Origin of the sequence: Streptomyces glaucosporus (genome assembly GCF_039533345.1) — a bacterium.
GTDB classification, from domain to species: Bacteria; Actinomycetota; Actinomycetes; order Streptomycetales; family Streptomycetaceae; genus Streptomyces; species Streptomyces glaucosporus.
The window spans coordinates 256,704-476,643 of sequence record NZ_BAAATJ010000001.1; the positions used below are offsets into that span (position 1 = coordinate 256,704).

The 219,940-nt window shown below is 72.8% G+C and carries 193 protein-coding genes, 4 tRNA genes and 4 pseudogenes; 109 read left to right on the top strand and 92 right to left on the bottom strand.

Annotated elements, in window-relative coordinates:
- The 4 genes from cydD to hisC all read right to left on the bottom strand — a co-directional run.
- The coding region (gene cydD / locus ABD358_RS01140) for a thiol reductant ABC exporter subunit CydD (RefSeq protein ID WP_344628859.1) at window positions 1-1,792 on the bottom strand (1,792 nt) is incomplete at its 3' end.
- On the bottom strand, window positions 1,789-2,820 hold the full coding sequence (cydB, locus tag ABD358_RS01145; protein WP_344628860.1) for a cytochrome d ubiquinol oxidase subunit II: 1,032 nt from the start codon (window positions 2,818-2,820) through the stop codon (window positions 1,789-1,791). The genes cydB and cydD, both read right to left, overlap by 4 nt.
- 10 nt (window positions 2,821-2,830) lie before the next feature.
- Window positions 2,831-4,342 (bottom strand): cytochrome ubiquinol oxidase subunit I, encoded by a 1,512-nt coding sequence (locus ABD358_RS01150; protein ID WP_344628861.1) that lies wholly within the window; start codon window positions 4,340-4,342, stop codon window positions 2,831-2,833.
- Between the two features lie 166 nt (window positions 4,343-4,508).
- Entirely contained in the window at window positions 4,509-5,597 is a 1,089-nt protein-coding gene (gene hisC, locus ABD358_RS01155) for a histidinol-phosphate transaminase (RefSeq protein WP_344628862.1), read from the bottom strand.
- A gap of 377 nt (window positions 5,598-5,974) precedes the next feature.
- On the opposite strand from hisC, the gene ABD358_RS01160 reads away from it, so the two are divergent.
- From ABD358_RS01160 to ABD358_RS01200, 9 genes are all read left to right on the top strand, one after another.
- The gene (locus ABD358_RS01160; RefSeq protein WP_344628863.1) at window positions 5,975-7,087 is read left to right on the top strand and encodes a LacI family DNA-binding transcriptional regulator; all 1,113 of its coding nucleotides are present in this window, start codon (window positions 5,975-5,977) and stop codon (window positions 7,085-7,087) included.
- Between the two features lie 244 nt (window positions 7,088-7,331).
- The gene (locus ABD358_RS01165) at window positions 7,332-8,312 is read left to right on the top strand and encodes a metallophosphoesterase (protein ID WP_344628864.1); all 981 of its coding nucleotides are present in this window, start codon (window positions 7,332-7,334) and stop codon (window positions 8,310-8,312) included.
- A 199-nt stretch (window positions 8,313-8,511) separates the two neighbouring features.
- Complete coding sequence (locus ABD358_RS01170; RefSeq protein ID WP_344628865.1) at window positions 8,512-9,354, top strand: hypothetical protein; 843 nt, start codon at window positions 8,512-8,514, stop codon at window positions 9,352-9,354.
- A 60-nt stretch (window positions 9,355-9,414) separates the two neighbouring features.
- Window positions 9,415-10,212: a Mut7-C RNAse domain-containing protein gene (locus ABD358_RS01175; RefSeq protein ID WP_344628866.1), complete on the top strand. Its 798-nt coding sequence runs from the start codon at window positions 9,415-9,417 to the stop codon at window positions 10,210-10,212.
- 406 nt (window positions 10,213-10,618) lie between these two features.
- Window positions 10,619-10,960, top strand: coding sequence for a PadR family transcriptional regulator (locus ABD358_RS01180; RefSeq protein WP_344628867.1), 342 nt, complete (start codon window positions 10,619-10,621; stop codon window positions 10,958-10,960).
- Window positions 10,957-11,718 carry a hypothetical protein gene (locus tag ABD358_RS01185; RefSeq protein WP_344628868.1) on the top strand — a complete coding sequence of 254 codons (762 nt, stop codon included), beginning with the start codon at window positions 10,957-10,959 and terminating at the stop codon, window positions 11,716-11,718. The genes ABD358_RS01180 and ABD358_RS01185 overlap by 4 nt, the downstream gene beginning before the upstream one ends.
- A 77-nt stretch (window positions 11,719-11,795) precedes the next feature.
- Window positions 11,796-12,629: a M23 family metallopeptidase gene (locus ABD358_RS01190; RefSeq protein ID WP_425576207.1), complete on the top strand. Its 834-nt coding sequence runs from the start codon at window positions 11,796-11,798 to the stop codon at window positions 12,627-12,629.
- A gap of 136 nt (window positions 12,630-12,765) precedes the next feature.
- Window positions 12,766-13,752, top strand: coding sequence for an SCO4651 family lipoprotein (locus tag ABD358_RS01195; protein ID WP_344628869.1), 987 nt, complete (start codon window positions 12,766-12,768; stop codon window positions 13,750-13,752).
- A 92-nt stretch (window positions 13,753-13,844) separates the two neighbouring features.
- The gene (locus ABD358_RS01200; RefSeq protein WP_344628870.1) at window positions 13,845-14,426 is read left to right on the top strand and encodes a pyridoxamine 5'-phosphate oxidase family protein; all 582 of its coding nucleotides are present in this window, start codon (window positions 13,845-13,847) and stop codon (window positions 14,424-14,426) included.
- 15 nt (window positions 14,427-14,441) lie between these two features.
- Here the strand turns inward: ABD358_RS01200 and ABD358_RS01205 are convergent.
- Window positions 14,442-15,413: pseudogene (locus ABD358_RS01205) on the bottom strand (vWA domain-containing protein); the annotation flags it as partial.
- Window positions 15,414-15,635: 222 nt separating this feature from the next.
- Between ABD358_RS01205 and ABD358_RS01210 the strand changes: the two are divergent.
- Window positions 15,636-16,130, top strand: coding sequence for a lamin tail domain-containing protein (locus tag ABD358_RS01210; RefSeq protein WP_344628871.1), 495 nt, complete (start codon window positions 15,636-15,638; stop codon window positions 16,128-16,130).
- A 187-nt stretch (window positions 16,131-16,317) separates the two neighbouring features.
- Here ABD358_RS01210 and ABD358_RS01215 read toward each other — a convergent pair whose 3' ends face one another.
- From ABD358_RS01215 to thiC, 3 genes and pseudogenes are all read right to left on the bottom strand, one after another.
- Window positions 16,318-16,836, bottom strand: a complete 519-nt coding sequence (locus ABD358_RS01215) for a GNAT family N-acetyltransferase (protein ID WP_344628872.1) — start codon at window positions 16,834-16,836, stop codon at window positions 16,318-16,320.
- 131 nt (window positions 16,837-16,967) lie between these two features.
- Window positions 16,968-17,084 (bottom strand): annotated as a pseudogene (locus ABD358_RS01220) (HAD family hydrolase); the annotation flags it as partial.
- 135 nt (window positions 17,085-17,219) lie between these two features.
- Window positions 17,220-19,034 carry a phosphomethylpyrimidine synthase ThiC gene (thiC, locus tag ABD358_RS01225; protein ID WP_344628873.1) on the bottom strand — a complete coding sequence of 605 codons (1,815 nt, stop codon included), beginning with the start codon at window positions 19,032-19,034 and terminating at the stop codon, window positions 17,220-17,222.
- Between the two features lie 203 nt (window positions 19,035-19,237).
- On the opposite strand from thiC, the gene ABD358_RS01230 reads away from it, so the two are divergent.
- Complete coding sequence (locus ABD358_RS01230; protein WP_344628874.1) at window positions 19,238-20,638, top strand: YibE/F family protein; 1,401 nt, start codon at window positions 19,238-19,240, stop codon at window positions 20,636-20,638.
- A gap of 52 nt (window positions 20,639-20,690) precedes the next feature.
- Here ABD358_RS01230 and ABD358_RS01235 read toward each other — a convergent pair whose 3' ends face one another.
- Window positions 20,691-20,897 (bottom strand): DUF5326 family protein, encoded by a 207-nt coding sequence (locus tag ABD358_RS01235; RefSeq protein ID WP_344628875.1) that lies wholly within the window; start codon window positions 20,895-20,897, stop codon window positions 20,691-20,693.
- A gap of 190 nt (window positions 20,898-21,087) precedes the next feature.
- A complete protein-coding gene (locus ABD358_RS01240; RefSeq protein ID WP_344628876.1) occupies window positions 21,088-21,405 on the bottom strand; it encodes a cupin domain-containing protein in 318 nt (105 codons plus the stop codon).
- Between the two features lie 57 nt (window positions 21,406-21,462).
- Here ABD358_RS01240 and ABD358_RS01245 point away from each other — a divergent pair, with 57 nt between their 5' ends.
- The 5 genes from ABD358_RS01245 to ABD358_RS01265 all read left to right on the top strand — a co-directional run bounded on the left by ABD358_RS01245 (window position 21,463) and on the right by ABD358_RS01265 (window position 25,179).
- A complete protein-coding gene (locus tag ABD358_RS01245) occupies window positions 21,463-21,840 on the top strand; it encodes a phage holin family protein (RefSeq protein WP_344628877.1) in 378 nt (125 codons plus the stop codon).
- Between the two features lie 56 nt (window positions 21,841-21,896).
- Window positions 21,897-22,445, top strand: coding sequence for a low molecular weight protein-tyrosine-phosphatase (locus ABD358_RS01250; RefSeq protein ID WP_344628878.1), 549 nt, complete (start codon window positions 21,897-21,899; stop codon window positions 22,443-22,445).
- A complete protein-coding gene (locus ABD358_RS01255) occupies window positions 22,442-23,371 on the top strand; it encodes a fructosamine kinase family protein (RefSeq protein WP_344628879.1) in 930 nt (309 codons plus the stop codon). Before ABD358_RS01250 ends, ABD358_RS01255 begins: the two co-directional genes overlap by 4 nt.
- Before the next feature lie 26 nt (window positions 23,372-23,397).
- Window positions 23,398-24,576: a cystathionine gamma-lyase gene (locus tag ABD358_RS01260; RefSeq protein ID WP_344628880.1), complete on the top strand. Its 1,179-nt coding sequence runs from the start codon at window positions 23,398-23,400 to the stop codon at window positions 24,574-24,576.
- A gap of 93 nt (window positions 24,577-24,669) precedes the next feature.
- Window positions 24,670-25,179: an NUDIX domain-containing protein gene (locus ABD358_RS01265; protein WP_344628881.1), complete on the top strand. Its 510-nt coding sequence runs from the start codon at window positions 24,670-24,672 to the stop codon at window positions 25,177-25,179.
- Window positions 25,180-25,291: 112 nt separating this feature from the next.
- Here ABD358_RS01265 and ABD358_RS01270 read toward each other — a convergent pair whose 3' ends face one another.
- Together ABD358_RS01270 and ABD358_RS01275 are read right to left on the bottom strand one after the other, a co-directional pair.
- Window positions 25,292-26,044, bottom strand: a complete 753-nt coding sequence (locus ABD358_RS01270; RefSeq protein WP_425576218.1) for a pyridoxamine 5'-phosphate oxidase family protein — start codon at window positions 26,042-26,044, stop codon at window positions 25,292-25,294.
- 271 nt (window positions 26,045-26,315) lie between these two features.
- Window positions 26,316-27,674, bottom strand: coding sequence for a globin domain-containing protein (locus ABD358_RS01275; protein WP_344628883.1), 1,359 nt, complete (start codon window positions 27,672-27,674; stop codon window positions 26,316-26,318).
- A gap of 564 nt (window positions 27,675-28,238) precedes the next feature.
- Between ABD358_RS01275 and ABD358_RS01280 the strand changes: the two genes are divergently transcribed.
- On the top strand, window positions 28,239-29,165 hold the full coding sequence (locus ABD358_RS01280) for a GNAT family N-acetyltransferase (protein WP_344628884.1): 927 nt from the start codon (window positions 28,239-28,241) through the stop codon (window positions 29,163-29,165).
- Window positions 29,166-29,241: 76 nt separating this feature from the next.
- Here ABD358_RS01280 and ABD358_RS01285 read toward each other — a convergent pair whose 3' ends face one another.
- Together ABD358_RS01285 and ABD358_RS01290 are read right to left on the bottom strand one after the other, a co-directional pair.
- Complete coding sequence (locus ABD358_RS01285) at window positions 29,242-30,654, bottom strand: serine hydrolase domain-containing protein (RefSeq protein WP_344628885.1); 1,413 nt, start codon at window positions 30,652-30,654, stop codon at window positions 29,242-29,244.
- A 445-nt stretch (window positions 30,655-31,099) separates the two neighbouring features.
- Window positions 31,100-31,552, bottom strand: a complete 453-nt coding sequence (locus ABD358_RS01290; RefSeq protein ID WP_344628886.1) for a GNAT family N-acetyltransferase — start codon at window positions 31,550-31,552, stop codon at window positions 31,100-31,102.
- A gap of 82 nt (window positions 31,553-31,634) precedes the next feature.
- On the opposite strand from ABD358_RS01290, the gene ABD358_RS01295 reads away from it, so the two are divergent.
- Complete coding sequence (locus tag ABD358_RS01295; protein WP_344628887.1) at window positions 31,635-32,051, top strand: VOC family protein; 417 nt, start codon at window positions 31,635-31,637, stop codon at window positions 32,049-32,051.
- A gap of 20 nt (window positions 32,052-32,071) precedes the next feature.
- On the opposite strand, the gene ABD358_RS01300 is transcribed toward ABD358_RS01295, so the two are convergent.
- Genes ABD358_RS01300 through dnaB form a run of 3 tightly spaced genes read right to left on the bottom strand, consistent with a single transcriptional unit; the run spans window position 32,072 to window position 35,347 of the window.
- On the bottom strand, window positions 32,072-32,764 hold the full coding sequence (locus ABD358_RS01300; RefSeq protein ID WP_344628888.1) for a helix-turn-helix domain-containing protein: 693 nt from the start codon (window positions 32,762-32,764) through the stop codon (window positions 32,072-32,074).
- 40 nt (window positions 32,765-32,804) lie between these two features.
- Window positions 32,805-33,857 (bottom strand): GNAT family N-acetyltransferase, encoded by a 1,053-nt coding sequence (locus ABD358_RS28365; RefSeq protein WP_425576208.1) that lies wholly within the window; start codon window positions 33,855-33,857, stop codon window positions 32,805-32,807.
- Window positions 33,854-35,347, bottom strand: coding sequence for a replicative DNA helicase (gene dnaB / locus ABD358_RS01315; protein ID WP_425576209.1), 1,494 nt, complete (start codon window positions 35,345-35,347; stop codon window positions 33,854-33,856). Before dnaB ends, ABD358_RS28365 begins: the two co-directional genes overlap by 4 nt.
- A 448-nt stretch (window positions 35,348-35,795) precedes the next feature.
- Between dnaB and ABD358_RS01320 the strand changes: the two genes are divergently transcribed.
- A complete protein-coding gene (locus ABD358_RS01320; RefSeq protein WP_344628889.1) occupies window positions 35,796-37,142 on the top strand; it encodes an MATE family efflux transporter in 1,347 nt (448 codons plus the stop codon).
- A gap of 123 nt (window positions 37,143-37,265) precedes the next feature.
- Here ABD358_RS01320 and rplI read toward each other — a convergent pair whose 3' ends face one another.
- The 4 genes from rplI to rpsF all read right to left on the bottom strand — a co-directional run bounded on the left by rplI (window position 37,266) and on the right by rpsF (window position 38,964).
- A complete protein-coding gene (rplI, locus tag ABD358_RS01325; RefSeq protein WP_344628890.1) occupies window positions 37,266-37,712 on the bottom strand; it encodes a 50S ribosomal protein L9 in 447 nt (148 codons plus the stop codon).
- A gap of 18 nt (window positions 37,713-37,730) precedes the next feature.
- Window positions 37,731-37,967: a 30S ribosomal protein S18 gene (gene rpsR, locus ABD358_RS01330; RefSeq protein WP_003978893.1), complete on the bottom strand. Its 237-nt coding sequence runs from the start codon at window positions 37,965-37,967 to the stop codon at window positions 37,731-37,733.
- Window positions 37,968-38,035: 68 nt separating this feature from the next.
- Complete coding sequence (locus ABD358_RS01335; RefSeq protein ID WP_344628891.1) at window positions 38,036-38,575, bottom strand: single-stranded DNA-binding protein; 540 nt, start codon at window positions 38,573-38,575, stop codon at window positions 38,036-38,038.
- A gap of 98 nt (window positions 38,576-38,673) precedes the next feature.
- Complete coding sequence (gene rpsF / locus ABD358_RS01340; RefSeq protein WP_344628892.1) at window positions 38,674-38,964, bottom strand: 30S ribosomal protein S6; 291 nt, start codon at window positions 38,962-38,964, stop codon at window positions 38,674-38,676.
- 310 nt (window positions 38,965-39,274) lie between these two features.
- Here rpsF and ABD358_RS01345 point away from each other — a divergent pair, with 310 nt between their 5' ends.
- The 3 genes from ABD358_RS01345 to ABD358_RS01355 all read left to right on the top strand — a co-directional run bounded on the left by ABD358_RS01345 (window position 39,275) and on the right by ABD358_RS01355 (window position 41,981).
- Window positions 39,275-39,583 carry a hypothetical protein gene (locus ABD358_RS01345; RefSeq protein WP_344628893.1) on the top strand — a complete coding sequence of 103 codons (309 nt, stop codon included), beginning with the start codon at window positions 39,275-39,277 and terminating at the stop codon, window positions 39,581-39,583.
- A gap of 175 nt (window positions 39,584-39,758) precedes the next feature.
- Window positions 39,759-40,877, top strand: coding sequence for a lipid II:glycine glycyltransferase FemX (locus ABD358_RS01350; RefSeq protein ID WP_344628894.1), 1,119 nt, complete (start codon window positions 39,759-39,761; stop codon window positions 40,875-40,877).
- A 72-nt stretch (window positions 40,878-40,949) separates the two neighbouring features.
- Window positions 40,950-41,981 (top strand): alanine racemase, encoded by a 1,032-nt coding sequence (locus ABD358_RS01355; RefSeq protein ID WP_344628895.1) that lies wholly within the window; start codon window positions 40,950-40,952, stop codon window positions 41,979-41,981.
- A 145-nt stretch (window positions 41,982-42,126) separates the two neighbouring features.
- Here ABD358_RS01355 and ABD358_RS01360 read toward each other — a convergent pair whose 3' ends face one another.
- The gene (locus ABD358_RS01360) at window positions 42,127-43,209 is read right to left on the bottom strand and encodes an inositol-3-phosphate synthase (RefSeq protein WP_344628896.1); all 1,083 of its coding nucleotides are present in this window, start codon (window positions 43,207-43,209) and stop codon (window positions 42,127-42,129) included.
- Between the two features lie 62 nt (window positions 43,210-43,271).
- The gene (locus ABD358_RS01365; protein WP_344628897.1) at window positions 43,272-43,889 is read right to left on the bottom strand and encodes a PadR family transcriptional regulator; all 618 of its coding nucleotides are present in this window, start codon (window positions 43,887-43,889) and stop codon (window positions 43,272-43,274) included.
- A gap of 447 nt (window positions 43,890-44,336) precedes the next feature.
- Between ABD358_RS01365 and ABD358_RS01370 the strand changes: the two genes are divergently transcribed.
- The 3 genes from ABD358_RS01370 to ABD358_RS01380 all read left to right on the top strand — a co-directional run bounded on the left by ABD358_RS01370 (window position 44,337) and on the right by ABD358_RS01380 (window position 50,124).
- Window positions 44,337-46,964 carry a transglycosylase domain-containing protein gene (locus tag ABD358_RS01370; RefSeq protein WP_344628898.1) on the top strand — a complete coding sequence of 876 codons (2,628 nt, stop codon included), beginning with the start codon at window positions 44,337-44,339 and terminating at the stop codon, window positions 46,962-46,964.
- 210 nt (window positions 46,965-47,174) lie between these two features.
- On the top strand, window positions 47,175-48,674 hold the full coding sequence (locus tag ABD358_RS01375; RefSeq protein WP_344628899.1) for a glycosyltransferase family 87 protein: 1,500 nt from the start codon (window positions 47,175-47,177) through the stop codon (window positions 48,672-48,674).
- A gap of 127 nt (window positions 48,675-48,801) precedes the next feature.
- A complete protein-coding gene (locus ABD358_RS01380; protein ID WP_344628900.1) occupies window positions 48,802-50,124 on the top strand; it encodes an MFS transporter in 1,323 nt (440 codons plus the stop codon).
- Here the strand turns inward: ABD358_RS01380 and ABD358_RS01385 are convergent.
- Complete coding sequence (locus ABD358_RS01385; RefSeq protein ID WP_425576211.1) at window positions 50,096-51,580, bottom strand: CCA tRNA nucleotidyltransferase; 1,485 nt, start codon at window positions 51,578-51,580, stop codon at window positions 50,096-50,098. The genes ABD358_RS01380 and ABD358_RS01385 overlap by 29 nt on opposite strands.
- 183 nt (window positions 51,581-51,763) lie before the next feature.
- On the opposite strand from ABD358_RS01385, the gene ABD358_RS01390 reads away from it, so the two are divergent.
- The 7 genes from ABD358_RS01390 (at window position 51,764) to trxA (ending at window position 61,971) form a co-directional block, all read left to right on the top strand.
- Window positions 51,764-54,169, top strand: a complete 2,406-nt coding sequence (locus tag ABD358_RS01390) for a DUF6049 family protein (RefSeq protein WP_344628901.1) — start codon at window positions 51,764-51,766, stop codon at window positions 54,167-54,169.
- Between the two features lie 55 nt (window positions 54,170-54,224).
- The gene (gene murJ, locus ABD358_RS01395) at window positions 54,225-56,420 is read left to right on the top strand and encodes a murein biosynthesis integral membrane protein MurJ (RefSeq protein ID WP_344628902.1); all 2,196 of its coding nucleotides are present in this window, start codon (window positions 54,225-54,227) and stop codon (window positions 56,418-56,420) included.
- 132 nt (window positions 56,421-56,552) lie between these two features.
- Window positions 56,553-58,337, top strand: a complete 1,785-nt coding sequence (locus ABD358_RS01400) for a protein kinase family protein (RefSeq protein WP_344628903.1) — start codon at window positions 56,553-56,555, stop codon at window positions 58,335-58,337.
- 452 nt (window positions 58,338-58,789) lie between these two features.
- On the top strand, window positions 58,790-59,488 hold the full coding sequence (gene sigM, locus ABD358_RS01405; protein WP_344628904.1) for an RNA polymerase sigma factor SigM: 699 nt from the start codon (window positions 58,790-58,792) through the stop codon (window positions 59,486-59,488).
- The gene (locus ABD358_RS01410) at window positions 59,485-60,462 is read left to right on the top strand and encodes an anti-sigma factor family protein (protein WP_344628905.1); all 978 of its coding nucleotides are present in this window, start codon (window positions 59,485-59,487) and stop codon (window positions 60,460-60,462) included. Before sigM ends, ABD358_RS01410 begins: the two co-directional genes overlap by 4 nt.
- Before the next feature lie 124 nt (window positions 60,463-60,586).
- Window positions 60,587-61,588, top strand: coding sequence for a thioredoxin-disulfide reductase (gene trxB, locus ABD358_RS01415; RefSeq protein WP_344628906.1), 1,002 nt, complete (start codon window positions 60,587-60,589; stop codon window positions 61,586-61,588).
- 59 nt (window positions 61,589-61,647) lie between these two features.
- On the top strand, window positions 61,648-61,971 hold the full coding sequence (gene trxA, locus ABD358_RS01420; RefSeq protein WP_344628907.1) for a thioredoxin: 324 nt from the start codon (window positions 61,648-61,650) through the stop codon (window positions 61,969-61,971).
- Window positions 61,972-62,066: 95 nt separating this feature from the next.
- On the opposite strand, the gene ABD358_RS01425 is transcribed toward trxA, so the two are convergent.
- The 9 genes from ABD358_RS01425 to rpmH form a co-directional block, all read right to left on the bottom strand.
- Window positions 62,067-62,684 (bottom strand): GNAT family N-acetyltransferase, encoded by a 618-nt coding sequence (locus ABD358_RS01425; protein WP_344628908.1) that lies wholly within the window; start codon window positions 62,682-62,684, stop codon window positions 62,067-62,069.
- A gap of 44 nt (window positions 62,685-62,728) precedes the next feature.
- Window positions 62,729-63,835, bottom strand: coding sequence for a ParB/RepB/Spo0J family partition protein (locus tag ABD358_RS01430; RefSeq protein ID WP_344628909.1), 1,107 nt, complete (start codon window positions 63,833-63,835; stop codon window positions 62,729-62,731).
- Window positions 63,832-64,905 carry a ParA family protein gene (locus ABD358_RS01435; RefSeq protein ID WP_425576219.1) on the bottom strand — a complete coding sequence of 358 codons (1,074 nt, stop codon included), beginning with the start codon at window positions 64,903-64,905 and terminating at the stop codon, window positions 63,832-63,834. The genes ABD358_RS01430 and ABD358_RS01435 overlap by 4 nt, the downstream gene beginning before the upstream one ends.
- A gap of 233 nt (window positions 64,906-65,138) precedes the next feature.
- Window positions 65,139-65,870: a 16S rRNA (guanine(527)-N(7))-methyltransferase RsmG gene (gene rsmG / locus ABD358_RS01440; RefSeq protein ID WP_344628910.1), complete on the bottom strand. Its 732-nt coding sequence runs from the start codon at window positions 65,868-65,870 to the stop codon at window positions 65,139-65,141.
- Window positions 65,867-66,364 (bottom strand): Jag family protein, encoded by a 498-nt coding sequence (locus ABD358_RS01445; protein ID WP_344628911.1) that lies wholly within the window; start codon window positions 66,362-66,364, stop codon window positions 65,867-65,869. Before ABD358_RS01445 ends, rsmG begins: the two co-directional genes overlap by 4 nt.
- 15 nt (window positions 66,365-66,379) lie before the next feature.
- A complete protein-coding gene (gene yidC / locus ABD358_RS01450; protein WP_344629054.1) occupies window positions 66,380-67,477 on the bottom strand; it encodes a membrane protein insertase YidC in 1,098 nt (365 codons plus the stop codon).
- 12 nt (window positions 67,478-67,489) lie between these two features.
- A complete protein-coding gene (gene yidD / locus ABD358_RS01455) occupies window positions 67,490-67,777 on the bottom strand; it encodes a membrane protein insertion efficiency factor YidD (RefSeq protein ID WP_344628912.1) in 288 nt (95 codons plus the stop codon).
- A complete protein-coding gene (gene rnpA, locus ABD358_RS01460; protein WP_344628913.1) occupies window positions 67,774-68,166 on the bottom strand; it encodes a ribonuclease P protein component in 393 nt (130 codons plus the stop codon). The genes yidD and rnpA overlap by 4 nt, the downstream gene beginning before the upstream one ends.
- Before the next feature lie 24 nt (window positions 68,167-68,190).
- Window positions 68,191-68,328 carry a 50S ribosomal protein L34 gene (gene rpmH / locus ABD358_RS01465; RefSeq protein ID WP_031511218.1) on the bottom strand — a complete coding sequence of 46 codons (138 nt, stop codon included), beginning with the start codon at window positions 68,326-68,328 and terminating at the stop codon, window positions 68,191-68,193.
- A 406-nt stretch (window positions 68,329-68,734) separates the two neighbouring features.
- On the opposite strand from rpmH, the gene dnaA reads away from it, so the two are divergent.
- From dnaA to ABD358_RS01520, 11 genes are all read left to right on the top strand, one after another.
- A complete protein-coding gene (dnaA, locus tag ABD358_RS01470; protein ID WP_344628914.1) occupies window positions 68,735-70,504 on the top strand; it encodes a chromosomal replication initiator protein DnaA in 1,770 nt (589 codons plus the stop codon).
- An 851-nt stretch (window positions 70,505-71,355) separates the two neighbouring features.
- A complete protein-coding gene (gene dnaN, locus ABD358_RS01475) occupies window positions 71,356-72,486 on the top strand; it encodes a DNA polymerase III subunit beta (RefSeq protein ID WP_344628915.1) in 1,131 nt (376 codons plus the stop codon).
- A 190-nt stretch (window positions 72,487-72,676) separates the two neighbouring features.
- Window positions 72,677-73,612: a phosphogluconate dehydrogenase (NAD(+)-dependent, decarboxylating) gene (gene gnd, locus ABD358_RS01480; protein WP_344629055.1), complete on the top strand. Its 936-nt coding sequence runs from the start codon at window positions 72,677-72,679 to the stop codon at window positions 73,610-73,612.
- 18 nt (window positions 73,613-73,630) lie between these two features.
- Complete coding sequence (recF, locus tag ABD358_RS01485; RefSeq protein ID WP_344628916.1) at window positions 73,631-74,761, top strand: DNA replication/repair protein RecF; 1,131 nt, start codon at window positions 73,631-73,633, stop codon at window positions 74,759-74,761.
- Window positions 74,762-74,856: 95 nt separating this feature from the next.
- On the top strand, window positions 74,857-75,342 hold the full coding sequence (locus tag ABD358_RS01490; RefSeq protein WP_344628917.1) for a DciA family protein: 486 nt from the start codon (window positions 74,857-74,859) through the stop codon (window positions 75,340-75,342).
- Window positions 75,343-75,702: 360 nt separating this feature from the next.
- A complete protein-coding gene (gyrB, locus tag ABD358_RS01495; protein WP_344628918.1) occupies window positions 75,703-77,799 on the top strand; it encodes a DNA topoisomerase (ATP-hydrolyzing) subunit B in 2,097 nt (698 codons plus the stop codon).
- A 44-nt stretch (window positions 77,800-77,843) separates the two neighbouring features.
- Window positions 77,844-80,489, top strand: a complete 2,646-nt coding sequence (gene gyrA / locus ABD358_RS01500; protein ID WP_344628919.1) for a DNA gyrase subunit A — start codon at window positions 77,844-77,846, stop codon at window positions 80,487-80,489.
- 7 nt (window positions 80,490-80,496) lie between these two features.
- Window positions 80,497-81,183 (top strand): DUF3566 domain-containing protein, encoded by a 687-nt coding sequence (locus tag ABD358_RS01505; RefSeq protein WP_344628920.1) that lies wholly within the window; start codon window positions 80,497-80,499, stop codon window positions 81,181-81,183.
- Window positions 81,184-81,267: 84 nt separating this feature from the next.
- Window positions 81,268-81,344 (top strand) — tRNA-Ile (locus ABD358_RS01510).
- 197 nt (window positions 81,345-81,541) lie between these two features.
- Window positions 81,542-81,676, top strand: a complete 135-nt coding sequence (locus ABD358_RS01515) for a DLW-39 family protein (protein WP_344329156.1) — start codon at window positions 81,542-81,544, stop codon at window positions 81,674-81,676.
- A gap of 475 nt (window positions 81,677-82,151) precedes the next feature.
- Window positions 82,152-83,432 carry a hypothetical protein gene (locus ABD358_RS01520; RefSeq protein WP_344628921.1) on the top strand — a complete coding sequence of 427 codons (1,281 nt, stop codon included), beginning with the start codon at window positions 82,152-82,154 and terminating at the stop codon, window positions 83,430-83,432.
- 58 nt (window positions 83,433-83,490) lie between these two features.
- Here the strand turns inward: ABD358_RS01520 and ABD358_RS01525 are convergent, their stop codons facing one another.
- Both ABD358_RS01525 and ABD358_RS01530 read right to left on the bottom strand, forming a co-directional pair.
- Window positions 83,491-84,813, bottom strand: coding sequence for a serine/threonine-protein kinase (locus tag ABD358_RS01525; protein WP_344628922.1), 1,323 nt, complete (start codon window positions 84,811-84,813; stop codon window positions 83,491-83,493).
- A 68-nt stretch (window positions 84,814-84,881) separates the two neighbouring features.
- On the bottom strand, window positions 84,882-85,433 hold the full coding sequence (locus ABD358_RS01530; protein ID WP_344628923.1) for a DNA-binding protein: 552 nt from the start codon (window positions 85,431-85,433) through the stop codon (window positions 84,882-84,884).
- Window positions 85,434-85,561: 128 nt separating this feature from the next.
- Here ABD358_RS01530 and ABD358_RS01535 point away from each other — a divergent pair.
- A tRNA-Ala gene (locus tag ABD358_RS01535) sits at window positions 85,562-85,634 on the top strand.
- Window positions 85,635-85,733: 99 nt separating this feature from the next.
- Here the strand turns inward: ABD358_RS01535 and ABD358_RS01540 are convergent.
- Window positions 85,734-86,414, bottom strand: a complete 681-nt coding sequence (locus ABD358_RS01540; RefSeq protein WP_344628924.1) for a DUF5324 family protein — start codon at window positions 86,412-86,414, stop codon at window positions 85,734-85,736.
- Between the two features lie 218 nt (window positions 86,415-86,632).
- On the opposite strand from ABD358_RS01540, the gene ABD358_RS01545 reads away from it, so the two are divergent.
- Together ABD358_RS01545 and ABD358_RS01550 are read left to right on the top strand one after the other, a co-directional pair.
- On the top strand, window positions 86,633-87,160 hold the full coding sequence (locus tag ABD358_RS01545; RefSeq protein WP_344628925.1) for a peptidylprolyl isomerase: 528 nt from the start codon (window positions 86,633-86,635) through the stop codon (window positions 87,158-87,160).
- Between the two features lie 161 nt (window positions 87,161-87,321).
- On the top strand, window positions 87,322-88,215 hold the full coding sequence (locus tag ABD358_RS01550) for a rhomboid family intramembrane serine protease (RefSeq protein ID WP_344628926.1): 894 nt from the start codon (window positions 87,322-87,324) through the stop codon (window positions 88,213-88,215).
- Between the two features lie 238 nt (window positions 88,216-88,453).
- On the opposite strand, the gene crgA is transcribed toward ABD358_RS01550, so the two are convergent.
- Window positions 88,454-88,711, bottom strand: a complete 258-nt coding sequence (crgA, locus tag ABD358_RS01555; protein ID WP_344628927.1) for a cell division protein CrgA — start codon at window positions 88,709-88,711, stop codon at window positions 88,454-88,456.
- Window positions 88,712-88,864: 153 nt separating this feature from the next.
- Here crgA and ABD358_RS01560 point away from each other — a divergent pair, with 153 nt between their 5' ends.
- From ABD358_RS01560 to ABD358_RS01580, 5 genes are all read left to right on the top strand, one after another.
- Window positions 88,865-89,611 carry a DUF881 domain-containing protein gene (locus tag ABD358_RS01560; protein ID WP_344628928.1) on the top strand — a complete coding sequence of 249 codons (747 nt, stop codon included), beginning with the start codon at window positions 88,865-88,867 and terminating at the stop codon, window positions 89,609-89,611.
- A 130-nt stretch (window positions 89,612-89,741) separates the two neighbouring features.
- Window positions 89,742-89,912, top strand: coding sequence for a hypothetical protein (locus ABD358_RS01565; RefSeq protein ID WP_344628929.1), 171 nt, complete (start codon window positions 89,742-89,744; stop codon window positions 89,910-89,912).
- Between the two features lie 4 nt (window positions 89,913-89,916).
- Window positions 89,917-90,546, top strand: a complete 630-nt coding sequence (locus ABD358_RS01570) for an aminodeoxychorismate/anthranilate synthase component II (protein WP_344628930.1) — start codon at window positions 89,917-89,919, stop codon at window positions 90,544-90,546.
- On the top strand, window positions 90,543-91,787 hold the full coding sequence (locus ABD358_RS01575; protein WP_344628931.1) for a class E sortase: 1,245 nt from the start codon (window positions 90,543-90,545) through the stop codon (window positions 91,785-91,787). Before ABD358_RS01570 ends, ABD358_RS01575 begins: the two co-directional genes overlap by 4 nt.
- A 48-nt stretch (window positions 91,788-91,835) precedes the next feature.
- Window positions 91,836-92,582, top strand: a complete 747-nt coding sequence (locus tag ABD358_RS01580) for a class E sortase (protein ID WP_425576212.1) — start codon at window positions 91,836-91,838, stop codon at window positions 92,580-92,582.
- A gap of 81 nt (window positions 92,583-92,663) precedes the next feature.
- On the opposite strand, the gene pknB is transcribed toward ABD358_RS01580, so the two are convergent.
- From pknB to ABD358_RS01610, 6 genes are all read right to left on the bottom strand, one after another.
- Window positions 92,664-94,679, bottom strand: coding sequence for a Stk1 family PASTA domain-containing Ser/Thr kinase (gene pknB, locus ABD358_RS01585; protein WP_344628932.1), 2,016 nt, complete (start codon window positions 94,677-94,679; stop codon window positions 92,664-92,666).
- A gap of 123 nt (window positions 94,680-94,802) precedes the next feature.
- A complete protein-coding gene (locus ABD358_RS01590) occupies window positions 94,803-96,269 on the bottom strand; it encodes a peptidoglycan D,D-transpeptidase FtsI family protein (RefSeq protein WP_344628933.1) in 1,467 nt (488 codons plus the stop codon).
- On the bottom strand, window positions 96,266-97,660 hold the full coding sequence (locus tag ABD358_RS01595; RefSeq protein ID WP_344628934.1) for an FtsW/RodA/SpoVE family cell cycle protein: 1,395 nt from the start codon (window positions 97,658-97,660) through the stop codon (window positions 96,266-96,268). Before ABD358_RS01595 ends, ABD358_RS01590 begins: the two co-directional genes overlap by 4 nt.
- Window positions 97,661-97,673: 13 nt before the next feature.
- Entirely contained in the window at window positions 97,674-99,209 is a 1,536-nt protein-coding gene (locus ABD358_RS01600; RefSeq protein ID WP_344628935.1) for a Stp1/IreP family PP2C-type Ser/Thr phosphatase, read from the bottom strand.
- A 68-nt stretch (window positions 99,210-99,277) separates the two neighbouring features.
- Entirely contained in the window at window positions 99,278-99,775 is a 498-nt protein-coding gene (locus tag ABD358_RS01605; protein WP_344628936.1) for an FHA domain-containing protein FhaB/FipA, read from the bottom strand.
- A 10-nt stretch (window positions 99,776-99,785) separates the two neighbouring features.
- Window positions 99,786-100,598 carry an FHA domain-containing protein gene (locus ABD358_RS01610; RefSeq protein WP_344628937.1) on the bottom strand — a complete coding sequence of 271 codons (813 nt, stop codon included), beginning with the start codon at window positions 100,596-100,598 and terminating at the stop codon, window positions 99,786-99,788.
- A 316-nt stretch (window positions 100,599-100,914) separates the two neighbouring features.
- On the opposite strand from ABD358_RS01610, the gene ABD358_RS01615 reads away from it, so the two are divergent.
- From ABD358_RS01615 to ABD358_RS01630, 4 genes are all read left to right on the top strand, one after another.
- Window positions 100,915-100,998, top strand: a tRNA-Leu gene (locus ABD358_RS01615).
- Window positions 100,999-101,230: 232 nt separating this feature from the next.
- Entirely contained in the window at window positions 101,231-102,622 is a 1,392-nt protein-coding gene (locus ABD358_RS01620; protein ID WP_344628938.1) for a DUF2252 domain-containing protein, read from the top strand.
- Between the two features lie 160 nt (window positions 102,623-102,782).
- Window positions 102,783-103,685, top strand: coding sequence for a hypothetical protein (locus ABD358_RS01625; protein WP_344628939.1), 903 nt, complete (start codon window positions 102,783-102,785; stop codon window positions 103,683-103,685).
- 93 nt (window positions 103,686-103,778) lie between these two features.
- Window positions 103,779-104,120 carry a rhodanese-like domain-containing protein gene (locus tag ABD358_RS01630; protein WP_344628940.1) on the top strand — a complete coding sequence of 114 codons (342 nt, stop codon included), beginning with the start codon at window positions 103,779-103,781 and terminating at the stop codon, window positions 104,118-104,120.
- 57 nt (window positions 104,121-104,177) lie between these two features.
- On the opposite strand, the gene ABD358_RS01635 is transcribed toward ABD358_RS01630, so the two are convergent.
- Genes ABD358_RS01635 through paaA form a run of 5 tightly spaced genes read right to left on the bottom strand, consistent with a single transcriptional unit; the run spans window position 104,178 to window position 107,755 of the window.
- On the bottom strand, window positions 104,178-105,245 hold the full coding sequence (locus ABD358_RS01635) for a 2Fe-2S iron-sulfur cluster-binding protein (protein ID WP_344628941.1): 1,068 nt from the start codon (window positions 105,243-105,245) through the stop codon (window positions 104,178-104,180).
- A complete protein-coding gene (gene paaD, locus ABD358_RS01640) occupies window positions 105,242-105,778 on the bottom strand; it encodes a 1,2-phenylacetyl-CoA epoxidase subunit PaaD (RefSeq protein WP_344628942.1) in 537 nt (178 codons plus the stop codon). Before paaD ends, ABD358_RS01635 begins: the two co-directional genes overlap by 4 nt.
- On the bottom strand, window positions 105,775-106,488 hold the full coding sequence (gene paaC / locus ABD358_RS01645) for a 1,2-phenylacetyl-CoA epoxidase subunit PaaC (RefSeq protein ID WP_344628943.1): 714 nt from the start codon (window positions 106,486-106,488) through the stop codon (window positions 105,775-105,777). The genes paaD and paaC overlap by 4 nt, the downstream gene beginning before the upstream one ends.
- Window positions 106,485-106,772, bottom strand: coding sequence for a 1,2-phenylacetyl-CoA epoxidase subunit PaaB (gene paaB, locus ABD358_RS01650; RefSeq protein WP_344628944.1), 288 nt, complete (start codon window positions 106,770-106,772; stop codon window positions 106,485-106,487). Before paaB ends, paaC begins: the two co-directional genes overlap by 4 nt.
- Window positions 106,769-107,755 (bottom strand): 1,2-phenylacetyl-CoA epoxidase subunit PaaA, encoded by a 987-nt coding sequence (gene paaA, locus ABD358_RS01655; protein WP_344628945.1) that lies wholly within the window; start codon window positions 107,753-107,755, stop codon window positions 106,769-106,771. The genes paaB and paaA overlap by 4 nt, the downstream gene beginning before the upstream one ends.
- A 229-nt stretch (window positions 107,756-107,984) precedes the next feature.
- Here paaA and ABD358_RS01660 point away from each other — a divergent pair, with 229 nt between their 5' ends.
- Genes ABD358_RS01660 through ABD358_RS01670 form a run of 3 tightly spaced genes read left to right on the top strand, consistent with a single transcriptional unit; the run spans window position 107,985 to window position 110,790 of the window.
- Window positions 107,985-108,659, top strand: a complete 675-nt coding sequence (locus tag ABD358_RS01660; protein WP_344628946.1) for a DUF5819 family protein — start codon at window positions 107,985-107,987, stop codon at window positions 108,657-108,659.
- Window positions 108,656-110,107 carry an HTTM domain-containing protein gene (locus tag ABD358_RS01665; protein WP_425576213.1) on the top strand — a complete coding sequence of 484 codons (1,452 nt, stop codon included), beginning with the start codon at window positions 108,656-108,658 and terminating at the stop codon, window positions 110,105-110,107. Before ABD358_RS01660 ends, ABD358_RS01665 begins: the two co-directional genes overlap by 4 nt.
- The gene (locus ABD358_RS01670; protein WP_344628947.1) at window positions 110,104-110,790 is read left to right on the top strand and encodes a TrmH family RNA methyltransferase; all 687 of its coding nucleotides are present in this window, start codon (window positions 110,104-110,106) and stop codon (window positions 110,788-110,790) included. The genes ABD358_RS01665 and ABD358_RS01670 overlap by 4 nt, the downstream gene beginning before the upstream one ends.
- A gap of 67 nt (window positions 110,791-110,857) precedes the next feature.
- Here ABD358_RS01670 and paaN read toward each other — a convergent pair whose 3' ends face one another.
- The gene (gene paaN, locus ABD358_RS01675; RefSeq protein ID WP_344628948.1) at window positions 110,858-112,570 is read right to left on the bottom strand and encodes a phenylacetic acid degradation protein PaaN; all 1,713 of its coding nucleotides are present in this window, start codon (window positions 112,568-112,570) and stop codon (window positions 110,858-110,860) included.
- 163 nt (window positions 112,571-112,733) lie between these two features.
- On the opposite strand from paaN, the gene ABD358_RS01680 reads away from it, so the two are divergent.
- Window positions 112,734-113,342 (top strand): TetR/AcrR family transcriptional regulator, encoded by a 609-nt coding sequence (locus ABD358_RS01680; RefSeq protein WP_344628949.1) that lies wholly within the window; start codon window positions 112,734-112,736, stop codon window positions 113,340-113,342.
- A gap of 28 nt (window positions 113,343-113,370) precedes the next feature.
- Here ABD358_RS01680 and ABD358_RS01685 read toward each other — a convergent pair whose 3' ends face one another.
- Window positions 113,371-113,871: an Lrp/AsnC family transcriptional regulator gene (locus ABD358_RS01685; protein WP_344628950.1), complete on the bottom strand. Its 501-nt coding sequence runs from the start codon at window positions 113,869-113,871 to the stop codon at window positions 113,371-113,373.
- Between the two features lie 178 nt (window positions 113,872-114,049).
- Between ABD358_RS01685 and pdhA (ABD358_RS01690) the strand changes: the two genes are divergently transcribed.
- The 9 genes from pdhA (ABD358_RS01690) (at window position 114,050) to ABD358_RS01730 (ending at window position 123,504) form a co-directional block, all read left to right on the top strand.
- A complete protein-coding gene (pdhA, locus tag ABD358_RS01690; RefSeq protein ID WP_344628951.1) occupies window positions 114,050-115,198 on the top strand; it encodes a pyruvate dehydrogenase (acetyl-transferring) E1 component subunit alpha in 1,149 nt (382 codons plus the stop codon).
- Window positions 115,195-116,280 carry an alpha-ketoacid dehydrogenase subunit beta gene (locus ABD358_RS01695; protein WP_344628952.1) on the top strand — a complete coding sequence of 362 codons (1,086 nt, stop codon included), beginning with the start codon at window positions 115,195-115,197 and terminating at the stop codon, window positions 116,278-116,280. The genes pdhA (ABD358_RS01690) and ABD358_RS01695 overlap by 4 nt, the downstream gene beginning before the upstream one ends.
- A complete protein-coding gene (locus ABD358_RS01700) occupies window positions 116,280-117,665 on the top strand; it encodes a dihydrolipoamide acetyltransferase family protein (protein ID WP_344628953.1) in 1,386 nt (461 codons plus the stop codon). The genes ABD358_RS01695 and ABD358_RS01700 overlap by 1 nt, the downstream gene beginning before the upstream one ends.
- A gap of 16 nt (window positions 117,666-117,681) precedes the next feature.
- Window positions 117,682-118,605: an NTP transferase domain-containing protein gene (locus ABD358_RS01705; RefSeq protein ID WP_344628954.1), complete on the top strand. Its 924-nt coding sequence runs from the start codon at window positions 117,682-117,684 to the stop codon at window positions 118,603-118,605.
- A 7-nt stretch (window positions 118,606-118,612) separates the two neighbouring features.
- A complete protein-coding gene (locus ABD358_RS01710; protein ID WP_344628955.1) occupies window positions 118,613-120,025 on the top strand; it encodes a molybdopterin molybdotransferase MoeA in 1,413 nt (470 codons plus the stop codon).
- A gap of 4 nt (window positions 120,026-120,029) precedes the next feature.
- Entirely contained in the window at window positions 120,030-121,091 is a 1,062-nt protein-coding gene (locus ABD358_RS01715; protein WP_344628956.1) for a potassium channel family protein, read from the top strand.
- Window positions 121,092-121,100: 9 nt separating this feature from the next.
- Window positions 121,101-122,090, top strand: coding sequence for an NAD(P)H-quinone oxidoreductase (locus tag ABD358_RS01720; RefSeq protein ID WP_344628957.1), 990 nt, complete (start codon window positions 121,101-121,103; stop codon window positions 122,088-122,090).
- Between the two features lie 112 nt (window positions 122,091-122,202).
- Entirely contained in the window at window positions 122,203-122,853 is a 651-nt protein-coding gene (locus ABD358_RS01725) for a hypothetical protein (protein WP_344628958.1), read from the top strand.
- A gap of 72 nt (window positions 122,854-122,925) precedes the next feature.
- A complete protein-coding gene (locus ABD358_RS01730) occupies window positions 122,926-123,504 on the top strand; it encodes a bacterial proteasome activator family protein (protein ID WP_344628959.1) in 579 nt (192 codons plus the stop codon).
- A gap of 142 nt (window positions 123,505-123,646) precedes the next feature.
- Here the strand turns inward: ABD358_RS01730 and ABD358_RS01735 are convergent, their stop codons facing one another.
- A complete protein-coding gene (locus tag ABD358_RS01735; protein ID WP_344628960.1) occupies window positions 123,647-125,335 on the bottom strand; it encodes a protein kinase domain-containing protein in 1,689 nt (562 codons plus the stop codon).
- 422 nt (window positions 125,336-125,757) lie between these two features.
- Between ABD358_RS01735 and ABD358_RS01740 the strand changes: the two genes are divergently transcribed.
- The 7 genes from ABD358_RS01740 to ABD358_RS01770 all read left to right on the top strand — a co-directional run bounded on the left by ABD358_RS01740 (window position 125,758) and on the right by ABD358_RS01770 (window position 134,797).
- Window positions 125,758-127,434, top strand: a complete 1,677-nt coding sequence (locus tag ABD358_RS01740; protein WP_344628961.1) for a protein kinase domain-containing protein — start codon at window positions 125,758-125,760, stop codon at window positions 127,432-127,434.
- A gap of 75 nt (window positions 127,435-127,509) precedes the next feature.
- Entirely contained in the window at window positions 127,510-128,547 is a 1,038-nt protein-coding gene (locus ABD358_RS01745; protein WP_344628962.1) for a phosphotransferase, read from the top strand.
- A gap of 433 nt (window positions 128,548-128,980) precedes the next feature.
- Window positions 128,981-130,153 (top strand): pyruvate dehydrogenase (acetyl-transferring) E1 component subunit alpha, encoded by a 1,173-nt coding sequence (pdhA, locus tag ABD358_RS01750; protein WP_344628963.1) that lies wholly within the window; start codon window positions 128,981-128,983, stop codon window positions 130,151-130,153.
- 1 nt (window position 130,154) lies between these two features.
- The gene (locus tag ABD358_RS01755; protein ID WP_344628964.1) at window positions 130,155-131,141 is read left to right on the top strand and encodes an alpha-ketoacid dehydrogenase subunit beta; all 987 of its coding nucleotides are present in this window, start codon (window positions 130,155-130,157) and stop codon (window positions 131,139-131,141) included.
- A 26-nt stretch (window positions 131,142-131,167) separates the two neighbouring features.
- On the top strand, window positions 131,168-132,652 hold the full coding sequence (locus ABD358_RS01760; protein ID WP_344628965.1) for a dihydrolipoamide acetyltransferase family protein: 1,485 nt from the start codon (window positions 131,168-131,170) through the stop codon (window positions 132,650-132,652).
- Window positions 132,653-132,815: 163 nt separating this feature from the next.
- Window positions 132,816-133,475, top strand: coding sequence for a GntR family transcriptional regulator (locus ABD358_RS01765; protein WP_344628966.1), 660 nt, complete (start codon window positions 132,816-132,818; stop codon window positions 133,473-133,475).
- On the top strand, window positions 133,472-134,797 hold the full coding sequence (locus tag ABD358_RS01770) for an MFS transporter (protein ID WP_344628967.1): 1,326 nt from the start codon (window positions 133,472-133,474) through the stop codon (window positions 134,795-134,797). The genes ABD358_RS01765 and ABD358_RS01770 overlap by 4 nt, the downstream gene beginning before the upstream one ends.
- Window positions 134,798-134,866: 69 nt before the next feature.
- Here the strand turns inward: ABD358_RS01770 and ABD358_RS01775 are convergent, their stop codons facing one another.
- On the bottom strand, window positions 134,867-135,691 hold the full coding sequence (locus ABD358_RS01775) for a maleylpyruvate isomerase family mycothiol-dependent enzyme (protein ID WP_344628968.1): 825 nt from the start codon (window positions 135,689-135,691) through the stop codon (window positions 134,867-134,869).
- A gap of 165 nt (window positions 135,692-135,856) precedes the next feature.
- Here ABD358_RS01775 and ABD358_RS01780 point away from each other — a divergent pair, with 165 nt between their 5' ends.
- The 5 genes from ABD358_RS01780 to ABD358_RS01800 all read left to right on the top strand — a co-directional run bounded on the left by ABD358_RS01780 (window position 135,857) and on the right by ABD358_RS01800 (window position 141,196).
- On the top strand, window positions 135,857-136,657 hold the full coding sequence (locus ABD358_RS01780) for a carbon-nitrogen family hydrolase (RefSeq protein ID WP_344629058.1): 801 nt from the start codon (window positions 135,857-135,859) through the stop codon (window positions 136,655-136,657).
- A gap of 71 nt (window positions 136,658-136,728) precedes the next feature.
- On the top strand, window positions 136,729-137,022 hold the full coding sequence (locus ABD358_RS01785) for a YiaA/YiaB family inner membrane protein (protein ID WP_344628969.1): 294 nt from the start codon (window positions 136,729-136,731) through the stop codon (window positions 137,020-137,022).
- Window positions 137,023-137,078: 56 nt separating this feature from the next.
- On the top strand, window positions 137,079-138,092 hold the full coding sequence (locus tag ABD358_RS01790; RefSeq protein ID WP_344628970.1) for an endonuclease/exonuclease/phosphatase family protein: 1,014 nt from the start codon (window positions 137,079-137,081) through the stop codon (window positions 138,090-138,092).
- Between the two features lie 403 nt (window positions 138,093-138,495).
- Window positions 138,496-139,089, top strand: a complete 594-nt coding sequence (locus tag ABD358_RS01795; protein ID WP_344628971.1) for an ALF repeat-containing protein — start codon at window positions 138,496-138,498, stop codon at window positions 139,087-139,089.
- Window positions 139,090-139,339: 250 nt separating this feature from the next.
- Window positions 139,340-141,196: an NHL domain-containing thioredoxin family protein gene (locus tag ABD358_RS01800; protein WP_344628972.1), complete on the top strand. Its 1,857-nt coding sequence runs from the start codon at window positions 139,340-139,342 to the stop codon at window positions 141,194-141,196.
- Between the two features lie 205 nt (window positions 141,197-141,401).
- On the opposite strand, the gene ABD358_RS01805 is transcribed toward ABD358_RS01800, so the two are convergent.
- From ABD358_RS01805 to ABD358_RS01815, 3 genes are all read right to left on the bottom strand, one after another.
- A complete protein-coding gene (locus ABD358_RS01805; RefSeq protein ID WP_344628973.1) occupies window positions 141,402-141,632 on the bottom strand; it encodes a DUF6458 family protein in 231 nt (76 codons plus the stop codon).
- Between the two features lie 133 nt (window positions 141,633-141,765).
- Complete coding sequence (locus tag ABD358_RS01810; RefSeq protein WP_344628974.1) at window positions 141,766-143,067, bottom strand: M18 family aminopeptidase; 1,302 nt, start codon at window positions 143,065-143,067, stop codon at window positions 141,766-141,768.
- A 187-nt stretch (window positions 143,068-143,254) separates the two neighbouring features.
- The gene (locus tag ABD358_RS01815; RefSeq protein ID WP_344628975.1) at window positions 143,255-145,081 is read right to left on the bottom strand and encodes an acyl-CoA dehydrogenase; all 1,827 of its coding nucleotides are present in this window, start codon (window positions 145,079-145,081) and stop codon (window positions 143,255-143,257) included.
- 223 nt (window positions 145,082-145,304) lie between these two features.
- Here ABD358_RS01815 and ABD358_RS01820 point away from each other — a divergent pair, with 223 nt between their 5' ends.
- Together ABD358_RS01820 and ABD358_RS01825 are read left to right on the top strand one after the other, a co-directional pair.
- Complete coding sequence (locus tag ABD358_RS01820) at window positions 145,305-145,826, top strand: SseB family protein (RefSeq protein WP_344628976.1); 522 nt, start codon at window positions 145,305-145,307, stop codon at window positions 145,824-145,826.
- A 118-nt stretch (window positions 145,827-145,944) separates the two neighbouring features.
- Window positions 145,945-146,901, top strand: a complete 957-nt coding sequence (locus ABD358_RS01825; RefSeq protein WP_344628977.1) for a pirin family protein — start codon at window positions 145,945-145,947, stop codon at window positions 146,899-146,901.
- A gap of 42 nt (window positions 146,902-146,943) precedes the next feature.
- Here ABD358_RS01825 and ABD358_RS01830 read toward each other — a convergent pair whose 3' ends face one another.
- A complete protein-coding gene (locus ABD358_RS01830; RefSeq protein WP_425576221.1) occupies window positions 146,944-149,220 on the bottom strand; it encodes a SpoIIE family protein phosphatase in 2,277 nt (758 codons plus the stop codon).
- Between the two features lie 188 nt (window positions 149,221-149,408).
- On the opposite strand from ABD358_RS01830, the gene aspS reads away from it, so the two are divergent.
- Entirely contained in the window at window positions 149,409-151,175 is a 1,767-nt protein-coding gene (aspS, locus tag ABD358_RS01835; RefSeq protein ID WP_344629059.1) for an aspartate--tRNA ligase, read from the top strand.
- 88 nt (window positions 151,176-151,263) lie between these two features.
- Here the strand turns inward: aspS and ABD358_RS01840 are convergent, their stop codons facing one another.
- Window positions 151,264-152,454: a phospholipase D-like domain-containing protein gene (locus ABD358_RS01840; RefSeq protein WP_344628979.1), complete on the bottom strand. Its 1,191-nt coding sequence runs from the start codon at window positions 152,452-152,454 to the stop codon at window positions 151,264-151,266.
- A 189-nt stretch (window positions 152,455-152,643) separates the two neighbouring features.
- On the opposite strand from ABD358_RS01840, the gene ABD358_RS01845 reads away from it, so the two are divergent.
- A complete protein-coding gene (locus ABD358_RS01845; protein ID WP_344628980.1) occupies window positions 152,644-153,207 on the top strand; it encodes a P-loop nucleotide/nucleoside kinase family protein in 564 nt (187 codons plus the stop codon).
- Window positions 153,208-153,410: 203 nt separating this feature from the next.
- Here the strand turns inward: ABD358_RS01845 and ABD358_RS01850 are convergent, their stop codons facing one another.
- The 3 genes from ABD358_RS01850 to ABD358_RS01860 form a co-directional block, all read right to left on the bottom strand.
- Window positions 153,411-154,388: an aminoglycoside phosphotransferase family protein gene (locus tag ABD358_RS01850; RefSeq protein ID WP_425576214.1), complete on the bottom strand. Its 978-nt coding sequence runs from the start codon at window positions 154,386-154,388 to the stop codon at window positions 153,411-153,413.
- 97 nt (window positions 154,389-154,485) lie between these two features.
- The gene (locus tag ABD358_RS01855; RefSeq protein ID WP_344628981.1) at window positions 154,486-154,683 is read right to left on the bottom strand and encodes a hypothetical protein; all 198 of its coding nucleotides are present in this window, start codon (window positions 154,681-154,683) and stop codon (window positions 154,486-154,488) included.
- 279 nt (window positions 154,684-154,962) lie between these two features.
- Window positions 154,963-155,805: an alpha/beta fold hydrolase gene (locus ABD358_RS01860; protein ID WP_344628982.1), complete on the bottom strand. Its 843-nt coding sequence runs from the start codon at window positions 155,803-155,805 to the stop codon at window positions 154,963-154,965.
- A 94-nt stretch (window positions 155,806-155,899) separates the two neighbouring features.
- Between ABD358_RS01860 and ABD358_RS01865 the strand changes: the two genes are divergently transcribed.
- Window positions 155,900-156,490 carry a TetR/AcrR family transcriptional regulator gene (locus tag ABD358_RS01865; protein ID WP_344628983.1) on the top strand — a complete coding sequence of 197 codons (591 nt, stop codon included), beginning with the start codon at window positions 155,900-155,902 and terminating at the stop codon, window positions 156,488-156,490.
- 148 nt (window positions 156,491-156,638) lie between these two features.
- Here the strand turns inward: ABD358_RS01865 and ABD358_RS01870 are convergent, their stop codons facing one another.
- From ABD358_RS01870 to ABD358_RS01900, 7 genes are all read right to left on the bottom strand, one after another.
- Window positions 156,639-157,070 (bottom strand): SgcJ/EcaC family oxidoreductase, encoded by a 432-nt coding sequence (locus tag ABD358_RS01870; protein ID WP_344628984.1) that lies wholly within the window; start codon window positions 157,068-157,070, stop codon window positions 156,639-156,641.
- A gap of 241 nt (window positions 157,071-157,311) precedes the next feature.
- Window positions 157,312-157,725, bottom strand: coding sequence for a VOC family protein (locus ABD358_RS01875; RefSeq protein ID WP_344628985.1), 414 nt, complete (start codon window positions 157,723-157,725; stop codon window positions 157,312-157,314).
- A gap of 93 nt (window positions 157,726-157,818) precedes the next feature.
- Window positions 157,819-158,211, bottom strand: coding sequence for a helix-turn-helix domain-containing protein (locus tag ABD358_RS01880; RefSeq protein ID WP_344628986.1), 393 nt, complete (start codon window positions 158,209-158,211; stop codon window positions 157,819-157,821).
- 88 nt (window positions 158,212-158,299) lie between these two features.
- On the bottom strand, window positions 158,300-158,500 hold the full coding sequence (locus ABD358_RS01885; RefSeq protein WP_344628987.1) for a DUF397 domain-containing protein: 201 nt from the start codon (window positions 158,498-158,500) through the stop codon (window positions 158,300-158,302).
- A 23-nt stretch (window positions 158,501-158,523) separates the two neighbouring features.
- Window positions 158,524-158,724, bottom strand: coding sequence for a DUF397 domain-containing protein (locus ABD358_RS01890; RefSeq protein ID WP_344628988.1), 201 nt, complete (start codon window positions 158,722-158,724; stop codon window positions 158,524-158,526).
- A gap of 10 nt (window positions 158,725-158,734) precedes the next feature.
- Window positions 158,735-159,589 (bottom strand): helix-turn-helix domain-containing protein, encoded by an 855-nt coding sequence (locus ABD358_RS01895; protein WP_344628989.1) that lies wholly within the window; start codon window positions 159,587-159,589, stop codon window positions 158,735-158,737.
- Between the two features lie 655 nt (window positions 159,590-160,244).
- On the bottom strand, window positions 160,245-161,132 hold the full coding sequence (locus ABD358_RS01900) for an MBL fold metallo-hydrolase (RefSeq protein ID WP_344628990.1): 888 nt from the start codon (window positions 161,130-161,132) through the stop codon (window positions 160,245-160,247).
- A gap of 397 nt (window positions 161,133-161,529) precedes the next feature.
- Between ABD358_RS01900 and ABD358_RS01905 the strand changes: the two genes are divergently transcribed.
- The 4 genes from ABD358_RS01905 to ABD358_RS01920 all read left to right on the top strand — a co-directional run bounded on the left by ABD358_RS01905 (window position 161,530) and on the right by ABD358_RS01920 (window position 164,876).
- Complete coding sequence (locus tag ABD358_RS01905; RefSeq protein ID WP_344628991.1) at window positions 161,530-161,817, top strand: lactococcin 972 family bacteriocin; 288 nt, start codon at window positions 161,530-161,532, stop codon at window positions 161,815-161,817.
- Between the two features lie 149 nt (window positions 161,818-161,966).
- Window positions 161,967-164,057, top strand: a complete 2,091-nt coding sequence (locus tag ABD358_RS01910) for a hypothetical protein (RefSeq protein WP_344628992.1) — start codon at window positions 161,967-161,969, stop codon at window positions 164,055-164,057.
- A 28-nt stretch (window positions 164,058-164,085) separates the two neighbouring features.
- Entirely contained in the window at window positions 164,086-164,754 is a 669-nt protein-coding gene (locus ABD358_RS01915) for an ABC transporter ATP-binding protein (RefSeq protein WP_344628993.1), read from the top strand.
- Window positions 164,751-164,876, top strand: coding sequence for a hypothetical protein (locus ABD358_RS01920; RefSeq protein WP_344628994.1), 126 nt, complete (start codon window positions 164,751-164,753; stop codon window positions 164,874-164,876). The genes ABD358_RS01915 and ABD358_RS01920 overlap by 4 nt, the downstream gene beginning before the upstream one ends.
- A 170-nt stretch (window positions 164,877-165,046) precedes the next feature.
- Here the strand turns inward: ABD358_RS01920 and metG are convergent, their stop codons facing one another.
- Complete coding sequence (gene metG, locus ABD358_RS01925; RefSeq protein WP_344628995.1) at window positions 165,047-166,663, bottom strand: methionine--tRNA ligase; 1,617 nt, start codon at window positions 166,661-166,663, stop codon at window positions 165,047-165,049.
- Window positions 166,664-166,876: 213 nt separating this feature from the next.
- Here metG and ABD358_RS01930 point away from each other — a divergent pair, with 213 nt between their 5' ends.
- From ABD358_RS01930 to ABD358_RS01940, 3 genes are all read left to right on the top strand, one after another.
- Window positions 166,877-168,955 carry a PhoX family protein gene (locus tag ABD358_RS01930; RefSeq protein ID WP_344628996.1) on the top strand — a complete coding sequence of 693 codons (2,079 nt, stop codon included), beginning with the start codon at window positions 166,877-166,879 and terminating at the stop codon, window positions 168,953-168,955.
- 245 nt (window positions 168,956-169,200) lie between these two features.
- The gene (locus tag ABD358_RS01935; protein WP_344628997.1) at window positions 169,201-169,464 is read left to right on the top strand and encodes a GlsB/YeaQ/YmgE family stress response membrane protein; all 264 of its coding nucleotides are present in this window, start codon (window positions 169,201-169,203) and stop codon (window positions 169,462-169,464) included.
- Window positions 169,465-169,927: 463 nt separating this feature from the next.
- Window positions 169,928-170,419 (top strand): hypothetical protein, encoded by a 492-nt coding sequence (locus ABD358_RS01940; RefSeq protein ID WP_344628998.1) that lies wholly within the window; start codon window positions 169,928-169,930, stop codon window positions 170,417-170,419.
- A gap of 36 nt (window positions 170,420-170,455) precedes the next feature.
- On the opposite strand, the gene ABD358_RS01945 is transcribed toward ABD358_RS01940, so the two are convergent.
- Window positions 170,456-171,148: a permease prefix domain 1-containing protein gene (locus ABD358_RS01945; protein WP_344628999.1), complete on the bottom strand. Its 693-nt coding sequence runs from the start codon at window positions 171,146-171,148 to the stop codon at window positions 170,456-170,458.
- Window positions 171,145-171,489, bottom strand: a complete 345-nt coding sequence (locus ABD358_RS01950) for a PadR family transcriptional regulator (protein WP_344629000.1) — start codon at window positions 171,487-171,489, stop codon at window positions 171,145-171,147. The genes ABD358_RS01945 and ABD358_RS01950 overlap by 4 nt, the downstream gene beginning before the upstream one ends.
- 87 nt (window positions 171,490-171,576) lie before the next feature.
- Between ABD358_RS01950 and ABD358_RS01955 the strand changes: the two genes are divergently transcribed.
- Both ABD358_RS01955 and ABD358_RS01960 read left to right on the top strand, forming a co-directional pair.
- Complete coding sequence (locus tag ABD358_RS01955; RefSeq protein ID WP_344629061.1) at window positions 171,577-172,053, top strand: hypothetical protein; 477 nt, start codon at window positions 171,577-171,579, stop codon at window positions 172,051-172,053.
- Window positions 172,054-172,058: 5 nt separating this feature from the next.
- On the top strand, window positions 172,059-172,334 hold the full coding sequence (locus ABD358_RS01960; RefSeq protein ID WP_344629001.1) for a hypothetical protein: 276 nt from the start codon (window positions 172,059-172,061) through the stop codon (window positions 172,332-172,334).
- A 41-nt stretch (window positions 172,335-172,375) separates the two neighbouring features.
- Here the strand turns inward: ABD358_RS01960 and ABD358_RS01965 are convergent, their stop codons facing one another.
- The 9 genes from ABD358_RS01965 to ABD358_RS02005 all read right to left on the bottom strand — a co-directional run bounded on the left by ABD358_RS01965 (window position 172,376) and on the right by ABD358_RS02005 (window position 188,556).
- Window positions 172,376-177,037: a tetratricopeptide repeat protein gene (locus ABD358_RS01965; RefSeq protein WP_344629002.1), complete on the bottom strand. Its 4,662-nt coding sequence runs from the start codon at window positions 177,035-177,037 to the stop codon at window positions 172,376-172,378.
- Between the two features lie 81 nt (window positions 177,038-177,118).
- Window positions 177,119-177,457, bottom strand: a complete 339-nt coding sequence (locus ABD358_RS01970) for a trypco2 family protein (RefSeq protein ID WP_344629003.1) — start codon at window positions 177,455-177,457, stop codon at window positions 177,119-177,121.
- A gap of 270 nt (window positions 177,458-177,727) precedes the next feature.
- Complete coding sequence (locus ABD358_RS01975; protein WP_344629004.1) at window positions 177,728-179,086, bottom strand: glutamine synthetase family protein; 1,359 nt, start codon at window positions 179,084-179,086, stop codon at window positions 177,728-177,730.
- Entirely contained in the window at window positions 179,083-180,912 is a 1,830-nt protein-coding gene (locus ABD358_RS01980) for an IucA/IucC family protein (protein WP_344629005.1), read from the bottom strand. Before ABD358_RS01980 ends, ABD358_RS01975 begins: the two co-directional genes overlap by 4 nt.
- Window positions 180,909-182,276, bottom strand: coding sequence for a lysine N(6)-hydroxylase/L-ornithine N(5)-oxygenase family protein (locus ABD358_RS01985; RefSeq protein ID WP_425576222.1), 1,368 nt, complete (start codon window positions 182,274-182,276; stop codon window positions 180,909-180,911). The genes ABD358_RS01980 and ABD358_RS01985 overlap by 4 nt, the downstream gene beginning before the upstream one ends.
- Window positions 182,277-182,350: 74 nt before the next feature.
- Window positions 182,351-184,174 carry an IucA/IucC family protein gene (locus ABD358_RS01990; protein ID WP_344629007.1) on the bottom strand — a complete coding sequence of 608 codons (1,824 nt, stop codon included), beginning with the start codon at window positions 184,172-184,174 and terminating at the stop codon, window positions 182,351-182,353.
- Window positions 184,171-185,670 carry a pyridoxal phosphate-dependent decarboxylase family protein gene (locus ABD358_RS01995; RefSeq protein ID WP_344629008.1) on the bottom strand — a complete coding sequence of 500 codons (1,500 nt, stop codon included), beginning with the start codon at window positions 185,668-185,670 and terminating at the stop codon, window positions 184,171-184,173. Before ABD358_RS01995 ends, ABD358_RS01990 begins: the two co-directional genes overlap by 4 nt.
- A 110-nt stretch (window positions 185,671-185,780) precedes the next feature.
- Window positions 185,781-187,241 carry a diaminobutyrate--2-oxoglutarate transaminase gene (locus ABD358_RS02000; RefSeq protein WP_344629009.1) on the bottom strand — a complete coding sequence of 487 codons (1,461 nt, stop codon included), beginning with the start codon at window positions 187,239-187,241 and terminating at the stop codon, window positions 185,781-185,783.
- A 55-nt stretch (window positions 187,242-187,296) separates the two neighbouring features.
- The gene (locus ABD358_RS02005; protein ID WP_344629010.1) at window positions 187,297-188,556 is read right to left on the bottom strand and encodes a type III PLP-dependent enzyme domain-containing protein; all 1,260 of its coding nucleotides are present in this window, start codon (window positions 188,554-188,556) and stop codon (window positions 187,297-187,299) included.
- A gap of 496 nt (window positions 188,557-189,052) precedes the next feature.
- Here ABD358_RS02005 and gdhA point away from each other — a divergent pair, with 496 nt between their 5' ends.
- The 6 genes from gdhA to ABD358_RS02035 all read left to right on the top strand — a co-directional run bounded on the left by gdhA (window position 189,053) and on the right by ABD358_RS02035 (window position 196,124).
- Window positions 189,053-190,378, top strand: a complete 1,326-nt coding sequence (gene gdhA / locus ABD358_RS02010; RefSeq protein ID WP_344629011.1) for an NADP-specific glutamate dehydrogenase — start codon at window positions 189,053-189,055, stop codon at window positions 190,376-190,378.
- Between the two features lie 213 nt (window positions 190,379-190,591).
- Window positions 190,592-192,706: a TerD family protein gene (locus ABD358_RS02015; protein ID WP_344629012.1), complete on the top strand. Its 2,115-nt coding sequence runs from the start codon at window positions 190,592-190,594 to the stop codon at window positions 192,704-192,706.
- Between the two features lie 272 nt (window positions 192,707-192,978).
- Window positions 192,979-194,217, top strand: coding sequence for a hypothetical protein (locus tag ABD358_RS02020; RefSeq protein WP_344629013.1), 1,239 nt, complete (start codon window positions 192,979-192,981; stop codon window positions 194,215-194,217).
- A 77-nt stretch (window positions 194,218-194,294) separates the two neighbouring features.
- Entirely contained in the window at window positions 194,295-194,426 is a 132-nt protein-coding gene (locus tag ABD358_RS02025; RefSeq protein ID WP_344629014.1) for a hypothetical protein, read from the top strand.
- Entirely contained in the window at window positions 194,423-194,545 is a 123-nt protein-coding gene (locus ABD358_RS02030) for a hypothetical protein (protein ID WP_344629015.1), read from the top strand. Before ABD358_RS02025 ends, ABD358_RS02030 begins: the two co-directional genes overlap by 4 nt.
- 130 nt (window positions 194,546-194,675) lie before the next feature.
- Window positions 194,676-196,124 carry a hypothetical protein gene (locus ABD358_RS02035; protein ID WP_344629016.1) on the top strand — a complete coding sequence of 483 codons (1,449 nt, stop codon included), beginning with the start codon at window positions 194,676-194,678 and terminating at the stop codon, window positions 196,122-196,124.
- A gap of 10 nt (window positions 196,125-196,134) precedes the next feature.
- Here ABD358_RS02035 and ABD358_RS02040 read toward each other — a convergent pair whose 3' ends face one another.
- Both ABD358_RS02040 and ABD358_RS02045 read right to left on the bottom strand, forming a co-directional pair.
- Entirely contained in the window at window positions 196,135-196,803 is a 669-nt protein-coding gene (locus ABD358_RS02040; RefSeq protein WP_344629017.1) for a histone deacetylase, read from the bottom strand.
- Window positions 196,804-196,897: 94 nt separating this feature from the next.
- Window positions 196,898-197,614, bottom strand: coding sequence for a DUF4232 domain-containing protein (locus tag ABD358_RS02045; protein WP_344629018.1), 717 nt, complete (start codon window positions 197,612-197,614; stop codon window positions 196,898-196,900).
- Window positions 197,615-197,887: 273 nt separating this feature from the next.
- On the opposite strand from ABD358_RS02045, the gene ABD358_RS02050 reads away from it, so the two are divergent.
- Together ABD358_RS02050 and ABD358_RS02055 are read left to right on the top strand one after the other, a co-directional pair.
- On the top strand, window positions 197,888-199,369 hold the full coding sequence (locus ABD358_RS02050; protein WP_344629019.1) for a helix-turn-helix domain-containing protein: 1,482 nt from the start codon (window positions 197,888-197,890) through the stop codon (window positions 199,367-199,369).
- A 155-nt stretch (window positions 199,370-199,524) separates the two neighbouring features.
- A complete protein-coding gene (locus ABD358_RS02055) occupies window positions 199,525-200,124 on the top strand; it encodes a TIGR04222 domain-containing membrane protein (protein ID WP_344629020.1) in 600 nt (199 codons plus the stop codon).
- Here ABD358_RS02055 and ABD358_RS02060 read toward each other — a convergent pair.
- The 4 genes and pseudogenes from ABD358_RS02060 to ABD358_RS02075 form a co-directional block, all read right to left on the bottom strand.
- Entirely contained in the window at window positions 200,121-200,663 is a 543-nt protein-coding gene (locus ABD358_RS02060) for a GNAT family N-acetyltransferase (RefSeq protein ID WP_344629021.1), read from the bottom strand. The two genes, ABD358_RS02055 and ABD358_RS02060, sit on opposite strands and share 4 nt — an antisense overlap.
- A 24-nt stretch (window positions 200,664-200,687) precedes the next feature.
- Complete coding sequence (locus tag ABD358_RS02065) at window positions 200,688-201,179, bottom strand: hypothetical protein (RefSeq protein WP_344629022.1); 492 nt, start codon at window positions 201,177-201,179, stop codon at window positions 200,688-200,690.
- A gap of 208 nt (window positions 201,180-201,387) precedes the next feature.
- The gene (locus ABD358_RS02070) at window positions 201,388-205,161 is read right to left on the bottom strand and encodes an nSTAND1 domain-containing NTPase (RefSeq protein ID WP_344629023.1); all 3,774 of its coding nucleotides are present in this window, start codon (window positions 205,159-205,161) and stop codon (window positions 201,388-201,390) included.
- A 242-nt stretch (window positions 205,162-205,403) separates the two neighbouring features.
- Window positions 205,404-205,604, bottom strand: a pseudogene (locus ABD358_RS02075) (DNA-binding protein); the annotation flags it as partial.
- Between the two features lie 156 nt (window positions 205,605-205,760).
- Between ABD358_RS02075 and ABD358_RS02080 the strand changes: the two are divergent.
- Window positions 205,761-206,213: a hypothetical protein gene (locus ABD358_RS02080; protein ID WP_344629062.1), complete on the top strand. Its 453-nt coding sequence runs from the start codon at window positions 205,761-205,763 to the stop codon at window positions 206,211-206,213.
- Window positions 206,210-206,752, top strand: a complete 543-nt coding sequence (locus ABD358_RS02085; RefSeq protein ID WP_344629024.1) for an HAD domain-containing protein — start codon at window positions 206,210-206,212, stop codon at window positions 206,750-206,752. Before ABD358_RS02080 ends, ABD358_RS02085 begins: the two co-directional genes overlap by 4 nt.
- Before the next feature lie 255 nt (window positions 206,753-207,007).
- On the opposite strand, the pseudogene ABD358_RS28370 reads toward ABD358_RS02085, so the two are convergent.
- Window positions 207,008-207,150, bottom strand: a pseudogene (locus ABD358_RS28370) (DUF1152 domain-containing protein); the annotation flags it as partial.
- Window positions 207,151-207,605: 455 nt separating this feature from the next.
- Between ABD358_RS28370 and ABD358_RS02090 the strand changes: the two are divergent.
- Both ABD358_RS02090 and ABD358_RS02095 read left to right on the top strand, forming a co-directional pair.
- Window positions 207,606-207,839, top strand: coding sequence for a FitA-like ribbon-helix-helix domain-containing protein (locus ABD358_RS02090; RefSeq protein ID WP_344629025.1), 234 nt, complete (start codon window positions 207,606-207,608; stop codon window positions 207,837-207,839).
- Window positions 207,836-208,279, top strand: coding sequence for a type II toxin-antitoxin system VapC family toxin (locus tag ABD358_RS02095; protein ID WP_344629026.1), 444 nt, complete (start codon window positions 207,836-207,838; stop codon window positions 208,277-208,279). The genes ABD358_RS02090 and ABD358_RS02095 overlap by 4 nt, the downstream gene beginning before the upstream one ends.
- 91 nt (window positions 208,280-208,370) lie before the next feature.
- On the opposite strand, the gene ABD358_RS02100 is transcribed toward ABD358_RS02095, so the two are convergent.
- Window positions 208,371-208,444: transfer RNA gene (locus tag ABD358_RS02100), tRNA-Gly, on the bottom strand.
- A 569-nt stretch (window positions 208,445-209,013) separates the two neighbouring features.
- Between ABD358_RS02100 and dcd the strand changes: the two genes are divergently transcribed.
- Entirely contained in the window at window positions 209,014-209,589 is a 576-nt protein-coding gene (gene dcd, locus ABD358_RS02105; RefSeq protein ID WP_344629027.1) for a dCTP deaminase, read from the top strand.
- A gap of 15 nt (window positions 209,590-209,604) precedes the next feature.
- Window positions 209,605-210,102, top strand: a complete 498-nt coding sequence (locus ABD358_RS02110) for a phosphoribosyltransferase (RefSeq protein ID WP_344629028.1) — start codon at window positions 209,605-209,607, stop codon at window positions 210,100-210,102.
- 132 nt (window positions 210,103-210,234) lie between these two features.
- Here the strand turns inward: ABD358_RS02110 and ABD358_RS02115 are convergent, their stop codons facing one another.
- The 5 genes from ABD358_RS02115 to ABD358_RS02135 all read right to left on the bottom strand — a co-directional run bounded on the left by ABD358_RS02115 (window position 210,235) and on the right by ABD358_RS02135 (window position 218,301).
- On the bottom strand, window positions 210,235-211,224 hold the full coding sequence (locus ABD358_RS02115) for a Yip1 family protein (RefSeq protein WP_425576215.1): 990 nt from the start codon (window positions 211,222-211,224) through the stop codon (window positions 210,235-210,237).
- 53 nt (window positions 211,225-211,277) lie between these two features.
- Window positions 211,278-212,708, bottom strand: a complete 1,431-nt coding sequence (locus ABD358_RS02120) for an FG-GAP-like repeat-containing protein (protein ID WP_344629030.1) — start codon at window positions 212,706-212,708, stop codon at window positions 211,278-211,280.
- A gap of 49 nt (window positions 212,709-212,757) precedes the next feature.
- Window positions 212,758-214,158, bottom strand: coding sequence for a VCBS repeat-containing protein (locus ABD358_RS02125; RefSeq protein ID WP_344629031.1), 1,401 nt, complete (start codon window positions 214,156-214,158; stop codon window positions 212,758-212,760).
- Between the two features lie 85 nt (window positions 214,159-214,243).
- Window positions 214,244-215,704: an FG-GAP-like repeat-containing protein gene (locus tag ABD358_RS02130; RefSeq protein WP_344629032.1), complete on the bottom strand. Its 1,461-nt coding sequence runs from the start codon at window positions 215,702-215,704 to the stop codon at window positions 214,244-214,246.
- A gap of 329 nt (window positions 215,705-216,033) precedes the next feature.
- On the bottom strand, window positions 216,034-218,301 hold the full coding sequence (locus ABD358_RS02135) for a heterodisulfide reductase-related iron-sulfur binding cluster (protein WP_344629033.1): 2,268 nt from the start codon (window positions 218,299-218,301) through the stop codon (window positions 216,034-216,036).
- A 567-nt stretch (window positions 218,302-218,868) separates the two neighbouring features.
- Here ABD358_RS02135 and ABD358_RS02140 point away from each other — a divergent pair.
- Window positions 218,869-219,940, top strand: a 1,072-nt coding sequence (locus ABD358_RS02140) for an Hsp70 family protein (RefSeq protein ID WP_344629034.1), incomplete at its 3' end; no start/stop codon positions are given.

Here is a 219,940-nt window from a genome sequence, read left to right on the forward strand (position 1 = left end):
CGCCGTGGGCCAGGGTGCGGGCCGGGGTGTGGGTCCCCTCCGGCTCGCTGCCGGCTGCGGGGCCGCCGTGGGCCGGAGTGCGGACCGGGGTGTGGGTGGGGGCGCCGACCGACGTGCCGGTGATGAAGGGGGCGGGGGTGGGGGCGGGGGCGGCCGGTGCCCGCTCGGGCGGCGCGGGGGCGAGGCGGACGACGCGGTCCGCGACCGCGAGCAGGGCGGGCCGGTGGACGATCAGGATGACGGTGCGTCCGCGGGCGAGGCGGGCGACCGCCTCGACGACGGCCGCCTCGGTGGCGCCGTCGAGTGCGGCCGTGGGCTCGTCCAGCAGGACCAGCGGGCGGTCGGCGAGGAAGGCGCGGGCCAGGGCGACGCGCTGGCGCTGGCCGGCGGAGAGTCCCGCGCCCGCCTCGCCGAGCCGGGTGGCGGGCGGGATGTCGGGGGCTCCGGCCTCGCGGAGGGCCGCGGCGACCTCGGCGTCGGTGGCGTCGGGGCGGGCCAGGCGGACGTTGTCGGCGACGGTGCCGGCGAACAGGTGCGGGTGCTGGGGGACCCAGGCGATCTGGGAGCGCCAGGTGGCGGCGTCGAGGCCGCGGAGGTCGGTGCCGCCGATCCGGATGCGGCCGGCTGTGGGGGGCGTGAAGCCGAGGAGGGCGTTGAGCAGGGTCGTCTTGCCGGATCCCGAGGGGCCCGTGACGGCGACGGTCTCGCCGGGGGCGACGGTCAGGGTGGTGGGGGGCAGCGAGTCGGTGGCGCGGCCCTCGTGGCGGACGGTGAGGCCCTCGACGGCGATGGCGGCGGTGCGGGCGTCGGGGGCGGGGGCGGTGCCGGAGGCGGGGGGCGCGGTTTCGAGGACGTCGAAGACCTCCTCGGCCGCCGAGAGGCCCTCGGCCGCGGCGTGGTAGTGGACGCCGACCTGGCGCAGGGGCAGGTACGCCTCGGGGGCGAGGATCAGCACGACCAGACCGGTGTACAGGTCGAGGTCGCCGTGGACCAGGCGCATGCCGATGCCGACCGCGACGAGGGCGACGGAGATCGTCGAGAGGAGTTCGAGGACGAAGGAGGAGAGGAAGGCGATCCGCAGGGTGCGCAGGGTGGCGCGGCGGTAGTCGGCGGTGATGGCGCGGATGTTCTCGGCCTGGGCCTTGGCCCGGCCGAACACCTTGAGGGTGGGCAGTCCGGCGACGACGTCGAGGAAGTGACCGGAGAGGCGGGCCAGCAGCCGCCACTGGCGGTCCATGCGGGCCTGGGTGGCCCAGCCGATCAGGATCATGAAGACCGGGATCAGCGGCAGGGTGACGACGATGGTGGCCGCGGAGATCCAGTCGTCGGTGACGATGCGGGCGAGCAGCGCGGCGGGGACGACGACGGCCAGGGCGAGCTGGGGGAGGTAGCGGGCGAAGTAGTCGTCGAGCGCGTCGATGCCCCGGGTGGCGAGGTTGGCCAGTTCCCCGGTGCGGGCGCCGCTCAGCCAGGACGGGCCGAGGGCCGCGGCGTGGCCGAGGAGTCGGAGGCGGAGCTCGGACTTGACCGCGGCGGACGAGCGGTGGGCGGCCAGTTCGGTGAGCCAGGAGACCAGCCCCCGGCCGAGTGCGGTGGCGGCCAGGAGCAGCAGGGGGGTGGTGAGGTCGTCAGGGTGCGTGCCCCGCTGGAAGGCCCGTACGACGATCTCGGCGACGAGGACGGCCTGGGCGATGACCAGGCCCGCTCCGGCCAGCCCGAGCACCACGGCCGCGGCGAGGAAGACGCGGGTGGTGCGGGCGTACCGGAGCAGGCGGGGGTCGACGGGCTTCATGAGCGGCTGGGTTCCGGTTCCTGGTGGCGGGTGTCCACGGCGATGTGCTGGGTTCCGATCCGCTTGCGGAACACCCAGTATGTCCAGCCCTGGTAGAGGAGCACGAGCGGTGTGGCCAGGGCGGCCAGCCAGGTCATGATCGTCAGGGTGTAGTGGCTGGAGGAGGCGTTGGAGACCGTCAGGCTCCAGGCGGGATCGAGGGTGGAGGGCATGACGTTCGGATAGAGGGTGAGGAAGAGCATCGCGACGGTGGCGACGACGGCCGCCCCGGAGAGGGTGAAGGACCAGCCCTCGCGTCCCGCGGCGATCGCGCGGACGGCGGCGAGGAGGGCGAGGGCGGCGGCGGCCAGGGCGGCCAGGCTGGTGAGGTCGCCGCGGTCGAGCTGGGTCCAGCCGAGGAAGGCGACCGCGAGGGCGGCGGTGGCCAGGCCCAGGCGGACGGCGAGGGAGCGGGCGCGGACGCGGATGTCGCCGACGGTCTTCAGGGCGGTGAAGACCGCGCCGTGGAAGGTGAAGAGGGCGAGGGTCGTCAGGCCGCCGAGGAGCGCGTGCGGGTTGAGGAGGTCGATCAGACCGCCGGTGTACTCCTTGTCGGCGTCGATGGCGACGCCGTGGACGATGTTGGCGAAGGCCACGCCCCACAGGAAGGCGGGGAGCAGGGAGCACCAGAAGATGGCGCGCTCCCAGTTGGTCTGCCACTTCTCCTCGGGCCGCTTGGCGCGGTACTCGAAGGCGACGCCCCGCACGATCAGGCAGACCAGGATGAGCAGGAGCGGCAGGTAGAAGCCGGAGAAGAGGGTGGCGTACCAGTCGGGGAAGGCGGCGAAGGTGGCGCCGCCGGCGGTCAGCAGCCAGACCTCGTTGCCGTCCCAGACGGGTCCGATGGTGTTGATCAGCACGCGGCGCTCGGCGCGGTCGCGGGCCAGCAGCCGGGTGAGGACGCCGACTCCGAAGTCGAAGCCCTCCAGGAAGAAGTAGCCGGTCCACAGGACGGCTATCAGGACGAACCAGACGTCGTGGAGTTCCATCGGGGGCACCTCAGTAGGAGAAGGCCATGGGGCGGTCGGCGTCTTCCTTGTCGTGGCCGCCGATCCTGGTGGGCGGGTTGAGGTCGTCCTCGGTCAGCTCGGGCGGTCCGGCCTTGGCGTACTTGGCCAGGAGGCGGACCTCGACGACGGCGAGGACGGCGTACAGGGCGGTGAAGACCGTCATGGAGACGAGGACTTCGAGCTGCGAGACGCCGGGCGAGACGGCGGCGGAGGTGCGCAGCAGGCCGTAGACGACCCACGGCTGGCGGCCCATCTCGGTGAAGATCCAGCCCCAGGCGTTGGCGATGAGCGGGAAGACCATGGTGAGGAAGGCCAGCCGCCAGTACCAGCGGGTGAGGACGGGGCCGAGGAGGCGGTCGCGGGTGAGGGCGAGCCGGGGGACCTCGGTGTCGGTGGTGCGGTGGCGTTCGGCGAGGAGGAAGCGGCGGCGGGTGAGCCACAGGCCCGCCGCGCCGAGGGCGGTGGAGGCCATGCCGAAGCCGATCATCCAGCGGAAGCCCCAGTAGGCGACGGGGATGTTGGGCTTGTAGTCGCCGGGGCCGTACTGCTCCTGGAGTGCCTCGTTGGTGTCGTTGATGCCGGGGACGGGGGTGGAGAAGTCGCTGTGCGCCAGGAAGGAGAGCAGGCCGGGTATCTCGACGGCGACCTTGTTGTGCCCCTCGTCCACGTCGCCGTAGGCGAAGACGGAGAACGGCGCGGGTCCCTCGGTCTCCCACAGGGCCTCGGCGGCGGCCATCTTCATGGGCTGCTGCTCGTACATGATCTTGCCGAGGTGGTCGCCGCTGACGGCGGTGAGCGCTCCGGCGGTCACGAGGGTGACCAGTCCGAGGCGGAGCGAGGTCCGCATCACGGGTATGTGGCGGCGGCGGGCCAGGTGGTAGGCGGCGATGCCGACCATGAAGGCGCCGCCGGTGAGGAAGGCCGCCGTCATGGTGTGGAAGAACTGCGCCACGGCGGTGTTCTGGGTGAGCACCGCGAGGAAGTCGGTGAGTTCGGCGCGTCCCGACTCGGGGTCGATGCGGTATCCGACCGGGTGCTGCATCCAGGAGTTGGCGGCCAGGATGAAGTACGCGGACAGGACCGTGCCGATCGAGACCATCCATATGGTGGCCAGGTGGATCCTCTTCGGCAGTTTGTCCCAGCCGAAGATCCACAGGCCGATGAAGGTGGACTCGAAGAAGAAGGCGATCAGCGCCTCGAAGGCGAGGGGCGCTCCGAAGACGTCGCCGACGAAGCGGGAGTAGTCGGACCAGTTCATGCCGAACTGGAACTCCTGCACGATGCCCGTGACCACGCCCATGGCGATGTTGATCAGGAAGAGCTTCCCCCAGAACTTCGTCGCCTTCAGGTAGACCTCGCGGCCCGTGCGCACCCAGGCGGTCTGGAGGCCGGCGGTGAGGGCGGCGAGCGAGATGGTCAGGGGAACGAACAGGAAGTGGTAGACGGTGGTGATGCCGAACTGCCACCGCGCCAGTATCTCCGGGGCCAGAGCCAGGTCCACGGCAGTCTCCAAAAGTGGACGTGGTGTGACGTATCACACGCGCTCGTGAATGCGTTCACATTCACAAGTAAGTATGACGCACATACCGTCATGCCCTCCCACCGGGGGGCGGGAGGGCATGACGGGTCCCGCCGGCCGGGACCTCCGTCCCGGCCGGCGGGTGCGGTCAGCGGGACCGGAGCCCTTCGCGGAAGTCCCCGGCGGTCCGGAGGAAGATGTCGTTGGCGGCCGTCTCGCCGATCGTGACGCGGACCCCCTCGCCCGCGAACGGCCGGACCGTCACCCCGGCCTTCTCGCAGACCTCGGCGAACTCGGCGGTGCGCTCGCCCAGCCGCAGCCAGACGAAGTTCGCCTGCGTGTCCGGGACCGTCCAGCCCTGCTCCAGCAGCCCCTCGCGGACCCGCTGCCGCTCCTCGACCAGCGCCTCCACCCGCTTGAGCAGCTCGTCCTCGCTCCGCAGCGAGGCGACCGCCGCGTCCTGCGCGATCTGGCTCACCCCGAACGGGACGGCCGTCTTGCGCAGCGCCGCCGCCACCGGCTCGTGGGCGACCGCGAACCCGACGCGCAGCCCGGCCAGGCCGTACGCCTTGGAGAAGGTGCGCAGCACGCACACGTTCGGGCGGTCGCGGTACAGCTCGATCCCGTCCGGCACGTCCTCGTCGCGGACGAACTCGCGGTACGCCTCGTCCAGCACCACCAGGACGTCCCCGGGCACCCGGTCCAGGAAGCGCTCCAGCTCGGCGCGGCGCAGGGCGTTGCCGGTGGGGTTGTTGGGGTTGCAGACGAAGATCAGCCGGGTGCGGTCGGTGACGGCGTCGGCCATCGCGTCCAGGTCGTGGTCCTCGCCCTCGGTCAGCGGCACGCGGACGGAGGCCGCCCCGGAGATCTGGGTGATGATCGGGTACGCCTCGAAGGACCGCCAGGCGTACACCACCTCGTCGCCGGGGCCCGCCGTGGCCTGGAGGAGCTGCTGGGCGACGCCGACGGAGCCGGTGCCGGTGGCCAGGTGGGACACGGGCACGTCGAAGCGGCTCGCCAGCTCGTCCAGCAGGGCGCCGCAGGCCATGTCCGGGTAGCGGTTGAGGAAGCCGGCGGCGGAGACGGCGGACTCGAGCACACCGGGCAGGGGCGGGTAGGGGTTCTCGTTGGAGGAGAGCTTGTACGCCGCGGGGCCGTCGGCCGCCGGGGGCCGGCCGGGCTTGTACGTGGGGATCCCGTCCAGTGCCGCGCGCAGCTTCGGGGCCTTCTCCGTCATACCAGGTCCTCCTCGGCCCTCCGGGCCAGTCGTGGAGCGGCCCTGCCGCCGCTCCCACCGCATCCAATACTGCTCATCCCCGAAGGATTCCGGGAGACCTTCCGCGCACCGAATGGCGGGGTGCGTGTGCGGAAGCCGCGCGCGGGTGGCGTGCGCGGTGGCGCGCATCACTCTTAGGAGTGACTTGAGGGGGCTTCCGGGCATCAGCGGTTCTGCTGGAGCAAGCGGCGGGAGAGCCGCAGAAACGATGGGTTAAACCTTCAACTAGCGGTGCATCCATGGTCTTCACCGCTGTTCCGGCTTGCAGAATCGCTTCTTCAGCCCCGCTTCCGTATGTCCCCGCGAACGGTGTGGTGCGGCCCTACTATCGGCACGCCATGACAGCAGCAGGGAAGCACCAGGTGAGCCGGTCCCGCGGCCGCAGGCTGGCACGCGCGGGCATCCGCGACGTGGCCGCCGCGGCCGGTGTCTCGATCACGACGGTCTCGGACGCGCTCAACGGGAAGGGCCGTCTGCCCGAGGCCACCCGGCGCCACGTCCGCGAGGTCGCCGACCGCCTCGGCTACCGCCCCTCCGCGGCGGCCCGCACCCTCCGCACCGGCAAGTCGGGGCTGATCGGCCTCACGGTCACCACCTACGGCGACGAGCCGTTCACCTTCACCGAGTTCGCCTACTTCGCCGAGATGGCCCGCGCCGCCTCCTCCGCCGCCCTGGCCCGCGGCTACGCCCTGGTCATCCTGCCCGCCAGCACCCGGCAGAGCCCCTACGACGTCTGGTCGAACGTCGCCCTCGACGGCACCGTCGTCATCGACCCCTCCGACCGCGACCCCGTCGTCGCCGAACTGGTCCGCCAGGGCATCCCCGTGGTCTCCGACGGCCGCCCGTGCGGCGACCTCCCCGTCGCCGCCTGGGTCGACAACGACCACGAGGCCGCCGTGACCGGCCTCCTCGACCACCTCGCCGCCGCCGGCGCCCGCCGCATCGGCCTGCTCACCGGCACCAGCACCGACACCTACACCCGGCTGTCCACCAGCGCCTACCTCCAGTGGTGCGAACGCAGGGGCCAGACGCCGGTGTACGAGGCGTACCCCGCCCACGACCCCTGCGCGGGCGCCGTCGCCGCCGACCGGCTGCTGGCGCGGCCCGACCGCCCCGACGCCGTGTACGGCCTGTTCGACCCCAACGGCACCGACCTGCTGGCCGCCGCCCGCCGCTACGGGCTCCGCGTCCCCGAGGACCTGCTGCTGGTGTGCTGCAGCGAGTCCGCCGTCTACGCCGCCACCGATCCGCCCGTCACCACCCTCTCCCTCAAGCCCGGACGCATCGGCACCACCGTCGTCCAGCTCCTGATCGACGCCATCGAGGGCGTCGGCGGCGGTCGCCCCGTGCAGCGGATCATGCCGACCGACCTGATCGTCCGCGCGTCCTCCCAACGCCGCCGGCCGCGGACGACGATCAGCTCACCCCGCTCCCCCGAACAGCACAGTTGAGCGGGCGAACCGGTCACAACGGGAGAAAACTCCACCTCGTCCGGCTCCCGCGAGGTCCCGGCCCGAATTGTCGTCCCCCGGGTGCGTCACAAGGTCCGACCTGCGTTCCTATGATGGGCGCACACACCAGGACCGGCTTTCGGAACGGGGCAACCCCACGGGAGACGGAGAGAAGGTCCGGAAGGTGCAAGCGCGCGCGACGGTGGAGGGGTCGATGACTCAGGGGGCCGGTCGGGGATCCGACATGTGGCACAACGCGAGCGCGATGAGCGCGACTCCCGACCCGCTTCCGGGCGGGTACACCCCGACGCAGCGGGACCTGCCCGTCGTCGGCCCCGCGGCCGTCGCACCGTCCCCCACCCCCACCCTGGTCGACACCCCCTCCCCCCTCGGCCGGCCCGGCGGCGAGCCCGGCCCCCTGTACGTCGTCGGCGACGTCCACGGCTACCTCGACGAGCTGCGGACGGCCCTGCTCAACCAGGGGCTGATCGACACCGAGGACCACTGGATCGCGGGCAACGCCCGGCTGTGGTTCCTGGGCGACTTCACCGACCGCGGCCCGGACGGCGTCGGCGTGATCGACCTGGTGATGCAGCTCTCCGCCGAGGCGGCCGCCGCCGGCGGCTACTGCAAGGCCCTGATGGGCAACCACGAGCTGCTGCTGATCGGCGCCAAGCGCTTCGGCGACACCCCCGTCAACTCCGGCGCCGGCACCGCCTCCTTCAAGGCGGCCTGGCTGCTCAACGGCGGCCAGCACTCCGACATGGAGCGGCTCCAGGACCACCACATCCAGTGGATGTCCCGGCTGGACGCCATGGCCCTGGCCGACGACCACCTGCTGGTGCACTCCGACACCACCGCCTACCGGGAGTACGGCGACACCATCACCGACGTCAACGACGCGATCACCGAGGCGCTCACCCACCACGACGCCGACGAGACCTGGGACCTGTTCCGCAAGTTCACCAAGCGCTTCGCCTTCCGCGACGAGGGCGGGTCCACGGCCGTGCGCGAGATGCTCGACACCTACGGCGGACGGCGGCTCGTCCACGGCCACAGCCCCATCCCGTACCTGCTGGGCGAGGTCGGTTCCGAGGACGGCGACGACGGGGCGCCGCAGGTGCACGGCCCGCACGTCTACGCCGACTCCCTCGCGGTCGCGATGGACGGCGGGGTGACCATGGCCGGGAAGCTCCTGGTGTCCCAGTTGCCGCTTCCCGCGTGAGCTCCGGGCTCCCCCGGCGCCCATCCGGCACACCTGCGCGCGGACGGCCACGGCGGTGAGCGCCTCCACCGGAAGGCGCGCGTTTTCCGGAAACACCCTGTCACCGCCTGGCGGAACCGCTCTACGATCGGGTCCCTGTCTTCAGCGAGCTCTCCTCCGTTTCCGCCCTCGCGGGCCTACGGAGCACCGGGGGATGCACATGAACAGCGCTCCGCATCTGCGCCTCGAGGACCGCCCCGAGTTCGAACGGGTCCTCGACGAGGCGCTGCGCACCGCACGCGCCCGTCCCGGCCCGGACGCCGCGGGACAGCGGCCGACCACCGAGGAGCTGCGCGCCATGGCGCTCGGCTCCGCCACCGCGATCGCCGCCCGCGCCGCCGCCGAGTACGGCCACTTCGTCCGGCTCCGCGACGAGCTCCGCCGCCCCGGCCGCGCCCCCTCGGCGCAGGACCCGGCCCCCTCCGGATCTTCCGGTTCCGCCGGGGCCGGACTGCTGCCGACCCTCTCCGTGCTGGCTCCCCTGCTGGCCGGGACCGCTTCGGTGGTCTTCCTCCTGGTCGGTCACGCCCTGAGCGTGATGACGCCGGAGCCCTCCATCGCCGCCCCGATGCGCGACGCGGGCCGGGCCTTCGCCGCCCTGGCCGCCGCCGCGCTCCTGGCCGCGTGCGCCGGTCTGCTGGTCACCGCTCTGCGCCACGGCTCCGGAGCGATCCGGGCGGACGGCCGGGGCGGGAAAGAGGGCCGGAACAGGAAGGACGGCCGGAGCGGGGAGGAAGGAAAAGAGGGAGGGGACGCGCAGGAGGGCCTCGCCGAGGAGGTCGCCCGGGCCCGCGCGGACTGGCGGGCGGCGCTGCTGGAGCGCGGGGTGCTCCCCTTCCTCCGCGAGGCCCTGGACGACCCCGCCGGCCGGTCCGCATCCGGCGCACCGGGCGCCGCGAACGCCCCGCGGCCCCCGCGCGAGAGCCGCCACCCCCGGCTCGGCTACACGCACCCGGGCTTCTCCAGCCCCGACTTCGGCGGCCCGGAGCACGCCCCGGACTGATCCCGGCCCGTGCCGGTAAACCGGTGGGGCCGGCGAAGGCGCGCTGGCATCCTGGGGAGGGTGACGGACCGACCACACCGACCGCAGGGCCCGGAGGAGTCCCGGGCACCGCACGAACTGTTCCTGCGCATAGCCCCCGAGCTGCGGATCTTCCTTCCCGCACGGCACCGCGGCGCCGAGTCCCTGTCCGTCCCCCACGACGGGACGTCCTCCCTCGTCCACATCGTGCAGTCCGCGGGCGTCCCGCTGACCGAGGTGGGCGCGCTCGTCCTGGCGGACGGGCGGCGGGTCGAACCGGAGCACCGCCCCGAGGCGGGCGAGACGGTCCGGGTCGAGCCCGTGGAGCGGCCGCAGCGGGTGCCGGACGGGCCGCCGCGCTTCCTCCTGGACGTCCACCTGGGCACGCTGGCCCGGCGGCTGCGGCTGGTGGCCGGCCTGGACACCGCCTATCACAACGACAGGGACGACGCCGCGCTGGTCGAGCAGGCCAACGCCGAGCGGCGCGTCCTGCTCACCCAGGACCGCGGGCTGCTGATGCGCCGTCAGTTGTGGATGGGCGCCTATGTGCACGGCTCCCGCCCGGACGACCAGCTCGCCGACGTCCTGGACCGCTTCGCCCCGCCCCTGGCGCCGTGGACGCGGTGCACGGCGTGCAACGGACTGCTGGACGGCGTCCCCAAGTCCGAGGTCGAGCACCTGCTGCGCCCGGGGACCCGCCGGACGTACGACACCTTCGCCCGCTGCCGCGACTGCGGGCACGTCTACTGGCATGGGGCACACGGAAGCCGGCTGGAGGAGCTGGTGGCCGGGGCCGCCGAATCGGCCCGCGCGGCCGGGTCCGGGACGGCCGGCGCCTGACCTCGGCGGGCAGTTCCTCCGGACGGGGGGGCTCGTGCGGCGCGGGGGTTCCTGAGCGGTCCGGCCGGCTCCGCGCAGGCGTGTTCGGCCTCGGCCGCGGTGTCGTCGACGGGGTCGCCGGGGGAGCCGTCGAGGGGTCGTCCACGGGCATGCCGAAGACGGCAGTCCGCCCGTTTCGGGCCTTCCGGAGACGTCCGGCGGGAGATCCGCGGGAGTCCTGGCCGGTTCCGGTCACGCCGTTCCGCCCCGGAGCCCGGGCGAGGTCACCGGGGTCGGCGTGCCGCCCCGGCACCGGTTCCCCGGTGCCTGCCGGGCCCTTCCCCGGCCGTCGGACACGGCGGCACCTCCACCACTTCGTTCAACCACCTAGGTTGCAAAACTACATAGCCCATGGTGTCATCTAGGTATGGCAACAGACCGAAGGGCCAGCTGGCTCAAGGGCGTTCTGGACCTGCTGGTCCTCGCCTGCCTGACCGGGGGCGAGAGCTACGGCTACGAGATCGCCAAGCGGCTGGACGAGGCCGGACTCGGCACGATCCGCGGCGGCACGCTCTACCCGGTGCTCAACCGGCTGGAGGAGGCCGGTCTGGTGGAGGCCGAGTTCCGCGCCGCGGAACGCGGCCCCGGCCGCCGCTACTACCGGCTGACCGGCGACGGACGCCGGCACCTGGCCGAACAGGGCGGCGCGTGGCTGGTGTTCCACCGCGCGGTGAAGGACATGCTGGGCACAGGAGGGGTGGGGGAATGACGGAGCGGAGCACGGACACGTACTTCACGGAGCTGGCGGAGCGGCTCCGCACGCGGGGCGTCGCCGAGGAGCGGGTGACCGCCGTCCTGGCGGACCTCCACGAGTACCTGCTGGACGCCGACACCGACCCGGAGACCGAGTTCGGCCCGGTGGAGGAGTTCGCCGGGCAGCTCGCCCGCGACGCCGGCGCCTCCCCCGCGGAACCCGCCGGGGAGCCCGGCCCCCGCGCCGAGGAGTGGCGCTGGGTCTGCGACGTCTACACCGACCGGGAGCTGCTGGCTCGCTACGGCGACCAGGGCTGGGAGGTCGAGCGCATCGACCGGCTCGGCCGCTTCGTCTGCCGCCGCGACCCCGACAGCCCGATGCGCTGGGAGTACCGCCGCGAGATCGCCGGACGCGGGAAGCACGACGAGGTGGCGGCCCGCCTCGCCCCGGACGGCTGGGAGCCGTGCGGCAGGTGGACGTACATCGCGTACTTCAAGCGGCCGCTCGCCGCCCTCACCGGCCCCGCCGCCGAACTCCCCGCCGTCCCCGAGCCGCCGGCGCGGCGCGTGTTCCTCAGTGCCAGGTACCGGGGGCTGCTCGCCGTGGCCCTGGTCCTGTGGGCGGTGGTGGGCGCCTGCGCCGTCTTCTCCGACCTGTCCCTCACCGAGCCCTCCGCACTGGCGGGCACGGCCGTCGGGGCCGTGGCCGGAGGCGCCCTGGGGTGGTACGGCCTCCGCCGCCGGCTGGCGAAGGAGTCCGCCGAACGGCCGTGACGCCCGGCGGGGTGGACAGGGCCGGGTGCGTCGGCCAGTCTCGGACCCGGACGACGCACCCGGCGGAGGAGACCCCGATGACCGCGGCCGGTCCGGCCCGCACGGCAGCACTGCTCATGTGGCTGCGCCCCCTCGGCTACGGCCTCGTCGCGGCGTTCATCCTGTTCGACGTCGGCGTCCGCCTGCTGGGGAGCGGTCTCCGCCTCTCCGGATGGCTGCTGTTCGCGGCCGCCGCCGTCATGGTCTGCGCGGAGGCGTGGAGGGTGTTCCTCGTCCGGAGGGCGCACCGGGGGCCGGACCCGGAACCCGTCGAGGTCGCGCCGCCGGTCGCCGGCCGCTGGCGCGCTCTCAACGGCCCGGCCGACGGGGCGCCCAGCCACGGCACCCGGGCCTACGGCCAGGCGTACGCGATCGACATCACGGCCGATCCGGAGGACCGTCCCGGCCCGGCCTTCGGCTGGTGGCCGCCCGTCCGCCGCAACGGCGACTTCCCGGCGTTCGGGGAGCCGGTCCTGGCCGTCGCCGACGCCACGGTCGTCCGGGTCCGGGACGGCCGCCGGGACCACCTCTCCCGCAACTCCTGGCCGGCCCTGCCGCTGTTCTTCGCCGAGGCGTTCGTCCGCGACGCGGCCGGTCCCGCCTTCCTGCTGGGCAACCACCTGGTACTCGACCTCGGCGACGGCACGTACGCCCTCTACGCCCACCTGATGCGCGGCTCGCTCACCGTCCGGGAGGGCGAGCGGGTGCGCGCGGGCCAGACGGTGGCCCGCGTCGGGAACACCGGCAACTCCACCGAGCCGCACCTGCACTTCCAGCTGATGAGCACCGCCGACCCGTTCACGGCGCGGGGCCTGCCGTTCCGCTGGCGCGGAATCGGCGTCCCGGCCGACGGCGAGACGTTCACGGCCTGAACCGCCGGCCTCCGTCATCCGGCGTCCCCGCCGGGCGAGTTGATGGATTGTCCGAATATGAGCGATTGATTGGCATGCGCCGGGAAACGCGGAACGGTGCCGGACGAGCACCGCTCCGCGACACCGAGGAGGCCGTATGGCACGCATGTCACGCAGGACCAGAGCCGGTGCGGCGGTGGCCGCCGGACTGCTGGCCGGCACGGCGCTGGCCGGCTGCGGCGACGAGGAGGACCGGTCCGCCGCCGACCGTGTGAAGGAGGGGAGTTCGCAGGCCGGGGGGCGCCAGGACGCCGCCGAGGTCGTGCGGACGGCACACGAGCGGACCGTGGCGGCCGAGACCGCGAGGATGACGCTGAGGATCCACGCCGCCTCGGGCGGCAGGGAGCGGACGGTCACCGGAAGCGGCTCCGTCGACCTCGCCGACGGGACGAGCGACCTGACGGTCCGGGCCGGCGGCGAGACGGTCCGGCAGCGCGTGGTCGGCCGGGTCCTCTACCAGGAGCTGCCGGAGTCCCTGCGGGACCGGGTGTCGGACGGCAGGCCGTGGATCAGGATCGACCTGCGGGAGGCCGCCGGACGGATCGAGGGCGTCAGCGGGCTGCGGCTCGGCGACCCCGCCCGGGTCCTCGGCTACGCCGGGGCCCTGTCCGAAGACCCTGACGACCCGGACGGCCCTGACGACCCGGCCGACTCTGACGACCCGGACGGCCCTGACGACGGGATCACCCGGATCGGCCGCGAGAAGGTGGCGGGCGCCGACACCACGCGCTACCGCGTGACCGTGGACGTCGAGGACCTCGCCGACGAGGACACGGCCCAGGGCGAGCGGCTCCGGCGGCAGCTCGGGGAGTCCCTGCCGATGGACCTGTGGCTCGACGACCGGAACCGCATCCGCCGCCAGCAGTTCGAGATCGACGCCAGGGGCGCCGGCAGTCCGCCGGCGGACACGCGGGAGCCGCGGGAGCCGGGTGATCCGGCCCAGGCGGGGAACGCCACGGTCCGCACCGTGCTGGAGTTCCACGACTTCGGCACCCCGGTCGACGTCTCCGCGCCGCCCGCCGGACAGACCACGGACGTCACCGACAGGTTCGTCCGGCCGAGTGGAGAATCCCCCGGCGGCTGACGCCGCCGAGCGCCGATGAGTCCGGTCGCCGGCTCGCGTCTCTACCTTCGCAGACACCCGTGGACGTCCGCGGGCGAGCGGCAGGAGGAGAGATGGCGAACACGTCGCACACGTCACACGGCACCCATGTGACCCACACGGCACGCACGGCGCACACCGCCGCCGCCGAGCCGGTGGCCGAACTCGACCCCCGTTTCAGCGACGAGGACGCCGTCCCCACCGCCTGGCCCGAGGCGGAGAGGGCGCTGGAGACGGCGGAGGTCTTCTGGCTGTCGACCGTGCGGGTCGACGGCCGCCCCCACGTCACCCCGCTGCTGGCCGTCTGGCTGGACGGCGCCCCGCACTTCTGCACCGGCCCCGGCGAGCAGAAGGCCCGCAACCTGGAGCGGAACCCGCGCTGCGCCCTCACCACCGGGACCGGATCCCTCCGCGAGGGCCTGGACCTGGTGGTCGAGGGCGACGCCGCACGGGTCCTCGACGACGCCGGGCTCCGCCGTCTGGCCCGTCTCTACGAGACCAAGTACGGCCCCGACTGGCGCTTCACCGCCCACGACGGCGCCTTCCACGACCGGCGGGGAGGCGAGGCACACGTCTACCGGATCACCCCCACCGTGGTCTTCGGATTCGCCAAGGGCGGCCCGTACGCGCAGACCCGCTGGCGGTTCCCCCGGTAGCCGGGCCGCCGGGGTTCAGGAGTCCAGGACGCCCGCCCGCCGGGCGGCCTCCACCCAGGACGGGAACTCCGACAGCAGCCGTCCGTACAGCTCCTGGTCGGGCACCTGGTCGATGTCGTCCACGGCGAAGAAGCCGGCGTTGTCCACCCGGCGGTCCGGCAGGGTGTCGAACCGCTCCAGCGCCCCGTAGTCCCTGCGGCCCAGGCCCACGAACTGCCAGAAGACCGGCTCCTCGGCGGCCTCCCGCAGCTCCCGGTCGACCTCGCGGTCGCGGCGGACGTCGCCGTCGGAGAAGAACAGCACCAGCGTGGGCACGGGAACCGGGTTCTCCCGGACGTGGGCGCGGACCTCCGCGACGACCCTCTGCTCCTTGTTCCGGATCCCGACCAGCCGCATGTCGACCTGGTCGGGTTCCAGTTCCTCCGGGCGCTTCCGGGGACGGCCGAACAGGCTCATCTCGCCCGCCCGCACATGGCTGCGGATCCACTCGGGAAGCTCGCCGATCCGCAGGTCCGGCAGGCGGGCCGGGTGGGTGGCGAACGTCCACGCCTGCATCTCGCCGTCGTTGTCCAGGTGGGCGGCGACGGCCGCCATGCGTTCGACGACGCCGGCGACGGTCTCCTTGCCGTACAGCACCGTCATCGAACCGGAGGCGTCCAGGACGAGGATCACCCGCGCCCTGACCTCCTCCGCTCCGTGCTCGCGCAGACTGGCGGCGACCTGCTCCCTGCGCAGGGACAGGCGCTCGCGCATGTCGGCGGGCAGATTCTCCTCGGCCTTGCTCAGCGGTGTCGGATCCACAGGTTCCAGTCTGCCCACTCGTGCGGCGGAAAGCCCGCCGAGCCCGGGCTTTCCCGCCCGCCGGTTCCTCCCCCTCCCCCCTCGGGCCGACGGGCGCGTCCGGGACGGACGGGTCCGGGGGCGTCCGGCGTTCCGGGCCGGTTCCGGGTACGGCGGTGGGGGCGGTGGTGGGGACGGGACAGACGGGGTGTGTTCTCCGTGACACTCCCTCACTTCCCCGGCGGAGTGGGCCCGTGCCTCCGCCACGGCGAAGCCGCAGGCCGGTGCCGCCGGAGCCCCCGCCGGAGATCCACACCGGCGGGGCCGCCCAGCGCCCGGGTGCCGAACGGGAGTTCAAAAACGGAACCGTCTCTTCTCCACCTATGTATTCTCCTTATCGTTTCATCACACCCCAGGGGGGGATCTTTCGTGCGCAAGCACTCCGTCATAGCCGCGGCCGTCGCCGCCGGTGCACTCGCCGCCCTCGTCGCCGCCCCGGCCCAGGCCGCCGAGTACAGCTCGGCCCTGAAGGTCCGCGGAATCCAGTACGACGCGCTCGGCCGGGACTACAACAGCTGCTCCTCCGGCAACACCCGCGAGGAGTACCTGACGATCAAGAACTACTCGTCCACGGCGACCGTCAACCTCAAGGGCTACGTCGTCAAGGACGCCGCCGGGAACCGCTTCACCTTCACCGCGAGCCACTCGCTCCAGCCCGGCGACTACGTGAAGCTCCGCGGCGGCCGCGGCACCGACTCGGACAAGAACAACGTGGTCTACCGCAACAACTGCAACTTCATGTGGAACAACGACCGCGACACGATCTACCTGTACAAGCCCTCCAACAGCCGCGCGGACGTCCACTCCTACACCAGGAGCGGGTCCGACCCCGACGGCAACGGCTACATCACCTTCCACAAGTAGGCCGGACCTCCGGCGGGTCCCCGTCTCCCGAGCGGAGGCGGGGACCCGCCGGCATCCGCGCGTCCCGGAAGAGGTGGTCCGCCTCCTTCCCGAAGAGACGGATCTCCTCGGGGCGGCGGACCTTCCCGGGAGGGCGGGCCTCCCCGGAGGAGCCGGCCGGCATCGCTCCGCCCCTCTTCCCCGGCGCTCAGCTCGGGTTGATCCGGTGGTAGAGGATGTGGTCCCGCCACTCCCCCGCGATCTTCAGGTAGGAGGGCGCCACCGCGAACGGCTGGAAGCCGTTGCGGGCGAGCACCCGCTGGGAGGCCGTGTTGTGCGGGAGCGTCTCCGCCTGGAGGCGGTGCAGGCCGAGCTTCCCGAAGGCCAGCTCGACGGCTTCCGCCACCGCGGCCGAGGCGATGCCGCGGCCGTTGTGCGACTCGCTCACCCAGTAGCCGAGGGCCGCGGACTGGAACGCGCCCCGGACGATGTTGTTGATGTTCACACGCCCTATGGGACGGTCGTCCTCGTCGACTATCACGAGCGGCACCATGCTGCCCCGCGCGTACGCGTCGAGGTTGTCCTCCAGCACGGCGCGCTGCCCCTCCACGGTGAAGTACGCATCGCTGCGCGCCGGTTCCCACGGCGCGAGGAACGCGCGATTCGCCCGCACCTGATCGGCCAGCGCCTCGGCGTCCCCCACGGAGGCGATACGGGTGACGGACATGCTGCGACTCCCTCCGTTCCTGGTCCCGGCCACGGCCGGACACCATGGCCGGTACCCCGCTTCCGGCCGGCCACGACGAGGAGGGTCGCGGGACGGCCGCGGCGGGGAGGTTCCCCGGAACCGATGTCCTATCAGATGGCTCCGTGCTCCCCGCGGACGGCGGCCAGGAGTCCGGGCAGCCGGCGCATGTCGTCGAACACGACGGTGCCCTGTCCCTCCAGCCGGGAGGCCGGCGTCAGGCCGCCGCAGTCGAGGATCGCCAGTTCGGCGGGGGTCCGCTCCATGGGACGCAGCGTAGGGGGCCGGCCGCGCCGCGTCCGATGCCGGTGCCCCGGCGCCCGCGCGGAAGCGGGCGCCGGGGCACCGGGGCCGGACCGTCCCGGTCAGTCGGCGATCGGCAGGTAGACGCGGTTGCCCGCCGCGGCGAACTCCTCGGACTTGCGGCGCATGCCCTCCTCGGGGTCGAGCCCGTCCGGGGCGAGGTCGCCGCCGTGCTCGCGGCGGATGTCCTGGGAGATCTTCATCGAACAGAATTTCGGGCCGCACATCGAGCAGAAGTGCGCCGTCTTCGCCGGTTCGGCCGGAAGCGTCTCGTCGTGGTAGGCGCGGGCCGTGTCCGGGTCGAGGGCCAGGTTGAACTGGTCCTCCCAGCGGAACTCGAAGCGGGCGTCGGAGAGGGCGTCGTCCCACTCCTGGGCGCGGGGATGCCCCTTGGCCAGGTCCGCGGCGTGGGCGGCGATCTTGTACGTGATGACGCCCGTCTTGACGTCGTCGCGGTCCGGCAGGCCCAGGTGCTCCTTCGGCGTGACGTAGCAGAGCATCGCCGTGCCCCACCAGGCGATCATCGCGGCGCCGATGCCGGAGGTGATGTGGTCGTACGCCGGGGCGATGTCGGTGGTGAGCGGGCCGAGGGTGTAGAAGGGCGCCTCGTCGCAGATCTCCTGCTGGAGGTCGACGTTCTCCTTGATCTTGTGCATCGGGACGTGGCCCGGTCCCTCGATCATCGTCTGCACGTCGTGGGACTTGGCGATGCGGTTCAGCTCGCCCAGCGTGCGCAGCTCGGCGAACTGCGCCTCGTCGTTGGCGTCCGCGATGGAGCCCGGCCGCAGCCCGTCGCCGAGGGAGAAGGTGACGTCGTAGGCGCGCAGGATCTCGCAGAGCTCCTCGAAGTGGGTGTAGAGGAAGTTCTCCTTGTGGTGGGCCAGGCACCAGGCCGCCATGATCGAGCCGCCGCGCGAGACGATGCCCGTCTTGCGGCGGGCGGTCAGCGGGACGTAGCGCAGCAGGACGCCGGCGTGGACGGTCATGTAGTCCACGCCCTGCTCGCACTGCTCGACGACGGTGTCCTTGTAGATCTCCCAGGTCAGCTCCTCCGCCTTGCCGTCGACCTTCTCCAGCGCCTGGTAGAGGGGGACGGTGCCGATGGGGACGGGGGAGTTGCGGAGCACCCACTCGCGGGTGGTGTGGATGTTGCGGCCCGTGGACAGGTCCATCACGGTGTCGGCGCCCCAGCGGGTGGCCCAGGTCATCTTCTCCACCTCCTCCTCGATGGAGGAGGTGACGGCGGAGTTGCCGATGTTGGCGTTGACCTTCACCAGGAAGTTCTTGCCGATGATCATCGGCTCGGACTCCGGGTGGTTGACGTTCGCCGGGAGGACGGCGCGGCCCGCGGCGATCTCGTCGCGGACGAACTCCGGCGAGCAGCCCTCGCGGACGGCCACGAACTCCATCTCGGGGGTGATCTCGCCCCGTCTGGCGTACGCGAGCTGCGTGACGGACGTGGTGCCGCCGCGGCCCCGGCGCGGCAGGCGGGGGCGTCCGGGGAAGACGGCGTCGAGGTTGCGCAGCCCGCCGCGCGGCGAGGTGTGCCTGATGCCGTCGTCCTCGGGCCGCACCTCGCGGCCCGGGTACTCCTCGGTGTCCCCCCTGGCGACGATCCAGTTCTCCCGCAGCGGGGGCAGGCCGCGGCGGACGTCGGTGTCGATGTTCGGATCGGTGTACGGACCGGACGTGTCGTACAGCGTCACGTCCTTGCCGTTGGTGAGGTGCACCCGGCGGACGGGCACCCTGATGTCGGGGCGCGATCCGCTCAGATAGCCCTTGTGCCAGCCGGTCCGGCGCCGTCCGGCGTCCTCGACGGCGTTCTCGGCAGCGCTTCCGGCAGCGTTTTCGGGCGTGCGTGCATCCTGCGTGGTCATGAGACCCAACTCCCTACGCCGGCATTACCCGGTAACAGGTTCGGCGGTCGACGCAGCGTGCTTCCGTGGCCGTCCACGAAAGGTCAGCGTCCTCTCAGCCCCGTGCTCGGAGCTCCCGCGGTGTGCAAAAGCGCCCCCACGCTAACGGCTGACACCGGGCGCGCGCCAGGGTGCCCCGGACGTCGTCCTGGGATGATCGGGGCGTGGACTCTCCTCCCCGCCCTCCGGTTCCCCGTCCCCCGCAGCACGCGCCCGGCCCCGGCCACCCGTCCGGACACGCGTCCGGACACGCGCACCGGCCCGCGGACGCGCCCGGCCACCACCACGGGCACGCCCACCACCACGGGCCGGCCGCGCCCGCCTCGGCGCGGCTGCGCAGGGTCGTCGCGATGGTGCTGGTGCCGTTCGCCGTGGCGGTGCTCGCCGGGCTGGTGGTGCTGTGGCCGGGCGGGACGCCGGAGGGGAAGGACGGGCGGAGCGGCCTGGGCTACGACCGGCAGACGTTCGCCGCCCGGGTCACCGCGGTGGAGGAGGTGGCCTGCGAGGACGTGAACGCCGCCGGCGGGCAGCAGCCGCCCGGCGGCGGGGAGGCGGGCGCTCCGCAGCCGTCCTCGCGGGGAGGGGGTGCGTGCCTGCGGGCGACCGTCGAGGTCACCGAGGGCAAGGACGCGGGTCACACGTTCCCGGAGATCGTCACGCCGGACGCCACCCGCCGCCTGACGGCCGGCCAGGAGGTGGTGGTGGCGTACGCGCCCCAGGCGCCGCGCGAGCTGCAGTACAGCGTGGTGGACGTGCGGCGCACCGTCCCCATGGTGGTGCTGGCCGCCGTCTTCGCGCTGGCGGTGGTGGTCGTGGGGAGACTGCGCGGAGTGCTGGCCCTGGTCGGGCTGGCGGTGAGCTTCGGGGTGCTGACCCTGTTCATCCTCCCGGCGATCCTCCAGGGCTCCGATCCGCTGGCCGTGGCGGTCGTCGGGGGCAGCGCGATCATGCTGGCGACGCTCTACCTGTGCCACGGCGTCACCGCGCGCACCTCGGTGGCCGTCCTGGGGACGCTGGTGTCGCTGCTGCTGATCGGGCTGCTGGGCTCGGCCTTCATCGGCTGGGCGGAGCTGACGGGCAACACCGACGACCAGACCGGCCTGGTGCACACCCTCTACCCGGACATCGAGGTCCGCGGCCTGCTGCTGGCCGGGGTGCTGATCGGCTCGCTGGGCGTGCTGGACGACGTGACCGTGACGCAGACGTCCGCGGTGTGGGAGCTGCGGCAGGCCGACCCCCGGGCGAGCTGGCGCGCGCTCTACGGCGCGGCGATGCGCATCGGCCGCGACCACATCGCGTCGGTGGTGAACACGCTGGTGCTGGCGTATGCGGGCGCCTCGCTGCCGCTGCTGCTGCTGTTCTCCGTCGCGCGGGACGGGATGGGCTCGGTGGCCGGCAGCGAGGTGGTGGCGGAGGAGATCGTGCGGACGCTGATCGGCTCGATCGGCCTGGTCGCCTCGGTGCCGGTGACGACGGCGCTGGCCGCTCTGGTGGCGGTCGCGGACCGCGGGGACGGACGGGACCGGGGGCGCGGCCGACGGGGACGGCGGCGGGCCCGGAACTGAGCCGGGCCCGCCGCCGTACGGCGCCTGGCGGGATCCGTCAGGCGCCGGACCGTCAGGTGCCGGACGAGGAGGTGAACTTCCGCACCACGTAGACCAGCCCGCCGACCAGAGCGGCGAAGAGCAGCAGTTTGAAGACCAGGCTCAGGATGAAGCCGACGACGTTGGCGATCAGGCCGCCGAAGACGAAGAGCGCGATGAGGGGGATCGCGACCCACTTCACCCACCACGGCAGCGCCGCGAAGGTTCCCTTGACGTCCATGCCCGTTACCCGCTTCCTCGTGCCCGGTCGGTGTCGCTCACGGGCCGCGGCCCCGTGTCCGGTCCGCGGTCCTCTTCGTCCGTCTCCGATGCTAGGCGCGCGGGAGCCCCGGCGGGAGGCGCACCGGCCCGGGTCCTTCCCCGATCCGGCCCCTAGGGAACCCCGGGGCCCGGGGTTCCCGGGGCGGGGGTCAGCCCTCCGGGGGCGAGAAGACCACCAGGACCCTCAGGTCCTCGGAGATGTGGTGGAACCTGTGCGGCACCCCGGCCGGCACGTAGACCACGCTGCCGCGCGCCACCGGGGTCGTCTCGTCCCCGACGGTGATCAGCGCCCGGCCGCTGACCACGAAGTACACCTCGTCCTGGCGGTGCGGCTGCTGCGGGTCGGGCTCGCCGCGGTCCAGCGCGTACAGGCCGACGGACATGTTCCGCTCGCGCAGGAACTGCAGGTACGCGCCCTCGTTGGCGGCGCGCTCCGCCTCCAGCTCGTCCAGCCGGAACACCTTCACAGGTCCTCAACCCCTCACCGGTAGGCGGCCGCGTCCGCATCTGGGACGATCTCGGCCATGGTGACTTTTCTCGTCAAGACGCTCGCCAACGCCGTGGCCCTGGCCGCCGCCGTGTGGCTGCTGGACGACATCACGCTCACGGGTGACGACACCGCCGACAAGACTCTCACGCTGGTCCTCGTCGCGCTGATCTTCGGTCTGGTCAACTTCCTGGTCAAGCCGGTCGCGAAGCTGCTCTCCCTCCCGCTGCTGGTCCTCACCCTCGGCCTGTTCACCCTGGTGATCAACGCGCTGATGCTGCTGCTCACCTCCTGGGTCGCCGACCAGGCCGACCTGGCCTTCCACGTCGGCGGCTTCTGGACGGCCGTGCTCGGCGGCCTGATCGTCTCCATCGTGTCGTGGGCGGTGAACATGCTGCTGCCCGACGGCGACTGAGCCCGGACCACGGGCCGGGCCGCCGGGGCCCTCGCGCGTCCCCGATGATGGGAGGCATGCGCACCGGCACATCCGACACCCGCACCCCCTACCGCGTCTGCTTCGTCTGCACCGGCAACATCTGCCGCTCCCCCATGGCCGAGGCCGTCTTCCGCGCCCGCGTCGAGGAAGCCGGGCTGGCCGGCCTGGTGGAGGTGAGCAGCGCGGGCACCGGCGGCTGGCACGCGGGCGACGGCGCCGACCCCCGCACGCTCTCGGTGCTGGAGGCCGCCGGGTACGCCCTGGACCACACCGCGCGGCAGTTCCTCGAGGACTGGTTCGGCCGGCTGGACCTGGTGATCGCCCTGGACGGAAGTCACCTGCGGGAGCTGCGGGCCCTGGCCCCCACCCCGGAGGACGCGGCGAAGATCCGGCTGCTGCGCTCGTACGCTCCCGGCGCCGGTTCCGGCTCCGGGAGCCGCGACATGGACGTGCCCGACCCGTACTACGGCGGGACGGAGGGCTTCGAGGAGTGCCTGGCCCTGATCGAGGAGGCCGTGCCCGGGCTGCTGGAGGAGGTGCGGGCGGCGGCCGGGGCGGACGGCGCCGCCGCCGTCCGGCCGTGAGCGGAACGCCCGCCGGGGCGCGCCCCGGGTCCGGGGGGATCGCGGAGAGGGTCGCCGCCCTGGCCGGCGCGGCCGTCGCCGGGGTGCGGCCCGTGGGCGGCGGGGACGTCTGCGACGCCCACCGGATCGCCCTCTCGGACGGCCGCACCGTCTTCGCCAAGACCCTCCACCCCGCCCCAGAGGGCTTCTTCGCCGCCGAGGCCGCCGGGCTGGAACTGCTGGCCTCCACCGGGACGGTCGCCGTTCCCCGGGTGCTCGCCGCCGGGGCGGACGTCCTGCTGCTGGAGTGGATCGAGCCGGGCCGGGCGGACGCCGCGCAGGCCGAGCGGCTCGGCCGCGACCTGGCCGCCCTCCACTCCACACCGGCCCCCGCCTGGGGCAACCCCGACCCGTCCCGCCCCGCCTACCTCGGCCCGGTGCCCCTGCCCTCGCCCGCCCGGCCGCCGGCCGCTCCGGAGGACTGGCCCGCCTTCCACGCCGAGTGGAGGCTGCTGCCCCTGCTGCGCCGGGCCGTCGACGCCGGCGGGATCCGCGGCGGTGACGCCCGCGACGTGGAGCGGCTGTGCGAGGAGCTGTGCGCCGACCCGGGGGACGGCACGGGCCCCTCCGGACCGCCGCAGCCGCCCGCCGTCATCCACGGCGACCTGTGGTCGGGCAACGTCCACTGGTCCGCCGACGGCCGCGCCCGTCTGATCGGCCCGGCCGCGCAGGGCGGCCACCCGGAGACCGACCTGGGCATGCTGGAGCTGTTCGGCTGCCCCCGCCTGGAGCGGCTGCTGGCCGCGTACGAGGAGGTCAGGCCCCTGCCCGGCCGCCGGAAGAGGCTGCCGCTCCACCAGCTCCAGCACCTGCTGGTGCACGCCGTCCTGTTCGGCCCCGGCTACGGCGCCCGGTGCGGTGCGGCGGCCCGGGCCGCGCTCGGCTGAGCGGCGCGCGTACCCTCGGAGGGCTGATGACGACGGGGGCGGAGCGCGAGGAGCGGCACATGGCGGGCGGCAGGACCGGGGACGGCGACGGAACACGGGTGGTGCGGGCCGGGCTTCCCGAGGAGGAGCCGTACGCCCCGCCGCTGCCCGGTCCCGTCCTGGCGGCGCACTACCACCTTCCCGGGGATCCGGCCGTCGCCCCCTACACCTACGGCCGCGACAACAACCCCACCTGGACGGGTCTGGAGCGCGCCATCGGCGAACTGGAGGCCCCCGGCGACGAGACGGTGCTCACCACCGTCTTCGCGTCCGGCATGGCCGCGATCTCCGCGGTGCTGCTGTCGAGGGCGAAGCCGGGCGACGTGGTGGTGCTGCCCTCGGACGGCTACAACCTGCTGGTCCCCGTGCGGGAGCGCCTGGAGGGCTGGGGCGTGGAGGTCCGCACCGCCCCCACCGGCGGCGACGCCCAGCTGGAGGCGCTGGACGGCGCGACGCTGCTGTGGATCGAGACGCCCTCCAACCCCGGCCTGGACGTGTGCGACATCCGGCGCCTGGCCGACGCCGCCCACGAGCGCGGCGCGCTGGTCGCGGTGGACAACACCCTCGCCACCCCGCTGGGGCAGCGTCCCCTGGAACTGGGCGCCGACTACTCCGTGGCCAGCGGCACCAAGGCGCTCACCGGCCACGGCGACGTCCTGCTGGGCTATGTGGCCTGCCGGGGCGAGGAGCTGGCGGCGCCGGTCCGGCTGTGGCGCAAGACGGTCGGGGCGATCCCCGGCCCGGTGGAGTCCTGGCTGGCGCACCGTTCGCTGGCCACGCTGGACCTGCGCACCGCCCGGCAGGCGTCCAACGCCCTGGCCGTCGCCGAGGCGCTGCGCGAACGTCCCGAGGTGAGGGACGTCCGGCACCCGGGGCTGCCGGACGACCCGGCGCACGAGGTGGCCGCCCGGCAGATGCGGCGCTTCGGCTGCGTGGTCTCCTTCACCCTGCCGGACAAGGGCTTCGCCGAGCGGTTCCTGGCCGCGCTGCGGCTGGTGGACGACGCGACCAGCTTCGGCGGGGTGCGGTCCACGGCCGAGCGGCGCGGCCGGTGGGGCGGGGACGCGGTGCCGGAGGGCTTCGTGCGGATGTCGGTGGGCGTGGAGGACGCGGCCGACCTGGTCGCCGACGTCCGCGCGGCCCTGGACAGCGCCGGACGCGGCTGAACCGGCGGACGGGCCCCGGGGTGCGGCCGGCGGGCCGGGACCGGCGGGGGCGGGCGAGGTTTCGCCGCCACCGCGCCGGGCGAGACCTTCCCCATGACCGCCGACGCGCGCCCCGTGGTCAAGCGCACCGCCCGGGCCATCCTGTTCGATGACGACGAGCTGATCCTGATCAAACGCACCAAGCCCGGCCGCGCTCCGTACTGGATCACGCCGGGCGGCGGCGTCGAGCCGGAGGACGCCACCGTCGTCGAGGCGCTCCACCGCGAACTGGACGAGGAGCTGGGCGCGAAGGTGACCGACGTGGTCCCCGCCTTCGTCGACACCGTCCCCTACGATCCGGCCGAGGACCCGGACGCCGCCGATCCGGCCGGTGCGCCGGGGGTGAAGGTGCAGCACTTCTTCGCCTGCCGGCTGGCCGGGATGGACCTCGCCCGCCGCCACGGACCGGAGGTGGACGAGCCGCGCGGCGAGTACGAGGTGGTCCGCGTCCCCTTCACCCGCGGGGGCATCGCCTCGGTGGAGGTGGTGCCGCCCTCCCTGCGCGCGTTCCTGGACGCCAACATCGAGGGTGTACGGGCCCTGCTCGCTCCCGACCTGGGCTGACGTCCGGCGTCCCGGGCCGTCCGATGCCCTGGCCCGACGTCTCGGCCCGACGCCTCGGCCCGACGCCTCGGCCCGACGTCCGTCCGCTCCGGGGCCGGACGGGCGGCGGGCGTCAGCCGAACCAGCCGGTGAAGGGCTTCTCCCCGGTGCCCGGTCCGCCCTCCGGGCGGCGGCTGCGCGCCCTGGCCAGGACGCGCTCGGCGTGGGCCCGCCAGACCGCCGGATCGCTGCCGGCCGGCAGCGCCTCCACCGCCAGGGGGGCGCGCTCACGGGCCGGACGCCCGGCCGGGCCGCGCCCGCGAGCGGCGCCCGCCGTCCCGAAGAAGTCGCCGCCCTTGCGCCGCCGGTCGTCGGTGCCCCAGTCGCGGGGCGTCCCCCTGGGGGCCTTCTGCAGGTGCGGGATGTGCTTGGCGCAGTGGATGTACGCCTCCTCGACCGTCACCCGCACCCACATCCGGGCCCGCCGCCCGGGCACGGTGTCGGCCGGGACCTCCGGATGCGCCGCCCGGACCGCCTCGTCCTCCACGATCTCGGCGCGGCCGTTGACGTGCAGGCCGATCCGGGCCCGGAAGAAGTCGATCAGCAGGATGCCCACGTGCGGGTTCTCCTGGATGTTGCCCAGGCTGGCGTGCACGCCGTTGCCCCGGTACTCGGGGTACAGCAGGGTGCGTTCGTCGACCACGTGCAGGAAGCCGGGGGGCCCGGCGCGGAAGGTGCTGTCGCACTCGCCGTGCCGGTCGGCGGTGGCCAGGAAGAACATCTCCTGCTGCCCGATGAACTCCCGCATCCGCTCGTTGAGGTGGTCGAGCATCTGCTCGCCGTAGAAGCGGTCGGCGCGTTCGACCGTGCCCAGTCTCCGCTGTATCGCGTGCTCGCCGTCGCTGCCCGGCCGCACGGGAGCAGGCCGGACGGGATCGGTCCGCACCGGGTCGGTCCGCACCGGATCGGTCCGCACGGGCGCGAACGCGGTCGCTCTCGAGTGCTCCACCGGGCGCACCACCCGCAGCGGCATCGTCACATCGGCCGCCTGCGCCGCTCGCGCCGCTCCTGTCACATCCACGCCGTGCCTCACCCGGTGCCTCGCATCCGTCCCGTTTCCCTGCCGACCCCGTTTCCCTGCCCAGCCGCCGCCGTCCTCAACTTCCCGCGACGGCCAGGTCGTCGAGGGAGTCGTGCCGTATGCGGTCGGAGGGGATGCCGGCCCCCACCAGCGCGTCCACCCCGCTGCGGATCATCCCGGGCGGACCGGACAGGTAGCCGTCGTACGCGTGCCACGGCCCGCACCGCCGGACCGCGTCCGGAAGCCGTCCGGTGAGCCCGTCCGACGGCCCCTCGGAGACCACCGGGCGGACCGACAGCCAGGGGTGCCGGCGCTCCATCTCGCGCATGGTGTCCAGGTCGTACAGGTCGTGGGAGCTGCGGGCGCCGTAGAACACCTCCACCGGACGGGCCCGGCCGTACCGGGCCACCTCCTCCACCAATGCCTTGATCGGCGCGATGCCCGTGCTGCCGCCCAGGCAGAGCAGGCCGCTGTCGCGGGAGTGGTCCACGGTCATCGTCCCGGCCGGGGGACCCAGCCGCAGCACGTCACCGGGCCGGGCCCGGTGGACGAGCGCGCCCGACACCCAGCCCGCGGGCACGGCCTTGACGTGGAAGACCAGCAGTCCGTCCGTGCGGGGGGCGCAGGCCAGGGAGTAGTTCCGCCACACCTTCGGCCACCACGGGGTCTCCACAGCGGCGTACTGGCCGGCCAGGAAGGGGTAGGGCTGGTCGGGCCGCACGGTGATGACAGCGATGTCGGCGGTGCGCATCTCGTGCGACACCACCTCCGCGTGCCACCAGGCGGGGGCCCGCCGTTCGTCCTCCGCCGCGGCGTCGATCATGATCTGGGAGATCGCGGTGTAGGCGCGCACCCAGGCCGCCTCGGCCTCCTCGCTCCAGGTCCGCACGGCGTAGCGGGTGAGCGCGGCGATCAGGCACTCGCCGACGGCCGGGTAGTGCTCGGGACGGGTGCCGTACTTGCGGTGGCCGCGGCCGAGGTGGGAGAGGTACTCGACCAGGACGCGCTCGTCGTCGATGAGTCTGGCCGCGGTGAGCAGCGCCCTGAACAGCCGGTCCCGCTGGGCGTCCATGGAGGCGGGGAAGAGCTCGCGCAGCCGCGGGTGCTCGACGAAGAGCAGGGCGTAGAAGTACGAGGTGACGGCCTGCGATATCGGCTCTATCTCCTCCAGCGTGCGGCGTATGAGCACCGCGTCGCTGCCGGGGTCGAACCTGCCGTAGTCGGGGTTGGCCACATACGGGCCGGGGGCGGGCGGGGACGCCGCCCGGGCGCCCGGGGAGGACGGGGGCGCGACACGCTCCTCCTCCGGAGGGGCGAACCAGCTCCACTCCCCGCCGCCGGCGCCACGGCCTCCGGTGGCGGCCCCCGCCGCCGCGCCCTGGGGAGTTCCGTCGCCCGCCGACGTACTGGCCATGGTCTGTCTCGCCTCGAACATCTTCCGATCGGTCCGGTCGCTCGCCGAAGCAGGAAAGCGCCCGTAAGGAGACTTCGTGTCATCGTCCGCGGATTCGCTTGAGCGGCGATGTGAACTCGACCATACCGGCGCCCTGTCAATGTACAAGCCCTGCTCGCGGCTTCACGGAATTCCGGTACCCCGGCGCCGGACGGAAATGGGCGGAATCCGCGTCCGGCGTCCGTTTCCCCCGCGCACGGTGCCCTCCCGCCCTCAACGAGTCGGCGGGTCAGGGCAGTCGGCCCGCGCGGTCCGGAAGGCGGGAGCCGGGCCGGCGGGAATCGGACTGCGCCCGCACCGGACGGCCCGTCCCGCATCCCACCCGTATGCGCTCCGCAACCCGTCCGATGCGAACCGCTCACAGTTCCGGTGCTCGATCTTCACTTTTCCGGGCGGCATACGGAAGAATCTGCGGGATCACCCCGTCCGCGTTCTCCATCACAAGCCGTTCCCTTTTCTCCCGGCCTTCTCCCGGCCTCCCCATTTCGCGGCGGCGGTGCAAAACCGGTGGACGTCCCGCCGCCCGCTCGGCCACTCTGGGGTCCCGTGACCTCCTCCCCCTCCGCACCCCCCTCGTCCTCGCCCTCGCCCTCCCCCGCCCCCGTCTTCCCGGCCGTCCGCCGCCTCGCCCTCGCCGATCTTCCGGCCTGCCTCGACCTCGCCGCCGACCGCGGTTGGGGACGCGAGGAGCACAAGTGGCGGCTGCTGCTGACCGCCGGTCAGGGCTACGGCATCGACGCCCCGGACGGCGGCCTGGCCGGCGCCTTCGTCCTCACCTCCTACGGCCCCGCGGGAGGCACCCCGGACGGCAGGCCCTGCGCCTGCGTCTCCATGGTGCTGGTCGCCGAACGCCATGCCCGCCGCGGCCTGGGCAGCCGGATGATGCGGCACGCGCTGGAGGAAGCCGGCGACGCCACCGTCTTCCTCTTCGCCACCGACCTCGGCCGGCCGCTCTACGAGCGGCTCGGCTTCGCCCCCCTCGAGCCCGCCGACATGTACACCGGCCGCTTCGCCTGCGACTGCCCCGGCGGGCACACCGACGGCACCGCCGTACGCGATGCCACCGCGGCCGACCTGCCCGCCGTCCGCGCCCTGGACGCCACCGTCTTCGGCGCCGACCGCAGCCATCTCCTGGTCCGCCTGCCCGCCTTCGCCGACCACCTCGCCGTCGCCTCCTCCGGCACACGGCTCACCGGCTTCGCCGCGGCCTGGCCGAACGGGGACACCACCGTCATCGGTCCGGTCGTCGCCGAGGACGGGGCCACCGCCCGGGCCCTGATCGCCCGCCTCGCCTCCCGCTCCGGGGGTCCGGTCCGCGTCGACACCTACGCCCGCCACCGGGACCTGGCGGCCTGGCTGCGCTCCCACGGACTCGACGGCCGCTTCCTCTCCACCCTGATGGTCCACGGCGCCCCGGACGTCCCCTGCGACACCGGGCGCGTCTTCGCCCCGTACTCGGTGGCCCTGGGCTGACACCCGGATCCCCGGGGCGCCCGGCGCCCCGGGGGGCTGCCGGGGTGCCGGGCATCCGCGCCGGGGCGCGCGTACGTCAGTCCGCGCGCCACCCCTCCGGGTCCACGCCGCCCGGAACAGGCGCCTCCGGGTCGTACGGGCGGCGAGTGAAGACGAACGTCCCCAGGTCGAGGTGGTCGACCGTGCCGTCCGCACGGCGCACCACCCGCAGCGTCTCGCCCGCGTAGTAGCCGTCCAGCCCGGTCCAGGTGCCGTCCTCCTCCGGCCGGAAGCGGGAGCCCCGGCCCGCACCGCCCACCGCGCCCAGCTCCAGCGTCCTCCCCTCGCACAGCCGCAGCACGAACGCCGACGGCCCCCAGTACCAGGGACCGGTCAGCTCCAGCAGCTCCGGATCGGCCTCGGACCGGGGCCGCCACGGCTCGGGGAAGGACGGCTCGCGCTCGGCCACGATCCCCAGCAGATCGGCCGCCAGACCGCCCACCTGCGGCCCCGACGTCGCGTTGACCAGCACCACGCTCGCCAGCCGCTCCCCTGGCGCCGTCCACAAAGCGGCGAGGAACCCCGGCATGGACCCGATGTGCCCCGACAGCAACCGTCCGCCGGATCGCGCCAGTTGCAGCCCCAGCCCGTACGACTGGTCCCAGGAACCCTCCTCCGGCGCCACCGCCGGGGTCCGCATCTCCGCCAGGCTCTCCGTGCCGAGCACCCGCTCGTCGCCCGCCGCCAGGAACGCCGCGTACCGGCACAGGTCCTCCGCCGTCGACCACAGCTGCCCGGCGGGCGCCATCAGCCCCGTCTCGGCGGCCGGCTCGGGCTGCACCGCGTCCGCCCACGGGTGCACGGCCCACCCCCGGGCGTACGGCTCGGCGGGCAGCGCCGTCGTACGGCGCATGCCCAGCGGTTCCAGCACCTCCTCGCGGAGCACGTCGTACCAGGGCGCGCCGCGCAGCCGCTCCACGAGGGAGCCCAGGAGCGCGTAGCCGAGGTTGGAGTAGTGGTGCCGCCGCCCCGCGGGGTGCCGCAGCGGCCGCTCGCCGAAGAGGTCCGGCGGCTCGGGCCGCAGTCCGCCGGGCGTCCGTTCCCACCAGGGGCCGCGCGGCTCGGCGGCCAGCCCGGAGGAGTGGGACAGCAACTGGGCGATCGTCGCCCTCCCCGCGTCCGGCCCCGCCTCCCCGGGCACGTCGAGGTGCCTGCCGAGCGGATCGGCGAGGTCCAGCAGCCCTTCGTCACGCAGTCGCATCACCAGCACGGCGACGAACGTCTTGGTGATCGATCCGATCCGGTACTGGGTGTCCGGGGTCGGCGGGCCGCCGTCCACAGCGCCGCGCGCCCCGGTCCACACGGCCTTCCCGTCCCGTACCACGGCGCCGACCGCCGAGGGCACCCGTCCCTCGGCCTGGGCGACGGCCAGCCTGTGGAGGAGTGCGCGGCGGGTGGCGGGCAGCAACTCCGCGAACTCCGCACCGATGTCTTCACTGGGGTCGGTCATGCGCCCATTCCTACCCGCCCCCGGGTCCGGCCACCGGCGTTTTCCACAGGGTGCTCCCGTCCCGCCGGACGGAACGCACATCACGGCGCAGCCGGTGGTCACACGCCTCGAGGCGGGTGTCGAAGCCGTCAGGTCACCTGTGGAGGACCACCGCTGTGAACCCCGGTCCGGTGGACACCGTCTGCCGGCGGTTCGGAACCGGGGGCCTCCGAGGACCTCTGCGGATCCGATCCCCGCACCCGCTTCTGTGGCCGTCTCCTCCCGGCGCACCGTCCCGGCGTCGCGATGCCGCTGCGCGACGGCGTCGTCGCACGTCAGGTATGTGCGTACCTGCTGGACGCGGAGGAGAACGCCCGTCCCCAGCCTGTGGACAACCCGATCCGCTCCCGCCTCGTCCTGGATCTCGCCGCGCGCCGCGCCGACGGCCCCGCGGCCCGTCGACCGTTCACAACGCCAGCTTGAAGCCCACGTGCGAGGCGGTGAAGCCCAGTCGCTCGTAGAAGCGGTGGGCATCGGTACGGGTGGCGTCGGAGGTGAGCTGGACCAGGGAGCAGCCCAGCCGGCGGGACTCCCCGATCGCCCACTCGATCAGCCGGGTGCCCAGGCCGCCGCCGCGCTCGTCGGCGTGGACGCGGACGGCCTCGATGAGCGCACGGCTCGCGCCGCGCCGCGACAGCCCGGGGATGACGGTGAGCTGGAGCGTGCCGACGACCCGGCCGCCGCGGACGGCGACGACCAGGTGCTGCTGGGGATCGGCGGCGATCCGCTCGTAGGCCGCGAGGTACGGGGCGAGGTCCCCGGGCGACTCCCGCTGCGCACCCAGCGGGTCGTCGGCGAGCATGTCCACGATGGCGGGCAGGTCGTCGGCCGTCGCGGGCCGTATGCCGGGATCGCTCATGGTCCGCATCCTAGGGTCCGCCGTCCCCCGGACGTCCGATTCCTTCAAGACCGCCGGGCCGCCCGCCGCCTAACGTGGCCGCATGGCACCTCGATTCGACCTCATCGGCCTGGTGGTGGCCGACATGGCCGCCTCGCTCGCGTTCTACCGCCGCCTCGGGCTCGACGTACCCGCCGATGCCGACGGCCTGCCCCATGTGGAGGTCCCCCTGCCGGGCGGGCTCCGCATCGCCTGGGACACCGTCGAGACCATCCGCTCCTTCGACCCCGGCTGGACCCCGCCGCAGGGCGGCGGCCGCGTCGAGCTGGCCTTCCGCTGCGACGGCCCCGCCGACGTCGACGAGCAGTACGGAGAGCTGACGCGGGCCGGGTACACCGGGCACAAGGAGCCCTGGGACGCCGTCTGGGGACAGCGGTACGCCGTCGTCCTCGACCCCGACGGCAACGGGGTCTCCCTCTTCGCGCCCCTGCCGGGCGGCCCGGAGGGCTCCGACGGGTAGGACGCGGCCGGGGCCGGCGGTCAGGCTCCCGACAGCAGCTCCGAGAGCCTGACCCCGGTCAACGCCCTGACCTCGCGCGACAGATGGGCCTGGTCCGCGCAGCCGGCGCGTGCCGCCGCCGACGCCGGCGGCACACCGCCCCGGACCATGCGCAGGGCCCGTTCCATCCGGAGCACCCGGGCCAGCGTCTTCGGCCCGTACCCGAAGGCCGCCAGCGAACGGCGGTGGAGCTGCCGCTCGCTCAGTCCGGCCCCGCGCGCCACGTCCGCCACGCTCCTGCCGGCGCGCAGCCCCGCCGCCACCGCCCGGATCAGCGGGTCCCCCGGCGCCCCGCGCGACCGGGCCGCGGCCAGCTCCTCCAGGACCCGCGCCCGGTCCGGGGCCTCCGCCACCCGCTCCGTCAGCTCCCGCACCTCGCGTTCCGGCCAGAGCGCGCCGAGCGGCACCCGCGCGTCGCGCAGCTCGTGCGCCGGCACGCCCAGCACACGGGGGCCGGTGCCGGGAGCGAACCGCAGGCCCACGTAGACGGTGCCGGGAACGTCGTCCACCAGGTGGGCCCGGGTGTCGGGACCGGCCACCAGCAGACCGCCGGCCGTCCAGATCAGGTCCATGCACCCGTCCGGCAGCACCCTCGCCCGGCGGGCGTCCGGCAGGGCGCCCCTGTGCCACACCACCGCGCCGTCCACCCGCCGTGAACGCCACTCCTCGTACACGCCTCCAGCATCCCCCTCCGCGCCCCGCCGGGCGCGCGGTTCACGCGCCGAACGGTTCCGGCAGCGGCCCGAGCCGCTCGGCGACCCGGCGGCGCAGCAGCAGGTACTCGTCCCGGCGGCGGGGCAGCGGACCCGGGGGCCGCTCCACCGTCCGCGCCCCGGTCACCGTCTCGCCCCTGCGGAACTGCTCGCGGGTCAGGTCGAGTTCGACGCCGCTCGGCAACCGGTTCCACCAGTGGTAACCCTCCTGCCGGCCGTCGCGGAACACCTCGCCGACCACCAGGTCGCCGCCGAACAGATCGTTGACGACCAGCGTGGTGATGTCGCAGTGCCCCCAGGCCGGATTCTCCGGGGTCCACTCGATGCGGGTGATGTCCGAGGGGCAGCAGGTGTCGGCGGCCCAGCTGTCCCGCAGGGCCCGGTCGAGGTCGAGCAGGGTCCACGGGGCCGGGGAGTTCGATGTCATGCAGGGCAGCATGGCAGGCACCACTGACAGATCCCGGCGCGCTCCGGAACCCGGGTCAGGGCCGCGCCGCCCCGCCGGCGGCCGTGGAGTACGCCGCCTGCGCGGCTCCCCCCACTCCGTGAAGGCGTCCACGCGCCGCATGCCGACGGCCTCCAGCAGCCGGCGCGAGCGGACGTCGGCCTCCTGCGTCACCGCGATCACCTCCGGGCGTTCCGGGGTGACCTCCGCCAGGGCCCGGGCCGGCACGGCGGCGAGCGCCTCACGGCCGTACCCGCGCCCCCAGTGCTCGGGCAGCGGCTGGTACGAGACCTCCGTCCGCCCGTCCCGGCGCGGCTCCCGCTCGACCGGCAGCGAACCGACCTCGGGCCCGTCCGCGCCCAGGGCGGCGGCGAACAGGCCGACCGCCCCCACGCACCCCCGCTCGCAGGCCCGGAACACCTCGCCGCTCACGGGGCCGCCGAGGCGGCGGCGGGCCTCCGGGTCCGTCCACAGCCGCGAGCGGGCCGCGACGTCGGCCCGCTCGACCGGCCGCGGTACGAGCCGCTCCGTGACCGGCACGGCGGGCCGGAAGGCCGCCTCCGGCGGCGTCCCCGGCGAACCGGGGGCGGCCGGGCCGGGAACGGTCACGTCTGGGCCATGTCCACGAAGCGCGAGTAGTGGCCCTGGAAGGCCACGGTGATCGTCGCCGTCGGGCCGTTGCGGTGCTTGGCGACGATCAGGTCCGCCTCGCCCGCGCGCGGCGACTCCTTCTCGTAGGCGTCCTCGCGGTGGAGCAGGATGACCATGTCGGCGTCCTGCTCGATCGAGCCGGACTCGCGGAGGTCCGAGACCATCGGCTTCTTGTCCGTACGCTGCTCGGGACCGCGGTTGAGCTGGGAGAGCGCCACCACCGGAACTTCCAGTTCCTTGGCCAGCAGCTTGAGGTTCCGGGACATCTCCGAGACCTCCTGCTGGCGGCTCTCGGGGCGGCGCGAGCCGCCCGACTGCATCAGCTGGAGGTAGTCGATGACGACCAGCCGCAGGTCGTTCCGCTGCTTCAGGCGGCGGCACTTGGCGCGGATCTCCATCATCGTCAGGTTGGGCGAGTCGTCGATGTACAGCGGCGCGTTGGTGACCTCCGGCATCTGACGCGCCAGCCGGTTCCAGTCCTCGTCCGTCATGCTGCCCGACCTCATGTGGTGCAGCGCCACCCGCGCCTCGGCCGACAGCAGGCGCATCGCGATCTCGTTGCGCCCCATCTCCAGCGAGAAGATCACGCTGGGCAGGTTGTGCTTGATCGAGCAGGCGCGGGCGAAGTCCAGGGCCAGGGTCGACTTGCCCATGGCGGGTCTCGCCGCGATGACGATCATCTGGCCCGGGTGGAGGCCGTTGGTGAGGGAGTCCAGGTCGGAGAAGCCCGTGGGGACGCCCGACATCTGACCGCTGCGCGAACCGATCGCCTCGATCTCGTCGAGCGCGCCCTCCATGATCTCGGCGAGGGGGAGGTAGTCCTCCGAGGTCCGCTGCTCGGTGACGGCGTAGATCTCGGCCTGGGCGGAGTTGACGATCTCGTCGACGTCGCCGTCGGCCGCGTACCCCATCTGTGTGATGCGGGTGCCGGCCTCGACCAGGCGGCGCAGGACGGCCCGCTCGTGGACGATCTCCGCGTAGTACTGGGCGTTGGCCGCGGTGGGGACCGTCTGGACCAGGGAGTGGAGGTAGCCGGGGCCGCCGACCTTGGCGATCTCGCCGCGTCTGGTCAGTTCCGCCGCGACCGTGATGGGGTCGGCGGGCTCGCCCTTGGCGTACAGGTCGAGGATCGCCTGGTAGATCGTCTCGTGGGCCGGGCGGTAGAAGTCCTTGCCCTGCAGGGTCTCCACCACGTCGGCGATGGCGTCCTTGGAGAGCAGCATGCCGCCGAGCACCGACTGCTCGGCGTCGAGGTCCTGCGGGGGGACCCGCTCGAAGGAGCCCGCCGCGCCCGACGGCCAGGCGTCGGGGCCGCGGTCGTGCCGCTCCCCGTCCGGTGACGCGCCTCGGCGCTGGCGGGAGAGCGGCAGGTGGTCACCCGGTCCGGTGCCTCCCGCGACAGGGGCGTAACCGGGTGCCGGGCTCTCGACGTGTTCGGACTGCGTCACCCCGCCACCTCCTCCCGTTCGTGCGGCCGTGCCCCCCTTTCCTACGGCACGACTCTGACAGCGGGACGTGCCCGCCGACCGGTTACGGCGCGTCGAGTCCGCGGCGAAGACAAGGGGAACAGCGGGCGGGTGCCGGACAACGGTATGGCTGTGGAGGCCCTCCGCCAACTCTGTTATCCACAGACTCTGTGGACGACCGGCCCCAGTCTGTGGAGAACTCGGTGAATCCTGTGCACGAGGCAGGGGACGGACCTGTGGAGAACTTGGCGATCCCCTCTCGGAAGCCCTTCTGACCTGCTGTTATGTCATCCACCGGCTGTGCAGGAGAAAAACTTCGCGGCCATCTTCAAGATCACGACAAACGGCGCAGACAATCGTGCCGCCCACAGGGCATGGTAAGCGTCACACCCATCTTGCAACTATTACCTGTGGATGTTTGGATCGGATCATGACACACGCTCCACAGCCCGCCGGACGCGCCTCCGCACGGCGCCACGACCGCGAGATCGTCGCGCTGGCACTGCCCGCCTTCGGCGCGCTCGTCGCGGAGCCCCTGTTCGTCATGGCCGACAGCGCGATCGTCGGCCATCTGGGCACCTCCCAGCTCGCCGGACTCGGCGTCGCCGCCACCCTGCTGATGACCGGCGTGAACATCTTCGTCTTCCTCGCCTACGCCACCACCGCCGCCGTCGCCCGCCGGGTCGGCGCCGGAGACCTGCCCGCCGCGATCCGCCAGGGCATGGACGGCATCTGGCTGGCACTGCTGCTGGGCGCCGCGGTGGTGGCCGTCGTCCTGCCCACCGCACCCGTCCTGATCGACCTGTTCGGGACCTCGGGCACCGCGGCGCCGTACGCCGTGACGTACCTGCGGATCAGCACCCTGGGCATTCCGGCGATGCTCGTCGTCCTGGCGGCCACCGGAGTGCTGCGCGGTCTCCAGGACACCCGGACCCCCCTCTACGTAGCCATCGGCGGGTTCTCCGCCAACGCCGTGCTCAACCTGCTCCTGGTCTACGGCGCCGGGCTGGGCATCGCCGGCTCCGCCTGGGGCACGGTGATCGCCCAGTGCGGCATGGCCGCCGCCTACCTGGCCGTGGTGGTCAGGGGAGCCCGGCGGCACGGGGCCTCGCTGCGCCCGGACGCCGCGGGGATACGCGCCGGCGGCCGGGCCGGGGTGCCGCTGCTGGTGCGGACGCTGTCGCTGCGCGCCGTGCTGGTGCTCGCCACCGCCGTCGCGGCGCGACTGGGGGACGCCGAGGTGGCCGCGCACCAGATCACGCTGACCATCTGGTCGCTGCTGGCCTTCGCCCTGGACGCGATCGCCATCGCAGGGCAGGCGATCATCGGCCGCTACCTGGGCGCGGGGGACGCGGCGGGAGCGCGGGCGGCCTGCCGCCGGATGGTGCAGTGGGGGGTGGCGTCCGGAGTGGTGCTGGGCGCCGCGGTGGTCGCGGCGCGTCCGCTGCTGCTGCCGCTGTTCACCTCGGACACGGCCGTTCACGACCGGCTGACGCCCGCGTTGCTGGTGGTGGCGGTGACCTCGCCGATCGCCGGAGTGGTCTTCGTGCTCGACGGCGTGCTGATGGGAGCGGGCGACGGGCCGTACCTGGCGTGGGCGATGCTGGTGACGCTGGCGGTCTTCGCCCCGGTGGCGCTGGCCGTGCCGGCGCTGGGGGGAGGGCTGACCGCGCTGTGGTGGACGATCGCCGGGCTGATGATGGCGACCCGGCTGGTCACCCTGTGGCTGCGGACCCGCTCCGGACGCTGGATCGTCACCGGGGCCGTGCGGGCCTGACCGGCACGGCGGCCGTCCGGAGGAACGCGCAGGGCCGCGACCCCCTTGAAGGGGGCCGCGGCCCTGTGTGTCACCGTCGTGCCGGCCGGCTCACCGGCCGGATGCGGACGCTGTGCCCGCCGCTCAGGCGGCGCCGACCTCGACGCCGACCTTGGCGACGACCTCGGGGTGCAGGCGCACCGTCACCTGGTGGGAGCCCAGGGTCTTGATCGGCGAGCCCAGCTCGATGCGGCGCTTGTCGACGTCCGGGCCGCCCGCGGCCTTGACCGCCGAGGCGATGTCGGCCGGGGTGACGGAGCCGAACAGACGGCCCTGGTCGCCGGCGCGGACCTTCAGTCGGACCGTGAGGCCCTCGATCCGGCCCTTGATCTCGTTGGCCTGCTCGATCGTGGCGATCTCGCGGATCTTGCGGGCGCGGCGGATCTGCTCGACGTCCTTCTCCCCGCCCTTGGTCCAGCGGATCGCGAAACCACGGGGGAGCAGGTAGTTGCGGGCGTACCCGTCCTTCACCTCGACGACGTCGCCGGCGTTGCCGAGACCGGAGACCTCGTTGGTCAGGATGATCTTCATCTGTCGGTCATCCTTCCCTTAGCGAGCGGTCGAGGTGTAGGGCAGCAGCGCCATCTCGCGGCTGTTCTTGACGGCCGTGGCGACATCGCGCTGGTGCTGGGTGCAGTTGCCGGTGACCCGGCGGGCACGGATCTTGCCGCGGTCGGAAATGAACTTCCGCAGCAGGTTCGTGTCCTTGTAGTCGACGTAGGAGATCTTCTCCTTGCAGAACACGCAAACCTTCTTCTTCGGCTTGCGCGCAGGCGGCTTCGCCATTGTCTCTCTCCGTTTGGTTCAAGAAGTCTGTGCCTGTGAGCGCAGCCCTTCCCGGCCCGTGAGGGCTGTCAGAAGGGAGGCTCGTCCGAGTAGCCACCGCCGGAGCCGCCGCCCCAGCCGCCACCGCCGCCGCCCTGGCCGCCGGCCGGGGCGCCCGTGGCCCACGGGTCTCCCGCGGGGGCGCCTCCGCCCTGCTGGCCGGGGCCGCCGCCCCAGCCGCCGCCGCCACCCTGACCGCCGCGGCCGGTGGTCTTGGTGACCTTGGCCGTGGCGTTGCGCAGGCTGGGGCCGACCTCGTCGACGTCCAGCTCGAAGACCGTGCGCTTGACGCCCTCGCGGTCCTCGTACGAGCGCTGCTTGAGCCGGCCCTGAACGATGACGCGGGTTCCCTTGGTGAGGGACTCGGCGACGTTCTCCGCCGCCTGCCGCCAGACCGAGCAGGTCAGGAAGAGGCTCTCGCCGTCCTTCCACTCGTTGGTCTGGCGGTCGAAGGTACGGGGAGTGGACGCGACACGGAACTTCGCGACCGCCGCACCGGAGGGGGTGAAGCGCAGCTCGGGGTCGTCGACCAGATTGCCGACGACCGTGATGACGGTCTCGCCTGCCATGGGTGAACCTCTCGGCGGGGTGCTGCTGGCTGCTGGTGATGCTGTGGTGCTCGGGCGTCCGGGGCGCTACCCGGCCCTCGCTCCGCTGAGCGGGACGCTCAGTGGGTGTCGGGGCGGAGGACCTTGGTCCGCAGAACCGACTCGTTCAGGTTCATCTGACGGTCGAGTTCCTTGACGACCGCGGGCTCGGCCCGCAGGTCGATGACCGAGTAGATGCCCTCGGGCTTCTTCTTGATCTCGTAGGCGAGACGACGACGTCCCCAGGTGTCGACCTTCTCGACCTTGCCGTTGCCCTCGCGGACGACGGAAAGGAAGCTCTCGATCAGCGGGGAGACAGCGCGCTCCTCGAGATCGGGGTCGAGGATGACCATCACCTCGTAGTGACGCATGTGGAACCCACCTCCTCTGGACTCAACGGCCACGGTCGTTCCGTGGCAGGAGGGTCTATGCGTTGTGAACAACGGTATCGGCCGGCACCGACAATCCCGGAAGCTTTCCCGGAACCGCCCGGGAATCCGTTCCCGGGATGATCGTGACCTGGGCAGACACCGTGCAGACGGTACAGAGTACCCGCACCGCGACTCCGGTTGAAATCCGGTGTCCCCTCGCCGCAATCTGGACACAACGGATGTGAGCGGCGTCACCCGGCGCCGCTCCCGGCGGTCCGGGCACCCCGGACCCTCCGGCAGGAGGTGCTCCATGGCACACGCGATACGCAGGAGGACCGGCGGCAGGATCGCCGCCGTCCTCAACAGCGACCACCAGGCTCATCCGGTCGAGAACCGCCTCGTCGCCGTGACGGCGGTGCTCGCCCTGGTCGCGTTCGTCACAGGCTTCTTCCCGGTCCTGCACCTGCTCGCCTCCTGGGCCGGCCTGGCGGGCGTCGTCGCCGGCCTGTGGGGACAGATGATCTCCGCGACCACGGAGGAGCGGTTCGTGCTGGTCATCGGGACGGGAGCGGCGGCCCTCGGCTTCTTCCTGGGCATGTGGAACGGAGGTCTGTACTAGATCCGCGCCGGGGGACCGGACCGCCGGCCGCCTCCCCCTCCGTCCCGCTCCCCCGGTCTCCGGCTCCCTTCGGGGCCGCACCCCGGCGTTGCCCCGCCGGGGCACGGTCGGCGCCGTCCGGCCCGCAGTAGGCTTCCGGCCATACCCTGCGAAGTACGCCGGAGGAGCGCCCCGTATGAGCCTGACCCTGAGGACGATCAGTCGCGAGCAGCACCTGGCGTATATCCGCAGCCTGCCATCGGCCAGTCACATGCAGGTCCCGGCGTGGGCCGACGTGAAGACCGAGTGGGGCTCGGAGAACCTGGGCTGGTTCGACGCCAAGGGCGAACTGGTCGGGGCCGGCCTGGTGCTGTACCGGCAGCTGCCGAAGGTCAAACGCTATCTCGCGTACCTGCCCGAGGGGCCGGTGATCAACTGGTACGCGCCCAACCTGGAGGAGTGGCTGCGCCCGATGCTGGCGCACCTGAAGGCCAAGGGCGCCTTCTCCGTGAAGATGGGGCCGCCCGTGGTGATCCGCCGCTGGGACGCCCCCGCGATCAAGGCGGGCATCCAGGACCCGGACGTGAAGCGGCTGCGGGACGTGGAGGCCACGCACATCGAGCCGCGCGCCTTCGAGGTGGCCGACCGGCTGCGGCGGATGGGCTGGCAGCAGGGCGAGGACGGCGGCGCCGGCTTCGGCGACGTGCAGCCCCGCTACGTCTTCCAGGTGCCGCTGGAGGGACGGACGCTGGACGAGGTCCACAAGGGCTTCAACCAGCTGTGGCGGCGCAACATCAAGAAGGCCGAGAAGGCCGGTGTCGAGGTCGTACAGGGCGGCTACGACGACCTGACCACCTGGCAGGAGCTGTACGAGGTCACGGCCGAGCGCGACAGGTTCCGCCCGCGTCCGCTGGTGTACTTCCAGCGGATGTGGAAGGCCCTGAACGCCGAGGACCCCAACCGCATGCGGCTGTACCTCGCCAAGCACGAGGGCGAGGCGGTGGCCGCGGCCACGATGCTGATCGTGGGCGGGCACGTGTGGTACTCGTACGGCGCCTCGGCGAACCACAAGCGCGAGGTGCGCCCGTCGAACGCGATGCAGTGGCGGATGCTCCAGGACGCCTACGCGCTGGGGGCCAGCGTGTACGACCTGCGGGGCATCAGCGACTCCCTGGACGACAGCGACCACCTCTTCGGCCTGATCCAGTTCAAGGTGGGTACGGGCGGTCAGGCGGTGGAGTATCTCGGCGAGTGGGACTTTCCGCTCAATAAGCTGCTGCACAAGGCGCTCGACATCTACATGTCGCGCCGCTGACGCCCGTCTCCACGCACGTCCGGCGGTCCCCCGCGGGACCGGCCTGACCGATGAGAAAGGTTCCGTACGGCCATGGCGCTCACCCTCTATGTCGACACCGAACGCTGGCGGGCGCACCAGCGCACGGTGCTCCAGCAGTACCCGGGGCTCGTCCCGGTCTGCAAGGGCAACGGCTACGGCTTCGGCCACGAGCGGCTGGCCGAGGAGGTGACCCGCTTCGGCTCGGACGTCATCGCCGTGGGCACCACCTACGAGGCCGCCCGCATGAAGGACTGGTTCAGCGGGGACCTGCTGGTGCTCACGCCGTTCCGCCGCAGCGAGGAGCCGGTGCCGCTGCCGGACCGGGCGATCCGCACGGTGTCGTCGGTGGACGGGGTGAACGCCCTGGTGGGCGCCCGTGTCGTCATCGAGGTGATGAGCTCGATGAAGCGGCACGGCGTGCTGGAGGAGGACCTCGGCAAGCTCCACGCCGCGATCGACGACGTACGGCTGGAGGGCTTCGCCATCCACCTGCCGCTGGACCGCGCCGACGGCACGGACGCGGTGGAGGAGGTCATCGGCTGGATGGACCGGCTGCGGGCCGCCCGGCTGCCGCTGGAGACGATGTTCGTCAGCCACCTGAAGCCGGACGAGTTCGCCCGGCTCCAGCAGCAGTTCCCCCAGACCCGGTTCCGGGCGCGGATCGGGACGCGGCTGTGGCTGGGCGACCACAAGGCGACCCAGTACCGGGGCTCGGTGCTGGACGTGACGCGGGTCTCCAAGGGCGACCGCTTCGGCTACCGCCAGCAGAAGGCGCCGGGCGACGGCTGGCTGGTGGTGGTGGCGGGCGGCACCTCGCACGGGGTGGGCCTGGAGGCCCCGAAGACCATGCACGGCGTGACGCCGCGGGCCAAGGGCGTGGCACGGGCCGGTCTGGCGACGGTCAACCGCAACCTCTCCCCGTTCGTGTGGGACGGCAAGCAGCGCTGGTTCGCCGAGCCGCCGCACATGCAGGTGTCGATCCTGTTCGTGCCGGACGAGGCGGCGGAGCCGAAGGTGGGCGACGAGCTGACGGCGATCCTGCGGCACACCACGACGCAGTACGACCGGCTGGTCGAGCACTGACCGTCCGCGCCGCCCGACGGCACGGACGCGCACGGACACGGTGAGGGACCCCGGACACGATGTCCGGGGTCCCTCACCGTCGTGCGGACGGCCCGTTCGCCGGCGCCCCTGTTCCGCCGGCGCCCGGTACTTCATCCGTGTTCCGTCAGCGCTCCACCTCGCCGCGGATGAACTTCTCCACGTTCTCCCGCGCCTGGTCGTCGAAGTACTGCACCGGCGGGGACTTCATGAAGTAGGAGGAGGCCGAGAGCACCGGGCCGCCGACGCCGCGGTCCTTGGCGATCTTCGCGGCGCGCAGGGCGTCGATGATGACACCGGCGGAGTTCGGGGAGTCCCAGACCTCCAGCTTGTACTCCAGGCTCAGCGGGACGTCGCCGAAGGCACGGCCCTCGAGGCGGACGTAGGCCCACTTGCGGTCGTCCAGCCAGGCCACGTAGTCCGACGGGCCGATGTGGACGTTCTTCTCGCCCAGCTCGCGGTCGGGGATCTGGGAGGTGACGGCCTGGGTCTTGGAGATCTTCTTGGACTCCAGGCGGTCGCGCTCCAGCATGTTCTTGAAGTCCATGTTGCCGCCGACGTTGAGCTGCATCGTGCGGTCGAGGACGACGCCGCGGTCCTCGAAGAGCTTGGCCAGCACGCGGTGCGTGATGGTGGCGCCCACCTGGGACTTGATGTCGTCGCCGACGATCGGGACACCGGCCTCGGTGAACTTGTCCGCCCACTCCTTGGTGCCGGCGATGAAGACCGGCAGGGCGTTGACGAAGGCGACCTTGGCGTCGATGGCGCACTGCGCGTAGAACTTGGCGGCCTCCTCGGAGCCCACCGGGAGGTAGCAGACCAGGACGTCGACCTGGCGGTCCTTGAGGACCTGGACGACGTCGACCGGCTCCTCGGAGGACTCCTCGATGGTCTCGCGGTAGTACTTGCCCAGACCGTCCAGGGTGTGGCCGCGCTGGACGGTGACCCCGGTCCTGGGCACGTCGCAGATCTTGATGGTGTTGTTCTCGCTGGCGCCGATGGCGTCGGCCAGGTCCAGTCCGACCTTCTTGGCGTCCACGTCGAACGCGGCCACGAACTCGATGTCCGAGATGTGGTAATCGCCGAACTGCACGTGCATCAGACCCGGCACGCGGCTCTTCGGGTCGGCGTCCTTGTAGTACTCGACGCCCTGCACCAGCGAGGCGGCGCAGTTGCCCACGCCGACGATGGCTACGCGAACCGAACCCATTGGCGGTTGCTCCCTGTGTGTTCTGTAGTAGTTCCCGAAGAGGACCCGCACCGCGCGGACCCTCAGCTGGCGGTGTCCTCACCGGACGGATCGGACGGGGCCTCCCCGCGGCGCTGATCGCGCCCCGCCCGCTCGCTCTCGATGAGTTCGTTGAGCCAGCGGACCTCGCGCTCCACGGACTCCATTCCGTGTCGCTGGAGTTCGAGGGTGTAGTCGTCCAGACGCTCGCGCGTACGGGCCAGGGAGGCGCGCATCCTGGCGAGGCGCTCCTCCAGCCGGCTGCGGCGGCCTTCCAGCACCCGCATCCGCACGTCGCGCGAGGTCTGGCCGAAGAAGGCGAAGCGGACGCCGAAGTGCTCGTCCTCCCAGGTGTCCGGCCCGGTCTGGGCCAGGAGCTCCTCGAAGTGCTCCTTGCCCGCGGCCGTCAGCCGGTAGACGATCCTGGCCCGCCTCCCGGCGAGCGGCGCCGCGGAGGAGTCCTCGGGCGGATCGCCCGGTTCCTCCGTCAGCCATCCCCGCTGCACCAGCGTCTTGAGGCAGGGGTAGAGGGAGCCGTAGCTGAAGGCGCGGAAGACGCCCAGTGAGGTGTTGAGCCGCTTGCGCAGTTCGTAGCCGTGCATCGGCGACTCGCGGAGCAGCCCCAGAACGGCGAACTCCAGGATTCCCGAGCGCCTGCCCATCGCCGTCACTCCCTCCACCGGTTCCGCGGCCGTACGCCGGCCGCCCGCGTTCCCTTCCCGCGGTGCTTCCCTCTCGCTGCGCCGACCGCCTCCGCGGCGGCGACCGCCTCACGCCGATGTATCGACTCGATACATCGTAGCGATAGATCAGACCTTAGAACGCCTACCCGAACGGCACAAGGAAGAGAAGGTGAGGGGGCTCACATCGGCGATTCGCCACAGGTCGCTCGCCACTTTTGAGCGGAAAGCCGACCTTGGCAGGTTTTGGAGCTGCGTAGTCTGTCCGCTGTGCAGAAGGTGACCGGGAACCAACGAGGCGTTCGAAGCGTCATCGTCCCGGGTGCAGTGCGGCCAGTTCGGGGAATCGGGCCGGGCCGCACATCGGGGGACCGGAAGTACACCGCCGCCTTCAGGCGCGAGCGCCTGCCCGAGGAGTAGCTGTTCCACATGAGCGAGCACCGTCGCAAGCCGCCGCAGTCGCGTGGCCGGCGCGCCGCCCAGCCGCCGTCCGGCGGCCGGCGTGCCGCGCAGCCGCCGCATGAGATCACCCCGAGCTCCCACGGCATGCCCTCCGACCGCCCCCACGGCGGCCGGGCCGAGGCCCGCCGCGCGGCGCAGCGCGCCGCAGGCGGCAGGCGCCGTGCCGCGAGCGGCGCCACCGCCGTCGGAGGCCGCCGGGCCCGCTACGAGCCGGAGAAGAAGCGGTTCATCGACTACCCCCGGGCCGGCAAGGACGGCTGGCGGCGCTGGGCGCCGTCCTGGAAGCTGATCGCCGCCCTGTGCCTGGCCTTCCTCGGCGCCCTCGTCGGTCTCGCGGGGCTCGGGCTGGCGATGGTGGAGGTTCCGAGCGAGAAGAACGCACTGGCCATCCAGGAGAGCAACGTCTACTACTGGAAAGACGGGTCGGTGATGGCCCAGGTCGGCGACAAGAACCGCCAGAACGTGAACATAGAAGACATCCCGCGGTCGATGCAGGACGCGGTGGTCTCCGCGGAGAACGCCACCTTCTGGGAGGACAGCGGCATCGACCCCATGGGCATCGCCCGCGCGGCGTTCAACATGGCCCGGGGCGGCGACACCCAGAGCGGTTCGACCATCACCCAGCAGTTCGTGAAGAACACCTACCTCACCCAGGAACAGACGATCTCCCGCAAGGTCCGCGAGCTGCTCATCTCCATCAAGGTCAACGCCGATATGGAGAAGGAGGAGATCCTCCAGGGCTACCTCAACACCAGTTACTACGGGCGGGGCGCGTACGGCGTCGAGGCGGCGGCCCAGGCGTACTTCGGCAAGAGCGCCGAGGACCTCACCACCCCCGAGAGCGCCCTGCTCACCACGGTGCTCAAGGGCCCCGACCTGTACGACCCCGCCGGTGGCGAGAAGACCTCCGCCGCGGACAACACCGAGCGCGCCAAGAAGCGCTGGAACTGGGTCCTGGACCGGATGGTCGAGCTGGGCAAGCTCGACAAGGCCGAGCGGGACGGCTACGAGTTCCCCAAGCTCAAGCCCCGCAAGCCGCTGGCCGGCCAGAACGGCCAGGTCGGCTACATGGTGTCCATCGCCGGGGCCGAGGTGCGGAAGAAGCTCGGCCTCAGCCAGGAGCTGTTCGACCAGGGCGGCTACCAGATCCACACGACCTTCGAGAAGGACAAGGTCACCGCGCTGACGAAGGCGGTCGACAAGGTCCGGAAGCAGTACCTCAAGCCCGAGGAGCGCCCCGGCGGCAAGGACAAGCACGTCCAGTTCGGCGCGGCCTCGGTGGAGCCGGGCACGGGCAGGATCGTCGCGATCTACGGCGGCCCCGGTTTCGACAAGGGTCACTTCACCAACAACGCCGACACCCAGGGCGTCCCGGTCGGCTCCACCTGGAAGCCCTTCGTGCTCTCCGCCGCCATGGAGTACGGCACGTACAAGAGCGGCGGCGAGGGCATCTCGCCGGAGAGCGTCTACAACGGCGACAACAAGCTCAAGATCAAGCGGCAGGACGGCACCGACTACCTGGACAAGGAGGGCAACCCCTTCTACCAGGTGAACAACGCCGACGAGGACCACGGGCCCGTCACCCTGCGCAAGGCCATGGAGGTGTCCGCCAACACCCCCTTCGTCCAGCTCGGCATGGACGTGGGCATGGACAAGGTGAAGGCCATGGCCAAGAAGGCCGGCATCGACGAGGACAGCTTCGACCCCAACCTCAACCCCTCCTTCGCCCTGGGCACCTCCACCCCCGGCGCCATCGAGATGGCCGAGGCGTACGCGACGTTCGCGAAGTCCGGCATCCACGTCGAGCCGTACGCGGTGACCAAGGTCATGAAGGAGGGCGAGGAGAAGGAGGGCTTCGAGAAGCCGCACAGGGAGACGGCCCTCGACGCCAACATCGCCAACAACATCACCGACATCCTGCACAGGAACGTGGTCAACGGCCCGGAGGGCACCGGCCACAGGGCCCAGCAGCTGGGCCGCCCCGCGGCTGGCAAGACCGGCACCACCGACCAGAACAAGTCCGCCTGGTGGGTGGGGTACACCCCGCAGCTCTCCACCGCCGTCACGATGTTCCGCAGCGATCCGACGGAGGGCACGCTGCTGTCGATGAACGGCACGGGCGGCTTCAAGTCCATCCACGGTGGCGAGCTGCCCACCCAGGTGTGGGTGGACTACATGAAGGCCGCCCTCAAGGGCAAGCCCGTGGAGAGCTTCCCCAGGGCCCTTCCCATCGGCAAGAAGGCCGACGGGCTGGGCATCCCGTCCGCGTCGCCGTCCGTGTCGGAGACGCCCGACCCGACGCCGACCGAGTCCGAGACGACGGAGCCCAGCACCGAGCCGTCGTCGTCCGCGCCGACGCCGTCGACCCAGCCGTCGGACACCTGCCGACCCGGCGAGTGGTTCTGCCAGGACAACGAGGGCCAGACCGAGGGCAACACCAACGGCGCGGACCAGGGCCAGACCGAGGGCAATACCGGAGGCGAGGACGACGAGGGCCAGACCGAGGGCAATACCGGAGGCGACGCCCAGGGGAACACCGGAGGCCGCCCCGGCGGCGGCGACAACGGCTCGATCTGGGGCATGAACGGAAACTGACCCTCCCAGCGGAAGAGCGGTGCCGGCCCGGCGGCCGGAATCCGGTTCACGGATTCCCGGTCCGTCGCGGCCGGCACCGCTCTTCGTCGTGTTCGGGCCGGCCGTGGAGCCGGTCGCCGAAGACGGACGCCGGGTGCTTCGGGGCCGTCGCGAGCCCCCCGGCTCACGCAACCCCACGGGTCCCGCACCGGCATACGGCAGGATGGGCCCATGACGTTCGCGCGCCAGGACCCCCAGGCACCGGTACGGCCCACCGTCGAGGACGAGATCGCGGCCCGCGGCAGCGAGCTGATCGGCGGGCCGATCGGCAGGCGCGCGCTGACCGGGCAGCACTGGTGGTCGCCCGTGCGGGTCGTGCTGCTGGTGGCGATGGGGATGTTCGCCCTCGGCATGGTGCAGAAGCTGCCCTGCTACGAGAGCGGCTGGTTCCACGGCCGGACCGCCCAGTACGTGCACGCCTGCTACTCCGACATCCCGCACCTCTACACCGGGCGCGGCTTCGCCGCCGACCTCGCGCCGTACTTCGACCGCATTCCGCAGAGCGTCTCCGGCGGGATGGAGTACCTGGAGTACCCGGTGCTGACCGGGATGTTCATGGAGGTCGCCTCCTGGTTCACCCCGGGCAGCGGCGAGACGATGTTCCGGCAGCAGATCTACTGGATGGTCAACGCCGGAATGCTGATGGCCTGCGCGGCCCTCCTGGTGGTCTGCGTCGCCCGCGTCCACCGGCACCGGCCGTGGGACGCGCTGCTGGTCGCGCTCGCGCCGGCCCTGGCCCTGACCGCCACCATCAACTGGGACCTGCTCGCCGTCTCCCTCACCGCCGCCGCGATGCTGATGTGGTCGCGGAGCCGTCCGTTCGCCTTCGGGGTGCTGCTCGGTCTCGCGACCGCCGCCAAGTTCTACCCGTTCCTGCTGCTGGGGCCGCTGCTGGTGCTCTGCTGGCGCGCGGGTCGTCTCCGGGACTTCGGAACGGCACTGGGCGGAGCCTTGCTCTCGTGGCTGGCCGTGAATCTGCCCGTCATGGTGCCGGCATGGGACGGCTGGTCGAAGTTCTACACCTTCAGCGAGGAGCGGGGCGTCGACTTCGGCTCGATCTGGCTGATCATCTCGCAGCGCACCGGCGATCCGCTGGAGCACGCCAACACCTACGCCACGGCGCTGATGGCCCTGGGCTGCGCCGGTCTCGCCGCGCTCACGCTGTACGCGCCGCGGCGTCCGCGCTTCGCCCAGCTCGCCTTCCTCGTCGTCGCCCTGTTCATCGTGACCAACAAGGTCTACTCGCCGCAGTACGTGCTGTGGCTCATCCCCCTGGCGGCCCTGGCCCGGCCGCGCTGGCGCGACTTCCTGGTCTGGCAGGCGTGCGAGGTGGCGTACTACCTCGGCATCTGGTTCTACCTCGCCTACACGGGCAGCGGTGACGACCGCCACGGGCTGCCCACCGAGGGCTACCAGATCGCCATCGCGGTCCACCTGCTGGGCACGCTGTACCTGTGCGCGGTGGTACTGCGGGACATCCTGGCGCCGCAGCACGACGTGGTCCGGCGCGACGGCTCCGACGACCCCTCGGGCGGAGTCCTGGACGGCTCTCCCGACGTCTTCGTCCTCGGCCGCCGCGGCCACGGGTACGAGTACGAGATCGCCCGGGAGGATCCGCGGACGGTGACGGGATGGGGGCCGCCCTCCTCGTCCCACTCCCCCGCGAAGTGATCAGCCGGAGGGAGCAGGCGTTCACGGGCCCGCCGCCGTTTCACGTGAAACCGTGCGACAGCGGCGGGTCCGTCGTTTCCACGGGGCGCGGTGCGTGCCGTGACGGCTGGTGTGTGAGGCTGAGCGCATGGCTGTTGTGCGTGACCTGCGCGTGCTCCTGCGATTTCCCGGCTTCCGCCGGCTGCTGACCGTACGGCTGCTGTCCCAGTCGGCGGACGGCGTCTTCCAGGTCGCCCTCGCCTCCTATGTGGTCTTCTCCCCCGAGCAGGAGACGTCCCCCGCCGCCATCGCCTCCGCGATGGCGGTCCTCCTGCTGCCCTACTCACTGCTCGGCCCCTTCGCCGGGGTGCTGCTCGACCGCTGGCAGCGACGCCAAGTCCTGCTGTACGGGAATCTGCTGCGCGCCGTGCTCGCCCTGGGGACCGCGGCGCTGGTGCTGACCTCGATGCCGCTGTGGCTGTTCTACCTCGCCGCGCTGTCGGTCACGGCCGTCAACCGGTTCGTCCTCGCCGGGCTCTCGGCCGCACTGCCGCGGGTGGTGGACGGCGAGCGGCTGGTGGTGGCGAACTCGCTCTCCCCGACCGCGGGAACCCTGGCCGCCACCGCGGGAGGCGGTGTCGCCTTCCTGATACGGATCCCCGCCCCGGAGGGCGCCGGTTCGGACGCGGCGGTGGTGGTCGCCGGGGCCGTCATCTACCTGCTGGGTGCGCTCGCGGCGCTCCGGATTGGCCGGGAGCTGCTCGGCCCCGACTCCTCCGCCCCCCACCCCCGGATGGCCACGGCCGTCGCCGACACCGCACGCGGACTGGTGGCCGGGCTGCGGCATCTGGCCCGGCGGCGCAGGGCCGCGCAGTCGCTCGCCTCGATGGCGCTGCTGCGCTTCTGCTACGGCGCACTGACGGTGATGGTCCTGATGCTGTGCCGGTACGCCTGGGACGGCGGAAGGATCGGCGGCATGGCGCTGCTCGGCCTGGCGGTGGCCGTCTCGGGCCTGGGGTTCTTCGCCGCCGCCGTCCTCACCCCCTGGGCCGTACGCCGTGCCGGACGATTCGGCTGGATCGCGGTCTGCGCGGCCGCCACGGCCGTACTGGTGCCCGCGCTGGCCCTGCCCTTCTCTCCCCTGCCGACCCTGTGTGCCGCCTTCGTCGTGGGCATGGCCACTCAGGGATCCAAGATCGCCACGGACACGATCGTGCAGTCCTCGGTGGACGACGACTACCGCGGGCGGGTCTTCTCCCTCTACGACATGCTCTTCAACGTCGCCTTCGTCGGCGCCGCCGGAGCGGCCGCCCTCATGCTCCCCCCCGACGGCCGTTCGGCGGCCCTGGTGGCGACGGTGACGGCTCTGTACGCGACGGTGGCCGCCGCCATGTTTCACGTGAAACGCGGCGACGGCCACCCGGCCGAACGGGACGGCATGGTCACGCCCGTTCGGCCCACCACTTCCTGAGGGCCTCGGCGGCCGCCTCGCGCCCCATCGGGCCGTGCTCCAGCCGCAGCTCCAGCAGGTACCGGTACGCCTCGCCCACCTCGGGGCCCGGGGGCAGTCCCAGGATCTCCATGATCTCGTTGCCGTTGAGATCCGGGCGGATGGCGTCCAGCTCCTCCTGCTCCTTCAGCCGCTCGATGCGCGCCTCCAGGCTGTCGTACGCGCGCGCCAGCGCGTTGGCCTTGCGCTTGTTGCGCGTGGTGCAGTCCGAACGCGTCAGCTTGTGCAGCCGCTCCAGCAGAGGACCGGCGTCACGGACGTAACGCCGCACCGCCGAGTCGGTCCACTCGCCGGTGCCGTAGCCGTGGAAGCGCAGGTGCAGCTCGACCAGGCGGGAGACGTCCTTGACCATCTCGCCCGGGTACTTGAGCTGGGTCATCCGGGACTTGGTCATCTTCGCTCCCACCACCTCGTGGTGGTGGAAGGAGACCCTCCCGTCCTTCTCGAACCGGCGGGTCCTGGGCTTGCCGATGTCGTGCAGCAGGGCGGCCAGCCGCAGAGTGAGGTCCGGGCCGTCGTCCTCCAGGTCGATGGCCTGCTCCAGCACCGTCAGCGTGTGCTCGTAGACGTCCTTGTGCCGGTGGTGTTCGTCACGCTCCAGCCGCAGCGCGGGCAACTCGGGCAGCACCCGGTCGGCGAGGCCGGTCTCCACCAGCAGTTCCAGCCCCTTGCGCGGATGGTCGCCGAGGATCAGCTTGTTCAGCTCGTCGCGCACCCGCTCCGCCGAGACGATCCCGATCCGGTCGGCCATCCCCTTCATCGCGGTGACCACGTCGTCCGCGAGGTCGAAACCGAGCTGGGAGGCGAACCGGGCGGCGCGCATCATCCGCAGCGGATCGTCGGAGAAGGACTCCTCGGGCGTGCCGGGCGTACGCAGGACACGGCGGGCGAGGTCTCCCAGGCCGTCGTGCGGGTCGACGAAGGTCTTCTCGGGCAGTGCCACCGCCATGGCGTTGACCGTGAAGTCACGGCGTACGAGGTCCTCCTCGATGGAGTCGCCGTAGGAGACCTCGGGCTTGCGCGAAGTGCGGTCGTAGGACTCCGACCGGTACGTCGTCACCTCGATCTGGTAGTTCTCCTTGCGGCACCCCACCGTGCCGAAGGCGATGCCCACCTCCCACACCGCGTCCGCCCAGGGCCGCACCAGGGCCAGGATGTCCTGCGGGCGGGCGTCGGTGGTGAAGTCCAGGTCGTTGCCGAGCCTGCCCAGGAGTGCGTCGCGTACGGAACCGCCGACCAGGGCGATCTCGAATCCGGCATCCTTGAAGCGGCGGGCGAGGTCGTCGGCGACGGGGGACACCCTCAGCAGTTCGCTCACGGCTCTGCGCTGTGCCTCCCCCGGCTCCGCCGAAGGGGCCCCTCGCACGGGCTCGTGAGCCGGCTGCTGGGGATGGCTGTCAGTGTTGGCGTTCGGCACAGCAGAACAGGGTACGTTGCCCTCCCCTCCCGGTCCTCTCCGATCACCGGTCGGCCCACGGGAACGTGCCCGGCCCCACGCGGCTCCGCGGCACTCACGGCCGCCGGGGATCGTTAGCATCTGGTGCAGCATCTGGGTGCGTCAGACCAGCAGCAGAGCGGTACCGGGCGACCGGCGGACAGGATGGACGAGCACGTGGCCGAGGCGGCACAGACCCCAGCGACCCCCACCGCCCCTGACCGGCGTCGTCGCCTGAGGCGCTGCACGGCCGCCGTGGCCGCCCTGCCGCTGCTGACCGGGACCTTCCTCGGCCTCCCGGGGGCCTCCTCCCACGCCGCTCCCCGGACCGCCGCCTCCCCGGCGGCCCCGTCCGACGACGCGCGCACGCCCGCGGTCTCCATCAACCGGCTCACGCCCTCGGTGCCCGGCAAGGGGGACACGGTCACCGTCTCCGGACGGGTCACCAACACCACCGGTTCCACCGTCACCGACGCCGAGGTGGCACTGCGCGTCGGTGACCGGCTGGCCACGCGCAGCTCGGTCGACGAGCTCTCCTCCCGCACCGGGTCGGTCCCCGGCGTCGACGGGGCCGAGGTCGGCGGGAAGGGCATCGTGGAACTCGGCGACATCCCGGCCGGTGCCGGCCGCTCCTTCACCCTGGAGGTGCCCGTCGAGGAGCTGCCGCTGGACGGGGCCGGGGTGTACCCGCTCGGCGTGTCGCTGTCGGGACAGACCCGTGAGCAGCCGTACGAGCAGGTGCTGGGCATCGACCGGACCTTCCTGCCCTGGCAGCCGTCCCCGCCCCGCACCAGAACGCAGGTCACCTTCCTGTGGCCGCTGGTCTCCACCACGCACCTCGGAGCCCACACCGGGGCCGACGCCCAGAGCCAGACGCCGATCCTCGAGAACGACGACCTCGCCGAGGCGATCGCCCCGGGGGGACGGCTCCAGCAGCTGGTCGCCCTCGGCAGGGACCTCCCGGTCACCTGGGTGATCGACCCGGACCTGCTGGCCTCGGTCGCGGCGATGACCGAGAAGTACGAGGTGCGGGTCGACGACGACACCACGGTCCCGGGCAAGGCCCAGAACCACGCGCGGCAGTGGCTCTTCGAACTCCAGCAGGCGGTGGAGGACGAGGAGGTGATCGCCCTCCCCTTCGGCGACCCCGACCTGGCCTCCCTGGCCCACCGCGGCAAGAAGGTCCCCGGTGCGCTCAGCCACCTGGGCCCTGCCACCGAGCTGGCCAGGAAGACGGTGAAGACCGAGCTGCACGTCGAGCCCAACACCGACTTCGCCTGGCCGGTCGAAGGCGCCATCGACCCCTCGATCGTCTCCGTGGCCACCTCCGCCGGCGCCCACAACGTCATCACCCGCAGCGACAGCCTGCGCGAGACCGGCAGGCTGAACCACACCCCCACGGCCGCACGGCCGATCGGCGGCGGCACCACGGCCGTCGTGGCTGACGCCCGGCTGTCCAAGCTGTTCCGGGAGGACATGACGCGGGCGCGGAACTCGACGCGGTCCGTGCAGCGGTTCCTGGCCCACACCCAGCTGATCACCGCCCAGCGGCCGGACACGCAGCGCAGCATCGTGGTGGCCCCGCAGCGGATGCCCACCGCCAGCCAGGCCCAGACCATGGCCGCCGCGCTCCGGTCGCTGGAGCTCGACGGCCGGTGGACGGAGTTCGCGCCCCTGTCCGAGGCTGCGAAGGCCGACCCGGACCCGCGGGCCAACCGGAAGGTGCCGGGCCAGAAGTCCTACCCGTCCTCGCTGCGCAAGCAGGAGCTGCGCACCGAGGCTTTCGAGGAGATCCGCGCCACCCAGAGCACCCTTGAGGACTTCCTGAAGATCCTGTCCCAGCCCGACCGGGTGAGGACGCCGTTCAGCAACGCCATCCGCCGTTCGATGTCCACCTCCTGGCGCGGCGACCGCGAGGCCGCGGCGGAGTACCGGGCTTCGACACACGGCTATCTGGAGGAGCTCACGGATGAGGTCCGGCTGGTCGAGAAGTCGGACATGAAGCTGTCCGGCCGCAGCGCCACCATCCCCGTCACCGTGCAGAACAACCTCCTCCAGGGCGTGGAGGGGCTGGAACTGCGGCTGAAGTCCGGACGCCGGCTCGGCCTGGACGTCGGCGGGCCGCAGCCGGTGGCGGTGAAGGGCGGTCACAGCCAGTCCGTGAAGGTGCCCACCACCGCCAAGGCCAACGGCCGCACCCAGGTGGAGGCCCAGCTCTACACCGCGGACGACGAACCCTGGGGCGAGCCCATGACCTTCCACGTGGAGGTCACCGAGATCACCTCGACCGTGATGCTGGTGATCTCGGGCGGCGTCCTGCTGGTGGTCCTGGCCGGTGTGCGGATGTACACCCAGCGCAAGCGCGCCGGTTCCCGGACCGACCCGGACGCCCCGCCGGCGCCGGGTTCCGCGACCGGCGGAGAAGCCGACTCCACCGGGGAGGAGGCCGGGGACGCCCCCGCGGACGGTGCCGGAGAGGATGCCGGAACCGGGCGGGCGGGTGACCGGACCGAGGACACCGGGGCCGACCGTTCCGGTCCCTCCGGCGTGGGTGAGAAGGTGGACCGTTGAGCGAACTGTCGGGGCCGGGAAGAGCGGCCGCGGACGATGAGGTGGGGTTGCAGCGATGAACGCGCCGTACGACCGTGACCGCGGCGACGCGCCGGGCGGAGAACCGGCCGCCCGGGACGGCCGGGAGCCGTACGACCAAAACGCCCCCCGCCCCGGCGGCCCCCAGCACCTCCACCGGCACCCGTCGCAGCCGCACCACGCCCCCGACCCCCGGCGCTGGGCGCCGGCCCCGCCCCCCGAGCCGGAGGGACCCTCACAGCGGCTTCCGCGCGGCGGCGACCCCGCCACCGTGCGTTTCACGGGCGTGGACGACCTGCTCAGCAAGGGACCGGGCGAGGCCGGGGGGCGGACGCGCGACGACGCCTTCGCGCACCTGTACCAGGACCAGTGGCAGGCACCGTCCCAGCAGCCCCCGGCAGGCGCCGCCGGACCGTACGGACGGCACGGCGAGCCCGGGGGTCCCTACGGGCCGTCCGAGCCCCCGGGGCCTCCCCCGGGTCTCGGCCAGCAGCCCCCGGTCCCCGCCTCGGAGACCACCCTGCCCCTGGGGCCGCAGACCGTTCCGGCGCCGGAGGACACCGCGGCCGCACCGCCCGAGACCTCCGCCAAGCCCTCGCGCCGCGGCGGAATACTGAAGTCCAGCGCCATCATGGCCGCGGGCACCATGGTCTCCCGGCTCACGGGTTTTCTGCGCACTCTGGTGATCACCGCCGCGCTCGGCGCCGCCGTTCTCGGCGACGCCTACACCGTGGCCTACACGCTGCCGACGATGATCTACATCCTCTCCATCGGCGGCGGTCTGAACTCCGTCTTCGTGCCGCAGCTCGTGCGTGCCATGAAGAACGACCCCGACGGCGGCGAGGCGTACGCCAACCGCCTGCTCACCCTGGTCACGGTGATCCTGGCGGCCATGGTCGCGCTCACCGTGCTCGGCGCGCCGCTGCTGGTGCGGATGCTGTCGGTGCCGATCGCCAGTGATCCCGAGGCCAACAACGTGGCGGTCACCTTCGCCCGCTACTGCCTGCCCACCATCTTCTTCATGGGCATCCACGTCGTCATGGGCCAGATCCTCAATGCCCGTGGCCGCTTCGGCGCGATGATGTGGACCCCGGTCCTGAACAACATCGTCATCATCACCACCTTCGGCCTGTTCATCTGGGTCTACGGCACGTCCCGCACCTCCGGGATGACCGTGGGGACGATCCCGCCGGAGGGCGTCCGGCTGCTCGGTGTCGGCACCCTGCTGGGCCTGGTCGTCCAGGCGCTGGCGATGGTGCCGTACCTGCGCGCCTCCGGGTTCCGCATCCGTCCGCGCTTCGACTGGCGCGGTCACGGGCTCGGCAAGGCCGCCCGCCTCGCCAAGTGGACGGTGCTGTTCGTCCTGGCCAACCAGGCGGGCGTACTGGTCGTCACCCAGCTCGTCACCTGGGCCGGCAAGGCGGCCGACGCCGAGGGCCACCCCGGCACCGGCATCCTGGCCTACAGCAACGCCCAGCTGATCTGGCAGATGCCGCAGGCCATCATCACCGTCTCGGTGATGGCCGCCCTGCTGCCGAGGATCTCCCGCGCCGCCCACGACGACGATCCGGGCGCCGTCCGCGACGACATCTCGCACGGACTTCGCACCTCGGCCGTCGCCATCGTGCCCGTCTCCTTCGCCTTCCTGGCGCTCGGTGTGCCGATGTGCCTGCTGATGTACTCCTCGGCGGGCACCGATGCGGCCACCTCGATGGGGTACACCCTGATGGCCTTCGGTCTGGGCCTGATCCCGTACTCCGTGCAGTACGTCGTCCTCCGCGGCTTCTACGCCTACGAGGACACCCGCACCCCCTTCTACAACACGGTCATCGTCGCCGCCTGCAACGCCGCCGGCTCCGTGCTGTGCTTCCTAGTACTGCCCAGCCGCTGGGCGGTCGTCGGCATGGCCGCCGTGTACGGTCTCGCCTACGCCGTCGGGGTCGGCGTCGCCTGGAAGCGGCTGAGCAGGCGGCTCGGCGGCGATCTGGACGGGGCCCGCGTCGTCCGCACCTACATCAGGCTCTGCGGGGCGGGCCTGCCGGCCGCCCTCGTCGGCGGGGGTGCCGCCTACGCCGTGCTCCGGGCGCTCGGCTCCGGATTCACCGGCGGCGCCGTCGCACTGGTCGCGGGTGGTCTGGCCCTGGCCGTGGTCTTCGTGCTGGCGGCCAAGCGCATGCGGATCGAGGAGCTGACGGCCATGGTGGGTATGGTGCGGGCCAAGCTCGGCCGCTGACGGAGGGGACCGGCGCGGGCCGCGCAACCATCGGCCCCACCCGTGTGTCGTGCATACCGATGGGGTGCGGGCACAATTGTCTCTGGCTGTGTTGGCGAACAGGCTGCAACGAATGGGGAGGCAGGACCGACGGTGGCGGAACGGAGCACGGCTGCCGTCGACGTGGCCGGCAAGAACGGCGGGGCGGGCGGCAAGGACAAGCCGTCGGCCGCCGAGGCGGAGCAGGCCACGTCCGACGGTGCGACGGCCCATGACAGCGATGACAACGACCCCGCGGAGGACACTCCCGGCGCGGATACGGAGGGCTCCCCGGCACAGCCCGTCGACTCGGCGCCACCGAAGTCCCCGTCCCGGCCCCCTCAGCCTCCCGAGCTGCACAGCGGACACAAACTCGCCCGGCGCTACCGCCTGGAGGAGTGCGTAACGCGCCTGGACGGCTTCAGCAGCTGGCGCGCCGTCGACGAGAAACTGCGCCGCGCCGTCGGCGTCCACCTGCTGGCCGCCGACCATCCACGTGCCCGCTCCGTTCTCGCCGCGGCCCGCTCCGCGGCCCTCCTCGGCGATCCCCGCTTCGTACAGGTCCTGGACGCAGTCGAGGAGAACGATCTCGTCTACGTCGTCCACGAATGGCTTCCCGACGCCACCTCCCTGACCACCCTGCTCGCAGCCGGCCCCCTGCAAACCCACGAGGCGTACCAGCTCGTCTCCCAGGTGACCCAGGCGATGACCGCCGCCCACCGGGAGGGCCTGGCCCATCTGCGGCTGACTCCCGGCTGCGTCCTGCGCACCGCCGCCGGCCAGTACCGCATTCGCGGTCTCGCCGTGAACGCCGCCCTGCGGGGCATCAGCTCCGACCACCCGCAGCGCACCGACACCGAGGCGATCGGCGCCCTGCTCTACGCGGCCCTGACCCAGCGCTGGCCCTACCGCGAGGACGCCTACGGGCTCAGCGGCATGGCCGAGCTGACCGGTGACTCCCTCGTTCCGCCGGACCAGGTACGCGCCGGAGTCCACCGCGGTCTCTCCGAGCTGGCCATGCGCGCACTCGTCAACAACGGCGCCACCGCCTCCCGCCAGGAGAAGCCCTGCACCACTCCGGAGGAGCTGTCCAAGGCGATCTCCGCGCTGCCGCGCATCCGCCCGCCGGAGCCCGAGTTCACCGCGCCGCCGCCGTACCAGCACTCCCCCCTCCGGAACGGCGCCCCCACCGTCCGCACCCCCATGGGCCCCGTCGGCCCTCCCGCGGCCGTCCCGGCCGCTCCTCCCGCACTGCCCGGGCGCACCGGCAGGTTCCTGAAGTGGAGCGTCTCCGCACTGCTGATCGCCGCGCTGGGACTGGGCAGCTGGCAGCTCGCCGATGTCCTGATGCGCGGGAAGGTCGAGCAGCCGTCCGGTTCCGACGTCGGCCAGAACAGCGGCAAGACGGACGCCGAGGCGCCGAAGGCGGGCGACCTGGACATCAAGGAGGCTCGGGAGTACTACCCGGACGGCAGGCCTCAGAACGCCGACGAGGTGTCACTCACCCACGACGGCGACCCCGGGACGTACTGGCGCAGCAAGTCCTTCCGTGACGGTCCCGTGCTGAAGCCCTACAAGGCGGGAGTCGGGATCGTCTACGACCTCGGCGCCGAGAAGAAGATCTCGTCCGCGACGATAAGCCTCCAGTACGGAGGCGACCACACGGACATCTCCCTCTACGCTGCCGACACCCTCTCCTCCTCCGCCTCCATCGGCGAGATGCGCGAGATCGCGTCCGGAAGCACGTCTTCGAAATCCCTGAAGCTGACTCCGAAGAAACCGCGCAGCGCCCGGTACCTGGTCGTGTGGATCACTGCCGCCCCGTACGCCCCTGGCGACTCCTACAGCAATCCGGGCTACAAGCAGGGGGTCAACGAGGTGCTCTTCAAGGGCTACTGAGCCGTTTCCCCGTACGGGGGAAACGGCGGGCGCCATGCCGGGACGGCCGCTGCTCCGCAGGGCACACCGGCCGGTGCGACGTCCCCGCCACGAGTGCCGGTCGATTCGGGGACCCCGGTGGCCCCGACCACGGCGCCCCGTGGTTCCCGCCGTTCCATTCAGGGTCGAAGCCGCTGCCCACGAGCAGGGTCCCCACCTCGGAGGCTCTCGGGGAAGCCGGGGCCCCTGCTCGTTCGGCACGTCGTTCACGGATCGCACTCCACGGCCCGCACTGGTTGCCGCCCACCCATGGAGGCAGTAGAAATGCTCCCCACGAGCAGGCGTCGGCCGTATCGGGAGCCGTGCGCTTCTCCGCGAGGATTCTCGTCGCCCCCTTCCCCTCTAAGGTTGATTGGCTTGATCCTGTTGCCCGGTGTACGCGTTCCTCTACAAGCAGCGGGGGCGATCGCTGAATGACCGGCGGAGACACTTCGTCCCCTCCTGGCGACAGGGAACTCCTCGACCGCCATGTCGCCGGCGATCCCCACGCCTTCGGTGAAATAGTGCGGCGGCACCGTGACCGGCTGTGGGCGGTCGCCCTGCGCGTTCTGGGGGACCGCGAGGAGGCAGCCGACGCCGTTCAGGACGCCCTCGTCTCCGCCTACCGGGCTGCTCACACCTTCCGCGGCCAGTCCGCCGTCACCACCTGGCTGCACCGCATCACCGTCAACGCCTGCCTGGACCGCGCCCGCAAGGCCGCCAGCCGCCGAACCTCGTCCATAGCCGAGCCCGAGCGCCTGGAACAGCTTCTGGAGCCGCATGAGTCCGCGGCCGTGCCCGCCGAGCGGCGTGATCTCCACCGCCAGCTCATCGCCGCGCTGTCCGAGCTGCCCCCCGAGCAGAGAGCGGCGCTCGTCCTCGTCGACATGCAGGGCTACCCGGTCGCCGAGGCCGCCCGGATCCTGGGGGTCGCGGTCGGTACCGTCAAGAGCCGTTGCGCCAGAGGCCGGGCCCGTCTGCTGCCGCTGGTGGCTCATCTGCGGTCCGATGAGCCCCAGGGGGATACCCCGCCGAGCGCCGGGGGAAGGAACCGGACGCAGGGGGCTCCCGTCCCACCGGCAAGAGGAAAGCCAGACACCAGGGTCGTGAAGGGCGGAGGTGAACACGCATGACGTCCGCGTCTTCCGCGTCGTTCGACATGGACGAACATCCCGAGGTCGCTGAAATCTCGGCTCATGCCGAAGGCGTGCTCCCTCCGCAGCGCTCGGCCGACATACGCTCCCATCTGGCCGACTGCGAGCTGTGCTCGGACGTGCAGATGTCCCTGGCGGAAATCCGCAGCGTCCTGGGAACTCTTCCGGGGCCGGCTCGAATGCCGTCCGATGTCGCGAGCCGTATCGACGCCGCTCTGGCCGCGGAGGCTCTGCTCGGCGCGTCCACCCCCACCCCGGACGAGAGCCAGCCCACGGCAGGGGAGCGACAGTCACAAGAAGAGCCGTCCACTGTTTCACGTGAAACAACTGCCACGCGCACCGTTTCACGTGGAACGGCACCCATGGACCGCTCCACAGGCCGGCCCTCGGGCCATGCGCGGAGCGCCACCGGCCCGGGGCGCTCCACACGGCGGCCACGTCGTTGGCGCACCGCCCTGCTCGGCACCGCCGCCGCAGCAGCCCTTATCGCCTTTGGGGCGTTTCTCCTGCCCGGCTTCTCCGGCGCCGAAGCCGGCGGGAGCGGCGTCGCCTCGGACAGTGGACAGCACTCGAAGTCCGACGTGGCCGACGAGGCTCTGGAAGCACAGGTACGCTCCCTGCTCGCGAAGAGCGGGACGGCCGGCAAGCCGGAGCGGCAGGAGAAGACCAAACCCGAGGACGCTCACGGCTTCACCACCCGAGCGCGTCCTCATACGCCGCTGAACACCAGTGCGGTCGCGCTGCCGTCCTGTGTCCGCGAGGGCGTCGACCGCGACGAGACGCCGCTGGCCGTCGGCATGGACACCTATGCGGGGCAGCGGGCGTACCTGGTGGTTCTGCCGCATGAATCGGACAGCACACGAGTGGACGCCTATGTGGTTGACGCCGACTGCGTCGGGAAAGCGTCTCCCGAACCGGGCACGGTCCTCATCACCCGTACCTATGAGCGATGACCCTGCCCATACGCATCGCCACGGTCGGGAATGCCTTCCTCCTAGGATTCGTTGGGTGAGGTGAGCCTCCTCCGAGGCCCGCCTCACCCATCGGCAGACCCATCGGCAGACAAGGAAGACTCCCGTGAGCGACGTCCGCAACGTGATCATCATCGGCTCCGGGCCGGCGGGCTACACCGCAGCGCTGTACACCGCCCGCGCCTCGCTGAAGCCGCTGGTCTTCGAGGGTTCGGTGACCGCCGGCGGCGCGCTGATGAACACCACCGAGGTGGAGAACTTCCCCGGCTTCCGCGACGGCATCATGGGACCGGACCTGATGGAGAACATGCGGGCCCAGGCCGAGCGGTTCGGTGCCGAGCTGATCGCGGACGACGTGGTCGCGGTGGATCTGGAGGGTGAGGTCAAGTCGGTGACCGACTCCGCGGGCACCGTGCACCGGGCCCGGGCGGTCATCGTCGCCACCGGCTCGGCGCACCGCAAGCTCGGCCTGCCAGGGGAGGACGAGCTGTCCGGCCGCGGGGTCTCCTACTGCGCCACCTGCGACGGCTTCTTCTTCAAGGGCCACCACATCGCCGTGGTCGGCGGTGGCGACACCGCGATGGAGGAGGCCACCTTCCTCTCCCGGTTCGCCGAGAAGGTGACCGTCGTCCACCGCCGCGACACCCTGCGCGCCTCCAAGGCGATGCAGGAGCGGGCCTTCGCCGACCCGAAGATCGAGTTCGCGTGGAACAGCGAGGTCGCCGAGATCCACGAGTCCGGCGGCAAGCTGTCGGGGCTGACCCTGCGCGACACCGTCACCGGCGCCACCTCCGAGCTGCCGGCCACGGGCCTGTTCGTCGCCATCGGCCACGACCCGCGCAGCGAGCTGTTCAAGGGGGTGCTCGACCTGGACGCCGACGGCTACCTGAAGGTGGACGCCCCCTCCACCCGGACCAACATTCCCGGTGTCTTCGCCGCCGGCGACGTGGTGGACCACACCTACCGCCAGGCCATCACCGCCGCCGGCACCGGCTGCTCCGCCGCCCTGGACGCCGAGCGCTACCTGGCGGCACTGGTCGACGCTCCGGAGAAGCACGTCGCCGAGCCGGAGAAGACCGAAGAGGCCGCGGCCGCCGCCTCCCTCTGACGGCGGACCGCTCCACCCACCCCCTGATTCCCACATCCCCAGACCCGAGGAGAACCACCATGGCCACCCTGACCGTCACCGATGCCGACTTCGAGGATGTCGTCCTCAAGAGCGACAAGCCCGTTCTGGTCGACTTCTGGGCGGCCTGGTGCGGTCCGTGCCGTCAGATCGCCCCGTCGCTGGAGGCGATCTCCGAGGAGCAGGCCGACAAGATCACCGTCGTCAAGCTCAACATCGACGAGAACCCGGCCACTGCCGCCAAGTACGGGATCATGTCCATCCCGACCATGAACGTCTACCAGGGCGGCGAGGTCGTGAAGACCATCGTCGGCGCCAAGCCCAAGGCCGCCATCGAGCGCGACCTCGCCGAATTCATCGGCTGACGTTCTGAGACGCTGATGGGCCCGTTCCCCCTGAGGGGGAACGGGCCCATCAGCGTCTCAGAACGCGCTCGCCGGCACCGCCACAGGCTCGGTGCTCACAGAGGTCTGAGAGCGGGCTCCTTCTGCACGGCCCCCAGCAGGCGATCGATCGCCATCTCGACGTCCTGCTTCCAGGAAAGCGTCGTCCGCAGCTCCAGCCTCAGCCGTGGATATGCGTGATGAGGCCGAACGGTTTTGAAGCCAACCGCCAGAAGGTGGTCGGCCGGGAGGATGCAGGCGGGCTCCTTCCATCGGGCGTCCCCGAACGCCTCGATCGCCTTGAACCCCCGCCTCAGTACGTCCTTGGCCACAGCCTGCACCATCACCCGCCCCAGCCCCTGTCCCTGATAGCCGGGCATCAGCCAAGCGGTGATCAGCTGCACCGCGTCCGATGACACAGGGCTGGTGGGGAACGCCGTCGACCGTGGCACGTACGCGGGCGGTGCGTACAGCACGAAACCCACCGGCACATCATCGACGTAGACGACCCTCCCGCAGGACCCCCACTCCAGCAGCACAGCCGATATCCAGGCTTCCTTCTCCAGGTCCGGCCGACCCGACTTCACAGCGGCATCACCGCTGACGGGGTCGAGTTCCCAGAAGACGCACCTGCGACAGCGCTTGGGGAGATCCGGCAGATTGTCCAGGGTGAGAGGAACGAGTCGACGCCCCATGGAGACATCGTATCCATGGGGCGTCACATGACCGGGTCTCCCACTCACTCGCCGTCGTCGTCTTCTCCGGAGAGCTGCTTCTCCAGCATCTGGTCCTCTCCTGGAGCGAGCTGGCTCAGGATCCTCTCCAGATCCTCCATCGAGGCGAACTCGACGACGATCTTCCCCTTCTTCTGGCCCAGGTCCACCTTCACCCGGGTGTCGAAGCGGTCCGACAGACGCGTCGCCAGGTGATCCAGCGCCGGGGAGATCCGCTTACCGGCTCGCGGTCCCTTCGTCCTGGCCCTGCTCTTCGGCTCCGAGCCCATCAGAGCCACGATCTCCTCGACCGCTCGCACCGACAGCCCCTCGGCCACGATGCGGTGGGCGAGCCGATCCTGCTCCTCGGAGTCCTCCACCGACAGCAGTGCACGGGCGTGCCCTGCCGACAGCACTCCGGCCGCCACCCGTCGCTGCACCGGCGGCGAGAGCTTCAGCAGTCGCAGTGTGTTGGAGACCTGCGGGCGCGACCGGCCGATACGGTCGGCCAGCTGGTCATGTGTGCACTTGAAGTCCTTGAGCAGCTGGTCGTATGCCGCCGCCTCTTCAAGAGGATTCAGCTGGGCCCGGTGGAGGTTCTCCAGAAGGGCGTCCAGGAGAAGCTTCTCGTCCTCCGTGGCCCGGATGATCGCCGGAATCTTCTCCAGGCCCGCTTCCCGGCAGGCACGCCAGCGCCGCTCGCCCATGATGAGCTCGTAGCGGTCCGGCCCCGTCTGACGTACAACGATCGGCTGGAGAAGGCCGACCTCCCGAATGGAGGTGACCAGTTCCGCCAAGGCGTCCTCGTCGAATACCTCACGGGGCTGCCGGGGGTTGGGCGTGATGGCGTCGATCGGCACCTCGGCGAAGTGCGCACCCGCCACCTCTCCGGCCGGCACCTCGCCGGAGGACGCGGTTTCACGTGAAACCGCGCTTCCCCGCTGCCCTTCGCCTCCCGGCTGGGCAGCCACTCTGGCCGCCACACCACGTCCCGGCGTCAGCACCGGAACCGCGGTGGGCGAGAGCGCACCGTTCTCTCCCACCAGCGGGCTGACACTGTCATCCGGCCCTGTCGGAGCCGCAGGGATCAGCGCACCGAGCCCTCGACCCAGCCCTCTGCGTCGTTCTGTCACTGAGTCCCCTCCACCATGTGCTGTTCCTGCTGCTTCCTGGCGCCTCGTAGCGCGATCTCCCGGGCCGCCTCCAGATAGGAGAGCGCACCACTGGAACTGGGATCGTAGGTGAGAACCGTCTGCCCGTAACTCGGCGCCTCGGAGATGCGCACCGACCGCGGAATATTGGTTCGCAGGACCTCCTTGCCGAAGTGGCCACGCACCTCCTCCGCCACCTGGGAGGCGAGCCGTGTCCGCCCGTCGTACATCGTGAGCAGGATCGTCGACACATGGAGTTTGGGGTTGAGGTGCCCCTTGACCAGTTCGACGTTCCGCAGCAGCTGCCCCAGACCCTCCAGCGCGTAGTACTCGCACTGGATGGGGATGACCACCTCCGCGCCGGCAACCAGAGCGTTGACGGTCAGCAGACCGAGTGAGGGCGGGCAGTCGATGAAGATGTAGTCCAGCGGCTGCTCATAGGCGGAGATCGCCTTGTGCAGACGACTCTCCCTCGCGACCAGCGACACCAGCTCGATCTCGGCGCCGGCGAGGTCGATCGTGGCCGGGGCGCAGAAGAGTCCCTCCACTTCCCGTACCGGCTGGACGACGTCGGAGAGCGGCTTGCCCTCCACCAGCACGTCATAGATCGAGGGCACCTCGGCGTGGTGGTCGATCCCCAGAGCGGTGGACGCGTTGCCCTGTGGGTCGAGGTCGATCACCAGGACCCTGGCTCCGTGCAGGGCCAGAGAAGCAGCGAGATTCACTGTGCTGGTGGTCTTACCGACCCCGCCCTTCTGGTTGGCCACCACCATCACCCGGGTCTCCTCGGGCCTGGGAAGGCCCTCACCTGCCCGGTTCATCGCTGCGACCGCTCGCTGAGCGGCCCGGCCGATCGGAGCGGATACGTCTCCGTTGTACCGGGGGGTGGCGTCCATCGGGGGCGGATTCTCACTTGGTGTTTCACGTGAAACATCCGCCGTTTCAGAACGGGGGCCCGGGACCGGATCGGTCATCGGTCCCGCGATATGGCCGTCGGACCGCAACGGTTCACTCTCCTCGACATCAGGCTCGCAATGCAAAGAGCCTGCCATGCCACCGGGGTCGGGAACCAGCGAGCCCCGCTCTTCTGTGGACGAATCCACTTCCGAGCGGGGCCTGGATGGGCGCGGCTCATCGGCCGAACGCCCACGATGGATGATTCCCTGCAACGAGAAGCGACGTTTCACGGGAAGCACGATGCATCCACGCCCACCCATGGGCGTGACGACACTCCGTAAGGGGCTCTTTTGTGGGCTCTACGGAGTAACGGAACCCCCTCCCGGAGTCACCGTCGACGCCGTGCTCCACGGGAACGCCCCGCCCGGGCGGCCTTCGCACGCTTGGCGGCGAAACGCACTCCGCCCGGGCTCTCCCCGACCTCGACGCGCACCACGGTCGCCGGCGGATCCACCACACCCTCGCCGGCGCGGAGCACCGACGACTCCACCGCTCCCAGCTTCTGCAGAGCGGACCGCGCTGCCTTGAGCTCTTCTTCGGCCGTGTCCCCCTTGAGCGCCAGCATCTCGCCGTACGGCCGCAGCAGCGGTACTCCCCACCCGGCCAGCCGATCCAGCGGGGCCACCGCCCGAGCCGTCACCACATGCACCGGAGGCAGTGAACCGAGGACCTCCTCGGCCCTCCCCCGAACCACGGAGACGTGCTTCAGTCCCAGCAGCTCGACGACTTCCTGAAGGAAGTTCGTCCGACGCAGCAGCGGCTCCAGCAGGGTGATCTCCAGGTCCGGCCGCACCAGTGCGAGCGGTACTCCCGGCAGCCCGGCGCCCGAACCGACGTCGCAGACCGTCACTCCCTCGGGCACGACCTCCGAGAGCACCGCGCAGTTCAGCAGGTGACGCTCCCAGAGCCTCGGCACCTCGCGAGGCCCGATCAGTCCGCGTTTGACCCCCACCTCCGCCAGCAGCTCCGCATAGCGGACCGCGTCGGCGAAGCGGTCACCGAAAACCTCCCGCGCCACCTCGGGCGCGGGAGGGAGGGCCGACGACTCGGGTTCCGTCACGGCAGCACGACCACGCAGCGCTGCGGTTCCTCACCCTCGGACTCGCTGCGCAGTCCGGCGGCGGCAACGGCGTCGTGCACGACCTTGCGCTCGAAGGGCGACATCGGCTTGAGCTTCACGGGCTCCCCGGTCTGCTGCACCTCCTCGGCGGTCCTGGTGCCCAGCGCCGTCAGCTCCTGACGCTTGCGCGCCCGGTACCCGGCGATGTCCAGCATCAGCCGGCTGCGGTCACCGGTCTCCCGCTGCACCGCGAGCCGCGTCAGCTCCTGCAGCGCCTCCAGGACCTCGCCGTCCCGGCCGACCAGCTTCTGCAGGTCCCGGCTCTCGCCATCGCTGATGATCGACACAGCGGCACGGTCACCCTCGACGTCCATGTCGATGTCACCGTCGAGGTCCGCGATGTCGAGGAGCCCTTCGAGATAGTCGGCCGCGATCTCCCCCTCCTGCTCAAGGCGGGTCAGGGTGTCAGTGCCCTCTGCGGTCGTGTCCGTCACGAGTGGACTCCTTACTCACTTCTTGGACGGGTGCTTGGGACGCTGCGGTCCCTTGCGCTGCCCGGACTTCTTCTTGGGCTGCCCGGCCTGCGCCGGCCGGTCGCCCCCGGAGGTCTTCTTGGCCGTCGAGGCGCTCTCCTCGGCCGCCTTCTCCTCGGCCCTCTTGGCCTCCGCCTGAGCCGCGGCGGCCTGACGCTGGGCCTTGGTCATGCGCTTGGGCTGCTGCCGGTTGGCACGGGCGGCCTCGACGGCCTTCCTCGTCTGGACCTCGGCCGGGTCCTCCTTGAGCTTGCCCTTGGCGCGCAGCTTCTCCTGGCGCTGCTTCCAGGCCAGCGAGCCCGGCGTCGGGTTGCGCTTGATGATGTACATCTGCTGCCCGAGGGTCCACACGTTGGTGGTCAGCCAGTAGACGAGGACACCGACGGGGAAGTTGATGCCGAAGACGGCGAAGATGATGGGGAAGACGTACATCAGCATCTTCTGCTGCTGCATGAACGGCGTCTTCACCGTCAGGTCGACGTTCTTCGTCATCAGCTGCCGCTGCGTGTAGAACTGCGACGCCGACATCAGCAGGATCATGATGACGGTGACCAAGCGGACGTCGGTCAGCGAGGCGTTCAGCGTCTGGACCTTGTCGGCGCTGTCCATGAAGCGGGCCGCGATCGGGGCCCCGAAGATGTGCGCCTCACGGGCGCTCTTCACCAGGTCCTTGGTGAGGACGCCGACTTCCTGGTTGTTGGCGATCTTGTTCAGCACCTGGTACAGCGCCAGGAAGAACGGCGACTGGGCCAGGATCGGAAGACAGCTGGAGAGCGGGTTGGTGCCCGTCTCCTTGTACAGCTTCATCATCTCTTCCGACTGGCGCTGCCGGTCGTTCTTGTAGCGCTCCTGGATCGCCTTCATCTTCGGCTGGAGCGCCTGCATGTTCCGCGTGGCCTTGATCTGCTTCACGAAGAGCGGGATCAGGGCGACACGGATCACGATCACCAGCGAGACGATGGACAGACCCCAGGCCCAGCCGCTGTCCTCCCCGAACGGAAGGCTGTACAGCTTGTGGAACTGGACGATGATCCAGGAAACAGCGGTATAGAGAGGACCGAGGATCGTGTCGATCGTGTCCACGAGTCAGGCTCCTTGGGCATTGGACTGGGTCCGGTGCTGCCAGCGGCCGCGCAGCCGCTGGTGCCAGACCGGGTGCTTCCGGGCGGGGACGTGATCGACTCCGCCGGACGACCATGGGTTGCAGCGCAGAATGCGCCAGGCGGTCAGAGCCGTCCCTTTCACCGCGCCGTGCCGGTCGATGGCCTCATAGCCGTAGTGGGAACACGACGGGTAGTACTTGCACACCGGCCCGAGCATCGGGCTGATGGTCCACTGGTACAGCTTGATCAACCACAGCAGCGGGTATTTCACGAGGGGCCTCCCAGCAGCCGCTGCAGTGCGGTGTCCAGATCACGGGCCAGTTCCTCGTGGTCCGCCTCGCCCGCACCGGGCAGCGCCCGTATGACCATCAGGCTACCGGGCGGCAGCGCGCCGAGCCTCTCCCTCACCAAGTGACGCAGGCGACGCTTGACGCGGTTGCGCACCACAGCGTTGCCCACGGCCTTGCTCACGACGAAACCCGCACGCGCCGGGGGAGCGACTCCCTCCGCGGCGTGCGGGTCCGTAAGCCCCCCGGAATCGGGGCGAGGGGATCCCCTGCGCAGATGGACGACGAGGTTCGGGCGTCCGGCCCGGCGCCCTCGACGTACCGCGGCCGCGAAATCCTCGCGCCGCCTCAGCCGGTTCTCGGTAGGCAGCACTTCACGGACCCGCGGTCTGACTGGTCAGGCCGACAGACGAGCGCGGCCCTTGCTGCGGCGGGACGCGATGATCGCACGACCGGCACGGGTCCGCATGCGCAGCCGGAAACCGTGGGTCTTCGCGCGGCGGCGGTTGTTCGGCTGGAAGGTGCGCTTGCTCACTCGGGGGCTCCAGGAATTCTTGTGTCTCTGGGAGACGCGTGGGGCGCCGAATGGCTGTCACCGTGCGCCCACGAGTAGCTCGCAACGCCCGAGTGCACCGCTTCTACAGATCACTAGGATCTTGCCCATCGGAGGCATGCGGCAGCAGCCATCGACAACTCGACCTCGACACGGTACGCGGCCCCGTGCCTTAAGGTCAAACCAGGGCCGGTCGGGGGGTTCTGTGCACAGCCTGTGGACAACGACTTGAACCGCACGCGCCGCGCTGATTACCGTGGCTGAACTCCTGTTTCTTCCCGACCCCACCGAGAACCACACATGGGTGGGGCTGTCGGAGCCCGACCGGCCCCGAGCAACCCCCGATCACCCCGAACGACCCCGCCCAGCGAGTGAGAGAGCGTGCCCTGTGGCTGACCTACCTGCCGATCTTGCCGCAGTGTGGCCACGCGTGCTGGAACAGCTCCTCGCCGACGGCCAGGGCGTCGAGGCCAAGGACCAGCGGTGGCTCAAGGACTGCCAGCCCCTGGTCCTGGTGTCCGGCACCGCGCTGCTCGGCGTGCCCAACGAGTACGCCAAGGGAGTCCTGGAGGGGCGTCTCTCCCCTCTGATCACCGAGGCGCTCAGCCGCGAGTGCCAGCAGCCCATCCGTCTCGCGATCACGGTCACCGGCCCGATTCCGGAGCCTCCCGCCCCGGCGCCGGCGCCGCCCGAGCCGCAGCACCACCAGCCCCCCCAGCACCACCAGCCGGCACCGCACCACCAGCCGCTGCACTACGACGAGCAGCGCTACGACACCTCCCACGGTCCCCAGCACGAGGACCGCGCCGAGCTGCCGAACGCCCGGCCGGCCTACCCGAACTACCCGCATGCGCCCCAGCAGCACCAGCCCGGTGCCTGGCCCCGGCCGCAGGAGCCCGACGCCTGGCAGCCGCCGCGCGATCCGTACCCGCCGCAGGCCCCGTCGTACGAGCCCTCCTCCTACGACGGCAGGCACCGCGCGTCGCCCTACGACCAGCCGCCCGTGCCGCGCTACACCGGTCCGCAGGCCACGGGCCGCGGGGAGCCCCCGCAGCTGCCGGCCCCCAGCGGCGCGCCCGGTCCGCTCGCCGCGCAGCCGGCGCCCTCGTCCGGCCCGGGCGAGCCGACCGCCCGGCTGAATCCGAAGTACCTCTTCGACACCTTCGTCATCGGCGCCTCCAACCGCTTCGCGCACGCGGCCGCGGTGGCCGTCGCCGAGGCGCCGGCCAAGGCGTACAACCCGCTGTTCATCTACGGCGAGTCCGGGCTGGGCAAGACGCACCTGCTGCACGCCATCGGGCACTACGCCCGCAGCCTCTACCCCGGCACGCGGGTGCGGTACGTCAGCTCGGAGGAGTTCACCAACGAGTTCATCAACTCGATCCGCGACGGCAAGGCGGACGCGTTCCGCAAGCGCTACCGCGACATGGACATCCTGCTGGTCGACGACATCCAGTTCCTGGCGAGCAAGGAGTCGACGCAGGAGGAGTTCTTCCACACCTTCAACACCCTCCACAACGCCAACAAGCAGATCGTGCTCTCCTCCGACCGGCCGCCCAAGCAGCTGGTCACGCTGGAGGACCGGCTGCGCAACCGGTTCGAGTGGGGGCTGATCACCGACGTCCAGCCGCCCGAGCTGGAGACGCGCATCGCGATCCTGCGGAAGAAGGCCGTCCAGGAGCAGCTCAACGCGCCCCCGGAGGTGCTCGAGTTCATCGCCTCCCGGATCTCGCGCAACATCCGCGAGCTGGAGGGCGCGCTGATCCGCGTCACGGCCTTCGCCAGCCTCAACCGGCAGCCCGTCGACCTGGGTCTGACGGAGATCGTCCTGAAGGACCTCATCCCCGGCGGCGAGGACGCCGCCCCGGAGATCACCGCGGCCAACATCATGGCGGCGACCGCCGACTACTTCGGGCTGACGGTGGACGACCTGTGCGGTTCCTCACGGAGCCGGGTCCTGGTCACGGCGCGGCAGATCGCCATGTACCTGTGCCGTGAGCTGACCGACCTGTCGCTGCCGAAGATCGGCGCCCAGTTCGGCGGCCGGGACCACACGACCGTGATGCACGCCGACCGCAAGATCCGCGCGCTGATGGCCGAGCGGCGCTCCATCTACAACCAGGTCACCGAGCTCACCAACCGCATCAAGAACGCCTGACGGCCGGACGTCGCCCTCCGCGCCCCCGGCCGTCCGAGCCCCCGGAACCCGTTCCGGGGGCTCTTTCCTGCTCCCCGGCCGCCGTCGCGGGCATCCCCGCTGTTCGATTCCACAGGAGCGGGGGCGGCCGGTCCACAGATTCGCCGACTTTCTTCCGTCCACATGCTGGGGACCGCTGGGTTGTCCCGATAGCGTCCACAGGAGTGACCTTCCACAGCCGAACAGGGCAGGTCAGCGGGGTGTGGATTTGTGGTCAGACGTTTTCCACAGGCTGTGGACAGAGACTGTGGTCACAGCGGGCGGGCCGGGTTGTCCACCGCCGACCCACAGGTCCGGCCGGGTTTTGCACAGCTTTCCCCAGCTTCTCCACAGACTTGTCCACTGTTCGACAACGAAACGCGCCGTGTCACCGGTTCGTGTGAAAGGCATCACACTGGGAAGCGGGGTTGGGCTGTTGAGAAGGTGGGTAAAACTGTGGGCGGCCCTGGGGAGAACCTGGGGACGGCTGTGCACGGGGTGTGCAGAACTTCGCCGCGTCCACAGCGGACCCCTTTTCGTCCACGGGGCCGCCCACAGGGCCGGTGGACAAAATTCCCGCCCTGACCTGCGCTGATCGGGTTATCCACGGTATCCACAGGCCCTACTACTACGACCACGGATATAAAGCGGGAACTTCGCTCGGAAACGGGCCCTGTGCACAACTCGGCCCGGACGCGCCCCGTGCCTCCTCCTGCCGACTTGACCCCGGCACACCCCGGCTGTCAGCGGCGTGCGTCAGACTGGTCACCGGCGACAAGCCGACGACGAAGACCAGCAAGGCGAGCAGCCAGCAACAGCGGGAGGCGGCTTAAGTGAAGATCCGGGTGGAGCGTGACGTCCTCGCGGAGGCGGTGGCCTGGGCGGCCCGCAGCCTCCCGGCCCGGCCTCCGGTGCCGGTCCTCGCGGGACTGCTGCTGAAGGCGGAGGAGGGCGCGCTGAGCCTGTCCGGCTTCGACTACGAGGTCTCGGCGCGGGTCTCGGTGGAGGCCGATGTGGAGGAGGAGGGGACGGTCCTCGTCTCCGGCCGCCTCCTCGCCGACATCTCCCGGGCCCTCCCCAACCGGCCCGTCGAGATCTCCACAGACGGTGTACGGGTGAGCGTCGTCTGCGGCTCGTCGCGGTTCACGCTCCACACACTGCCTGTGGAGGAGTACCCGGCCCTTCCCCAGATGCCGAGTGCGACCGGCACGGTCCCCGGCGAGGTCTTCGCGGCCGCCGCGGCCCAGGTCGCCATCGCCGCCGGGCGCGACGACACGCTGCCGGTGCTCACCGGTGTCCGGATCGAGATCGAGGGCGACACGGTCACCCTGGCGTCCACCGACCGCTACCGCTTCGCGGTGCGGGAGTTCCTGTGGAAGCCGGAGACGCCGGACGCCTCCGCGGTGGCGCTGGTCCCCGCCAAGACGCTGCTGGACACGGCGAAGTCGCTGAGCGGCGCGGACAACGTGACGCTGGCGCTGTCGGGCGCGGGCGCCGGCGAGGGCCTGATCGGTTTCGAGGGCAACGGACGGCGGACCACGACGCGGCTGCTGGAGGGCGACCTGCCGAAGTACCGCACGCTGTTCCCGACGGAGTTCAACTCGGTCGCCGTGATCGAGACGGCCCCGTTCGTGGAGGCGGTCAAGCGTGTCTCGCTGGTCGCCGAGCGGAACACCCCGGTGCGGCTCTCCTTCGAGCAGGGTGTGCTGACGCTGGAGGCGGGATCGAGCGACGACGCACAGGCTGTGGAGCGCGTGGACGCGCAGCTGGAGGGCGACGACATCTCGATCGCCTTCAACCCCGGCTTCCTGCTGGAGGGCCTGAGCGCCATCGACGCGCCGGTCGCCCAGCTGTCCTTCACCACCTCGACCAAGCCGGCCCTGCTGAGCGGCAGGCCCGCGACGGACGCCGAGGCGGACGAGTCGTACAAGTACCTGATCATGCCGGTGCGGCTGTCGGGCTGAGTTCCGGCAGGCCGGGTACCCGTGCGGCGGCCGGGTACCCGGAGCCGTCCCCGCAGGGCCGCCGCGCGGCGGCTCCGGGGGTGGCCGGGTGCGCATCCGAGCGGGGTGTGGCCGCAGGTGTGCGCCGACCCCCCGGGCGTAGGCTCGTACCCGGTCACGCAACGCTAGGACACCGTAGAAAGGCCCCTTGATGGAGCTCGGTCTCGTCGGTCTCGGCAAGATGGGCGGCAACATGCGGGAGCGCATCCGCCGTGCCGGCCACACCGTCGTCGGATACGACCGCAACCCGGATCTCGCCGACGTCAACAGCCTCGAGGAGCTGGTCGGGGCGCTGAAGGCGCCCCGGGTGGTGTGGGTCATGGTTCCAGCCGGAGCACCCACCCAGTCGACCGTCGACGCGCTGGGAGAGCTGCTCTCGCCCGGTGACGTGGTCGTGGACGGCGGAAACTCCCGCTGGACCGATGACGAGAAGCACGCCGAACAGCTGGCGGCCAAGGGCATCGGTTTCGTGGACTGCGGGGTCTCCGGCGGCGTGTGGGGCCTGGAGAACGGCTACGCGCTGATGTACGGCGGCGACGCCGAGCACGTGGCGAAGGTCCAGCCGATCTTCGACGCGCTCAAGCCGGAGGGCGAGTTCGGTTCCGTGCACGCCGGGAAGGTGGGCGCGGGCCACTTCGCGAAGATGGTCCACAACGGCATCGAGTACGCGATGATGCAGGCCTTCGCCGAGGGCTGGGAGCTGCTGGAGGCGGCGGACGCGGTGACCGACGTCCGCGAGGTCTTCCGCTCCTGGCGGGAGGGCACGGTCATCCGCTCGTGGCTGCTCGACCTGGCCGTCCGCGCGCTGGACGACGACGAGCACCTGGGGGCGCTGCGGGGTTACGCGGCCGACTCCGGCGAGGGGCGCTGGACGGTGGAGGCGGCGATCGACCACGCCGTTCCGCTGCCCGCGATCACCGCGGCGCTGTTCGCGCGGTTCTCGTCGCGCCAGGAGGACTCCCCCCAGATGAAGATGATCGCCGCGCTGCGCAACCAGTTCGGCGGGCACGCGGTGACCGCCGCCGCCGGCGGTGAGAAGGGCGCCGACTCGCCGGGCGCGGACGTCGTTCCGCCTGTCGGCGGCTGACCAGCACACAAGGATCCGATGCACGTCACGCATCTGTCGCTCGCCGACTTCCGGTCGTACGCCCGGGTCGAGGTTCCGCTCGATCCGGGCGTCACGGCTTTCGTCGGTCCGAACGGCCAGGGCAAGACGAACCTGGTCGAAGCCGTGGGCTACCTCGCGACCCTGGGCAGCCACCGGGTGGCCTCCGACGCGCCGCTGGTGCGGACGGGGGCCGACCGCGCCGTCATACGCGCGGCGGTCCGGCAGGGGGACCGGCAGCAGCTGGTGGAGCTGGAACTGAACCCGGGGAAGGCCAACCGGGCCCGGATCAACCGTTCGTCGCAGGTGAGGCCGAGGGATGTGCTGGGCATCCTGCGCACGGTGCTGTTCGCGCCGGAGGACCTGGCGCTGGTGAAGGGGGATCCCGGGGAGCGGCGCCGCTTCCTGGACGAGCTGGTGACGGCGCGGTCGCCCCGGATGGCGGGGGTGCGGGCCGACTACGAGCGGGTGCTCAAACAGCGGAACACCCTGCTGAAGACGGCGGCGATGGCCCGTCGGCACGGCGGCGGTTCCGGTTCGGGGGGCGGCGGGGCGCTGTCCACGCTGGAGGTGTGGGACCAGCACCTGGCGCGTGCGGGGGCGGAGCTGCTGGCCCACCGGATGGCGCTGGTGGCGGCGCTCGGCCCGCTGGCCGACAAGGCGTACGAGCGGCTGGCGCCGGGCGGGGGCCCGGTGGTGCTGGAGTACCGCAGTCCTGTGGAGGGCGGTACGAGGGAGGAGCTGTACCAGCGGTTGCTGGCCGCGCTGGCCGATGCCCGCCGCCGGGAGATCGAGCGCGGGATGACGCTGGTGGGTCCGCACCGCGACGACCTCCTGCTCAGGCTGGGCGAGCTGCCGGCCAAGGGCTACGCGAGCCACGGGGAGTCGTGGTCGTACGCCCTGGCGTTGCGGCTGGCCTCCTACGACCTGCTGAGGAGCGAGGGGAACGAGCCGGTGCTGGTGCTCGACGACGTCTTCGCCGAGCTGGACGCCCGGCGGCGTGACCGGCTGGCGGAGCTGGTGGCCTCCGGCGAGCAGGTCCTGGTGACGGCGGCGGTCGAGGACGACGTGCCCAAGGCGCTGGCGGGGGCGCGGTACGCGGTCGGGCGTGGGGAGGTGACCCGTCTGTGACGGGGACCGGGCGGCCGGATCCGCGTCCCGGGGGGGACGCCGCCGGGGCGGCGGACCGTCCCGCGGCTCCGGAAGCCTCGCCGAAGCCGTCGGGCGTGGACCTGGCGAGGGTGGCGCTGCGGGCGGCTCGGGAGCAGGCGCGGGCGCGCGGTGCGGCGGCGCAGCGGAAGCGGGAGGCCCGGGTGGGGGGCCTGCGGTCGGGGGCGCGCCGGGACGGCCGCGATCCGCTGCCGCTGGGGGCCGCGATCGAGCGGCTGAAGACCGAGCGCGGCTGGGAGATGCCGATGGCGGTCGGGGGTGTGATGGGCCGCTGGCCGGAGCTGGTGGGACCGGACCTGGCACGGCACTGCGTCCCGCAGTCGTACGACGAGCAGGCCCGGGTGCTGTCGGTGCGCTGCGATTCGACGGCGTGGGCGACGCAGGTGCGGCTGCTGGCACCGCAGCTGGTGGCGCGGCTGAACGCCGACCTCGGGCAGGGAACGGTGAAGCTGATCAAGGTGCGGGGGCCGGAGGCTCCCGACACCCGGCACGGTCCGCTGCGCGCGCCGGGGAGCAGGGGTCCGGGCGACACCTACGGCTGACGGTCCCGCCGTGCCGCCGCGGGCGGTCTGCGGCGCCGGGGGCCGGACCGGCCTCGAACCGGGGTGGACAAACCGAGCAGAACCGTTCATTCCGTGAGGCCGCTCACAGTGCCGGACCATTGACATCCGGAAGCGCTGAGGGGCGTTGTGAGCGTCTTGGGGGGCCGGTCCGCATATGGGGAGTCGGCTCATGCCGGTTCAGGGCGGCACATGCGGATCCAGGTACCCGCAAACCCCCATCGTTGTCAGTGGTGCCGGTAGACTGGAAGTAAATCCGCCTCGTTGCGGAACAAGTCGAACGACGCAGCCGCTCCTGCTGGCCCGGACGGGGTCCTTCCCGCCGTACGCAGGGGGAGGCTTGTGCTGTGCCAGAAAGGGCGCTTCGTGGCCGATTCCGGCAACTCCAACGAAACCTTCCCTGCTACCGGCGGGGAGTCCCCTGTCCCGTCCGCGACCACGTCCGTCTCCGGCGCCGGTGGCGGCGAGTCGTCGTACGACGCCAGTGCGATCACGGTCCTGGAGGGACTGGACGCGGTCCGCAAACGACCCGGCATGTACATCGGCTCCACCGGCGAACGCGGCCTCCACCACCTCGTGCAGGAGGTGGTCGACAACTCGGTCGACGAGGCGATGGCGGGGTACGCGGACACCATCGAGGTGACCCTGCTCGCCGACGGCGGCGTCCGGGTCGTCGACAACGGCCGCGGCATCCCGGTCGACATCGTGCCCTCCGAGGGCAAGCCGGCCGTCGAGGTCGTGCTGACGGTGCTCCACGCCGGCGGCAAGTTCGGGGGCGGCGGCTACGCGGTCTCCGGCGGTCTGCACGGTGTCGGCGTCTCGGTGGTCAACGCGCTGTCGACCCGGGTCGCGGTCGAGGTCAGGCGCGACGGCCACCGCTGGACGCAGGAGTACAAGATGGGCGTGCCGGTGGCCCCCCTGCACAAGGGCGAGCCCACCGACGAGACGGGGACGTCCGTCACCTTCTGGGCCGACGGCGACATCTTCGAGACGACCGACTACTCCTTCGAGACGCTCTCGCGCCGCTTCCAGGAGATGGCGTTCCTCAACCGCGGTCTGACGATCACGCTGACCGACGAGCGGGAGGCCGCCAAGAAGACGGCGGGCGCCGACACCACGGACGAGTCGGAGGACGACAAGCCGCGCTCCGTGCGCTACCACTACGAGGGCGGCATCGTCGACTTCGTCCGCCACCTCAACTCCCGCAAGGGCGAGCCGGTCCACCCGTCGGTGGTCCACTTCGAGGCGGAGGACAAGGAGCGCAGGATCTCGGCGGAGATCGCGATGCAGTGGAACACCCAGTACACCGAGGGTGTCTACAGCTTCGCGAACGTCATCCACACCCATGAGGGCGGCACCCACGAGGAGGGCTTCCGGGCGGCGCTGACCGGCCTGGTCAACCGCTACGCGCGGGAGAAGAAGCTGCTGCGGGAGAAGGACGACAACCTCACGGGCGAGGACATCCGCGAGGGTCTGACGGCGATCATCTCGGTGAAGCTGAGCGAGCCGCAGTTCGAGGGCCAGACCAAGACGAAGCTGGGCAACACCGAGGCCAAGACCTTCGTCCAGAAGATCGTCCACGAGCACCTGAGCGACTGGCTGGACCGCAACCCCAACGAGGCCGCCGACATCATCCGCAAGGGCATCCAGGCGGCCACCGCGCGCGTGGCGGCCCGCAAGGCCCGCGACCTGACCCGGCGCAAGGGCCTGCTGGAGACGGCGTCGCTGCCGGGCAAGCTGAGCGACTGCCAGTCCAACGATCCCTCCAAGTGCGAGATCTTCATCGTCGAGGGCGACTCCGCCGGCGGCAGCGCGAAGTCCGGCCGCAACCCGCAGTACCAGGCCATCCTGCCGATCCGCGGCAAGATCCTGAACGTGGAGAAGGCGCGGATCGACAAGGTCCTGCAGAACCAGGAGGTCCAGGCGCTGATCTCGGCCTTCGGCACCGGGATCCACGAGGACTTCGACATCGCCAAGCTCCGCTATCACAAGATCATCCTGATGGCGGACGCCGACGTCGACGGCCAGCACATCAACACCCTGCTGCTGACGCTGCTGTTCCGTTTCATGCGCCCGCTGGTCGAGGCCGGCCACGTCTACCTGTCCCAGCCTCCGCTGTACAAGATCAAGTGGTCGCGCGACGAGTTCGAGTACGCGTACTCCGACCGCGAGCGCGACAGCCTGATCCGGCTCGGCCGCGAACAGGGCAAGCGCATCAGGGACGACTCGGTGCAGCGCTTCAAGGGTCTGGGCGAGATGAACGCCGAGGAACTGCGCGTCACCACCATGGACCCGGCCCACCGGGTGCTGCGGCAGGTGACGCTGGACGACGCGGCCGCCGCCGACGACCTGTTCTCGATCCTGATGGGCGAGGACGTGGAGGCGCGGCGCTCGTTCATCCAGCGCAACGCCAAGGACGTCCGCTTCCTCGACATCTGACCTGAGTCGGCCGTACGCCGCAGAACGAAAGGGATCGACCACCCATGGCCGACGAGACTTCCCCGGCATCCTTCGACGGGGACGCCCCCGTCCCCGTCTCCACCCCCACCCCCGCCGACACCCCGGTCGACGAGGGCGCCGGGCTCCGCGTGGAGCCCGTCAGCCTCGAGACCGAGATGCAGCGCTCGTACCTCGACTACGCGATGAGCGTGATCGTCTCGCGTGCGCTGCCGGACGTGCGCGACGGTCTCAAGCCGGTGCACCGGCGCGTGCTGTACGCGATGTACGACGGCGGCTACCGGCCCGAGAAGGGCTTCTACAAGTGCGCCCGCGTCGTCGGCGACGTGATGGGCAGCTACCACCCGCACGGCGACACCTCCATCTACGACGCCCTGGTCCGGCTCGCCCAGCCCTGGGCGATGCGGATGCCGCTGGTGGACTCCAACGGCAACTTCGGCTCCCCGGGCAACGACCCGGCCGCGGCCATGCGGTACACCGAGTGCAAGATGGCGCCGCTGGCCATGGAGATGCTCCGGGACATCGACGAGGAGACCGTCGACTTCCAGGACAACTACGACGGCCGCAACCAGGAGCCGATGGTCCTGCCGTCGCGCATCCCCAACCTGCTGATCAACGGGTCGGCGGGCATCGCGGTCGGCATGGCCACCAACATCCCGCCGCACAACCTGCGCGAGGTCGCCGCCGGCGCCCGCTGGTACCTGGAGCACCCGGACGCCACCAGCGAGGAGCTGCTGGAGGCGCTGCTGGAGCGCATCAAGGGCCCCGACTTCCCCTCGGGCGCGCTGGTGGTGGGCCGCAAGGGCATCGAGGAGGCGTACCGCACCGGCCGCGGCTCGATCACGATGCGCGCGGTGGTCGAGGTGGAGGAGATCCACGGCCGGCAGTGCCTGGTCGTCACCGAGCTGCCGTACCAGGTCAACCCGGACAACCTGGCGCTGAAGATCGCCGAGCTGGTCAAGGACGGGAAGATCGCCGGCATCGCGGACGTCCGCGACGAGACGTCCTCCCGCACCGGCCAGCGGCTGGTGATCGTCCTCAAGCGGGACGCGGTCGCCAAGGTCGTGCTGAACAACCTCTACAAGCACACCGACCTGCAGACCAACTTCGGCGCCAACATGCTGGCCCTGGTCGACGGGGTGCCGCGCACGCTGTCGCTGGACGCCTTCATCCGCAACTGGGTCAACCACCAGATCGACGTCATCGTCCGCCGCACCCGCTACCGGCTGCGCAAGGCCGAGGAGCGCGCCCACATCCTGCGCGGCCTGCTCAAGGCGCTGGACGCGATCGACGAGGTCATCGCCCTGATCCGCCGCAGCCACACCGTGGAGGTGGCACGCGGGGGCCTGATGGACCTGCTGGCCATCGACGAGGTCCAGGCGAACGCGATCCTGGAGATGCAGCTGCGGCGCCTGGCGGCCCTGGAGCGGCAGAAGATCACCGCCGAGCACGACGAACTCCAGGCGAGGATCGACGAGTACAACGCGATCCTGGCCTCGCCCGAGCGGCAGCGGCAGATCATCGGCGAGGAACTGGCCGCGATCGTCGAGAAGTTCGGTGACGACCGGCGCAGCAAGCTGGTGCCCTTCGAGGGCGACATGTCCATCGAGGACCTGATCGCCGAGGAGGACATCGTCGTCACCATCACCCGCGGCGGCTACGTCAAGCGGACGAAGACCGACGACTACCGCTCGCAGAAGCGGGGCGGCAAGGGCGTGCGGGGCACGAAGCTGAAGGAAGACGACATCGTCGACCACTTCTTCGTCACCACCACGCACCACTGGCTGCTGTTCTTCACCAACAAGGGCCGGGTGTACCGGGCCAAGGCCTACGAACTGCCGGACGCCGGGCGGGACGCGCGCGGTCAGCACGTCGCCAACCTGCTGGCGTTCCAGCCGGACGAGACGATCGCCCAGGTTCTGGCCATCCGGGACTACGAGGCCGCGCCGTACCTGGTGCTGGCCACCAAGTCGGGCCTGGTGAAGAAGACCCCGCTGAAGGACTACGACTCGCCGCGCTCCGGTGGTGTCATCGCCATCAACCTGCGGGAGTTGGAGGACGGCGCCGAGGACGAGCTGATCGGCGCGGAGCTGGTCTCGCCGGACGACGACCTCCTGCTGATCAGCAGGAAGGCGCAGTCGATCCGGTTCACGGCCACCGACGAGGCGCTGCGCCCGATGGGCCGCGCCACCTCGGGTGTGAAGGGCATGAGTTTCCGCGAAGGGGACGAGCTGCTCTCGATGAATGTCGTGCGGCCCGGTACGTTCGTGTTCACCGCCACCGACGGCGGGTACGCGAAGCGCACGGCCGTGGACGAGTACCGCGTTCAGGGCCGCGGCGGTCTGGGCATCAAGGCCGCCAAGATCGTCGAGGACCGCGGCTCGCTGGTGGGAGCGCTGGTGGTCGAGGAGACGGACGAGATCCTCGCCATCACCCTCGGTGGCGGCGTGATCCGCACGCGGGTCGATGAGGTCAGGGAGACGGGCCGTGACACGATGGGCGTCCAACTGATCAACCTCGGCAAGCGCGACGCCGTGGTCGGCATCGCGCGCAACGCGGAGGCCGGCCGCGAGGCCGAGGAGGTCGATGCCGGGGAGGGCACCGCGGAGGCCGCGGAAGCGTCTTCCCCGGAGACGGCAGCCGAGACGGCTCCGGACGCAAACGAGGAGTAGGCAGATCGTGAGTGGAACCACGGGCGCCGCCAGGGGCGGCAACGGTGATGGCGGCGCCCGTGGGAAGGCCGCTGACGACGCTCGCAACCAGGGCGAATCCCACCGTGGGGGAACAACCGTGACCAGTGCCCAGCCGCAACCGCAGCCCCAGGCCCAGCCTCCCGCGGGCGCACGGCAGCCGCATCATCCGCCGCAGGCGTACCCGGCCCCGCCGGGCAGTACGCCGCCGCCCCGTCCGGCGCAGCCGGACCAGCAGGGCCCGGAGGGCGATTCCCGGCAGGACGTGGTGCGCAAGCCGCGCACGGGGGCCCGCACGGTCCCCAGGACCCGCAAGGCGCGGCTGCGGGTGGCCAAGGTCGACCCGTGGTCGGTGATGAAGGTCGGCTTCCTGCTGTCGGTCGCGCTGGGAGTCTGCACGATCATCGCGGTGGCCGTGCTGTGGATGGTGATGGACGCCATGGGCGTGTTCGCCGCCATCGGCGGGACGGTCAGCGAGGCCACGTCCACCGACGGGGGCGGAGGCTTCGACCTGGAGGGCTTCCTGTCCCTGCCCCGGGTGCTGACCTTCACCTCGGTCATAGCGGTGATCGACGTGGTGCTGGCGACGGCCCTGGCCACGCTGGGCGCGTTCATCTACAACCTCTCCGCGGGGTTCGTGGGCGGTGTCGAGGTGACGCTCGCGGAGGACGAGTGAGGGCTTCGGGTACGCGCTCCCGGCGCCGGAGACGGGGCCGATTTTGGGACGCGGCTGAAGTGCGCTAATCTTTCGGTGCAGCGCGGGGCTATAGCTCAGACGGTTAGAGCGCTTCCCTGATAAGGAAGAGGCCACAGGTTCAAGTCCTGTTAGCCCCACCACCGCGAAGCGCGGACCGGACGCCCGGAACCTCTCTGGAGGTTCCGGGCGTCCGGCCTTGTCCGGGGTGCGGTGCCGCTGCCCGGCAAGGCCGGCCCCGGCCGGATGCCCCGTCCGGGTCGATCACCCGGTGCCGGAGGGGGCACGGGTATCATCGGCGCCAGTAGGTCCCAACGTCTATGAAGGACGAGGTAGCGCGGTGAAGAAGCTTCTCCTGATCGCACTGGCCGCCGTTGGCGGGCTCCTCGTGTACCGCCAGATCCAGGCGGACCGCGCCGAGCAGGATCTGTGGACGGAGGCGACCGACTCCGTGTCCGCAGGCTCCGGCGCCTGAGAGCGGCATCCAGGTACTTCAGCGAGGCCCCGGCCGGTCGGCCGGGGCCTCGCTGTTGTCCCGGCGTTGTTTCCGGCGTTGTCCCGGCGGGCGGGACCGCTTTGCGGGACCGTGACGCCAACTCCCTTGAACTGTGCGACGGCAAATGAATACGGTGCTTACGCAAAGTCACCGGCCGTGGCCTGCCGGGGGAGCCGTGAGGACGGCTCGCCGGCCGTCGGGGCCGGACGAGGCCGGGGGCCGTCGCGGGTGGGAACGGGCCCGCGGCGCCGGGACCGTACGGTCCGAAGGCGCGTCCCGCCCGGAGGCGGCGCCCGGCCGGTACCGTGCCGCCGGGGCGGCGGGGCGGCGGGACGGCGGGAGCGGTGCGGGACGGTCCGGCCGGTGCCGTGCGGCCGTCCGGACCCGTGAACGGGTGCCGGGACACCGGCACGGCGGAGACGACGAGGGGTGGCGCGTGGTGAAGGGGCGCAGGATGAGGAGCGGACTGGCCGTCACGGCGGCGCTGTGCGCGGTCGCGGCGCTGCCGGGAACGGCGACCGCCGCGGAGGGGACGGCCGGCCCGGCGGACCTGCCCGCCTACCGGACGGCCGAGGACGCCCGCCCCGTCGAGGGCCGCGAGAGCAGCGCCGAGGGGCCGTCCATCGAGCCGGGCGTCTACACCGACGACATCGCTCCGGGCCGGCGGAAGTACTACGGCGTCCGGCTCGACGCGAAGTCCAACGCCTGGATCTCCGCCGTGGCGCTTCCCGAGCCGGGCAGCGCGGTCGCCTACGGCGACGGCATCAAGGTCGGTCTGAAGGCCCCGGACGGCACCACCTGCGGCGAGTCCGACGTCGTCTTCGGGGACGAGAACGCCGCCCGGCCGCTCGCCGACTACGCCTGGCGCCTGATCAAACCGGACGGCTACTGCCAGGAGGAGAAGGTCTACCACTTCTACGTGGAGCGGGAGAGCGACGCCGGGTCCGACCGGTCCGCGTGGCCGGTCGAGATCCGCTTCATGCTGGAGCCGGGCCTGAAGAGCGTCACCTCCACCACCCCGCCCGAGCCGCAGGCGACGCTCACCCCGCCCGACCCGCCGGCCGGCGAGGCCAGGCCCATCGAGGGCGGCACGGGCTTCAACGACGCCGCCGGCATGGGCGAGGGCAACTGGAAGGACCGGCTGAGGCCGGGGGAGACCCGCTTCTACCAGGTGCCGGTCGACTGGGGCCAGCAGTTCTTCGTCGACCTGGAGTTCGGCACCACCAAGGCCAGGGACGACAAGTTCGTCAGCGGCGCCTTCCGGGTGGACGTCTACAACCCGGCCCGCGGACACGTCGACAGCGAGAGCGGGTCCTACCGGGCGAGCGAGTCGGCCGAGATCTCCCTGGCGAGCCAGCGCGTCGCCTTCCTCAACCGCTACGCCCCCGGCGCCGAGCTCTCCGGCATGCGCTTCGCCGGCTGGTACTACATCGCCGTCCACGCGCACGAGGACCTGGCGGAGTCCGTCACCGGCTCGGTTCCGGTGGTGCTGCGCACCTCCGTCGAGGGCGTCCCCAAGGGCGCGCCCGACTACGACGGGAACGCCGCCGAGGCGGGCTTCGGCGTCACCGACGGGGACCGCGAGGCCGCCGCCAGGGGACTGAGCGAGGCGGAGGCCCGGGCAGGCGCCACCCTGCGGACCGTGGGCTGGGCCGGCGTGGGCACCGGGACCGCGCTGCTCCTCGGACTGGGGCTGTGGACGGTCCTCGCCCGGCGCGGCGCCGCCCGGAGGTGACGGGGCGGCACGGAGCCGGACAAGGACAGTCGGGTGAGCGGAGCCGGGTGAGGGCGCGTCAGGGGGCCTGTGTCAGCGCCCAGATGCCGACGGCGATGCAGAGCAGGGCGAACACCAGGAGCGGGACCGCCACCTTCGGGGGCGGTCCCGGCTTCCGTACGGCGGGGGAGTGGTGCGGCGCGTGCGCCGGTGACGCGGCAGGCGAGGTGGCCGGGGGAGCGGCGGGGCGCGCGGGCGGGGGCTGGGGGACGTGGACGTCCTCGGGGAGCCGTACCGCCGGCTGCGGGTGCGGCCAGGCGGGGAGGACGGGGGAGGTCTGCGTGGACGCATGCGCCGTCGGTGTCCACGACGGCGCCGGCGCGTGCTCCGCCGGCGCGTCCGGGCTCCCCGGAGCGTGCGGTGCCCGGACGGGCGGCGGGAGGCGGAAGCTGCCGGTGTCCGACGGGGAGGGGGGCGGGGCCGCCGCGGCCCCGGGACGCCCGGGGCCGAAGCCCTTCGCCTCCTCCGGGCCGTCCGGACCGAAGCCCGGCGGCAGCGGACCGATCTGGTCGAAGACCTCCACGGACTCCTGCTCCGGTACGGCGTCCTCCGGAAGCAGCTCCACGGCGGACGCCAGTGCCTTGCGCACACCCGTCGCGGTACGGAACCGGGCCTCCGGATCGGGGTGGAGCAGGAGGCCGAGCACCTGCCACAGCGGCTCCGGGACGCCCTGGGGTGCCGGGGGCACCCCGTTCGCGTAGGCCTCCACCAGTGCCCGCGAGTCCGGCTTCCGGCCGGTCAGCAGGTACAGCGCGACCAGCCCGACCGCGTACAGGTCGGCGGGGAAGTCCGGCTCGGCGCCGAGCAGTTGCTCGGGAGCGAAGTAACCCGGCGTGCCGACGACGTAGTCGGTCTCCGTCAGCCGGGGCTCGCCCTTGCGCATCGCGATGCCGAAGTCGGACAGCCGCAGGTGGGGACGGCCGGTGCCGGTGGCGTCCAGCAGGACGTTGGCGGGCTTGATGTCGCGGTGCACCACGTCCTCGGCGTGCACCGCGGACAGGCCGGAGAGCAACTGGTCGAGCAGGGTGCACACATAGGCGGGGGGCAGCGGCCCGTAGTCGCCGATGAGGTGGGCGAGCGAGCCGCCGCGGACCAGGTCCATGGTGAACAGGACCTTGTCGTCGTCGGCGGCCCAGCTCGTCGGGGCCAGGACGTGGGGGTGGTCGATGCGCAGCGCCTGCTCGCGGACGAACCGCAGCAGGGTGTGCGCGTCCCTCTGCTGGAGGACCTTGGCGGCCACGTAGCGTCGGCGGCGGTGGTCCCAGGTGCGCCAGACCGCGCCGGCGCCGCCGCGTCCGATCGGATCGACCAGCTCGTACCGGCCGGCGAAGATCTCACCCATCGTGTCGTGCCCGTCCCCGTCGCAGTGTCCCCGTGCCCGTCGCGTTCCGGCCCCCGGCCCGGGCCCGTTCAGGCCTGGTGGGCCTCGTAGTGCCGGACCGCGTCCGCGGTCTTCCCGGCGCCGTAGACCCGCAGGAACTCTGCCAGCTCCGGATGGGTGGAGGCGAGGGTGTTGGACGCGTCGATGATGTCGGCCGCGTCGGCGACCGAGCGCAGCAGCGCCTGGATCTCGCGGACCACGCGCTTGACGGTCGTCGCCTGGCCGCCGGAGGGGGCGGTCTGGCCGGTGGTGCTCAGCACGTTGCCCCCGGCGGTGCGGCGGATCTCCTCCATGCGCTGGGTGGCCTCGGCGGCGGTGACTATGCCCTTGCTGACCTCGGCGGCCAGCTCCTGGAGGGCCTGCACCCGCTGGACGACGGCGGGGTTTCCGATCTTCGCGCGCTGACCGCTCATCAACTGGGAGAGCATGGGGGCGGACAGTCCGAGGACCGACGCCAGGCGGGCCTGGTTGAGGCCCAGGTCGCCGATGAGGCGGCGGAAGAGGACGCCCAGGGGCTCGCCGTACCACTGGCTCTGCAGTTCCCTCGCCCTCGCGGTGGCCTCCTGCTGTGCTGCGTCCATCGCATCTCCCCTGCTTCCCCGGGTGTCCGCTTCGCTGGAGCGAACTCGCGAGCATCCTACGGAGCGGGAGGACGCGGAGCGATACCCGGTCGGAACGAACGCCGGTCATTGGGTACTCTGGTCATGGCGGGGCTTTAGCTCAGTTGGTAGAGCGCTGTCTTTGCATGGCAGATGTCAGGGGTTCGACTCCCCTAAGCTCCACACCACGACAGGCCCGGTGCCGCGGACCGTGAGGTCCGCGGCACCGGGCCTGTGCCGTGCGTGCGAGGGATGTGCGCGAACGCGCGGGGGCGGGTGCCGTCAGCGCTGCTCGTCGGACGAGGCCGCCTCGGACCCCCGGTCCCCGGAGGCGTCCTCCGGGGCGTCGTTCCCCGAGCCGTCCCGGGACGACGCGCCGCCTGCGGCGGAGCCGTCGCCGTCGGCGAGGGTGGCGCCGCCCTCGCCCCCGATCTCGGTGGCGGCCGGAGGCTCGACCAGCCAGTCGGGACCGGCCTGCTTGTCCCACCACTTCCAGGCGGCGGCCGCGCCGCCGGCGACGAGACCGGCCACCGTCAGGCGCTTGAGCAGCATGCCCGTACGGGCGCGCCGGGCTCGGCGCTGGGCGAGCCTGCGGATGTCGTCCGCGGTCAGTTCGCCGCGCAGCGCCGCGACGGCCGCGGCCGAGCGGGCCATCGCCGCCTCCCGGGCCGGGCCGGCCATGGCGCGGGCGGCCTCGACGCGGGGCGCGGCGAACTCGCTCGCCATCCGGGCCGCCTCGCGGGTGCGCTGGGCCGCCCGGACGGCGGCCATGTCGATCGCCGGGGGAAGGGTCTCGCGTACGTGCACCAGCCGAGGGGCGACGTGAGAGGCGTACTGGCCGCGCACGGCGGACCTGGCCTGTCCGGCGGCGAGGCTCACCTTCGGCGCCACCACCTCCGCGGCGTGCCGCACGGTCTCCCTCGCGTTGTCGGTCGCGCTGCGCACGCTGTCCATGCGGGTCACGGGCTCTCCTCCTCATCGGTGGCGTGATTCTCTCCGCCTTCCACCAGTGGTGAAGATCATGCCTGTACAACGGTGGCGAGGCATGCCCCAAAGGGCATCCGGGCTATACCGGGCGCTCCGCCCGCGGTCCGGTCCGCGCCGTGGTTCGGCCGTGGATGCGGGGTACCCGGGCTGTGCGAGGATCGGGGGGTTACGAACCGGCAGATGGAAGGTAGATCGTGGCCGAGCAGCTCTACGCCACCCTGAAGACCAACCACGGCGACATCACCGTCCGGCTCTTCCCGGACCACGCGCCGAAGACGGTGGCCAACTTCGTCGAACTCGCCGAAGGCCGGCGCGAGTGGATCAACCCGGCGACCGGGCAGAAGACCACCGACAGGCTGTACGACGGCACGGTCTTCCACCGGGTCATCAAGGACTTCATGATCCAGGGCGGTGACCCGCTGGGCAACGGCACCGGCGGCCCCGGGTACGAGTTCGCCGACGAGTTCCACCCCGAGCTGGCCTTCACCCGGCCGTACCTGCTGGCGATGGCCAACGCCGGTCCGGGCACCAACGGGTCGCAGTTCTTCATCACCGTCGCCCCGACCGCCTGGCTGACCGGCAAGCACACCATCTTCGGAGAGGTCGCCGACGCGTCGAGCCAGAAGGTCGTGGACTCCATCGCGACCACGCGGACCAACCCGCGCACCGACCGCCCGCTGCAGGACGTGGTGATCGAGTCGGTCGTCGTCGAGCGCCGCTGACCGGGCGGCCGGCGAACGCCGGGTCCGCCGTTCCGCGGAGCGGGGAACCAGCCGCCTCGCCTGGCCGTAGGACAGGTGGGGCGGTGTTCGTCGTCCGTGCGCCGTGTCCGTACGCCGTTGTGCGTATGTGAGTCCGTACGCGAGGGGCGAGGGGTGTGGCCATGGAGGACCAGCAGGGGCAGTCGCGGCCGGAGCCGGCGCGCTGCTACCGGCATCCGGACCGGGAGACGGGCATCTCGTGTGCCCGCTGCGAGCGTCCGATCTGCCCGGAGTGCATGATCGCCGCCTCCGTCGGCTTCCAGTGCCCCGAGTGCGTCCGCAGCGGGGCGGGAACGGGCCACGCCCCGGCGGCGTCCCGGCCGCGGACCCTGGCGGGCGGCACCGTGGCCGCCGATCCGCGGCTGGTCACCAAGGTGCTGCTGGCGGTCAATCTGGTGGTGTTCGCCGCGGCGCTCGCCCTGGGGGACCCGCTGGTCCACCGGCTGACGATGATCGGCCACGCCTTCGATCCCCACCCCGAGGTGTTCGAGGTGGTCGGGGTGGCGGACGGCGAGTGGTACCGGATGCTGACCTCGGCCTTCCTCCACCAGGAGGTCTGGCACCTCGGCCTCAACATGCTGGCGCTGTGGTGGCTCGGCCCGCAGCTGGAGGCGGCGCTGGGGCGTCTGCGCTACCTGGCGCTGTACCTGCTGTCCGCGCTGGGCGGCAGCACGCTGGTGTACCTGGCCGAGAGTCCGGACCGGATGTCGCTGGGCGCCTCGGGGGCGGTCTTCGGCCTGTTCGGGGCGACCGCCGTGCTGATGCGGCGGATGAACTACGACATGCGTCCCATCCTGGCGCTGCTGGCGATCAACCTGATCTTCACCTTCGCCATGCGCGGGAGCGTCTCCTGGCAGGCCCATGTGGGCGGCCTGGTCGTGGGTGTGGTCGTCGCCTACGCGATGGTCCACGCCCCGCGTTCCCGGCGGTCCCTGGTGCAGTACGGCACCTGTGCGGTGGTGCTGCTGGGCGTCGTCGCCGTGTGCGTGGCCCGTACGGCGGCGCTTCTCGGCTGAGGACGGGCCAGCTCTGGCCATGGGTTATCCACAGCAGGTGACCGGCCTTGTGCATGGTGTGCGCGGGCCGGGCCGGCTGCCGTGGTCAGGCGCGTTCCCCCAGGAGGACAAGGGGGAACCGGTTTCTCCACCGGTGGTCGCCAGTCATAACGAGGCTCGGACGGGAAAAGTTATCCACAGATCCCCGTGAGTTTTCCCAGGGCTGTGGAAGACCTGTGGATAACGCGGGTTCCTGTGGCTACTTCCACTGTGTGGAGACGACGAACCCCGCCGCGATGAAGCCGAAGCCCACCACGATGTTCCAGTCCCCGAGCGACTTGACCGGCAGGTCGCCCGTCGTCACGTAGAAGACGACGATCCATACGAGGCCGATCAGGAACAGGGCCAGCATCACCGGAGCGACCCAGCTCCGCCCCGAGGCGAGGTTGATGTTCGCGGCCTGCTTCGCCGGCGGCGGCGTGAAATCGTCCTTCTTGCGGATCCGTGACTTCGGCACGAGGGACTCTCCTGTCGATGCGCTGCGTGACTGCGCGGGCCTGCTCCGAAGTGCCCTCCCCCCGGTCGGTCCGGTCCGGGGGCCGGAGGAAGGCCGGAGAGGGGACGTTGCTTAATTCCGTTAGCGTAGTACCTCCACGCGCTGGAAGGAGACATGGGTAAGGTGACGAGTTTCCGCTTCCGGCCCGTCAGGCTCGCCACCGCCGGTGTCTTCGCCCTGGCCGGTTTCCTCTTCTGGGTGAGCTTCAACACCGCCCAGGGCACCGATCTGCGCACCGACGACTCGATGCTGCGCCTGTCCGACCTCATCCAGGAGCGCAGCCGCGGCAACCAGGAACTGGACGCCTCCGTCTCCGGGCTCCGCCGGGAGGTCGACGCCCTCGCCCGCCGGGACAGCGGCGGCACCGAGGCGGAGAAGCGCGGCTTCGAGGAACTGGAGAGGGCGGCGGGCACCCGGCGGCTGACCGGCCCCGGCCTCACCGTCACCCTCGACGACGCCCCGCCCGACGCCGCTCCCCGGATGCCGGGCATCCCCGAGCCGCAGCCCAACGACCTCGTCGTCCACCAGCAGGACCTCCAGGCGGTGGTGAACGCCCTGTGGGAGGGCGGCGCCCGCGGCATAAAGGTCATGGACCAGCGGCTGATCTCCACCAGCGCCGTGCGCTGCGTCGGCAACACCCTGATCCTCCAGGGCCGGCTGTACTCCCCGCCCTACACCATCACCGCCGTCGGCGACACCGGGGAGCTGCGCGCCGCCCTGGACCGGGCCCCGGCCGTGCGGAACTACCGCGAGTACGTCGACGCCTACGGCCTGGGCTGGTCCGTGGACGAGCACGACGAGGTGACGCTCCCCGGGTACGCGGGGGCGGTGAACCTGCGTCAGGCGAGGCCGGTCGGGTGAGGCCGCCGTCTTCCGGCCCCGGGACGCCGGGGCCCGTGTAGCGTCGGACGCAATGCGCCGCACGGGGCCCCGGCGAGCCCGCGGGCCCGTACTCTGGGTGCCCGAGGGAAAGAAGGGACGGCAACACGGCATGTACGGCTGGATATGGCGGCATCTGCCGGGCAACACGCTGGTACGCGCGCTGATCTCGCTCGTGCTGGTCCTGGCGGCCGTCTACGTGCTCTTCCAGTACGTCTTCCCCTGGGCGGAACCACTGCTGCCGTTCAGCGACGGCACGCTCGACGAGAGACAGGGGAACTGAGCCCATGAGCGCGCGCGTCCTGGTCGTCGACAACTACGACAGCTTCGTCTTCAACATCGTCCAGTACCTCTACCAACTCGGCGCCGAGTGCGAGGTGCTCCGCAACGACGAGGTCCGCCCCGGGCACGCCCAGGAGGGGTTCGACGGGGTGCTGCTCTCCCCCGGCCCCGGCACGCCCGAGGAGGCCGGGGTCTGCGTCGAGATGGTCCGGCACTGCGCCGCGACGGGCGTGCCCGTCTTCGGGGTCTGCCTCGGGATGCAGTCCATGGCCGTGGCGTACGGCGGTGTGGTGGACCGGGCGCCGGAACTGCTCCACGGCAAGACGTCGCTCGTCAGCCACGAGGGCGCGGGCGTCTTCGCCGGGCTGCCCGCCCCCTTCACCGCGACCCGCTACCACTCGCTGGCGGTCGAGCCCGGCACCGTGCCCGCGGAGCTGGAGGTCACCGCCTGGACGGAGACGGGCGTCGTCATGGGCCTGCGCCACCGCGAACTGCCGGTGGAGGGCGTGCAGTTCCACCCCGAGTCGGTGCTCACCGAGTGGGGTCACCGGATGCTCGCCAACTGGCTCGCGCGGTGCGGGGACGCGGGGGCCGTCGAACGGTCCCGGGGGCTGGCCCCCGTGGTCGGGACGTGACGGCCCTGCGTCCGGAGGGCACCTACGGAAGCGATCCGCACAGCGGCCGCCCGTACGACCCCTACGCAGACCCGGGCGCGTTCGAGGCGGCGGTGGGGCGGCTGGCCGACCCGCTGAACGACCCGCTGCCGGGCCTGGACCCGGCGCCGCGGGAGCCCCACCCCGGGGGGCGTCCGGGAACGTACGCCCCCCACCAGGACCCCCTCCACCAGGAACCGCAGCGGTACGGCCCGTACCCCCCGGCGGAGACCCCCTCCCCGGTGGACGCCGCCATGCCGGGAGCGCCCCTGCCCGAGGCGGCTCCCGCGCCGGAACCTGCCGCGGCGCCGGACCCGGCGCACGAACCCGTCCCCGCCGCGGACCCGGCCCCCGGCCCCGCCCTCGACGACGAGACGATGATGCTGCGCCGGGCCGAGGAGCCGCTCCCGGCGCGCACGGGAGCGGACCGGCTCCCGGACGGCGGACGGGCCGCGCGGCGGCGGGCCCGGCGGGCGCGCCCGGAGCCGGCCGGTTCCCCCGGGGGCGGACGGGCCGCACGGCGGCGGGCCCGGCGGGCCCGCCGGGAGAGCCCGATGGTGGTCGCCAGCCGGGTCGTCGGCGAACTGTTCATCACCCTCGGCGTGGTGATGCTGCTGTTCGTCTCCTACCAGCTGTGGTGGACGAACGTGATCGCCAACCGCCAGGCGGGCGACGAGGCGAAGAAGCTGGAACAGCAGTGGGGGGAGAAGGAGGGCGACCGCGACCCCGGCGCCTTCTCCCCCGGCCAGGGCTTCGCGATCATGCACATCCCCAAGCTGGACGTGAAGGTGCCCATCGCCGAGGGCGTCGACGAGAACGGCGTCCTCGACCGCGGCATGGTCGGCCACTACGCCGAGGAGCCCCTGAAGACCGCGATGCCCTGGGACAGGACGGGCAACTTCGCGGTGGCCGGACACCGCAACACCCACGGCGAGCCGTTCCGCTACATCAACAAGCTGGACCCGGGCGACCCGATCGTGGTGGAGACCCAGGACACCTACTACGTCTACGAGATGACCAGCCGCCTCGACTCCACCCTGCCGTCGAACGTCGGCGTCATCGATCCCGTGCCCAAGGACTCCGGTTTCACCGAGCCCGGTCGGTACATCACCCTGACCACCTGCACCCCCGAGTTCACCTCGAAGTACCGGATGATCGTCTGGGGGAAAATGGCCGAGGAACGTCCCAGGAGCGAGGGGAAGCCGGACGCGCTCGTCCGATAGCCTGCGCGCGGGGGAGGCAACAGTGAGAACAGGCGGGCGGTGCGTCGCGTGGCAGTGATCGACCAGGAGAGCGAGCCGGAGACGAGCCCGGAACCGCCTTCCGCGCCCCGTCGCCGCAGACGCATCGGGCTCGCCGCCGTCATCGGTGTGCTGGGCGAACTGCTGATCACCGCCGGCGTGATACTGGGCCTCTTCGTCGTCTACTCGCTGTGGTGGACGAACGTGATCGCCAACCGCGAGGCCCAGCGCGACGGTGCGGAGGTCCGCCAGAAGTGGGCCCAGGACGGTCCGGGCGGCGCCGAGAGGGATTTCGACCCCGGCGAGGGCGTCGGCTTCCTCCACGTCCCCTCGATGGGCGGCGAGGTGCTGATCAAGAAGGGCACGTCCACCAAGGAGCTCGACAAGGGCGTCGCCGGCTACTACACCGATCCCGTGGAGGCCACGCCGCCCTGGGAGGGCGACGGCAACTTCTCCCTGGCCGCGCATCGCGACGGGCACGGCGCCAAGTTCCACGACATCCACAGGATCGAAGAGGGCGACCCGATCGTCGTCGAGACCGAGGACACCTGGTACGTCTACAAGGTCTACGAGATCCTGCCGAAGACCTCGAAGTACAACGTCGAGGTGCTCGACGACGTGCCGGAGGTCTCGGGCAGGGACGAGAAGGGGAAGTACATCACCCTGACCACCTGCACCCCCGTGCTCACCTCCGACTACCGCTACATCGTGTGGGGCGAGCTGGTGCGCACCGAGAAGGTGGACGAGCGGCGCACCCTGCCGAAGGAGATCCGCTAGCGGACACAGGTCCGAAGAGCCCGGGGGCCCGGCCGGCGAAAGCCGGCCGGGCCCCCGGGCTCCGGCGTGCGGTGCGGCGGGTCAGTCGTCGCGCCCGCCGTTCATGCCCTGGATGAAGCCGCCCGGACCGCCACCCGGACCGCCGCCCGGACCACCGTTGCCGTTTCCGCCGCCCCCGCCGAAGGCGTACACGGTGATCGAGTCGCCCTTCTTGAGCTGGGAGTCGGGGCCCGGGTTGGTGTTGATGACCCTGGCGTTCTCGTCGTTCGACCCCTCGACGCTGACCTGGAGACCCAGGTCCTCAAGCGCCTTGCGGGCCTCCTTCAGCGACTTGCCCTGGAGGTTCGGGACGGTGACCGGCTGCTCCGCGGGAGCCTTGGCCACGGTCAGGGTGATCTTGGAGCCGGGGTCCGCCTTGGTGTTGGCGGGCAGGCTCTGCTCCAGCACCGTGTCCGGCGCCTGGGAGCCGTCCTCCCGTTCGGCCCTCTCGACGGCGAAGCCCAGGGCCTCCAGCTGGTTCTTGGCCTCCTCGAAGGGCTTCCCGGTCACGGACGGGACGGTCTGCCGGGTGTCCTCCTGGGCCACGGTCAGGGTGACGGTGGAACCGGGCTTGGCCTTCTCCCCGCCCGCCGGATCCTGCTCGATGACCGTTCCGGCCGGCTGCTCGGAGATCTCCGTCTCGCGCTCGACCTCGAAGCCCGCGTCCCTCAGCTCCTTCTCGGCCGTGTCGGCGTCCTCGCCGACGAGGTCCGGAACCTCGATGTCGCTGGGACCCTTGGACATGATCAGCGTGATCGTGCTGCCCTCGGGGACCGCGGTGCCCTCGGGCGGATCGGTCTTGCAGACCGTGTCCTTCTTCTGCTCGCAGAACTCGCTGGCGCCCTTGGCCACCTCCAGTCTGGTGTTCTGCGCCTCCTCCTGGGCCTCGGAGAAGCTGAGCCCGGCGAGGTCGGGAACCCGCGGCTCGTTCCCCGAGGGACTGAAGATCACCTTGCCGATGAAGACCGCGCCGACCAGCACCAGGATGCCGCCGAGCACCAGCAGGATCGTGGAGAGGTTGTTCTTCCCCTGGCGGCGCCGGTCGGGCCGCTCGTCGTAGCCGTAGCCGCCGTCGTCCTCGCGCATCGGCGGCAGCATGGACGTCTGGCCGGCCGCCGGGGCGGTGGCGCGGAGGGCGGCGGTGGGCTGGTCCTCCGGGTGGTAGCCGCCGCCGGGCCCGTAGGACCCCGCGCCCATCGCCGCAGCGGCGCCGACGGGCTGGCCGTCGAGGGCCGCCTCGATGTCGGCGCGCATCTCGTCGGCGGACTGGTACCGGTAGTCCGGATCCTTCACCAGCGCCTTGAGGACGATGGCGTCCATCTCCGGCGTGATCTCGGGATCGAAGACGCTCGGCGGCTGCGGCTCCTCCCGCACGTGCTGGTAGGCGACCGCGACGGGGGAGTCGCCCACGAAGGGCGGCCGCACGGTCAGCAGCTCGTACAGCAGGCAGCCCGTGGAGTAGAGGTCGGAGCGGGCGTCCACGGTCTCGCCCTTGGCCTGCTCCGGGGAGAGGTACTGGGCGGTGCCGATGACGGCCGCCGTCTGGGTCATGGTCATGCCGGAATCGCCCATGGCGCGGGCGATGCCGAAGTCCATCACCTTGACCTGCCCGGTGCGCGTCAGCATGACGTTCGCGGGCTTGATGTCGCGGTGGACGATGCCGTTGCGGTGCGAGTACTCCAGGGCCTGGAGGATGCCGACGCACATCTCCAGCGAGCGCTCGGGCAGCAGCTTGCGGCCGGAGTGCAGCAGCTCGCGCAGGGTGGAGCCGTCGACGTACTCCATGACGATGTACGGGATGGAGACGCCGTCGACGTAGTCCTCGCCGGTGTCGTAGACGGCGACGATCGCCGGGTGGTTGAGCGAGGCGGCCGACTGGGCCTCACGGCGGAAGCGGGCCTGGAACGTGGGGTCGCGGGCGAGGTCCACCCGGAGCGTCTTCACCGCGACGGTACGGCCCAGGCGGGTGTCGTGGGCGAGGTAGACCTCGGCCATACCGCCTCGGCCGAGCACCGAGCCCAGCTCGTACCGGCCGCCGAGGCGACGCGGCTCTTCCATAGTCTCCAGCCCTCTCTTCGTCCTGACCGTCTCCCTGCGGTCCGGCGGTGCTGCTCGGCATACCGTACCCGGACCGGGCGAAGGGCAGGGAACGCGGCTGCCGACGCGACCCCTGGCTCCAGGTCACCGCCTGCCGTCGAGCGCGGCCTCCATCATGGCCTTGGCGACCGGGGCGGCCAGGCCGCCGCCGGAGATGTCCGCGCGGGCGGCGTTGGAGTCCTCGATCACCACGGCGACGGCCACCGGCGAGGAGCCGTCGCCGAGCTTCGCGTACGAGACGAACCAGGCGTACGGGTTCTTGCTGTTGCCCTCACCGTGCTGGGCGGTACCGGTCTTGCCGCCGACTGTGACGCCGTCGATCCGGGCGGTGGTTCCGGTGCCCTTCTCGACGACCGTCTCCATCATCTGCTGGAGCTTCTGGGCGTTCTCCGGCGAGACGGCCTGGCCGATCTCCTCGGGGGTGTGCTCCTCGACGACGTTGAGGCTCGGGGCGACGAGCTTGTCGACCATGTACGGCTGCATCAGCTTGCCGTCGTTGGCGACGGCGGCGGCGACCATGGCCATCTGGAGCGGGGTGGCGCGGTTGGACGCCTGGCCGATGCCGGCCTGGGCGTTCTGGGAGGGGATGTCCTCGGGGTAGACGGACTCGACGGCGCGGACCGGGATGAAGTGCTCCTTGTTGAAGCCGAACTTCTCGGCGTACTCGATCATCTTCTCGTTGCTGATCTCGGCGCTGATCTTGGCGAAGACGGTGTTGCAGGACCACTGCATGGCCACCCGCAGCGAAGCGTTCTCACAGGGGTGGTTGCCGCTGTTGGGCAGCGGGGTCCTGGTACCGGGGAGCACGTACGGGTCCGGAGTGTCGGTCTTCTGGTCGATGTCGTACTTGCCGCTCTCCAGCGCCGCGGCGGCGGTGACGATCTTGAACGTCGAGCCCGGCGGGTAGGTCTGGCGCAGCGCCCGGTTGAGCATCGGCTCGTCGGGGTTCTCCTTCTTCTGGAGGGAGTTCCAGGCCTCCCCGTCCTTGGAGGAGGTGCCCGCGAAGGAGGAGGGGTCGTACGACGGCTTGCTGATCAGACCGAGGATGGCGCCGGTCTGGGGGTCGATCGCGACGGCCGCGCCCTTCTTGTCGCCCATGGCCTTGTAGCCGGCCTCCTGGACCTTGGCGTCCAGCGTCGTGATGACGTTGCCGCCCTTCCGGTCCTTGCCGGTGAGCATGTCGATGGTGCGGTTGAAGAACAGCCGGTCGTCGTTGCCGGTGAGGATGCCGTCGTAGATCTTCTCCAGCTGCGAGGCGTCGAACGCCTGGGAGGCGTACCCGGTCACGGGCGCCCACATCTTGCCGTTCTTGTACGTCCGCTTGAACTTGAAGTCGTTGCCCTCGGTCTCGACCGAGCCGGTGATGGACTTGCCGTTGGCGAGGAGGATGTCGCCGCGCGGCTGGCTGTAACGCTCGATGGCGACACGGCGGTTGTACTTGTCGTTCTGCAGTTCGTCGGCCTGGACGAGCTGGATCCAGTTGCCGCGGATCATCAGGGCGACCATGAGCAGGCCGCAGAAGATGGCGACGCGGCGCAGGGGCTTGTTCACGATCGGACCACCTGGGTCATCTCGGCGTCGGGTGAGGACACGGGGGCGGGGGCGGGGCGCCGCGCGGTGTCGCTGATTCTCAGCAGGATCGCGACGAGGGCCCAGTTGGCGATGACCGACGAACCGCCCTGTGCGAGGAAGGGCATGGTCATGCCGGTCAGCGGGATCAGGGCCATGACGCCGCCCGCCACCACGAAGACCTGGATCGCGAAGGCCGCGGAGAGGCCGACGGCGAGCAGCTTGCCGAAGGGGTCGCGGGCGGCCAGGGCGGTGCGGATGCCGCGCTCGACGAGCAGGCCGTACAGCAGGACGAACGCCATGACGCCGGTCAGGCCCAGCTCCTCGCCCACGGTGGCGAAGATGTAGTCGCTCTTGGCCGCGAACATGATCAGGTCGGTGTTGCCCTGGCCGAGGCCGGTGCCGAGGATGCCGCCGGCGCCGAAGGCCCACATGGCCTCCGCGGGCTGGGTGCGCTCACCGGTCTCGCGGACGTGGTGGAAGGGGTCCAGCCAGTCCTGGACGCGGCTCTGGACGTGGGGCTCGAAGCTGGCCACGGTCACGGCGCCGACGGCGGCCAGGGTGAGGCCGAAGAGGATCCAGCTCGTCCGCTCGGTGGCCACGTAGAGCATCACGACGAAGAGGCCGAAGAAGAGGAGCGAGGTGCCCAGGTCGGTCTCGAAGACCAGGATGAGCACGCTCAGCGCCCAGATCACCAGGATCGGGCCGAGGTCGCGGCCCCGGGGCAGGTACAGGCCCATGAAGCGGCGGCTGGCCAGGGCGAGGGCGTCCCTCTTGACCATCAGGTAGCCGGCGAAGAACACCGCGATGATGATCTTGGCGAACTCGCCCGGCTGGATGGACATGCCGCCGATGGTGATCCAGATCCTGGCGCCGTAGACCGCCGGGAAGAACATCGGCAGGACCAGCAGGATCAGCGCCACCACCATGGAGATGTAGGTGTAGCGCTGCAGGACGCGGTGGTCCTTGAGGAAGATCAGCACCCCGAGGAAGAGGGCTATCCCCAGCGCGGACCACATCAGCTGGCTGGTCGCGGCCGGGGCATCCCTCAGCCGCTCCGACTGGTCGAGTCTCCAGATCAGGACCAGACCGAGCCCGTTGAGGAGTGTGGCGATGGGCAGCATCAGCGGGTCGGCGTACGGCGCGAACTTCCGCACCACCAGATGGGCCACGCCGGCGAGCAGGCCGAGGCCGAGGCCGTAGCCCAGCATTCCGGCGGGAAGCTCGCCGTCGATGGCCAGACCCACGTTGGCATAGGCGAACACCGGGACGAGCACGGCGAAGGCGAGCATCGCCAGCTCGGTGTTGCGGCGGCTGGGCAGCCCTCCCGAGGAGATCGTCGTGTTGCTGCCGGTGGAGTGACTGGTGCTCATGGAGTGCGGCCCCCTATGGCGTGGTGCACTGCTTGGCGAGCTTCTGCTGTTCCTCCGGAAGGGTGGGGCCGGGGGTCGGAGCGGTGGAGCTCTTGCTGGTGCTGACGGTGTCGGCCGAGGCGGCGGACGGACTGGTGGTCGAGGTGGGGGCCGGCGTCTGCCCGCCGGTCTCCCCGTCCACCGCGGAGCCGTCCTTGGCCTCGGCGCGCTCCCGGCTCTTCCGCTGCTCGGCGACGAGCTTGCAGACCTCGGCCTGTTCCCCCAGCTTCTCCAGGCGGTCCTCGGCCTGGGCGAGGCTGCCCATGGAGATGCCTTCCTTGATCTGGTCGCGCTGGTAGACCGGGAGGTACTTGAGTTCGATCGCGGAGTGCCGTTCGACCTCGCTCAGCGAGAACCAGCCGAGCTTCTGGCTGAGGCCGCGGTAGATCGCGACGCGGTCGCCCTCGGCGCCCACGTAGTACTGGGTCTGCACCCAGCGCCAGCCACCGTACAGGCCGCCGCCGATCACGCCCAGGACGAGCGCGATCAGCAGGGTCCGCTTGAACCACTTCCAGCCTCTTCTGGGCTTGGTGAGGTCCCCCTCGGCGTACGCGCCGAAGGCCCCGCCGGGCGGCGGGCCGCCGACCGGGCCGCCGCTGCCGGGCGGGCCGAAGCTGCCCTGCGGGCCGTCGGGCGTCTGCTGCTGGGGCACTCCGCGGCCGAGTTCGGCGGCGCGGGCGGCCGGGGTCTGGAGGGTGCCCGGGTCGCCGAGCTGGTGCTGGTTCTCCGCGACGGCGCCCACGATGACCGGGGTGTCGTTGAGCCGGCCGGCGAGGGTGTCGTTGTCGTCGACGTCGAGGACGTCGGCGACGATGCAGGTGATGTTGTCGGGACCGCCGCCGCGCAGGGCGAGCTGGATCAGCTCCTGCACCGTCTCGTGCGGCCCCTGGTAGCTGGCGAGGGTCTCCTCCATCGTCTGGTGGCTGACGACGCCGGACAGGCCGTCGGAGCACAGCAGGTAGCGGTCGCCGGGCCGCACCTCGCGGATGGACAGGTCGGGCTCCACGCGGTCGCCGCTGCCCAGCGCGCGCATCAGCAGGGAGCGCTGCGGGTGGGTGGTGGCCTCCTCCTCGGTGATCCGCCCCTCGTCCACCAGGCGCTGCACCCAGGTGTGGTCCTGGGTGATCTGGGTGAGCTGGCCGTCGCGCAGCAGGTAGGCGCGGGAGTCGCCGACGTGGACGAGACCGAGCCGCCGGCCGGTCCACAGCAGGGCGGTGAGCGTGGTGCCCATGCCCTCCAGCTGCGGGTCCTCCTCGACCATGATGCGCAGCTGCTCGTTGGCGCGCTGCACGGCGGTGCCCAGGGAGGTGAGGACGTCGGAGCCGGGGATGTCGTCGTCGAGCTGGACGAGGATGGAGATCACCTCGGAGCTGGCGACCTCCCCGGCGGCCTGGCCGCCCATGCCGTCGGCGATCGCGAGCAGCCGGGGCCCGGCGTAGCCGGAGTCCTCGTTGCCCTCGCGGATCATGCCTTTGTGCGATCCGGCGGCGAAGCGCAGTGACAGACTCATGCGCACCTCGCCCGTCGGCTCCGGGTACATCCGCACGGTGCCCACCCTCCGGTCGTCATGGTCGTTCACTACTTCCGCAGCTCGATGACCGTCTTGCCGATGCGGATCGGCGCGCCGGGCGGGATCGGCGTCGGTGTGGTGAGCCGGGTCCGGTCGAGGTACGTGCCGTTGGTGGATCCCAGGTCCTCGACGATCCACTGGCCGTCGCGGTCCGGGTAGATCCTGGCATGGCGGCTGGAGGCGTAGTCGTCGTCCAGCACGATCGTCGAGTCGTGGGCCCGGCCGAGGGTGATGGTCTGCCCCTGCAGGGCCACGGTGGTGCCGGTGAGCGAGCCCTCGGTCACCACGAGTTTGGTCGGTGCGCCGCGGCGCCGGCCGCCGCGGGCGGCGGGCTGCGCCGACTGGCGCGGCTGGGGCGGACGCTGGCCCTCGCCGCGTCGGGTAGTGCGCTGGGTCACGCGGGTGCCGAAGAGGTCGCTCCTGATGACCTGCACGGTCACGATGACGAACAGCCACAGTACGGCGAGAAAGCCCAACCGCATGACCGTCAGGGTCAGCTCTGACATTGCCCCCGCTTCACCCTTCGGCTTGCCGGTAAATGATCGTGGTGCTGCCCACGACGATGCGTGAGCCGTCGCGGAGCGTAGCGCGCGTGGTGTGCTGCCCGTCTACCACGATGCCGTTGGTGGAGCCCAGGTCCTGGATCGTCGTGGGGTTCCCGGCCCGGATCTCGCAGTGGCGCCGGGAGACGCCGGGGTCGTCGATCCGCACGTCGGTCTCGGTGGAGCGGCCCAGCACCATGGTGGGCCGGGAGATCTGGTGGCGGGTGCCGTTGATCTCGATCCAGCGGCGGGTCTGGACGGGCGGCAGCGGACCCGCCCCGCCGGGCGCCCCGGGCGGCGGGCCGGCGGGCATGGGAGGCATGCCGGCGGGACGCTGCGGCGGGTAGCCGTAGCCGCCGGGGCCGCCGCCCGGGGCGCCGCGCGGGGGCTGCTGGGACGAGGGCTGGGAGCTGCTGGCGGCGAGCGTGCGGCTGCGGACCCGGTACAGGCCGGTGTCGAGGTCCTCGGCCTTCTCCAGGTGGACCTTGACCGAGCCCATGAAGGTGTACCGCTGCTGCTTGGCGTACTCGCGCACCATGCCGGCCAGCTCGTCGCCGAGCTGCCCGGAGTAGGGGCTGAGGCGCTCGTAGTCCGGGGTGCTGAGCTCGACGATGAAGTCGTTGGGAACGACGGTCCGTTCGCGGTTCCAGATGGTGGCGTTGTTGTCGCACTCGCGCTGGAGGGCACCCGCGATCTCGACGGGCTGCACCTCGGACTTGAACACCTTGGCGAAGGTGCCGTTGACGAGGCCTTCGAGACGCTGCTCGAAGCGCTTCAGGACTCCCACGGTGCACCTCCTTCCCCGATGCCCTCTGCTCTAGTGCGCTGGGCGCACACGACGCGTTGCCTCCGATACTGCTTACTGATCGTATCCACGCGCGAGGAAAACGGCTGGTTCCCCACCGGGGCCCGGCGCGCGGGTGTCACCCCTCACACGGATCGTAGAGGGGGTACGGGACCAGTGTCCCAAACCGGCGGCCGTCGATACGGGTGTGAGACCACCCCGGACGACGTGCTAATGTTCTGTGTGTCGCCAGGGGCTCCCGGCGAACCGGACGAAAGCAGTCCGGGGAGTGTGGGAGAATCGAAACGACAACACCCATGCGCGGGTGGCGGAATAGGCAGACGCGCTGGATTCAGGTTCCAGTGCCCGAAAGGGCGTGGGGGTTCAACTCCCCCCTCGCGCACAGAGAGAACGCGAAGCGGGTCTCTTGCAGTGACCAACATCACTGTAAGGGGCCCGCTTCGCTGTGCGCTGCCACTGGTTCCCGTGCGGTGTCCCGTCCGTTGCCCCGCGCGGTACGCCCGCCCACGGGGACTGACGCCCGCATGGGTAGGCGAGTACCTTCTTGACCGTTCCGGACCGCGGATCGTCCCGATCACCGCCGGTCGTCGAAGAAGTGCGCAGGGGGTGGGACCGTGGCCGAGAGGCTGCCGTACGTACCGGGATTCGCGGACCGGGGGAGCCGGGAGTCGCCGAAGCGGGCCGGCAAGGCGCTGAGGGAGTCGGTGCCGCGGGCCGCCCACGCGGGATTCTCCGAGGCGCCGGGGCGGCCCGACGCGGTGACCGCCGTGGAGGAGTCCAACCGCGGCAGGATCGAGGAGCTGATCCCGATCCGCGTCGGGCGGATGGTCGCCTCCCCCTTCGCCTTCCTGCGCGGCTCGGCCGGCCTGATGGCGTACGACCTGGCGCACGGCACCCCCGCCACCGGGATCGGCGCGCAGATCTGCGGAGACGCCCACGCCGCCAACTTCGGCCTCTACGGGGACGCCCGCGGCGGGCTGACCATCGACCTCAACGACTTCGACGAGACCGCGCGCGGCCCCTGGGAGTGGGACCTCAAGCGGCTGGCCGCCTCCCTGGTGCTGGCCGGCCGCGAGGCGGGACTGGGCGAGGACGTCTGCCGCGAGGCGGCGTACGACGCGGCCGGGGCGTACCGGCGCACGGCGCGCCTGCTGGCGGGGATGCCGGCCGCGGACGCCTGGAACGCCGTCGCCGACGAGGAGCTCGTCTCGCACACCGCCGCCCACGACCTGCTGGGCACCCTGGAACGGGTCGCCGACAAGGCCCGGCGCAACACCAGCGCGCGCTTCGCCGCGAAGTCCACCCGGGAGACGGAGGACGGCGGACGGTGCTTCGTGGACGCCCCGCCCGTACTGCGGAGGGCGTCCGACCAGGAGGCGGCGGCCGTGGCCTCCTCCCTGGAGGAGTACCTGGGCACCCTGCCGGAGGACCGGCTTCCGCTGCTGGCCCGGTACGCGGTCCACGACGTGGCGTTCCGGGTCGTCGGGACCGGGAGCGTGGGCACCCGCTCGTACGTCGTGCTACTCCTGGACCACCTGGGCAAGCCGCTGGTGCTCCAGGTGAAGGAGGCGCGGCCCTCGGTGCTGCGGCCGTACACGGCCCTGGCGGGCTTCACCGAGCCGGAACCGGAGCACGAGGGGCGCCGGGTGGTGCTGGGGCAGCAGCGGATGCAGGTGGTGTCCGACACACTGCTGGGCTGGACGACGGTCGAGGGGCGCCCCTGCCAGGTGCGGCAGTTCCGCAACCGCAAGGGCAGCGTGGACCCGGCGGCGCTGTCCGCGGGCGAGATCGACGACTACGGGCGGATGACGGGCGCCCTGCTGGCCCGCGCGCACGCCCACAGCGCCGATCCGCGCCTCCTGGCGGGATACTGCGGCAAGTCGGGCGAGCTGGACGAGGCGGTGGCCGCCTTCGCCGTGGCCTACGCGGACCGCACGGAGAAGGACCACGCGGAGCTGGCGGCCGCCGTGCGCGCCGGGCGGCTGCCCGCCGAGCAGGGAGTGTGACGGCACGGGGCGTGCTGGGGGCGCGTGCGGGGATGTGACGGCACGGGCGGCCGGAGCCGTAGGCTGGCCGGGTGACGCCGCGACCTCCCGGGCGCTCCCGGGCGGGCTGCGGCGGACGGCCCCGCCAGGGGCGCAGTGAACCGCCATCGCGAGGAAGCCAGTGAATCCGGAAGCCCAGCAGGAAGCCCGGCAGGCCGAGCGACAGGCCGTCGAACGCCTCGAACGCGCCGTCCGCGCGGCCGAGAACGCGCTGATCGAGTACGAGATCGCCGTGGAGACCTTCCGCGTCGAGGTGGAGAACTTCTCCCGGCTGCACGAACAGCGCCTCGGACCGCTGTACGGCCGGATCGAGGAGCTGGACGTCCTGATCGCCGAGGCCGTGGCCGCGCGGACCGGCGACCCGGAGGACGTGCGCCGGGCGCGGACGGCGCGGGCGGCCTTCCTGCCGATGCCGGCCGTGGAGGAGCTCTACCAGGGCTGGATGGACTCCGGCGGGCTGCCGCCGGAGGCCACCGCCATGCTCACCGGGCAGCGGGTGAGGCCGCCGGAGCGGGTGCGGCCCAGCGAGAGGGCCCGGCGCCTGTACCGGGAGCTGGTCCGCTCCGCGCACCCGGACCTGGCGCAGGAGGACGCGGACCGGGAGCGGCGCGAGGAGTTCATGACCCGGGTGAACAAGGCGTATGCCGACGGGGACGAGGAGCTGCTCGCGCGGCTGACCGAGGAGTGGGCGTCGGGGCCGTCCGATCCGAAGGAGCGGGAGGCGCTCCGCAGCGAGGAGCTGTACGCGCGCCTGGAGTGGCTGGCGCGGCGCAAGGAGATGCTGACCCGGGTCGCCGCCGAACTGGAGGGCGGTGCGATCGGTTCCATGATCAAGCTGGCGGGTGACGACCCGGACGGCCTGCTGGAGGAGATCGCCGAGGGGCTGCGCGGGAAGATCGCCGAGAGGGAGGCGCGGCTGGCCGAGCTGACCGCACCGGCGGGTCCGGTGGACCGGAATTCCTGGGCGGGCCGGACGGACCAGTCGGACCAGGCGGGCCGGGCCGATCCCGGAGCGGCGTTCTAGGTTCGGTCCGTGGCCGGCCGGTTCGGCGGTCGGAGCGTTCGATGTGCGAGACGGCGCCGGAGGACCCGGTGCCGGAGGAAGGGGCGTGACCCTGTGCAGTACGGCCGATTTCCGGCGGTGGACGCCGAGGCGGTGCCGTCCGACGGCTTCCTGCTGGATGTCCGGGAGGACGACGAGTGGGCGGCCGGGCACGCCGAGGGAGCCCTCCACGTTCCGATGAGCGAGTTCGTGGAACGGCTGGCCGAGGTGACCGAGAGGGCCGCGGACCGGAAGGTGTATGTGGTCTGCCGGGTCGGCGGCCGGTCGGCGCAGGTCACCCAGTACCTGCTGGCGCAGGGCGTCGACGCGGTGAACGTCGAGGGCGGCATGAAGGCGTGGGAGGCGGCCGGCCGGCCGCTGGTGAACGACGGGCAGGGTCCGGCCCACGTGCTGTGAGGTCCGCGGGCTGCGAAAGGACGGTCGGCCCGCCCGCACGAGCGGGCGGGCCGACCGTCAGGCGTCGAAGTCCACCTCGACCGTTCCCGTGACCGGACGCGACTGGCAGGCCAGCACGTAGCCGGACGACACCTCTTCCGGTTCCAGCGCGAAGTTGCGGTCCATCCGCACCTCGCCGGAGAGCAGCTTCACGCGGCAGGTACCGCACACCCCGCCCTTGCAGGCGTACGGGGCGTCGGAGCGGTTGCGCAACACCGTCTCCAGCAGGGTCTCGCCGTCCCCGACCGGCCAGACGCCCACCCGGCCGCCGAGTGTGGCGGTGAGCTTCGCCCCGGCGGGCGCGGGCCGGGCAGGGCCCTGTGCCGCCCCGCCCGCGGAGGCGTCGTCCACGTGGAAGATCTCCTGGTGGATAGCGGAGGCCGGCACTCCGAGCGAGGTCAGGGCCCTCTCCGCGCCGTCGACCAGGCCGTGCGGCCCGCACAGGAACCAGCCGTCGACGTCGGCCACCGGCAGCAGGGAGGGCAGCAGGGAGACCAGACGCTCGGCGTCGAGCCGCCCGGTGGGCAGGCCCGCCTGCCGCTCCTCGCGGGAGAGCGTGTGCACCAGCTGGAAGCGGTCGGGATGGCGGTCCTTCAGCTCGGCGACCTCCTCCAGGAACATCGCCGATGCCGCCGTGCGGTCGCTGCGGACCAGGCAGAACCGGGCGTCCGGCTGCTCCGCGAGGAGAGTGGAGGCGATGGACAGCACCGGGGTGATGCCGCTGCCGCCGACGATCGCGGCGAATCGGCCCGGCCGCGGACGCAGCGTGAAACGGCCCGTCGGCGGCATCACCTCGACCGTGTCCCCGGCCGACAGCTCCTTGAGGGCGTAGGCGGAGAACGCGCCGCCCTCCACCAGCCGGATGCCCACCTTCAGCACCGGCTCGCCGGGCGGTGGCACGGCCGCGGCGCAGACCGAGTACGTGCGGCGCACCTCCACGCCGTCCAGTTCGCGGCGGAGCGTGACGTGCTGGCCGGGGACGTGGCGGAAGGTGTCGTGCAGCTCGGGCGGCACCGCGAACGTCACGGCCACCGAGTCGTCCGTGAGCCGCTCGACCTCGCGGACCCGGAGCGGATGGAACCTCATGTCAGCTCCTTGAAGTGGTCGAACGGCTCCCGGCAGGACGCGCAGCGGCGCAGCGCCTTGCAGGCGGTGGAGGAGAAGCGGCTGAGCAGGGCGGTGTCGGTGGAGCCGCAGTGGGGGCAGCGGATGGCGAGGTCCACCGCGACCGGGCCGCCGGCCGCGTCCCCCGCCCCGGCCGTTCCGGGGCGGGGCGGGGCTATTCCGAACTCCGCCAGCTTGCGGCGGCCCTCGGCGCTGATCGCGTCAGTCGTCCAGGGGGGCGAGAGAACCGTCCGGACGGTCACCTCCGCCACACCGTGCTCGCGCAACACCTGTTCGACATCGGCCGCCATCGCCTCGACGGCCGGGCAGCCGGTGTAGGTCGGGGTCAGTTCGACCTCCACCCGGCCCGGCCCGATGACATGGAGGCCGCGCAGGATGCCCAGGTCGGACAGGGTCAGCACGGGAAGTTCCGGGTCGGGGACGGCGCCGGCGATCCGGCGCAGCTCCTCCTCCGGCCCGGTCGTCCCCCCGGCCGCCCCGGTGCGGGCGGTCACCACGACGCCCCCGGGTGGCTGCGGTGCAGGTGCTGCATCTCGGCGAGCATCCGGCCGAACGGCTCGGTGTGGACGCCCTGCCGTCCGGCGCCGGCGGCCCATGCGGCGCCCTGCGGGCCCTCGGGGAGGGAGAGGCCGGCGCGGTCCAGTACGCCGGCGACCCGCCGCGTCCACTCCTCCCGCAGGCTCTCCCAGCCGACTGCCAGGCCCTCCACGGGCCGGAACAGCTCGCCGGTGTAGCGCCACAGCGCGTCCAGCGCGTTCCGCATCCGCTCACGGCTGACATCGGTGCCGTCGCCCAGCCGCAGTGTCCAGTGCTCGGCGTGGTCGCGGTGGTAGGCGACCTCCTTGACGGCTTTCGCGGCCAGCGCGGCCAGCTCGTCCCGGCCCGTGGCGAGCCGGTCGTACAGCAGCTCCTGGTACACGGAGAAGTACAGCTGGCGGGCGATGGTGTGGGCGAAGTCGCCGTTGGGCCGCTCCACGAGCTGGACGTTGGTGAACTCCCGCTCCTCCCGGAGGTACGCCAGTTCGTCCTCGTCGCCCGCCATCGACAGCAGGGCGCGGGCCTGGCCGAGGAGGTCCAGCGCGATGTTGGCGAGGGCGACCTCCTCCTCCAGGACGGGTGCGTGCCCGGCCCACTCCCCCAGGCGGTGGGAGAGGACCAGGGCGTCGTCGCCGAGGGCCAGGACGGCCGTACGGGGAACGCTCACAGGTGCCGCACCCCCTCGGGGACCTCGTAGAAGGTGGGATGGCGGTAGGGCTTGTCGGCGGCGGGCTCGAAGAAGGGATCCTTCTCGTCCGGCGAGGAGGCGGTGATCGCGGCCGAGGGCACCACCCAGATCGAGACGCCCTCCGACCGCCGGGTGTAGAGGTCCCGTGCGTTGCGCAGGGCCATTTCGGCGTCGGGCGCGTGGAGGCTGCCGGCGTGGGTGTGGGAGAGCCCGCGCCTGCTGCGGACGAAGACCTCCCACAGGGGCCAGTCGCTGGTGGTCATGCCGTCACCCTTCCGTCGCGGTTCCGCTCCCCGTGCTTGCGGGCGTACGCGGCCGCGGCCTCGCGCACCCAGGCGCCCTCCTCGTGGGCGCGGCGCCGCTGGTCCAGCCGCTGCTCGTTGCAGGGGCCGTTGCCGCGCAGCACCTCGTTGAACTCGTCCCAGTCGATGGGCCCGTAGTCGTAGTGGCCGCGCTCCTCGTTCCAGCGCAGTTCCGGATCGGGCAGCGTCAGCCCGAGGGACTCGGCCTGGGGGACGCAGATGTCCACGAACCGCTGGCGCAGCTCGTCGTTGGAGTGCCGCTTGATCTTCCAGGCCATGGACCGCGCGGAGTGCTTCGACTCGTTGTCGGGCGGACCGAACATCATCAGCGACGGCCACCACCAGCGGTTGACGGCGTCCTGCGCCATCGCGTGCTGGGCCGGCGTGCCCCGGCTCAGGGCGAGCAGCAGCTCGTAGCCCTGGCGCTGGTGGAAGGACTCCTCCTTGCAGATGCGGACCATGGCCCGTGCGTACGGCCCGTAGGAACAGCGGCACAGCGGCACCTGGTTGGTGATCGCCGCGCCGTCCACCAGCCAGCCGATCGCTCCCACGTCGGCCCAGGTCAGGGTGGGGTAGTTGAAGATCGAGGAGTACTTCTGACGTCCCGAGTGCAGCTTGTCGAGCAGCTCGTCGCGACTGACGCCCAGGGTCTCGGCGGCGCTGTAGAGGTACAGCCCGTGCCCGGCCTCGTCCTGCACCTTGGCCATCAGGATCGCCTTGCGGCGCAGCGAGGGCGCCCGCGTGATCCAGTTGGCCTCCGGCTGCATGCCGATGATCTCGGAGTGGGCGTGCTGGGCCATCTGGCGCACCAGCGTCGCGCGGTAGGCGTCGGGCATCCAGTCGCGCGGCTCGATCCGCTCGTCCGCGGCGATGGCCGCGTCGAACACCGTCTCGTACGCCTCGGGACCTCCGCCCTGGTCCGTCTCCGGCAGCAGCGTCGTCATGCACAGCTCCCTTGCTCCAGGCGAGGAACCAATCAACCGACCGATCGTTCGGTCCAATGGTCGTCGGCGAGGTCCGGGGGTGTCAAGGCTGTGGATAACCTCGGTAGGGTCGCCTCGGGCCGCGGCGGGCGCGGGGGACGCCGGCGCGGCGGGGGACGAGGGCACGCCGGTTTGGACACCGGGCCGGACACGGGGCCGGACACCGGACGGGCATCGGATGGGGGAGGGCATGGAGCCACAAGCGCAGACGCACCGGGAGGGGACGCCGCCGTCGGGCGTGATGGCCCTCCCGCCTCCGGCGCGGGCCGCCGTCGCGGTCGTGCTGGGGGCCGTCGCCGTGTTCGTCGCGGTGCACCTGGCGGCCGTCTTCCTCCACGTCGCCCCGTCGAACACCATCAGCAAGCAGCACGGCGAGGCGGTGGAGGAGTACGTCTTCCCCGAGTTCGAGCAGAACTGGAAGCTGTTCGCGCCCAACCCGCTCCAGCAGAACATCGCCGTCCACGCCCGCGCCGAGGTGCTCAAGCCGGACGGCACCACCGAGCGGACCGGATGGGTGGACCTGTCGGCCATGGACGTCGAGGACATCCGCGGCAACCCCTTCCCCAGCCACACCGAGCAGAACGAACTGCGCCGGGCCTGGGACTTCTTCACCGGCTCGCACGGCGACGACAACCGGCCGAACGGCCTGCGCGGCGAACTCTCCGAGGAGTACCTGCGGCGGATCGTGATGCTGCGGTTCGGGCCCGAGCTCAACGGGGGCGAGGTCAGGCGGATCCAGCTGCGGTCGGCCACCACCCCGGTCGCACCGCCGCCGTGGAGCGGCGAGAGCATCAGCACGGAGACCACGTACCGGACGCTGCCCTGGTGGGCGGTCGACCGCTCGGACGTTCCGGAGGGCAAGTGACGCAGTCCGACATCGGCGGGACCGGCTCGCCCGTCCCCGGGAACCGCGGTGCGCGGGACACGGCACGGCCGGTCCGGGACGTCCCGGAGGACGGCACCCCGCCGCGCCCCCGGGAAACGGACCCGGAATCGGTCCGCACCCTGGCGCGGCGGTTCACCGCGAAAGCCGACCGCGCGGTCGTGAGCGGCATCACCAAGGTCACCGACCGGGCGCTGGGCCCCTACCAGACCGCGGTCGTCCGGATCGGGTTCTCCCTCACCTGGCTGGTCTTCCTGCTGTTCGAGTGGCCGAACCGGCACGAGCTGTACGGGCCGGACGGCCCGTGGAGCTGGGAGCTGGGCAGGAGGCTGGTCGAGAGCAACCACGCCTTCACGGTGCTGCTGTGGTCCGACAGCACCGTGTGGTTCGAGGCCGTCTACGCCCTCGCGGTGCTCTCCAGCGCCGCCCTGCTGGTCGGCTGGCGCACCCGGACGATGTCGGTCCTCTTCATGGTCGGCGTGCTGTCGCTCCAGAACCGCAGCGTCTTCATGGGCGACGGCGGCGACAACGTCATCCACCTGATGGCGATGTATCTGGTGCTCACCCGCTGCGGTCTGGTGTGGTCCCTGGACGCCCGCCGCCGGGCCCGTCGACGGCCGGACGGCGCGGGCACCGACCCGGTGGGCGTCGCGCTGTGGACGGTGCTGGGGACCGCGCTGCTGGTGGCCACCGTGCGCGGCGAAATCGGCTGGTTCGGGGACGACGGCCCGGTGCCCCTCGTCGGCTGGGCGACCGTCCTGTGGAGCCTGTGGCTGGTGTACGGCCTGTGGTGGTGGGTACGGCCCACCCGGTCCGCCGACGGAGACGGGGACGGCGGCGCGGACGCCGCCGGGGACGCAGACGGGGACGGCGGCGCGGAGACGGGGAGGAGGGCCGACGTCCGGCGCCTGATGGACGTCCTCGGCAACGTGGCGCACAACGCGGCCCTGCTGGTGATCATGGTCGAGGTCTGCCTGATCTACGCGACCGCCGGCTGGTACAAGATCCAGGGTTCGCGCTGGCAGGACGGCACCGCCGTCTACTATCCCCTGCACCTGGACTACTTCTCCCCCTGGCCCGGCCTCGCCGAGGTGCTGGGCAGCAGCGGGCTGATGGTCATGCTGCTGAGCTACGGCACGGTGATCGTGCAGGTCGCCTTCCCCTTCACCCTCTTCAACCGCCGGGTGAAGAACGTGCTGCTGGCCCTGATGATGCTGGAGCACGCCGGCATCGCCGTCGTCCTCGGACTGCCGTTCTTCTCGCTCGCCATGATCGCGGCCGACGCGGTCTTCCTGCCGACGGTCTTCCTGGTGTGGCTGGGCGGCCGGGCGTCGCGGCTGGGCAGGCGGCTCCGCCCGCGCTCCTGGGAGGAGGCGGAGCGGGACGGGCGGACGGAGGCGGACGGCTCCCCCCGTACCCTCGTGGGATGAGCGGCAGCGAGACCATGCCCCGGGGAGGGGACGGCGAGCCGGCGAACGGCGAACCGGTGCAGTACGACGAGGGCTACGGCCCGCAGGTGGGGGTCGGCCCCCATCCCGAGCCGTGGCCCGAGGACGAGCGGTACGACCCGGAACTGCTGGCCCACGGGGACCGGCGCAACGTCGTCGACCGCTACCGCTACTGGAGACGCGAGGCGATCGTCGCCGACCTCGACACCCGGCGGCACGACTTCCACGTCGCGGTGGAGAACTGGACCCACGACTTCAACATCGGCAGTGTCGTCCGCACCGCCAACGCCTTCCTCGCGGGGAAGGTCCACATCGTCGGCAAGCGCCGCTGGAACCGGCGCGGCGCGATGGTCACCGACCGGTACCAGCACATCGTCCACCACCCGGACGTGGCGGCCCTCGCCGCCTGGGCGCGCGCCGAGGAGCTGCCGATCATCGGCATCGACAACCTCCCCGGCGCGGTCCCGCTGGAGACCACCGACCTGCCGCGCCGCTGCGTGCTGCTCTTCGGGCAGGAGGGCCCCGGGCTGACCCAGGAGGCGTGGAAGCACGCCGAGCGGGTCTGCTCCATCGCCCAGTTCGGCTCCACCCGCTCCATCAACGCGGGCGCGGCGGCGGCCATCGCCATGCACGCCTGGATCCGCGCGCACGCCGAGATCGGTTAGCCGCCGCACCCGCGCCCGCCGGGCGCGACACGGACGTGCCGGGAGGCCGGAGGGACGGGAGACGGCGTCAGGCCGGGCGGCGCACCTCCACCATGCGGAAGCGGCTCGCCACGAAGGCGCCGTCGCACAGCGCCGCGTTGGCCGCCGGGTTGCCGCCGGAACCGTGGAAGTCGGAGAACGCCGCGGTCTGGTTGACGTACACCCCGCCCGTGAGGTTCAGCGAGAGCTGGGCGCACTCCTCCAGGCACGCCTCCTCGACCAGCCGCTCCACCTCCGGCGAGGTGGTGTACGCGCCGACCGTCATCGCGCCCTTCTCCCGGACCGTGCGGCGCAGCAGGGCGACCGCGTCGGCGGTGGAGTCCACCGCGACGGCGAAGGACACCGGGCCGAAGCACTCCGACATGCAGACCGGCTCCGAGTCCGGCCGGGCGCCGTCCAGCTTGACGATCACCGGGGTGCGGACCGTGGCGTCGGGGAACTCCGGATGGGGCACCTCGCGGGAGGCGAGGGCTACCTCGCCCAGCTTCGCCGCGCCCTCCAGCCGCTCCCGCACCCCGGGGTTGACGATCGCGCCCAGCAGCGCGGCGGCCCGCTGGTCGTCGCCGAGCAGCTTGTCCACCGCGGACGCCAGGTCGGAGACGACCTCGTCGTAGGACTTGTGGCCCGCGTCGGTGTCGATGCCGCCCCGCGGGATCAGGAGGTTCTGCGGGGTGGTGCACATCTGGCCGCTGTAGAGGGAGAGGGAGAACGCCAGGTTGCCCAGCATGCCCCGGTAGTCGTCGGTGGAGTCGACGACCACCGTGTTGACCCCGGCCTTCTCGGTGAACACCTGGGCCTGGCGGGCGTTGGCCTCCAGCCAGTCCCCGAAGGCCGTCGAGCCGGTGTAGTCGATGATCCGGACCTCGGGGCGGACGGCCAGCTCCCTGGCGATGCCCTCGCCCTCCCGCTCGGCGGCCAGCGCCACCAGGTTCGGGTCGAAACCCGCCCCGGCGAGCGTCTCGCGGGCGGCCCGCACCGTCATGGCGAGCGGCAGGACCGCGCGCGGGTGCGGCTTGACCAGCACCGGGTTGCCCGTGGCCAGGGAGGCGAACAGACCCGGGTAGCCGTTCCAGGTCGGGAAGGTGTTGCAGCCGATCAGCAGCGAGACCCCCCGGGGCACCGGAGTGAACCGCTTGGCCAGGCTCAGCGGCTCCCGCTTGCCCTGCGGCTTCGTCCACTCCGCCGAGGCCGGGACGCGGGTCTGCTCGGCGTAGGCGTACGCCACCGCCTCCAGGCCGCGGTCCTGGGCGTGCGGACCGCCCGCCTGCATCGCCATCAGGTACGCCTGTCCGCTGGTGTGCATCACCGCGTGGGCGAACTCGTGGGTGCGCGCGTTGATCCGGGCCAGGATCTCCAGACACACCGCCGCCCGGACCTCGGGGCCCGCGTCCCGCCAGGCCGGCATCGCGGCGCGCATCGCGGGCAGCAGCACGTCGGCGTCGGCGTGGGGGTACTCGGTGCCCAGCGCCGGGCCGTACGGCGAGACCTCGCCCGCCACCCAGCCGTCCGTGCCGGGCTGGTCCAGGTCGAAGCGGGTGCCGAGCAGCGCGTCGAACGCGGCCTTCCCCTCGGCGGCGCCCAGGGACCCGTGCTCCTCGCCGTAGGCCTTGGGGTGCTCCGGATGGGGGGACCAGTACTCCCTGGTGCGGATCGCCTCCAGCGCCCGGTCCAGTGTGGGGCGGTGCTTCTCCACGAGCTGTGCCGGGACCGCCGGCGGGGCCTGGGTGGGTGCGGTGGCCATCGGGACCAACTCCTCGTCGAGCGGATGTGTCGAGCGGGTGCGTCGAGCGGGTGGACGGACTGCGCGCACGCGGACGGTGCGCGACCGGACGGACAGCTAGATACTGCTACCGAACGATCGGTCGGGCAAGAGGGGCGCGGAACCTGTGGATAACATCGGGGCCATGCCATCCAAGCCGTCAGCCAGGCCGCCCAGGCGCGACACCTACACGCCCGAATCGCTCCTCGCGGTGGCCGTGGAGGTCTTCAACGAGCGCGGTTACGACGGCACGTCCATGGAGCACCTCTCCCGCGCGGCGGGGATCTCCAAGTCGTCCATCTACCACCACGTGCGGAGCAAGGAGGAGCTGCTGCGCCGGGCGATATCCCGCGCGCTCGACGGCCTCTTCGCCGTGCTGGACGAACCGGAGGCGAACGAGGGGCGGGCGATCGACCGGCTGGAGCACGTCACCCGGCGCACCGTCGACGTGCTGACGGCCGAACTGCCCTACGTCACGCTGCTGCTGCGGGTGCGCGGCAACACCCGCACCGAGCGCTGGGCGATGGAGCGGCGGCGCGAGTTCGACCACCGGGTCGCCGAGCTGCTGAAGGCCGCCGTCGCCGAGGGGGACCTCCGCGCCGACCTCGACGCCCGGCTGACGACACGGCTGCTCTTCGGCATGATCAACTCCGTTGTGGAGTGGTACCGGCCCCTGCCCGGCGGGGCCTCCGACGGCGCCCGGGTCGCCGACACGGTGGTACGGCTGGCCTTCGAGGGGCTGCGGAAGCAGTAGGGGCGGCGGAGGGCCGGAAGCGTCCGGCTCACGGCTCCGGTTCGAGGTCGGTCTCCTCGAAGACCAGGAGCGTACGGGTGCTCAGCACCTCCGGGATCGCCTGGATGCGGGTGAGCACCAGTTCCCGCAGCGCCCGGTTGTCGGCGGTGTGCACCAGCAGCAGGACGTCGAAGTCCCCGCTGACCAGCGCGATGTGCGCGGCTCCCGGAAGGGCCTTGAGCTTCTCGCGCACCGTGCGCCAGGAGTTCTGCACGATCTTCAGCGTGATGTAGGCAGAGGCCCCCTGACCGGCGCGTTCGTGGTCCACGCGGGCCGTGAACCCGCGGATCACCCCGTCCTCGACGAGGCGGTTGATCCGGGCGTAGGCGTTCGCCCGCGACACGTGCACCCGCTCGGCCACCGACCGTATCGACGCTCTGCCGTCCAGTTGCAGCATCCGCAGGATGGCCCGGTCGACAGGGTCGAGCGGACGGGCCGCCGGCCGCTGGTCACCCTCCGGTTCCACGGAAGCCATCTGTTCTTCCGACATGGCCCGCCGCCTTCCCTCCATGGACGTCCTGCCGACATCCCACGCGCCGCAGAACCGTTTGTCCACAGGGCCTCCCCACCCGTAGCCAAAATGCGCCGGTGACCGAACAATCGGTAGGGGAGTCCGTCACCCTGCGTGGCTCCGCGTTCGCGATGCCCCCTGACCGGAGGTGCTCGACATGACGGTCCTGGAACAGCCAGGCGCCTACCGACCCGCGCCGCCCCCCGCCTGGCAGCCGCGCACAGACCCCGCGCCGCTGCTGCCGGACCCGGAGCCCTACCGGCTGCTGGGCACCGGGGCCGAGCTGGACCCGGAACTGCTCAGGACGCTCTACGGGCACCTGGTGAGGGGCCGCCGCTACAACCGGCAGGCCACCGCGCTCACCCGGCAGGGCCGGCTCGCCGTCTACCCCTCCTCCACCGGGCAGGAGGCGTGCGAGGTGGCCGCCGCGCTGGTCCTGAAGGAGCACGACTGGCTCTTTCCCAGCTACCGCGACACCCTCGCCGCCGTCGCCCGCGGCATGGACCCGGCCGAGGCGCTCGGCCTGCTCCGCGGCGACTGGCACACCGGCTACGACCCCCACGAGCACCGCGTCGCCCCGCTGTCCACCCCGCTGGCCACCCACCTTCCGCACGCCGTCGGGCTCGCCCACGCCGCCCGCCTCAAGGGCGACGACGTGGTGGCCCTGGCGATGGTCGGCGACGGCGGGACGAGCGAGGGCGACTTCCACGAGGCCCTGAACTTCGCCGCCGTCTGGCGGACGCCGGCCGTCTTCCTCGTCCAGAACAACGGCTTCGCGATCTCCGTGCCCCTCGCCAAGCAGACCGCCGCGCCCTCGCTGGCGCACAAGGCCGTCGGCTACGGCATCCCCGGCCGACTGGTGGACGGCAACGACGCGGCCGCCGTCCACCGGGTCCTCTCCGAGGCCGTCGAGCGCGCCCGCCGCGGGGAGGGACCCACCCTCGTCGAGGCCGTCACCTACCGGCTGGACGCCCACACCAACGCCGACGACGCCACCCGCTACCGCGACGACGCCGAGGTCGAGACCTGGCGCGAACACGACCCCGTGGTGCTGCTGGAACGGGAGATGACCGCCCGCGGCCTGCTCGACGAGGCGGAGCGGGACCGGGTGCACGAGGAGGCCGAGGAGATGGCCGCGCGGCTGCGCGCGCGGATGAACGAGGATCCGGTGCTCGATCCGATGGCCCTCTTCGACCACGTCTACGCGGAGAAGACCGCGCAGCTGAGGGAGCAGGCCGAGCGGCTGCGCGCCGAACTGGCGGCCGAGGAGAGCGCCGAGGAGAACCGGAAGGGGGACGAGCGATGACGACCGCCACCACCGGGACGGGGAAGGACGCCCGGCGGCCCGGGACCCCGGCCGCCCGCAAGCCCGCCACCATGGCCCAGGCGCTCACCCGGGCCCTGCGCGACGCGATGGCCGAGGATCCGTCCGTGCACGTGCTCGGCGAGGACGTCGGCACGCTCGGCGGTGTCTTCCGGATCACCGACGGCCTGACGGCGGAGTTCGGCGAGGACCGCTGCACCGACACCCCGCTGGCCGAGGCGGGCATCCTGGGGACGGCCGTCGGCATGGCGATGTACGGGCTGCGGCCCGTGGTGGAGATGCAGTTCGACGCCTTCGCCTACCCGGCGTTCGAACAGCTCCTCAGCCACGTCGCCAAGATGCGCAACCGCACGCGCGGCGCCCTGCCGCTGCCCATCACGATCCGCGTGCCCTACGGCGGCGGGATCGGCGGCGTGGAGCACCACAGCGACTCCTCCGAGGCCTACTACATGGCCACCCCCGGCCTCCACGTGGTGACCCCGGCGACCGTGGCCGACGCCTACGGGCTGCTGCGGGCCGCCATCGCCTCCGACGACCCGGTGGTCTTCCTGGAGCCCAAGCGGCTGTACTGGTCGAAGGCCGACTGGTCGCCCGAGGCGCCGCAGCCGGTCGCGCCCATCGGCCGCGCCGAGGTCCGCCGCGCGGGGACGTCCGCGACGCTGGTCACCTACGGGCCGTCGGTGCCGGTCTGCCTGGAGGCGGCCGAGGCCGCCCGCGAGGAGGGCTGGGACCTGGAGGTGGTCGACCTGCGCTCCCTGGTGCCCTTCGACGACGAGACGGTCTGCGCGTCGGTGCGGCGCACCGGGCGGGCCGTGGTCGTCCACGAGTCCAGTGCGTTCGGCGGCCCGGGCGGCGAGATCGCCGCCCGGATCACCGAGCGCTGCTTCCATCACCTGGAGGCGCCGGTGCTGCGGGTGGCCGGGTTCGACATCCCCTATCCGCCGCCCATGCTGGAGCGGCACCACCTGCCCGGCGTGGACCGGGTGCTGGACGCCGTCGCCCGGCTCCAGTGGGAGTCGGAGTGGACGGAGCGCCCCGAGGCGTTCGGCGGGGGTGGCCGCTGATGCCCGAGGTGCGCGAGTTCGCCCTGCCCGACCTGGGCGAGGGACTGACCGAGGCCGAGATCGTCCGCTGGCTGGTGTCCGTGGGCGACGTCGTCGCCGTGGACCAGCCCGTCGTGGAGGTCGAGACGGCCAAGGCGATGGTCGAGGTGCCCTGCCCGTACGGCGGTGTGGTCACCGCCAGGTTCGGGGAGGAGGGGGCCGAGGTCCCCGTGGGGGCGCCCCTGATCACGGTGGCCGTCGGCGCGTCCTCCGAGGACCGCGGGGGGGCCCGCGCCGAGGAGCCCGCGGAGTCGGAGGGCTCGGGGAACGTGCTGGTGGGCTACGGGACGGGGGCCCCCGCGGCCCGCCGCCGCCGGGTCCGCCCGGCGCCCCTCGCGGCCTCCCGGCCGGCCTCCCCCGCACCCGCGCCCGCGTCCGCCGTCGCCGCGGCGCCCGCGCCCGCCGACGCCCGGCCGCCCGCCGGCCCCGTCCCCGTGATCTCCCCGCTGGTGCGGCGGCTCGCGCGGGAGCACGGGCTCGACCTGCGCGGAATCACCGGGACCGGCCCGCGGGGGCTGATCCTGCGGGCGGACGTGGAGAGGGTCCTGGCCCGTACGGCCGCTCCCGCCGCCGTCCCCGCCGAGCCCGTACCGGCCGCCCACGCCGTGTCCTCTCCCACCGCCTCCGCCGTGTCCTCTCCCACCGCCTCCGCCGCGGCCGGCGAGCGCGTCCCGCTGCGCGGCCTGCGGGGCGCGATCGCCGAGAAGCTCGCCACCTCCCGGCGCGAGATTCCCGACGCCACCTGCTGGGTGGACGCCGACGCCACCGAACTGCTCGCCGCGCGGCGGGCGATGAACGGCGCCGCAGGACCCAAGATCTCCCTGCTGGCCGTCCTCGCCCGGATCTGCACGGCCGCTCTCGCCCGCTTCCCCGAGCTGAACGCGACCGTGGACACGGCCGCGCGCGAGATCGTCCGGCTGCCCGGCGTGCACCTGGGCTTCGCGGCCCAGACCGAGCGCGGACTGGTGGTCCCCGTCGTCCGCGACGCCCACCGGCGCGACACCACCGGCCTCACCGAGGAGATCGCCCGGCTCACCGAGGCCGCCCGTGCGGGGACGCTGAAACCGGCCGAACTGACCGGCGGCACCTTCACCCTCAACAACTACGGCGTGTTCGGGGTGGACGGCTCGACGCCGATCGTCAACCACCCCGAGGCGGCGATGCTCGGCGTCGGGCGCATCGTCCCCAAGCCGTGGGTGCACGAGGGCGAACTGGCCGTACGCCACGTCGTCCAGCTCTCGCTCACCTTCGACCACCGGGTGTGCGACGGCGGCACGGCGGGCGGCTTCCTGCGGTACGTGGCCGACTGCGTCGAGCATCCGGCCGTGCTGCTGCGCACCCTGTGAGGGCCATACTCGTGGGATGACCCACGCGTACGACGCCGTCGTCATCGCCGGCGGCGCCGCCCGCCGGCTCGGCGGCGCCGACAAACCGGCCCTCACCGTCGGGGGCCGGACACTGCTCGACAGGGTGCTCCACGCCTGCGCCGGCGCGGCGCGGACCGTGGTCGTCGGTCCGCGCCGGCCGACGGCGCGGCCGGTGGACTGGGTGCGCGAGCAGCCGCCCGGCGGCGGGCCGCTGGCCGCGCTCGACGCCGGGCTCCGCCGCGCCGGCAGCGAGACGGTGCTGGTGCTCTCCGCCGACCTGCCCTTCCTGACGCCCGCCACCGTGCGGGCCCTGCTGGACGGCGCGGCCGGCCCGGACGGGAACGGCGGGGGAGGCGGCCCGGACGGGAACGGCGGGGGAGACGGCCCGGACGGGAACGGCGGGGGAGACGGCGCGATCGTCGACGACGGCCGCGACCAGCCCCTTGTGGGCGCCTACCGGACCGAGTCCCTCCGGCGCGAACTGGCTCTCCTCGCCGTCGAGTACGGGGGTCTGGCGGGCCTCCCCCTGAGGCTGCTCACCGCCGGACTGTCGCTGCGCCGCGTCGCCCCCGCCGCCCCCGACGAGGCCCTGGACTGCGACACCTGGGAGGAACTGGCCGCGGCCCGTTCGCGGATCAGGGAGCATGGGCGTGTGCTGAACGAATGGATGACCGCGGCCAGGGCCGAACTGGGCATCGACCTCGACGTCGACACCGCCCTCCTCCTCGATCTCGCGCGGGACGCCGCGCACGGCGTGGCCCGTCCCGCCGCCCCGCTGACGACCTTCCTCGTCGGGTACGCGGCGGCCCGCGCGGGCGGAAGCGCCGAGGACGTCGCCGAAGCGGTCCGGAAGGCCTCCGACCTCGCCCGCCGCTGGGCCGAGGAGGAGGGCCCCGGGACGGCCCCGGAAGGAAGGTAGGGCCGGGATGAGCGGTGACGACCTGGCCGACGCCCTCGCCCTGGCCAACGCCCACCGGGACGGCGCCCCCCGCGCCGGAGCGCCCCGGGGCACCCCCCGCGGCGCCTTCCGCGACGGTCGCGCGCCCGCCGAACCGGCGAGCGGGGAGGACGCGTTCCGCGAGGAGCGCGCGGGGAGGGAGGGGAGCGTACGGCACCTCGCCTGGCCGCGGGCCCGCGCCGCCGCGGCCCGCGCCGGGGCGCGGCGGCGCGCCGAGCCCGTCACCCTGCCCCTGGAGAGCGCCCTCGGCCACCGTCTCGCCGAGCCCCTGACCGCGCTCACCGACCTCCCGGCGTTCGACACCTCCGCCATGGACGGCTGGGCCGTCTCCGGCCCCGGCCCCTGGGAGCTCGCGGACGCGGGCGACGCCCGCGGCGTCCTGGCCGGGCACGGCGCCCCGCCCCCGCTCCCGGACGGCCACGCCGTCCGCATCGCCACCGGCGCCCGCATCCCGCCGGGCACCACCGCCGTGCTGCGTTCCGAGTACGGCGAGGTGCACGACCGCCGGCTGCGCGCCCCCAGGGCGCCCCAGCACGGCGCCGACATCCGGCCGCGCGGCCAGGAGTGCCGCGCCGGCGACCGGCTGCTGCCCGCCGGCGCGCGGATCACCCCGGCCGTGCTCGGCCTCGCCGCCGCGGCCGGCTGGGACGGACTGCCCGTCCTGCGCCGGCCCCGCGCCGAGGTGCTGGTCCTGGGCGACGAGCTGCTGGCCTCCGGCCGTCCCGAGGGGGGCCGGGTGCGCGACGCGCTCGGCCCCATGATCGGCCCCTGGCTGGAGTGCCTGGGCGCCGAGGCCGTGTCCACCCGCAGGCTGGGTGACGACGCCGACGCGCTGCGCGCGGCGCTGGAGGGCACCACCGCCGACCTCGTCGTCACCACCGGGGGCACGGCCTCCGGGCCCGTCGACCACGTCCACCCCGCCCTCCGCGAGCTGGGCGCGACGCTGCTGGTGGACGGGGTGGCCGTGCGTCCCGGCCATCCGATGCTGCTGGCGAGGCTGCCCGCCGGAGCGCACCTCGTCGGGCTGCCGGGCAATCCCCTGGCGGCCGTGTCGGGGCTGCTCACCCTCGCCGAGCCGCTGCTGCGGGCCGTGCCCGGCGCCGGGCCGTCCGGCGGCCCGTCCGGCGCTCCCTCCCCCGGCCCGTCCGGCGACCCGTCCGCGGAGCCGCTCACCGTCCCGCTCGTGGACGAGGTGCACGGGCACCCCCGTGACACGCGGCTGGTCCCCGTCGTGCAGGATGGCCTGGGTGTACGGTCACTGCGCTTCACCGGTCCCGCGATGCTGCGGGGCATCGCCGCGGCCACCGCTCTCGCGGTCGTCCCGCCCGGCGGTGTCCGGCCGGGCACCGGCGTGCGCGTCCTGAGGCTCCCGTGGGCGTGACGTCATGAGGAGAATCCCGCTGGACGAGCTGCAGCACCACGTGCAGCTCCCCGAGCCGGTCGCCGGACCGCTGCGCCAGGTGGTGAAGCGGGTGGTGGCGGCGGCGGTCGTGCTGCTGGCGACGGTGTTCCTGGTTTACCTCGACCGCGAGGAGTACGGGGACAACGCCGACGGCCGGGTCTCGCTCCTGGACTGCTTCTACTACGCCACGGTCACCCTCTCCACCACCGGGTACGGCGACATCACCCCGGTCAGCGACAGTGCCCGCCTGATCAACGTCCTGGTCGTCACCCCCCTGCGCGTCCTGTTCCTGATCATCCTCATCGGCACCACCCTGGAGGTGCTGGCGGAACGGACCCGCGAGCAGTGGCGCCTGGCCCGCTGGAGGTCCGCCTTGCGCGATCACACCGTCATCGTCGGATTCGGCACCAAGGGCCGGTCCGCCGCCGAGACGCTGATCTCGACGGGGATCCCCCGGGACCAGATAGTGATCGTCGACCCGAGCCGGAAGGTCGTCGAGGGCGCCGGGGCGGCCGGGTTCACGGGCGTCGTCGGCGACGCGACCCGCAGCGACGTGCTGCTGCGGGCGGAGGTGCAGCGCGCGGGGCAGGTGATCATCGCCACCCAGCGCGACGACACCGCCGTACTGGTGACGCTCACCGCCCGCCAGCTCAACCGGAACCTGCGGATCGTCGCGGCGGTGCGGGAGGAGGAGAACGCGCCGCTGCTGCGCCAGTCCGGCGCCGACTCCGTGATCACCAGCGCCAGCGCCGCCGGCCGCCTGCTCGGCATGTCGATGCTCAGCCCGAGCGCCGGCGCGGTGATGGAGGACCTGATCCACCAGGGCACGGGACTGAACCTGACCGAGCGCCCGGTCACCAGGGCCGAGGCCGGCCGGTCCCCGCGCGAGTGCAAGGACCTGGTGGTCTCCGTGGTGCGCGGCCACCGGGTGCTGGGGTTCGACGATCCGGAGGCGTCCAGGCTGGAACTCACCGACCGCCTGGTGGTCATCCGGCGGGCCTCGCCCTCGCAGACCGTCGTCCTCCCCAACGATCCGCGGAGGTAGCGTCACCCCATGCACGCGATCACCATCACCGAACCAGGCGGCCCCGACGTCCTCGCCTGGACCCAGGTCGACGATCCCGAGCCCGGTGAGGGCGAGGTGCTGGTGGAGGTGGCGGCGAGCGCCGTCAACCGCGCCGACCTCCTCCAGCGCCAGGGCTTCTACGACCCGCCGCCCGGCGCCTCCCCCCACCCCGGTCTGGAGTGCGCGGGACGGATCGCGGCGCTCGGCCCCGGCGTGGACGGCTGGCGGGTCGGCGACGAGGTGTGCGCGCTGCTGGCCGGCGGCGGGTACGCCGAGAAGGTCGCCGTGCCGCAGGGACAGCTGCTGCCCCTGCCCCAGGGCCCCGACGGCCCCCTCACCCCGGCCGAGGCCGCGGCGCTCCCGGAGGTGGCCTGCACGGTCTGGTCGAACGTCTTCATGACCGCCGGGCTGAAGGCCGGCGAGACGCTGCTGGTCCACGGCGGCGCCAGCGGCATCGGCACCATGGCGATCCAGCTCGCCAAGGCCGCCGGCGCCCGGGTGGCGGTCACCGCCGGCAGCCCGGAGAAACTGCGGCGCTGCGCGGACCTGGACGCGGACGTCCTGATCGACTACCGCGAGCAGGACTTCGTCGAGGAGGTCAGGGAGGCCACGGCCGGGCACGGCGCGGACGTCGTCCTCGACATCATCGGCGGCAAGTACCTGGAGCGGAACGTGGAGGTGCTCGCCACCGGCGGCCGGATCGTGGTCATCGGCCTCCAGGGCGGGCGCCGCGGGGAGCTCCCGCTGGGGAAGCTGCTCGCCAAGCGCGGCACCGTCGCGGCCACCACCCTGCGCGCCCGTCCGGTGCCGGAGAAGGCGGAGATCGTCGCGGCGGTGCGCGAGCACGTCTGGCCGCTGGTCGCCTCCGGCCGCGTCCGCCCCGTCGTGGACCGGACCCTGCCGATGAGTCATGCGTCCGAGGCGCACCGGGTACTCGAACAGAGCGATCACGTGGGCAAGGTCGTTCTCACGGTTTGAGAATCGTTGGCTGTCTGTTGATCCGCCGTTGGTCCGTCCGAGATGCCGGACTCACGCGGTCGTGTGACGCTTGTTACACCACTGGACGATCGGTACGGGAGGGGGCGTAGCGGTGAGAGAGACCGTGATCACCCTGCTGGCCTGCGCGATGGTGCTCCTTCCGGCACACATCGCCCTGGGGGCCCAGCACACGGCGGCCATGGCGGCCGCTCCCGGCAGCGGCCACAGCGCGGTGGAGCCCACCAGAGGCCCCGGAGCGGACCGGAAGCCCACCCCCGCCCCCACGCCCACCGACGACGGCGACCGGCCGGGCGACCGCCCGTCGTTCCCCTCGTGGCCGTCCAGGCCGCCGTGGCCGCCGAACGACCCCGAGCCCACGCCCTCTCCCACCCCGACGTCCACCCCCACCCCGACTCCGGAGCCCTCCTCCGGCGGGCCCTCCGGCGAACCGTCCGGCACCCCGTCGGAGGAGGAGAGCGCCCACCGTGACGTCCCGGCCGGGCTGCGGCAGCCCGGGACGCCCGGGGGGCGGCCGAGCGCGGAGCGGACCCCGCAGGCGTGGACCGAACCGGTCAGCGACCGGAGCACCGGAACCGTCGGCGACCGCGACCGGGCCGGGGAGGACCGGGGGGACGACCCGGGCATCGGCCACCGGGCGGCGGTGCCCGTCACCGGGCAGCTGCTGCCCGTGCTGCCGCTGGGCGCCGGCCTGACCTTCCTCGGCCTGGGCCTGGCGTCCTTCGCCCTGCGGCTGCGCCGCTGAGCCGCCCCGGGCCGGGGCGCCCGGCCGGGGGATCGCCCGGTGGGCGCGGGGGCGGGGGTGCAGAATGGTGTTATGACACAGCCGATGAACGAACGGTCGCACGAGGGCCAGCAGGTACTGGTCGTCGGCCCGGACGGAATGGCCCTCGGAGGCACCGCCCACACGGGCGTCTCCCGCACGGGCGGCGACGGGAGCGCCGACGAGGAGTCGCGCGAGCTTCCCGTGACGGAGATGGTCGAGCAGCCCGCGAAGGTCATGCGGATCGGCAGCATGATCAAGCAGCTCCTGGAGGAGGTCAAGTCCGCTCCCCTGGACGAGGCGAGCCGGGCGCGGCTCAAGGAGATCCACGCCAGTTCCGTCAAGGAGCTGGAGGACGGCCTGGCACCCGAGCTGATCGAGGAGCTGGAGCGGATCTCGCTGCCGTTCACCGACGACGCGGTGCCCTCCGAGGCCGAGCTGCGCATCGCGCAGGCCCAGCTCGTGGGCTGGCTGGAGGGGCTGTTCCACGGCATCCAGACGGCGCTGTTCGCCCAGCAGATGGCGGCGCGCGCCCAGCTGGAGCAGATGCGCCGGGCGCTCCCCGCGGGTGTCATGCCCGAGGACAAGGACGCCGACGGGCGCGGCCACACCCGCTCGGGCCCCTATCTCTGACTGTCTCTGACGTCCCCGGCCGCCTTCGACGCCTTGACGGCCCGGCGGCCGCCCCGCGGCCCGCAGGGACGGAACGGGCCCGGCACGCGGATCGCGTGCCGGGCCCGTCCCGTGTGGTGTGCGCGGTGTCCGGGGCGGCCCGTCAGGCCGGGTTGCCGGTGGAGACCGTCAGGACGATCGAGTCCTTCTTGGGGTCGAAGGCCTCGTAGGCGCTCGGGGACTGTTCGAGGACGGTGTTCTTGCCGTACAGGTTCTCGTCCTCGTACTCGACCTCCTTCAGCACCCAGCCCGCCTCGCGGATGCAGGTCTTCACCGAGTCCAGGTGCTTGTAGGTGAGGTCGGGCATGCTCGTCTTGCCCTTCTCGATGATGCTCTCCGAGGCGTCCGTGCACTTGGCGGGATCGATGGTCTTGGACTTGTCCTCGTCCTTGAAGCCGCCGTCGTCGCCGGTCTCGCCGTCGTCGACGCTCTGGCCGTCCGTGTCGCCGCCCGCGGTGGCCGCGGGCTGCTCCGACGACCGGACGGGGACCGGGGAGTTCCTCGCCTCGGGTTCGTCGCCTCCGCTGTTGACGGTCAGGGCGATGATCAGGGCCGAGACGGCGACGATCGCGGCGACGGCCGAGCCGACGAGCACCGTCGTGTTCCTGCGCCCGCCGGACGAGGGGGCGGGGGACGAGCCGTACGGAGGCGGGGTGGGCGCTCCGCCCTGGTGCCCCTGGTGCCCGTACGGTCCCGGCGCCGGGACCGAGTACGCCGGGGCGGGCGGCGGCGTGGACGGCCCGTAGCCGCCGTGGGCGGCGGGCGCGTAGGGCTGGTACGGCTGCTGCACGCTGCCGTGCGGGGGCGGGGTGCCGGTGGTGTCCACCGGCGGGAAGACCGACTGGGCGACCGCCGCGCCGCTCTGCGCCGTGCCGCCGCCGACGATCAGCGGGGTGGTGTTCGAGGCCAGCACCGAGTTGCGGACGCGTTCGCACTCCTCGCGCATCGCCTCGGCGGTCGGGAACCGCTCGTTGGGGTTCTTCCGCAGCGCCCGGGCGATCAGCGCGTCCACCGCCGGCGGCAGCGACCGGTTGATCGAGGACGGGACGGGCGGCTCCTCCTGGACGTGCGCGTACGCGATGGCCAGCGGCGAGTCGGCGTCGAACGGGAGCCGTCCGGTGAGGAGCTCGAAGAGCATGATGCCCACCGAGTACAGGTCGGAGCGGGCGTCCACGCCGCGCCCCAGGGCCTGCTCGGGGGAGAGGTACTGCGGGGTGCCGACGACCATGCCGGTCTGGGTCATCGAGGTGACGCCGGACTGCATGGCGCGGGCGATGCCGAAGTCCATCACCTTGACCACGCCGCGCCGGTTCAGCATCACGTTGCCCGGCTTGATGTCCCGGTGCACCAGGCCCATCTCGTGGCTGACCTCGAGTGCGGCGAGCACGTCGGCGACGATCTTCAGGCCCTTGTCGCTCGGCATCGCGCCGAACTGCGCCACGTCCTCGTCGAGGACCGAGCGCAGCGGCTTGCCCTCGACGTACTCCATGACGATGTACGGCACCAGCGCGCCGTCGATGTCGTCCTCGCCGGAGTCGAAGACGGAGACGATGTTGGTGTGGGTGAGCTTGGCCACCGACTGGGCCTCGCGGCGGAAGCGCTCGCGGAAGGACGCCTCGCGGCCCAGCTCGGTGTGGAGGGTCTTGACCGCGACCTGCCGGTCGAGCACGGAGTCGTAGGCGAGGTGCACCGAGGCCATGCCGCCCTGTCCGAGCAGGTCCCTCAGCTGGTAGCGTCCGCCGCCGACGGTGCGGCCCTGGTAGCCCCCGGCCTGTGCGCCGTTGTCGCTCATCTGCCTGCTTCCCCCTCGGCGCCGCAGGACTGCCGTTGTGGACCTGCGCGTGTACGGTTGCTCTCTGCGGTGCTCTGGTGTGTTCCGTCGTTCGCCGGCGTCGCCGGGGCCGTCGACCGGGACACCCGACCACCGGCAAGTCTGCCCCAGCGGCCGGACACGTCAAGCCGCTTGCCCGTTCCGTGACACGATGCGCGCATACGCGTCACGCCCGCGCCCCCGGGGCACCGGACATCGTAACTTGCCAGTTCGCGGCCGGACCGGGTTGGATGGTCGGTCACTGCCCACCGCTCTCCGCACCGCCCGCCGCGCCGCTCTCTTCGCTCCGACCGAGGGGTACGGCCCCCGGACCCTGTTAGCGTGCACAAGGAGCAGAGCATACGGACCCGCGTTCACGCGGACCTGATCTACGGCGAGGACTGATGGCACAGACACAAGCCGCCGGAGGGCCTTCGGAGCCCGACGAGACCGCTGGCGGGGTGTCCGGATCGCCCGATTCGTCGGAATTCTGGCCCAGTGGCGGAGTGGTGGGCGACGGACGGTACCGCCTCACCCGCCGCCTCGGCCGAGGCGGCATGGCGGAGGTGTTCGCCGCCGAGGACGTGCGCCTGGGCCGGACCGTGGCCGTCAAGCTGATGCGCTCCGACCTCGCCGAGGACCCGGTGGCCAAGGCGCGCTTCACCCGCGAGGCGCAGTCCGTCGCCGGCCTCAACCACCACGCCGTGGTGGCCGTCTACGACTCCGGCGAGGACGTGGTCGACGGCAACCCCGTGCCGTACATCGTCATGGAGCTGGTCGAGGGCCGCACGATCCGCGATCTGCTCATGAACGCCGAGGCGCCGCCGCCCGAGCAGGCGCTGATCATCGTCTCCGGGGTGCTGGAGGCGCTCGCCTACAGCCACCAGCACGGCATCGTCCACCGGGACATCAAGCCGGCCAACGTCATCATCACCAACAACGGCGCCGTGAAGGTGATGGACTTCGGCATCGCCCGCGCCCTGCACGGCGCCTCCACCACCATGACCCAGACCGGCATGGTGATGGGCACCCCCCAGTACCTCTCCCCCGAGCAGGCCCTGGGCAAGACGGTGGACGCCCGCTCCGACCTGTACGCGACGGGCTGCCTGCTCTACGAGCTCCTCGCGCTGCGCCCGCCGTTCACCGGCGAGACGCCGCTGTCGGTGGTCTACCAGCACGTCCAGGACGAGCCGGTGCCGCCGTCGCGGATCTCCGACTCGGTGCCGCCGGAGCTGGACGGCCTGGTGATGCGCGCCCTGGCCAAGGACCCGGACGACCGCTTCCAGACCGCCGAGGAGATGCGCGGGCTGGTGCAGTACGCCCTCCGCATGCTCCAGGAGCAGGGCGGCCACACCGGCGGCCTGTGGAACACCGGCATGGTCGTCTCCACCGGCGCCACGCCCGCCATGGGCACCCCCGCCGCGTACGGGCAGCAGGGCGGCGACGGCTTCGCCGGCGCGGCGGACGCCACCCGGGTCGGCCCGCCGCTGCTGATGGGCAACCCCGCCGGCGGCTCGTACGACACCGGCGGCGCCTACGACGGCGGGTACGGCGACGACCGCCGGGGCGGCAGCGGCCTGAAGTACGCGCTGATCGCCTTCTTCGCGGTCCTCGCCGTCACCGCGGGCATCTTCTTCGCCGTCAACGGCGACGGGGGAGGCGGGGAGCCCAAGACCCCCGGCAAGAGCTCCAGCGCGCCCGCGGACGAGAAGACGTCCCCGGAGCCGACGGAGGAGGAGCCGAGCGAGGAGCCGACGCTGGAGGACACCGACTCCGGTGGTTCGAGCGGCTGGTCGAACAACGGCGGCACCAGCCAGTGGCCCACCGACCCGCAGCCCAGCACGACGCCCTCGCCGACCGGCGGGCAGCCCACCGACACCGCCGGCGGCGGCTCGAACAGCGGCACCGGCGACGGCGGCCAGGACGGCGACCCCGACGCCGGCGGCCAGAACGGCGCTCCCGACACCGGCGGCCAGAACGGTGACCCCGGCGGCGGCAACCCGGCGGGCGGTGCCGACCAGGGCGCCGCCGAGGGGAACGCGACCGGCGCCAACGACCCGGTCGGCGTCGCCGGCGGCTGATCCCGGCACCCCCCAATACCACGGCCCGGCCACGGTTTCACACCGTGACCGGGCCGTCGCCCGTGGTGACCTACGATGCGACGCGTGCAGTCCAGTGATCTCCCCGGTACCACCCTCACCACGCTGGTGCGCCGCTACGGCGCCGGGGAGCCGCTCTCCTGCGAACCGGTGGCCCAGGGACTGCTGAACCGGGGCTACCGGCTGTCCACCACCCGCGGCCGGTTCTTCCTCAAGCACCACCTCGACGACGACCCCGGCGCCCCGGACCGCATCGAGCACCAGCACCGCGTCACCGCCCGCCTCGGCGACCTGGGCCTGCCGGTCGTCCCGCCCGTCCAGGACGCCTCCGGACGGACCGTCGCCGTCGTGGAGGGCCGCTGCTACGCCCTGCACCCGTGGGTGGACGGCCGGCACCGCGACGGCGGCGAGCTCTCCCGGGCCCAGTCCCGCCGGCTGGGGGCGCTGCTCGGCCTGGTGCACGTCGGGCTGGACCGGGTCGTGCCCGTGCCCGGGACCGAGCGCACCGCCCACGCCAGCGCCGACCCCGAGGAGACCTTCGTCCTCATAGAGGAACTGCTCGCCCGCATCCGCGCCCGCCGCCGGCGCGACTGCTTCGACGAGCTGGCCGAGCACCGGCTCCGCGAGCGCCGCGACCTGCTGCGCCGCCACGCCCACCGCCGTCCGCCCGCCGGGGCCGAGCCGGTGGCGGGGTGGGTGCACGGCGACTTCCACCCCCTGAACCTGCTCTACCGGGACCGGGAGCCCTGGGAGCCCGTGGCGATCGTGGACTGGGACCGGCTCGCCGTCCAGCCGCGCGCCGAGGAGGCCGTACGGGCCGCGGCGATCTTCTTCCTGCGGCCCGGAGGGGCCCTGGACCTGGTGAAGATCCGCGCCTACGCCCGCGCCTACCGCGCGGCCACCGGGGCCGCCGCGGACGAGATGGCCGCGGCCGTGCACCGGGTGTGGTGGGAGCGGCTCAACGACTTCTGGATGCTGCGCTGGCGCTACCAGCTCCGCGACCGCCGCACCGACCCGCAGTTCCCGGCGGCCGCCGCGCTGGTGGTGTGGTGGACCGACCGCTACGAAGCGGTCCGCGACGCCTTCTGCGCGTAGACGTCCGGGAATCCTCCGCTTCTTCCCCTCCGTGGGCTTCCGTTCCCCCGCGCCCCCTTCGCCCGTCTCACATGCCGATCCACCACCAACCGGGCGTCACTCCTGCACGGCTCTTCCCGTGTCTCCTCCGCCGGGATACCGTGCCCCTGTCCCGGCGCTCGCGAGGCTGTGACCAGTAATCTTCCAGGCTTCCGCGATTTACTTGGAGATCCAAGGAAAATTGCAGGTCAAAGGCCCTTCGCGCTCACGCGGAGGTACTGGGTAACGTGCTGACTGCGGGCCGTCGAACGGGACACCTGTCACCGCTCGGTTCCGTCCGCGCCGCACCCAACCCCGTGGGCCGTACGGAATCGGGCGAGCCTCTCCCCACCACCGGTGGGGAAACCCCAGGCTCCCCGGCGACCCCGGGGGCCGGACAGACGGAGGAGCACACGTGACCGTGGAGAGCACTGCCGCGCGCAGCAAGCCGCGCCGCAGCAGCGGAAAGCGCACCACGACGAGCGGCGCCAGGAAGCGCCCGCAGTCGGCGGCCGCGCGCCCCGAGCTCGTACAACTGCTGACGCCCGAGGGCGAGCGGGTCGAGCACCCGGACTACTCGCTGGACCTGACCGCGGACGAGCTGCGCGGCCTGTACCGCGACATGGTCCTCACCCGGCGCTTCGACGCCGAGGCCACCGCGCTCCAGCGCCAGGGCGAGCTGGGGCTGTGGGCGTCGCTGCTGGGCCAGGAGGCGGCCCAGATCGGCTCCGGGCGGGCGCTGCGGGACGACGACTACGTCTTCCCCACCTACCGCGAGCACGGTGTGGCCTGGTGCCGCGGGGTGGACCCGACCAACCTGCTAGGGATGTTCCGCGGCGTGAACAACGGCGGCTGGGACCCCACGAGCAACAACTTCCACCTCTACACCATCGTCATCGGCTCCCAGGCGCTGCACGCCACCGGCTACGCGATGGGCGTCGCCAAGGACGGCGCGGACAGCGCGGTGATCGCCTACTTCGGTGACGGCGCGTCCAGCCAGGGCGACGTGGCCGAGGCGTTCACCTTCTCCGCGGTCTACAACGCGCCGGTCGTGTTCTTCTGCCAGAACAACCAGTGGGCGATCTCCGAGCCCACCGAGCGCCAGTCCCGCGTGCCGATCTACCAGCGCGCCGCCGGCTTCGGCTTCCCCGGCGTCCGGGTGGACGGCAACGACGTGCTGGCCGTGCTGGCCGTGACCCGGGCCGCACTGGAGCACGCCCGCTCCGGCCAGGGGCCGATGCTGGTCGAGGCGTTCACCTACCGGATGGGCGCCCACACCACCTCCGACGACCCCAGCCGCTACCGCAAGGACGCCGAGCGCGAGGAGTGGGAGGCCAAGGACCCCATCCTGCGGATGCGCACCTACCTGGAGAAGGAGGGCCTGATCGACGAGGCCTGGCTCTCCGGGCTGGACGAGGAGAGCGACGCGCTGGCCCAGCGGGTCCGCGAGGCCATCCGGACCATGCCGGACCCGGACACCATGGCCATCTTCGAGAACGTCTACGCCGACGGGCACGCGCTGGTGGACGAGGAGCGCGCCCAGTTCGCCGAGTACCTGGCGTCCTTCGCCGACGAGGAGGGCCGCTGAGATGGCCGCGACCAAGACCACCCTGCCCATGGCCAAGGCGCTCAACGAGTCGCTGCGCAAGGCCCTGGAGACCGACCCCAAGGTCCTGATCATGGGCGAGGACGTCGGCAAGCTCGGCGGCGTCTTCCGCATCACCGACGGACTGCAGAAGGACTTCGGCGAGGGCCGGGTCATCGACACCCCGCTGGCCGAGTCCGGCATCGTCGGCACCGCGATCGGCATGGCCCTGCGCGGCTACCGGCCGGTGGTGGAGATCCAGTTCGACGGGTTCGTCTTCCCCGCCTACGACCAGATCGTCACCCAGCTCGCCAAGATGCACGCCCGCGCGCTGGGCAAGGTCAAGCTGCCGGTCGTCGTCCGCATCCCCTACGGCGGCGGCATCGGCGCGGTGGAGCACCACAGCGAGTCGCCCGAGGCGCTGTTCGCGCACGTGGCCGGCCTGAAGTGCGTCTCGCCGTCCAACCCCTCGGACGCCTACTGGATGCTCCAGCAGGCCATTCAGTCCGACGACCCGGTGATCTTCTTCGAGCCCAAGCGGCGCTACTGGGACAAGGGCGAGGTCGACACCGAGGCCATCCCCGGCCCGCTGCACAAGGCCGTCGTCGCCCGGCCGGGCACCGACCTGACGCTGGTGGCGTACGGCCCGATGGTGAAGACCTGCCTGGAGGCGGCCGCCGCGGCCGAGGAGGAGGGCAAGTCGCTGGAGGTCGTGGACCTGCGGTCGATCTCCCCGCTCGACTTCGACACCGTCCAGGAGTCGGTGGAGCGGACCGGGCGGCTGGTGGTGGTGCACGAGGCGCCGGTGTTCTTCGGCTCGGGCGCCGAGCTGGCCGCCCGGATCACCGAGCGGTGCTTCTACCACCTGGAGGCGCCGGTGCTGCGGGTCGGCGGATTCCACGCCCCGTACCCCCCGGCCAGGCTGGAGGAGGAGTACCTGCCCAATCTGGACCGGGTGCTCGAAGCGGTCGACCGTGCGCTGGCGTACTGAGAACAGGGCTGAGGAGAGTCGTGACGATGACTGATACGGCTGCCGCCGGGGCCGCGGCCCAGCGCATCCGCGAGTTCAGGATGCCGGACGTGGGCGAGGGCCTGACCGAGGCCGAGATCCTCAAGTGGTACGTCCAGCCCGGGGACTCGGTGACGGACGGCCAGGTGGTGTGCGAGGTCGAGACGGCCAAGGCCGCCGTCGAGCTGCCGATCCCGTTCACCGGTGTGGTCCACGAACTGCGCTTCGACGAGGGCGCCACCGTGGACGTCGGCACACCGATCATCACGGTGGACACCGACCCCTCGGCCGGCCCGGAGACCGCGCCCGCCGCGCCGGCGCCCGCCGCCGCGCCCGCGCCGTCCGCCGGGGACGCCGGGGCGGGGAACGGACCCGGCGAGAACAAGCGCCAGCCGGTGCTGGTGGGCTACGGGGTCGCCACCGGGTCGACGAAGCGGCGCCCGCGCAAGCAGCCCGCCGCGCAGGCGCAGGCCGCGCAGTCCGCCGTCCAGGCGGAGCTGAACGGCACCCCCACGCCCGTCGCCGAGGCGCCCGCGGTGCCGGTCGCCGACGAGCCGTCCGCGGCGCGTCCGCTGGCCAAGCCGCCGGTGCGCAAGCTCGCCAGGGACCTGGGCATCGACCTGGCCACGGTCGTGCCCACCGGCGAGGGCGGGATCATCACCCGCGAGGACGTACGCGCCGCCGCCGCGGCGGCCGCCCCTGCCGAGGCCCCCCGGGCCCCGGAGGCCCCGGCGGCCCCCCTGCCCGCGGCGTCCGCCCAGGCCGTGACGGCCCCGGCCGTTCCGTCCGGGGAGCGCGAGCGGCGGGTGCCGATCAAGGGCGTGCGCAAGGCGACGGCCCAGGCGATGGTCTCCAGCGCCTTCACCGCGCCGCACGTCACGGAGTTCGTCACCGTCGACGTCACCCGCACGATGAAGCTGGTCCGGGAGCTCAAGCAGGACCCGGACCTGGCGGGCCTGCGGGTGAACCCGCTGCTGCTGGTGGCCAGGGCGTTCCTGACCGCGATCCGCCGCAACCCGGAGATCAACGCCTCCTGGGACGAGGAGCGGCAGGAGATCGTCTACAAGGAGTACGTGAACCTGGGCATCGCCGCGGCCACCCCGCGCGGCCTGATCGTGCCGAACATCAAGGACGCGCACGCCAAGACCCTGCCGGAGCTGGCCAGGGCGCTGGGCGAGCTGGTGGCCACCGCCCGCGAGGGGAGGACGTCCCCGGCGGACATGTCCGGCGGCACGGTGACCATCACCAACGTGGGCGTCTTCGGCGTCGACACCGGCACCCCGATACTCAACCCCGGGGAGTCGGCGATCCTGGCCTTCGGCCAGGTCAGGCTCCAGCCGTGGGTCCACAAGGGCAAGGTCAAGCCGCGCCAGGTCACCACCCTGGCCCTCTCCTTCGACCACCGCCTGGTCGACGGCGAGCTGGGTTCGAAGGTGCTGGCCGACACCGCGGCCGTCCTGGAGAACCCCAGGCGCCTGATCACCTGGAACTGATCCGGCCCGGACCGTCCCGTGGGGCCCGGCGCACACCGTGCGCCGGGCCCCACGGCGTCCCCGGGCCCGGGGACGCCGTCGTTCCGGGGCGCGCCGGCCCCGGGCGTCCCGCATGACGGACGGAGGGACGGGGACGCATACCTGTTGTATCTATGATGTGCGCATGTCTTCCGCGCCGTCCGCCCTCAAGCCGCCGCCCGCCGCCGAGCGCGTCTACACGCACGTCAAGCAGGCCGTCCTGGACCGCCGCTACGAGGGCGGCTCCCTCCTCACCGAGGGCGGGCTGGCCGAGGAGGTCGGGGTCTCCCGCACCCCCGTGCGCGAGGCGCTGCTGCGGCTGGAGGCCGAGGGGCTGCTGCGGCTCTACCCGAAGAAGGGCGCGCTCGTCCTGCCCGTCTCCGCACAGGAGATCGTCGACGTCGTGGAGACCCGGCTGCTGGTCGAGGAGCACGCCGTCCGCAAGGTCCTCCCCGCCCCGGGCGAGCTGCTCGACCGGCTCGCCGGCCTCCTGGAGCGGCAGCGGCGGCAGGCCGAGACCGGGGACCTGGCCGCGATGGCCGCCACCGACCGCAGCTTCCACGCCGCCATCGTCGAGGCGGCCGGGAACCAGATCCTGGCCCGCCTCTACGACCAGCTCCGCGACCGCCAGCTGCGGATGGGCGTCGCCGTGATGCACTCCCACCCCGACCGGATCGCCAAGAACATCACCGAGCACTCCGAGATCCACCGCGCCCTGTGCAGCGGCGACGCCGAGGCGGTCGCCGAGGCGGTGCGCGGCCACGTGGGCTCCGTACGGCACCTGCTGCGCGGTGAGGTCCGGTGAGCCGGAGGAAGGGGAGGGACGCCGCGCGCCGCACCGGACCCGAGGCCCTGCTGGGCGGCCCCAGAGCCGTCTTCGTCTGGGGGATCGGGGTCGCCGTCTACTTCACGGCCATCACCTACCGCACCAGCCTGGGCGTCGCGGGCATCGACGCGGCCGACCGCTTCGGCATCAACGCCTCCGCGCTGTCGACCTTCTCGATCCTCCAGCTCCTGGTCTACGCCGGGATGCAGATACCCGTCGGCCTGCTGGTGGACCGCTGGGGCACCAGGAAGGTCCTCACCCTGGGCGTCGTGCTCTTCACCACCGGCCAGTTCGCCTTCGCGCTGTCCGGCTCGTACGCCGTGGCGCTCCTCGCCCGCGCCCTGCTCGGCTGCGGCGACGCGATGACGTTCATCAGCGTGCTGCGGCTGGGTTCGCGCTGGTTCCCGCCCCGCTACGGCCCGCTGATCGCGCAGGGCGCGGCGCTGTTCGGCATGGCCGGCAACCTGGTGACCACCCTGGTGCTGTCCCGGGTGCTGGCCTCCTTCGGCTGGACGCCCACCTTCGCGGGCAGTTCCCTGCTCGGCGTCGTGGTGCTGGTGCTGGTCCTGCTCTTCCTGAAGGACGGGCCGGAGGGCCCGGAAGCGGAGCCACGGCCCGAGCCCGCCGCCCGTGCCGGCGGGTACGTGCGCCGCCAGATCGCCGCCGCCTGGCGGGAGCCGGGCACCCGGCTGGGCCTGTGGGTGCACTTCACCACCCAGTTCCCGGGCATGGTCTTCCTGCTGCTGTGGGGGCTTCCGTTCCTGGTCGAGGCGCAGGGCCGCTCCCGGGCCGAGGCCGGCACCCTGCTGACCGTGGTGGTCCTGTCCAACATGGTGATCGGCCTGGTCTACGGCCAGGTCATCGCCCGGCACGGGGGAGCGAGGGGGCCGCTGGCGCTGGGCACGGTGGCGGCCACCGCGGCCGTCTGGGCGATGGCGGTCCTCTGGCCGGGACACGCGCCGATGTGGGCGCTGGTGGTGATGTGCGTGGTGCTCGGGTCCTGCGGGCCGGGCTCGATGATCGGCTTCGACTTCGCGCGCCCCGCCAACCCGCCCGAGCGGCAGGGCACCGCGTCGGGCATCGTCAACGTCGGGGGCTTCACCGCCTCCATCACCACGCTGCTGGCCGTGGGCGTCCTGCTGGACGCGACCGGCGGCGACTACCGGATCGCGTTCGCGTCCGTCTTCGTCCTCCAGGCGGTGGGCACCGTCCAGATCCTCCGGCTGCGCGGCAGGGCGCACCGCCGCGAGCGCGAGCGGGTGGTGGCCAGCCGCGTCGAGACGGTGCACGTGCCGGTCTGACGCCCCGCGTCCCCTTCACGCCGGGGCGTGACGGGGACCGGGGCACGCCGGGCTCGGGGCGTGACGGGCTCAGGGCGTGACGGCGAAGTGGGCGAGGATGGCGTCCGCGAGCTCCTGGTCGCCCTCGATCTTGAGGTTGTCGCGCACCGCCGAGGGCCGCACCCGCCCGCAGGCCAGCCGCACATAGGTCTCCCAGTCCATCGCCAGGGTGACCGCCGGCCCCAGCGAGACGCTGCCGTCCACCGTGCCCCGCCCCTCGGCGTCCACGCGGACGGTCCGCATGAACTCCACCGGCCCGCTCACGTCGACGACGACCGCCGTGTTCGGCGGCGCCCCGGCGTCCTTGGCGACCACCTTCGGCAGCCTCTCCAGCAGCACGTCGCGGGCGACGTGCGCGCCGGGGGAGTCCAGGTTGCCGGGCTTGCCCAGGGCCCGCCGCAGATCCTGCTCGTGCACCCACACGTCGAACGCCCGCAGCCGCAGTGCCTGCTCCAGGGGCATCTCCCGGCCGAGCGGGGTCATCACCATCGTCGAGGGATCGCGCTTCTCGTTCCGCAGCTGGCGCGACCGGCGGATGATCGTGTACTCCAGCTCGCTGGTCATCTCCGGCGCCGTGTGGCAGCGCCGGACGTCCACCTGGACCTCCAGACGGCGGCTGAGCTCGTCCCGCACGTGGAACAGGTCGCGCGGCAGCGTGTGGATCGGCCGGGGATCGCCCAGCATCTCGCACTCCGAACCGATGACGTGGGAGACGACATCGCGGATCGACCACCCCGGACAGTCGGTCGCGCGGTTCCACTCGCCCTCGACCAGCGGGGAGACCAGCTCGGATATCGCCTCGACGGAGTGGGCCCAGGCGTCGGCATAGGGCTGAAGGCTTGGGTGGTCGATCAACGGGACCCCTCGGATACGTGCCGAATACGTGTGGATGCTGTGGGTTCGCGGTTCGGGTGCTCTCAAGTTACGCTGCGCACGGGCAGCCCGACAGACCTTCGTATGACGATCGTAGGCTGCTTTCGAGCAGCGTTTGACCCCCTCGAAACCATGGACGGTGGTACGGTGCGCGCCTCCCTCATCCAGATCGGCGTGGATCAGGACGAACCAGTCGAAGCGCGCCGTGCGCGGGCCGCGTCCCTCGTCAGGGAGCAGGCCGCCGCCGACCTCGTCGTCCTGCCGGAACTGTGGACGGTGGGCGCCTTCGCCTTCGACTCCTTCACGGCGGCGGCGGAGCCGGTGCGCGGCCCCGGGGCGAGGACGGCCGAGGCGATGTCCGAGGCGGCCCGCGAGGCGCGCGTCTGGCTCCACGCCGGGTCCGTGGTCGAGCGCGCCACCGGGGAGTCCGGGGAGGCGGTGTACTACAACACCGCGCTGGTCTTCTCCCCCGACGGCGAACTGGCCGCCACGTACCGCAAGATCCACCGCTTCGGATTCGACCGGGGCGAGGCCACCCTGATGTCCGCCGGCGCCGAACCGGTCGCCGTCCCCCTGCCGGACACCACGCTAGGCCTGGCCACCTGCTACGACCTCCGATTCCCGGAGCTGTTCCGCGCCCTGACGGACGCGGGCGCGCAGACCCTCGTCGTCTCCGCGGGCTGGCCCGAGCGCCGCGCCGCCCACTGGTCCCTGCTGGTCCGCGCCCGTGCCGTGGAGAACCAGGCGTACGTCCTGGCCTGCGGTACGGCGGGCGCCCACGCGGGCGTCCCCCAGGCGGGCCGGAGCGTGATCGTCGATCCCTGGGGCGAGACGCTGGCCGAGGCGGAGGACGCGGAGGAGCAGGTGGTCGCCGCCGACCTGGACCCGGCGTACGTCGCCAAGGTCCGCGCGGACTTCCCCGTCCTGCGGGACCGTGTGCTGCGCTGAGCAGGGAACGCCGGGCGGCGCTGAGTAGCCGTACTCATGCGGTCCCGCCCGGCCCGCGCCACGCTGTGACCATGACCACGCCACCGGTGCAGCGGCCCATGACGGCCGCCTTCTACGTCCAGTCCGTGCTCTCCTTCGGGCTCTCCCTGCTGGCGGTGGGCCTCGGTGTCGCGTACCTGCCCCTGGGGCCGTGGGAGCGGGGCTTCCTGGCGCTCGGGGTCCTGTTCCTGGTCTCCTCCTCCTTCAACCTGGCCAAGTGCGTCCGGGACCGGCAGGAGATGCAGGAGGTCACCAGCCGGGTGGACAAGGCCCGCATCGACAAGCTGATCAGCGAGCACGACCCGTTCGACGCCAAGAACCTCTGAGAACCCCCGGGCCGCCGCCGCGCGTCACACCGGCCGGAGCGGCGGAAAGGCGGCACATGGCACGGGTACGGCGGGCACGCGCGGCCCTGCGGCGGTGGTGGGGCGAGGACGCGCGGGGCCGGACCGCCCGGACGCGGGGCCGGGCGGTCGCCGCGCTCGCCGCGGCGACCGCGGCCCTCATGGCGCTGCACTCCCTCGTCCCCGGTGCCCTGGGACTGGGCAGCCTGCTGGAGACCTTCCTGCCGTGGACGGGCCTGGCCGTCCCCGTCCTGCTGCTCCTGGCGCTGCTGCGCCGCTCGGCGCTCGCCCTGGCGGTGCTTCCGCTGCCCGCCGCCGTCTGGCTCGCCCTCTTCCACGGCGCCCTGGCGGGCGGCGCCCCGGCCCCGGCGCCCGGCACGGGGAGCCTCACCGTCGTCCAGCACAACATCGGCGACGCGAACCCCTCTCCGCGAGCCGCCGCCCGCGCCCTGGCCGAGGCCGGACCCGACCTCGTGGCCCTGGAGGAAGTGGTTCCCGCCACCCGGCCGGCCTATGAGGCGGAGCTGTCGCCCCGCCTCCCCCACCACGCGGTGGTGGGCACCGTGGGCCTGTGGTCGCGGTACCCGCTGACGGACGTCCGCCCGCTGGACGTCCGTCCCCCGGGTCTCGGACCCGACTGGAACCGGGGCCTGCGCGCCACCGCCCGCACCCCGTACGGGCCGGTCGCCGTCCACGTAGTCCACCTGCCCTCCGTCCGCCTCCGCGCGACCGGTTTCGACACCGCGCGGCGGGACGAGAGCGCGGAGCTGCTGGGCGCGGCCCTGGAGTCGGAGGAGCTGCCCCGGGTGCTCGTGCTGGGCGACCTCAACGCCACCCTGGACGACCGCGGCCTCGACCCCGTCCTGGAGCGGCTGGGCCCGCCGGACGCGGGCGCCGCGGACGGCTTCGCCTTCAGCTGGCCCGCTTCCTTCCCCGTCGCCCGCATCGACCACGTCCTGGCCCGCGGCGCGGCGGTCACCGGCCTGCGCACCCTGCCCGCCACGGGCAGCGACCATCTCCCGGTGGCGGCCCGCGTCACGTTTCCGTCCTGACGCGGGTTTCCGCCCTGGCGCAGCGGACCGGGGCCGGTCGGTGGCCTCCCCGGTTCCCGACGCGAGGGCCCGTTCCGGGCCGCGGGGTCCGGGGTGGACGCCGTGCTCCTCGCCGCAGCCGAGGCGGCTGCGCCTGCCTGCGGTAGGCGTGGTTGTCGAGGTGGTGGGACGGCATGTCCTCCCTCGCCTCCGGCCGATCACCGGCCGGTGGGGCGCGGCCGGACACGCCGCCACGGACCCACGGACCGTGGCGGGAGGTTTCGGACCCGCCGGCACCGCCGACCGGTCCCGGCTCGCGGCGATCAGGACCGCGGACGCCGCGGGATTCGGGCGGCGGTGTCGGTCTCCCCTGAAAGGATGCATTCGCTGCACATCGCGACTACGACACAAGGTGGTTGATTCCATGAGAACGACTCGCGCGACCCTCGCCGTGGCCGTCGGAGCCCTCGTCCCGACCCTGCTGTTCTCCACCCCGTCCTTCGCCGACACCGCGCAGCCGCCGGCCGCCCCCGCGGCATCGGAGACGGGCTCTCCCTATGACGGGATGGACGTGCACGACCTGCGCATCGAGATCCTCCGCATCCTGGCCGATCCCGACAGCGGCAGGCGTGTGACCGAGGAGGTCAACGAGCTCCTCGACAACGGCACCGCGGAGGAGATGCGCGCCTGGCTCGAGACCGGCTACCCGCTCGCCCAGGCCGAGGACGACAGGGTCGCCATCGCCAGGCTCCTGGCCGATCCCGACAGCGGCAGGCGTGTGATCAAGGAGGTCAACGAGCTCCTCGACAACGGCACCGCGGAGGAGATACGCGCCTGGCTCGAGACCGGCTACCGCCTCGCCCAGGCCGAGGATGACAGGGTCGCCATCGCCAGGCTCCTGGCCGACCGCACCATCAGCGACGCCCTGCGCGAGGCGGCGAACGCGGCCCTGGACGACGGCACCCCGGAAGTGCTGCGTCACTTCCTCGAGGTCGGCCGGTACGAGGTCGACGGCTAGGACCTGCCGTCCGGACCGGGGCTCGGGACCAGGCGTGATCCGGACCGCCCGTCCTGGGCCCGTCTCCGGAGCGGGCCTGTCCGGAGCAGGAGCGGGCTCGGGGGCCGCCGCCTCGTGGGAGGCGGCGGCCCCCGTCCGCCGTGGGCGGGGGCCGCCCGGAGGCCGTTCCTCCACGGGTCGGCGGCTCCGCCGCCGGCGCTTCGACCACCGCGCCCGCAGCCGCCGCCGGGCGCGGTGGCACGATGGACGGATGGCGAAACGCGTACGTGTGCGGGCTCCCGAGCTGGTCGGGGCAGGCGGCTGGCTCAACACCGGCGGCAAGGACCTGTCCCTGGCGGACCTCCGGGGCCGCATCGTGATCCTGGACTTCTGGACCTTCTGCTGCATCAACTGCCTGCACGTCATCGACGAACTGCGGGAGCTGGAGGAGGCGCACCGCGACACGGTGGTGGTGATCGGCGTCCACTCGCCGAAGTTCGTCCACGAGGCCGACCACGCGGCCGTCGTCGACGCCGTCGAGCGCTACGAGGTGCACCACCCCGTCCTGGACGATCCGGAGCTGGCCACCTGGAAGCAGTACGCGGTGCGGGCCTGGCCCACGCTCGTCGTGATCGACCCCGAGGGGTACGTCGTCGCCCAGCACGCGGGCGAGGGACACGTCCACGCCATCGCCAGGCTGGTGGAGGAGCTGGAGGCCGAGCACGCCGCCAAGGGCACCCTGCGGCGCGGCGACGGCCCCTACGTCCCGCCGGAGCCGGAGCCGACCGACCTGCGCTTCCCCGGCAAGGCGATCACCCTGCCCTCCGGGAACCTGCTGGTCAGCGACACCACCCGGCACCAGCTCGTGGAGCTGGAGCCGGACGGCGAGACGGTGGTGCGGCGCATCGGCGACGGGGAACGGGGCCTGGCGGACGGGCCGGCGGAGAAGGCCCGGTTCAGCGAGCCGCAGGGACTGGCGCTGCTGCCCGACGGCGGCGTGGCCGTCGCCGACACCGTCAACCACGCGCTGCGCCGCTACGACCCGGACACCGGAGAGGTGACCACCCTCGCCGGCACCGGCGCCCAGTGGTGGCAGGGCTCGCCCGCCTCCGGCCCGGCGCGCGAGGTGGACCTCTCCTCGCCGTGGGACGTGGCCTGGTGGGCGGACCGGCTGTGGATCGCCATGGCCGGCATCCACCAGCTGTGGACGTACGACCCGGCCGCGGGGACCGTGGCCGTGGCGGCGGGCACCACCAACGAGGGCCTGGTGGACGGCCCGGCGGACCAGGCGTGGTTCGCGCAGCCGTCCGGGCTGGCGGCGGACGGCGAGAGGCTGTGGGTCGCCGACTCCGAGACCTCGGCCCTGCGGTGGGTCGAGCGCGACGGGGACGGCGACGGGACGGGCTTCGCCGTCCGCACGGCCGTCGGCACCGGGCTGTTCGACTTCGGCCACCGCGACGGGGACGCCGGCCAGGCGCTGTTCCAGCACCCGCTGGGCGTCACCGTCCTGCCCGACGGCTCGGTGGCGGTGTGCGACACCTACAACCACGCGCTGCGCCGCTACGACCCGGCCGCCGGCGAGGTCACCACGCTCGCCACGGACCTGCGCGAGCCGTCCGACGCGGTCGTCGCCGGCGACGACATCCTGGTCGTGGAGTCCGCCCGCCACCGGCTGACCCGGCTGCGGCTGCCGGAGGAGGCCGTCCGGGTCGAGTCGGTGGCCCACCGCACGCGGCGCGAGGCGACCGAGGTGGCGCCGGGGAGGCTGAGGCTGGACGTGGTCTTCCAGGCCCCGCCCGGGCAGAAGCTCGACGAGCGCTACGGTCCCTCGACCCGCCTGCTGGTCAGCTCCACCCCGCCGGAGCTGCTGGCGGACGGCGCGGGCCAGGGCACCGACCTGGTCCGGGAGCTGACGCTCTCCGACGGTGTCGCCGAGGGGGTGCTCCACGTCTCGGCGATGGCCGCGTCCTGTGACGACGCCCCGGACATCGAGTACCCGGCCTGCCACGTCCACCAGCAGGACTGGGGCGTCCCGGTGCGCGTCACCCCCGGCGGGGTCTCCCGGCTGCCGCTGGTCCTGGCGGGGATGGACGACGGGGAGGAGCGGGAGACGGACCGGGCGGAGTGACGCCGGCGGGGGCCGGGGAGCGTCCGGAGACGGTCCCCGCCCCCGCCGGTCCGGGGCCGTACCGGTGTGCGCGTCCCCCGGCTCCCCGGGACCGCCGGTGCGCACGTGCCCGGCGGGTGGACGGTGTCGCGGCCCGGTCGCCCTCTCGGCGACCGGGCCGCTGTGTGTTCGACATCCCACCCGCGAGGGGGGAGCTCACGGCGCGTCAGGCGCGCCACTCGTGGCGGTGGGTCTCCTCGATCACGGGGGCCGCCGGGCTCGGCGCCTGCACGCGGCGGCGCTTGAAGATGCTGACGTACGACGCCAGCCCGATGAAGCCGACCGCCATCAGGATGAGGCCGACCAGGTCGAGGTTGACCCCGGAGATGTCCCAGTCCACCGCGAAGGCCAGGATCGCGCCCACCGCGATCAGCACGATGGTCAGTGCCATGCCCATGGATAACCGCCTCCGTCCGGCTGGTTGAGGGCCTGTCAACCAGCCGGGTACCCCGGGACGGCGCGGACATTCGGGGCGTCCCGGGACGCGGTGGACCGGACTCCCCGTCAGGAGGCCGGTGGAGGCGGGTTCCTCAGCCCTCCAGGAAGGCGACCAGGGTGTTCGCCAGCAGGTGGGGGTCGTCGGCGCCGCACAGCTCCCGCGCGGAGTGCATCGACAGGATCGCCACGCCGATGTCCACGGTGGTGATGCCGTGCCGGGCGGCGGTGATCGGGCCGATCGTCGTGCCGCAGGGCACGGCGTTGTTGGAGACGAACGACTGCCACGGCACCCCGGCCCGCTCGCAGGCCGCGGCGAAGACCGCGCGCCCGGTGCCGTCGGTGGCGTAGCGCTGGTTGACGTTCACCTTCAGGATGGGGCCGCCGTTGGGCATCGGGTGGTGGCCCGGGTCGTGGCGCTCGGGGTAGTTGGGGTGGACGGCGTGGCCGGTGTCCGAGGACAGGCAGACGGTGCCCGCGTACGCCCGCGCGCGGTCCTCGTAGGTGCCGCCGCGCGCGAAGACGGAACGCTCCAGCACGGTGCCCAGCAGCGGCCCCTCGGCGCCGGTGTCGGACTGGCTGCCGTTCTCCTCGTGGTCGAAGGCGGCCAGCACCGGGACGTACGGCAGTCCGCCCCGCTCCCCGTCCTGTTCGGCGACGGCGGCCAGCGCGGCCGTGGCGGCGTGGACGGAGAGCAGGTTGTCCAGGCGCGGCGCGGCGAGCAGTTCGCGGTCGCGGCCGAGGTAGGCGGGCGGTTCGACGCTGTGGACCATCAGGTCCCAGCCGGCGACGTCCCCGGCCCGCAGCCCCGCCTCGTCGGCGAGGAAGCCGATCAGGTCGCCCTCGTGGGTCTCGCCCAGGCCCCACAGGGGCGTCATGTGGCGCTGCCGGTCGAGCTTCAGCCCCTCGTTGGCCTGCCGGTCCAGGTGGATGGCGAGCTGGGGCACGCGCAGCAGCGGCCGGTCGACGTTCACCAGGCGGGTGGAGCCGTCGCGCAGGGTGAGCCGTCCGGCCAGGCCGAGGTCGCGGTCGAGCCAGGTGTTGAGCAGGGTGCCGCCGTAGATCTCGACGGCGACCTGCCGCCAGCCGGCCGATCCGGTGTCGGGGACGGGCTTGACGCGCAGGTTCGGGGAGTCGGTGTGGGCGCCGACGATCCGGAAGGGGGTGGCGGGTCCGGCGTCGGCGGGGACGTACCAGGCGATGATCGCGCCGCCGCGCAGCACGTACTTGCCGCCCGCGCTCCCGTCCCAGGCGTCGGTCTCCGCCACCCGGCGGAAGCCGGCCTTCTCCAGCCGCTCGGCGGCGCTCGCCACCGCGTGGTACGGGGTGGGGGAGGCCTGGATGAAGGACACCAGGTCGTCGGTGTGTCCGCGGTCGAAACGGCTGGAGTTGCTCATGGGTCCAGCATACGAACGGGGCAGACGGCGAGGGGCCCCGTTCCCCCCTGACCACGGGAACGGGACCCCTTGCGGCGGAGGTCCGCCCGCCGGTGACGGCGGGCGGACCTCCGGGCGCTGCGCCGCCCGGCGCCCCCCGGGGCCCGGAGCGCTGCCGGAACCCCTTCGGGGACGTCTCGGAGGGGCGTCAGAACGCCTCTTCGGGCAGCTCCATCACCGACAGGTCGGTGGCCTCGGCGATCTGCCGCTGGACGGCCAGGCCCGGCAGGACGTTGGCCGCGAAGAACTTCGCCGCCGCGATCTTGCCCTGGTAGAACGGCTTGTCCTTGGCGGAGGCGGCCGGCAGCTTGTCGGCGGCGACGGCGGCGCCCTTGAGGAGCAGGTAGCCGACGACGACGTCACCGGCGGCCATCAGCAGGCGGGTGGTGTTCAGGCCGACCTTGTAGATGGACTTGACGTCCTTCTCGGTGGCGGCCAGCTGGGTCAGCATGGTGCCGACGATGGCCTCCAGGTCCCCGGCGGCCTTGGCGAGCTGGTCGCGGGCCTCGGCGAGCTCCTCGCCGCCGGCGGCCTCGGCGAGGAACTTCTTGATCTCCTCGGACATCGCGGTCAGGGCCTGGCCCTGGTCGCGGACGATCTTCCGGAAGAAGAAGTCCTGGCCCTGGATGGCGGTGGTGCCCTCGTAGAGGGTGTCGATCTTGGAGTCCCGGATGTACTGCTCGATCGGGTACTCCTGGAGGTAGCCGGAGCCGCCCAGGGTCTGCAGGGACTGCGCGAGCTGCTCGTAGGACTTCTCGGAGCCGTAGCCCTTGACGATCGGCAGCAGCAGGTCGTTCAGGCGCTTGGCGGCGGAGGCGTCCTCACCGGCGGCCTCCTTCGCCAGGACCTCGTCCTGGACGGCGGCGGTGTAGAGCACCAGGGAGCGCATGCCCTCGGCGTACGCCTTCTGCGTCATCAGCGAGCGGCGCACGTCGGGGTGGTGGGTGATGGTGACGCGGGGGGCGGTCTTGTCCGTGAACTGGGCCAGGTCGGCGCCCTGGACGCGCTCCTTGGCGTACTCCAGCGCGTTGAGGTAGCCGGTGGACAGGGTGGCGATGGCCTTCGTGCCGACCATCATCCGCGCGAACTCGATGATCTTGAACATCTGGCGGATGCCGTCGTGCTTCTCGCCCAGCAGCCAGCCCTTGGCCGGGTGGTTGGCGCCGAAGGTCATCTCGCAGGTGTTGGAGACGCGCAGGCCCATCTTGTGCTCGACGTTGGTGGCGTAGACGCCGTTGCGCTCGCCGAGCTCACCGGTCTCCCAGTCGAAGTCGTACTTGGGGACGATGAACAGGGACAGGCCCTTGGTGCCCGGGCCGTGGCCCTCGGGACGGGCGAGGACGAAGTGGATGATGTTCTCGGACATGTCGTGCTCGCCCGAGGTGATGAAGCGCTTGACGCCCTCGATGTGCCAGGTGCCGTCCTCCTGCTTGACGGCCTTGGTGCGGCCCGCGCCCACGTCGGAGCCCGCGTCGGGCTCGGTGAGGACCATGGTGGAGCCCCACTGCCTGTCCGCCATGAGCTTGGCTATCTTCTTCTGCTCCTCGGTGCCCTCCTCGTGGAGGACGCCCGCGAAGGCGGGGCCGGACGCGTACATCCACACGGCCGGGTTGGAGCCGAGGATCGTCTCGGCGAAGGCCCACAGCAGGGAGCGCGGGACGGTGGTGCCGCCGATCTCCTCCGGGATGCCCAGCCGCCACCACTCGGCGTCCATGTACGCCTGGTAGCTCTTCTTGAAGGACGCCGGGACCGGCGCGGTGTTGGTCTCCGGGTCGAACACCGGCGGGTTGCGGTCGGCGTCCTCGAAGGATGCGGCGAGCTCGTTCTCGGCCAGCCGCGCGATCTCGGACAGGACGCTCTTGGCGGTTTCGACGTCCATCTCCGCGAACGGGCCGGTGCCGTACACCGTGTCGCGGCCGAGGACCTCGAAGAGGTTGAACTCGATGTCGCGGAGATTCGACTTGTAGTGCCCCATGGCGACGGCTCCGTAGTGGATAGGGAGGAGGGGTCCTCACATACGCGTACCGGTAAGTAGCTGTCATCATGCTACCCGTCGGTAATAAGAATCAACCCCGATCCGCCCGACTGTGACCGAACTCCTCCGAGGCGGACCGAGCGGGCCGGCCGCCGCCCGGGTTCCGGCCGGAAGCCGCTCCCGCCCTGGGTGGGGAGGGCCCGGAATCGATACTCTTGCGCCCATGTACGGCTACGACCAGACCGGAAACGCGGGCCGGCACGCCGGTCACGGCGGTCACACCGGCCACCCGGGGCACGGCGCGCACGCCGGACAGCAGCACTACGCCTCCCAGCAGCCGCCGCCCGCCTACGGCCAGCAGCAGCCGCCGCTCTACCCGGAGCCGTCGCCGCCGTCCCTCGCCGAGGCCGTACGGGCCTTCACCACGGGCACGATGTCCGCCGAGGACTTCCAGGCGGTCTTCGCCACCTCGAAGGTGTACTGCCCGCGCGGGGACACCCCCGGCTTCCTGGCCCTCCACAACACCCAGCAGCCGGTGATCCCGATGTTCACCACCCTCAAGGAGCTGCGGGCGTACGCGGGCAAGGACTCGAAGTACTTCGTGATCACCGGTGCGGAGGTGCTCGACCTGCTGCCCTCCGGCTACGGCTTCGTCCTGGACATGGAGGGGGAGCACCGGATCGTCTTCGACGCCAAGGCGGTGGAGGAGATGGTCGACTTCGCGATGCGCCGGATGTACGGCTGAGCCGGTGCGGCCGGGGTGCGCCGGGGCGCGCTCCGGCGTCCGCCCGCGGGATGCGCCCTGGTGAAACGTTGAACGTTTAACTACTATGGACTTCCGCGCCCTGCCGAGGAGGCCCGCCATGCCCGCGATCACCGTCGAGAACCCGCTCGCGCTGCCACGCGTCCCCGCGCCCGGCGAGGGGACCAGGCCCCGGCCCGTGCTCGCGGTGACCACCGCCCCCAGCGGCTTCGAGGGCGAGGGCTTCCCCGTGCGCCGCGCCTTCGCCGGCATCGACTACCGGCACCTCGACCCGTTCATCATGATGGACCAGATGGGCGAGGTGGAATACGAGGCCGGCGAACCCAAGGGGACGCCCTGGCACCCGCACCGGGGCTTCGAGACCGTCACCTACCTGATCGACGGCAGCTTCGTCCACCGGGACTCCGCGGGCGGCGGCGGCGTGATCAACGACGGCGACACCCAGTGGATGACAGCGGGTTCCGGACTGCTCCACATCGAGACCCCGCCGGAGGAACTGGTCGTCAGCGGCGGCCTCTTCCACGGCGTGCAGCTCTGGGTGAACCTGCCGGCCAAGCACAAGATGACCAGCCCGCGCTACCAGGACATCGGCGGCGGACGGGTGCGGCTCCTCAGCTCCGCCGACGGCGGCGCGCTGCTGCGGCTGATCGCCGGCGACCTGGCGGGCCACTCCGGGCCGGGCGTCACCCACACCCCGATCACCATGATCCACGCCACGGTCGGCCCCGGCGCCGAGGTCACGCTCCCCTGGCGCGAGGACTTCAACGGCCTCGCCTACGTCCTGGCCGGCCGCGGCACGGCCGGCGCCGAGCGCCGCCCGATCGAGCTGGGCCAGGCCGTGGTCTTCGGCGCGGGGGGCTCGGTGACCCTGGGCGCCGACCGCTCCCAGGACTCCCACACCCCGCGGCTGGAGGTCATCCTGCTGGGCGGCCGTCCCATCCGGGAGCCGATGGCGCACTACGGGCCGTTCGTGATGAACAGCCACGCGGAACTGGTCCAGGCCTTCGAGGACTTCAAGGCGGGCCGTCTGGGCCGCGTCCCGGCCGGCCACCTGTGAGGACCGCCCGCGCCTGAGGGCCGGGCCCCGGGGTGAACGGGGTCAGAAGTCCATGGGCGGGGCCGCGTCCTCGCGGATCTCGAACCAGATGCTCTTGCCCTCGCCCCTGGGCTCCACCCCCCACGCGTGCGCCACCATCTCCATCAGCAGCAGGCCGCGGCCGCGGGAGGCCAGCTCACCGGGGCTGCGGCGGTGGGGCGGCTCGTCGCTGCGGTCGGCGACGTCCACGCGCAGCCGGCGCGAGCCGTGCTCACCGGTCAGCTCGGCCACCACGGTGGCGTCCCCCTCCGTGTGGACCAGGGCGTTGGTCAGCACCTCCGACAGCAGCAGGACCGCGCCCTCCACCTGGTCGTCGACCGCCCAGTCGTACAGCAGCTCGCGCAGCTGGTGCCGGGCGTCGGCCACCCGGGCCGGCTCGTCCTGCCCGACGCGCATCACGATGCGGCGGCTGGGCGCGCGCCAGCGGGGCGGGGCGGGGGTGACGTCGCGGCTCAGCAGCAGCAGCGCGATGTCGTCCTCGCGTCCGCCGAGCCGCCTCATGGTCCCCGCCCCGGTGCCGGTCATATGGCGCTTCGGCGGGCCGTGCATGGTGCGGATCAGCTCGTCGGCGAGCGCCTCCAGCGAACCCTCGGAGTGGGACGCCAGCGCCTTCCGCAGCCGCTCCCAGCCGGTCTCGTAGTCCAGGCCGCCCGCCTCGACCAGCCCGTCGGTGCACATCAGCAGCGTCTGCCCCCGCTCCAGCACCAGACCGGTGACCGGGTAGTCCGTGTCCGCCTCGACGCCCAGCGGCGGCCCGGGCGTCACGGAGGGGGTGAGCACCGTGCCGTCGGGCATCCGGACCAGGGGGTCGGGGTGGCCCGCCCGCGCGATGTCGAGCGCGCCCGTGGCCGGGTCGACCTCCACGTACAGGCAGGTGGCGAAGCGGTGGTCGTCGTGGACCTCCTCGTTCTCGTCCCGGGGCAGGTACGCCTCGTCGTCCTCCAGCAGCTCCGCCAGGAAGCGGCTCGCCCGGGAGAGCACCGCGTCGGGCCGGTGCCCCTCCGAGGCGTACGCCCGCAGCGCGATCCGCAGCTGCGTCATGATCCCCGCGGCCCGCACGTCGTGCCCCTGCACGTCGCCGATGACCAGTGCCGCGCGCCCGGACGGCAGCACGATCACGTCGTACCAGTCGCCGCCCACCTGGAGGCCGCCGCCGACCGGCATGTACCGGCTGGCCAGCGCCATGCCCGGGACGGCCGGGCGGCGGCCGGCGCGCATGGTGCGCTGGAGGCTGTCCGCCAGCTCCCGCTTGGACTCCTGGACGTACACCCGCGACAGCGCCTGCGCGAGCATCCGCGCCACCGTCGTCAGGACGTACCGCTCGTCCGGGGTGAAGGCGACCGGGCCCTGGAAGGCGACCAGCCAGGAGCCGATGGTCCGTCCCCCCACCATCAGCGGCAGGTACGCCCAGGCGCGGTTGCCGTAGGTCTCGATGACGGACCAGACGGCGGGGAACCGGCGGCGGTACTCGTCGGGGGACGGCAGGTACACGGCCCGGCCCGTACGGACCACCGCGGCGCCCGGGTACTCGCTGTCCAGCGGGATCTCCTGGAACATCCGCTCCGTCCCGGAGTGCGGGCCGTAGGCCCCGATGGGGACCAGCCGGTCGCCCTTCACGCCGAAGACGGCCAGGTCGGAGGGTGAGAAGCCGGGCATCGACAGCTCGCCGGCGACCCGCAGCACCTCCGTCGTGGTCTGGGCCGCGGCGAGCGCCATCCCCGCCTCCATCAGGAACGACTCGCGGGACCGGCGCAGGTCCTCGCCGGCCGGGGCCTGCGTGCCGGGGGACCGCACGGCGGGCGTCCCCCCGGCCTCCAGGCCGCCCAGGGGGGCGGCCCCGGCCCGGGTGCCGTTCGGCGGGAGGTCCTCCTCCTCCGGCGGCGGGACGTCCTCCTCGTCCTCCGGTGGCCGCCCGGGCCGCCGGTAGGGCCTGGGGACCTCGGCGATCAGGCCGTAGATCACCAGGCCCCTCAGATCGGGCACCGGCTCCACGGACTGGTCGGCGGGGGCCATCCGGATGCGCACGTACCGCAGGATGGAGCCGTCCTCCGTCACCACCCGCATCAGCGCCTGGGCGATGGTGCCCTCGGCGACCACCAGGGCGGAGACGTTGTGCAGCTCGGCGTAGTCGATGGGGTGGAAGCGGGCGCGCAGGTCGTCCTCACGGAGGGTGACCGGCTCGGGCGGCAGTCCCAGCAGCCGGGCGGCCGTGGCGTCCAGGGTGCTCAGGCCCGTGTCGTTGTCCCAATGCCACAGGCCGGTCCGGGTGGCCGCCAGCATGTCCTCGATGCGCACTTTTCCACTTTATGTGGATATCGCGGTGGGCACCCGGCGGAGAAGGGCCGGGCGGTAGTCTGAGGCGTGCGTGTCCGCGCACCCCGGCCCGCGCGCCGGGCCCCTCCGGGGCGCACCCGCCGGCGGCAGCCGGCCGCCACAACGACCCGACAACCTGACGACTTGGACGAATGATGCATCGGTACCGGTCCCACACCTGCGGCGAGCTCCGTGCCGCGGACATCGGCAAGGATGTCCGCCTCTCCGGCTGGCTGCACAATCGGCGGAACCTGGGCGGCATCCTCTTCATCGATCTGAGGGACCACTACGGCATCGTCCAGCTCGTCGTCCGCCCGGACACCGCGCCGTACGAGGCCCTGAGCTCGATCTCCAAGGAGTCCGTCGTCCGCGTGGACGGGCAGGTCGTCGCCCGCGGCGAGGAGAACGTCAACCCCGAGCTGGCCACCGGCGAGATCGAGGTCGAGGTCGCCGAGGTGGAGGTGCTGGGCGGCGCCGACCCGCTGCCCTTCACCGTCAACACCGAGGACGGCGTCAACGAGGAGCGGCGCCTGGAGTACCGCTTCCTCGACCTGCGCAAGGAGCGCATGCACCGCAACATCATGCTGCGCTCGGCGGTCATCGCCGCCATCCGCCAGAAGATGACCGCGCTCGGCTTCAACGAGCTGGCCACCCCGATCCTGTCGGCCACCTCCCCCGAGGGCGCCCGCGACTTCCTGGTGCCCTCCCGGCTGCACCCGGGCAAGTTCTACGCGCTGCCGCAGGCCCCGCAGCAGTTCAAGCAGCTCCTGATGATCGCGGGCTTCGACCGCTACTTCCAGATCGCGCCCTGCTTCCGCGACGAGGACGCCCGCGCCGACCGTTCGCCGGGCGAGTTCTACCAGCTCGACGTCGAGATGAGCTTCGTCGAGCAGGAGGACGTCTTCGGCGTCATCGAGAAGGTGATGACCGAGCTGTTCGAGGAGTTCGGCGGCGGCCGCCACGTCACCTCGCCCTTCCCGCGCATCCCGTTCCGCGAGGCGATGCTGAAGTACGGCAGCGACAAGCCGGACCTGCGGGCCAAGCTGGAGCTGGTCGACGTCTCGGACGTCTTCGCCGGCTCGGGGTTCAAGGCGTTCGCCGACAAGCACGTCCGCGCCCTGGCCGTGCCCGACACCGCCGACCAGCCGCGCAAGTTCTTCGACCAGATGGGCGAGTTCGCCGTCGAGCTCGGCGCGAAGGGCCTGGCCTGGGTCCGCGTCGGCGACGAGGGGAAGCTGACCGGCCCGATCGCCAAGTTCCTCACCGAGGAGAACGTCGCCGCGCTGCTGGACCGGCTGGACGCCAAGCCGGGCACGGCGGTCTTCTTCGGCGCGGGCGAGTTCGACGAGGTCTCCAAGATCATGGGCGCGGTCCGCGTCGAGGCCGCCCGCCGCACCGGCCACTTCGAGGAGAACGTCTTCCGCTTCTGCTGGATCGTCGACTTCCCGATGTTCGAGCGGAACGAGGACACCGGCGCGATCGAGTTCTCCCACAACCCGTTCTCCATGCCGCAGGGCGGCCTGGAGGCGCTGGAGACCAAGGACCCGCTGGACGTCCTGGCCTGGCAGTACGACATCGTCTGCAACGGCGTCGAGCTGTCCTCGGGCGCGATCCGGAACCACGAGCCGGAGATCATGTTCAAGGCGTTCGAGATCGCCGGGTACAGCCGCGAGGAGGTCGAGCGGGAGTTCGGCGGCATGCTCCGCGCCTTCCACTACGGCGCCCCGCCGCACGGCGGCATCGCCCCGGGCGTGGACCGCATCGTGATGCTGCTGGCGGACGAGCCCAACATCCGCGAGACCATCGCCTTCCCGCTCAACGGCAACGCCCAGGACCTGCTGATGGGCGCCCCGAGCGAGGTCGACGAGGCCCGCCTGAAGGAGCTGCACATCTCGCTGCGCCAGCCGCCGCAGGCCAAGTAGCCACCGCGAGCCCCGCGAGCCCGCCGGGCCCGGAACCGCGCCGCGGTTCCGGGCCCGGACGCGTTCCGGGGTGCTTCTCCGGCGCCTCTCACAGGAAGCGGCGGATCGGCACGACCGCCAGCTCCCGCGCCCGCTGGGACAGCGGGCGCCTGCTCCACCGGCGGCCCTCGATGCGGACGCTGCGCCCGGTGTCCTCGTCGTAGTGCCCGTCCAGGGTCGCGGTGAAGTCCTCGTCCAGCACGACGAGCATGACCTCCTCGTCGTGCTCCAGGGAGCGCCGGTTGAGGTTGGTGGAGCCCACCAGCGAGGCGACGCCGTCCACGGTCACGATCTTGGCGTGCATCATCGTCGGCTGGTACTCCCAGATCCGCACCCCGCACGCGGTCAGGGCCTCGTAGTGGTTCTGCCCGGCCAGCCGGCACACCCGCTGGTCGGTGTGCTTCCCCGGCACGAGGATCTCCACCTCCACCCCGCGCCGCGCGGTGGCGCACAGCAGCTCGACGAAGTACGGGTCGGGCGCGAAGTACGCGGTGGCCAGCCGCACCCGCTCCTGCGCGCTCTCCAGCACCACCCGCAGCAGCGTCTGCATGTCCTGCCAGCCGAAACTGGCCGAACCGCGCACCACCTGCACCACCGCGTCGCCGGCCGGTTCGTGCCCGGTGAAGCGGTCCCGCTCGTCGAACAGGACGTCCGCGCACTCGGCCCAGTTCTGGGCGAACGCGGCGGCGATGCCGTCCACGGCCGGGCCCCGCACCCTCACGTGGGTGTCGCGCCACTCGGTCGCGTCGCGGGCGTCGCCGCACCACTCCTCGGCTATCCCCACTCCGCCGGTGTAGGCGGTCTCCTCGTCCACCACCAGCACCTTGCGGTGGCAGCGGTGGTTCTGCTTCAGCGGGGAGAGCCACAGCGGCCTGCGGAACCAGGCCACCTGCACCCCGGCCCGGTCCATCGCCTCCAGCAGGTCGGTCTCGATCAGCCGGGAGCCGAAGCCGTCCAGCAGCAGCCGCACCCGGACGCCCGCGCGGGCGCGGTCCGCCAGCGCCTCGGCGAACTCGCGGGCGATCGCGCCGCGCCAGTAGACGAACGTCATCATGTCCACGGTGTGCTCGGCGGACCGGATGCTCTCCAGCATCGCCGGGAAGATCTCGTCGCCGTTGCGGAGCGGGAGCAGGGCGTTGCCCTCGGTCGCCGCGATCCCGATCAGCCGCTCCAGCCGTCTGCGCAGCCGCTGCTTGCGGTCCTCGCCGATCTCCCCTGCGCGGTCGTGGCCGGTGTCCATGGCGCCTTCCCCGAAAGATCCCGACGGATTCGAAAGTCCTGTCGGATCCCGTATGCCCAGCTTCCGCCGGTGCAGGGACACCGGATGCCGTCCCGTACGCCGCCGCTGTGTCCGGCCCGCCTCCCGTGCCACCCTGGCAGCAGGGTGCCGCCGGCCGACGAGGCGGCTCCCGGCAGGAGGTGCACAGCCATGGGATCGTCCCTGGACCTGGCCCTGGGGCCCGCCGTGGTGGTCATCACCGGGGTGATGGCCTCGGGGAAGTCCACCGTCGCCCAGGAACTCGCCGAACACCTGCCGCGCACGGTGCACGTGCGGGGCGACATGTTCCGCCGGATGATCGTCTCCGGCAGGGAGGAGACGCTGCCCCGGCCCGAGGAGACCCCCGAGGCCGTCGCCCAGCTCCGCCTGCGCCACAGGATCTCCGCCACGGTGGCCGACCTCTACGCGGAGGCGGGCTGGACCGCCGTCGTCCAGGACGTCATCCTCGGCAAGGAGCTGCCCGAGTACGTCGCGATGGTCCGCACGCGTCCGCTGTACCTGGTCGTGCTCGCCCCGGACCCCGGGACGGTGGCGGAGCGGGAGGAGCTGCGGGAGAAGCGGGGCTACGGCCTGTGGACCGTGGAGCAGCTCGACCGCTTCCTGCGCGAGGAGACCCCGCGCATCGGCCTGTGGCTGGACAACTCCGGCCAGATCCCCGAGGAGACGGTGGCGGCGATCCTCTCCGGCCTCGACACCGCCCGCGTCCCCGGCTGAGCCCGTCCCGGCCCTTCCCGGCCGCCGACCCGGCCGCGGACCCGGCCCGGACGGCCCGCGCGGAGCCGGTGGCACGGCACCGTGTGGACCGCGCACAGCGCCCCGCACGGTGCCGTGCCCGGCACGCCGCCGGCTGGTGGGGGACGGCCGCTGACCCGCCGCCGTCCGGTCGTGTGCCGGTGCTGGGCACGGACGCTGCCCGCTCAGGCCGGCTTCCCGTACTCCCGGAAGACGGCGTCCAGGACGCGGCGTGCCTCCGCCTCCTGCGGCGAGCCGGTGCCGATGTGCTCCTCGAGCATGATCAGCGCCTTCCACAGCGTCCAGCCGCGCCCGCGGGCCCAGGTGGCGGGGTCGACGCCCAGCGTCTCCCGGAACGCCTCCCGGCTCTCGCCCGACAGGAACGTCCACGCGATCGTCACATCGCAGGCCGGATCACCGACGCCCGAGCACCCGAAGTCGATGACGGCGGCCAGCTTCCCGTCCCTGATCAGCAGGTTCCCCACGGAAACGTCGCCGTGGAACCACACCGGCGGGCCGTCCCAGGCGGCGGCCAGGGCCGTCTCCCAGATCTCCGCGGCCAGGGCGCCGGGGATCCGGTCGCCCAGCGCCCCGATCGCGCGGCGGGTCTCGGCGTCGTAGGTCGCCACCGGTGCGCCGCGGTAGCAGCTGTGCGGCCCCGGCCCGGGACCGTCCGCCGGGTCGCACCGCCGCAGGGCGGCCAGGAAGCCGGCGAGCGTCACGGCGAACTCCGTCAGGTCGCCGACGCGTCCGACGGCCGCGGTCTCGCCCTCGATCCACCGGTAGACGGACCACTGGTAGGGGTAGCCGAAGGCGGGCTCCCCCTGGGCCAGCGGGGTGGGGACGGGCAGCGGCAGCCTCGGCGCGAGCACCGGCAGCCAGCGCTGCTCCTTGGCGACCTGTCCGGCGTACCAGTCGCCGCTGGGCATCCGCACGGTCATCTCGTCGCCGAGGTGGAAGGTCCGGTTGTCCCAGCCGCCGAACTCGACCGGACGGACGGGCAGTCCGGCCCACCGGGGGAACTGCGCGGCGACCAGCCGCCGCACCAGCGCCGTGTCGGTCGGCGGGAGGATCCGCCCCGCCACGGGCGCCTCGACCGGCGCGTGCCCGTCCCCCGGAGGCGGCCCGCTTCCGTGCGGGGAGTCCCCGGGGGCGGTGGACACGTCCGTTCTTCCTCGTGGAGTGCTCATCCCCCAACCGTCCCGGAGGCCGGGGTGAGATCGCCACGGCTTTTCCTCCGGGACGGCGCCCGTCACCCGCTCAGGACGCGACGTCCGCGGTGATGCTCCATCGGCCGATCTCGCGGTGGGCGGAGTCGGTGACGGCCGAGCCGTCGCCGGGCTTCAGGTCGTAGTGGTGGAGGTTGCCGCCCCAGTACCGCAGGATCCGGCCCAGTTCGCGGGCGGCGTCCTCACCGGACGCCATGCCGTCCATGTCGACTTCGAGAAGGAACTTCACTCCAGGGCCTCCGCTCAACGGGCGTGATCGATGGGATCGCCGGCCGGCGGATTCAATTGTTTCATTGACCTTCCCTGTGAAGGTTTCGAAGATCAGATCCCCGATTTCAGCGGCTCTCACTCCTCAGAGCCTCAAAGGGCTTCGAGCTCCGGGGGGCACTTCGGCGAGTCCGGTCCGTCGTCCCACAAGCCGGTGGCGCGGGCGTACTCCTGCGCCCCGGCCGCCGGTCCCGCGACCGGCGGCCGGGGCGGGCGAGGGAGGGCCCCCCGCCCGTCCGGGTCACCTGCCGACGAAGGCCAGCAGCGCCTCGTTGACCTCGGCGGCGTGCGTCCACAGCAGGCCGTGCGGGGCGCCCTCGATCTCGACGTACTCGGCCTCCGGGAACGCCTTGTGGAAGGGACGTCCGGTGGAGTCGACCGGAAGGATGCCGTCCTTCGTGCCGTGGAGGATCAGCGACGGCTTGCCGGCGGCGCGGACGGCGGCCACGTCCTCGCGGAAGTCCTCGATCCAGGCGGACACCACCGCGTGGGCGGCGACGGGGGCGGAGGCGGTGGCGGTGTTCCAGTTGGCGGTGACGACCTCCTGGCTGATCCTGCTGCCGAGGTTCTCGTCCAGGTTGTAGAAGTCCTTGAAGAACTGGGTGAACCAGGCGTAGCGGTCCTTCCGCGCGGCGTCGGCGATGCCGTCGAACACCGACCGCGGCACTCCGGTGGGGTTGTCGTCGGTCGCCACCAGGAACGGCTCCAGTGAGGCGAGGAACGCCAGCTTGGCGATCCGCTCGTGTCCGTAGGTCCTCACGTAGCGGGCGAGTTCGCCGGTGCCCATGGAGAACCCGACGAGGATGACGTCGCGCAGGTCCAGCGTCTCCAGGAGGGTGTTCAGATCGGCGGCGAAGGTGTCGTAGTCGTAACCGGTGCCGGCCTTGGCGGACCGGCCGAAGCCGCGGCGGTCGTAGGTGATGACGCGGTGGCCGGCGGCGAGCAGTTCGCGGGTCTGGAGCTCCCAGCTGTGCCCGTCGAGGGGGTAGCCGTGGATGAGGACGACCGGCCGGCCGGAGCCCTGGTCCTCGTAGTAGAGGTCGATGGCGGTGCTGTTCTCGGTGCCGACGGTGACGTAGCCCATGGGAGCACTCCCTCCGATGCGGAGAACGGTCGTTCTCCGGCTGTGTCGACTACAGTAGAGAACGATGGTTCTCCATGCAAGGGGGGTTTCCGTGATGGACGAGGCGACGGCGCGCGAACGGGTGGTGTCCACCGCCGACCGGCTGTTCTACACACGCGGGGTCCAGGCCGTCGGCATGGACGCCGTCCGCACCGAGTCCGGCGTCTCGCTGAAGCGCATCTACGGCCTGTTCCCCTCCAAGGACGACCTCGTCCTCGCCGTGCTGCGGCACCGGACCGAGCGGTGGAACGCCGGCATCGCGGGCGCCCTCGCCGGCGCCGGCACGCCCCGCGAGCGGCTGCTGGCCGTCTTCGACTTCCTGGCCGGCTGGTTCCGCGAGGACGACTTCCGCGGCTGCGCCTTCATCAACGTGTTCGGCGAGCTGGGCGGCGGCAGCGATAGGGTCGCCGAGGCCGTCCGCGAGCAGAAGGCGTCCTTCCGGAGGCACGTCGCCGAGCTGGTCCGCGAGGCCGGCGGCCCCGACCACCTCGCCCCCCAGCTCGTCCTCCTCGCCGAGGGCGCCCAGACCACGGCCGCCATATCGGGGGATCCCGGTACCGCGGCCCACGCCCGCGCCGCCGCCGACACCCTCATCCGGTGCGCGCTCGGGGACGCGGGGGACGCGGAGGGCACGACCGAGGCGTGAGCACCGCGTCCGCGCCCCGGCCCGGACGCGCGACGGCCCCCGGAAACCGCCGGCGGGCGGGGACCCCGTCCCGTCCCCGGAGACGGTGTCCCGAAAGGAACGCGGTCCCGTGGCCCCGGGACCGCGGGACCGGCCGGGGCGGGCGACGTCAGGCCGACGGGGGGTCGATCGCGGTGTTCTGGCCGGCCGCGATCCTCCAGCCGTCCGCTCCCCTGGCGATCACGTGGAGCGTCGCCCCCCGGGTGCCCTCGACCGGCTCCCCCGAGCGGTCGGTGGGAGTCTGCGACACATTCACGGCGATCACGTCGGGGGTGATCTCCAGCAGCTTGACGATGTCGTACCGCGCGTGGGAGTCGCGCAGGAAGCCCTTCATCGCCGGGGCGCTGAACTCGGCGATCGCCTCGCGACCGTCCAGGCGCGTGCCCATGGCGTTGGTCCAGGAGGCCTCCCGGGCGAAGCACTCGCTCAGCGCGACGGGGTCCTTGGCGTTGAACGCCTTCTCCAGCCTCTTCACCACCTCGGTCACCGCCGCCCGGGTCTCCGGCGAAATGGCTCCGACCACAAGGATTTCGTTCGTCATGGCAGTTCCTCTCGGTACCGGGCACCGTCCGGGGCGACGGTGGTCGCCGCTGCCGAACACCCAACATGCTCAACCGGACTTGAGGTCAAGACGGGGGAGGACCTCCACGGACACCGGACCGGCGGGCGGTGGGAGCGCGGGGCCGTCGGCACCGTGCCGACCGCGTGCGCCCCGGCCCGGACGCGCGACGGCCCCCGCGCGGGCGGTCGGGACCGTCGCGCGGGGGCCGTCGTGCGGTGCTTCAGGAGGTCTTGGGCTGGGTGAAGCGGATGCGGTTGCCGAAGGGGTCGCGGAGGCCGCAGTCGATGCCGTACGGGCGCTCGGTGGGCTCCTCGGTGAACTCCACGCCCTTGGCCAGCAGCGTCTCGTACGTCTTGCGGCAGTCGTCCGTGGTGAGGATGACCCAGCCGCCCATCGCGCCCTTGGTCACCAGCTCGCGGACCTGCTCCGCGGTCTCCTCGGACATCGCCGGGGGGCCGGGCTTCTCCAGCAGGATCTGCCGCTCCGGGTGGCCGGGGACGCTGACGGTCAGCCAGCGCATGAGGCCCAGGTCGACGTCGGCGGCGACCTCCAGGCCGAGCTTGCCGACGTAGAAGTCGAGGGCCTCGTCCTGGTCGAGGACGTAGATCGCGGAGTGCGTGATGGCGTTGAACATGTTCCCCACGCTACTGAGCGGGCCGGGCGGAAACTTATCCAAAACTGCTCGACCGGCGGCCGGTGCGGGGCCGGTGCCCGGGAGCGCGGACGGTCAGGCGCTCGGCCGCGTCCACGCCATCGTGAAGCACGTCGGGACGCCCATGGCCGCCGCTTCCCTGCGGTACTCCCTCGGCGACCGGCCGACGATGTCGCGGAACGTGCGGCTGAAGGTCCCCGGGCTGCCGAAGCCGACCTCGAAGCAGATGTCCGTCACGCTGCGGTCGGTCTCCCGCAGCAGGAACATCGCCCGCTCGACGCGGCGGCGCTGGAGGTAGCGGTGCGGCGTCTCGCCGAAGGTGGCGCGGAAGGTGCGCGTGAAGTGCGCCTGCGACACGTGGGCGATCCGGGCCAGGGCCGGGACGTCGAGCGGCTGCGCGTAGGCGCGGTCCATCGCGTCCCGGGCGCGGAGCATGAGGCGGTTGGTCTCTTCGGCGGCGCGGCTCACGCTGCCATCCCACCACGATCACCGCGCCCGCGGCAGGCCGGCGTGCGTTCCCGGCGCGCGGAGGGCCTCGCCCGCGGCTTCCGGGCGGTCATTCGGCGAAGTGGTCGAACTCGCCCGCCTTGACGCCCAGGAGGAATGCCTCCAGCTTGGCGGGCGTGGTGACGACGATCTCGTCGGGCCTGCTGCTCTCACGCATGAGGACGCGGTCGCCGTCCCGGGCGATCTCGATGCAGTTGTTCCCGCCTTCTCCTCCGCAGGACGTTTTGTGCCACTCGACGGGTGCGGACATGTGGGAGCCTCGCTCTCCTCCGGTCAGCGTGTGAGGTGGTCGAACTCGCCCGCCTTGGCGCCGCGGATCAGCGCCCGGAGCGCGTCGGGGGCGACGGTGAGGACCTGCTCGGGCCGCTCGCTCTCCCGGACCATGACCGCCCCGGCATCGGAGCGGACCTCGATGCAGTTGTTCCCGCCGCCCTGACCGCAGAAGGAGGACTTTTGCCAATCGCCTCGTGACATTCTCAACCTTTCACAACTGCCGCATGATCTCGTGGATGGTGTCCCGCGACTTCCTGACGCTCAACGAGCGCTTCTCCATCGAGGAGAGGAGACTCCTGTACGACTTCAACTGCGCTTCGGCGTAAAGGAAGATGGGGCCGTGCGTGGAGTCGAGGTGGACCGTGTCGAGTTGCTGAACCGCGCCGCCCGCATACAGTACGGCTGACCCGGAGCCCGCGAACCCGTCGGCGTCGAACGGCACTACACGCACGGTGAAGTGCGGATGTTCGGACAGCTCCAGCAAGTGCTTGAGCTGCGCTCGGGTCACGTCCCGGCCGCCGAAGCGCATGCGCAGCGCGGCTTCGTGGACGAGAGCGGTGACGTCAGGCGGATTGTCCCTCTCCAGGATTCTGATGCGCTGGGTGCGATGTGCGGTCCTCGCCTCGATTTCCTTCTTGTAGAGGGAAGGGCGGAGGCCGAAGCTGAACACGGCCCGCGCGTAGTCCTCTGTCTGGGCGAGGCCGGGGATGTGTGCGACCTGGAACGAGCGCAGGTAGGTGGCCTTGTCCTCCAGCTCGGTCACGTCCAGGTACCCGGAGGGAAGGATTCCCCGGTACTCCTCCCACCAGCCCTTGGTCCGATCCGTGGCCATGGCGGCGAGGGCCTCGACATACGCCTCGTCATCGCATTTGTAGGCGCTGGCGAGGGTGCGCACCCGCTCCGCGCTGACGCCGAAGCGCGCGGTCTCCATGTGGCTGATCTTCGTGTGGTCTATGCCGAGGACCGCCGCGGCCTCGCGGGCGTTGTAGCCCGCGGCTTCCCTCATTTTCCGCAGCTCCGCGCCAAGTCGCCGCTGACGAGCGGTCGTCACTGTCCTCGGTGGCATGTCACAAGTCTGCCCCTTACGAGTGACGTCGGCCCAAGAGTATCTACGTTGTTCCTAGGGTTCTGGTAGCTACATAGATACCAAATCGTCCGGCTTGGCGAGTATGCCGTGAGCACCGGTGAACCCGCAGTGCAGTCGGCCTCCCCTGCCCGCGTGCCGGTGCGGGGGTGGCCGACCGAGCCACGGTGGTGGGCGCGGGTGCTCGACCCTCGGAACACGTTGGGAGACGCAGATGACCGTGACCACCCCGGACAGGACCGCGACCGTCTGCCGGCTGGCCGCCCCCGCCATACCGACCACTCCCGGAGTGGCCCGCGAGACGGTCGCGGCGTGGCTGTGGGCCGCAGGGCACCGCGGTCTGCTGGACACCGCCCGGACGCTGGTCAGCGACGTGGTGACGAACGTGGTCGTCCACACCGGCGCGCCCCGCCTGTCGGTGGAGGCTGCCGTCACGCGCCTGGGCGCGGTCGTCTCCGTCTGGGACGGCGACCAGCGGGGCATTCCGCGCCTGCGCCGCCCGCACACGGAGGACACGTGCGGGCGCGGGCTGTACCTGGTGGAGGCACTCAGCCACGCGTGGGGCGTGACGTGGACCGGAGCCGCGGAGTCCGCCGAGCCCGCCGGAGCCGCCGGTACCGGTGGCAGCGCCGGGCGGTCACCAGCGGACCGCGGTGAAGTCGATGGGACGGGGGCGGAGCAGCCGGGTGCGCTCCGCCAGCCGCCGCAGCCGCTCGGCCATCTCGTCGGCGGGCAGGCGCCGCCGGTCGCCGTGGCCGGGCAGTACCCACTCGAAGCGCAGCCGCCCGGCCGTGCGCGCCAGGGAGGCGGCCAGTTCCTCGATGGAGTACCAGGTGACGCTCTCCACCACTTCGAGGTCCGCCGTGGTGCGCGACCAGTAGAAGCTGTCGCCGCTGAAGCAGTACCGCCCGTCCGCCAGGTAGAGCACGCTGCCGCGGGTGTGGCCGGGGAGGGGGTGGGCCACCACCCCGTCGGCGATCTCCACGGGGTCGGTGCCGCGCAGGACGCGGTCGGCGTCCGGGGCGGCGTCGAGGTCGCCCTCGTGGATCCACAGCCGGGCGCCGAAGCGGTCGGCGTACCGGCGGCCGTGTGCGGCGTGGTCGCGGTGGGTGAGCAGGACGTCGGTGACGGGGCCCAGTTTCTCGTACCGCGCGGCGAGCGAGGTGCTCCAGCGCGGGGTGTCCACCATCATCACGGTGCCGTCGGGGCGGCACAGCAGGTAGGAGTTGGCCCCGGCCGTCTGCCGGGAGTTGTGGCCGCACAGGTGCACGGTGTCGTCCAGAGCCATCGGGAAGGGGTCCAGGGCCGCGTCCAGCCGTCCGTCCGGGGGGTGCACGGACCGGGTGTGGCAGGCGTACGCGGCGGCGTGGAGGCTCCGGATTTCGGCCTGGTCGCGTGGCTGGCGGAGGACGACCGACCGTCCGTCGGCCTCGCCGATCAGGTCCGGGGCGAGCTGCCGTGCGACGTCGCAGTTCGTGCACCGCGCGTCCACCCACCAGTCGCCCGCTAACCGCTCTTCACCCATGTCCCGGCTCCTCTCCCGGTGTGTCCGCCGACGGTAAGCCTTACCCCCGGCACCCGTGCGTGTACCCCTTCGGGCCGTCCCGGACCGCCTGTCCGGACTCGCCGCCCGCGACTCCGCGCCGAGGACATGATCGATTTTGAGCCATGGGGCGGTGCGGGCCGCCGATGGCGGTGCACGCGCCCCTCCCCCTTCCGGTGGCGTCCGCCGGACACCGGGCGGCGCAGCCCCGGTGGGCCTGGCGGGCTGCCGCGCGGAGCGCCCGGGAGGAGGTCGTATCGATCATGTTTGCGGCTTCACGCCACCTCCTCCCTTGGCCGGAAATCCCTTTGATCGGTGATCGCTTCGTGAAAGGCTCCTTCTTGATCTTGGTCATGTCCATGCGAAAGAAGGTTTCATCATGGCTTTCAAGCGCAGCCTGAAGCTCGCGGCCGCCGCCGGCATCCTCGTCGTGGCCGGTGCCACCCCGGCCCTGGCCACCGTCGTCAGCGTGGGCGGCGGCACCTGGGACTACGGTGCCGGCACGGCCAACGTGTGGTCGGACTACTACCACAAGGACAAGTGCCACAGCTCGACCTCCGTCGGCAAGTACATCGACAGCGACGAGGCCGCCAAGGGCTCCTGGTCCATCACCCAGGCCCCGGTCAAGCTGAGCGGCAACGAGAGCTACTACAGCACCACCTGCTGACCCCGGGCCGCGCCCAGCGGCCCGGCCTCACGGCGACGAGCGGTCCGCCCGCGAGGAGGGCACACCTCTTCTCCCGGGCGGTCTTCTTCTCCCGGGCGGTCCCCCCACCCCACGAATCGCGCTCCCATGTGCCCTGACCTAGGCGTTCGATGCTGCACCGAAGTATCAAGTTCGTTCACGCCGCCGTGCTGGCGTTCTCCGCGGTCCTCGCCTTCCTGTTCCTGAGGAGCCTCGACGAGGACTGGGTACTGGGGCACTCCGCCGTCGTCTGGGTGACGGACTCCGACGGCTCCACCAGCGGTTCGCAGGTCGCCCGGGTCATGGCGGAATTCGCACAGGACCACCGGGCGACCGTCGCCCGCGAGGTCCCCGACCTCCGGGAGCCGCACAGCCGCCGGCACCTCTACCTCGCTTCCGGCGGCCCGCGCTCCGAGTGGCTGGAGGACGGCTACCCCGCGTTCGACCGCGGCTACCGGACCGACGTGCACCCCGCCGCCGAGCTCGGACACCGCGATCCGCGCGGCTTCTACTACGTGTTCGGCCCCGGCGAGGCCGCCGGCTCGCTGGCCCGGACGTTCACCGGCCTCGGCCTGCGCGCCGCGGTCCACCACCCGCACTCGTTCACCGAGCTGGGCCCGATCCACTCGGGCGGCGCGCTGCTCCGCTCGTTCCTCGTCGTCGCCCTCGCCGCCGTGACGATGACCGGGGCCGGCGTCCTGCTCAACGCGAAGGCGTACGGGGTGCTGCGGCTCCAGGGGATGTCCTTCGGGAGGATCCTGCTGCGGGACCTGCGGCGACTGGCGGTGTTCTGGTCGATCGCGTTCGCCGCGGTGTCCGTCGTGACACTGGTGCTCCTCGGCCTGTACAACGGGCTGGCCTGGATCGGCCGCTTCGCCGCGCTCGCCATGGGCACGGCCGCCGCGCTCGGCCTCATCGCCCTCGCCGCGCACGCGGCCATGCTCCGGCTGACTTTCCGGACCGACGTGCTGCGCGCCCTGAAGGGCGAGCTGCCCGCGAGAGCCGCGTCGCTGTCCGCCTACCTGGTGCGGGTTCCCGCCCTGCTCCTCGCGCTCGGCATCGCCACCTCCGTCGTCCTCGCCGGCCAGGACGTGCTGAACCGGCAGGAGAGCCGTGACGCGTACGTGAAGGCCGGCCAGGCCACCTCGATCGCCCTCAACGGCAGCCTGGCAAGCCCCAAGGCCCTGCAGGACCTGGAGGAGAAGGTGGGCCGCTGGCTCCGCCGGGCCGACGGCGACGGGCAGGTCGTCGTCGCGGGGCACCGCGACCTCGGACGATCGATCCCCCGAGCGGGCCTGCCGCGGGGCGACATCCTGATCGTCAACGAGACCTTCCTCGCCGAGCAGCCCGTCCTCGACGCGTCCGGACGACGCCACGCCCCGGACGCCACGGGCCCCGACCAGGTGAGGCTCCTGATCCCCACCGGCCTCGGCCGGTACACCGACCTGCTCCGCGAGAAGGTACCGGGACTGCTGAACCCCAGCGACCCGGACAAGATCGACCCCGACCGGGTGGACGTCCTGCGGTCGGGGGAAGGCCAGCACGTCTTCACCTACAACCCCAGGGGGCAGTCGCACGCCGACGAGAACCCCGGCGCGGACGAGTCCTTCGTCACCGATCCCGTCATCATCGCCTTCCCCAACGGCTCGGCGTTCCTGAGCGACAAGGGCTACACCGCCTACGCCTCCCAGGGAAGCATCGTCTTCCCCGATCCGGAGGACGTCACGGCCGGGATCGAGAAGCACCGCCTGGAGACGTACGTGAGCGGCATGAGCCCCGTCGGGCAGAACGCCGCGCTCAAACTGCGCGAACTCGTCGGGGAGTTCCGGCTCCAGTCGTTCAACCTGGCCGTGGCCGTGGCGGTACTGCTCATCACCGGGGTCGGCGTCTGCATCGTCCACTCCCGGAAGAACGCGCAGGCGATCTTCGCCCGGCACATCAGCGGCTGGACGTTCACGGCCACGCACCGCCCCGTCCTGGCACTCGAAGCCCTCCTGGCCGCCCTCCTCGCCGTGTGGGTGCCCTTCCAGGTGTGGCAGCGGAACCGGGAACTCGACCAGTACGAGGCGCTCGGCATCCCCCCGCCCCGCCCGCCCGTGGAGATCACCGGGCTCGACATCGGCGTCACCGGCGGACTCGTCGCCGTCGAGGTCGCGGCGGTGCTCCTGGCCCTCGTCGCCTTCCACCGCCGGATCGTCAGAGAAGGAGCAAGCGAGTCGTGACCCCCCACCATTCCGCAGGAGCCCCCACGTGATCGAGATCGAGAGCCTGTCCAAGTCCTTCGGCTCACGCGTTCTCTGGTCCGGCCTCGACTTCACCGTGAGGGGCCGTGAGATGCTCGCGCTGGTCGGCCCGAGCGGGTCCGGGAAGTCGACGCTGCTCAACTGCCTCGGGCTCCTGGACGAACCGACCTCCGGGGCGATCCGCCACGAGGGACGGGACATCACCCGGTTCGGCCCGCGCGCCAAGCGGCACTACCGGCGGGACGTCCTCGGCTACCTGTTCCAGAACTACGCGCTGATCGAGAACGCGACCGTCGCCGCCAACCTCGAGGTCGCCCTGAAGCCGCGGCGAACGAGGAAGGACGCCCCGACCATCGCCGAGGCCCTGGAGCGGGTCGGGCTGGCGGGACGGGAGAAGGAACAGGTCCACCGGCTCAGCGGCGGGGAGCAGCAGCGCGTCGCCCTGGCCCGCCTCATCGTCAAGCAGCCCGCCCTCGTGCTGGCCGACGAACCGACCGGGGCTCTCGATCACGACAACACCACCCTGGTCGTCGACATCCTCCGGGCCATGAGCGAGGAGGGCTGCGCCGTCGTCATCGCCACCCACGACGACACCGTCCGCGACCGCTGCGACACCGTCCTGACCGTCGGGAGCGCCACACGCCCCGAACCCCTGGCAGAAAGGCAACCCGCATGAACGCCCGCCTCGTCCGGTACCTCGCCCTCGGTGCCCTGCTCCTCGCCGCCACCGCGGTTCTCCTCGTCTACGGCGAGCACGCCTTCGTCATCCTCGGCCGGATCGGGCTCCAGGTGTTCTGACCCCGCAGGACGGGAACCGCCCGCCGTCGGCGTCCGGGGCGGCGAACGGCGCGGCACACCACCGTGCTCCCGGTGGACCGAGCGGGGCCGGAGGGGGCCGCGGCGCGCCGCGGCCCCGGCCGTCCCTTCGGCGGGACGGCCGGGGCCGCGAAGCGGATCGCCCGGGGCGGTTACTCGCCCTTCGGCTCCTCCAGGCGCGGGAAGAGGACCGCGCCCTTCGTCACCGTGGAGCCGGCCGGGAGCTGCCCCCAGCGGCCGGCGTCCTGGACGCGCTGGCCGGCGAGGGCGCCCAGCGAGGCCTCCGCGCCGAGGGAGTCCCACAGGAGCTGGGAGGTGCGCGGCATCACCGGGTTGAGCAGCACCGCGCAGGCGCGCAGCGACTCGGCGGCGGTGTAGAGGATCGTCGCCAGCCGGGCCCGGGCCTCGTCGGAGGAGTCCTTGGCGACCTTCCACGGCTCCTGCTCGGTGAGGTAGCCGTTGACCTGCTTGATGAAGTCGAAGATCGCCAGGATGCCCCCGGAGAAGTCCAGCTCGTCGCCGATGCGCCGGTCGGCCTCGGCGACGGCCTTGGCCAGGCCGTCCTTGACGGCCTGCTCGGCCTCGCCGTCCGCCGTGGACTCCGGCAGGGTGCCGCCGAAGTACTTGCCGACCATGGCCGCCACGCGCGAGGCGAGGTTGCCGTAGTCGTTGGCCAGCTCGCTGGTGTAGCGGACGGAGAAGTCCTCCCAGGAGAACGAGCCGTCCTGGCCGAAGGCGATGGCGCGCAGGAAGTACCAGCGGTAGGCGTCGACGCCGAAGTGCGAGGTGAGGTCCTGCGGCTTGATGCCGGTCAGGTTGGACTTGCTCATCTTCTCGCCGCCGACCAGCAGCCAGCCGTTGGCGGCCACCTTGCCCGGCAGCGGCAGGCCCTGCGCCATCAGCATCGCGGGCCAGATCACCGCGTGGAAGCGGAGGATGTCCTTGCCCACCAGGTGGACGTCCGCGGGGAAGGTCTCCTCGAACTTCTTCTGGTCGGCGCCGTAGCCGACGGCGGTGGCGTAGTTCAGCAGGGCGTCGATCCACACGTAGATGACGTGCTTGTCGTCCCAGGGGATCTTCACGCCCCAGTCGAAGGTGGAGCGGGAGATCGACAGGTCCTCCAGGCCCTGGCGGACGATGTTCACGACCTCGTTCCGCGCCGACTCGGGCTGGATGAACTCCGGGTGCTTCTCGTAGTGCTCCAGGAGCTTCGGCCCGTACTCGGAGAGCTTGAAGAAGTAGTTCTCCTCCTTCAGCATCTCCACGGGCTTCTTGTGGATCGGGCAGAGCTTCTCGCCCGCGAAGTCCCCCTCGCCGTCCAGCAGGTCACCGGGGGACTTGTACTCCTCGCAGCCCACGCAGTACGGGCCCTCGTACTCGCCCTTGTAGATCTCGCCCTTGTCGTACAGGTCCTGCACGAACTCCTGGACGCGGGCGGTGTGCCGCTCCTGCGTGGTGCGGATGAAGTCGTCGTTGGCGATGTCCAGGTGCTCCCAGAGGGGCTTCCAGGCCTCCTCCACGAGCTTGTCGCACCACTCCTGCGGGGAGACCCCGTTGGCGTCGGCGGTGCGCATGATCTTCTGACCGTGCTCGTCCGTGCCGGTGAGGTACCACACCTTCTCGCCGCGCTGGCGGTGCCAGCGGGTGAGCACGTCGCCTGCGACGGTCGTATAGGCGTGGCCCAGGTGCGGAGCGTCGTTGACGTAGTAGATGGGGGTCGTGACGTAGAACGCCTTCGTCCCCTGCTGCTCTGTTCCAGTGGCCGCCATGGGGAAATCCTAACGTTCCGGGGCCCCCGTCCCGCTCCGTGTTCTCCCGGCCGGGGCGGAGGGTGTGCGGCCGGATCCGGACAGTAGGGGTGGTTGAAGTACGCAACCAATCCCACGGTCGTGGTTCACCGCGCGTTCACTATGCGGTCGCCCCTTGTCGCACTGACGCTCATACCGTCCTGACCTGCACGGACACGGACAACGGAGGGGACCATGCGCAAGCTGCTGCCGCTGATCGGTTCGCACCCCGGCGGGAGATCCGCCCTGACCTGCCGCTACCGCTGCGGCGACGCCTGCTTCCACGAGGTGCCCAACACCAGCGGCAACGAGTACGTCGGCGACGTGATCGCCCGCGCCCTCTCCCGTCGGTCGGTGCTGCGCGCCGGCGCCGTGGTCGGCGCCGCCGCGGCCGCCGGAGCGACCGGAATCGGCCAGGCGCCCGGCGCCTCGGCGGCGCCCGCCGCACCGGTGAAGAAGGGCTGGGAGAAGAGCAGGTACCGCCAGGCCGCCCGCGGCCTGCGCTTCACGCCCGTCGCCCCCAACACCACCGACGCCGTGACCGTCCCCGAGGGCTACGCGCAGAACATCGTCATCCGCTGGGGCGACCCCATCCTGCGCGGCGCCCCCGCCTTCGACCCGGCCAGGCAGACCGCCAAGGCGCAGGCCGGCCAGTTCGGCTACAACAACGACTTCCTCACCCTGCTGCCGCTGCCGGGCGAGCGCGACCGCCAGGTGCTCTTCGCCAACCACGAGTACACCGACGAGAACCTGATGTTCCCGGGCTACGACCCGGACAACCCCACCCGCGAGCAGGTCGAGATCGCCTGGGCCGCGCACGGCCTGTCCGTCGTCGTGGTCGAGGAGGACCGCCGCACGGGGAAGCTCACGGCCGTCCCCCGCCACCACCTCAACCGCCGCTTCACCGCGACCACCGAGTTCCGCCTCACCGGCCCGGCCGCGGGCAGCGACCTGCTGAAGACCTCCGCCGACCCCACCGGCACGAAGGTGCTGGGCACCCTCAACAACTGCGCGGGCGGCACCACCCCCTGGGGCACCGCCCTGTCGGGCGAGGAGAACTTCAACCAGTACTTCGCGGGCGCCGCGTCCGTCGCGGACGCCGACACCAGGGCGAAGCTGGCCCGCTACGGCATGACCGGCGGCGCCTCGGAGCGCAAGTGGGAGCGGTTCGACGACCGCTTCGACCTCACCAAGGAGCCCAACGAGGCCAACCGCTTCGGCTGGGTCGTCGAGGTCGACCCGTACGACCCGGACTCCGTCCCGCGCAAGCGCACCGCGCTCGGCCGCTTCAAGCACGAGGCCGCCCAGCCGCGCCTGACCGCCGACGGCCGCCCGGTGGTCTACATGGGCGACGACGAGCGCTTCGACTACTTCTACAAGTTCGTCTCCAGCAAGCGGATGATGAAGGGCTCCAGCCGCGCCGCCCGCGAGCACAACCTCACGCTGCTCGACGAGGGCACCCTCTACGTCGCCAAGCTCACCGGCGACAGCCCGGCGGACCAGGTCGACGGCAGCGGGAAGCTCCCGAACGACGGCGAGTTCGACGGCACCGGCGTGTGGATCCCGCTGGCCACCGGCGACGTCTCGCACGTCCCCGGCATGACGGCCGACGAGGTGTACGTCCACACCAGGATCGCCGCCGACAAGGTGGGCGCCACCAAGATGGACCGCCCCGAGGACGTCGAGCCCAGCCCGCGCACCGGCCGCGTCTACGTCGCGCTGACCAACAACTCCCAGCGCGGCACGGCCGGCAAGCCGGGCGCGGACGAGGCCAACCCGCGCAGCAACAACAAGCACGGCCAGGTGCTGGAGCTGGCCGAGCACTGGGACGACCCCGCCTCCGACGGGTTCGCCTGGCGGCTGTTCCTGGTCTGCGGCGACCCGCAGGACCCGTCGACCTACTTCGGCGGCTTCCCCAAGGACCAGGTCAGCCCCATCTCCTGCCCGGACAACCTCGCCTTCGACTCCTACGGCAACCTGTGGATCTCCACGGACGGCAACGCCCTGGGCTCCCACGACGGCCTCTTCGGCGTGGCGACGACGGGCGAACGCCGCGGCGAGGTGCGGCAGTTCCTGACGGTGCCCGCCGGGGCCGAGACCTGCGGCCCGGTCATCGGCGACCGCCGGGTGCTCGTCGCCGTCCAGCACCCGGGCGAGAAGGACGGCGCCACCTACGACAACCCGGCCTCCACCTGGCCCGACGGCCCGGGCAAGGTCGTCCGCCCGTCGGTCGTCGCCGTCTGGCGCAAGGACGGCCGGAACATCGGCGTCTGACCCGGCGCCCGGCCCGGCTCGCCCCTCCCCGTCCCGCACACACGCCGCCGCCCGCCCCCTTCGAGGGGGCGGGCGGCGGCTCGTCGTGGGCCGTGCCCCCTGAGCAGGGGGAGCGCCGGATCCGGACCGGCACCCCAACTCGCCTGCCCCGCGGGGTGGATGGGGGCCCTTGTCCGGGTTCGCCGCGTGCATCCGTTCGAAACGGGAAGGAGGAAACCCAAGAACCGACACGAAAAGGTGAAGTCATGGAGATAACCGGCATCATCACGGCGATCGTCGTCGGCATCGTGATCGGAGCGCTGGGACGCCTGGTCCTGCCGGGACGGCAGCGCGTCGGCGCCCTGTGGACGATCGCGGTCGGTATCCTCGCGGCCCTGCTCGGCACCTTCATCGCCGCGGGGCTCGGTGTGGCCAGCACCAACGGCATCGACTGGATCCAGGTGCTGATCCAGGTCGCCCTGGCCGCGGTCGGCATCGCCGCCCTGGACCGCAGCAAGGTACGCGCCTGACGGATCGCCGGACCGGCACGTCCCGGCGACTCCCCACCGCGGAGCGCTCCGCCACGGGGTGAGGACTCACCGGCCCGGCGGGCGCGGCGCCCATGGCCGCGCCCGCCGGGCCTCGGGCCGTTCCGGGGCGGGCACGCCCCGCCCCGGAACGGCCCGGGGAGGCCGGGGGCGGTGCTTCCCGGCCTCGTGCGGCCCCGGCCGCGCGCCCCGGCCCGGGGCCGTCCGATCCCCCGGGCCTGAGCGGCTCCCTCGCGTCCGGCGCCGTCACCGTGCATATCTGCCGGTGAGCCGAAAAGTTACGAACGGATTTGCATTCCGGATCTGTCCTTCGGATCCGTCCTCCGGGCCGCGCCCGGTTCGCCCCCGGTTCCGCGTTCCGGATTGCTCCCCGGCGAGGACGGCCGTGGCATACGGTCTGTGCGGAGCCCGGTGTCCGCCGGAGCGGCGCCGGACGGGGAGGGGCGTGGACCGCGTGCACCTGGCCACCGACACCGGGCAGGGCCCGCTGCACTGGCTGCTCCTCCTGGCCGGCCCCACGGCCGCCGCCGTGCTGCTCGCCGCGGCCCGCGGGCTGCGGAGGCGGGGGAGCCGCCGGGGCGCCTGGGCGGGCCGGTCCGCCTCGCTCCTCGCCGGGGCGGTGGCCTGCCACACCGTCGGAGTCCTCTTCATGCTCCGGCTGGAGAACGCGTACCACACCTGCAACGAGGAGCGGTTCGGGTTCCCCGACGGGAGCGGGATCCCCCCGCTCGTGGAGAACGAGGACAGCCTGTTCCCGGTCGGTTCGGTGTGCACCTGGGCGGACGGTCACACCGTCGATCTCGTCCCCTGGTTCGTGAACCCGGCGACGGGACTGCTCCTGGCGGGCGCCGCGGTGTGCGCGGCGCTCGCGCTCGCCCGCACGGGCCGGCCCGGCCCGTGCGTCGGCGCGGACGGTACGGACGGCGCGGTCGGCTGAGGCGTCACACGCCGCCCGGCGGACCCGTACGGGCGGCTATGCGCGGACGCACTCGCGGCAGGCGCGGGCCGAGGCCGCCACCACGGTGTGGAGGACGGCCGCGAGGACTCCGGCGAGCGCGACCGGCGGCCAGTCCGCGGCCAGTGGCGAGAACACGGCGAGCGTGAGCGCGGACAGTCCCATGGCCGCGCCCGTCGCGGTGCCGGTCCACGCGGTCGCCCGGGGCAGCCGGTGCGGGACGGGCAGCCGGCGGGCCAGGGCGCCGGTGGCGGCCAGCGCCGCCGCGGCGAGCAGCGCGGCGGCGACCGCGGCGCCGGCCAGGGGGAACGCCAGGAGCTTCGCCGCGAGGGGCAGCCGGCCGCCGTGGTCCGTGGCCAGGATGAGGTACCAGCAGACGGCCAGGAGCGGGGCGGTGAGGACGACGGCCCGGGCGGTGTGCCGGACCTGGGCGACGGTCAGCTCCCGCTGGCAGGACGGCGCCAGCTCCTCCGCGGTGCCGAACTCGCGCACGGCCTGCCGGACGGCGAGGTCGTGGGGCAGGCCCCGGCCGGCGTACGCCGCCACCGTGTCCGCGAGGCCGTCGCGGACCTCCGCCACCAGCCGCGCCCTGGCCCGGGCCGGGCCGTGGAGGGCTGCCGCCAGGGCCGCTGCGTACTCGTCGGCGTACGTCCCGGCGTCCGCCCCCGCGTCCGTCTCGACGGGGTCGGTCCGCCGTCCGGCCGCGGTCATACGGCGTGCCCCGGCCGCGGGCCGGCGGGGTTCAGGACGGAGCCGATCACCGCCGTGAACTCGCGCCAGGCCGTCCGCTCCTCGGCCAGCGCGCGGCGTCCCGCGTCGGTGAGCTCGTAGCAGCGCCGCCGCCGCTCGCCGACGGAGTCCCAGGTGCTGCGCAGCAGGCCGATCCGCTCCAGCCGGTTGAGCGCCGGGTAGACCGTGCCCGTGCGCAGTTCGAGCGCGCCGCCGCTGCGCCGCTGGACGGCCGTGATGATCGCGTAGCCGTGCAGCGGACCCGGTTCGAGGACGGCCAGCAGCAGCCCGTCCAGGTGGCCCCGTACCGCGTCTGCCTTCATGAGTAGGCAGCCTACACAAGCAATCCATAGGCGTGCTATCTATTGGCAGCCAACGTATTCGTCATCGGTACGGAGAAGAGGTCCGCGGTGACCAAACTGCTGCTGTCCGTGCACGTCCTCGCGGCGATCCTGGTGGTCGGGCCGATCGCCGTGGCCGCCTCGCTGTTCCCCCGCCACGCGCGGCAGGCGGCGTCCGGAGACGGGGGACCGGGGGAGCGGGACGCCGCGGTCGCCGCGGCCCTGCACCGGATCTGCCGCGGCTACGCCGTCGTCGGGGTCGCCGTACCGGTCTTCGGGATCGCCACGGGCGCGCGGCTCGGCGTCCTCACCGACGCCTGGCTGCTCGTCTCGCTCGTCCTGACCGCGCTCGCCGCGGCCGTCCTGGTCCTGGCGATCGTGCCCGGCCAGCGGCGGATGCTCGACCCGGACGGCGGCCCGTCCGGCCCGGAGGAGACGCGGTCGGCGGCGGCCCGGCTGGCCATGCTCACCGGCGTCTTCAACATCCTGTGGGCGGTCGTCACCGTCCTGATGATCGTCCGCCCCGGCTCCACCACGGGAGCGTGACCGGGATGGGCCCGTCCACCCTGCGGATCGCCGCCGGCACCGAGGCCGCGTCCCTGGCCGTCCTGCTGGCCAACCTGCTCACCGTCCACGCGGAGGCGGTCACCTCGCTCGGCGGACCGCTGCACGGCACGGCCTACCTCGCCACCGTCGCGGCCACCTGGCAGGCCACCACCCCCGCCGAACCGGGCGCACGCCGCCGCGCCCTCGTCCCCGGCGTCGGCGGCCTGCTCGCCCTGCGCCGCATCCGGAGGACCGCCGCCCCCGCCGCCCGGGAGGGCTGACACGCCGGGCCGGTGCGGGGAGCCGTGCCATGCCGGTCCGGCTATTCCCACAGCCGGTCGTGGGTGTCCCGCGCCTCGCGCAGGTACGGCTCGGTGGCCGCCGGTTCGTCCCGCGCGATCCGCCTCAGCAGGTCGACCGCCTCGGCCGACGCCTTCCGGGCCCGGTCCGAGCGGTCCCCGGCCAGGAGCCGGACACGGGCGAACGCCGCGAGCGTGTGGGCCAGTGCGTCCCGGTGGGCACGCCGGTTCCCGCGCGCGAGCAGCCGGGCGAGCGACACGGCCTCCTCGGTGGTGTCGGCCGCCTCCCGCGCCCGTCCGGCCTCGGCGAGACGGAGACCGTGACTCGCCAGCGCCAGGGCCAGGTACGAGCGGAAGACGGGGAGGGCGTCGGCCAGACGGCGGTGGATGGTGACGGCCTCCCCGGCGGCGCGGAGCGCCTCCGGGTGCCGCTCCGGCACCGCCGCCAGATGCTGCCCGAAGCTCTTCAGCGCCCCGGCGAGAAGGACTTCGCCCATGAGGCCGGCCTGGCCGGGGAGTCCACGGCAGAGGTCGGCGGCTTCCTCCAGGATCCCCAGGGCGCCCTCCTCGCCCAGCTCGGCGGCGAGCCCGCCGTACGTGACGAGCGCCGTCGCCGTGGTGGGGTCGGGAGCCGTACCCGGACCGGCCGCCGCCCGGCCGGTGCTCACCGCGTCCGAGGCCGCCTTGAGGGCCGCCGCACCGTCTCCCGCGTGGAAGAGCAGGGCGGCCAGCTGGGACTGCGCCTCGGACATCCAGGACAGGACCTTCCCCCCCGGGTTCCGGCCGGCCGCGTGAAGCGCCAGGAACCCGGCTTCGGCCTCCCGGGTCGGCGGCAGCGCGTCGGCGCGGCGACCGCACAGCACCAGGCGGTTCCCGAGCATCAGCGCCGCGTGCGCCGCCGCGAACCGGGCCTCGTCGGTGTCCCGGCGCTTCCGTAGGTCGCGGCGGAGGACGAGCACCTCCTCGGCGACCTCGCGGGCCTTCTCGCGCCGGTCCAGCATCCACAGCTGATCGCCGTACTTCCCCAGGTACTCCGCGAGTCCGGCCTGGTGGCGGCCGGGATCGCCGTCCGCGAGCCGGCGGCCGACGGCCACGGCCTCCCTCGCCCGGCGGAGGGCCCGCTCGCGCTGCCCCAGGAACTGCAGGAGCACACCGGTGGAGGAGAGGATCATGGCCAGGTCGCTCTCGTACCGGCCGGGCGCGGACCTGACCAGGGCCCGCAGTCTGCGCGCCGCCTCCGCCCCCGCCGATGCCGCCTCCTCGTACCGGCTCAGCTCGATCAGGCAGTTGTACTTGACCATCCAGTTCTTGGCGAGGGCGTCCGTGAAGGCCCCGGCCCTGCCCCGCGCCAGCCTGCGGTTGATGGCGATGGCCTCCTCGGCGGTGCGCAGGGCCGAGTCGAGTTCACCGGCCTGCCGCAGCAGGCCGGTGAGGTTGTTGAGGCAGCCCGCGAGACCCGGAAGGTGGGCTTTCGGAGAGGTGTCGGCCAGCGACCGGTAGATCGGTTCGGCCTCCTCCAGGGCGGTGCGGGCCTCGTCCGGCCGTTCCGCGTGCTCCAGGCAGAGGGAGAGGGTGACGAGGGCCATCGCGAGCTTGTCGCGGAACGCTCCCGGGTGTGCCGTGTCCAGCTTCCGGTACGCCCGGACGGCTTCCTCGGCGGTCTCCAGGGCCCGGCTCCGCTCCTCGTGTTCGAGCAGGCTGTTGGCCAGGGAGTTCAGGGTCAGGGCCAGGTCGGGGTTGTGGGCTTGGGGATGTCTGGTGGCCAGTTCGCGGAACAGCTCCACCGACTCCTCGATGGCGACCAGCGCCTCGTCGTGCAGTCCCATGCCCGCCAGGTCGATGTAGAGGCCGTTGAGGGCATGGGCGAGGTCGGCGCGGTACACCTCCGGACGGGCGCCGTCCAGCCGGCGGCGGATGGCTACGGCCTTCCGGGCCGCCTCCAGCGCCCTGCTCGTCAGACCCATGAGACCGGCGGCGGTCGAGAGAGCGGCGAGCGCCCCGGCCAGGCCGGGCCGGAACGCGTCGGGATTCGCGTCGGCCAGGCCCTCGTGGAGGGCGACGGCCTCCTCCGCCGTCTTCAGCGCCTCCTTCCGCAGGCCGCACTCCGTCAGGCAGCCCGCCAGGTTCTGCAGACCTTCGGCCAGGAGGGAGGTGGACTCCTCGTCGCCCCCGCACAGCGCGTACAGATCGCGCCGGAGTTCCACGCACTCCTCGGTGGTCCGCAGGGCGGCCGCGTCGTCGCCGAGTTCGCCCTGGGCCAGGGCCAGCGAGGACAACCCGCGGGAGAAGTGGCCGAGTGCCACCGGGTCACCGGACCGGGCCTCCTCGCGGAGCAGCTCGACGGCCGTCAGGGCGGCTCGGAGCGCCTCCGTCCGCCGGCCGAGGGCACTGTGGTGGAGGGCCGCGTTGTTGTGGCAGCCGCCCAGTTCGGCCCTCCGGTCCGGGAGGTGCGCGGGCAGCTCCTGCCACAGGTCGATGGCCTCCTGGGTCACCCGGAGGGCTTCTTCGCGCTCTCCCATGCTTGCCAGGCGCTTGGACAGCTCCCGCAGGGCGACGGCGAGCCGCGCCCGCCGTTCCGGGGCGTCGCCCGCCTGCTCGCGGTGGACCTCGACGATCCGCCGGTGGAGGCGGAGGGCCCAGGGGGCGAGGTTCTGCGTGCTTCTGGGGAGGTGCGCTGCCAGGCGCTCCAGGTCCGGCAGGGACGTGCGGGGGTCGTCGACGATCGCCTCGAGCGCGTTCAGCAGCGGACCGGGGTCCTCCACCCTGGTGGCCACGTCGATCGCCGGAAGGGCCAGGACGTCGCGGTGGCGGAGGCACCAGTCGGTCAGCTCTCTCCCGAGGACGCCTCGGACGGTCGCCCGGGTGGTGAGGGTGAGGAACAGGGCGGCCTGGTCGGGGGTGGCCCCGGACAGGAGGCCGTCGGCGAGTCTCGGGCTCTTCGCCAGCCGGCCGCCGACGAAGCGCTCGGCCAGCCGATCGGGCTGGAGGACGCCGACGGGGCGGCCGTCGGCGGGAGGAAGGACGGACCGGAGCCAGGAGAGCACCGAGTGGATCCGGTCCTCGCGCTGGTCCGCCAGGAGCGGCACGCGCCGGACGAACGCGTCGGCCTGGTCGTGGTCCCGCGGGCGCAGTACGGTCACCGCCGCCACCGCGTCGAACAGGGCGTCGGGCGACAGCGCGGGGCGCAGCCCGTGTGCGGAGGCGACTCGCGTCCAGTGCGACCGCTCATGGGAGAGCAGCCGTTCCTCCACGGCCGCGGTCGTGGGACGGGAGGCGCTGTCGGAGACGGGGGCGTCGAGGAGACCCACCAGGGCGGTCATGTGCAGGGTGAGGGGAGAACCGAGGTGGCCGCCGGGGGCGAACGGGGGCAGTCCGCCGGCAGGGGCTTCCCCGGGGCGGCGCTCCCCGCCGGACATGCCGTCCAGGGCCGAGGAGAACGCGCGGACGGCTTCACGGTACGAGCGCCGCTGCGCCCCGGGGCTCGTGTCCAGATCCGGCAGGGCGATCGTCAGCGCTCCGCTCATGAGCGTCGCGACCGACAGTGAGGGCTCGCGATCCCGGAGGTCGGCCCACCAGCCGTCCGACCTGGCCAGGAGCAGGACCTTGATCCGGGTGCTCCGGTTCCGCACGGCGAACTCCAGCGCGGCCGCGGTCTCCTCGGCGCGGCTGTCGGCGCCGTCGATCACCATGAGCAGCGGCATCGCGGGCGGCGGCAGCCGGCGGACGGCGTCGGGTTCCCCCGGTTGCAGCCACAGGACCGCCCAGTCCTCCTCCTGCTCCTCCTCCGCGACCAGACGACGGGAGAACTCCAGGGCCAGGCGGGTCTTCCCCCGGCCGCCGGGAGCGTGGACCAGGGCCGCTCCCGGTCCTGGCCGCCGCGACCACTCGTACAGGCCGGCGAGCTGCTCGCCGCGGCCGGTGAAGGGCACGACGCCGCGGCCCGGATGGAGCAACTCCATGACCGAGACGGGGATCTGGTGCCGGCCGATCCTGTGCTCGTGGTCGGCGAAGCCGGCGTACTCGGCGGGTTCGAGCACATGGGTGCCCGGCGCCCCGTACCGGTCGAGGGCTTCCCGGAACCCTTCCGCCCGGAGCAGGACGGCGGCCGGTTCCGCCTCCAGCCGGGCGGGCAGGTGGCCGGGCAGCTCGGCGGTCACGACGCCCGTCAGGAGATCCCCGCAGAACACGGCCGCCCCGGACATGCCTCCCCACGGCGATCCCCCGGCCGGGCGTGGAGGGGTGGTGGTGCAGTCGATCACGTATGTGCCGCCGACGAGGCCGTTGCCGGGGCTGATGGTGCCGAAGACCTGCGTCCCCTCGCCCGCTCGGTGCTCCGAGCGGGAGAAGCCCCACATGAGGCACTCCACGCGGACACGCTCCCCGACGATGCGCCCCCAGCGGGACGGGTCCGGCACGGCGTGCTCCCGGCCGGGCACGTGGACCAGGGCGGCGTCGACGTACCGGCCGCCGTGCCGCCCGGGTCCACGAGCGCCGGAGGCGTACGGCATGCCGCGCCACACGACCTCCCCCGGATGCGCCAGGTCCTGTTTCAGCCTGCTCACGCGGACCGGTGAGCCCACCTCGCCCACGGCGTGAGCGGCGGTCAGTACGAGCCCCTGCAGGATCTCGTACCCGGACCCCCACGTCCCGGGAGTCTCCACGCGCACCACACGGCTGCTGTCCATCCCCGTCCCCTTCGCCGGTCAGCGGTACGCCACCCCACGGCCCCCGGCCCCGCCCGGCCGGAGGGAAAGCCCGTGTCGGGGTCAGCGCCTGCGGAAGTGCCGCTCGCTCCCGGAGGGCGAGTCGGGGACGGGGGCGTCCTCGGGCGCCGATACCAGGACGGGACCGCCGTCCGCCCGGCGAGGGGTGAGGGTGAGGGCCACACGGTGGCCGCGTCCCCGGGTCAGACCGCCCTCGGCGTCGGCCGTGAGGACCCACGCGCGGAAGCCCGACTTCCCCCGGACCTCCTGCCGGAGTTCGACCTGGAACTCCATCTCGATCGGGCCGACCTCGAAGGCGACGTCCCTGCCCGTGCCGCGGGAGGCGGCCTCCAGCAGGCTGTCGCGCAAGGCGGCGACGGCTTCGGCGAGTTCGATCTCCACAGAGGGCCCCCCGTGCTCCGGCGACGTGCTCGGCGCCGTCCGTTCCCGGCGGGCGGTCCGCCGGACCGCTCCCCACCGGCCGGCGGCCGCGAGGGCGCGGACGCGTGGTCGACTGTAGCGACCCTCTGTCGCGCCTGCCATACGTTCCGTGCTCCTTCTTCCGGTCCGCACGGAGAGGCCGGGACCGGGTCCGTCCGGCCGGGACCGGACGGACGGACCCGGAGCCCGGGCGGGGGCGCCGGCCCGGCGGGCCGGGGCGAGCGCGCCCGCTCACAGCCGCTCGAAGCCCCGCATCCGCTCCCAGTCCGTGACCGCGCGTTCGAAGGCGGACAGCTCCGCGCGGGCGGCCCGCGCGTAGTGGGCGACGACCTCCTCGCCGAAGAGCTTGGGCGCGATCTCGCTGGTCTCCCAGCGGTGCAGGGCCTCGCCGAGGGTGGCGGGCAGGCGGGGGACGGCGGTGTCGGCGAGGGCGTTGCCGGTGTGGGGGGCGGGGAGGGGGAGGCGGTTGTCGATGCCGTACAGGCCCGCGGCCACCATGGCGGCGACGGCCAGGTACGGGTTGGCGTCGCCGCCCGGCACCCGGTGCTCGATGCGCAGCGACGGCCCCGAGCCGACCACCCGCACGGGGCAGGTGCGGTTGTCGGGCCCCCAGGCGATGCCGGTGGGGGCGAACGCGCCGGGCTGGAGGCGCTTGTAGGAGTTGACGTTGGGCGCCATCAGCAGGACGAGGTCGGGCAGGCAGGCGAGCTGCCCGGCGACGAAGTGGCGCATCAGCTCCGACATCCCGTCGCCCGCGCCGCCGTCGGCGAGGACGGGCGTGCCGTCCGTGCCGCGCAGCGAGAGGTGGACGTGGCAGGAGTTGCCCTCGCCGCCGTCGAACTTCGGCATGAAGGTGAGGGCGACGCCCTCGGCGGCGGCGATCTGCTTGGCGCCGTTCTTGAAGAAGACGTGGTTGTCGCAGGTGGTCATCGCCTCCGTGTAGCGGAAGACGATCTCGTACTGGCCCGGGTGGCACTCCGCGCGGGCGGTCTCCAGGACCAGTCCGGCGCGGACCATCTCGCGGCGGATGCGGCGGACGACGGGCTCGATCCCCTCCAGGCCCTGGAGGGAGTAGTCGGTGTTGTAGCGGGTGGCGGGCCGCAGGCCGGAGTAGCGGCGCTCCCACGCCTCGCGGTAGGAGGCGGTGAAGGCGAGGAACTCCAGCTCGGTCCCGGCGTGTGCGGCCAGGCCGCGTTCGGCCAGGCGGTCGAGCTGGACGCGCAGTACGCGGCGGGGCGCGACCTCCACCGGAGCGCCGCCGGGCCAGACGGCGTCGGCGAGGACGAGGGCGGTGCCGTCGTCCCAGGGCAGGCGGGTGCGGAGGGTGGCCGGGTCGGGGCGCAGGACGAAGTCGCCGAAGCCGCTGTTCCAGGCGTCGACGGCGTAGCCGGGCCCGGTGTCCATCTCGACGTCCGTGGACAGCAGGTAGAGGCAGGCGCCGAAGCCCTGCCGGGCCGCCTCGTCCAGGAAGTGGGGGACGGACAGGCGGCTGCCCATCAGCCGGCCCTGGAGGTCGGGGACGGCGACGATCACCTCCTCGACGCGGCCCGCCTCGGCCTCGGCGCGTAATTGTTCGTAGCCGTCGGTCACTTGGGCTCCTCTCTCTCGCCGGTTCCGCCGGTTCCGCCGGCGGGGAGTGCGGTCGCCAGGGGGTTGGCGACGGTGCCGTGGACGACGTCGAAGCCCTCGTCGCGGTCGGCGCGGTCGTGGAAGGCGCCGCCCAGGAGCTGTTCGCGGTTGAGGGCCACCCGGTCGAAGACGGGCGCGAGCAGGCCGAACTCCTCGAACTGGTCCGTGAGTTCGGGGAAGCGGGCGTGGTAGCGGTCGACCTCGGCGCGGACCAGGCGCCAGAAGTCCCCCTCGGGGACGCCCAGGTGCTCCTCGACGAGGGGCGCGAAGAAGCGGAAGTGACCTGCGAAGACGGCGCTCAGCAGCGAGTGCGCCAGCTCGCGCGCCGGCCAGCGGAGCAGGACGGCCCCGGCCCGCTCCGGGAGCCCCGCGTACTCGGGGCGGTCGCCGGGAAGCAGGTTGACGTCCTCGGCGAAGTCCTTGAGGGCGACGCCGACCGGGGTCTCGTCGGCGCCGAAGAGGACGACGGTGTTCTCGCCGTGCGGGCAGTAGGCGACGCCGTGGCGGTACAGGTAGTGCAGCAGGCCGGGCAGCAGGGCCGCCAGGAAGCGGGCCAGCCAGTCGCGCGGGGCCAGGCCGGAGCGTTCCACCAGCTCGGCCGCCAGCGCCCTCCCGTCCGAGCCGGTCTTCAGCAGGGCGGCCATGGTGCGGGCCCTCTCGCCGTCCCGCAGCACCCCGGCCACCGGCTCGCGCCACACCGCGCCCAGCAGCTCGTGGTAGCGGTACGGGGCGTCGGCCACCGACTCGTACAGCGGGTGGTGGACGGCCACGGACGCCACCTCGCCGAGCGGGTGGAAGCGCACCCCGTCCCTCAGGTACGGGTCGGCGTCGCGTATCGCCCGGAGCCAGGCGCTGACGTCGGGCGCGGCCTGCGTCGGCGCGCCGGCCAGCCCGCGCCACACCAGCGTGTTGCGGATCAGGAGGGGGACCTTGACGTTGCGGCGCTCCGGACGGTCGAGGTTGGCGAGGGTGCGGACCGACTGGAGGGGCCGGTAGCGGTCCGGCCCCTCGCCGAGCGGGACGATCCGGCCGTCGGCGAGGTAGGGCGCGAAGAGGGGCCCGACGGCCTCGTCCCAGTGGAAGGGGTGGACCGGCAGCCAGACGAACTCGCCCGTCCCGTACGGCCCCCGGGAGCAGGCGTCGGCCAGGACGGCGGCGAAGCGCTCGCGGGTGGCGGCGTCCAGCTCCTCGGCGAGGAGGGTCCCGGAGTCCAGGCCGGGCACGCCCGCGTACGAGGCCAGGGAGGTGTGCGCCGCCGCCCAGCGCAGCCGCACCTCGCCGGCGGCCTCGGGGGCGTAGGCGGCGGCGTCGGAGGCGGAGAAGCCCAGGCGTCCCTTGTTGAGCAGCATGCAGGGGTGGCCGTCCTGGTGGGCCTCCAGGTCCAGGTGGTCCAGGTCGGCGAGGTCGGCGGCGGGCAGGTCGCGGGCGATGGTCTCGGCCTGGGCGCGGCGGGTGGCGGTCAGCTCGCGCAGCACCTCGGCGGTGGTGGGCCCGTCCCAGCCGAGCACCGGGCGGGCGTCGAGCAGCAGCCGCTCGGGCCCCGCCTCCTCGCCGCCGCCGGGCTCCGGGTGGCGGCGGAGGGTGCCGGGGACGAGACGCCAGGAGCCGAACGCGCCGCGGGCGGCGCGGAACGTCCAGTGGACGCCGTCGCCCAGCTCCAGCCGCCAGTCGCCGGGTCCGGGGCCGGGCACGGGGACGAGCAGTTCCTCGTAGGCGAACTCCTCGACGGCCTTGGCCAGGAGCCTGCGTCCGGCCTCCGCCCAGGCCTCGCGGGGGAAGGAGGTCATCGGACGGCCTCCCCGGCGTGCGGGCCGGGCGCCCCGAAGGTCGTCCAGGCCGCCTGCCGCGGCACCCTCAGCACCGTCCGTCCGGCGGCGGAGTTGAGGATCGTCGCGGCCCGCCACGCGCCCAGGGTGAGGTCGGGAGCGCCCACGCCGTGGGTGTGGAGCTCGGCGTTCTGGACGTACAGGGTGCCGGTGACGGCCGGGTCGAGGGCGACGCGGTAGGAGCCGTCGACGCGGTAGCGGCCCCTGTCGTCCCAGTCGACCAGCTTCTCCAGGGGGTCGAGGAAGGCCGGGCGGACGGCCGCGTAGCCGGTGGCGGCGACGACCGCCGAGGTGCGGACCTCGAACTCCGTGCCCTGCTCGGCGTGGCGGCAGGCCAGGACGTACCCGTCGCCGTCGGGGCGGGCGGCGGTGACCTCCACGCCGGGGTGGAGGCCGGCGCGGGGCCGCCGGCCGCCGATGGTCCGCTCGTACAGCTCGTCGTGGATGTCGGCGAGCGTCTCCGCGCTGACGCCCTTGTAGAGCTGCCACTGCTCGCGCACCAGCCGCTCCCGGGTGGCCTCGGGCAGACCGCGGAAGTAGTGGACGTAGTCGGGGGTGAAGTGCTCCAGGCCGATCTTGGAGTACTCCATGGGCGCGAACGCCGGAGTGCGCGCCAGCCAGCGCACGTAGGGGCCGCCGCGCCCCTCGCCGTCCTGGTGCCGCAGCAGGTCGAGCACCACCTCGGCGCCGGACTGGCCGGCGCCGACCACCGTGACGTCGTCCCGCGCGGCCAGGGCGGCGCGGTGGGCGCGGTAGTCGGCGCTGTGCAGGACGCGTCCGGCGTGCGCGGGCGAGAGCAGCGGGCGCAGCGCCTCGGGGACGGCCGGGCCGGTGCCCACCCCCAGGACGACCCGGCGGGCCAGGACGCGCGCCTCGCGTCCGTCCGCCGAGCGGTGGGTGACGGCGAACGCCCCGTCCGCCGCGTCCCACTCCACGGCGGTCACCTCGGCGCCGAAGCGGCACGACGGCAGGCGTTCGGCGACCCAGCGGCAGTAGTGGTCGTACTCGCGGCGCGGGACGTGGAACCGCTCGGAGAAGAAGAAGGGGAACAGCCGCTCGTGCTCGCGCAGGTAGTTCAGGAACGACCAGCGGCTGGTGGGGTCGGCCATGGTCACCAGGTCGGCCAGGAACGGCACCTGGAGGACCGTGCCCTCCAGCAGCAGGCCCGGGTGCCAGGAGAAGGAGGGGCGGCGGTCCAGGAACAGGGCGCGCAGTCCCGGCACGCCGTCGCAGAGGGCGGCGAGGGAGAGGTTGAACGGGCCGATGCCGACGCCGAGCAGGTCGTACACGCCGCCGTGCGCGCCGCCGTGTGCGCTGTCGTGCATGCCGGCGTGCGCGCCGTCGTGGACGGTTTCCCGCGCGCCGCCGCCCGTGTCGTGCGCCGGGGTGGGGTGATCGGTCACGGCCGTACCTCCGCGAGGGGGTTGGGAAGATCGATGTAGACGGACTGGGTGCGGACGTCGCCGACCAGCTCGTCGAGCCCGTCCACGCAGGTCAGGAAGTTGCCCTTGCAGCGCAGGACCGGCGCGTCCAGCAGCAGCCCGAGGAGGCCCTTGGCACCGGGCTCGGCGGCGCGCAGCCGCTCCAGCGCGCCGCGCACCACCCGCAGCAGCGTCCCCTCGTCGGCCAGGCCGTACGCGCCGAAGGCGCCCACCAGGCCGAGGAGGTTGCCGATGCCCAGGTAGTAGGCGACGCGCTCGTCGACGAACGCGTCGTCGAAGACCAGCTCCACCCCCTCGGCCACCCCCGGCAGCAGCCGGTCAAGTTCGGCGGCGCGGGAGGCGGCCGCGTAGTAGCCCTGGCTGTCGCGGTACCGGCCGGCGACGGGCAGCCCGTCCCGGCCGAGGGCCACCAGGGTGTTCTGGTGGTGCGGCTCCAGGCCGATGCCGTACCGGGCCCGGAGCCGGATCAGCGGGACGGCCAGCACGTCCAGGTAGCGGGCCAGCCAGCGCGCGGACGCCTCGGCCGGGGAGAGCCCGTGGGCGCGGGCGGCGCGCTCCACGGCCTCGCACAGCAGGGCCCGGTGCGGCGGAGGGGAGCCGTCGCCCGGCCCGGTGCGCTCGGCCGTCAGCCCCGCCACGCACAGGGCGTCGCCGGTGCCGCCGTGGGAGGAGCCCCGGAAGGGGTTGTCGCGGATCGCCGTCTCCAGGCCCGTCTCCGCGTCCCCGGCGCCCACCGACACCCAGGCGAAGTCCCGCAGGATCCCGAACTCCGGGTGCTCGGCGCGCAGCCAGGCGCCCGGGCCGGGCCGCCCGGGCGCGGAGGCCGCCAGCAGCCGGGCGGCCCGCACGCCCAGCCGCAGCTCGCCGCGGAGGTTGTTGCGGCGGGAGTTGGTGATCCGCATCCCCAGCGACAGCTTGAGCATCACCGCCGCGTCCGGGCGGTGGACGGTCCGCACCGAGGACGTCGGGTGCCAGGCGGGACCGGCCTGCCCCAGCGGGCGCAGCAGCCCCGCGTCCAGCAGGGCGGCGGTCTCCGGGCGTCCGGCCGCCTCGCGGGCCTGCCAGGGATGGGCGGGCACCGGGACCATCCCGCCGGGCACGTCCACGCCCGCGGCGAGCGAGCGCAGCAGGCCGGCCGGGGGGCGGCCGTCGGCGCTCCCGCCGACGACCGCGTCCGGGTGCGCGGCGAACCAGTACAGCGGGAACGAGCCGCGCGACTCCGGCGAGTACGCGGCCAGTTCGGCGTCGGACGCGCCCTCGCGGCTCTTGGGCGCGGGGTGGAAGGGGTGGCCCAGCAGCAGCGCCTGCTCGGCGTCCAGGAACGGCGTCGGACCCGCCGTGCCGGGGGGCTCCGCCCGGCGCCGGGCCAGGTGGCCGGCGGTGCGGCGGGCGGAGTCCAGTACCCGTCCCACCGCGTCCGCGCCCGGCTGGGGCGGGCGGCCCCGGCCCAGGACGGCCTCCCGCACCAGCGCCGCCGCCACCAGCGCCACGTCGGCCGGGAGGCTCCCGCCCCGCTCGGAGACCACGACGCGCGCCTCCCCGAAGCGGTGCCACCCCGTCGCCGACCGGTACCGCACCGGGACCCGCAGCGTCAGTCCGCTGGTGGGCAGGACGACGTGCAGCGACCGCCCGGCGTCCGGGACGTCGGTGCCGGTCTCGCGGACGTACGCGCGCAGCAGCCGCTCCGTGGCGGCGGCGTCGGCGGCGCGCAGGGGGTCGGGATGGTCCAGCGGGTCGCCGGCGGTCCACGGCGGGCCCCCGGTCCACGGCTCGGGGTTCACACGGCCACCTCCTCCGCCCGGCCCGCCGCGGCGACCGCGTCCAGCAGCCGCGCCACGTCGTCCGGGGTCGCGTACGGATTGAGCAGGGTGAGCTTGAGGCGGACCCGGCCCGGCCCCTCGCCCGGCAGTTCGGTGCGCCCGACGACCGCGCGCCCCTCGCGGAGCAGCCTGCGCCGCAGCGCGGCGTTGACCCGGTCCGTCCGCCCGGGGCCGTCCGCGCCGTCCGCGCCACCCGTGCCGTCCGTCGGCAGGTAGCGGAAGAGGAGGACCGACAGGACGGGGTCGCAGTGGAGCTCCAGCCGCGGATGGGCGCGGACGGCCGCCGCCCCGGCCAGCGCCAGGCCGTGGCAGGCGTCCACCAGGCGGCCCAGGCCCTCGCGGCCCAGCGCGCGGAGCGTGACAGCCATGGGAAACGCGTCCGCGCGCCGGGTGGTGCGCGGTGACAGACCCAGCAGGCTGGGGTAGCCGGCCTCCTCGTCGTCGCGCGGGTTGAGGTAGGCCGCGCGCCGCGCCAGGGAGGCGTACGTCTCCGCGCGCCGCACCAGGAACACGCCCGCCGCGGCGGGCTGCCAGCCCAGCTTGTGCCAGTCCAGGGAGACGGAGTCGGCCAGCGCGATGCCGTCCAGCAGCGGGGCGAGCCGGTCCGACAGCAGCGCGCCGCCGCCGTAGGCCGCGTCCACGTGCAGCCAGGCGCCCGCTTCGGCGGCGGCCTCCGCGCAGGCGCGCAGCGGGTCGACCGCACCGGTGTCGGTCGTCCCGGCGGTGGCGACGACGGCGACCGGCAGCTCGCCGTCGTCCGCGCACCGCTTGAGGGCGCCGGCCAGGGCGTCCGGGTCCATGCGCAGCCCGTGGTCGACGGCGACGGGCACCACCGCGTCCTCGCCCAGGCCCAGCAGGGCGGCGGCCCGCTGGACGGAGAAGTGCGCGGCGGCGGAGGCGAACACGCGAGGCCGCGGCCCGCCCCGGGGCACGCCCTCCAGCTCCGTCCGCCGCCCCGACGCGCGGCCCAGCACCCGGTCGCGGGCCAGCATCAGCCCCAGCAGGTTGGACTCGGTGCCGCCGGAGGTCAGCACCCCGGCCGCCTCGTCGCCGTAGCCCACCAGGCGGGCCAGTTCCTCCAGCAGCAGCGTCTCCAGGACGGTGGCGGCCGGGGCCTGGTCCCAGGAGTCCTGGGAGGGGTTGAGCGCGGAGACCGCCAGGTCGGCGGCGGCGGCGACGGCCAGCGGCGGGCAGTGCAGGTGCGCGGCGCAGGACGGGTCGGCCGGGTCGGCGCTGCCGTACGCCAGCAGCGCCGTCAGCCGGGGCAGCGCGTCCTCGCCGGAGGCCGCCGCGAACTCCCCGGCGACGTGCGCCGCCAGCTCGCCGGGCGTGGTGGCGGGGACGGGCCCGCCGCGCCGCCCGGCGCCCTCGGCGAGGGCCGCCAGCACGGTGCGCAGCAGCGGCTCCAGGGCCGTGGGGCCGGCCGTGCCGCCGGACAGGGCGGGCGCGCCGGGCACGGGGGGAGCGGTGGACGCGCCGGGCGTGCCGGGGGGCTCGCCGGCCGTGCCGCGCGCCGCCGGGACGCGGGCCGCTCCGCGGACGCCGCCCGTCCCGGGGCCCCGGCCCGTCACGCCGGCCGCCCGGTGTCCCGCCGGGCCGCGCCCGCACGGACCCCGCCGCCCCCGCCGTCCCGCCCGCAGGTCACCGCGGCGATCGCGTCGGCCAGCCGGTCCAGCACGGCCTCGGCCTCCTCGTCGGTGATCACCAGCGGCGGCAGCAGCCGCACCGTCGCGTCGTACCGCCCGCCCAGCTCCACGATCAGCCCCCGCTCCAGGCACGCCGCCCGCACCCGGTCCGCCGTGCCGGGCGCGGGGGGACGGGCGCCGCAGGAGTCGGGCGGGCCCTCCGGATCGACCAGCTCCACACCGATCATCAGGCCCCGCCCCCGCACGTCCCCGATCGCGGGCAGCGCGCCGCGGAGCGCGTCCAGCCGGGCCGCCATCCGCGCGCCGACCTCGGCCGCCCGTCCCACCAGGCCCTCGCGCGCCACGTACCGCAGGGTGGCCGCGCCGGCCGCCATCGCCAGGGTGTTGCCGCGGAAGGTGCCGGTGTGCGCGCCGGGCGCCCAGACGTCGTAGTCCTCCCGGTAGACGACCACCGCCAGCGGCAGGCTGCCGCCGATCGCCTTCGACATCACCATCGCGTCCGGCACGACCCCGCTGTGCTCGACCGCCCAGAACGCGCCCGTGCGCCCCACCCCGGTCTGCACCTCGTCCACGATCAGCGGAATGCCCCGCTCGGCGGTGATCCGGCGCATCGCGCGCAGCCACCCGTCCGGGGCGGGCACCGCGCCGCCCTCGCCCTGCACCGGTTCCAGGATCATCGCGGCGGGCGGCACCACGCCCCCCTTCGGATCGTCCAGCAGCCGCTCGGCGTAGGCCGCCGACAGCTCCGCCCCGCGCTCCCCGCCCACCCCGAACGGGCAGCGGTAGGAGTACGGGTACGGCAGCCGCGTCACGTCGGCCGCGAGGCCCGGCACCGGCCGTTTGACGGCGACCCCGCCGGAGACGGCCAGCGCGCCCGCCGTCATCCCGTGGTAGGCGCCGGTGAAGGCCAGCAGGCCCTGTCGCCCGGTGGCGGTCTGCATCAGCTTCAGCGCCGCCTCCACCGCGTCCGTGCCGGCGGGTCCGCAGAAGTGGATCCGGGCCCGGTCGGCGAAGGCGGGCGGCAGCGTGGCGAACAGCGCGTCGGTGAACTCGTCCTTCTGCGGCGTCGCCAGGTCCAGCGCGTGCAGCGGCGCCCCGCTCTCCAGCGTGCGCCGCACGGCCTCGGTCACCACGGGATGGTTGTGCCCCAGGGCGAGGGTGCCCGCACCGGAGAGGCAGTCGAGGTAGCGGCGTCCGTCGCAGCCCTCCACCGTCATGCCGTACGCGCGGGCCGGGACGACGGGGAAGGAGCGGGCGTAGGTGCGGGCCGAGGACTCCCGCGCCCGCTGACGGCGCAGGATGGCGTCGGCCGCGGCGGACGCGGCGGACACGGTGGACGCGGCGGACGCGGTGGACACGGTGGGCGGGGTGGACACGGTCATGTGGTGACGCTCCGTCAGGAGTGCGCCGGTACGGCCGCGGCCGTACCGGGGGCGGTCAGAGCAGGTGGCGTTCCGCGACGGGGTGGCCGAGGAAGCTGTGCATCGCGAACTCCCAGCCGTAGGAGCCCGCATAGGGGAAAACGACCAGATCGCCCGCACGTACGCGGTCCACCCGGACATCGCGCACCAAGGTGTCCTCGGGCGTGCACAGCTCGCCGACGACCGTCACCCGCGCACCGGCCGCCCCGGGCCGCGGCAGGCCGTCCGGCCACCGCTCGACGGGCAGCACGGCGATGTTGTGCACCAGGTCCCAGGAGGTGGGGAGCTGGAAGTGGTTGATGCCGCCGCGCAGCACCACGAAGACGGTGCCGTAGCTGTGCTTGACGTCGGTCACCTCGGCCGCGTACCAGCCGCAGTCGGCCACCAGGAAGCGCCCCGGCTCCAGGACCACCCTCACCCCGGGCGGCGGCTCCGCCCGCCCGGCCAGTTCCCCGAAGCGGGCGACGTCGAACGGCTCCTCGCCCGCGAGCTCCTCGAACGCCACGCCCAGACCGCCGCCGATGTCCACGTGGCGCAGGTCGACGCCGTGCCCGCGGGCGGTCCGCACGCTCCACTCCACGCACCACCGCAGGTAGGCGGCCTGGGACTCGGCGTCGAGGTTGTTGGACGCGGCGTGGATGTGGAAGCCGGTCACGTCCAGCCCCGGCAGCCGCAGCGCCTCCCGCAGCACCGCGGGGACGTCGGGCTCGGGGATGCCGAACTGCGAGGGGGCGCCGCCCATGCGCAGCGAACCGGTGACGGGGATGCCGGCGGGGTTGACGCGCAGCGCCACCCGGGCGGTGGTGCCCTCGGCGACGGCGATCCGGCTGATGCGGTGGAGCTCCAGCGCGCTCTCGGCGTTGATCGCCTCGACCCCGGCCCGCACCAGGGCGGTCAGGACGGGCACGGACTTCGCGGGCCCGGCCGCGACGACGGGGACGGGGGAACCGGTCCCGCCCCTCTCCCGGAGCGCCGCCAGCGCCAGCTCCAGCTCGGCCCTCGACGCGACCTCGAAGCCGTCCACGTGCGGGGCCAGCGCCCTGACCACGCCGGGGAAGGAATTGGCCTTCACCGCGTAGTGGACGGCCGCCCACTCCGGTAACGCCTCGCGCAGCGCGCGTGCGCGCCCGGCGGCCACCTCCCCGTCGTACAGGTAGGCGGACACGGGCTCCTCCCGCTCCGCCAGCGCCAGGAGCCGGCGGCGGAGCCGCTCGGGGAGCACCCGGGCGGGGTAGGCGGAGCGCGGTGCGGCGGACGGCGGCAGAACGACGGACATGGGCTTCCACCTCGGGCGGGGGTCGGTTGTCCGGGTACGCGTCGGGGTCGGCGGCCCAACCGGGCCACTGCTTGGTTAGGCGAACCTAACCTAGGGTCTTCCGGGGGGCTTTCCAAGACCGCCTCGCCGCCGGGCGACGGCAGTCCGGGCCCGTTCCGCCCCCGGAGGCCCCCCGGCGACGGCCTCGCGGGGCGGGGGTCCCGGAGCGCCCGGGTTCCGGCCCCCGCGGCCGGGAGGCGTCCCCGCCGCCCCTTTCCGTCGCGTACCGTGACCGCCCGGACGCCCAGCGTCCGAGTGTGGCCGGAAGGGTCGGAACGGCGTTCCACATGGTGGCCTCCCGTTGGGAAAACGCGGCCGGGACGTGTCACCCTGGAAGTCCGCAACGTCGACGATGACGCCGAGCACCCCAGGGGGGTGCTCGGCGTCACGCGTTTACGGGTCTCGCGGGGGGCAGCGGGACGGCGGACCCAAGGAGCCGCACCACCAAGGAGAACGCGTGATCGAGAAGCTCTACGACCGGATACTGCACCGCAACCCCGGTGAGAGGGAGTTCCACCAGGCCGTGTGGGAGGTCCTGGAGTCGCTGGAGCCGGTCTTCTCCCGGCGCCCCGAGCTGCTGGACGAGTCCCTCGTCGAGCGGCTGTGCGAGCCGGAGCGGCAGATCATCTTCCGTGTGCCCTGGACCGACGACGCCGGGCGGACGCACGTCAACCGCGGGTTCCGGGTGGAGTTCAACAGCGCCCTCGGCCCCTACAAGGGCGGTCTGCGCTTCCACCCGTCCGTCAACCTGGGGATCATCAAATTCCTCGGGTTCGAGCAGACCTTCAAGAACGCCCTGACCGGCATGCCGATCGGCGGCGGCAAGGGCGGCAGCGACTTCGACCCCAAGGGGAAGTCGGACGCGGAGGTCATGCGGTTCTGCCAGTCCTTCATGACCGAGCTGTACCGTCACCTGGGCGAGTACACGGACATCCCGGCGGGTGACATCGGGGTGGGCGCGCGGGAGATCGGCTACATGTTCGGCCAGTACCGCCGGATCACCAACCGCTGGGAGGCCGGCGTCCTGACCGGCAAGGGCGTCCTGTGGGGCGGCTCGCAGGCCCGTGCCGAGGCCACCGGTTACGGCCTGGTCGTCTTCACCTCCGAGATGCTCAAGACGCGCGGCGAGGACCTGGAGGGCAAGCGCGTGGTGGTCTCGGGCTCCGGCAACGTCGCCATCTACGCGATGGAGAAGGCCCGGCAGCTCGGCGCCACGCCGATCGCCTGCTCCGACTCCGGCGGCTACGTGGTGGACGAGAAGGGCATCGACCTGGACCTGCTGAAGCAGGTCAAGCTGGCCGAGCGCGGGCGCCTGTCGGAGTACGCCGAGCGGAGCGGGGCGCACTTCGTCTCCGGCGGCCGGGTCTGGGAGGTGCCGTGCGAGGTGGCCCTGCCGTCGGCCACCCAGAACGAGCTGGACGAGGACGACGCCGTGCGGCTGGTCCGCAACGGCGTGCAGGCGGTCGGCGAGGGCGCGAACATGCCCACCACGCCGGACGGCACCAAGGTCCTCCGCGAGGCCGGCGTCCTGTTCGGCCCGGGCAAGGCCGCCAACGCGGGCGGTGTGGCCACCAGCGCGCTGGAGATGCAGCAGAACGCCTCGCGCGACTCGTGGACCTTCGAGCACACCGAGGCCCGGCTGACCGAGATCATGCAGCACATCCACCGGCTCTGCCACGAGACGGCCGAGCGCTACGGCCGCCCCGGCGACTACGTGGCGGGCGCCAACATCGCGGGCTTCGAGCTCGTGGAGGAGGCCATGGTGGCGCAGGGCCTCATCTGACGCGGCCCGCGCGGCGAGACAGACCACCGACGGCCCGGCCCGGGGAGGCGACCCCCGGACCGGGCCGTCGTCCGTATCACTTGCCCGATTCGCCCCCGGAGCGCGTCCGCCGGGGTTAAGGTTCATTCAGCACGCTTTGAGTGTGCACTGAGTCAAGCAACGGTAAGTGGTCGTTCGTCGGTTCCCTGGCGCGACCGCGCCTCTGGGGGGCACATGCACGAGATGGTCAAGGGCGCCAACGTGGACCTGGCGGACCTGAGCGAGGACATCGACTCCGTGGCCCTGGGCCTGAGCTGGACCAGCGCCGCGGGAGACGGGGACGCGGACGTCTCCGTCCTGCTGCTGGACGCCGGCGGGAAGGTGCGCGGCGACGCGGACTTCTTCTTCTACAACAACCCGGCCGCCGCCGACGGCAGTGTGCAGCTCCTGGGCAAGACGCCGACCGCCGACGGCAGCGAGGACCGGATCAGCCTCGATCTGACCGCGATGCCGTCCGACGTAGAACGCATCGTGGTCGGGGCCAGCCGATACGGCGGCGCCCGGTTCGGCGAACTGGACGGCCTGAGGGTGACGCTCGCCGACCGCGCGGGCGAAGTCCTGCTCGGATTCTCCATCGACGACGCCGGAGTGGAGAGCGCCTTCATCTTCGGCGAGATCTACCGGCGGGGCGGCGGCTGGCGGTTCCGGGCCGTCGGACAGGGCTACGAGACCGGCCTGGCGGGCCTGGCGACGGACTTCGGCATCGACGTCGAGGACGACGCCGGGGACGACGCCGGGGACGACGCCGAGAACGACACCGGGGACACCGCGGGGGACACCGCGGGGGCCGGCACCGGGGGCGAGGAGACGGCGGTCCCGGACGCGGCGCCGGAGCCGGGGAGGACCGCCGAGCCGCTGCCCGCCGTCCCCGGCCAGCGGGACCGCCGGGCGGCGGCCGGACCGGCGCCCGCGGCGGAGGCCGCGGCGCCCGCCGGGGAGCAGGCGCCGGTCCGGACCCGGCGCCCCCGTACGGCCCGGAAGAAGGTCACGCTGCCCAGGGTCGCCAGGAAGTCCCTGGCCGAGAACGACTCCTGGCGGCAGGCCCGTCTCTTCCCCGTCTCGTCGCTGAAGAGCGACCGGGAGCGCGAGATGCGGGCGACCTCCATCCTGCTGTCGGTGATGGCCCAGGTGCCGGAGTTCGGCCGCCGCCTCACCGCCGCCTTCGGCGCCCCCGCGGGCCGGATGGAGACGTTCACGGAGGTCTCGCTGCCGCACGGGGACTCCCCGAAGCGCCCGGACGGCGTGATCCGCGTCGAGCGCGCGGGCAAGCTGTGGACGGCCCTGGTGGAGACGAAGACCAACGGCAACCCCCTCAAGGCCGAGCAGGTCCAGGACTACATGGACATCGCCGCCCGGCGCGGCTACGAGGCCGTGATCACGCTCTCCAACGACGTGGCCCTGGAGGGCAGCCCCCTCGTCGACGTCAGGATCGACCGGCGCCGCAAGCACAAGGTGGCCCTGCGGCACCTGTCCTGGGCCGAGGTGGCGCACCAGGCCCAGATGCTGATCCGCCACGAGGGCGTCGGCAACGCCGCCCACGCGTGGCTCCTCCAGGAACTCCTGCACTACCTCCAGCACGAGAACTCCGGCTGCCACGGCTTCCAGAACATGGGCCCGTCCTGGGTGCCCGTGCGCAACGCCATCGACGAGGAGACCATCTGCCAGGGCGACCAGCGGGCCCTGGAGGTCGTCGGGAGCTGGGAACGCCTCATCCGGCAGGTCTGCCTGCGGCTCGGCGGTGAACTCGGCCAGAAGGTCCTGCCCGTCCAGCGCGTGAGGCGCGGCGCCGACCCGCAGTCCCGCCGCGCCGCCCTCGCCGACGGGCTCTGCCGGGACGGGCGGCTCCACGCGGAACTGCGCATCGAGGGCACGCCCGGCATCCTCGCGGTCACCGCCGACCTGCGCACCGGCAGGCTGCGCACCTCCATAGAGGTCCCCGCGCCCGAGCAGGGCTACCCCCTCAGCTGGGCCAAGCGTCTGATCCGGCAGCTGGCCGAGGCCCCCGCCGACCTCCACGTCGAGACCCTCGTCGAGGGGGAGGGCGGCGGACCGCGCGGCACCCTGGAACGGCTGCGCCCCGAACCGGGGGACCTCCTGCCCGGGGACGGCGCCCGGATCACCGGTTTCCGGCTGTCCCTCCTCAAGGGCATGGGCAGCACTCGCGGCAACGCCGAGACGGGGTTCATCCGCAGCGTCGACGACGCCGTGCACCGCTTCCACGCCGGCGTCGTCACCCACCTGGAGCGCCGCCCGTCCCGCCGGCCGGGAGCCGAGGCCCCCACGGGATGACCCGTGGGGAAGCGGGGCCTTCCGGTGCCCGGACCACCGCGCGCCACGCGGTGGTCCGGGCACCGGCGGAACGGAGGCGCTGCGCGTGCTGCCGGGGCGCCGGACCTCCGGCGAACCGGCCGGAGACGCGGGAGAGCTGACCCGGCGTCACGGAGCGGGCGGACGAGTGGAGTCGGACGCGCGTGTCTGAACGCCTAAACGTCCGAAATCAACCAGAATGGTGGAAACTGCTCCATGATGACCATGGTTGTCCCGTTGCCGAGGAGCGTGTCATGCATGTCCGCGAAGGGCTCCCCGACCAGCCCACCCGCGTCGGCCGCATCGACTGGCCGAAGGAAGGCGACAACGGTACGTACCTCCGCCTGAAGAGCGGGCACGTCGTCGTCTTCGACCGGCAGCCCTGGCGGATCCTGGAGATCAACGAGTACCGCGAACACCCCTGGCCCCTCTCCTACGAGCAGGCCTGGCGCGAACACGTCGAGCTGTGGCGGCACTCGGAGCACCTGCGCCGGGCGAACGGGCAGGTGAACGTCCAGCCCCCCGACCGGGCCGACTTCTACCGGCGGCCCGTGATCCTGGTCCTGCGCAACGAGAACTTCCCCCGGTCCGCGCCCAAGCACTGGTGCGCGCCCATCGGCCACAGTTGGCAGGTCCTCCCCGAGCACTACGCGGTCTGCCGCACCTGCGGCGAACTGCCGCCGTGCAGCAACGGGAAGTACCGGGGGGAGATCGGCCCCCGCGCGGCGGCGCACGGCGAGGGCGGAGCCCTGTGCGTCCCGGCGGGCTGCTGCATCGGCTGCGCGGAACCCATCAAGCCCCGCATGCGGACGGTGCGCTTCCCCGGCCCCAACCTCTGGTACCCCGACCTCGGCGAGGGCAGCGCGATCTTCCACGCCCGCACCGCCTGCGCCGACCAGGTCGAGTGCTACCGCCTCCAGTGGAAGGCCGAACACGCCGCCGCGCCGCACCCGGTCGCCCCGCTGTGGTCCCTGGGCGTCCCCGACGGAACCGGCGGCTCCGACGCCGCGGAGAACGTACTGCTGCCGCAGACCAGGCTCTCGCCGGACACCGCGCAGTCCGTCAGGGGCTGGGGGGTCCCGGACGCGGACGCGACGGCCGCGCCCCGCGCCGACGTCCCGGCCCCCGCGTCCGAGCCCGCGCCCCCCGCCGTCCCGCCCGCCGTATCCCCAGCGCAGACGCCCGTCCCCACGGCGCCCGCGCCCTCCGCATCCCCCGCGCCCCCCGCACCCAGGTCCGCCGCACCCGCCACGGGCCCCGTGCTCTCCGCCCCCGTACCGCCCAAGCCGCCCCGGCCCGCGCCCGCCGCCCCACCCGCGGAGGACATCGACGCGGTACGCCGCCTCACCGAGAACCTCAGCACCTCCCTGGCCGCCGACCGCCCCGCCTTCCACGACGCGGAGCAGGCCGCCCGGGTGATCGAGGAACTCACCGCCGCGGTGCGCAACATCGCCCTCTGCCTCAACGGCACCGGCCTCCGCGCCCGCCCCTGACGGCCGGCGGCCCGCAGCCCGCAGGCCGTCAGGCGCGGGGTGGGCGTCCCGCCGCCGTGACGCCTACGGTGAGGTGCGTGACGGCCCTCGACCGCCTCCCGGCCCGGCTGCGGGCGCTGCCGCCGCAGGTCACGGACCTCCTGGTGGTGGCGGTGGTCGGAGTGCCCACGGCGGCGGACGCGGCGGCCGGCGGCAGGCGGACGAGGTGACCTGGGCGCTGCCGGCCGTCTCGCTGCTCGCGCTGGTGTGGCGGCGGCACAGGCCGGTCGCGCCGGCCGTGGGCCGGGACGGCGGCCCCGGACGGGACGCCACCGGGGAACGGGGCTAGCCCACCCGCCGTACGACGGTCATGCGATCGGACCGATCCGCCGCGCGTACCACGACAAACCACCGGAAACCGCATCAATCGCTGATAGGACGGGAGGGAACGCAGCGGACCACCGGCGGCGGGAGGCCATGTGGAGGCCGTGACGGGCTGGTCGGCGACACCCGGCAGGGTGTCGCCGGCCCTCGACCCCGGGCGGACGGCGGCGGAGGCCGCCCTGTCGAGAAGGGCGGACCGCCGGCTGCGGGCCGTGTGCGCGATCTTCGTCCTGGCCGCCGCGGCCCTGGTGCCGCTCACCCTGCCGCTCGGCTGGGACGAGCGGGTCTACACCAGCCGCTTCGGCCCGCACGGCCCCGCGACGCCCTTCAGCGCCCCCCGCACCCGGGGCGTCCCCCTGCTGGAGTTCCCGGTCGCCTCGTGGAGCGGCTCCGAGCCGCTGCTGAGGATCTGGCTGCTGCTCCTGGCGGGGATCGCGCTGTACCTGGGCTTCCGCCCCTGGCTGCGGGTCCTGGCCCGCCCGTCGGCCGTCTGGGTGGCGGCGGCGCTGTACGGCAGCGGGTGGATCGCCCTGTTCTACGCCAACTCCGCGATGCCCAACCACTACACGGCGATGGGCGCGGTCGCGGCGGTGGGCTGCTTCGCCCGCCGGCGCCCCTGCCACGCGGGGGTGGCCGCGGGCCTGGCGGTGGCCACCCTGATGCGGCCCAACGACGGCGCGTTCGTCGCCGCGCCGCTCCTCCTCGCCGCCCTCCTGGTGCCCGCCTGGCGCACCCGGGGCCGGATCCTGTCCGCGGCGGGGGGCGTCGCGGCGGGGGCGCTGCCGTGGGTCGTCGAGGCGTACCTGCGGTTCGGCGGGGTGGCGGAGCGGCTCGCGGAGGCGAGCGACGCCCAGGGGGGCACGCGTCCCGTCCTGTCCGTGGCCGCCAACCTCACCTCGCTGGACGGCCCGCTGCTGTGCCGGCCCTGCGACGGCGACGGCGTGTGGTGGGCGGCGGTGGAGTGGTGGCCGCTGCTCGCCCTGCTCACCGCCCTGGGCCTGCGGTCGGCGCGCCGCGCGGCCACGCCCGCCGCGCCCCTGTGGCTCGCCGTGGCCGTGGCCCTCGCCGCCGTGGCGCAGTACCTCTTCCTGGTGGCCTACGCGGCGCCGCGCTTCCTGCTGCCCGGCTACGCCCTGCTCGCCGTCCCGGCCGCCCTCGGCCTGCTCGCCGCCGCGGACCTCTCCCGCCGCTCGTACCCGGTGGCCGCCGTCCTCGCCCTGGCGCTGGCCGGCCACCTGGCCGTCCAGCTCACCCTGGCCCACACCCACGGCGGCATCCAGGAGAAGGCGCGCGAGGACTGGCGGCGGACCGTCGCGGTGCTGCGCGCGCACGGCGTGCGCCCGCCGTGCGTGCTCGCGGGCAGCGGCTCGGCGATCCCCGTCGCCCACATGGCGGGCTGCTCCACCGCGGAGACCGGGGCCCGGACGCGGGCCGACGCCCTGGTGCTGCGCGGCGGCGAGGTGCCGCGCTGGGCCCGCGACTGGCCGCGGTATCCCGTGCCGGACGCCTACCGGCCCCCCTGGTCCGTCGCCGTCCGCCCCTGACGGTCCCGCGTCACCCCGCCCGCTCCAGCAGGGCCGCCACGGCCCCGGGCGTCCAGTGCCCCTCGGCGCCCGGGCGCCCCGCGAGGAACCGGGCCGCCCGGTCGGCGCTCCAGCCGCGGGAGACGGTCAGCCCCGACGCCAGGTGCCGCAGGTAGGCGGCCGACGGCGGGACCTTCTCCACCTCGCCGCTCCGCCACGGGGCGGTGAAGGTCAGCACCGGCAGGCCGTCGAGCAGCCCGGGGCAGACCAGCGTCTCGTACCGGCCCGGCCCCAGCCGTGCCCGTCCGCGCGCCAGGACCTCGGAGAGGTCCAGGTCGGCGCCGGGCTCCCGGTACATCTCCTGGGCGGCGATGTCGGAGAACTGGGAGACGGTGAGCAGATGGGCCTGCGCGGGCGTCCCGCCGTCGGCGTCGGGGTCGTGGAAGGCCCGGCCGCCGGTCCACACCGGCGACTCGGTGGCGAAGTACAGCAGGCCGGGCAGCACGACCGGCAGCGACCGCCCGGGCGGCCGGCCGTCCCGGCAGCCCGGACAGGCCCGGGCGCCGCCCGGCGGCCTGCCGCCGGCGAGGTAGGAGGCGAGCCGCTCGCGGTGCATGTTCGACCCGTACGCCGCGTACCAGACGAGGCCGGTGCCGGCCGGGTGCGCGCCGGCGGGTCCGGGCCGGCGGGGAACGGTCATGTGTCCACTGTGCTCCCCGCCCCGCCCGCCGTGCCGAACAGGCGGACGCCCCGGGCCGCGCGGGGCGGCGGGGGCGTCCGGGCGGGGCCGTCGTTCACCACATCAGGGCGTCGTCCAGGTCGCTCTGCCAGTAGGTGACCCGGGCGTTGGGGCTGACCGCGGTGCCGTCCGGCAGGGCGAGCCGCACGGGCTCGGCGTCGACCGACCCGCCGTCCCGGTCGGAGAAGAAGACCCCGAGCCCGGTGACGTCGGTGACGTCCGAGTCCGCGGCGGTCGAGGTGGTGATCCCCGCGTGGGCGGACTCGCCGGGCGCCAGCGTGACGACCGCCTGCGGGCGGCTGCTCTCCACGGCCGGGACCGGGGCGTGGGCCTCGTCGAAGCGGAGGTACGGGTAGGCGTAGGCGTTGCAGGCGGTGTCCCCGGTGTTGGTGGCCGTCAGGAGCAGGTGGTTGACCGGCCGGGAGACGCGCCGCACGGTGAGCTCGGTGTTGGACGCGTCGCACGTCTCGGTCACGGCGGAGTCGTTCCCGTCCTTCCGGTCGCCCGAGGGCCGGTGGCCGGCCGGGTCGGCCGTGGCGCCGCCCCCGCCGGCACCGCCGTTTCCGGGCTCCTGCCGCGGGGTGTCGCCCCTGTCCTCCGGGACGTTGCCGTCCGGGTCCGTCCGCTCCGGGGAAGCGGGCGCGCTCTCGGCGGGCGCCCGTTCCTCCGTCTCCACGCCGGTGCCGGACTGGCAGGCGGTCATGGAGAGGGAGGCGGCGGCGACGAGCGCGGCGGCGACGGCGAACCGGGGCATGCGTCGGGTGCGGAACATGGGTGTCCTCGTTTCGGGTGGGTGTTTCGGACGAGTGGAGAAGCGCCGGACATCGGCTCCGCGGCGAGCTCCGCGGCATGTCCACCACCGTGGCCGTCCCGCCCCGGCTGGGACAACGAGATCGGCGCCATCCGGGACGCCGGGATGTCCCACCCCCCTCTGAACTGCGGAAACGCCGTCCCACCCGGGACGCCTCCCCGGCACTGCCGGGGGGTGACACGGAGGGACGGCCGGTGGCCGACCGCGGCCCCCGGCCGGAACGGGCGTGCTTGGATGGGCACGACACGCACCGGGGGCGACGAAGGGGAAGCGGTGGAGGCGGCTGACGAGACGGCCGGGTTCGCGGCGCTGCTGCGGGAGTTGAAGGACCGTTCGGGGCTCAGCTACGGGGCGCTCGCCAGGCGTCTGCACATCAGCACGTCGACGCTGCACCGGTACTGCAGGGGCGAGGCGGTGCCCCTGGAGTACACGCCCGTGGAGCGGTTCGCGCGGGCGTGCAGGGCGACGCCGGAGGAGCTGGCGGAGCTCCACCGGCGGTGGCGGCTGGCGGACGAGGAGCGGGGCCGGAGGGCCAGGCCGTCCGCTCCGCCGGTTTTGAGGGAGACCGCCCCGGAGGAGAACGCCCCGGAGGAGAACGCCCCTGGGAAAACCGCTCCGGGGGAACCGGCCAGGACGGAACCGGCCAGGGCGGAACCCGCCGCGGAGGGGACCGGCCCCGCCGCGGCACCGGAGTCCCCGGAACGGACCCCGGCACCCGAACCGATCCCGGAACCGGGCCCGGAACCCGGGCCGCCGGCCGCCCCCGCACGGGCCGCCGACGGCGGCCCTCCCCGGCGCGGGCTCCTCCGCGGCGGGCGCCGTACCGCCCTGCTCGCCGGCGTCTCCGTCGTCCTCGTCGCCGGGGCCGCCGCCCTCGCCGTGCAGCCGCTGACCGGCGATGTGGAGACGGCGTCGAAGCGGCCCGCGGCCACCGCCACCGGAGACGGCCGAAGCGACGGGCCCGGACCGGAGCGGACGGACCGCCCGGCGTCCCCCTCGGCCTCGCGGACCGGCGGCGCGAACCCGTCCCCCTCCCCGAGCGGAAGCGGCGGCGGGGACGGACCGGCACGCGACGGGGGGAGGCCGGAACCGTCCGCCACCGGCGCGCCCGGCGGCGTCCCGCTGACCGTCTCCGTCCGCCCGTACGCCTGGGAGAGCCCGTGCAGCCAGCACTACCTCGTCGACGAGTCCCCCTCCAGGCTTTCCCCGCCGCCCTTCGCCCCGGAGGCCCCCGGCTGGGTGGCGGCCAACGGCGCGGTCTCCGCCGACAGCCAGTACGTGGAGCTGACCGTCCAGGGCACGGGTGAGGAGACGGTCGTCCTCAAGGACCTCCACGTCCGCGTGGCCGACCGGAAGGCCCCGCTGGCGTGGAACAAGTACGCGACGGGCGTCGGCTGCGGCGGCGAGGTCTCCACCCAGCACTTCGCCGTGGACCTCGACGCCGGCCGGCCGGACGCCGTACCCGGACCCGGTCAGCGGGACTTCCCCTACAAGGTGAGCGAGGACGACCCCGAGGTCTTCTACGTCACCGCGAGCACGGACGCGCACGACGTGAGCTGGTACCTGGAGCTGGAGTGGTCCAGCGGCGACCGCCGCGGGACGCTCCGCGTCGACGACCGCGGCACGCCGTTCCGCACCAGCTCCGCCGAGGGGCGCCCCACGTACGCCTATCCGCTGGGGTCCGACGGCTGGGCGGAGGAGCCGGCCGGGGAGTGAGCCGGTCCGGGAACGTCCCGTCACCCCGCGCTCCGGCCCCGCCCGCCCCGGGCCGGGCTCAGATTTCCCTCTGAGGATCCGCCGCCCGGGTTCACCGCCCGCCCGAGTGGAGAAAACCGGTATCGGGGGAACATCCGGACGGACGGGGGATTCCAGTGCGCGGACCCACATTCCGGCGGGCCGGTACGGCACCGCGGCGGAGCCTGGAGAGGTACGAGGCCGCCTACCTGGCGGGCGGTCCGAGACGGGTGGCCGAGACCGCCGTCCTCACACTGAGCGGACTCGGCGCCGTCCACGTCAGGGCCACCCGGGTGCGCGCGGCGGAGGGGCAGCCGGAGCCCGGCCACCCGGTCGAGCGCGCTCTGATCGCGCTGTGCCCGCGCAGCACGAGGCTGAGCGCGGTCGTCACCGCCGTGGCCGGCGGCCCCGAGGTGGGGGAGATCGGTCACCGGCTCGCCGCCGACGGCCTGATCACCCGTTTCCGGCGCCGCCCCACCCGTGCGGGGCGGCGTCTGCTGGAGCGGGCCAGGCGGGACGGCGGCCTCCCCGAGTACGTCTTCGACGGCCCCGGTGCCGTCCCGGAGGGGAGCCTGCGGCACAACGTCCTGGCGGCGTCGTCACCGCCCGCCCTCCGCCGCGGCCTGTACGGACTGAGGATGGTCCACAGCGGCAACGCGGACGGGAGCGCCACCGCCCCGGGCCACTCCTCCGGGGACTTCTCCTCCGGAGGCGGCGGGGGCGGCGGGGGCGATTAGCGGGCCCGGCCCGGCGCCCGGTCGGCGTACAGGAGCCGCAGGGCGCCGGTGCTCTCGTCGACGCGCTCGCCGCACCGCGTGAAGCCGATGCGCTCGACGACGCGGCGCGACGCGTGGTTGTGCTCCAGGATCCAGGCGACGACGGGCGCCTCCGGCCGGACGGCGTTCCCGGCCCGGACGGCGGCCCGCGCCAGTTCCGTCGCGTACCCCCGGCCCCACGCCGAGGGCGTGAACCGGTAGTAGAGGTTCCAGCCCTTGCCGGGGAAGTGCTGGACGCCGCCGACTCCGATGACCTCCCCGCCGCCGCGGTGCCGGACGGTCCAGTACCCGAGGCCGTCGGCCCGCCAGGCGGCCTCGGCCGCCCCGATCCACGCGCGGGTCTGCGCGGGACCGGTGTGCCGTTCGGCCGGGGCGTGCCGCCAGGTGCCGGGGTCGGACGTGAGGGCGAACAGCCCGTCCAGGTCACCGGGGCCCACGGCCCGCAGCTCCAGCCGCCCGGTCGCCAACCGCTCGAATCCGGCCGCCCGTTCCTCCTCCACGCCCGCATCCTGGCACGGGAGCCGTCACCCCGCCCGCTCCCCGCAGTCCGGGGCCCCGCTGTTCCCGCCCGGGACGCCGAACAGCGAGAGGACCACGTCCTGCGCGGTCGACCAGGCGCCGCCGCGGGCGGCGTACTCGATCCTGCACCGGAGCGACAGCTCGGCGGCCCGCATGTGCGCGTGGTCGAGTCTGCCCCGGCGGTCGAGTTCCCGCGCCAGGAGGAGGAGCGTCGTGGGGTTGAGGGGGGAGGGGTGGAGGGAGCGGTGGGCGGAGACGAACCCCTCGATCCGCAGGGTCTCGCGCCTCTCCTCCTCGTGCTCCCACCTCGCCCGTTCGTACGCACGCCGCTGCCGTTCCCGCTCCGCCTCCCACTCCCGGCGGGCCTCCTCCGCCTGCCGCTCCCACTCGCGCCGTTGGGCCTCCAGCCAGGCCCGGTACGCGCGGACCTCGTCGTCCCGTGCGGTCGAGTGCCGCCTCCGCGGCCGGAACCACCGGCTGCCTCCCGGAACGGTCATCGTGGGCCTCCGTCCGTCACGCGTCCGCACCGCGCCGGGGACGGTGGTCGGGCAGGTGCGGGGCACCGCGCCCCCCGGCGGTGCGGTGCCCCGCACCGTCCAGTCCAGCGCCGGCCGGGTTGTTCGGCAGCCCGTTCCGCCGGTGTGAACAATCCCGGCCCGCCGGATCGCGCGGGACCGTGCCGGAACACCCGGACCGGACGGCGGTTCAGCCGCAGGGAGGGGAGAACGGCACCTGCGGCACGTACTGCTCCCACTGCCGCCGCGTCAGGGAGTCCCCCGTGACGGAGCAGACGCGCCGGGCCGCCCACTCGGCGTCCAGCCGCCACACCCGCGCCGTGACGTCGTAGCTGCCGCTGGCCAGCGTGGAGCCGTCCGGGGCGAAGGCCACGGAGGTGACGGTGCCGACGTGGCCGGTCAGGGGCTCGCCGAGCGGTTCGGGCCGCCCGGGGTCGGTGGTGTCCCACAGCCGGACGGTGTTGTCGGAGCCGGCGGTGGCCAGGGTGGTGCCGTCGGGGGCGAACGCCACGGTGCGCACGGGGCCCCGGTGGCCTTCCAGAGGCTTGCCCAGGGGTTCGGGCCGCCCGGGGTCGGTGGTGTCCCACAGCCGCACCGTGCGGTCCTCGCTCACGCTGGCCATGACGTCGCCGTCCGGGGCGAACGCCACCGCGTGGACGATGCTGATGTGCCCTTCCAGCGGTTCGCCCAGGGGCTCGGGCCGCCCGGGGTCGGCGACGTTCCACAGCCGGACGGTGTTGTCGGCGCCGGCGGTGGCCAGGACGCGTCCGCGCGGATCGAACGCCACGGAGGTGACGTCGTCCCGGCCGTGGGCGTCCAGGGGCCCGCCCAGCGGCCTGGGCCGCTTCGGGTCGGTGACGTCCCACAGCCGCACCCCGCCGTCCGTCCCCGCGCCGGCGAGGACGCGTCCGCGCGGATCGAACGCCACCGACAGGACGGTGCCGACGCGCCCCTCCAGCGGCCTGCCCAGCGGCCTGGGCTCCTCCGGGTCGGCGACGTCCCACAGCCGCACCGTGCGGTCCTCGCTCGCCGTGGCCATGACCCCGCCGCGCGGGGCGAACGCCACCTCGGTGACGGGCCCCTCGTGGGCGATCAGCGGCTCGCCGACCAGCGCGGGACGCGCGGGATCGCGGGTGTTCCACAGCCGCACCATGTGGTCGTGGCTGCTGGCGCTCGCCAGGAGGCGCCCGCCGGGGGCGAACGCCACGGAGTTGACGGGGTTGGTGTGGCCGGTCAGGAGGGTGGCGGGGCGCCGCCACAGTCGTACCGCCCTGTCGTGGCCGCCGCTGGCCAGCGTGGCGCCGTCCGGCCCGAACGCCACCGTCCAGACGCCGCCCGTGTGGTCGGTCAGGGGTTCGCCCAGGGGCAGGGGATAGGCGGGGTTGGCGGTGTTCCACAGCCGCAGCGTGTCGTCCTGCCCGGTGGTGACCAGGGTCTTCCCGTCCGGGGCGAACGCCACCGCGGTGACGGCGGCCTCGTGGCCCTCCAGCGGGTCGCCGAGGGGTTCGGGCCGCTTCGGGTCGGAGGTGTCCCACAGCCGGACCGTCGTGTCGTAGCCGCCGCTGGCCAGGGTCTTCCCGTCCGGGCCGAACTCCACCGACCAGACGGCGGCCTCGTGGCCCTCCAGCGGCTTGCCCAGGGGTTCGGGCCGCTTCGGGTCGGCGACGTCCCACAGCCGGACCGTCGCGTCGTAGCCGCCGCTGGCGAGCGTGGCGCCGTCGGGGGCGAACGACACGCTCCGCACGCCGTCCCCGTGGACGTCCGACACCGTCCCCAGGAGCTCGGGCCGCTTCGGGTCGGAGGTGTCCCACAGCCGGATCGCCGAGTCGTCGCCGGCGGTGGCCAGGACGTCCCCGCCGGGGGCGAACGCGGCCGAGACGACGCCTCCCCCGTGCCCCTTCAGCGGCCCGCCCAGGGGTCTGGGCCGCCCGGGGTCGGAGGTGTCCCACAGCCGCACGGTGCGGTCGAGCCCGGTGGTGGCCAGGACGTCCCCGCCGGGGGCGAACACGGCCGACAGGACGGGCCCCTCGTGCCCCCTCAGGGGCTTGCCCAGCGGCCTGGGATCCTCCGGGTCGGAGGTGTCCCACAGCCGCACCGTCGCGTCGTACGCCGTGCTGGCCAGGGTGTCCCCGTCCGGGCTGAACACCGCCGCGGTGACGATGTCGGTGTGCCCGGTCAGGGGGGCGGACAGGACGGCGTGGGCGTCGGACACCAGCTTGGTCCTCAGCCCGGGCGTCCGGCGCATGCGGTGGGCGGCCAGGTCGAGCTGGGCGGCGAGGGAGGACTGGGTGCCGCGCAGCTCGTCGGCCTTCGCGGTGATCTGGTGGAAGACCGCGGTGTTGCGCTCGGCCCGGGCGGTGGCCCGCTGCTGGAACGCGACGACGGCGGTGCCCGAGGCCAGCAGGAGCAGGACGGCGAGGACGGCGGTCACGGCGCGGCGCCGCACCGCGGTACGGTGCCGCTGCCGGACCGAGGCGGCGAGGAACTCCCGTTCCAGCGCCGTGAGATCACGGTGGCGGTCGGGTTCGGGGAACGCCTCGCGGGCCATGGCGAGCCGGCTGCCCCGGTACAGGGCTCCGGGGTCGCGCCCGAGGTCCTCCCAGCCGTGGGCGGCCTCGGTGAGCCGGCGGTGGAGGCGCAGCCGGTCGCGTTCGGCGTCGATCCACCCGCGCAGCCTCGGCCAGGCGTCGATGAGGGCCTCGTGGGCGAGGTCGACCGTGCCGTCGGCGAGGGTGATCAGCCGGGCCCCGGCCAGGCGCTCCAGGACGGTGGCGGTGTCGTGCGGGTCGCCGAAGCCGAGTTCCGCGCGGTCGGCGGGGCGGCGGGTGTCGGGCGTCCCGTCGCCGGGGGCGACCAGCCGCAGCAGGATCCGGCGGGCGAGGTCGGCCTGGGTGCCGGTCAGGCGGGCGAAGACGTCCTCGGCGGTGCGGGCCGCGGCGCCGCGCAGGCCGCCGGCGGTGTCGTACGCCTCCAGCGTCAGGATGCGCCCCCTGCGGTGCTGCCAGGTCTCCAGCAGCGCGTGGGACATCAGCGGCAGCGCGCCCGGCTCGTCCTCGGCCTCGTCGAGGAGGCGGGCCGTCAGGGACCGCTCCACCTGGAGCCCGGCGGCCGCGGCGGGTTTGACGACGGCCTCCCGCAGCTCGTCGCGGCTCATCGGGCCGACCAGCAGGGTGGCGTCCTGCAGGGCCGCGGTGAGCCCGGAGTGCTCGGCGCACCGGCCGAGGAAGTCGGCCCGCACCGCGACGACCACGCGCAGCCGGCTCCCGTCGTCCCGCGCGGCCAGCAGCCGGTCGAGGAAGGCCGCCCGCACCGCCGGGTCGTGGCAGAGCGTGTAGAGCTCCTCGAACTGGTCGACGATCAGCCAGGTGTCGCCGTCGGCGCCGGGCAGGGGCCGGAGCCGGTCGCCGTGGGCGGCGAGGGGGTCGGGGCCGGGGGTGATGATCCGCACGACCGCCGGACGCGGCCCGTCGTCCCCGGCCTCCCGCAGCCGGGGGATCAGCCCGGCGCGCAGCAGCGAGGACTTGCCGCTGCCGGACGGCCCGAAGACCGCGGTGAACCGGTGGCGGCGGGTGAGGTCGGTGAGCTTCCGGGCGAGCCGGTCGCGGCCGAAGAACAGGTCGGCGTCGTCCGGTTCGAAGCGGGCCAGGCCCCGGTACGGCGGCTTCGGCCCGTCGTCGTCCTGCGTCCGCGTCCGCCGGGCCAGCTCCTGGGCCGCGTCCCGCCAGCGCCGCTCCCACTCCTCGGCGTCACCGCCGCAGGCCCGTACGTAGGCCAGGGCGACGGGCAGCGTCGGCAGCCGCTTTCCGGCGGCGGCCTGGGACAGCGTGGTGAGCGAGTAGTCGGTCCGCTCGGCCAGGTCCCGGTAGGGGGGACTGCCGGCTTTCCGGCGCAGTTCGCGCAGTTCGGCGGCGAACCGCCGCACCGGTTCCTCGCCCTCCGGAATCCCGGATTCGGGACGCGGCATATCCCACCCCCAGTAGCTCCCCGTACAGCATCGCTCACCGTAGGCAGTCAGGGGGATTCCGGCAAGCGAAACGATTCCGCACCCGATTCCGCACCCGATGCCACGCCCGGTGCCCCCGCTTCCGCACGAGCGCGCGGCGCACGGCCCGCTCGGCCGCCCGGCCGTGGCGCGGGACGAAAGGCCCGGGTCATGGAACAACGGCAACCGGGACCCGTCCACCGGCTGCTCGCGGTCCCCGTACCGGCCGGGGTGGCGTCGATCGCGTACTCGTGGCCGTGCAGCCCGGCTTCCTTCAGGAGCGCCGCCGCGGCTTTGGCCGTCCGCGCCGTCCGCACGGTGACGGGTCCGACTCCGACGCGGGACAGGGCCCGGTTCGGACGGGGCAGGTCCACGCGTGCGTGGCCGGCCTCCACGATGGTGCTCGCGCCGGTCACGGGATCGGCCGGTTTCTTCAGCCCGGCCGCCCGCTCCGTGGGCGGGGTGACGGTGATGCGGGTCGTGGCTGCCGTACGACGGGCGTGCTGCGGTGTGCGCCGGATGCGCGCGTGCGGGGAACCGGCCTCCCCGGGCCCACGTCCGACGGCCGGAGGGGGTGCGGAATGGCATACCGGAGCAGAACCCGGCGCAGCGGTACGGGGGCGGTCCCGGCCGGCGCGCGGTTCGCCGCCGTGGTGGCGGCGTCCCTGCTGACCACCGGCTGCGGCGCGCTGAACGGCGTGGTGAACGACCCGGTCGGGGAACGCTGGGAATCCAGAACCGGGTTGCCGAGCTGCGGCGAGGTGAGCCTGGAGCAGGGCGAGGAGATGGGGAAGCGGGCGGCTCGGGAGATCGCCTGCCTCCGGCGGGCCCTCGGGAACAGCGAGGGGGCGGAGCTGGAGGCGACCTACCCCACCACGGAGGGGGACCTGATCCGCGAGTACTACCGCCTGACGCCGAGCGGCAGGCTGGAGGTGTACACCGACGGCACGGACGACCGCCACTCGGACGGGACGTGGTCGTTCACCGAGTGCCACACCCCGGAGTGGCTGCCCGAGATCTCCTGCGACCGGTGACCGGCCCCGCGGAGCGCCCCCTCCTCTTCCTCGACGTCGACGGACCGCTCATCCCGTTCGGACCGCCGCCCCGCCGGCCCCGGAGCACGTCCGCGCCCGGCCCCGCGGCGTCCACCGAGGAGGGAAACCCGCTGCTGGCGCGGCTCGACCCCGCCGTCGGGCCGCGTCTGACGGCCCTGGGCTGCGACCTGGTGTGGGCCTCGACGTGGACGGACGAGGCGAACGAGACCGTCGCCCCGCGGATCGGGCTGCCGAGGCTGCCCGTGGTGGAGTGGCCGGACACGCCCACCGACGAGGGCCCGCGCGGCCTCCACTGGAAGACCCGCCACCTCGTCGAATGGGCCGGCCACCGCCCGTTCATCTGGGTCGACGACGAGATCGGCGCGACGGACCGCCTCTGGGTCGCCGCGCAGCACCGGGCGCCGTCGCTGCTGCACCGCGTCGATCCGGGCACGGGCCTCACCGACGGCGATTTCGCCGTGCTCGCCGACTGGCTCCGCACCGCCGTGCCCGACCGCTCGACGGGACCGGACGGCTGAGAGCGGTCGGGGAACGCGGACACGCCCCGGCGCCCGGCTGCAACTGAGACGGCCGACGCTGCGCTGGCCTGGGCGGAAGCCCATGGACTACAGACCGCGAAGAGCCTCGTAGAGGTCCCCGTAGGCACTCCAGCAGTCGATACTGCCGTCCTCGCCGATGCCGATTCCCAACCGTTCCGGATCGCTCAGTACGACCTCGGCGCGACGTTCGAGCCCGGCTCCGGCGGCCCCTTAGACGGCCGGCCGCTCCGACGAGAGGCCGGCGTCTCGCACCTCGCACAGTCCGCGGACGCCGCGGGCGGTGGCGGCGAGCACGGCGGTCGCCTCGGAGGGATGCCAGTCCAGGACGGTGTCGAGCCCTGGACGTGCTCCGCGGTGAAGGCGCGCACCAGAGATCCGGGGCGGTCGCTGGAACACCAGCGGGAGCTCGCCGGGGCATCGACGCCCGCGTACGCGCGGCGCTGGCGTCTTCGGAGAAGGGCGGCGGCCCTTCTGGCACGGACCTGGCACGGGACGCTTGGAACGACGCCGAGAGGTTCAGACAACAAGGAAGCCCCGGGCCGCTGGCCTGGGGCTTTCCGCTGGAGCGGGTGACGGGGATCGAACCCGCGCTCTGAGTTTGGGAATCACCGTGCACCTGAGCGACGAAACGTCACCCGACCGCTGGAACGGTCCGATTCAGCAGCCGGGAGGCCACCCGTTGCTGACCGTGGTCGACCGCAGTTCGCCCCCGATCGGGCACGCATCGGGCACGACGGCTCCAGTCGGCCCGGTCCGCCACCCTCCCGCCGTTGGTCAGACGGAGAACCCATAGTTGAATGCATAATGATGTCGTTGACGATAGAATATAGTCATGAGTACGGCATTCACCATCCGGGAAGTCCCCGACGAGGTTGCTCGCCGTCTGAAGGTGCGCGCCGCTGAAGCAGGTCAGTCCCTCCAGGCGTATCTCCTGGGCCTCGTCACCCGTGAGGCCGCCGAACCGACTCTCGCCGAAATGGCGGCTCGCGCCGAGCGCTACGCCGCTCGCGAGGTCAGTACAGAAGACATCCTCGCCGCGATCGACGAGGGGCGGGCCGGGCGTTGATCGTTGTCGACTGCTCGGCCCTGATCGCCTTCCTCACGGACAGTGGCCGGCGCGGACAGCAGGCCCGCAGCCGCATCGCTCAGGAGACCCGTCTCCATGCCCCGCACCTGATCGACACGGAAATCGCCTCGGCGCTGCTGGGCTTGGCGCGAGGCACCCGAGGCGGAGTGCCCAAGGTCACCGCCTCTGAGCTGGACGAGCACTTCAAGACCTACGCCGCCCTGCCGATCCATAGACGTGAGGCCGCTCCTCTGCTTCCTCGCGTCCGCGTACTGCACGCCAACTTGTCCGCCTACGACGCCACATACGTCGCCCTGGCGGAGATGCTCGGCGTGCCACTCATCACCGCCGACGCTCGCATCAAGAAGGGCCTCACCAAGCCCAACGGCGGATCGATGGCTCACTGCGAGATCGACGTCCTCGGGGCCGCCGAGCCGTAGCGGAGGCCCGGCGATGACCCGCCAGGCACACGACTCCCGGTGCGGTCCGGACAACGAACAAGGCCCGGGTCTGTGACCTGGGCCTTCGTCGTGGAGCGGGTGACGGGAATCGAACCCGCGCTCTGAGCTTGGGAAGCTCATGTTCTACCATTAAACTACACCCGCGAAGAGCGAACGATCATCGTTGCTCATCGACGCACACTGTACCGCATCCCGGCCCCCCGGCGCACAGCCGAGGGGCTTTTCCCGTGTCCGGGCGGAGGACTCGCGGGTGTGGTCCGGTGAAGCGGGGGAAGGGAGTTGAGGCGTACGGTGAGGGAGTGCCGGGTGGCGTCCGAGGCCGTTTGATCCCTTAATGTGGCGTTCGTCGTTCACGTACCTGGGAGAGGCAGACGATGGAATCCACCGTCGTTCGGTGTGCCGAAGGGCATGTTTTCAGCACCTCGACGTTCCCGATGCAGCACCTCGGCGCCAGCCGGATCGGCCCCGGCCGGCTGCTGCGGTGCCCGCGGTGCGCGCGGCTGAGGCGGGCCGTGCCGGTTCCCCGCGCCGTCAAGCGCTGAGCGCCGGGCGCCGAGCACTGAGCGTCCGGGACAGGACCGGGGAGAAGACAGGGAACGTCGGCGGCGCACGACGGCAGAGCGGCGCACGGCGGCAGCGCGGCCCTCGCAGGCCGACGCGGGACGAGGGCCCGGTGCGGGAGCGCCGGGCCCTCGGTCTGTACGCTCGACCACGTGCTTCTCTCAGACAAGGACATCCGGGCCGAGATCGACTCAGGGCGGGTGAGGATCGACCCGTACGACCCGGCGATGGTGCAGCCCTCCAGCATCGACGTGCGGCTGGACCGCTTCTTCCGGGTGTTCGAGAACCACCGCTACCCCCACATCGACCCGGCCGTCGAGCAGCCCGACCTGACGCGGCTGGTGGAGCCGGAGGGGGACGAGCCGTTCATCCTCCACCCGGGCGAGTTCGTGCTGGCCTCCACGTACGAGGTCGTCACGCTCCCCGACGACATCGCCTCCCGGCTGGAGGGGAAGAGCTCGCTGGGCCGGCTGGGCCTGCTGACGCACTCCACCGCCGGATTCATCGACCCCGGTTTCTCCGGGCACGTGACGCTGGAGCTGTCGAACGTGGCGACGCTCCCCATCAAGCTCTGGCCGGGGATGAAGATCGGACAGCTGTGCATGTTCCGGCTCACCTCGCCCGCCGAGCACCCGTACGGGTCCGCCCGGTACGGCTCCCGCTACCAGGGGCAGCGCGGGCCCACGCCCTCGCGGTCCTATCTGAATTTCCACCGCACACAGGTCTGAGGGAGAACGAGGCACATGAGCCAGGAGCGGGAGAACCTGACGTACGAGCTCTTCGGACGGGCGATCCGGGAGCTGGCGCAGGAGGTCGCGGACGACGGCTACGAGCCGGACATGATCCTGTCCATCGCGCGCGGCGGCCTGTTCGTCGCGGGCGGGCTCGGATACGCCCTCGACGTGAAGAACCTCCACGTCATGAACGTCGAGTTCTACACCGGCGTGGGCGAGACGCTGGAGATGCCCGTGATGCTCCCGCCGGTCCCCAGCCTCGTCGACCTGCGGGAGAAGAAGGTCCTCGTCGCCGACGACGTCGCCGACACCGGCAAAACGCTCAAGCTGGTGCACGACTTCTGCTCCGAGCACGTGGCCGAGGTGCGGTCCGCGGTGATCTACGAGAAGCCGCAGTCGCTGGTGAAGTGCGAGTACGTGTGGAAGCGCACCGATCGCTGGATCAACTTCCCGTGGTCGGTCGAGCCGCCCGTGGTGCGGCGGGACGGGCAGGTCCTCGACGCCTGAGGCCGCCGCGCCCGCGCCGGCGGCGCGGGGAGAAGACGGAGAAGACGGGTGGGGCCCGTCCGGTGCACCGGACGGGCCCCACCCGTCTTCTCCCCGCCCCTCGGCGGGTCCGTGAGTGTCCGCGCGGAGTGTCTACAGAGTGCCGAGCTTGACCAGGACCAGCAGTGCGATCAGCTGGATGGAGGAGGCGCCCAGCGCCTTGGGCCAGGGCAGTTCGTGCGAACGGCCGACCATCAGCGTGAACAGCGCGCCCGCCGCCAGCCAGGTGACCCAGCCGACGACCTGGACGATGGTGGCGCCACCGCCGAGGAAGATCGCCAGGATCAGCCGCGGGGCGTCGGTGATCGACATGATCAGCATCGACAGGCCGACCGTCGGCCCCCACAGGCCGTTGCCGCCGAGCTGGCGGGCCAGGGTGTGGGTCACCACGCCCATCAGCAGACCGGAGATCACCAGGGCCGCCCCGGTGATCAGCACGAACGGGATCGCCGTGGAGATCGTGGAGTTGATCGCGTCCTCACGGGCCTGGTCGAAGCCGAAGACGGCGAACAGGCCGTAGAGGAAGGTGACGGTCAGCGCCGGGCCCCAGACCGTGTGGTCGCGCATCTGCCAGAAGGTGGCGGCGGGACGCAGCACGATCCCGCTCAGCAGCTGCTTCCAGTGCAGCCGGGGCGCGGGCGGCGCCGGGTGGCCCGCGCCGTGGGCGCCGTAGGTGGTGCCGTCGGTGTAGCCGCCGCCCTGGTGGGGGGCGTGGCCGTGGTCGGGCGCCTCGCCGATGCTGAACACCTGGGTGTGCCCGGGACTGTCGGCGTACGGGTCGTGCCCGCTGCCGAAGTACTCCGGCTCCTCGGGCCCCCCGCCGCTCCGGGGCCACCGGTGCTGCCCGTGGGCGGGCTGCCCGTACGGCTGCGCGCCCCGGCCGTACGGTGGCTGCCCGTGCGTCGGCTGCCCGTACGGCCCCGGGGCCTGCCGCGGGGGGTGCTGACCGTGCTGCTGTGCGTTCCGGGGGTCCCGGCCTCGTCCCATCCTGAATCCAGCCACGCCTTCGAACGTACCGTGTCCCGGCGGTCGCGGAGCCGGACCCCCGGCGGGAAGCCCGGCATTGCCGCCGAGCTGTGACATCCCGCCGGGGCCGGAGGACCCGCGGACCGCCGGATGAACCGTCAGGGGAGGCGTCAGGGGAGGAGGGAGTGGCCGAGCCAGGCCTGCCCGGACAGCCCCGCGCCGGACGCGGCCAGCCCGAACACGCCGCTGGCGGAGACCCCGGAGGAGGCGCCCCGGAACACCTGGAGGTAGCCCTGGTCGGAGTTCTCGCCGGGCACGCCGGAGCTCAGCTCCGCGCGGCCGTCCCCGGTGAGGTCGGCGAGGCGGACGGACCGGCCGAAGTAGTCGTACGCCTCGGCCGCGCCCGGCACTCCGGCGGTGTCCTGGTGGAGCGAGACGGCGCGGTCGGCCGTCAGCCCGTCCGCGGAGCCGTACAGCACGGTGACCGAGCCCGCCTCCTCCTCGCCGGAGAGGTCCTCCAGGAACGCGCCGGCCGCCACGTCGGCGTGGCCGTCGCCGTCGACGTCGCCCACGGCGACGGAGGAGCCGAACGCGTCGGCGCGCTCGGAGGCGCCGGGCACGCCCGGGGTGTCCTGGTGGACGATCTGGGGCCGCTGCTTCGGGTCGGGGCCGCCGGGACCTCCGTACCAGACGCTGATCTGGCCGCCGAGGTGTCCGGTCTCGCCGCTGCCGGGGTCGGTGGAGGCGCCGAGGACGAGGTCGCCGTAGCCGTCGCCGTCGATGTCGCCGATGGAGCCCACCTCCCCGTCGGCGCCGGGCAGTTCGGTGCGGACGAGCGCGCCGTTCACGAACCGGTCCACGTACACGTCGCCGTTGGGGTCGCCGTCCACGGGGCCGGGCAGCACGACGCGCTCGGCGCGGCCGTCGCCGTCGAGGTCGCCGGAGATGACGTTGTGAGTGGTGCCGAGGCGGTCGTCCAGGTACCGGTCGGCGGACTCGCCGTCCCGGGCGAAGGGGCCCGTGTAGTGGTAGGGGCCGTCCCTGCCCGCGACGGTCAGGTCCAGGGCGCCGTCCCCGGTGAAGTCGCCGACGGCCAGGTTCTCCCCGAAGGAGACGTGCTCCCGCCACGCGGGCTGCGGCAGGGCGGTTCCCGTGCCGAGTCCGCCGGCCGAGCCCCAGACGACGGTGACCGAGCCGACGCCCTGGCGGGTGCCGATGGCCTCGGAGCCCGCGCCGACGACGAGGTCGGGCAGGCCGTCGCCGTCGAGGTCGCCGGTGGCGACGGAGGCGCCGAACCGGTCGCTGTCCTCGGCGGTGCCGGGGATGCCGGGGGAGTTCTGGTGGATGACGGTCCGCCGGCCGCCGGACAGGCCGTCCGCGGAGCCGTACAGCACGACGACGGCCCCCGCGGACGGCACGCCGTCCACCGTGGCGCCGGGTGCGCCGACCACCAGGTCCCGGTGGCCGTCGCCGTTCAGGTCGTCGTGGAGACGGACGGGGGCGGCGTACGCGGTGGACGCGGCGGTCAGCGGGGCGGTGGCGAGCAGGGCCGCCGAGGCGGCCAGGACGGCGGTGAGCCGGGTGCGGGGACGCGGACGCATGGGGTTCCTCCTCCGTGCTGCGGTCGGGGCGGGGGCGTGGGGGAGCCGGTCAGCCGGCGAGCAGGGCACCGAACCGTCCCTTCGCCGTGGACGACAGTCCGGCGGGTCCCGCGGTGAAGCCCACGGACCCGGTGGTGGTGATGCCGTCCGCCGAGCCGCGCAGCGCGGTCAGGCCGCCGACGCCGCCGTTCTCGCCGGGGGCTCCGGCGGCCGGGTCGGCGCGGCCGTCCCCGGTGGTGTCGGACAGCAGGAGGGCGGCGCCGAAGAGGTCGCCGGTCTCGGCGGCGCCGGGGACGCCGGGGCTGCCCTGGTCGAGCATCAGCGAGCCGGTGGTGGTGATGCCGTCGGCCGAGCCGGGCAGCACGGTGACCGATCCGGTGTCGGTGGCGCTCCCCAGGTCCTCGCCGGGGGCGCCGACCAGCAGGTCGAGGTGGCGGTCCCCGTCGACGTCGCCGAGGGCGACGGAGGCGCCGAACCGGTCGCCGTCCTCGGAGCCGCCCGGGACGCCCGGGCTGTCCTGGGTGAGGGTGAGGAGCGGTGCCGTGCCGCCCCCGGGGACCACCGTCACCCGGCCGCCCCCGGTGTCCGGGTCCCCGATGACCACGTCCTGCCGCCCGTCCCGGTCCAGGTCGCCGACGGCCACCGACGTACCGGCGGGGAGTTCCTCACCGTGGTCCAGCCCGCCGTTGAGGGGGGTGCCGCGCAGGAGCCAGACGCCGGGCTCGTCGCCGCGCCCGTCGACGCCGCCCCGGCCGCGCCCGGTGACGACCAGGTCGGCGTTCGCCCCGTTCGGCACCACGGTCATCGAGGCGATGCCGTGGTGCTCGCTGCAGTCCACCCCGATGCCCCAGCGGGATTCGGGGATGCTGCGGTCGCCGTCGCCGTGGACGGTGCGGATCGTGCAGCCGTCGGAGCCGAGGGCGATGTCCGGGTCGCCGTCGCCGTTGAAGTCGGCCACGGCGAAGGAGCGTCCGAAGGCGTCGTGCCAGTCGGGGGCGGGGTCGGGAACGGTCTGCGCCTTGGCCGGGCCGTTCGCGGAGCCCCAGAGGACGGTGAGCGATCCGCCGCCGACGTCCCCGTACACCTCCTCGCCGGGGGCGCCGATGAAGATGTCGGCGTAGCCGTCGCGGTCGTAGTCGGCGACGGTGACGGCGGCGCCGAACCGGTCGCCGTCCTCGGCGGCGCCGGGCACGCCGGGGCTGTTCTGGCTGATGACGGTCCGGCTGCCGGCCTTGATGCCCGACGCCGATCCGTAGTGCACCACCACGGCGCCGGCGGCGCGGTGCCCGTCCACGGTGGTCTCGGGGGCGGAGACGACGACGTCGGCGTGGCCGTCGCCGTTGACGTCCCCGCGGACGGGGGCGGCGGCGGCCGGGGAGGCCGCGACGAGGGGGGTGAGGACCGACGCGGCGAGGAGGGCCGCGGCGGTGGTGGCTGTGCGCAGGCGCATGCGGGGCTCCGGTGGGGGCTCGCGGGGGGAGTCGTGCGACGGGGCCCGGCCGGGAGGGTCGGGCCCCGTCGGGGGAGGGGGTGGGTCAGCCGGCGAAGTTGATGCCGAGGCGGGGGGTGCCCGAGGTGGAGATGCCCACCAGGGTGGGGGAGAAGGAGACCCCGGCGCTCAGCCGGATCCGCGCGCTGTCCGACTGCATGGTGACGACCCCGCCGTTGCCGCCGTTCTCGCCGGCGACACCGATGGTCAGGTCGGCCCTGTCGTCGCCGTTCATGTCGGCGAGGTGGACGTCGCTGCCGAAGAAGTCGCCGGTCTCGTTGGAGCCGGGGACGCCCTCGGTGCTCTGGTCGATGAACTGGGAGCCGGCTCCGGTGATGCCGGAGCCGTCCGCGGCGCCGTACAGGACGACGACCGCGCCGGTGGCCTCCTCGCCGCCCAGCGACTCGCCGGGGGCGCCGACGGCCAGGTCGAGGTGGCCGTCGCCGTTGACGTCGCCCAGGTCCAGCTCGGCGCCGAAGGCGTCGCCCGTCTCGGAGCCGCCGGGCACGCCGGGGGTGTCCTGGGTGATGGTGAGGGGCCTGCCCACCGGGCCGGAGGCGGAGCCGTTGATGATGTTGACCTTGCCGCCCGGGCTGCTGCCGGGGACGTCGGCGTCGAACTCCATGCCGATGACGATGTCGCCGAAGCCGTCGCTGTTGACGTCGCCGATGTCGGTGATGACGCCGGCGGGGAGCTTCTCCTCACCGGTCTTGGTCAGGCCGGAGGGGGAGCCGGGCAGGTAGTAGTTGGCGTTCCAGCCCTCCGCGCTGTCGTCCTCGAATCCGTCCACGACCAGGTCGGCGATGTCGTCGCCGTTGACGTCGCCGGAGTGGAGGGACAGCGGGCCGCCGACGCCGCCGCTGACGATGGAGGGGCGGACGCTGTAGACGCCGCCGGTCTGGCCCTTGGTCTTGCCGAAGCCGCCGCGGTAGACGCGGACGGTGGCGGAGCTGGAGCCGATCGCCAGGTCGGCCTTGTCGTCGCCGTTGTAGTCGGCGGCGTCCAGGGAGCGGCCGAAGCGGTCGTGGGAGGAGACCGCCGGGTCGGGGACGGTGGTGCCGCCGGAGAGGCCCGACGGGGAGCCCCAGATGATCTGGACGGTGCCGCCGTCGACGTCGTTGTCGACCTTCTCGCCGGGGGCGCCCACGGCGAGGTCGGTGTAGCCGTCGTTGTTGAAGTCGGCGACGGTGGTGTCGTAGCCGAACTGGTCGCCGGTCTCGGCGGCGCCGGGGACGCCGGAGCTGTTCTGGCTGATGACGGCGCGCTTCGACGTGCGGATGAGGCCGTCCGGGGAGCCGTAGAGGACCAGGACCTGGCCGGCGGCCTCCTTGCCGTCCACGTAGGCGTTGGGGGCCGAGACGGCGATGTCGCGGTAGCCGTCGTTGTTGAAGTCGGCGGTCGGGCGGGCGCCGTCGGCGGCGGCCGTACCGGCGGTGGCGGCCAGCAGGCCGCCGGTGAGGGCGGCCACGGTGGCGGTCGCCAGGGAGGTGCGGAAACGTCTGTGCACTCGGAACTCTCCTGCTGCACGGGAGTGGGACGTGCCGCCCGGCATCCGCGGCCGGCGGACGTCGGACCCGCGGATGTCACCGGGAGTTGACCCCCGGTTCACGCGGAGATGGCGCCCGTACAGACTTCCGAGGGGGCGCGAGGGTTGCACGGAATGGGAGATTCCTTTTACGCGCGCTTTACGTGCGCCTGCGATGCGCCGTCGTGCGCCGCCGAGTGCCGCCGTCCGGCCGTGGCGGAAGACGCCGACGGCCGGTTCCGCGCGCTGCGGAACCGGCCGTCGGTGCGGGACGTGACGGCCGCCGGATCACCCGGCGGCCGTCACCGGACTCACTGGGCGGGCTCGGGCTCGGGGGCCGATGCGGAGTCCTCCGCGCCGTCCGGGCCGGCGGGGGTCCTGACCGAGTCCAGCAGGAGCTGGGCCACGTCCACGACCTGGAGGTTCTCCTTGGCCTTGCCCTCGTTCTTCTTGCCGTTGACCGAGTCGCTCAGCATCACCAGGCAGAACGGGCAGGCGGTGGAGACGATGTCGGGGTTGAGCGACAGCGCCTCGTCCACGCGCTCGGTGTTGATGCGCTTGCCGATCCGCTCCTCCATCCACATCCGCGCGCCGCCGGCGCCGCAGCAGAAGCCGCGCTCCTTGTGGCGGTGCATCTCCTCGTTCCGCAGGCCCGGCACCTTGGCGATGATCTCGCGCGGCGGCGTGTAGACCTTGTTGTGGCGGCCCAGGTAGCAGGGGTCGTGGTAGGTGATCAGACCCTCGACCGGGGTGACGGGGACCAGCCTGCCCTCGTCCACCAGGTGCTGGAGGAGCTGGGTGTGGTGGATCACCTCGTAGTGCCCGCCGAGCTGCGGGTACTCGTTGGCGATCGTGTTGAAGCAGTGCGGGCAGGTGGCGACGATCTTCTTCTTCGACTTCGGCAGCCTCGTCGACTCGTCCTCGTCGTCCTCGCCGAAGGCCATGTTCAGGGCCGCGACGTTCTCGGCGCCGAGCTGCTGGAAGAGGAACTCGTTGCCCAGGCGGCGGGCGGAGTCACCGGTGCACTTCTCGTCGCCGCCCATGATCGCGAACTTCACGCCCGCGATGTGCAGCAGCTCGGCGAAGGCCTTGGTGGTCTTCTTGGCGCGGTCCTCCAGGGCGCCCGCGCAGCCGACCCAGTACAGGTACTCGACCTCGGACAGGTCCTCGATGTCCTTGCCGACGACCGGGACCTCGAAGTCGACCTCCTTGGTCCACTCCAGCCGCTGCTTCTTGGCCAGGCCCCAGGGGTTGCCCTTCTTCTCCAGGTTCTTGAGCATCGTCCCGGCCTCGCTCGGGAAGGCGCTCTCGATCATCACCTGGTAGCGGCGCATGTCGACGATGTGGTCGACGTGCTCGATGTCCACCGGGCACTGCTCCACGCAGGCGCCGCAGGTGGTGCAGGACCACAGCACGTCCGGGTCGATGACGCCGTTCTCCTCCAGCGTCCCGACCAGCGGCCGCTCGGCCTCGGCGAGAGCGGCGGCGGGAACGTCCCTGAGCTGCTCCTCGCTTGCCTTCTCCTCGCCCTCCATGGTCTTGCCGCCGCCCGCGAGGAGGTACGGGGCCTTGGCGTGGGCGTGGTCGCGGAGCGACATGATCAGCAGCTTCGGCGAGAGCGGCTTGCCGGTGTTCCAGGCGGGGCACTGCGACTGGCAGCGTCCGCACTCGGTGCAGGTGGAGAAGTCCAGCAGGCCCTTCCAGGAGAACTGCTCGACCTGGGAGACGCCGAAGACGTCGTCCTCGCCCGGGTCCTCGAAGTCGATCGGCTTGCCGCCGGACGTCATCGGCTGGAGCGGGCCGAGGGCGGTGGAGCCGTCCGCGTTCCGCTTGAACCAGATGTTGGGGAAGGCCAGGAAGCGGTGCCAGGCGACGCCCATGTCGGTGTTGAGGCCGACGACGGTCATCCAGATCAGCGAGACGCTGATCTTGATCATGGCCGTGAAGTAGATCAGGTTCTGGAGGGTGCCGGCGTCCAGCCCGTCGAAGGCCGCGACCAGCGGGTAGGAGACGAAGTACGCCGCCTCGTAGCCCTCCACGTGGTGGATGGCGCCCTCCAGGCCGCGGAGCACGAGGATCGCCAGGCCGATGGTGAGGATGACGGCCTCGACGAAGTACGCCTGCCAGGCCGTCGAGCCGGCGAAGCGGGACTTGCGGCCGGGCCGGGTGGGCAGGTTGAGCAGCCGGATCGCGATCAGCACCAGGATGCCGACGACCGTCATCAGGCCGATGAACTCGATGTACATCTCGAACGGCAGGAAGCCGCCGAGGACGGGGAGGGTGAAGTCGGCCTGGAAGAGCTGCCCGTAGGCCTGGGCCAGGGTCGGCGGCAGGGTGAGGAAGCCGATGGCGACGAACCAGTGCGCGAAGCCGACGATCCCCCACCGGTTCATCCTGGTGTGGCCCAGGAACTCCTTGACCAGGGTGATCGTGCGCTGCTTGGGCTGGTCGGTGCGGCTGCCCGCGGGCACCGCCTGGCCGAGCTTGACGAAGCGGTAGATCTGCGCGATGGCGCGGACGAAAAGCGCAACGCCGACCGCGGTGATGACCAGCGAGACGACGATCGCGGCGAGTTGCATGACGGCTCCTCGAACCTGCGGGGGCGGTGCCTGCTGCTGCAAGCTTACTAAGCGGTAACTTATCCGATCTGTTCGAGAGTACCCACTGACGGACGGCCCCTGTAGACGCCCGGACGGTGATCTGTGTCGCTGAGGGCGCCCTTACGGAGCGGCGCCGGGGGTGGCGGCCGGAGGCGGGGACGCGTCCGGGCAGAGCCATCCTATAGATCGCCTCTCCCCTGAAATAACAGGAAATGCGATAGAAAGGGATGAGCCGGGTCGTCACGGGCGGGGTTCCCGCACGCGGGGAAGGCGGATCCGGTCGCCGCCGCCGCGGTGCTCTTCCCGGCTCTCCGCGGCCCGAGCCCGCCGGCCGTCCCGCGACCGGGGTCGTGCCGCCCGCGGGGAACTCGGCGGCCCGGGCGGACGTGTCATCTCCTGGGCCGGCCGCCGTACGGGCAAAACCCGTTTTGAGTCAGGGTGTTGGAAGAGACTTGAGCCGACATGACTCAGCTCTCTTGACGATGTCCTCCCTCTGCTGCACCCTTGAGTCAGTTCTGCTCAAGGCATGAGGTGGAGGAATCCGAAATGGCACGTGCGGTCGGCATCGACCTGGGTACGACGAACTCCGTCGTCAGTGTTCTGGAAGGCGGTGAGCCCACCGTCATCGCCAACGCCGAGGGCGCCAGGACCACGCCGTCCGTTGTGGCCTTCGCGAAGAACGGTGAGGTCCTGGTCGGTGAGGTGGCCAAGCGCCAGGCCGTCACCAACGTCGACAGGACGATCCGGTCGGTCAAGCGCCACATGGGCACCGACTGGAAGATCAACCTGGACGGCAAGGACTTCAACCCACAGCAGATCAGCGCCTTCGTGCTGCAGAAGCTGAAGAGGGACGCCGAGGCGTACCTGGGCGAGAAGGTCACCGACGCGGTGATCACCGTCCCGGCGTACTTCAACGACCACGAGCGCCAGGCCACCAAGGAGGCCGGTGAGATCGCCGGTCTGAACGTGCTGCGCATCGTCAATGAGCCGACCGCCGCGGCCCTCGCCTACGGCCTGGAGAAGGACGACCAGACGATCCTGGTCTTCGACCTCGGCGGCGGCACCTTCGACGTGTCGCTGCTGGAGATCGGCGACGGCGTCGTCGAGGTGAAGGCCACCAACGGCGACAACCAGCTCGGCGGCGACGACTGGGACCAGCGGATCGTCGACTACCTGGTCAAGCAGTTCCAGAACGCCCACGGCGTGGACCTCTCCAAGGACAAGATGGCCCTCCAGCGCCTGCGCGAGGCGGCGGAGAAGGCGAAGATCGAGCTGTCCAGCTCGACCGAGACCACCATCAACCTGCCCTACATCACGGCCTCGGCCGAGGGCCCGCTGCACCTGGACGAGAAGCTCACCCGCGCCCAGTTCCAGCAGCTCACCCAGGACCTGCTGGAGCGCTGCAAGATCCCGTTCAACAACGTCATCAAGGACGCGGGCATCTCGGTCTCCGAGATCGACCACGTCGTCCTGGTCGGTGGTTCCACCCGTATGCCGGCCGTCTCCGAGCTGGTCAAGGAGCTGACCGGCGGCAAGGAGGCCAACAAGGGCGTCAACCCCGACGAGGTCGTCGCCATCGGCGCCTCCCTGCAGGCCGGTGTCCTCAAGGGCGAGGTCA

Excerpts from the sequence above, each read along its gene's own strand:
- ABD358_RS02020 (WP_344629013.1), top strand. The coding sequence starts at position 192,979 with ATGCATGTCCGCGAAGGGCTCCCCGACCAGCCCACCCGCGTCGGCCGC.
- ABD358_RS01870 (WP_344628984.1), bottom strand. The coding sequence starts at position 157,070 with ATGACGAACGAAATCCTTGTGGTCGGAGCCATTTCGCCGGAGACCCGG.
- ABD358_RS01355 (WP_344628895.1), top strand. The coding sequence starts at position 40,950 with ATGGCGCTCACCCTCTATGTCGACACCGAACGCTGGCGGGCGCACCAG.
- ABD358_RS01165 (WP_344628864.1), top strand. The coding sequence starts at position 7,332 with ATGTGGCACAACGCGAGCGCGATGAGCGCGACTCCCGACCCGCTTCCG.
- ABD358_RS01275 (WP_344628883.1), bottom strand. The coding sequence starts at position 27,674 with ATGTTCGAGGCGAGACAGACCATGGCCAGTACGTCGGCGGGCGACGGA.
- ABD358_RS01635 (WP_344628941.1), bottom strand. The coding sequence starts at position 105,245 with ATGAGGTTCCATCCGCTCCGGGTCCGCGAGGTCGAGCGGCTCACGGAC.
- ABD358_RS01705 (WP_344628954.1), top strand. The coding sequence starts at position 117,682 with ATGACCCACGCGTACGACGCCGTCGTCATCGCCGGCGGCGCCGCCCGC.
- trxA (WP_344628907.1), top strand. The coding sequence starts at position 61,648 with ATGGCCACCCTGACCGTCACCGATGCCGACTTCGAGGATGTCGTCCTC.
- ABD358_RS01170 (WP_344628865.1), top strand. The coding sequence starts at position 8,512 with ATGAACAGCGCTCCGCATCTGCGCCTCGAGGACCGCCCCGAGTTCGAA.
- ABD358_RS02040 (WP_344629017.1), bottom strand. The coding sequence starts at position 196,803 with ATGACCGTTCCCCGCCGGCCCGGACCCGCCGGCGCGCACCCGGCCGGC.
- ABD358_RS01810 (WP_344628974.1), bottom strand. The coding sequence starts at position 143,067 with ATGAGCAACTCCAGCCGTTTCGACCGCGGACACACCGACGACCTGGTG.
- ABD358_RS01215 (WP_344628872.1), bottom strand. The coding sequence starts at position 16,836 with ATGTCCGTCACCCGTATCGCCTCCGTGGGGGACGCCGAGGCGCTGGCC.
- aspS (WP_344629059.1), top strand. The coding sequence starts at position 149,409 with ATGCATCGGTACCGGTCCCACACCTGCGGCGAGCTCCGTGCCGCGGAC.
- ABD358_RS01905 (WP_344628991.1), top strand. The coding sequence starts at position 161,530 with ATGGCTTTCAAGCGCAGCCTGAAGCTCGCGGCCGCCGCCGGCATCCTC.
- ABD358_RS01190 (WP_425576207.1), top strand. The coding sequence starts at position 11,796 with ATGACCGCGGCCGGTCCGGCCCGCACGGCAGCACTGCTCATGTGGCTG.
- murJ (WP_344628902.1), top strand. The coding sequence starts at position 54,225 with ATGAACGCGCCGTACGACCGTGACCGCGGCGACGCGCCGGGCGGAGAA.
- rpsR (WP_003978893.1), bottom strand. The coding sequence starts at position 37,967 with ATGGCGAAGCCGCCTGCGCGCAAGCCGAAGAAGAAGGTTTGCGTGTTC.
- gyrA (WP_344628919.1), top strand. The coding sequence starts at position 77,844 with ATGGCCGACGAGACTTCCCCGGCATCCTTCGACGGGGACGCCCCCGTC.
- ABD358_RS01245 (WP_344628877.1), top strand. The coding sequence starts at position 21,463 with ATGGTGACTTTTCTCGTCAAGACGCTCGCCAACGCCGTGGCCCTGGCC.
- metG (WP_344628995.1), bottom strand. The coding sequence starts at position 166,663 with ATGGCGGCCACTGGAACAGAGCAGCAGGGGACGAAGGCGTTCTACGTC.
- ABD358_RS01960 (WP_344629001.1), top strand. The coding sequence starts at position 172,059 with ATGGGCCCGTCCACCCTGCGGATCGCCGCCGGCACCGAGGCCGCGTCC.
- ABD358_RS01260 (WP_344628880.1), top strand. The coding sequence starts at position 23,398 with ATGACGACGGGGGCGGAGCGCGAGGAGCGGCACATGGCGGGCGGCAGG.
- ABD358_RS01930 (WP_344628996.1), top strand. The coding sequence starts at position 166,877 with ATGCGCAAGCTGCTGCCGCTGATCGGTTCGCACCCCGGCGGGAGATCC.
- ABD358_RS01865 (WP_344628983.1), top strand. The coding sequence starts at position 155,900 with ATGGACGAGGCGACGGCGCGCGAACGGGTGGTGTCCACCGCCGACCGG.
- rplI (WP_344628890.1), bottom strand. The coding sequence starts at position 37,712 with ATGAAGATCATCCTGACCAACGAGGTCTCCGGTCTCGGCAACGCCGGC.
- ABD358_RS02070 (WP_344629023.1), bottom strand. The coding sequence starts at position 205,161 with ATGCCGCGTCCCGAATCCGGGATTCCGGAGGGCGAGGAACCGGTGCGG.
- ABD358_RS01185 (WP_344628868.1), top strand. The coding sequence starts at position 10,957 with ATGACGGAGCGGAGCACGGACACGTACTTCACGGAGCTGGCGGAGCGG.
- ABD358_RS01410 (WP_344628905.1), top strand. The coding sequence starts at position 59,485 with ATGACGTCCGCGTCTTCCGCGTCGTTCGACATGGACGAACATCCCGAG.
- ABD358_RS01860 (WP_344628982.1), bottom strand. The coding sequence starts at position 155,805 with ATGGGCTACGTCACCGTCGGCACCGAGAACAGCACCGCCATCGACCTC.
- ABD358_RS01720 (WP_344628957.1), top strand. The coding sequence starts at position 121,101 with ATGCACGCGATCACCATCACCGAACCAGGCGGCCCCGACGTCCTCGCC.
- rpsF (WP_344628892.1), bottom strand. The coding sequence starts at position 38,964 with ATGCGTCACTACGAGGTGATGGTCATCCTCGACCCCGATCTCGAGGAG.
- ABD358_RS02015 (WP_344629012.1), top strand. The coding sequence starts at position 190,592 with ATGCACGAGATGGTCAAGGGCGCCAACGTGGACCTGGCGGACCTGAGC.
- paaB (WP_344628944.1), bottom strand. The coding sequence starts at position 106,772 with ATGACCACCAGCGACTGGCCCCTGTGGGAGGTCTTCGTCCGCAGCAGG.
- ABD358_RS01600 (WP_344628935.1), bottom strand. The coding sequence starts at position 99,209 with ATGAGTCTGTCACTGCGCTTCGCCGCCGGATCGCACAAAGGCATGATC.
- ABD358_RS01265 (WP_344628881.1), top strand. The coding sequence starts at position 24,670 with ATGACCGCCGACGCGCGCCCCGTGGTCAAGCGCACCGCCCGGGCCATC.
- ABD358_RS01360 (WP_344628896.1), bottom strand. The coding sequence starts at position 43,209 with ATGGGTTCGGTTCGCGTAGCCATCGTCGGCGTGGGCAACTGCGCCGCC.
- ABD358_RS01785 (WP_344628969.1), top strand. The coding sequence starts at position 136,729 with ATGACCACGCCACCGGTGCAGCGGCCCATGACGGCCGCCTTCTACGTC.
- ABD358_RS01945 (WP_344628999.1), bottom strand. The coding sequence starts at position 171,148 with ATGACCGCGGCCGGACGGCGGACCGACCCCGTCGAGACGGACGCGGGG.
- ABD358_RS01950 (WP_344629000.1), bottom strand. The coding sequence starts at position 171,489 with ATGAAGGCAGACGCGGTACGGGGCCACCTGGACGGGCTGCTGCTGGCC.
- hisC (WP_344628862.1), bottom strand. The coding sequence starts at position 5,597 with ATGACGGAGAAGGCCCCGAAGCTGCGCGCGGCACTGGACGGGATCCCC.
- ABD358_RS01790 (WP_344628970.1), top strand. The coding sequence starts at position 137,079 with ATGGCACGGGTACGGCGGGCACGCGCGGCCCTGCGGCGGTGGTGGGGC.
- ABD358_RS01825 (WP_344628977.1), top strand. The coding sequence starts at position 145,945 with ATGCCCGCGATCACCGTCGAGAACCCGCTCGCGCTGCCACGCGTCCCC.
- ABD358_RS01380 (WP_344628900.1), top strand. The coding sequence starts at position 48,802 with ATGGCTGTTGTGCGTGACCTGCGCGTGCTCCTGCGATTTCCCGGCTTC.
- ABD358_RS01345 (WP_344628893.1), top strand. The coding sequence starts at position 39,275 with ATGGCACACGCGATACGCAGGAGGACCGGCGGCAGGATCGCCGCCGTC.
- ABD358_RS01235 (WP_344628875.1), bottom strand. The coding sequence starts at position 20,897 with ATGGACGTCAAGGGAACCTTCGCGGCGCTGCCGTGGTGGGTGAAGTGG.
- ABD358_RS02115 (WP_425576215.1), bottom strand. The coding sequence starts at position 211,224 with ATGTCACAGCTCGGCGGCAATGCCGGGCTTCCCGCCGGGGGTCCGGCT.
- ABD358_RS01180 (WP_344628867.1), top strand. The coding sequence starts at position 10,619 with ATGGCAACAGACCGAAGGGCCAGCTGGCTCAAGGGCGTTCTGGACCTG.
- ABD358_RS01805 (WP_344628973.1), bottom strand. The coding sequence starts at position 141,632 with ATGGGCATGGCACTGACCATCGTGCTGATCGCGGTGGGCGCGATCCTG.
- ABD358_RS01885 (WP_344628987.1), bottom strand. The coding sequence starts at position 158,500 with ATGTCCGCACCCGTCGAGTGGCACAAAACGTCCTGCGGAGGAGAAGGC.
- ABD358_RS01570 (WP_344628930.1), top strand. The coding sequence starts at position 89,917 with ATGAGCGCGCGCGTCCTGGTCGTCGACAACTACGACAGCTTCGTCTTC.
- ABD358_RS01800 (WP_344628972.1), top strand. The coding sequence starts at position 139,340 with ATGGCGAAACGCGTACGTGTGCGGGCTCCCGAGCTGGTCGGGGCAGGC.
- ABD358_RS01595 (WP_344628934.1), bottom strand. The coding sequence starts at position 97,660 with ATGAGCACCAGTCACTCCACCGGCAGCAACACGACGATCTCCTCGGGA.
- ABD358_RS01295 (WP_344628887.1), top strand. The coding sequence starts at position 31,635 with ATGGCACCTCGATTCGACCTCATCGGCCTGGTGGTGGCCGACATGGCC.
- ABD358_RS01605 (WP_344628936.1), bottom strand. The coding sequence starts at position 99,775 with ATGTCAGAGCTGACCCTGACGGTCATGCGGTTGGGCTTTCTCGCCGTA.
- ABD358_RS01685 (WP_344628950.1), bottom strand. The coding sequence starts at position 113,871 with ATGTCGGAAGAACAGATGGCTTCCGTGGAACCGGAGGGTGACCAGCGG.
- ABD358_RS01845 (WP_344628980.1), top strand. The coding sequence starts at position 152,644 with ATGGGATCGTCCCTGGACCTGGCCCTGGGGCCCGCCGTGGTGGTCATC.
- ABD358_RS01895 (WP_344628989.1), bottom strand. The coding sequence starts at position 159,589 with ATGCCACCGAGGACAGTGACGACCGCTCGTCAGCGGCGACTTGGCGCG.
- ABD358_RS01745 (WP_344628962.1), top strand. The coding sequence starts at position 127,510 with ATGCGACGCGTGCAGTCCAGTGATCTCCCCGGTACCACCCTCACCACG.
- ABD358_RS01935 (WP_344628997.1), top strand. The coding sequence starts at position 169,201 with ATGGAGATAACCGGCATCATCACGGCGATCGTCGTCGGCATCGTGATC.
- ABD358_RS02045 (WP_344629018.1), bottom strand. The coding sequence starts at position 197,614 with ATGTTCCGCACCCGACGCATGCCCCGGTTCGCCGTCGCCGCCGCGCTC.
- ABD358_RS01980 (WP_344629005.1), bottom strand. The coding sequence starts at position 180,912 with ATGACCTCCTTCCCCCGCGAGGCCTGGGCGGAGGCCGGACGCAGGCTC.
- ABD358_RS01375 (WP_344628899.1), top strand. The coding sequence starts at position 47,175 with ATGACGTTCGCGCGCCAGGACCCCCAGGCACCGGTACGGCCCACCGTC.
- ABD358_RS02080 (WP_344629062.1), top strand. The coding sequence starts at position 205,761 with ATGGCATACCGGAGCAGAACCCGGCGCAGCGGTACGGGGGCGGTCCCG.
- ABD358_RS02090 (WP_344629025.1), top strand. The coding sequence starts at position 207,606 with ATGAGTACGGCATTCACCATCCGGGAAGTCCCCGACGAGGTTGCTCGC.
- ABD358_RS01435 (WP_425576219.1), bottom strand. The coding sequence starts at position 64,905 with ATGGCAGGCTCTTTGCATTGCGAGCCTGATGTCGAGGAGAGTGAACCG.
- ABD358_RS01900 (WP_344628990.1), bottom strand. The coding sequence starts at position 161,132 with ATGGGTGAAGAGCGGTTAGCGGGCGACTGGTGGGTGGACGCGCGGTGC.
- ABD358_RS01530 (WP_344628923.1), bottom strand. The coding sequence starts at position 85,433 with ATGGACGCAGCACAGCAGGAGGCCACCGCGAGGGCGAGGGAACTGCAG.
- ABD358_RS02065 (WP_344629022.1), bottom strand. The coding sequence starts at position 201,179 with ATGACCGTTCCGGGAGGCAGCCGGTGGTTCCGGCCGCGGAGGCGGCAC.
- ABD358_RS02110 (WP_344629028.1), top strand. The coding sequence starts at position 209,605 with ATGAGCCAGGAGCGGGAGAACCTGACGTACGAGCTCTTCGGACGGGCG.
- ABD358_RS01815 (WP_344628975.1), bottom strand. The coding sequence starts at position 145,081 with ATGGGGCACTACAAGTCGAATCTCCGCGACATCGAGTTCAACCTCTTC.
- ABD358_RS01660 (WP_344628946.1), top strand. The coding sequence starts at position 107,985 with ATGGAGCCACAAGCGCAGACGCACCGGGAGGGGACGCCGCCGTCGGGC.
- ABD358_RS01200 (WP_344628870.1), top strand. The coding sequence starts at position 13,845 with ATGGCGAACACGTCGCACACGTCACACGGCACCCATGTGACCCACACG.
- ABD358_RS01195 (WP_344628869.1), top strand. The coding sequence starts at position 12,766 with ATGGCACGCATGTCACGCAGGACCAGAGCCGGTGCGGCGGTGGCCGCC.
- ABD358_RS01285 (WP_344628885.1), bottom strand. The coding sequence starts at position 30,654 with ATGACCGACCCCAGTGAAGACATCGGTGCGGAGTTCGCGGAGTTGCTG.
- ABD358_RS01160 (WP_344628863.1), top strand. The coding sequence starts at position 5,975 with ATGACAGCAGCAGGGAAGCACCAGGTGAGCCGGTCCCGCGGCCGCAGG.
- ABD358_RS01740 (WP_344628961.1), top strand. The coding sequence starts at position 125,758 with ATGGCACAGACACAAGCCGCCGGAGGGCCTTCGGAGCCCGACGAGACC.
- ABD358_RS01550 (WP_344628926.1), top strand. The coding sequence starts at position 87,322 with ATGGAGGACCAGCAGGGGCAGTCGCGGCCGGAGCCGGCGCGCTGCTAC.
- ABD358_RS02000 (WP_344629009.1), bottom strand. The coding sequence starts at position 187,241 with ATGACCGTGTCCACCCCGCCCACCGTGTCCACCGCGTCCGCCGCGTCC.
- ABD358_RS02050 (WP_344629019.1), top strand. The coding sequence starts at position 197,888 with ATGGGCACGACACGCACCGGGGGCGACGAAGGGGAAGCGGTGGAGGCG.
- ABD358_RS02135 (WP_344629033.1), bottom strand. The coding sequence starts at position 218,301 with ATGCAACTCGCCGCGATCGTCGTCTCGCTGGTCATCACCGCGGTCGGC.
- ABD358_RS01390 (WP_344628901.1), top strand. The coding sequence starts at position 51,764 with ATGGACGAGCACGTGGCCGAGGCGGCACAGACCCCAGCGACCCCCACC.
- ABD358_RS01680 (WP_344628949.1), top strand. The coding sequence starts at position 112,734 with ATGCCATCCAAGCCGTCAGCCAGGCCGCCCAGGCGCGACACCTACACG.
- ABD358_RS02005 (WP_344629010.1), bottom strand. The coding sequence starts at position 188,556 with ATGTCCGTCGTTCTGCCGCCGTCCGCCGCACCGCGCTCCGCCTACCCC.
- ABD358_RS01710 (WP_344628955.1), top strand. The coding sequence starts at position 118,613 with ATGAGCGGTGACGACCTGGCCGACGCCCTCGCCCTGGCCAACGCCCAC.
- ABD358_RS01910 (WP_344628992.1), top strand. The coding sequence starts at position 161,967 with ATGCTGCACCGAAGTATCAAGTTCGTTCACGCCGCCGTGCTGGCGTTC.
- ABD358_RS01670 (WP_344628947.1), top strand. The coding sequence starts at position 110,104 with ATGAGCGGCAGCGAGACCATGCCCCGGGGAGGGGACGGCGAGCCGGCG.
- ABD358_RS01370 (WP_344628898.1), top strand. The coding sequence starts at position 44,337 with ATGAGCGAGCACCGTCGCAAGCCGCCGCAGTCGCGTGGCCGGCGCGCC.
- ABD358_RS01335 (WP_344628891.1), bottom strand. The coding sequence starts at position 38,575 with ATGGCAGGCGAGACCGTCATCACGGTCGTCGGCAATCTGGTCGACGAC.
- ABD358_RS01920 (WP_344628994.1), top strand. The coding sequence starts at position 164,751 with ATGAACGCCCGCCTCGTCCGGTACCTCGCCCTCGGTGCCCTGCTCCTC.
- ABD358_RS01560 (WP_344628928.1), top strand. The coding sequence starts at position 88,865 with ATGGGTAAGGTGACGAGTTTCCGCTTCCGGCCCGTCAGGCTCGCCACC.
- ABD358_RS01320 (WP_344628889.1), top strand. The coding sequence starts at position 35,796 with ATGACACACGCTCCACAGCCCGCCGGACGCGCCTCCGCACGGCGCCAC.
- sigM (WP_344628904.1), top strand. The coding sequence starts at position 58,790 with ATGACCGGCGGAGACACTTCGTCCCCTCCTGGCGACAGGGAACTCCTC.
- ABD358_RS02125 (WP_344629031.1), bottom strand. The coding sequence starts at position 214,158 with ATGCGCCTGCGCACAGCCACCACCGCCGCGGCCCTCCTCGCCGCGTCG.
- paaA (WP_344628945.1), bottom strand. The coding sequence starts at position 107,755 with ATGACGACGCTGCTGCCGGAGACGGACCAGGGCGGAGGTCCCGAGGCG.
- ABD358_RS01965 (WP_344629002.1), bottom strand. The coding sequence starts at position 177,037 with ATGGACAGCAGCCGTGTGGTGCGCGTGGAGACTCCCGGGACGTGGGGG.
- pknB (WP_344628932.1), bottom strand. The coding sequence starts at position 94,679 with ATGGAAGAGCCGCGTCGCCTCGGCGGCCGGTACGAGCTGGGCTCGGTG.
- ABD358_RS01840 (WP_344628979.1), bottom strand. The coding sequence starts at position 152,454 with ATGGACACCGGCCACGACCGCGCAGGGGAGATCGGCGAGGACCGCAAG.
- ABD358_RS01890 (WP_344628988.1), bottom strand. The coding sequence starts at position 158,724 with ATGTCACGAGGCGATTGGCAAAAGTCCTCCTTCTGCGGTCAGGGCGGC.
- ABD358_RS01760 (WP_344628965.1), top strand. The coding sequence starts at position 131,168 with ATGACTGATACGGCTGCCGCCGGGGCCGCGGCCCAGCGCATCCGCGAG.
- ABD358_RS01730 (WP_344628959.1), top strand. The coding sequence starts at position 122,926 with ATGACACAGCCGATGAACGAACGGTCGCACGAGGGCCAGCAGGTACTG.
- ABD358_RS01830 (WP_425576221.1), bottom strand. The coding sequence starts at position 149,220 with ATGCTGGCGGCCACCCGGACCGGCCTGTGGCATTGGGACAACGACACG.
- ABD358_RS01755 (WP_344628964.1), top strand. The coding sequence starts at position 130,155 with ATGGCCGCGACCAAGACCACCCTGCCCATGGCCAAGGCGCTCAACGAG.
- ABD358_RS01425 (WP_344628908.1), bottom strand. The coding sequence starts at position 62,684 with ATGGGGCGTCGACTCGTTCCTCTCACCCTGGACAATCTGCCGGATCTC.
- cydB (WP_344628860.1), bottom strand. The coding sequence starts at position 2,820 with ATGGAACTCCACGACGTCTGGTTCGTCCTGATAGCCGTCCTGTGGACC.
- ABD358_RS01765 (WP_344628966.1), top strand. The coding sequence starts at position 132,816 with ATGTCTTCCGCGCCGTCCGCCCTCAAGCCGCCGCCCGCCGCCGAGCGC.
- ABD358_RS02120 (WP_344629030.1), bottom strand. The coding sequence starts at position 212,708 with ATGCGTCCGCGTCCCCGCACCCGGCTCACCGCCGTCCTGGCCGCCTCG.
- ABD358_RS01820 (WP_344628976.1), top strand. The coding sequence starts at position 145,305 with ATGTACGGCTACGACCAGACCGGAAACGCGGGCCGGCACGCCGGTCAC.
- ABD358_RS01985 (WP_425576222.1), bottom strand. The coding sequence starts at position 182,276 with ATGCACGACAGCGCACACGGCGGCGCGCACGGCGGCGTGTACGACCTG.
- pdhA (WP_344628951.1), top strand. The coding sequence starts at position 114,050 with ATGACGGTCCTGGAACAGCCAGGCGCCTACCGACCCGCGCCGCCCCCC.
- thiC (WP_344628873.1), bottom strand. The coding sequence starts at position 19,034 with ATGACCACGCAGGATGCACGCACGCCCGAAAACGCTGCCGGAAGCGCT.
- ABD358_RS01250 (WP_344628878.1), top strand. The coding sequence starts at position 21,897 with ATGCGCACCGGCACATCCGACACCCGCACCCCCTACCGCGTCTGCTTC.
- ABD358_RS01365 (WP_344628897.1), bottom strand. The coding sequence starts at position 43,889 with ATGGGCAGGCGCTCGGGAATCCTGGAGTTCGCCGTTCTGGGGCTGCTC.
- ABD358_RS01525 (WP_344628922.1), bottom strand. The coding sequence starts at position 84,813 with ATGGGTGAGATCTTCGCCGGCCGGTACGAGCTGGTCGATCCGATCGGA.
- ABD358_RS01700 (WP_344628953.1), top strand. The coding sequence starts at position 116,280 with ATGCCCGAGGTGCGCGAGTTCGCCCTGCCCGACCTGGGCGAGGGACTG.
- ABD358_RS01875 (WP_344628985.1), bottom strand. The coding sequence starts at position 157,725 with ATGTTCAACGCCATCACGCACTCCGCGATCTACGTCCTCGACCAGGAC.
- recF (WP_344628916.1), top strand. The coding sequence starts at position 73,631 with ATGCACGTCACGCATCTGTCGCTCGCCGACTTCCGGTCGTACGCCCGG.
- ABD358_RS01695 (WP_344628952.1), top strand. The coding sequence starts at position 115,195 with ATGACGACCGCCACCACCGGGACGGGGAAGGACGCCCGGCGGCCCGGG.
- ABD358_RS01715 (WP_344628956.1), top strand. The coding sequence starts at position 120,030 with ATGAGGAGAATCCCGCTGGACGAGCTGCAGCACCACGTGCAGCTCCCC.
- ABD358_RS01350 (WP_344628894.1), top strand. The coding sequence starts at position 39,759 with ATGAGCCTGACCCTGAGGACGATCAGTCGCGAGCAGCACCTGGCGTAT.
- ABD358_RS01290 (WP_344628886.1), bottom strand. The coding sequence starts at position 31,552 with ATGAGCGATCCCGGCATACGGCCCGCGACGGCCGACGACCTGCCCGCC.
- paaN (WP_344628948.1), bottom strand. The coding sequence starts at position 112,570 with ATGGCCACCGCACCCACCCAGGCCCCGCCGGCGGTCCCGGCACAGCTC.
- ABD358_RS01565 (WP_344628929.1), top strand. The coding sequence starts at position 89,742 with ATGTACGGCTGGATATGGCGGCATCTGCCGGGCAACACGCTGGTACGC.
- ABD358_RS01520 (WP_344628921.1), top strand. The coding sequence starts at position 82,152 with ATGAGGAGCGGACTGGCCGTCACGGCGGCGCTGTGCGCGGTCGCGGCG.
- gnd (WP_344629055.1), top strand. The coding sequence starts at position 72,677 with ATGGAGCTCGGTCTCGTCGGTCTCGGCAAGATGGGCGGCAACATGCGG.
- ABD358_RS01795 (WP_344628971.1), top strand. The coding sequence starts at position 138,496 with ATGAGAACGACTCGCGCGACCCTCGCCGTGGCCGTCGGAGCCCTCGTC.
- ABD358_RS01735 (WP_344628960.1), bottom strand. The coding sequence starts at position 125,335 with ATGAGCGACAACGGCGCACAGGCCGGGGGCTACCAGGGCCGCACCGTC.